Source organism: Rhizobium skierniewicense Ch11 (assembly GCF_023757665.1).
GTDB lineage: Bacteria > Pseudomonadota > Alphaproteobacteria > Rhizobiales > Rhizobiaceae > Agrobacterium > Agrobacterium skierniewicense.
Window position 1 is genome coordinate 104,531 of record NZ_RXPG01000030.1, and the last position, 230,686, is coordinate 335,216.

The window sequence follows — 230,686 nt, forward strand, 5'->3', positions numbered from 1 at the left end:
GAGGCGGTACACAGGCAAACGCTGCATCTGCCCGGCATCCTCGAAGGGGGAGAACGGGCAGGTGCGGCCGAACTGGCTGGCGGGATGTTTCGGCAACGAAGCACCCGCCGCCCGGAGGTGAAGGGTTGGACCTTGAACATGTCCGACCGGTGAACCGGCAGGGTTTCGGCCCTTTGCCATCCGGGATGCGCCAGCCGTGGCAAGAGGATCGCTGGCGGGCACAAACCGCTGAACGGGGCGCTGAAAGGTGCCAATATTAGACTACCCCAACGAGGCAGCTTGCAGCGCCCCGTCCGACATACCATGGCCGATAAGGCTGTGGACCGAGAGAAAAAGAGCACACCACGGGCAGATGCTGCCGCGTGAACGGCGAAGCCTGCGCAAAAGGCTGGCCGGGATTTTTGACAGGATGGCTATGGGAGCACGCAGCCGCCTCATCTTCAACGTTCAAGACGAGCGAGAGTTAGCCGCGATTCGATCTCCCCACCTGCGGGGGAGATGCCCGGCAGGGCAGAGGGGGCGATCTTGCTCCCACGCCAAAAAATCAACACACCCCCATTAGCCGCCTCTTTAAACCAGCAAAATTCCATACCATATCAAGCCCATCAGGGTGGGACATGCAGCAACGTCTTCCACTCAAGGCGGTAACGGCCAATCCAAAAAGCCTGTTGTCGTAGCGGGGCTCGCCGCTTCAGGGAGCCTCAACCCTAACATTCCAAACTGTGCCGAAGACGGGCAGGGCGGTAAAAGGAGTTATGAGATGAATATCGAAAAATATTCCGAACGTGTTCGCGGTTTCCTGCAATCGGCGCAGTCCTTTGCGCTTGCCGAAAACCACCAGCAATTTGCGGCGGAACACGTCTTGAAGGTCCTTCTGGACGATGACCAGGGCATGGCGGCAGCCTTGATCGAGCGCGCTGGCGGCAGTGCCAAGGAGGCTCGGCTGGCCAATGATGCCGCGCTTGCCAAGTTGCCGAAGGTTTCCGGTGGCAATGGCGGCCTGTCGCTGACGGCACCGCTTGCCAAGGTTTTTTCCACCGCCGAAGATATCTCCAAGAAGGCTGGCGACAGTTTCGTCACCGTTGAGCGGTTGTTGCAGGCGCTGTCCGTCGAGACATCCGCATCGACATCCGCCTCGTTGAAGAAGGCCGGTGTCACCGCGCAGGCGCTCAATCAGGTCATCAACGACATCCGGAAAGGCCGCACGGCTGATGGCGCCAATGCCGAACAGGGCTTTGACGCGCTTAAAAAATATGCGCGCGACCTGACGGCAGAAGCGCAGGACGGTCGGCTTGACCCCGTGATCGGTCGCGACGACGAGATCCGTCGCACCATGCAGGTGCTGTCGCGTCGCACCAAGAACAACCCCGTGCTCATCGGTGAACCCGGCGTCGGTAAAACGGCGATCGCCGAAGGTCTGGCCTTGCGCATCATTAACGGCGATGTGCCGGAAAGTCTCAAGGACAAGAAGCTGATGGCGCTCGATATGGGCGCGCTGATTGCCGGTGCAAAATATCGCGGTGAATTCGAAGAGCGCCTGAAGGCTGTCTTGAATGAAGTACAGGCCGAGGCTGGTGGCATCATTCTCTTTATCGATGAAATGCACACGCTGGTCGGCGCGGGCAAGGCGGATGGTGCAATGGATGCGTCCAACCTGCTCAAGCCTGCTCTGGCGCGCGGTGAGCTGCATTGCGTCGGCGCCACCACGCTCGATGAATATCGCAAGCATGTCGAAAAGGACCCGGCGCTGGCCCGTCGATTCCAGCCCGTCATCGTCAGCGAGCCAACGGTCGAGGATACGATATCGATCCTGCGTGGCCTGAAGGAAAAATACGAACAGCACCACAAGGTCCGCATTTCGGATTCGGCTTTGGTGGCGTCTGCCACGCTGTCCAATCGCTACATCACCGACCGCTTCCTGCCGGACAAGGCCATCGATCTGATGGACGAGGCCGCCTCGCGTCTTCGCATGCAGGTGGACAGCAAGCCGGAAGAACTGGACGAACTGGATCGCCGCATCATCCAGCTCAAGATCGAGCGGGAAGCTCTGAAGCAGGAAACAGACACGTCGTCTGCTGACCGGTTGAAGAAGCTCGAGGATGAACTGGCCGACACGGAAGAAAAGGCCGATGCGCTGACGGCCCGCTGGCAGGCGGAAAAGCAGAAGCTCGGCCTGGCCGCAGATCTGAAGAAGCAGTTGGATGAAGCCCGCAACGAATTGGCGACGGCCCAGCGCAGCGGTCAGTTCCAACGCGCTGGCGAGTTGACCTATGGCATCATTCCGGGCCTTGAAAAGGACCTTTCCGTTGCGGAACAACGCGACAGCAGCGGTGCCGCATCCATGGTTCAGGAAGTGGTGACGGCGGATAATATCGCCCATGTCATCTCTCGCTGGACGGGCATTCCGGTCGACCGGATGCTGGAAGGTCAGCGTGAAAAATTGCTGCGGATGGAAGACGAGCTTGCCAGGTCGGTGGTTGGTCAAGGCGAGGCGGTTCAGGCCGTGTCCAAGGCGGTTCGCCGCTCCCGTGCCGGTTTGCAGGATCCGAACCGTCCCATCGGCTCCTTCATCTTCCTCGGCCCGACGGGTGTCGGCAAGACCGAGCTGACCAAGGCGCTGGCGCGCTTCCTCTTCGATGACGAGACCGCCATGGTTCGCCTCGACATGTCGGAATATATGGAGAAACACTCCGTCGCCCGACTGATCGGTGCGCCTCCGGGCTATGTCGGATATGAAGAAGGTGGCGCACTGACGGAGGCCATTCGTCGTCGCCCTTATCAGGTCGTGTTGTTCGACGAGATCGAAAAGGCGCATCCGGACGTCTTCAACGTCCTGCTGCAGGTGCTGGATGACGGCCGTCTGACCGACGGACAAGGCCGCACTGTCGATTTCAAGAACACCATCATCATCATGACCTCAAACCTCGGTTCCGAGTTCCTGACGCAGATGGGCGACAATGACGACGTCGGTTCAGTGCGGGAATTGGTGATGGAACGCGTGCGCGGTCATTTCCGTCCGGAGTTCCTCAACCGCATCGACGACATCATTCTGTTCCACCGGCTGCACCGCAACGAAATGGGTGCCATTGTCGAAATCCAGCTGCATCGTCTTGTGGCTCTGCTCAGTGACCGCAAGATATTGCTCGACCTCGATGAGGATGCGCGCAACTGGCTGGCAGACAAGGGTTACGACCCCGCCTATGGTGCGCGCCCTCTCAAGCGCGTCATCCAGAAAAACGTCCAGGATCGCCTCGCCGAACTCATCCTCAGCGGCGAAATCCCCGACGGTTCGCGGGTCAAGGTAACCTCCGGCACCGACAGGCTGCTGTTCAACGTCAAGCCGCCACGGCTGGATGTTGAAACTGCCGACGCGGCATGACGAAACAAGAAGGGGGGGCTTCAGCGATGGAGCCCCCTGGACGGCCTACAAACCCGGTGATTTTTTGGTGGGCAATCGCGGCACATGGATGGTTCCGAGCGGTAGCCGTCGGTGGCGTGCTTTCTTGAAGGCGGAAAAGCTTAGTGACGCTCCAAGGCCCGACGATTGGCCTCACCGGCCACCAGCACGAGAAAAATCAGTCCGCCGGTGGCCACCTGTTGCCAGTAAAAATTGAGGCCCGATAGCAGGAGGCCGTTGGCAACGATGCTCAGCAGCAGCACACCCAGCACGGTTCCCACCACATTTGGGCGGCCATGAGGATTAAGGGTCGTGCCAATGAAGGTCGCGCCGATGGCGTTGAGCAGAAATGCATTGCCGGATGAGGGTATATAGACGGTGACCGTCGAGGTAACGATCAACCCGGCCAATGCGGCAATCAGAGCTGCGACGATGTATGTTATGGCAATCTGCAGCGACCAGCGAATTCCCGAATAGCGCACCACACTCGCCTGAATGCCCGAGGCGATCACGACCCTGCCAAACCGGCTTTGAGACAGGAGAGCCCATGCACCCACGATAACGACAAAGGCGATGACAAGCGGAACAGGAATGCCGAGAAGATTGCCATGACCAAGAGCCTTGAACGCATCCGGGATCGCCGCAGGCGGCAGATAGACCGGGTTTCCGCCATTGGTCACAAGCTGCTGGATACTACGCCCGACAAATAGCGTGCCGAGCGTTGCCAGAAACGGTGAAATGCCGATTCCAGAGATCAGAATAGCATTGAACACGCCGACCAGCCCGCCGCCCAAAAGCCCGCCCAAGGCGGCAACCCAGACAGGCTGACCGGCCAGGACGAGGGACACGAAGAAGAAGCTGGCGAAATCGATGGATGTACCAACCGAAAGGTCGATACCACCCGACGCGACCACGAATGTCATGGCGATTGCCGTGATGGCCAGCAGCGTGAAATTGTTGACAAGCAGGCTCGTCAGATTGGCTGATGTCAGAAATCCTGGTGCCCCATAGGAAAACAGGATGAAGACCGCCAGAAGGAGGATCGGCAATGCGTATCGCACGACGACGGAAGACTGGGCTCGCGCCCGTGTTTCCGTCTTTGGAAGAGATGTGGATTGAAATGCCATCTTAGCGGTTCTCCCTGCGCAGAATGGTTGTGGCAGACACCACCAGCAGGATCAGGACCCCTTGGATACCATTGACCAATGTGCTGGAAATGTTGAGCAGCTGAAAGCCGTTGACGAGGCATCCGATGAAGACCGCTGACAGGAATGTGCCGGGGATTGTTGGCACGAGCCGTCGTGAAAATACTGAACCCAACAGCGCAATGACGACCACCGGCAATAACATTTCGCCTGCACCGGTCGTGCTTCCGCTCAGGTACGATACCGACAGAATACCCGCCATACCGCCGCAAAAGCCACTGGCAAGAAACGAGCCGGCAATGAAGCGGTTGACCCTCAAGCCCGATGCCCTCGCCGCTTCGGGGAACTCTCCCACCGCGTAAAGCCGCAAACCAAGAGGTGTGTATTGCACGATTGCGGCTACAAAAAAGGTAACGATCACAAATATGTAGGCTAGAATCGGAATGTCGAGAGGACCGTAGCCGGAAAAGACAGACAGGACATCCGAGGACGCTGATATAACCGTGTTCTGTGTGAGCACGAGTTCCAGACCCGCAACGATGTTCATCACCGCCAAGGTCGCAAGAAGAGGTGCGATCCCGGCGACTGTAACAGCGACAGCATTGACCAGGCCGATCAGCAAACCCACGCCTAGAGCACCAGCAGCCGCCACACTATCACCATGACCGGCCTGCAAAAGCGTGGCATAGACCGCCGCACTCAGCCCCATATTGGCAGCAAGTGACAGATCGATACCGCCTTTGACGACATTCGATCCCCCCGCGATCAAAACAACGGTCAACCCGATGGCAAGCACACCCGCGATAGCCGATTGCGACAGAATATTGCCGAGGTTTCCGACGGAAAAAAAGAATGGTGTTGCCAGCGAGAAATATCCGAACACAAGCGCGAAAACGGCCAGTGCGCCACCACGCAGAAACAGAATTTCAAAACGCTTCGACAGGCCAATTCTGGCCGAAACGACGGCATCCGGATCATCAAACACGACAGTTGCCGGATAGGATGTATCAGCGACCATGGCCATGCCCTTCCAAAGCGCCCGTTACCTCAGCCAGCACGTGCTGCGGGCTTGTCTGGGATGACTGGAACTCCCGTGTGATGCGGCCCCGATAGAACACCAAGATTCGATCCGTGATGCCGAGCAGTTCCTCGATATCTGAAGACAGGACAATGACACCCGCGCCGCGCCCTACCAATTCACTGATCAGAGTGTAGATCTCGACTTTGGCTGCTATATCCACACCCACCGAAGGCTCATCCAGCAAATAAATTTCCGACTGGCGGCTGAGCCATTTTGCCAGCGCAACCTTCTGCTGGTTGCCGCCCGAAAGCGTGCGGACCAGCGCATCGGCGCCATCGGCCTTGATGTGCAAACGCGCTATGAGATCAATGGCATGCTTTTGCTCTTTGCGTCTGTCTAAGAAGCCCAGACCCGAAAAACGACCCAGGCTGGCAAGCGTCATGTTTTCGCCAAGTGTCATATCCGGCGCAACGCCATCACGCCTGCGATCTTCCGGCACGAGGGCAAGCCTGTGTGTGGTGGCTTTTGCAGGCGATGTCAGAGACACACTTTCTCCAAGCACCCGGATTGATCCAGCGGACGGTCTTTCAAGGCCAAACAGCGAGCGGATCAGTTCTTTCGCGCCCGATCCAACCAAACCGGTCAAACCGATAACCTCGCCGCGCCTTAAACGGAAACTGACATCGCGGTACTTGGCCGTAAGCCCCAGCGCTTCCACATCAAGGAGTGTTTCCCCAAGAACCGCCTCGGCCTTAGGGTACAGCTCATCAATCGTCCGGTTCACCATCAGCGTGCCGATGTGAGAGGCAGACGTCGCTGAAACGGGCAATGTTGCGACATCGCGACCGTTACGCAACACGGTCACCGTGTCGCAGATGTCAATGATTTCACCAAGATAGTGGGAGATATAGATGACCGTGATCCCGTCGGCGCGAAGCTTGCGAATGAGATCAAAGAGAAAGTCGGCCTCCTGTCGCACCAGCGCTGCTGTCGGCTCGTCGAAGACCAGAACCTTGGGATTATCCATCAGCGCACGCGTGATCTGAACAATCTGCTTTTCCGCTGCCGTGAGATCGGAGATCAAGGCGGAGGTCTGTAATCTCACTCCGAAATAGCGTTCCAGTGTCTCCGCTGCCCGGCGTCGCATCAATCTCCGGTCGAGAAACGGCGTGCCGGCGATGCGTGGCTCACGACCGAGAAACAGTGCTTCGCCGACGGTGAAACTGGGCACCAGAAGCCGATCCTGATGGATGAAATGGATGCCGAGGCGTTCCACCAGATGCGGGGAGAGCCGGTCATAGGCCCTGCCATCGATTTCGATCACCCCGCTATCGACCGCGTGGAGCCCGGCAAGCAGCTTGATGAGCGTGGACTTACCCGCCCCGTTTTGCCCGACCAGCCCGTGCACAGTCCCCGGCTTGACGCTGAGCGAAGCATGATCGAGCGCTTGGGCGCCACCAAAAGCCTTGCAGATATTTTCAAAGCGAATGATCGCAGCGTCTGGCGCGAGCGCATCCTTGTTCGTTTCAAGAGCGTAAGCCATGACAGATCTCCCAAAAAATCGCGCAAGATCACCGTTAACCGATGCCAAGCTTCTTTGTGACCTCGGCGACATTCGCCTTGTTGGCGAGCAGGGCCGGCACATAGGTCTCATGGGCAACAGGCTGCCCCGCCAGATGACGCGCTACATTTCGGATCGCTATCCTGCCGAGTTCAGCCGGTTGCTGGGCGACATCGGCAGCCGCTGGCGAGTTGGGGTCCGCGACCAGTTGCAGAACTTCGGGGCTGCCATCCACCCCGTAGGTCTTGATTTCCGTCCGACCTGCAGCAGTCAGGGCCTGTGTTGCACCCAACTGCGGGATATCCCAGGCAGACCAGATAGCCTTGATGGAGCCCTCTTCAGGATACTTGTTCAAGATGGCGGTGATCTGCGTAAACGCGTCCTGCACCGTGTTGGGTATGACGTCGCGCAGTTCCGGTTGAAGAATTTTGACCTTTGGGAAATACTTGGTGACGTTGACAAGCTGGTCATAACGGATCGCGCAGGGCGTCACGCCATAGAATCCGTTAAAGACGACGATATTGCCTTCGCCGCCAATATCGGAGACGAGTTGCAGCGCCAGATCTTTACCGATCCCCCAATTATCCGATGTCGAGTTGTTCAGCGAGTTGGTGGAACTGACATCGATGGTAAACACGGGAATGCCCGCGTCCCGGGCCCTTTTCAGCCAGGGGTCGATCACGCTCAACGTGCCCAGCAACTGCACGATTGCGTCAGGCTTTTGCGCAATCAACGTCTGCAACTGTGAAACAAGCTTGCCATCATTTCGCCCGGCGTCGACGGCGATGGGCTCGCCTCCCAGCGTCTTCACCTCATCGATCTGGGCGTTATAGGCCTGCAGGTCAAAAAAGTGATCGGTACCCGTCGCACTGATGCCGATACGTTTTCCCCTCAAAGAAAGCCCATCATCGGCAAGTGCGCCCGTTCTCAGTGTCATTCCGACACCTGCTGCGACACCAGCGACTGTTGTGAGTTTGAGAAGACTACGACGGTTTAAACCGGAGATAAAATCGCTCGTCATGGCACACCCTTATTAATTGATATAATCCATAATTAAGATCAACTATTTCCGACTGACAGGCAGAATTTTCCAAAAGCGGGAAGCTGGGTGAAAATTCTCGAACAGTTTCGAAGGTAAGTCGCCCTGGGGCGACCTGAACTGTTAAACTCCTGCTCCAGACACATCTCTGCCAGCGACAATTCCGTTACACGGCATTGGAAACGAAAATGACCGCCGCTATCGGTCGCGAGATAGTCGTACGCAGGGTTTGGTGGGTTGACGTTTGAAACCCGCAGGAACAATCGATGTTCTCCACCGTCATTCGATAGGAATGCTGGCGGCAGTCGTTTTATGTGCCTCTTCTTTGGTAACGCGCTCGAAACTTGCCATATTGGGAAAACATGATAAAGCTAATCATAATAACCATTAGTTCATGGTGACCGAGAATTGCGCGATGATCCGGGTCGTTTAGCGCCGACTGGATGTGCTCATCGAACGTATGAAACAGGCTTTTGGCAGTGGCGTATCTCCATTCCATGACATCCTTTACGGACGGCATCCGGGCCGTCGGGCCTGCCAAATGGCGCGCGCTTGATGGGTTTGTGAGTGTGTTTTGGGATGCCGAGGGCATGGCTGGGGCATCGGGGTATTATCTGTCGCCCGATCCGCGTATCGTCATCTTCTTCAATGATGTCTCGTCACATATTCACATGACGAACTGTGACGGTAGCGCTCCTGGGCGTTTTCGCCCTATGAAACAGGCAATATACGTCCCGGCCGGTGTTCCCCTGTGGACGACGTTCACGGCCTTCCACCGCTTCTCCCATCTCGACATTCATCTGCACAAAGACAAGGTCATGCGGTATCTGGCGCCATCGGTTGGACAATCCGTGGCGAGGTCGGCGTTGCAGCGACCTGTGGAGATACAGGATGCGGGCGCCATTGAGGCCCTTGCAAGTCTTCTGGTCAGCGAAGTGGCGAACCCGTCCAAGCATGCCATCTACGCCGAAAGTCTGGTTGGCAGTATCATCGCAGGTCTGCTTGATATGACCGAAGACGATGTTGAAAACACAAACGCCCGGTTGACGCAGGCACAGATGAACAAGCTGATCGCGGTCGTCAACCAACGCGCCGATTATCGCATGACAATCAGCGAGATGGCTGAAACGGTTGGCTTGTCGGAAAGCTGGTTCGCCAACGTGTTTAAACAAACGACCGGCAAGACGCCCATTCAGTGGCAACTGGGAAAGCGCATCGGGGTTGCTCAAAGCCTGTTGGCCGAAAGCACGCTCAGCGTTGCGGCTATTGCAGCCCAGCTGGGGTTCTCGGATCAGGCCCACCTTACCAAGACCTTTCGTCAGGTTGCCGGAGAAACGCCTGCTGCATGGCGTCGAATGCAGCAACGCAGCGTGATGCCGGACTCTGGCTGAACACCGGTCTGGCTTGCTGCTATTTTTCCTATTCGCTGGGCGCGGTTGGCAAGGACGTGGATATCATATCGCCCGCGACAGCACGGTCGAGCGTGAGGACATCGGCACGTCAGAACGCGACTATTCGGCGGTCACCATGGAGCGCCTGATTGCGCCGGTTGGCGAGGGGCGGGATGGATGTGAGATTCTTGCGGAAATCGTATGGCACTCCGATCACCCCTCACCGGAGAAGTTTCCGTTAAAGTCCGAAGTCGCTCATCACGCTACGCGTTGATTCCTGTGTTTTTGACGATCCGGGCACACCCAGCGAACTGAAAAGAAGGACAAGAGTTTTCTTATACTTACCCGATATTTTACAAATGACTAGCGGCCTCTATTGCAGGAAAGTGTCGATGATGACAAAGTGTCACTTAATGGTTGGCAGCGTCTACGACTGAATTCAAAGGTCGCCTACGTTTCCAGCTGAAATTATTGACCCCGAAGGCAGAAATCATCTGCACTTCTCTTGGAGGTACTGATGCCTACATTGCTTTCCACGGAGAAAGTCGCAATCCAGGCGGCGAAACTGCTATCTGCGGTCGCAAATGCGAAGCGCCTTGTCATCTTGAGTGTTCTCAGCAAACAAGAAACGTCAGTAGGGTCCTTGGCAGAGCAAGTGGGCTTGAGCCAGTCCGCGCTTTCCCAGCATCTGGCGAAGCTGCGCAGTGCAAAGCTGGTTGACACGAGACGCGACGCACAGACCATCTACTATTCCTGTAAAGGCGATCGCGCCGACCGCCTTCTGGGAGTGGTGCAGGACATATTCGGCTTGCCGTTCGGACTCATGCTATTTGAAAAAGCGTCGTCAACCGGCGGCACCCAGAGACAATTGTCGGCAGCGTCCGTCTGATATCTCATTTTCCGTCCATCTGCAGCGTCATTTGACGGGGCGACGTGGTCTCACGCCGCCCTGTCGACAATCTTAGAAGCGATAGTTGACGCCGCCCTTGACGACGTGGTCGCTCAAATCTGTGTGGGATGCAACACCGTTGGAAAATGTGCGAACGTCATCCGTTGCAACGTAGTTGTATTCGACCTTTGCGGAAACCTGGGGTGTGAAGCGATGTTCTGCACCCGCGCCCAGCAGATAGCCTTCCTTCATTCCGTCTGGACCGGTTACGCCATTGCCATCCCGCAGGCTGGTGACCGTCAGACCGGCGGTACCGTAGACCAGTGTGCTGTCTTCGACCTTGTAGCCGGCTTTCGCTTTTGCAGCAGCACGCCAGCGCTCCTTGAGGGCACCATCGGGTACTTTCATTTCAGCGTCACCCAGATGCGTCGCTTCGACTTCGCCACCAACAACGACGGAACCGAGATCGTAATCATAACCGGCCTGTGCGCCGACTGCCAGGCCCTTGCCGTTTCTGAAGGGGTTGATGTGCGGCATGGCGGCACCGAGGTGACCACCAACATAAGCGCCTGTCCAGGATGTGCTGGCTGGTGCGTCGTTGTAAGCGGGAGGTGCCTCATAGGAGGTCGTGAGGTCCGCCGACAATGCTGAAGACGCCGCAAGGCAAACAAATGAAACGGCTGTCAGGTATTTTAGGGCTTTCGACATAAACTTTACTCCACACCATGGTCCCGCGAGTGGGCTCGAAGGGATTATTGAATTTCTGGACGAAACATCGTTATCGCCCGTCTGTTTGTGGTCTCGCCCAATAATGTCACCAAGATAAGGTCAGTTGCCCCAATTCATTCAAAATTGACTAAAACTTTAATCGTATAGATAACAAATAGTTAACAAGCGCAGCGTCCAACTGGTATCGACGGATGGCGACTATGAAACGTGGTGTCCGAACGAAAAAAAGCAGACGATGTGGGGGACCACATGTCTGCTTTCGGACGCCACAAAAATGTTTATTAGGCGCGCATGCCACGATCCAGGCTAAGGCGAAGGATCACTTTGTCGGCGCCAGCGATGTCGTTTGCGATGTTGAGCGTGCGGTAAAAATCGCGTTCGGTCTCGACAATACCGGTCACGAGGACGCACTGCCCCTCTGACTGAACCGAAATTTCGCGGCCGGAATAGTTCGGGAGATAGCGAAGCTCAGCCTCGATTGCCGCACAGCGCGCAACGCAGCTGCTGCCAAACCCGAAACTGAAGCTATTGCTGTCATACGCACTGCTTAAAAACATGGTTTGCTCCATCCGAACATGAACATACGATGAATAAGTAGTCATTTAAGGTTCATGTTCCATTCGCCATGTCGAATTTTCTCAGTTTCGCAAGAAAGCTACCGCGCGTGGAAAAAAGCCGTTCCAACGCACTTTCTGAGTGCTCCCACGCGAGCGCGATGTTGCTGGAACAAGACTGTTCAGGATGACCCGGATATTTTTACCGTGATCTTCCAATGCCTGCCGGAACGACCTGATGCTCTGCGTTCATTTTCGATGTCGCCGCCATACCGACGGCGATACACCGACGACTTTGCGAAAAACACGGGAAAAATGGGCTTGATCTGAAAACCCTGTCGTCATTGCAATCTGCGTCAAGGGCATGTCTGTTTCGACAAGCAATGTCTTTACGCGCTCCAATCTGGCCTGCATCTGCCATTGATGTGGCGGCAGGCCGGTGGACGCCTTGAACGCATGACTGAAATGCGATTGCGACAGGTGCGTCAGTTGGGCCAGCTCCTCCAGACGGATGGCACGCAAGCAATATTCGCGAATATAATCGGTCGAGGCTCTTAACTGCCATGCCGCCAACTTGCTGCGCTTTTTCTGTGTCTGATGCCGAACTTTGAGAAAATCCGTAAGAAGCGCCAGAACAAGGCTTTCGCCATAGAGATTGTGCAACGGGTCGGGATTATCGCACTCGGCGGCAATCAGGCTCGCCAACGACAGCAGACGCTCATCATGAAACATCAGACGCGGATTGAGCAACGCATCGCCGTCGAGATCCTGCATTAGTCGTTTGCTCAGGGCTGCAGCGTCAAAATGAAGGTCGAGATGGCGAACGAACTGCACACCAGACAATTGCGCCCAGATATCGACATCCGCTGGTACAAAGGAAATGCGCTCGACATCCGTCAGCATTTTCGTTTGACGCTGACGTTCATCGATCAGAAAACGGCTATCTTCGTTTCCACGCATATCCAGCATAAAGACGAAGCGCGGATCTTTACCGACATAGTGTCCGCCGGCGTTTGGCGCGCATGCGACATCCCACAGATCGGCGACGACACCATTCCAAGCGCGCGACCGCGGCCCTCCGATAACGGAAAAGCCACTGATCTCATTGTCCATGCGGGGTCGAAAGGCCATCCCAAATATCCGGAAGCGAGGCGCAACAGCACCAAAAACATGAAACTAATGATCATGTTTATACCAAAGCCTCAGGAGCCGCAATGACCTCTCAAACACAGGAAGTGCACCGTTTTAACCTATGCTACCACTTCTTGGACAGCTTGAAGGTGATGGTTCTCTGGTCACCATACCCGCAAACACTCACGCCCTGGCAACCTTTGACATAGTCCTTGTCGAACAGGTTGGCGACGTTGATCGAGGCGGTCCAATCGTTCTTCTCATATCGGATGGCTGCATCGACCACCGCTGCGGATGGGACCTTGAACTCGTTTAGCTGATCCGCGAAGGACCGGCCCTGATACCGCACGCCCGCGCCTGCGCTCAGGCCCTCAAGACCTTCATTGGTAAAGGCGTAGTCCAGCCACAGAGACGCCGTTTGATTGGGCACGACCCAAGGTGACTTGCCGATGAAGTTCGGATTTGCATCCCGCGTCACTTCGATATCGGTGTAGGAATAGGAGGCCAGCATTTTCCAATTCTCATTGAGATTGGCCTTCGCTTCCAGTTCAACGCCTTGAGATTCCACTTCTCCATATTGTCCGCTGATCGGGCCCAGCACCAGGTCGGTATAGGATACGACGGCTTTCTGCTTCACGAGTTTGAAGACGGACGCGGTCAATGACCCGTCGAAGAAAGCGGGCTCATATTTAATGCCACCTTCGAACTGATAACCTTCCTCCGGCTCGGCAGTCCGTCCATCTGCGAGCCTCGCAATCAAAGGATTGAAGAAGGTCGCGGCAGACACATACGGCGTCAGCCCGTTCGCAAACTCATACGCAAGTCCAGCACGGCCACTCAGCGACTGATCGTGCGAACGCCTGGACGGGTTCGTAGCAATTGCGCTTTTAAGATCGGTGTCAACATAATCGTACCGTCCATTGAGGGTGGCCAGCCACCCGTTTCCAAACCGGATTTGGTCTTGAACATAAAGACCGATTTGCTGTTGCGTCACCAGTTCGTCAGTCTGAAGGATGTTCTCAGACTGGGGCAGACCATAGACAGGATTGTTTGCGCTGATCGGCGACGTCGGTGTTCGGAAGTCGGGGAATTTCTGAGCGTTGCTCAGACGATAGAATTTGTAATCCAGGCCAGCCAGAATTTGATGATCAGCGGGACCTGTGTCGAACTCACCGGTCAACCGATTGTCGACGTTGAAGGAGTCTAGCTTCGAGGTGCCCTCAAAACCGATGCGATACAGATTATAATCAGGCGCTAACGGAGCACCAAACCCCTCATATCCGAACGGGTAAGGACCGACTTCGTGCTTATACAGATGGCCGTAGCGCGCGTTCTGACGAAACTCTATGCCGTTTTCCAGCTCGTGCTTGAACTCGTATCCCAACATTGTCTGGTAGACGCGACCGTTGTCGATATCGGGCTCACCGAAAAAGGCATCACGGTCTATCTTGCCGTATGGCGCATCGACAACCGTACCGACGTAGGGCAGGAACCCATTACCAACATGCACTTGGTCCAGCGCAGAGAGGTAACCGTAAACTGTCGCGCTGGTCTGGGCGTCCGGCTCGAAGGTGATTTGCGGCATCACGAAACCGCGCAGGTCCTCCGAGTAATCGGAGTAATTATCGCCGCCGGAGACTTTACCCGTGACGCGATACGTCCAGATACCGTCTTCATCGACCTTATCGCCGAGATCAAAGCCGAGAAACGCGTTGCCGAAATTATTGATGCCAATTTCGGTTTCGCGAATAGGTTCGTCCTGTGGTCGCTTGCTAACCAATTGAACGATGCCCCCGGGGTTTGCGCCACCATACAGCACAGATGCTGGACCCTTGAGCACTTCGACGCGCTCCAACCCGTAGGCGTCGATCTGGAAACCGCCAAAGCCGTACGCGAAGAGATTGAGACCATCGAGAAAGACACCTGTTTGCGTGGCGTCAAAACCGCGAATATAAAACCAGTCCGTATCGGCATCCACACCAAAGGGTTCGGTGTTGACGCCCGGCGTATAGCGAAGAACCTCGTCGATCTTGGTGACGGCACCACGGTCGTCCATTTCCTGCCGTCCGACGACCGAAACAGACTGGGGTATATCTTTCACCGGCGTGTCGGTTTTGGATCCTGTGCCCGTCTTTTTGGCGACATAACCATCCACAGGCCCTGTCGCGCTATCGCCTCCCTGTCCCTGGACGACAATCGGCTCGAGCACGGTGCCATTCGTGGCGTTCTGCGCACGAGCGTCGAGCGGGATGATCGCTGCAAACAGCGCTGTTCCCATCAACAGACGGGAGACGATGGCGTGGTTCATTTTTTTCAAGTTATGCCCCAAATACCCAGGCAGCACGGTCCGGTCCCCAGACGAGCCACCACCCTTAAACTAAGATGAGCATCTACATCAAGTTTAAGCTCTCATGCTTGTCCGAAACGGGTAGCGCTTGAAGCTTCTTGGCCTTGTCCCGGGTTTTGTTAGGGCCTGTTGCGAACAAACAACGTGGTGGTTGCCGACGCGAAAGCTGCACAGCCTGTGTCAGGCATCAGATACCCACAGGTTTCCCAATATGCTGTTCCATGGGCAATAGCGCCGCATTGACGCGTCGGTCCATCTCGATGGCCAGATTTTTCTGTTGCAGGAGCGCTTTTGATGGACCGTCATCTGCCTTGCGCGCCGAGGTGATCTGCAGGATATCGCGCGCATTGCGCTCGGCGTCGCGACACACCCAGCTGACGCAAGGTTTCGTGACGGGTCATGAGGCCTGCCTCGGCCAGGATGAATGACACGCTTCCTGTTGACCGTGTGTGGGGAGGAGGGGACGCTAGATGTGAGCTTTCATTAGGTTGTCTATTCGGAGCCATGCCGGAATAGTGAGGTGTGGTAACTCCAGTCTCCTAGATCCGCTCCGAATGGACAACCTAATGAAAGCTCACACCTAAACGGCCTCGCAGATCGCAAACCGCAACAGTTATCGGGTGGACAGCAGCAGCGCGTCGCCCTTGCCCGGGCCATGGTATTCGATCCCAAGCTCATCTTGATGGACGAACCGCTCGGGGCTCTGGACAAGCAACCGCGCGAGCATATGCAGATCGAGATCAAGCAGATCCAGAAGCGGCTCGGCATCACGATGGTCTACGTCACCCACGACCAGTCGGAGGCGCTGACAATGTCCGACCGGATCGCCATCTTTCACGAGGGCCGCATCCAGCAGATTTCCGACCCGGTGACGCTCTATGAGGCACCGGAAAACCGCTTCGTTGCCAATTTCATTGGCGATAACAATATGCTCACCTGCTCGGTTCTGGAGGTCGAACCGGCCGGTTACCTGCTGAAAATGCCCGACGGCTCCCTGCTTAGGGCAGCAGGCAAGGGTGCCGGCGTGGGAGACGCCGTGACCGTTTCCATGCGGCCCGAGCGACCGGATAGGTCTGGAGAGACACAGACGCCGGGTGAAAACCTGATCAAGGGAACGGTCCGGTCAGGCCTTTTCCATGGGATGAAGGTCGGGAACGTTTGTTGCAAAAGAACGAATTTTTTTGTGCTGCTCACTTGCATCAATGCAATCATTTGGGATATATAAAAATACATACAACTTAAAGTAATTTTTGAAACAAGCTATATTCAGGTTTTCTTATGATTTTGTCTTCCATCGAACATTGGCGAGTGCAAATGCTGATCTCGCGCAAGATTTTTGCGTTGTGCCGTGCTGGTTTGTGTGTGTGAGCTGCGTTTTTGGCCCGCGTAATGGCAACCAAATCCTACCGGGTGCGATGGGCGTGACGCTTTGGTGGTCTTCAGGTTCACCGCATGGGCATCGAACCGCATGAGCATAGAGCTGAGGCGATGGTGTTTCTCTCACAGCTGATCCCCGAATAGACCTCGGATCTCAATGATTTTATATAATTTCTATTACCAAACAAGCACTTATTATCCGTAAGATTTGCAATGGCAGATGTCTTTGACGAAGGCAATGCGATTTCCCTCATCCGGCAACCCTGAGGTAACGGCGCGAGAAAAAGCGTTCGCAACCAACGGTGCAAATGGCCCACGCCATCGCGTCAATGCCGGTCGGTGTGATCACGCCAGCTTTGATGATCGTCAGGATATCACCGCATCTCGGCCAAGAGGAACGGCCCCATGTATGCACGCGCATTGCCTCAGATACAAGGAGATTGAAGTTGAAAATATCCGTGATCGTGCCGACCCATAACAAGGCGGAATATCTCGATCTGACTTTGTCGTCATTCCTCGCCCAAACGAGAGCGCCTGACGAGATTATCGTGGTAGACGACGGATCGAGCGATGGTACTGGCGACGTCATTCGGCACTATGAGAAGAAACTTCCAATCCATGCCTGTGTTCAAAAATGCGAAGGTCGCGCTAGGGCCCGCAACGCCGGACTGAAAAAAGCCACCGGCGACATCATCATATTCTGTGATGATGATCGCATCGCGGCACCTGACTTCATTGCCCAGCATGTCGACGCTTTACAACATGATCCACTCGCGGTGTGTGTCGGCTGGAAAAAGCGCGCCTTGACGATTTGGCGCAATTTTCTGCCCATGACCCCCAACGATTTCGAAACCATAAGGACCTCTACCGGCTTCGCGTTGCCTTACATGCTGGGCGATAAATGGGAGCCGCTCGTCAGCGCTGACACCGTTGTTCATGATTTTGAGGCCTTCAGGAAGCGATACGTAATTGGTGACGAAATAGACAACCAACCGGGCGCGCAAACAGCATCCGCTCAATTGATGCCTTGGATGTGGGGAACGACCGCCAACCTGTCATTCAGACGGAACCAGGGCGAGCCCGTATTTTTCGATGAGGCGTACAAGGGATGGGGCGTGGAGGACGTCGACTTCTGCTTGGGACTCGTGAACCAAGGTTATCACATCAAGTTCACCAACGACGCGCTGAACTACCATCAGATCCATCGCCTGGGCGATGTGGGATTGCGGGACGCCAAGGCCGACCGCATGCGTCAGGCAAACATCAATCTCAATCACTTCTGCGAAAAGCACAGGACATTGGAGGCACACCTTTTTCGCCGCGTTCAACAGGGGATGGATGCCAACGATGCCGCGGAAATTCTCAATCATGCGCTTCAGGACAAACAGGGTATTGTTGCAGAGGAATTGAGGATTCTGTACGCGCAGCAGACGTTCTCAAGCGGAAAGTCAAATGAGCTCCGGGCTGTATCGGGTAATTATCTCGTCTCCCTGGATACGGTGCAGGACTATATCTGGCAGGACGAGGAAAATCAGCTCCGCCCGGTTCCTGCGACCCAGCAGACCGACGGCCGCTTGCGACCGGCAACGCCCCGCGCGACGGCGCGGATGCAAGACTTGCCAATCACGCACAAGTGGTGGACACCCATGTTGTGGCAGGCGGACGATGAGCGATTCTGCGAGTACATGTATGCTGCTCCCCTATCGTTTCAGGCGGTTCCAGACGGGATGAAGGTGGGCTATCCGCGTGAAACACAGGTTAGTCCCGACAATCGAACATTTGAACTGCCGTTCCGGCATGATCTTACCATTCGCTCCAAGGACAAACTGTCCGACTGGCACTTCGGTGTCGAGGGTTATTCGGACCGCACCGTAGACGTTTCATGGTCGGGACGTGACGGCGAACTCCACATGCGCGCCATTCAGGGGTGCCCCTCCGTACACTTTTGGGTTCAAGGACGTTCTGATCTGGAAATCGCCTTCGAAGACGACGCCAGTTTTGAGGCCATGCCCGATCGCAACAGCGTTATCGCGTCGGTTGATGGTGCGCGGTATCTGATCTGCTACAGCAACTGTCATTTACAGGTGTTGGACACCAAACTGATGGCTGTAGAGGATGTCTCGGACGGACTGGCGATTGCCGTCCACCTCCTTCCAGACGATGGCGACGCGGCGCTGGAACAGTTCATCGCCCAGGGAACAAGAAAGCCGGTCGGGGGAGCCTTTCGCTGGACGGTCGATCATGACCAAAATCGCGTTGATATGCACTTTACAATGCACAATGAGCACTGCTTGTTGGCCGACAATCTGATGCAAACCCTTATGCCGCACCAGTGGCGCCGCACGAGCGATCTCGTCTCGCTTGGTCGCTATCGTTCACCGCGTGGAGCGATGACTCTCGTCAATGCCAGCGAATTTTCGGTTACCATGCAAAAGCGGGGGGTTCCTTCCCTATCTGCCTGAAGACGCCGATGTTTCTGACATGCTCCAGCCGACAATCGATCAGTCTTTTGCAAGCCTGGACGAAGCGGCACTGTGGCAGCGCCCTCTGGAGGGTGCATCTGTCGATGATGGATATTGGGCAGGTAAGGCGCTCGTGCGATTGGCGGATATGGCCAACACCGCGCGACAGTTTGGCCATAACGACGTGATGCAAAGATGCCTCGATTTAATCAAGACCAAAACCGAGGCGTACCTGGCAGAGGGTGACGACATCGGATTCTATTACGACCCAGAATGGGCGACGTTGCTCTTTGTACCATGCCAAGTGCACGGTGTCGCCGAACAGATGAACGACCACGTCTATTATTATGGATATTTTCTCCGTGCCGCTGTTGCCGTCGGTCTTGTTGACCGTGAGTGGATCAATCGACCCGATATCAAGAATGGCTTGCTGGAAATCGCCGCCGACGTCGCCAATTTCGATCGCGAGAGCGAAAGGTTTCCGTTTCTCCGCTGCTTTGATTCCTATGCAGGTCATTCATGGGGCAACGGAAATGGAGCCTATTCACAAGGTCTCAATGCCGAACCTTCAAGCGAATCCATCAATTTCGCAGCTGCGCTTGCGCTGCTTGGAGGGCTGATCGAAGAACCAGCTGTCCGTGATCTGGGGATCATGCTCTACACCGCGGAATGCGAAGCGACTCTCGACTATTGGTTCAATCGCTGGGAAGACAGCTTTCCCGATAACTTCCGCCAGCCTTTTGTGGGCATGTTATGGGGGAGCGGTGGAAGTTGCAGATCCTGGTTTGATGTACGCCCAACTGAAGCATTGGGAGTCAATCTTCTGCCGATCCAGGCAAGCTCGACCTACCTTTCCGGCAATCCAAACCTGCAGGCTGTTCTGGACAGTATTTATGAAGACTGGCAGCGGGCCGGTCCACGATGGGGCGGCTTGATCGCTATGGCGCAGGCGCTTACCGACCCCGCAAGGGCCGCAAAACTGGTGGAACCCTTGCCCGACAAGGCGCTGACCGAATGGTCGCTGCATCCGACAACCGTTCGGTTATGGATCGAAACATTTGCTGCCATTGGCCGCCCGGTAGAGGACGTCAGCTGCAACGCACCATTCTATGCGGTCTTCGAACAAGAGGGAGCGCGCAGCTACCACGTGTTCAATCTTGGCGAGGAGCCATTCGAGGCCCGCTTTTCGGACGGATTTCACCTGACGGCAGCTCCCCGTACTGTCGTGACAGAGTGGCAACCAAAGCTTGCCCTGAGCGCATAGAAATGGACGAGAGGCGAGCATCACGTGCGCCAGCGTCACCTCAATCAATTCATGAATATGGCGGAACCGCCACAACCCAAGTCTAAGGAAACAGTGAATGACAGCCGAACGCGATCGTATAACATCTATGATACATTCGGAAGATCCGTTTCAAGGTTACACGCCGCAGTATGATGAGGACCTGCAGGGGTGGAATAGCGATAGTCTCGCCTTTGACAGGGCATTCGAGCGCAGCGCGCCGAAGACGATCATTGATGTTGGCGTCTGGAAGGGCGGATCAACTCTGGCCTTGGCCAGACGTCTCAGAGAACAGGCGGTAGACGGCGTCGTCATCGCGGTAGATACGTTCCTGGGGAGTTCGGAACACTGGATTCCGCACCAATTCGGTGACTTTAGAAAAGATCTGCGCATCCGACACGGCTCTCCGCAGCTTTACTGGCAGTTCTTGAGCAATGTTGCCCACGCCGGCATGCAAGACTATATCCTGCCGCTTCAACAAACCTCATCAAACGCGGCAGAAATTATGTCAGAACTGTCGATAACTGTGGATCTGATACACATCGATGGTGGTCATGACGAAAAATCGGTAACGGATGATCTGGAGAGATACTGGCCTATACTGAGACCTCACGGCACCATGGTGATCGATGATTATTGTGACGAATGGCCCAGCGTCGTCGCAGCCGTCGACAAATTCGCAACGTCGCGTCAATGTCCAGTCGAAACTATAAATCCAAAATCGATCATCATCAAAACCAAATGAATTCATATATTTTATAGTATTGTAAATATTGTTCGATGCATAATGCAGTCTTCCTATTGTCGTAGATGCCACGCGTGCAACTGCCACGCAAGAAGTCGAAGGCCTTGTGGTGCGCATCGAACACCATTCCTGGCTTTCGCGCATATAGGCTCGTGCGAACATCATGCGGCTGTGGCAGAGCCGGACATGTGCCGCATTCACCTGAGAGTTCCAGCTTTGAAAAGGCATCGTGTGCAACGGAAAGCCTTTGTGCTAAAGTCTTGCCCAACTCGCGCGCTTACATTTATGATCAATGCGGTCGCACGCTCGCATACATGCCGGTGCTGCGAAATTCGCTGGGATTGATGCTATAGAGTCGTCGAAAGACTTTCGAAAAGTAATTCGGGTCATCGAAACCGCACCGCACGGACACCTCCTTGATAGGCAAGTTCGGCGCTGTTGTCAGAAGCTTTGCTGCGCGGCGCAATCGTCTCTGCAGAACGAATTCGGCAGGTGGCAAGCCCTCATTGGCGGCGAAGATGCGGGAAAAATGCGCGCGGCTGAGGCCCGCAACGGCGGCGAGGTCGTTGACCGACAGGCTCTGGTCCAGATGGCTGTCAATGTAACTCAAAACTTGCTGCATGGTGCGGTATTCTCCGCCGAAAGAGGGATGCGAGCCGAACACATCATCGTACAGCACCATTGCCGCCTCATAGGCAACAGCGGAGGCAGCGCCCGGGGTTTCAGCACCGTTGACGAGCCGTGAGCAGCAATGGGCAAGCTGATTGATGGTATCCGGCTTGAGCCTTATGACAGGCCCGGTCACAGACAGAATGGCCTGTTGAATGCGCAGCGCCTCTTCTCCATTCATGGATATCCAGAAGAATTCCCAACGGCCGTTTTCCTCCAGCCAGTAGCGATGATTATGCGGAACGAGCAGCAGCAGGGTTTCGCCCGGCCCTATGCGATGGGTTTTGTTCTCGTATCGCAGGTTTCCCTGGCCGCTGATGCAGTACTGCAGCACCGTAAATGGCGTCTGTCCACGCTTTCGTCCATCCCAGTCGTACCCGCTACCATGTCGAATTTCGTAACCGCTGCTGGTGGGCATTGTGTGCAACGTTTGCCTGCCACGCGGTAGCGACACGGTCCGCATGGATGGCCCCTGATCGATCAAATCCTGCAGCACAAAATTACCCATAAAAGCATAATCCTTCTCTGGCCCTTGCGGGTATTATCATCATAATCCCGCTTCGAGGAGACGTTCAAGGGGAGGATATGGGAGGAGAAACCATATTTTTCGGCTATTGTCTGATTTTAAAGCCTTTGCCCCGTGAACCAGTTGCCTGCCTGTCTTTCGCATTCATTTCGCAAACGAAGGTGCCAACATGAGTTTCAAAATCGCTATCATTGGCGCAGGAAGTGTCGGCTTCACAAAAAAACTGTTCACCGACCTTTTGTGCGTACCGGAATTTCGCGATATGGAAGTCGCGCTGACGGATCTCAGTGAGCATAATCTCGAGATGATCAAAGCGATCCTCGATCGTATCGTTGAAGCCAACCACTTTCCCGTCAGGATCACTGCCACCACAGACCGCCGCATTGCGCTGGAGGGCGCGAAATATATCATCAGTTGCGTTCGGGTCGGTGGGCTTGAAGCCTATGCCGACGATATCCGCATTCCGCTGAAATACGGCATCGACCAATGCGTTGGCGATACGATTTGCGCAGGCGGTATCTTGTACGGGCAGCGTAACATTCCCGTCATTCTGGATTTCTGCAAGGATATCCGTGAAGTCGCAGCGCCGGGTGCCAAGTTCCTGAACTATGCCAACCCCATGGCCATGAACACATGGGCGGCCATCGAATACGGCAAGGTCGACACGGTGGGACTTTGCCACGGTGTTCAGCATGGCGCGGAACAGATTGCCGAAGTGCTGGGTGCCAAGTCTGTTTCGGAACTGGATTACATCTGCTCCGGAATCAACCACCAGACGTGGTTCGTGGATCTGAAGTTGAATGGCCGCAAGATTGGTAAGGATGAACTGATCGCAGCGTTCGAAGCGCATCCGGTTTTTTCGCAACAGGAAAAGCTGCGCATCGATGTGCTGAAACGCTTTGGCGTTTATTCGACGGAAAGCAACGGGCATCTGTCAGAATATCTACCATGGTATCGCAAGCGGCCAGATGAAATCACTCGCTGGATCGACATGTCCGACTGGATCCACGGCGAAACCGGCGGTTACCTGCGCTATTCCACGGAAACCCGAAACTGGTTCGAAACGGAGTTTCCGCAGTTTCTGGAGTCTGCGTCAAAGCCCGTCGATCCGGCCAAGCGGTCTAACGAACATGCGAGCCACATCCTGGAAGCACTGGAAACAGGCCGTGTGTATCGAGGCCACTTTAATGTCAGGAATAACGGCGTCATCACCAACCTGCCGCAGGATGCCATCATCGAATCGCCCGGTTTCGTGGATCGTTTCGGCATCAATATGGTTTCGGGCATCACGATACCGGAAGCTTGTGCCGCAACCTGCATGGCATCCATAAATGTCCAGCGCATGTCTGTGCATGCGGCAGTGACCGGCGACATCGATCTTCTGAAGCTTGCCGTTCTGCACGATCCGCTGGTGGGTGCTGTATCGACACCGGAAGAGGTCTGGCAGATGGTGGATGAAATGGTTGTCGCGCAGGCCCGCTGGTTGCCGCAATACGCACATGCCGTTCCAGCTGCGACGGATCGTCTGTCCAGATCCACCGTAAAGACACGCGATTGGGCAGGTGCTGCGCGTCGCAATGTCAGATCGATTGAAGAATTGCGGGCCGAAAAAGCGACATTGAAACAGGCGGTCTAACTGACTGACGGTCGCATCGGCGCGAGGAGGCGTCGGTGCAGTCGGTTTCCGAGAACCATCAAGGAGGGGCGTGTTGGTCGCGCCATTGGGAGGATATGACGATGCAACATAAACGCAAGATTTTCTTGAGTGCATGCCTTGGTTTCGGCGTTTCGCTGATCGCGATGAATGCCCATGCCTTCCAGACATCCGCGCCACCTGAACCAGCCAAATTTCCTGCGGAAGGCAAGATAAAATATGTGGAGCGCGATTCCATTCTGGAGTTCAAGGCGCTGCCGAATTACAGCGAGCCCGACTGGGTTTCGGAAAAGTTTGAAAAGACTGGCAAACTGCCGCCACTCAAGGAGCGTCTGCCGGAAGAGCCGCTGGTCTATAAGACCGGGAATATGCCGGACGGTGTCGGCGTTTATGGCGATACCATCCGTCACGTCATCGGTGGACGGCCAGAGGGCTGGAACTATATGGCTGGCCAGACGCAGGGTTGGGGTGGCATTGATATCGCACTGTCCGAATGCCTCACACGCACGGCGCCGCTATTTCAGGTGGAAGCCAAGGATACGGAGCCATTGCCCAACCTCGCCAAAAGCTGGGACTGGTCGCAGGATGGCCACAAGCTGACGATGCACCTCGTCAAAGGTGCGAAATGGTCGGATGGCGTTCCGTTCACTGCCGAAGACATCATGTTTTACTGGGAAGACGGGGTTGTCGATCCGAACGTCTCACCGCTTGGCGGTGGTGCTTCACCAGAAGCATTCGGAGAGGGAACCACGCTTGCCAAGATCGATGATTACACCGTTGAATGGACGTTCAAAAGCGCATTTCCCAAGCAATATCTCTACACGATGGCCTATCCGAACTTCTGCCCGGGACCAGCGCATATCCTGAAGCCTCAGCATCCTAAATACTCCAAGAACACCTACAACCAATTCAAGAACGCCTTCCCGCCGGAATATATGAATATGCCGGTTATGGGCGCGTGGGCGCCGGTTGAATACCGTCCCGATGACCTTATCGTCCTGCGCCGCAACCCCTATTACTGGAAGGTCGATGAGAAGGGACAGCAATTGCCTTATCTCAACGAGGTTCATTACAAGCTTTCGACGTGGGCTGACCGCGATGTACAGGCTGTGGCCGGATCAGGCGATTTCTCCAATCTGGAGCAGCCGGAAAACTTCGTGGCTTCGCTCAAACGTGCCGCCGACGAAAAGGCACCGGCCCGCCTTGCATTCGGTCCACGTTTGATCGGTTACAATCTTCAAATGAATTTCTCTGGCAATGGCTGGGGCGCGCCCGATGAGCGTGAGCAGGCCATCCGCGAGTTGAACCGCAATCAGGACTTCCGCGAGGCCGTGACATCTGCCATCGATCGCAAGGCGGTCGGCGACTCGCTGGTCAAGGGCCCGTTTACGGCGATCTATCCCGGCGGTATTTCTTCCGGCACGAGTTTTTATGACCGCAACTCGACGGTCTATTATCCCTATGATCTGGAAGGAGCAAAAGCGTCTCTTGCTAAGGTGGGCCTGAAGGACACGGACGGTGATGGCTTTGTGAACTTCCCGGCGGGCACCGCAGGCGGCAAGAACGTCGAGATCGTTCTGCTTGTGAATAATACCTACACGACAGACAAGAGCCTTGCGGAAGGTCTGGTTGGCCAGATGGCGAAGCTGGGTCTGCGGGTGGTGTTGAACTCCCTCGACGGCAACCAGCGCGACGACGCACATTATGGTGGACGGTTCGACTGGCTTGTGCGCCGGAACACCACAGAGCTTGCCTCCGTGGTGCAGAACACCGAGCAGCTTGCACCTGTCGGCCCGCGCACCAGCTGGAACCACCGCGCGCCTGAAGGCAAGCAGGTGGACCTGATGCCGTTCGAAAAAGAGATGGTCGATCTCGTCAACCGCTTTATCGCATCACAGGATAATGCGGAGCGGGCCGAACTGATGAAACAGTATCAGAAGGTCTACACGCAAAACCTCTACACGATTGGTCTGACAGAATATCCCGGTGCACTGATCGTCAACAAGCGCTTCGCCAACGTGCCGCAGGGAACGCCGATCTTCATGTTCAACTGGGCGGAAGATGCGATCATGCGTGAGCGCCTTTGGGTCGCCGCCGACCGTCAGGGCAAATACGAGCTCTTCCCGCAGCAGCTGCCCGGCAAGCCGGGTGATGCCGGACCGATCAACTAGCTCCCTCCCGGAGACACCATGACCGGTCGCGCGTGAAGCGCGGCCGGACCGGGGGATAAAGGCGGCACCGGTCACAAGCCGGGCCGCAATGCAGGGAGACATTTCGTCATGCTCAGGTTCTTTTTCGTACGCCTCGGCTCCGCAGTGCCGGTTATGCTGATCCTCAGCGTCGTAACCTTTGCCATCATTCAGGCGCCACCGGGTGATTATGCGGATTATATTCGCTCACAGCTTATGAATCAGGGCGGCGCTTCTTTCGAGCAGGCGCAAGCGCAGGCACAGGCGTACCGCATCGAACACGGTCTGGATAAGCCGATGGTCGTGCAATATGTCAACTGGGTCAGTGGTATCGTGACCCGCGGCGATTTTGGCTACAGCTTCTATTATAACAAGCCGGTTGCGGACGTGGTCGGAGAGCGCCTGCCGCGCACCCTGCTTCTGGCGCTGGTCTGCCACCTGTTTGCGTCCATTCTCGGCATTACCTTCGGCATATGGGCCGCGACACGGCAATATTCCTGGGTCGATAATCTTCTCTCGACCATCGCATTTCTGGGCATGACGATACCGCGCTTCCTGATGGCGCTGATCATGGTCTACCTGATGGTGTTTCACTTCAATGTCGCCGAAATCGGCAGCTTCTTTTCTCCGCAATATGGCGGTGCGCCATGGTCCTGGGCGAAATTTGTCGATCTCGTCAGCCATGTCTGGCCGGTGGTCGCCATCGCCACCTTTGGCGGGCTGGCTTACAATATGCGCGTCATGCGCGGCAATCTGCTGGATACGCTGAATGCGCAATATGTCGAAACCGCCCGTGCCAAGGGGCTTTCGGAGGGCGCTGTCATCATGCGCCACGCCGTGCCGAATGCGCTGCATCCTTTGGTCATGTATCAGGGCGTCGTTCTGCCCTACATGCTGACCGGCGAAATCGAAACGGCCATCATATTCGCGCTTCCGACCGTTGGTCCCGCCATTGTCGGATCAATGGCCGTAGGCGATGTCTACGTGACCGCCACCTTCATGATGGTTCTCGCCGGAACGCTGATTATCGGCAACATTATCGCAGACATATTGCTGGCCATGCTCGATCCGCGTGTGCGCGAATTAGGGAGGGCGTGAGATGGTTGCTGTTCATTCGTCAGCGCAACAGGAACCGGCAGTGATGGTGGCCGAGCAGCGCGCCAATGAAGGCTACATGGCGCTGGTCTGGCGTCGTCTGCGGCGCTCTTTTACCGGCATGGTCGGTCTTGTTCTGGTCGTCCTCCTCATCGTCATCGCCCTTTTCGCCGACTTTTTTGCACCCATGGACCCTACGGAAACCGGCGCGAGTTTCACACCGCCGCAGACGATAAGTTTTCGGGAAAAAGATGGCGGTTTGAGCGTTTGGCCGCGCGTTTACGGCATGGCGGAAACCGAGGAACTTGACCCGATAACATTCCAGCCCATCGTCGGGCCGAACTACGATAATCCCCACTATCTCGGCTTTTTCGTCGAGGGCGCGCCCTACAGGCTTTTCGGCCTGATCCCCATGGATACGCATTTTTTTGGATCCTTGGATGGTGAGGCGGTACATTTTCTGGGAACCGACAAGTTCGGTCGCGATGTGTTGTCGCGTGCCATTCACGGGTCGCGTATTTCCTTGTCCATCGCGCTGAGCGTGGTCTTCATCGTGACGGTGATCGGCACCAGCGTTGGCTTGATTTCTGGTTACTTTGGGGGCGCTGTCGATGCGTGGGTACAGCGGTTCGTGGAAATCGTTCTCGCTTTTCCGCAACTGCCGCTTTATCTGGCGCTGACATCGCTTATTCCGGTAACGGCACCCACCAACGTGTTTCTCACCTTCGTTGTGGTCGTCATGTCGGCTCTGGGCTGGGCGCAGATGTCGCGTGAAGTGCGTGGCAAAACGCTGGCGCTGGCGCGTATCGACTATGTGCGGGCCGCCATGGCGATTGGTGCGACCGACAGGCGCATCATTTTCCAGCACATCCTGCCCAATGTGATGAGCCATGTGATCGTTGCCGTCACGCTGCACATTCCAAGTGTCGTGCTTTTGGAATCCTTCCTCGGCTTTCTGGGCTTCGCCGTCAAACCTCCGCTGATCTCGTGGGGGCTGATGTTGCAGGATACGGCCACCTACTCTGTCATCGGTTCCTATCCGTGGATTCTGGCTCCGGTCGGTTTTGTTCTGGTCACTGTTTTTGCCTTCAACGCGCTGGGCGATGGCCTGCGCGATGCTGTCGATCCCTACTGAGAGGAGAGTGAAATGGTTGCTTCCTCACCGGCATCTTTTGCCCCTGATTTCCGCTTCGACCACGCATCACGTCAGGATGCGCCGATCATTGATGCGCGCAATATCGCTGTGAACTTCAAGGTGGAACATGGCACCGTCAATGCGGTGAAAGGCGTGTCGTTCCAGCTTTATCGCGGCGAGACCATTGCGATTGTCGGTGAATCCGGTTCCGGCAAATCCGTAACGGCGCGAACCATTATGGGGCTATTGTCCAAACGCGCCATCGTGTCGAAAACGGCCTCGGTATCCTATGAAGGAAAGAACATCCTGCAATTGCCGGAGCGCGCCCGCCGGGCAATGCGTGGCAACCGCCTGGCGATGATCTTTCAGGAGCCGATGAGTTCACTGAACCCGATCTACACAATCGGTAGCCAGATTGTTGAGGCCATTCGCGTTCACAACCGGATGAGCCGCAAGCAGGCCGAGGCGCGCGCGCTGGAACTGCTGCAGCAAGTCCATATTCCTGACCCGGAAGCGCGGCTGAAACAATATCCGCACCAGCTCTCCGGCGGGCAGCGCCAGCGCGTGATGATTGCAATGGCTCTATCGAATGACCCCGACGTACTGATTGCCGACGAGCCGACAACCGCCCTTGATGTGACTGTTCAGGCGCAAATCCTCAACCTCATCAGGGAGTTGCAACAGGCCCGAGGCATGGCCGTGGTTCTCATCACGCATGATCTGACCATCGTGCGGAAGTTTTCCGATTATGTTTATGTCATGCAGCATGGCGAGGTGCGCGAGCACAACGCGACCGAAGAAATCTTTGCAAATCCGCGCCATCCCTACACCAAAACGCTTCTTGATTCCGAACCGCAAGGGCAGGCCAAGCCTCTACCTTCTGGTTCAACGACTTTGCTGGAAGCCAGCGATGTGCGGGTGTCTTTCATGTTGCGCCATGGCGGTCTGTTCAAGCCGCAACTCAAGGAACTGATCGCGGTCGATAGTCTGGGACTGACGCTTCGCAGACATGAAACGCTCGGCCTCGTTGGTGAATCGGGGTCTGGAAAGACAACGTTTGGACAATCTTTGCTGCGCCTGAATGAACCGGAAGGCGGCCGCATTCTGTTCGATAACGAGCCGATCCACGACAAGTCTCGCGCGCAAATGCGCCCTTTGCGGTCGCGGATGCAGGTGGTGTTTCAAGACCCTTTCTCATCGCTCAACCCCCGCATGACCATCGGCCAGATCATAGAGGAAGGGCTTGTGGTCAATGGGCTCGGCGCAAGCAGGTCGGAGCGGCTGGAGCGGGTGTGCGATGCGCTGGCGGCCTCAGGCATGCCCACCAATATTCTCTCGCGGTTTCCGCATGAATTCTCCGGAGGCCAGCGCCAGCGCATCGCGATTGCCCGTGCCGTCGCGTTGGAGCCGGAATTCATTCTGCTGGATGAGCCGACGTCTGCACTCGACCTTTCGGTACAGTCCCAGATCATCGCGCTTTTGCGCAAGCTGCAGGATGAGAGGGGGCTGAGCTACCTGTTTATCTCTCATGACCTGAAGGTGGTGCGCGCGCTCTGCCACCGCGTCATCGTCATGCAGAGCGGTCGCATTGTGGAGGAGGGCGGCGTGGAAGACGTGCTTGCCAATCCACAGACTGCCTACACCCAACGGCTTGTGAAAGCCGCATTTGAAATCGCCTGACCTGCTATCGGAGACAAACATGGCAAGAAATCCAAGGATCACCTTCATCGGCGCCGGATCGACGGTGTTCATGAAAAACATCATAGGCGACGTGCTGCAACGTCCCGCCCTCTCCGGCGCGACGATTGCGCTGATGGACATCAATCCGCAGCGGCTTGAGGAAAGCGCAATCGTCGTCAACAAGCTGATTTCCACGCTGGGTGTAAAAGCGACCGTCGAAACCCATGCGGATCAGCGCCGGGCCCTGACGGGTGCCGATTTTGTCGTGGTCGCCTTCCAGATTGGCGGTTATGAGCCCTGCACTGTCACGGACTTCGAAGTGCCCAAAAAATACGGGCTGCGCCAGACGATTGCCGATACTCTGGGTGTCGGCGGCATCATGCGCGGGCTGCGCACCGTGCCGCATCTGTGGAAAATCTGCGACGATATTCTCGACGTCTGCCCGAATGCGATCATGCTGCAATACGTCAACCCAATGGCCATCAACACGTGGGCGATTGCCGAGAAATACCCGACGATCCGGCAGGTGGGGCTTTGCCACTCTGTGCAGGGCACGGCCATGGAGCTGGCTGAAGATCTCGATATTCCCTACGAGGAAATCCGCTATCGTTCCGCCGGTATCAACCACATGGCGTTCTTTCTGGAATTCGAACATCGTCAACCGGATGGCAGCTATCGCAATCTCTACCCTGATCTTTTGCGGGCATACCGGGAGGGCCGTGCGCCCAAACCCGGCTGGAACCCGCGCTGCACGAACAAGGTCCGTTATGAAATGCTGACCCGTCTCGGCTATTTCGTCACGGAAAGCTCAGAGCATTTTGCGGAATACACGCCCTATTTCATCAAGGAGGGTCGCGAAGACCTTATCGAGAAATTCGGTATTCCGCTGGATGAATATCCCAAGCGCTGCATCGAACAGATCGAGCGCTGGAAGGGGCAGGCGGCGGCCTATCGTTCCGCAGAAAAGATCGAGGTTCAGCAGTCCAAGGAGTATGCATCCTCCATCATCAACTCCGTCTGGACGGGTGAGCCTTCGGTTATTTATGGCAACCTGCGCAACAATGGCTGCATCACGTCACTGCCGGCCAATTGTGCCGCAGAGGTGCCGTGCCTTGTCGATCACAATGGCGTTCAGCCAACCTTTATCGGGGATCTACCGCCCCAGCTTACTGCGCTGATGCGCACGAACATCAATGTTCAGGAGTTGACGGTGGCTGCGCTGATGACGGAAAACAGGGATCACATTTTCCATGCAGCGATGCTGGACCCCCACACGGCGGCAGAACTCGACCTTGACCAGATTTGGTCACTTGTTAACGACTTGCTTGTTGCCCATCGGGACTGGTTGCCAGAGTGGAGCCAGTTTGAGCCGAAGCAAGCGAAATCAATGTCTTATTGATGTTTTTGGAAGGCGACGCATTCAAGGCCGTGATTGGTATTTGTTGTGACCTGTTCAAAAATATTGTCGCGCAGAGCCGTTTACGCGACTTTTAACGACACGACTTTGGGGTGTCTCATGTCGTTGACGTTTGCATTTGTCCGACAATCGATGGATTTGATGCACGCTCTGGACAGTGGGATTGGAGCTTGAAGATACGTTGGAGGTTCTCACGATGCGGCGAAGCGGACGTAAGGCGCACCTTCAATTGCTTGATGAGGTTAGAGCGTTTCCATTTAACAAGGAAACGCTCTGATCAAGACGGTTGGTATAAGGCCTGGGATGTGCTGTTCACCAGATAGACGTTTTCCACAATTGATCAGTTGCACCCGTCCTCGGCTGAGACAATCAAAGCTGTACGCCGCGGGTTAGCGCACCGTCGACCACCAGGTTGGTTCCATAGATGAAACTTGCGGCGGGGCTTGCGAGAAAGACGACTGCGTTTGCAATCTCCTGCGGAGTTGCCATACGGCCGGTTGGATTCAAGGCAAGCGATGCCGAAAACAGCTCTGGATTGTTTTTCTCGATGCTCTCCCAAACGCCACCGGGGAAATAGGTATTGCCCGGAGACACGGTATTGGCGCGGATATTTTTGGGTGCAAGCGCATATGCCAGACCCTGGGTATAATGTGTCAACGCCGCCTTGAATGCGCCATACGGACCGGCGGCAAAATCGATCTCCCTAGCGGACACCGACGCGATCGCAACAATCGATGCACACTTGCTTTTTTCCAGATGCGGCATTGCCGCATTGACGAGCCGGACCGTCCCCATCATATCGACGTCAAACCCCTGTTGCCAACTCGCCTCGTCATTTCCGACCGCGAGTGCGCTGACATTAGCAACAACGATGTCGATGCCCCCGAATTCGGTCGCGGCCTCGTCCACCCAGGCGGAGAGGGCGGCACCATTCGCGACATCGACAGCTCTACCCAAAGTAGAGATGCCGGGATTGGCCAAGGCTGCGGCAACCGACGTTGCCTCCTGTGCATTCCGGCTACAAATCGCGACACTTACGCCCTCTGCCGAAAGCGTTTCGGCAATCTTCAAGCCGATGCCGCGCGTCCCGCCTGTCACCACAGCCCGCAGGCCCTTCAAACCCAGATCCATTGTCATCTCCACGTCGAGGTCGCCGTCGTAGCGCCTGTACGCGCATAGGATCCAACCCGGCGGGACAGGGCGTCAAGGGAAAATAGCGCATCGAAAAAAGTTGAAATCAGTGACTTGACAATTGGGAAACAAAAGGTCAGCTTAATTTCGAGGCTGCGAGCAAAGATGCTCAAATAAGCGCCATTATTGTCAGTTTTTCATTCGGGCAACGTCGCCGCCAGTAGCTTTTGCTATCAGGTTTCAACTTTTGGCTGCCTCGACATGATCAACGCATTTCCAGTTGGAATATTGTTCTCTGTGACCGGCTCTTACGGAACCGTTGCCAGATCTATGCGAAACGGCGCCATGCTCGCCTGCGACCAGATCAACAGCAATAGCGAATTTGGCGTCACACTCCTGCCAATAGCTTGCGATCCAGGCGGCGATGCTCTGGCCTATGCGCCAGCCGCCGAGGCGATGATCGCCAACGGGGTCAAGAACGTGGTGGGTTGCTACACGTCATCCAGCCGTAAGGAAGTCATTCCCGTCTTTGAAAAACGCGACGCGCTTTTGTGGTACCCCACCCACTATGAGGGCTTTGAAAGTTCTGCCAACGTCATCTATACCGGCGCATCACCCAATCATCACATGCTGCCACTGGTGGATTATGTCACGCGTCATGTCGGGCGCCGGATTTTCTGCGTCGGCTCCAACTATATCTGGGCGTGGGAAAGCAATCGCGTCCTGCGCGAGGAGCTTGCCCTGCGGCAAGGGTCCGTTGTCGGCGAACGTTATCTGGCCGTTGGCGAAACAGATGTCGATTTCCTCGTCCAATCCATATTGGACGCCGATCCGGACGTGGTCTTCAACTCTCTCATTGGTGAATCCGCCTATACGTTCTTCCGCGCCTTTCGGGCCGCGTGTGAAGCACGGGGCATCGATCAGGCAAAACGCTATCCTGTCGCAAGCTGCAACCTGTCGGAGCCGGAACTTGACCGGATCGGCCCAGGCGCTATCGATGGACACTTGAGCTCCAGCGTCTATTTCGCCTCGATCGACACGGTTAGAAATCGCCAGTTTGTCAGTGATTACTGTGCCGCATTCCCGGAAGAGAAGGCGCCGTCAGCCGAAGCGGAGGCCGCTTACGTGGCGATGTTCCTGCTTGCCCAGTCCCTGCGCGATGCCGGCACCGACAATATGCGTGCCGTCAAGACCTGTGCTGCCCGCCAGCATTTGAATGCCCCGCAGGGCGACGTGACGATCGATCCCGGTACGTTCCATACATATCTAACACCCAGGATCGGGCTGTCGCGCCGCGATGGTCATTTCGATGTTCTGTTCGATGCGGCTAGCCCCATAGCGCCGGACCCGTATCTGATTCATTCCACCGCTATCCGTGAAGCGCCGTCCCGTCGTCCAGCGTTAAGGATCGTGTCATGAGGTCAAACCGTTACGTTCAGAATTTTCGGCAACGTCGGGCGCTCGTCCTCAGCAACGACATGCGTGCCGTCGATACCATTACTGCCATGGTGACACGGCTTGGCATGTCTCTGGAACAGCTTTCGCCGGGCAATGACGAATTCCGTCTTGTCCTTGAAACAGCCGAGACGCAGCGTGACGTACTTTTCTTTGATGGCGACCTGAACCTTTTCCCTGATACGACCCATGGCGGCGCTGAGGAGCTCAGAAACATTCCTGTGGTCGGTCTGGTCGGTATCGAAGCGCCAAGCCGACTTCGCACATTGATGCAGCTCGGCGCCACCGCGTTTCTTTCAAAGCCCGTTCATAGCGGTTCGATCTTTTCCGCTCTTTATCTCGCGATCAACACGTTCGAGCAGAAGGCGGGCCTGCGGTCATCGATCCAGGAGCTCGAAAACCGTCGCCGCTATCGCCGCCACGTCATCAAGGCGGTGACACTGGTCATGAAATCCCATTCCCTCGACGATGAGGGAGCGTTCGCCATGCTGCGCAGGGAAAGCATGCGCGCACGTCTCAGCCTGGAAGCCTACTGTGAAAGCGTCGTTCAACGAAGCACGATGAAAACCACTGACGAGACGGAACCTGACAAGAAGCAGGCCGTCGCCGAGTAGCCAACCCACCTCCATGGAGAACAGAATGATGAAGACGCTTAACGGCGCCGTGACGGCGCTTGGCCTGATTTTGCTTTGCTCCAGCATGGCACGTGCCCAGGAGCCGATCAAACTCGGCGTACTCGAAGACCAGTCCGGCGACTTTGCTGCCGCCACAATCGGAAAAGTCCACGGCATCCAGCTGGCGGCCGAAGAGATCAATGCCGCTGGCGGCATCGCCGGTCGGCCTTTGGAACTGGTCATCTATGACACCCAGTCTGACAACACCCGCTATCAGGAATTCATGCGCCGCGTGCTACAGCGCGACAAGGTGGATGCCGTCTTCGCTGGCTTTTCCTCAGCGTCCCGCGAGGCGTACCGTCCTATTGTCAACCAGTTCGACGGCTTTGCCTTCTATAACAATCAGTACGAAGGCGGTGTCTGCGACGCCAATATGGTCGTCACCGGAGCCGTGCCGGAACAGCAGTTCTCGACCCTGCTCCCTTATATGATGGAGACCTACGGGAAGAAGGTCTACACCATCGCTGCGGACTATAATTTCGGACAGATATCTGCCGAATGGGTCCGCAACATCGTCAAGGAAAACGGCGGCGAAATGGTTGGTGAAGAGTTCGTTCCGCTTGGCGTCTCGCAGTTCTCGCAGACGATCCAGAACATCCAGGCTGCCAAGCCTGACTTCATCGTCACCCTTCTGGTCGGTACCGCGCAGGCATCCTATTACGAGCAGGCCGCGGCGGCGAATGTGAACAAGCCGATGGCATCGTCCGTCAATGTCGGCCAGGGCTACGAGCACAAGCGCTTCAAGCCACCGAGCCTTGCCAACATGTATGCGACCGTCAACTGGATCGAGGAAGTCGACAATCCCCAGTCGAAAGCCTTTGTCGAGAGATGGCACAAGAAGTTCCCGAACGAACCCTACATCAATCAGGAAGCGGAGAACTCGTATCTGGCCGTCTACCTGTACAAGCAGATGGTCGAACGTGCCAGCGGATCCACCAAGAAGGACGACTTGCGCAAGGTTATCGCTCAGGGCGATGTCTGCTACGACGCGCCTGAGGGCAAGGTCTGCCTTGATCCAAAGAGCCAGCATATGTCGCACACGATCTATCTGGCAAAGGTCAACGATGATCACTCCATCAGCTTCCCGAAGGTCTGGAACGACATTAAGCCGTACTGGCTGGGGAGCGCGGGCTGTGACCTGACGAAGAATGATCCGAGCGCACAATATACGCCATCCAGCCCGCCACCTGCGGCCAACTGATACCGGCCCGGCCGGGCACGATGTCCCCGGCCACCCTTCCTAAAAGGCGAGAAGCAAGGACGTCTTTCCCTATGACTGTGTTCTATACACTCTTCAGCTTCCTCTATCAGACCGGAGACGCGTTCGCCTTTCTCGTGCTGTCTGCCTGTGGCCTCGCCATCATTTTCGGCATGATGGGCGTTATCAATCTCGCACATGGCGAATTCATCATGTGCGGCGCTTACGTCTGCTCGGCGAGTGCCCGCGCAGGCCTACCGCTGCCGCTCGCCGTCCTTGCGGGCGCGCTTGCGGCGGGTATCGCCGGCATGCTGGTCGAAAGGATCGTCATCCGCCCGCTCTACGATCGTCCTCTCGATACGATTGTTGCGACCTGGGGCGTGTCGATGATCGTCACCCAAAGCACGCTGATCCTGCTCGGCTCCATCATGCCCGGAACCGGCACCCCGTTCGGCAGCTTTGCCGTCGGTCCCTACTCCTATTCGATCTACCGCGTTGTGCTGATGGGCGCGGCTCTGACAACGCTCGGTCTTCTATGGCTTGGCTTCACCAAGACCCGTTTCGGTGTTCTGGCACGCGCAACGATCCAGGTGCCGCATATTGCCCAAGCCCTCGGCGTCAACACCGGCCTCGTCTACAGTCTGACCTTCGGCCTTGGCGCGGCGCTCGCAGGACTGGCGGGCGGCCTCTATGCCCCGACCATGACGCTCGTGCCGACAATGGGAAGCGCCTTTGTCGTCGAAGCTTTTGTGACGGTGGTCGTGGGTGGAGCGGACATCTTCCTCGGAACCGCACCTGCTGCCCTTGTTCTGGGTGCCGTCAAAGCGGGCCTCACGTCATGGCAAGGGCAACTGGCGGGCCAGATCGGTCTACTGGTCGCAGTCATCATCGTCATTCGCATCCTGCCGCGCGGTATTTCCGGCTGGATCCTTCGTGAGAGGGCTTGATCAGATGCGCAAAGAGAATGTCCTGTCGAGGGCCTTTGGATTGCTGGAAGGACCACAGACATTGGGACGCGGAAAACCGTTCTGGACCGTTTTCCTTGTCGTCCTTACACTTGCCTGCGCCTACCCGATGTTTGCAGATGGCTATGATGTCGGCAACAATGTCTATTTCTTCAACTGGGTCTTCATGGCGCTCGGCCTCAGCCTGATCTGGGGCTATGGCGGAACATTGAGCTTCGGCCAAACCGCCTTTTTCGGCGTCGCCGGATACAGCTACGGCATTATTTCGACCAATATCGGTGACGCCTATGGCCTGACACTGGTGGCCCTCGTTGCATCCGTAGTCGCTGCAGCGCTCCTTGCCGCCATTCTCGGCTACTTCCTGTTCTTTGGCCGGATCAGTGGCGTCTTCCTCGGCATCGTGACGCTCTCCGTCACGCTGGTGCTCGAGCGCTTCATGGCCCAGACGGCGGGGCCGGAATGGCAAGTCGGCACGGTTCGGCTGAACGGCTATAATGGCATGGGCGGCATGCCGTCGCTCACCATCCCCTGGTTCGGCGGCGATATTGTCCTGTTTCCCGATATCCAGCTCTATTATTTCACGCTTGCGCTGCTCGTCGTCTGCTATCTTGGCCTACGCGTGCTGGTGAACTCTCGCTTCGGCAACGTCCTCGTCGCGATCCGCGAAAACCCGCAACGGGCGGAAATGCTGGGGTATGACATTCGTGTTTACCAGCTTGTGACCTTCGTTATCGGCTCTGCCCTGGCTGGTCTTTCCGGTGTTCTCTACACGTCTTGGGGCAATTACATCACGCCTGCATCGATGGGCATGACGGCGGCGGCCCTTCCAATCGTCTGGGTCGCGGTGGGTGGTCGCAGCGATCTCACAACCACGCTTGTCGGCACGCTGATCGTGCTTGCAGGCTTCCAGGCGCTCACGATCCATGGAAGCCAGTATGCACTCGTCGTCATGGGTCTTCTTCTGGTGCTCACCGTCCTTGTTGCGCCACGCGGCCTCGTCTTCGGGCTTGGCTCAGTGATTGCGCGGGTGTTTCGCCGAAAAGCGTCGACCGGAGAAAAGTGAACATGGCCATTCTTGAAACACGTGATCTCAACAAATGGTTTGGCGGCCTGCACGTGACGGGTGGTGTCAATTTTGCACTGGATGAAGGCGAAATCCATTGCTTGATCGGTCCGAACGGGGCGGGCAAAAGCACGCTTTTCCGGCTCTTTCTGGGTGAACATCTGCCCACCAGCGGCCAGATCCTGTATGCGGGTCAGGATATTACCAAGGCAAAGCCGTTCGAGCGCATCCGCCGCGGCATCAGCGTGAAATTTCAGGTGCCCGGCATTTTCAAGGCTCTGAGCGTGCGCCAGAACCTTCAGATCGCGCTGCAACACCATCGACTGCCGGAGACGCTTGACGAGGAAATCGACAAGCTGCTCGAATTCCTCAAGCTGACCGAAGCGCGCTATCAGCTTGCTGGCAATCTCAGCCATGGGCAGAAACAATGGCTGGAAATCGGCATGGCGGTTGGCCTTAAGCCCCGGTTGCTGCTGCTGGACGAGCCGACCGCAGGCATGACACCGGACGAAACGGCAGCGACCGGCGACATGGTTCAAGCGTTGAACCGTGAGGGTGTGACGGTGCTTGCTGTCGAACACGACATGGCCTTCGTTCGCCAGATTGCCCACAAGGTCACCGTCCTGCACTTCGGCAAAATCTTCGCTCAAGGCACGATTGACGAGATCGTGGCGGATGAACGCGTGGCCGCAATCTATCTGGGAGATGCCCATGCGTAAGGAGATCCTTCTCAACACGGTCGGCCTGTGGTCTGGTTACGGCGGCAAGCCGGTTCTTCAAGGCGTCGATATCCAGGTCCGCGAAGGTGAGATCGTTGCTGTCATCGGCCGTAACGGTGTCGGCAAATCGACGCTGATGAAGAGTCTGATCGGGCTGCTGCCTCGCGACAAGGGCTCGGTCATCTTCAAAGGGCAGGAGATCGACACCGTGCCAGCCTACAAGCGGGCGCGGCTGGGCATCGGATATGTTCCGCAGGGACGCGATGTCTTTCCAAGGCTGAGCGTGATTGAAAACCTGCAGGTCGGGGAATCCATCAGTGGCAAACGCGCGTCGGCCGATCAGATCGAGGCGATCTTTACTTATTTTCCCATTCTGAAAGAACGGCGCAACCAGCAGGCCGGTACGATGTCGGGCGGACAGCAGCAACAACTGGCGATCGGGCGCGTTCTCATGGGCAATCCGGCCCTGATCCTTCTCGACGAACCCTCGGAGGGTATTCAGCCGAACATCGTTCAGGACATTGCGCGGATCATGGTTGAGTTGAACAGAACCAGCGGTATCACGGTCGTCTTCGTCGAACAGAACATCGAGATGATCCGCGCGATGGCGCAGCGGTGCTACGTCATAGACAAGGGCCGGATCACCAACGAGATCATGCCGGAAACGCTCGAAGACCGGGATGCGGTCCGCCGTTTTCTGGCTGTGTGAAACCTTAAAACATCAAACTGAGCACGTAAAGGAGTACCTTATGACCTGGCTCGACGAAACGATCATGGCACGCAAGGGCGTTGCCAAGGGCAAAGCCGGTGAAACCCACGCGATTACAGAGGAAAGCCAAGGCAAGTATCATTACGTCTACGGCGCCTACGTCGAACCGATCCTCAAAGTCGATCCGGGTTCGATCGTCTCGGCGGAGACCCATGATGCCTTCGAAGGCGCGATCAAGAACGAGACCGACATTCCGTCGAAGATCCTCAATTTCCCCTTCCTCAATCCGCAAAACGGCCCAATCTACGTCAACGGTGCAGAAAAGGGCGATTGCCTGGCCGTTCACATCAAAAACATCGTTCCACGCGGACCCCAGCCGCGCGGAACGACCGTTATCATGCCGGAATTCGGCGGCCTTGTTCCAACCAATGATACGGCAATGCTGACCGCACCTCTTCCCGAGCGGGTGCGGAAAGTGCATGTGGATAAAGATGCCGGAGTAAAGTGGAACGACAAGATCACGCTTCCCTATGAGCCCTTCATCGGGACCATCGGAACGGCACCGGAAATCGAGGCAATCTCCTCGCTCGTTCCCGACTATTACGGCGGCAACATGGACCTGCCGGACGTTTGCCCCGACACCGTGATCTATCTGCCGGTCAACACAAAGGGGGCCTATCTCTATCTCGGTGATTGCCATGCGGCTCAGGGCGACGGGGAATTGTGTGGCGTCGCCATTGAGCACCCGACGGTGACCACTATTCAGATCGACCTGATCAAAGGCTGGACCATCCGGACACCACGCCTTGAGAACGACCGTTTCTACATGACGATCGGCTCCGCGCGCCCCATGGAGGACGCGGCCCGCAGCGCCTATCGCGAGCTCATCCGCTGGATGGCGGCCGACTTCGGCTTTGACGAGATCGATGCATACATGCTGCTGACGCAGTGCGGGCGCGTGCGGCTGGGCAATATGGTCGACCCGAAATACACGGTTGGCGCTTCGGTGCTGAAATCGATCGTCGGCATTGCTGCCTGATCGACAGTTCTTTGCGACAGCCCGACAACCGGGCGGTCTATTCTACCTCCAACGGAGATTTCCATGACCGCCCCGTTCAAGGCCGCCGCCGTGCAGTTCGAGCCGCATTTCGGTGAGAAGAAACGAAATATCGACGTGCTTCTCGCCCTGGTCGAAAATGCAGCCAAAGCCGGTGCCAAGCTCATCACGACACCGGAGATGGGGACTACCGGCTACTGTTGGTATGACAGAGCCGAGGTCTCCGGCTTTGTCGAGACAGTTCCAGGGCCGAGTACCGACCGCTTTGCGGAATTGGCCCGCCGATACGATTGTTACATCGTCATCGGCCTTCCCGAAGTCGATCCTCAGACCGACCTCTACTACAATTCCGCGGCGCTGATCGGACCGGAGGGCGTCGTGGGCGTGCACCGCAAGACACACCCCTATATTTCAGAACCGAAATGGGCAGCCTCGGGTGACCTTGGCCATCGGGTCTTCGAGACGAGGATTGGCCGAATTGCCATGCTGATCTGCATGGATATCCACTTCATCGAAACGGCGCGTCTGGTCGCACTCGGTGGGGCAGACGTGATCTGTCATATTTCCAACTGGCTCGCCGAGCGAACGCCTGCGCCTTACTGGATCAGTCGAGCCTATGAAAACGGCTGCTACCTGATGGAGAGCAACCGTTGGGGCCTTGAGCGAGGCGTCCAGTTTTCCGGCGGTAGCTGCATCATCGGGCCTGAGGCGGAGATGATGGACGTCGTCGACGACGGTGACGGCATTGCTTATGGCGTGATCGAGCCGGCACGATCCCGCAAACGGCAGGTTGCGGGCGAGCCGGTGATGCGTCAGCGCCGCCCCGAACTTTACATGGACCTGATGACCAACACATTCGCCTGGAATCCGGGACAATTCTTCCGTCTTTACGGGCATCGGCCTATTGCAGACGGGCGTGTTGGCCGCGTTGCCGTTGGCGAATTCACGCCGACATCCGATATCACCGCCAACCTGATCTCGATGACTGACCTGGCCGAAGACGCAAAGGCACAGGGCGCAGAGCTGATCGTCTTCCCCGCTTTTGCTTTGACTGGTCTCACTGCCCCCGGAGAAACGGCCACGTCGAGTTCACATCCCGCGATACATGCAATCGCCACTCTATCCGAGCGGCTGGATATCTGCATCATTGCTGGCTTTGCCGAGGCAAGCGATGGCGAACGGTTCTGTAGCGCCATCATCGCCAGACCGAAGATGCCCATCACCACCTATCGCCAAATTCATCTGACCGAGGACGAGAAGACCTGGGCAACGCCAGGTGACGAATTCTGCGTCTTCGATCTTCCCTTGGGACGAGTAGGTGTCCTGATAGGGCACGATGGAGTCTTCCCTGAGGCTGGCCGCGTTCTGGCCCTTAGGGGCTGCGACCTGATCTGCTGCCCATCGAGCATAAGCGACGGCTTCCATTTTGGTCACCCAGGAAGCAGTGTCAGGCAGCCCGACCCCATCCCTTCTGGCGCCGATCCGGTTCACTGGCACCACTACCGGGTCCGTGCGGGCGAAAACAACTGCTACTTCGCATTTTCCAACACCAAGACCGCTGGAAACAAATCGGCTGGCCTAAGTGGCATATTCGGACCGGATACCTTTGCCTTTCCAAGGAAGGAAGCCATCGTGCTCGATGGAGAGCTCGCGGTCGCCGATATCGATCTGTCGAGCACCAGCCCGACCTATCCGACCAATGTCACGCGCCGGAAAGACCTCGTCCTCATGCGTCAGCCGCATCACTATTTGCCGCTTGTCATGACCGGCAGAAAACCCGACCATCAGTAGTCATCGAGCTTTATGGCGGGTCATCCCATATCGGGAATGTCGCCGTGTTGGAATATGATGGTCGGAGGGCCGTACTCCCCGATATCGGGGTCGGCATCTCGCGTCCATGCTATGATGCCGTCATATTGGCTGGCCAAAGATTTGCCCTCGCGCACGGCCCGTTCTTCTGTTGGCATCTGCTTCGGCTCAAAAGCCTCAACCATATTGCCCTCATCGTCGGCTTTGTAAGCGGCAAGAACGATCCGTTTGATTTTGGCCATTGCTCATTCCTAAGGTGGATGACTGTTCCTGCATGGCAGGGGCGGACCGGCGGCTAAGGCGCATCGTGAGCCTCGTTGAAGAAGACCCGAAGAGCGGCGAGCGCTGGATTCTGTTTTGTTGATCCAACAAAAAAGGCGAGCTTTCGCCCGCCTCTTCGTGGAATTTGACGGTTTAACGCTGTATCACGCCATAAACGACGCGACTACCGTTGTTTCTATTTCTATCGCGATCATTGTCGCGCCAATTTCCGTTCCGATCGCGGCGAAAATCACGGTCGTAATTGCGATAGTCGCCACGGTTGTCGTAACCACGGTCGTAACGGCTTGAAGAGTAGTAGCCGCCACCGCGATAGCCGCGGTCATCGACGCAACCGCTGAGAACGCCGACTGATATCAAGCAGAGTGCGGCAGTAGAAATTTTCATTGAGACCTCCTGTGCAACCCATCCAAACGCGCGGAGCGGCTCGTATGTTCCAATCGCCCCGCGTCTTCGGTCGATCATGGCCCCTATCGGGCGGAAATCGGAAGAGCAAGTGTTGTGCGTAAACCAGTCGGAACGCTGGGTTCGAGAGACAATGTTCCCCCATAGAGATCAGCCAGTTCATTGACGATGGAAAGACCAAAGCCGCTGCCTGCGACGCGTTCGTCTTCTCTCACGCCAGGGAGCAATACCGATTCCATCCTGTCTTCGGGAATGCCCGGCCCGTCATCTTCAACGATGATGCGAACAACAGAGCGATCTCGGTGGGCGCTGACCTGCACGCGGGAGGACGCCCACTTGAACGCGTTATCGATCAGATTTCCGAGCATCTCTTCCAGGTCATTTTCGTTGCAAGCCGCTTTCAGCGCGTCGTCAATGCCAACGTCGAAGCGGATTTTTCTCTCCGCATGAATGGCGCCGATCGCGAGGTGCAGATCGGCGACACATGCTGCAATATTGACACCGGATATCGTGGTCGTCCCACCCATAGCGTGACGCGCGGCGTTGAGGTGGTGCTTGATTCTCTGGTCGATACGGCGTGTAAGCTCGCGTAAAGTGCCGTCAGGATCATTTCCGTTGTCGAGCGCCAGCATAAGGCTGGCGACAGGCGTTTTGAGACCATGCGCCAGATTGGCGAATTGCAGACGGGTTGCCGTCAGTCTTTCTTCATTGGAAAGCAAAAGGGCGTTGGTCTTCTCTGCCAAGGGAGTGAGTTCCGGCGTTTTTTGGCGCGGCAGCCGCTTCAAATCTCCCTGATTGATAGCATCCACATCGGCTGCCATGGCTGCCAACGGTCGTAATCCGAACCGGATTTGCCAAACCGTGCCAGCCAGAAGAACAATCCCCAAAAAAAGCATGCAGGGTATCAGCCAAAACAGTGCCCGAAGTGCTGGATCGACGAGTGCGCTGAAGGGTGCCGTTGCCGTTATCGTGACAAGGTCTCCATTCAGGTTGCGGGTAGCCTGCCGCGTGTATAGCGACCTTCCGTGTTCATCCTCAGCATCGCCGGGTGACGGCAATCCCGTTATGGTTTCGCGAAATCCTTTCTTGCCTCTAGGCCCGTTCAGGCCGTTTTCGGTCAGTGACCGTGATGTCAGTCGGTCGCTGCCTGTCTCGATTTGCCAATACCAGCCCGATCCGCTTCGATCAAAGGGTGGGGCGTCCAGGAGAGTTGACAGCGCAAGCTGCCCGGATGGCTCTCGGGTGACTGCGCTGGCGAGCGCAGCAATCTGCGTATCAAGCCTCTGGTCAATTTGCTCTCGAACGACGTTTTTCAATGCAAGCCAGAGAGCCACCGAAGCGACCACCAGTGTTGCCGTCACGAACAGGCCCGAGAACAGCAATAATCGTCCGGCGAGCGAGTGGGGATTAAGCAGTTTTTTGAGCATTATCGCGCCACCGCCGCTGTCAGCATGTAGCCCCTGCCTCTGACAGTTTCGATATGCTCTGGGCCAATCTTCTTGCGAAGCCGTGCGACGATGACCTCAATGGAGTTGGAATCGACATCTGCATCCCCATCATAGACCCGCTCGTTCAACTCGCGTCGATCAACGATGATCTCCTTGCGCAGCATGAGGCAGGACAGGACACGCCATTCCAGTGCTGTGAGCTTCAACGGGAGACCATCGAGCTCGAATGTTCCGAGCTGTGCGTCAAAGACAAGGGGCCCACAGTTCAGTCGTGAGGAGGCGTATCCTGCGGCGCGCCTGACCAGCGCACGAAGTCGCAACACAAGTTCCTCGATCTTGAAGGGCTTTGGTAGAAAGTCATCTGCTCCCGCCTTGAAGCTCGCCACCTTGTCCGGCCACCCGTCGCGCGCGGTCAAAACCAATACGGGCAGATTTCGTCCCGCTTCGCGCCATTTCTTCAGGACCGCAACACCATCGATTTTGGGCAGTCCAAGATCCAGAACGGCAACGTCGAAAATTTCCGTCAACCCGGCATGAAGCGCATCTTCACCATTACAGGCAACATCGACTACGAAGTTTTCCAACCTCAGCGCGCTCGCGATCCGGCCGCTGAGGTCGTCGTCGTCTTCTACGAGGAGTACGCGCATAGAAAAATGTTCCGATGAAAATATGCTGAAAGTGTAGATATGGCAGCTTAACTCAAACTGAACGGGAAGGTTCAGCAAGGCGCGGGCTCGCAGGTGCTAGCGTGTATGGGTCATGAACACATGGAGCACCACAATGCAGATCGAACATCAATCTCAGCACCAGCCAGACCACGAAGACGGTCCTACCACGACGCCCAGGAAGACCCGCTCACGATGGGCATGGCCCGCCCTCATGACGGTGTTTGCGCTAGCTCTCGGTGCCGCCGGTGGCGCAACTGCCACGAAACTCATTCGTCCAGTTCCGGAAATGGCGCCGGTAACGCCGGTTGCGATTTCCACGCTTCCGGAGTCCGGCCTTGTGACGATCAAAGGTACAGTTGCCGAGGTCTACGGGAACAAATTCATTTTGCAGGACGAAAGCGGAAAGGCTCTTGTTGAAACGGGTCCTGCGGGTGAGGGCGGAACGCTTGTGAACATGAGCGAGCCCGTGACCGTTCAGGGTCGAGCAGACGACGGTGTCGTTCACGCAAGCTATCTCATCCGCCAGGATGGCACGGCAGAAGCAATCGGTCCCGCGGGACCAAAAGGCCACCCGCATTTACGTCATCCTGATGATACGGACCCCAAGCGGAGACCCTGAACCGCTGGACCAAGGAACATCCAACATTTAATGACGTGAAGACATGTCATTAAAAGAGAGAGTGGCGCTTGATGTTATCCGGAGCGCCATTTTTTCCGTCTGGAAATAACGTGAAAAACAGATATTTTCCGAGCCATCGACTACAAAACTATTCTTTTGAACCGATGGAACCCAAAGATATTTTCGTGCATTTAAGTGTTCGATTATTGGGGGTTACTGAGTATGGTTGGAAGTGACGTTTGGGGCGCGCGCGATGCGGGTGATCGCCTTGTGGCGGCGCATGCATCGGAAGACCCGTTCGCAGCAGCGTTCAAGGCAACCAGAATGCCGATGCTCATCACCGACCCGCGCCAAGAAGACAATCCGATCATTTTTTGCAACCACGCCTTTAGCGAACTCACAGGGTATCCGAACGAGGAGTTGGTGGGGCGTAACTGCCGTTTTCTACAAGGTCCGAATACCGATCCTGCAGCGATTGCTAAAATCAGATCGGCGGTTACCGAGGAACGCGACCTGTCCATCGACATCCTGAATTACAGGAAAGATGGATCGACCTTCTGGAACGCCTTGTTCGTTAGCCCTGTTCGTGACGAGGCGGGAGAAGTGATTTACTTCTTTGCTTCGCAACTGGACTTTACCAACATCAAGAGCAAGGAAGCGGAGCTTGCAGCAGCACGTCATATGGCCGAGGAAGAGGTCGCGCGGCGCACGGCGGATTTGACGGCTGCGTTGACGACGAAAACGTCGCTCGTCCACGAGGTTGATCATCGTGTCAAAAACAATCTTCTAACGATTGCCTCGATCGTCAAACTTCAGGCACGTATGACGAAGGACGATGTTGCCAAACGCACGCTGATGTCTGTTTTGAGTCGAGTGGAAGCGCTGAGTACCGTCCACCGAAAGCTTCTGAACGACGACGATGTCGGTCATTTCGATGTTGCCGACTTTGCAAGCGACCTGATTACCGATCTCGTCGGAGCTTTGAAGCGGTCCGACATCGTTTTGACGACTGATCTCAAAGAGGTGATCGTCCCGGCGCATAAGGCGTCTCCACTCGCTCTTATCTTGAACGAGTTGATTGGCGATGCGGTGCGACGTGGATTGAGCGCAAGTGGCGGCACTATCCATCTGGAGGTCCGCAGACTGAACGGGCACTTTCTGATCCGGGTTGAAGATACGGTTACGCCCGTCGACGTCGACACCGAAGAACAAGCATTCAGCCTGCTGATGCTTCAGACCTGTGCCAAGCAACTTGGCGCCAAAATAGAACGGACAACCGAGGGAAACCGCACCGATGTGCGCGTGACCCTTATGGTTCAGGAATAGAGGAAATAACGTTTGCGTGTCATGATAGTCGAGGACGAAGCTTTGTTGGCACTCGAACTCGAAAGCGAGGTAGAAGCGGCAGGACATGAGGTCGTCGGACAGGCGGCCTCGAGCCAGAAGGCCTGCGAACTTGCCGAACGTGCGACGCCTGACTTTGCCTTCGTCGATATCCATTTGCTTGATGGACCGACAGGAATCGAGGTCGGTCGCTTTCTTACATCGAAAAATGTACCCTTCGTTTTCGTTTCCGGTAATCTCAAGCGCATTCCAGACGATTTCGCGGGGGCAATCGGCGCAATTGAGAAACCCTACACGATGAATGGCCTTCAAAACGCACTTGGCTACATAACCGGTCTTGTGAGTGGAAACCCAATAACCACGCCACCACCCAGTTTGATTCTCGCAACGAGAGATGCGTGACGTAGACGCCGCGTCTGATCATACTTCAGACCGTCGAGACGCCGAAGACGCAAGCGACGTCGACGAGCCACAACCACGCTCCTCTTCAGCTAGAGGGCAGGGTGGTGCGTTTACCTGGCCGATAAGAGCGCAATGTAAAGGGCGTGTTCAGCTCGCCCTGTTTTTCAGGGCGTGTTCGATGGCGAGGCCAACTGAAAGAATTCTTGCATCAGTCAGGGCTCCGCCTGCGATCATCAGGCCCACTGGCGCCGAGCCTGCCGCGTGGCAGGGCAGCGAAAGCCCGCACCCGTCAAGGAAGTTGATCACTGACGAGTTGCGCAAGACCAATCCATTAACGGCGAAGAAGGTGTCGTTATCGGCTTCAAGCGGTGCAACCGCTGGCGCGATGATCGGCACGGTCGGCAACAGGATGGCATCGAAGGCTGCGAGCTTTTCATTGACACTCGTTTGCCAAGCACTGCGTGCTTCAAGCACATCGAGATAATCCGCTGCGCTCATGTCGCGGCCGCGCAGGATACGGCTGCGGACGCGCTGGTCATAGGCGTCGCCGCGACTTTCGAGCAGCTTGCGATGCCAGTGCCAGGCTTCCGCTGCAACGAGCCCGCCCTTGGCATTGATGGTCGCGAGGTGTTCAAATTCCGGTACGTCGATCTCAACGATGTGCGCCCCGCCTTGCGATAGAAGGCTGAGAACCGCTGCAAACGACGCGGCAACATGGTCGTCCATGTCGTTGAGCACGACGGTCTGCGGTACGGCAAGTCTCAGGCCGGCGAGCGGCATCGACTGGATCGATCGATGGGTTTCGCCCGAGATGATGGCGTCGATCAAGGCGCAGCAGGCAACGCTTGCGGCAATTGGTCCGATCGAATCAAGTGAGGTCGAGAGCGGCAAGACAGACTTGCGGCTGACGCGGCGCGCTGTCGGCTTGAAGCCGGTTAGGCCGCAGAACGCTGCCGGAATGCGGATCGAGCCGCCGGTATCTGTGCCAATCGCGGCAAACGCCATACCGTCGGTGACGGAGACGGCAGCACCGGAGGATGAACCACCCGGAATGCGCCCGGTGGATCTGTCGTACGCATTGAGCGGAGTGCCGTAATGGGGATTGAGACCGAGACCGGAAAACGCGAACTCGCTCATATTGGTCCTACCGGTGATAACGGCGCCTGCCCGGGCCAGTGCCTGGACCACCGGAGCATCGGCGGTAGCAGGCGCTGAATGGTTGTTGGCAACGCTGCCGGCCGTTGTCACTTCATCGGCAAGATCGAACAAATCCTTTACGGAGATTGGGATACCTTCGAGCGGAGAGCGGACCTGACCGACGCCGCGCATCAGATCAGACGCATCCGCCATGGCGTGTGCCCGGGCATCATTCCGACGGATGAAGGTTTTTGCGCCTTGACCTGCCGGATCGTCAATTGCAGCGATTGCTGCATCGACAAGCTTCCGGCTGGTGGTTTGCTTTGAGGCAAGCGACGCTGATACGTCGGCAATCGTCGGGTAGTGGGCCATGTTATTCAACCTCTGGCAGGATTTCGATCTCGTAGCCGTGGCGGATGCTGCGGTTCAAGACCGGATCGAACAGTTCCATGGTAAAGCGGGCGGACGGACGAATGCCACCGATAGCACCAACCGTCCCGCAAATCATGCCGGTTTTTTCCGGCAGTGCTGAATCGCCGCCGGTCAGTCCGAAGATCAGGTCTTGCGGCGTGCGCAGGCTGGAAAGGGGCCCCTCTTGATAGAGAGTTTGGGCGTCATTTTCGTCAATCCAAGAGCGGATGATCAGCTGATCCCAATGGTCTGCGACCTCGGCAAACGGCCATGCCGTGCCAGCGATCGGCTTGGGGCAAATCTGCTTTGATAGGGCGACACTATGGCTTTCCAGCTTGCGGTCGGTATGGTCGGAGGCAAGCGAAACGTAGAGATCGTTACCGGAGCGGAAGATGAAGGTCTCTACTTCACCGGAGCTTTGTGTTCCGACCGATTGTATCACGTCCGTCTGGACTGCGCTGTTGGTGGAGACGCGGTAATAGAGCGGTACCGTACTTGGGCGCGGCACGCCGATCGCCGCCAGTTCTTCGATATGATGATCGATGGCAGCCCGGTCACGACCAGCCCAGCCTGCAACCACAAGGTAGTCAATCTCTGTGTCGAGCTCAGTCTGGGACGTCGCGGATTCGATCGTGAAATGCAGTTTCATGAGAAATATTCCAGTGTTTAGGTCTGTCGATGCGTTTATTCTGCGAGGCTTGGGAGATAGAGCGCGATGGAAGGAAAAATCGAAAGCAGCACGATCAGCACGGCCATGGCGCCCACAAAGGGCAGCGAACCGATGATAACGGGTGTCATCGAACCACTTTTGCGAAGGCTGTGGACGACGAAGAGGTTCAGGCCCACAGGTGGCGTGATGAGCGCAGCTTCAACCAGCACGATGATGAGAATGCCGGTCCAGATCGGGTCGAAACCAAGCGCCAGCATGATGGGAGCGACGATGGGGATCGTGGTGATCATCATCGAGAGGGATTCCATGAAGCAGCCAAGGATCAGGTAGAAGACCACCACGACAAAAATCATCGCGACCGGTGAAAGGCCGAGGCCAGAGATCGAACTGGTGATGACATCGGTAATCCCGGTCGCCGACATGACGAAGTTGAGGAAACCAGAGGCAATGATGATCAGAAGGATCATCGCCGATGATTTCATCGTCCCTTCAATCGATTCAGCCAGCATCGCGAAGTTGAGGCGGCCAAAGCAGGCAGCGAGGACGATGGCGCCGCTGACGCCGAGTGCGGCTGCTTCCGTTGGTGTTGCAAGACCGGCATAGATCGAGCCGACGACAAGCAGGAAGATGCCAAGTGGCGGCGCGAGATGGATAAGGCTGGCGAAGCGCTTGCCCCATGTTCCGTTGACGCGTGCGCCGCCCCAGGTCGGCACCATGACACAGCCGGCAATGATGGTCAGCATGAACAGCGCGGTCAGCAGCAGGCCGGGGATCACGCCGGCAAGATAGAGTTTCGGTACCGACGTGTTGGTCAATACGCCGTAGAGAACCATATTGATCGACGGCGGGATTAGGATGCCGAGCGTACCGCCAGCGGCGAGGCTGCCTAGGAAAAGAGACTCGTTATAGCCATGCTTCTTGATCTGCGGGATTGCAACTGTGCCGACAGTCGCCGCGGTTGCGACGCTGGAGCCGGAGGTTGCGGCAAACAGCGCCGACGCACCGATATTGGCGTGCATGAGGCCGCCCGGAAGCCAGGAAAGCCATAGGCTCATGGCGCTATACATGCGTTCGGCAAAGCCGGCGCGCAGCAAGATCTCCCCAAGCAAAATGAAGAGAGGAATGGCAACAAGCAGAAACTCGTTGTTGGTGCTCCAGGCAAGCTCTCCAATGGCGCGGGTAAGTGGCAGCATGGAAAATGTGGGATCAAGGACCAGACCGAGCACACCGAGTGCTGCCGCAACCGGAATAGACAGGCCGATCAGGGCCAGAAGGAGAATGAGTGTCGTTGCGATCATATGCGTTCTCCTTCGATCAAACGCTCGCCAGCTGCGGCTTCTTCTTCCGCCTCTTCCTGTGTGGAACGAACCCCGGCGATTGCCTTGACAGTATCAATATCGCCGGTGACCAGCGCGACAGACGCGCGGATCATCATCAGAGCGAGGATGAGACACATAAAGACAAGTCCTGCGAACCACAGACCTTGCGGAATGGCGAGCGGCGTGCCCAGCGGCGTGTTGGCTTGCGAATTGTTGTTGATCGATTCTGCGACAACGCCGAAACCATAATAGGTCACGAAGCCGATAAAGATGCCAAGGCAGGCCAGCGATAGCCAATCCAGTACCGCCGAAACACGGACAGGCAAGTATTGGTAGATGATGTCAACACGCACATTGGCGCGCTGCAGCGTTGCATAGGCGAGCGACCATGTCGTGCTGATCGCGAAAGCGTAACTCGACAATTCGTCGGAGCCGCCCACGGTCCAGCCGAAGAGTTTGCGTAGAAGCACGTCGACCGTAATCAGCAGGACGCTGGCAAGGGTCAGGGCGCCACTGGCAAGCACCGCCCAACGGGCTGCTTTCTCGGCAAAGCCGAAAAGCGAAGTCAGTAAAGGGATTGATCCTGTCATCATTGTTCATCCGGCTGGAGGAAAGGCGACACGGCTGCGGGTGATGCAGCCGTGTCCTGGGCTGGATTACTTTGAAGCCGTCAGTCCGAGGGATGCACCGATCGTCTCGTTGAAGTCCTTCACACAATCGGCGGAGCAACGTGCGGCCCAAGTCGGAAGGATTTTGTCCTTCAGCGTCGCTTTCAGAAGCGCCTTGTCCTCATCGGTCGGTACGACCAGCGTCATCTTGCCCTTGATAGCCTGCGTGCAGGCTGCAGCGCCTGTATTGCAATCAAACCCTTCCTGCGTCTGTGTGCCAGCAGCCTTCCAGATGTCGTCCACCATGGTTGCGATGTTTTCCTGAAGGAACGCCTGAACCTTCGGGTCAAGCTTGTCCCAGACGGATTGGTTTACGGCGTGAATCTGCTGATTCCAGTTGATTGGCAGCGCAAGCAGATGGGTGGAGACCTCATACCATTTGGCCGAGTAGCCGGAGAGGGAGCCGGTGATAGCGCAATCGACGACCTTGTTCTGCAGCGCTGGGACCACTTCCCCGAAGGCCATGGTGACGCTGGTGCCGCCGAAGGCTTCAACGAATTCCGCCTGTGTGCGGCCGGACGTGCGAACCTTCTTACCCTTCAGGTCAGCAATACCTTTAATATCGGCATTGCAGAAAACCACCTGTGCTGGATAGGTCGAAATGCCGAGAAGCTTGACCTTTGAACCTTCGCCGTAAAATTTTTCGTAGACTGGCTGGAAAGACTCCGTGACCTTGCGGGCGGTCTCGACATCAGGTGCCAGACCTGGAAGGTCAATGGCTTCATTAATGGGGTTGTCACTGGCGAAATAGGAAAGCGTCGCAGTTCCAAAGGGGATAACACCTTGTGACATGAGGCGCATCAGTTCCGGGCCTTTGAGACCCATTTCATTAAAACCCTTTATCGTTGCGGTTACCTGGCCTCCCGATTTCTCCGGAATGGTCTTGGCCCAGAATGGCTGCTCGAACTGCTGATAAGCGGTGAGGTTGCTGAGGCCGCCAACGATCTGCAACTGGGTTTTAGGCAGTTCCTGGGCTGCGGCAGCGCTTGCAACGAGGAGTGCGGTAGCAAATGAGAGGAGTTTCATGTCGTTCCCTTTTCTCTGGTTCGATCTTTCAGAGCACGAAAAAAGGCGAGCGAGAGTCAGAGACGAGACGATGTCCCGAATACCTCTTGCTTGATGCTGTGTCAGCCTGTTCCCATGCGTGCGACTTATGTCGCTTTTATTTTTTCGATTAAATGGCGATAAAGCAGGCTTGTCCAATCGTATGTTTGGAAGCGAGGTATAAATAAAGTTTATATGTTATTGATTTTCGGCGCGGCAGGAAGAACGTTTCCTGCACTGTCTCGCGCGATCTGCTGAGCCATGTTCGTGATGACCCGTGCGGCATGGCTATCGGGTCCGTCTATCCAGCTTGCGGTGAAATGCAGGTCGTTCAGTGGATCGGTATCGACGTTCAATATTTCCAGTTCACCGCGCGCTATCTCGGCGCCGAGAAAAACCGGCGTGATGACGGCGGTGCCAATGCCGTCCAGAGCCATCTTGGCAATCATGGACAGCGATGCACTGCCATACATTCGCGGTGTGGGAAAGCGATAGCGCTGCAGGATATCGCGCACTTGGCGATAGGGTGTACTGTTCGAGCCGTAGGTGATGACGGGCAGGGCAGAGATCGTTTCCAGCGACGCGTAGTTTTCCGATGAGTGAAGACCGGGCTTGGCAATCCACGCAAGAGGATATGTGCAGAGCGGCCTGTTGGCGACACGTGGTTCCAGGACTGGCCCCATGAGGAAGGCAAGATCAATCCTTCTGCTCATCAGGTAGGATTGCAACATCTCGCTCGTATCGACCTCGATCTCCAGTGTCAGGTCGGGGTAGGCAATATGAATTTCGGCAATAAGCTGCGGCAACCATGTCTGCACGATCGTTTCCGCCACTCCGAGATTAAGGCGCCCTGTCATGGCAGTGCTGTCGCGTGCGGCTTCAATCATCCCGTTGCGGGCCTGTATCAGTTGCTCCGCATGGGCCAGCAACTCCTGTCCCTTCGCCGTCAACCTCACGCCACGAGCGGCGCGATCAAATAATCTGACACCAAGCGCAAGCTCGAGTGCCGCAATGCGCTGTGATACGGCAGGTTGCGTCGTTCCGAGCTTTTCGGCCGCAGCGCGAAGGCTACCGAGTGCTGCCGCCCAGAAGAAGGTTTCAATGTTTCTGAGGTCGATCATGGGTGCAGCTAACCCTAAACCACCCCTTTCGTCCATCTGTCCCTGAGGCCAATGCGGGTATAGACGTGCTTATGTCGAGATGCCTCCTGGTCACCTTATCTCAGCAAAAACAGCTTGCGCGGCAGCTCTCACCCGTTGTCTGTCGTTTTCAAGGCTCAATGCGAGTTCGGCGCGGGCAAGTGCTTCTTTCGAATGCCGAACAGCATTGTTGCGAAAGCCCGGCGCGCCAAGTCTCGCCAAAATACCAAAGGTCTTTTGCAGACGCAGGCCGACTTCAACGATGGCTGCGCCATCTCGGGCGATGGGTGTAAACAGGTCGTCAAAGATGTCATCAAGACTGATAGGCGGAACATAGACATTGGTAAAAAGGACGGTGCCCGGCTTGGAAGTCTCCAAAGGTTCGTCCCAGACAGCCAGGACACGAAGCGAACGGGCGATCACATCGATCGCGGTACCTGGATCGTTGATGGCGGGTGACAAGGCCCGCGACGCAATTTCCGCAAGGACGGACGCGCCAAATCTCGGATCCTGATCGAACGAACGGGTGTCCTCCACGGAGAAGGACGCTTTGATATCAGCAAGCGCTTGTTCGGCATCTGCTTGCCGGACTCCATCAATCGAGGCCACTGCACGAGTCGGATCAACCAGTTGTCCAGGGATCGACCGCACGAAAATGCGCGACTTCGTCGCTGCAGCAATCTTGGAAAGCGCCCCTGTATCAAGATGCTGGATGTAGCCAATTCTGTCTATGAATACATCTATGGAAGAGACCGGAATGTCCTTCTCCCCGTCCATTCTGTTGCCACCAAGATAGGGGCTCTGGTGGCGCGCGCGCATCGCATCAATGGTCACGGCCTCCACTCGCTCCGTCGTCTCTGTCACGCGCCCCAATCGCGAGAGATGATCGATCCAGCGCAGCAATGTCACGACGATCAGTACGATGACCGCGACTGTTACGATAAACAGAACGACACGACCGCGATCGCCGTAAGCTCCGGTGCTCAGCGCAATGATGCCGACGAGGCTGAACAGGAACGAGCCAACGAAGGTCGCCAGAACATTCTGCGTCGTGCTGTCTTCCATCACCAGCTTTGTTGCACGTGGCGTTACATTGCTGGTGGCTGCCGAATAGGCAGATACCATGGTGCTGAGGGAGAATGTTGTCACTGTCAGCATGCTCGAAGCAATGATGCCGAGGATGTTATCAACGGCGTCAGCGCCGATTTGGGTCGGCAAGTCACTTGGAATATAGGGGCTGACAACGATGGCGATGAGGGCGGTGGCAACGGCAAGTATCGAAAACAGGGTCGCTCGAAACCAGATACGGCGCACGATTTTTGCAAAAAACCAACCCCAACGTGACGTCATTTAAATCCAGATCCCCCAGAAAATGCGCATTAACTCGCCTGATCAGCGTGGCGTAGCCTGACAGCGGAGAGCGCACAACCCGCGTTCACCGATGACACAGCAATTACAATGCCACAATCAACCGAATTTGCTTGAATATTGAGCAGATGACCGCGAGTTCCGCAGTGAACCGCGTCAACTTCGTGCCTCGTAATAGCACGCTCTGGCAGCGATATATGACCTCGTCAGGCAGAGTGATCAAAAAATTCGTCATAGGATAACCCTGACGCGCAAGGGTGGACGTGTTCCGTTTTCCAACCGGATCAGAATCATTCCGGTATGTCGACGACCACCAGCCTGACAGAGCATCAGAATGGTGGTCGCCGACTTCAAAAAAACGTGGACAATTTTACATCGTTCAGGCCAAGGAGAAGATTAATCCCGAAAGCGCAAAGCCCAGGAGACCGACCATTGTCTGCATCACAGTCCAGGTCTTGAACGTTGTTTTGATGTCCATATTGAAGAACCGGCCAACGAGCCAGAAGCCAGAATCGTTCACGTGGGATAACATGACCGAACCCGATGCAACCGCTATCACGATGGCCGCAAGCTCGACACCTTGATAACCCGCTGCCTGGACTGCGGGTTGGATCAGACCAGCAGCAGCAATGAGGGCGACTGTTGCAGAACCCTGTGCAACACGCAGCGCCGTCGCAATCAGGAATCCCGCCACAAAAACGGGCATGCCGATATCGGCCAAAGCGCTCGATAGCGCGTTGCCTATACCAGAGGCACGAAGAACACCACCAAACATACCACCTGCGCCAGTTATCAAGATGACCGAGCAAACCGGGCCAAGCGCGGAATCGACGATGCGTTCGATCTTCAGCGGGTCTCGACCCCGCATGGGACCGAGCACAACGGCAGCAACCAAAACGGATATGAGAAGTGCAATCGGTGTCGAGCCGATAGCGCGCAGCAGCTGGAACCAGCCCGCATCCTTGCTCACCCATTCCTGGGCGCGCGCAAAATCCAGGCCCGTATTCATGAAGATGAGAATCAGTGGTAGAAGCAGAAGAGAGATAACCAAACCGGGGCTCGGCAAGGACACTCCGTCTTCAACCGAATTTGCTTCCGAAACGTTTTCCGGCACCGGCAAGAAGATACGTTTACCAATCCAGTCACCGAAGAAATGGCCAGCAATGATCCAGGTTGGGATTGCGACAATAAGACCGATTATGATCAACAGGCCGACATCAGCACCCAGCAGTTCGGATGCTGCAACCGGGCCCGGATGCGGCGGTACGAAAACGTGCATGCAGGAAAACGCAGTTGCCACCGGTATTCCGTAGAGCAGCAGGCTGCCACCGAGACGCCGCGCGACAGTGAACATCACGGGAAGCATGACGACGAGGCCTGCGTCGAAAAAGATCGGGAAGCCGAAGAACAGGGATGCAATTCCCAAGGCCATGGGCGCGCGTTTTTCTCCAAAACGTTTGATCAGATCATCGGCCAGTGCCTGCGCACCACCGGACACCTCCAAAAGTCTCCCAAGCATCGCGCCAAGACCGACAAGAAGTGCGACGCCGCCAAGGGTGGAACCAAATGCGGTGGTCAGCGTGCTCATAATATTTGCGGTTGGAATGCCCGTGACGAGCGCCGTCAAAAAACTGATAAGGATCAGCGCAACAAAGGCATGAACACGAAATTGGATGATGAGCAGCAATAAAAGTGCCACCGCGCCAATTGCTATGAAAATCAAGGTGCCTGCGGATAAAGTCTGTTCGAATTCGGGCAAATGAACACTCCTTTGAGACGAAACGGACAACCGCCGCCCGTCAAGATAATCGCCTAGTAGCTCTACGCTTTGAGGTTGGACCATTATGTCAAAGTCAACCCGGCGACAATGCGAGAGGGTGGTTTATCAGTAACATTATTGCGCGCGGGCGCGTTGCTTCGCCGGACGGGGACGACGCAAATGATCGGAGCCTAATTCAGCGCAAACGTCCGAAGGTTTATGGGTCGGAAAAGGTCAGCGGCAAGCCGATGGAATGGGCTGCCAACCCAGGGCATCACCCTAAGCCCCATCCGGTGGGGAAAGCCGCAAAAATTCACGACACAGTGTTTATGCAGCTATGACGACGAACGGCCCAACATGGGCATCTGCGGCATCACGTCCACCCGGAAACTGAAAATGGCCGCGTCAAAACCACAAGACCGTCCATGGAAGCCCCCTTCAATTGGCAGACATATATGTTCTGATCGATGACGGCGGATATTGGACAATAATCCGATGAGAGGGTGTGGAAAGGTGATACCGATCCTATATGCACATACGCAGCGTGTTCTTAAAAGGAGCCGAACGCTTTATGCCACCGACAGACACTGGCCCCGCGTCCAGTCACCTCATTTCAAAAGATATTGATACAATTCAATTTCGTACTTTCGAATATTTCTGGCTTGGAAGTCACCCCACATCTGGATTGGCCAGAGATCGCATCCGTTCCGACGGAGCCGTCATCAACGAGATCGCCTCGGTGTCCGGGACGGGCTTTGCGCTACTTTCCGTTCTGGTTGGCAGTGAGCGAGGCTGGATTACGCGCAGCCAAGCGTTGGAACGCGCCAACACGATCACGGAATCTTTGCACAGGGCTCAGAGGTTTCACGGCGCCTTTTCTCATTTTCTGCATGCGGAAACGAGCGAAGTCATTCCTTTTGGTTCCAAGGATGACGGTGGTGATTTGGTCGAAACGGGTCTGCTGCTGCAAGGCCTGATCTGTGCTCGCCAATATTTCTCCGGCCCGACGCTGGAAGAAACACGGTTCCGAGAAAAAGCCAATGCATTGATCAAAGGCGTGGAATGGACGTGGTACACGCGCGGCGGCGGCGGTCCTATGTGGTGGCACTGGAGTCAGAAACACAGGTGGAGCCGCAACATTCCGATCACTGGCTGGAATGAAGCGCTGATCTGCTATGTGCTTGGAGCAGGCGCTGAGCAGCATGCCATAGACCCCGTCAATTATCACGCTGGCTGGGCGCGCTCAGGCGAGATGAGAAATGGAGACGCCTATTTCGACATCGTGCTTCCTTTGGGAGAACCGTATGGCGGACCTCTGTTTTTGTCTCAATACTCTTTCTGCGCGCTGGACCCTAGAGGTCTGAGCGATACCTATTGCGACTACTGGACCCAGATCAAGGCGCATACGCAGATCCACTATCGATATGGCTGCGATAAGTACCCGGACCAAAACCTGTGGGGAATGACGGCAAGCGATAGTCCTCGAGGTTACCGGGTCCACTCGCCTACGGACGACGATGACGTGATATCGCCAACCGCTGCGCTGTCGAGCTTCCCATTTCTTCCAGAGGAAGTGTCTCGTGCCGCAACGGCTTTCCTGACGTTCGCAGACGGTAAACTCATGGGGCGCTACGGGCTCGTTGACGCGTTCTCGCCCGGCTCGGGGTGGATTGCCGATACTCATCTCGCAATCGACCAGGGGCCAATCGTCGCTATGATGGAAAATTACCGGACAGGCCTGCTTTGGAGACTGTTCATGACCGCGCCAGAAGTTCAACGCGGTCTTGATCGTCTTGGTTTTACGATCGCGTGAAACCGAAACACCACTCAAGCCAGGCAGTCATCATGTCGAAAATACAGTGCATCGGTAAAGTGCGCAGGTTTGTTGGGTCGACAGGAAGCAGGCATTCCGAAGCATAGGAATTTCACCCAGGAATTGGACAGGAAAGCGGTGCGCCTGGCGCAGACGAGCGACCAGACGCAGCGCGATTGGGCCATCGCACCGGTCGCCTCACCCGCCGATGGATTCCTCGAAAAGCATCTTCGAGTAGGGGACGTTCGTAATGCCCTGGTGCAAATCGGATCGGGTCAATTCGTCGACAAAGGTACCGTCCTTCATCACCAGAACGCGATCGCACATATGCGCGATGACCGAGAGATCATGGCTCACCAGCACATAGGTAAGCGCTCTCTCGTCTCTCAAATCGCAGAGAAGATTGAGCACCTCGGCTTGAACGGAAACATCGAGTGCCGACGTGGGCTCGTCCAGAAGCAGGATCTCCGGTTCCAGCATCAGTGCACGGGCGATTGCCACGCGTTGCCGCTGTCCGCCCGATAATTGATGAGGAAAGCGATCGGCGAAGCTGGTCGGTAATCCGACCTGTTCGAGCGAACTCGCGACGCGGTCAAAGCCGCGCCCTTTGTTCATTGCGCGAATTGGCTCTGCGAGTACGCGTTCAATTCGGTGGCGGGGATGGATGGAGCCGTAAGGATCCTGAAACACCATCTGCGCCAGCAGTAACTGTTCCTTGCTTCGTTCGCGATCAACGTTCGTTCCCGCAAGGGATATCGTTCCCTGCCAATGCCGGTCCAGCCCTGCGAGCGAGCGCAGGACGGTGGATTTGCCACAACCCGATTCCCCGATAATACCCAGAGTCTCGCCCTTTTTGACCGAGAAGGACACCGATTTCACGACCTGTTTGCGCGAATCGCCCTGACCGAACGAGACGGACAGATCTTTGACCTCAATCATCATAGGCTCCCCACCGCATTGATTGTTTTCCGGTCCAGAACCTGTAAACGGTCAACAGGGCGCCTGGGATCCGGCATGGCGGCGATCAGACCTCGCGTGTAGGGATGCTTTGCCTCATCAAGGCTTTGCAGCGTTTCAATCACCTGCCCTTGATACATGACGAGGATTCTCTCGCAAAAGGATGCCACCATGCGAATGTCGTGACTGATCAGGAGAAGGGCAGAGTTGTTCTCTCGAACCAGCTGGTCGAGAAGTCGCAGGACATCGCCTCTGACACTGACATCCAGAGCTGACGTCGGCTCATCGGCAATGACGAGGCGCGGCTTGGCGAGCAACATCATCGCAATCATCACCCTCTGGCCCATACCACCCGAAATCTGGTGCGGATAAAGATCCATGGTTCGTTCAACATCGGCAATACGCACTTTTCCGAGCATCTCGGCTGCGAGCTCGAAGGCACGTTTTTTGCCGATCTTCTGGTGAAGAAGAGCCGCTTCGGCCACCTGTTTGCCAACCCTCAACACCGGGTTGAGGGAATATCGGGGGTCCTGCATGATCAACGCAATGCGATTGCCGCGAAGGCCTCGCATTGCTTTTTCGCTCCGGGAGAGCAAAGGCGAGGCTTCGAAATCGAGTGTTGAAGCTTCGACCCTTGCCGAGGGCGGTAAGAGCCGCATGATCGCACGGCCGAGGGTGGATTTGCCAGAGCCGGATTCCCCAACGATACCCACACGCTCTGCTCCCAGATCGAAGCTCACGTTCCGAACGGCCGGAATCGCGGCTTTCCCAAAGCGGACGGACAAATCCTGAACTTTAAGAATGTTTTCGTTATCGGGCATGGCGTGGATCCAGAATATCGCGAAGCGTATCGCCGACAAGATTGAACGCGAGGCTGGTGACGAGAATGGCGATACCCGGCATAACGGCGACCCACCAGTTATCGAGCATGAATTTGCGCCCGTTGGAAATCATTGCGCCCCACTCCGGATCCGGTGGTTGCGCACCCAGGCCAAGGAACCCCAGCGCTGCAGCCGTCAGAATGACGCCAGCCATGCTGAGCGTCAGCCGTACGACCACCGAAGGAATGCACATCGGCGCGATGTAGAGCAGAAGCAGTCTGGTGCTGGATGCACCGTACAGTCGGGCTGCGGCCACATAGTCCGTGTTGCGCACAACGAGCGTTTCTGCGCGCGCCAATCGTGCGATCGGTGGCCATCCTGTCAGCGAAATCGCGATGATCGCGGTGTTGAGCCCGGCTCCGAGTGCTGCCGCGAATGCAAGAGCAAGGATCAGCGAGGGAAAGCTGAGGACGATGTCTGTTGCCCGCATCAGGAAAGCATCGATGCGTCCACCCGCGAAGCCGGCCACGATCCCGATGAAAAGTCCAATCGGACCGACGATCAGCGAGACGGCAAGGACTGTCTGGATGGTGATGCGCGTACCGTAGATCAGTCGAGACAGAATGTCGCGTCCGAATTCATCGGTTCCCGCCCAGTGCGAAAGGCTTGGAGGTTGCAGTGCCTGAGACAAATTTTGCGAGGTCGCACTGTAGGGTGCTATCCATGGGGCAAGAATTGCAACGATGACCAGAAGCAGAAGCACGATAAAACCGAACATGCCCAAGGGTTCATCCGCCAGCTTTTTGAAGAAGCTCTTGAGACTTGCCACAGCGCGACTGGAAGCGCCCGAGGTCTGGCGAGGGGCGGCCAGGCTTTGATTGGTGTTCATGTCGTGGCCTCTCGCGTGCGGGGATCGAAAATCAGATAGGCCAGATCGGAAAGGAAGTTCAGCATCATGAAGATCAGTCCAATGATAAGCGTGCCGGCCAAGACAGCGTTCATATCACCCGTCATCAATGCATTGGTCATGTATTGACCGATGCCGGGCCATGAAAACACGATCTCCGTAACCACTGCGCCTTCGAGCAAGCCGCCATAGGAGATTGCGAGCACCGTGATAAGCTGTACGGCAATATTTGGCAGGAGGTGGCGCGACACGATGCGCATGCTCGACGCACCCTTGGCGCGTGCGGCGACCACATAGTCCTGGTTCAATTGCTCCAATGTGAAGCTACGTGTCATGCGGGTGATGTAGGCCATGGCAGAGTAGGCCAGGATACAAGCAGGAAGAATAATATGGTGAACTGCATTCCAGAACACCTCCGTATCGCCTGCCATCAGGCTGTCGATCAGAAGCAATCCGGTTTTGGGCTCAACAAGCCCTTCCAGATAAACGTCCACGCGCCCTGGACTGCCAGCCCACTGGAGCCCTGCATAAAAGATCACAAGGCCCACGATGCCGAACCAGAACACCGGAATGGAATGACCAACCAGTGAGATCACCCGTGTGAACTTGTCAAACCAGCTATCGCGAAAGAAAGCAGCGGTCATGCCGAGGGGAACGCCAAGCAGCGTCGATATGATAACCGCTAATGTCGCGAGTTCCAAAGTGGCAGGAAACGCGTTCTTAAGGTCCTCGGTTACGGGATTGCCTGTCAGGATCGCGGTCCCGAGGTCTCCCTGAAGAAGAGAGGTTATGTACAACCAGAACTGATGATAAAGCGGCAGGTCCAGACCCAGCCGTTCCCGCATGGCCTGATAGGCTGCGGGATCGGCCAGTTCGCCGACGATCGCACCGACGGGGTCGGTCGGCAAAATACGACCAATCACGAAGGTAACGATCAGAAGTACGAACAGGCTTATCAGCAGATGTCCGACCCGTTTGGCAAGCTCTATGAGCGTAAACTCTTTCATGTGCGCAGCGGCCTGATTATGGAGCGTCGGATTTTGTTACGCCTTCGATGCGTGTCAAAGACCAGGGGTGGCCGCTGTAGCCCTTCAGCCGACTGCTCAGAACGATGGGCTCGAAGCGTTCAAACATCGGCAAGACGGCAGGCTTCAACGCGATGAATTTTTCCTGGATCTGTTTGATGAGTTCCATCCGCTTGGCATCATCCCTTTCGCTGTTTGCCTGCTCACGAAGGGCATTGAGCTCTGGAATGTCCCAGGCAGAGCGCCAGACGAAGTTGCCTGCGTTGTTGGCTTCCTTGGAATTGTTGGGATTGGATGCGAAGTTATCCAGCGAACCAAGTGCAGTCGGCATGAACGAGCCCGTTTGCGGAATCAGCAGATCGAAATTGCGCGCGCGGTGTGCCGCGACAATATCGGCGCCATTCCCCTGCTGGATGTTCACCTTGATACCGATGTCGGCGAGGTTGGCCTGAATGGCCGTTGCCATATCCACACGCGGTGTCTGCGAAATTGTTTTAAGCGTCACGGTGAAGCCATCCGGATAGCCGGCATCTGCCAGGAGCTTCTTGGCCTTTTCAGGCTGGAAAGACCAGTCGGGGTTGGCAATGGCACCTGCCCAGTCTTCCGGGACCGGAACGTTTCGGACACGACCGTATGACCCCAGAATCGTATTCGCTATGCCTTTGTAATCGATGCCGTAAGCAATCGCTTCCCGGACACCGGGCTTGGAGAATGGCTCAGTGCCTGCATTCATTGCCAGAACGTAATAACCACCGGTCTTGACCTTATCGATGACAAAGCTCGTGTTCGTTTCGAACGTCTTGACGTCTGCAGCGGTCAGGGCACTGGCAATATCGATATCGCCGCGCTCGAGCATCAGACGGGCAGCCTGACTTTCCGGCACATGGCGCATGACAATGCGGCGCATGGTGGGTTTGCCGTCGCGATATTCATCATTGGCCTCCAGAAGGACAATGTCATTGGGTGTCCAGCGGCGCAACACGTAAGGACCTGAACCTGCGGTCTTGGTTCGAAGCCATTCATTGCCGTAATCGTTGTTGTTGACGTGCTTTTCGACCTCAACGCTGTCCACAACCGATGAAACACCCATCGCAAGACGATAGAGGAGCGCTTCCGGGATGACCTTGTCGGTCAATTCGATCCGAAATGTCTTGTCATCGGGAGCGGACACAAGACTTTCAATATTGGCAGCAGTGTATCCGGCCGTCTTGTAATTGGTCGCCGCAGATTGATCGAGCTTCAAAAGCCGGACGATGGAGAACACGACGTCCTTGGAGGTTACCGGGTTTCCGGATGAAAATGTCGCATCTTTGAGCTTGAAGGTAATACCCTTATCATCAACCTGCCAGCTTTCTGCCAGCTGCGGCTTGATTTTGTTACCGTCCTTCTGGTCAGCGAAAACAAGGCGGTCATAGGTGTTCGCCAATATTTCCTGCGTCTTGACTTCAGTGGCTTGCTGCGGATCAAGCGAGAGCACCTGGGCAAGCGACGTACCAATAACGAGTTGATCGTTCGGGGTAGCTGCGATGGCTGTCGTGGCCGTGGCCGTGGCCGTGGCAAGCGCAAGAGAAAGCGTTGCGGCAAAAACACGATTGGAACAAATTACGGTCATAGGTTTCCTCTCCAAAATTGTCGCTTCAGCGCCAGACAAGTCATACGATGATTACGTCTAATTATCGCCACTGGCACGCATCTAGTATGATGTCTTAGGCTGAGAGCCTTATCCTCTGCCCCTAGTGAACCTTAATATTGCTCGCGGCGCAAGCCGTGTTTACGCCGAGAAAGAGAGAGAAGGGGGCTTTTTGGAAATCAAACCAATGAAATCTCCGAAAGAGAATGCAATTAAAAAGCAATCAATAATCATTATTTAAACTCAAGGTAATATTAGATATTTTTGTATAAACGATAATTTTCAGATAGTTAATTATCATCATCAAATCACTTTGGGTATCGACTATAAATAGCAATCTAGTTGTAAAAATATGTTTTATACTACTTTTGGGGGAGTCTTGAATATTTAGAATTATTGCAACTCGACAATCGCTCTAAGAGGTATTATCTCTTTCAAGGCAATCAGGAGAAATGACATGTATGTTGGCACGCAATTGGCAGCCCGTGACGATGACGATTATCGGGTATGGTCACAGCTTGGCATTAACAATATCTGCGCGGACCCAGATGGCCCGATGGACAGCTGGAGCCTTGACGATCTCAAACGCTTGCGCGAGAAAGTTGAAAGCTTTGGTCTGACACTGGATATGATCCAGCTCCCCTTGCCTTCAAGCCCGATTGAGACCGCCACCTATCCAGACATTTTGCTGGCGGGTCCAAACCGTGATCGCCAGATCGATGCCATCTGCAAATTGATTGAAAACCTTGCCGAAGCGGGTATTCCTGCCGCTAAATACAATCTCAATCTCATCGGCATTCCCCGCACCCCCGATGAGCTTGGACGAGGCGGTTCACGGAATGCATCCTTCCGCTGGGACAAGACTGATCAGGATGCAGCGCCCGGTCAGGCAGGCATTCTCTCGGAAGATGAAAACTGGGAGCGGATCGACTATTTTCTTGAACGGGTCGTACCTGTCGCCGAAGCGAACCGCATCCGCCTTGCCTGCCATCCACACGATCCCTATACGCCGCCCGGTTACAAGGGGGTGACACGCGTTCTTGGAACCGTGGATGGCCTCAAGAAATTCGTCATGATGCGTGAAAGCGCTTATCACGGCCTGAATTTTTGTCAGGGAACTGTCGGCGAAATGCTTGATAATCCCCGTGAAGAGATCGAAGACGTTATTCGCTGGTTTGGCAGCCGGAACAAGATCTTCAATCTACACTTCCGTAACATTCGCGGCAAAAAACTTTCATTCATGGAAACCTTCCCGGATGAAGGCGACATGGACATGGCCCGATCGCTGAAAGTCTACAAGGAAGTGGGCTACAGATACATGATCATGCCCGACCATGTTCCCACCATTTCCGGGCGTGATCCACAAGGCGTCGCTTTTGCCTATTGTTATGGTTACACCGCCGCCTTGCTTCAGGCCCTCGATGCCTACAATTCCTAGGCTTCAGTCAAACGGGCAAGGTCCCGTTCGATCTGCGGCATCAATGGAGTCTGCCTGACCTCGATTTGAAAAGCGTGTTCCGTATTTGGTAATTCATGCATCATTGGCCTCAGGAGCGAATTTTCTGAAAACTCAATCGGGACACTGTTGGTGCAGAAACTCTGCACGCTCTGACGTCTAGGAAGTCTGACCGAGGACGTGCCGGACTCCGGTTTTGTCGGGACGACGCCTTGGCCTGTCACCGGCTGCCAGACAACGTTGCCGTGTGTTGACAAGAAGCTGCGTATGAAGCCGATAAACAAAAATGGAGAGTTGATGTAATGAGAAAGATCACATTTTTCGCGGCAACCTCCATCATGGTTGCGAGTAGCCTTTTTGCGACTGCGACGGCAGCTCTGGCTAAAACAATGGTCTATGTCTCCGCTGCAACAGACGGAGACATCAACACCTACAGCATGGATGAAAAAACGGGAGCCTTGACGCCAGCCGATAAGGTGAAGGCTGGCTTTTCTGTCATGCCTTTGGCCGTCAGCGGCGACGCTCATCATCTTTATGCTGTCGTTCGGTCACAGCCCTACCGCGTCGTGTCATATGACATCAACCAAGATACAGGTGCGCTGACGGAAAAAGCCGTCGCGGCACTGCCGGACAGTATGCCCTACGTTTCGGTAGAAAAACGTGGTCGGCTGCTGTTCTTCGCGTCCTATGGCGGAAACAAGATTGCGTCCTTGCCGATAGGCGCAGGTGGCCTTGTCAAGGAAGGCGTCAAGCAGGTCATACTGACGGGCAGAAACGCCCACTCCATCGTGAGTGACAAGACGGGAAAATACGTATTCGCTTCCAACCTCGGCTCCGACGTGATTCTGCAGTATGTTCTGAATGACGAAACGGGAATGCTTGAACCCAACAAGCCTGCCAGCGTCGCAACGAAAGCGGGACAGGGACCACGTCATATTCGTGTCTCGCCCGACAACAAGTCGGTTTATGTCGTTACGGAGCTCAGCGGCGAGGTCATTCACTTTGCACTAGACGCCGCCACGGGAACTCTGACCGAGAAAGAGACGGTCCCGGTTTTGACAGCCGATGCCGGCCTTGAGAAAGGTGTCGCGCCTCCTGCACCACCTGCGTTCAACGCGCCCGCGACAGCAATCCAAACTCCCGCGCCTGCGGTTGCTCTTCAGCCAAAGATTTGGGCTGCCGATATAGACATCACGCCTGATGGAAAGTTCCTATACGCGTCAGAGCGGTCGACAAGCACGATTGCGATCTTTGCCGTAGCCGCAGATACGGGCGCGCTGACCCGGCTTGGCTCCATTGCAACAGAAAAACAGCCGCGCGGTATTCGCATTGATCCAACGGGCCGGTTCCTGATCGCGGCGGGGGAGAAATCTGAAAAGATCTCTGTCTACAGTATCGGTCAGGAAGATGGCTCACTGCAAGGTGTCGGGCGTTACGACGTTGGCAACGGTGCAAATTGGATCGAAATCGTCCGTCTTCCGTAAAGACCGGCGCGGGTTTTACCCAACACGATCGAGCTCTCCTCGATCTTCTAGTAAAGAGTGACCGTGTCCCACCCCATGCTTATCCATAGCCCGGATCGACACCCCCGCCGACCGGGCGTATTCGACTGGTACGACAAGGAAATCAGCCCCAGAGCGCAACCTGTGGCCAGCATCCCGGCAAAAAACCATCACAAATCGACGTTCATTCTTGAGTCGTTGGGCTGATTGAAAAAGCGACAATCAAATGGAAATTTACGGACATCAGCGTGCACTCCGTTTGCCCACCCCGGCATAAATGAGCGCGGCGACAACGACCAGCATGCCTTGGAAGAGATATTGATAGGTCTGGGTCAGGCCCAGGAATGTCACGGCGTTCAGCACCTCGGTCAAGAGAACGGCACCGAGCAGGGTTCCGATGAACGTTCCACGCCCGCCCGAAAGGCTGGTGCCCCCCACAACGACCGCAGTGATGCTGGCAAGCGTGTAGTTCACACCCTGGCGGGGATCGCCCACCCCAATCTGGGTCATCAGCATGATTGCACCCAAGCCAGTCAGCAGCGAGCAGGCAATGTATCCAGCGATGAAGGTCATTTCGACAGGAATGCCAGCGCGACGGGCTGAATGCTCATTAGATCCGACAGCGCGCAGGCGCCAGCCAGCCCGCGTCCGGCGCAACACGGCTTCTGCCGCCAGTGCAGCGGCAACCAGAACGAGGAAGGCAACAGGGAGCGGTCCCCATTGCCAGTTGACCCAGTCTGTGACCGTCGCACTGATGTAGCCGCCTGGATTGTCCCGCAGCAGAAAGCTGCAGCCCTGGATCGCGATATACATCGCAAGTGTCGCCGCAATCGGCGTGAAGTTGGCAAAACGGATCAGCATGCCGTTGATCGCGCCGGTGACAAAGGCGCTGGCGAACATCAGCAGGAAGCCGACCAGCATCATTGCAGAAGAACTGTCATCTGTGATGAAGAAGGACGCGACCACGACCAGAAAACCGGTAAGGGGGCCAACGGAAAGATCGATACCGCCCATCAAGAGCGCCACCGTCTGGCCCATGGCAATGAAGCCGAGGGCAGTGGCAAGAAGCAGGATGTTGTAAATATTATAGACGGACAGGAAGTTCTCGTTCTGGCCGTAGACGTAAAGTCCAAGCAGCAAGGTCACGATAGCAAGAGGTACGGCTGGAGCATTGTCGGACCGCAGCAAATCACGCCACCGGCTGCCAGTATTCGTATGAGTAACCGTCGAACTGCTGTCGCCGTGGGTTTCAGACTTGACGGCGGCAGCAACGATGCGCTCTTCGGTGACGTCGTCACCGGCCAGGATTTCGACCACCTGTCCGCGCGACAGCACGACCACCTTGTCGCACAGGCCTTCGAGTTCAACAGCATCGGAAGAGTTGACGACGACCGGTGTTCCCGCTTCGGAGACTTCCCGCAGAATGCGATAGATTTCGAACCGGGCACCAACATCCACGCCCTGGGTCGGCTCGTCCGCGATGATAAGCCCTGGCTCGGACAGAAGTGCACGAGCCATGACAACCTTCTGCTGGTTTCCCCCTGACAGGGCAAAAATCGGCGCCTCCATTCCCGGCGTCTTGACTGCCAGCTCGCTGAAGATCGCACCGACCTGGTGGAATTCCTTCTTCCGGCTCATGATGCCCGCGACGGCGAACTTTTCAAGTGCCGAAAAGGTGGCATTCTCGCGCACGGTAAGGCTACCTGCGACACCCTCGGTATGGCGGTCTGACGGCATGAAAGCGGCTTCATGCAGGAGCTCAGGCTGCGTCAACTCGCGTCCACGCAAGACAATCTGACCCTTCACGGGCTGTAGACCGGCAAGCACACGCATGAGTTCAGGCTGGCCATTGCCCGCAACGCCGGCGATCCCGACAATCTGTCCCCTTGGCACGTCGAAACTGACGTTTTTCAGATCTTTGTTGGAGAGACCACTTACGGAAAAGCAGGTCTCCGACCCGATTGACGAGGCTTTTGGCGGGAAGGCAGATTCCAGAGTACGCCCGACAATCATGCCAACAAGATCGGTATCGCTGATCTCGCCGATCAAAGCGGTGCCGCGCACACGACCATCCCGAAGCACGGTCACGCGATCGGCAATCTGGCGCAGTTCGGCCAGACGGTGGGTGATATAAATGACAGAGGTACCCGCGGCTGCCACCTCGCGGATCCGGGCAAACAGCATGTCTGTCGAGTCCTGGTCGAGCGAGGCCGTCGGTTCGTCCAGGATCAGCACCTTCGGATCAAGCGCAAGCGCCTTGGCAATTTCGAGTAGATGTTTCTGGGCAACGGTCAGGCCGTCTGCGCGCATGCCAAGGGGAACGTGCAGCCCGACTTTGTCGAGCACGCGTCGACCAATCGTCTCGGGTTTCGCCGCAGAAAACACGGATGCAGGCAGCGCGACACGTAGGTTTTCCAGGATCGATAGGTCATCCACGATTGCCGGATGCTGGAAGCAGATGCCGATACCATGAGACTTGGCAATTTCTGGCGTCATCTGCTGGACAGGATGTCCACCAAGAATAATTTCGCCACCTGTCGGCTGTAACGTGCCGGAAATGATGTTCATCAAGGTCGATTTTCCGGCACCATTCTCGCCAAGGATGGCGTGCACTTCGCCAACGCGAAATTCCGCACTGATATCGACCAGAGCCGCAACGACAGAGAAATATTTCGAGATACCTGCCAGACGGATCACCACGTCCCGGGTGTCCGGCGCGATCTCTTGACCGTTTCGTGCCAACATTGTCTGCGATCCACCTTGATTGCTGAACCCCGGAGTGTCAGTCCTCCGGGGTCATTGATTCATGAGTTGCGGTTACTTGCCGACAACCTTCGCCTGGTCCTCGGGCTTAAGCTCGGAAGACATGTAAATAGCCCCTGGCAAATCCTTGCGGCACTGAACGCCATTCGGCTTGCCAGAGACAGAATCCTCATAGGCAGGCGCCTTGAAAATCTCTTCCTTCGGCAGTTCGCCGCCGGTTGCTAACGCCACAGCCCATTGGACCGCCAGGCGAACATTGTCGTTGCCGGTGGCAACGGTGAACAGCTTGAAGTCAGGATTGGCGGCGTGGTTGTCTTCCCAGAAGCAGCTGAGCGAATTGCCATCGGAGGTTGCCAGCGCCGGGATCGACTTGCCCTGCTTGGTAAAGGCTGGGAGCGCGCCGACAAGTGATGGGCCGAAGTCGGAGACAATCACATCGATCTTGTCGTTTTTAGCGATCTCGGCCGTCAGCACCTTCTGCGTAAGAGCCGGGTCCCAGTTGGTCACGGCGAAGGGTGCCTGATTGACGAAGACATATTCCGGACCAAGCACGCTCTTCAGGCCCTTCAACTCGTCGATGCCCTGGCTGTTGCCGGCCGGACCGCTGAGAAACAGGAGATTGCCACCCTTTGGCAAGACGCTCTTGATCCAGTTACCCCAGGTCACACCGTCGTTCTCGAAGGAGGACCCGATGAACTTGGAGTAATTCATGCCCTCCTTGCCGCCCACCGCGACCCGATACGGCACGATGATCTTCCCCGCCTTGAACACACTGGTGATCGCCGGGAGCATGGCGGGACCTGCATCACCGAAAACGACGAGTGCATCGATGCCCTTGGCTGCCATGCCCTTGATGTCAGAGATTGCCTTTTGTGTATCACCTTGGCCGTCGGCATATTCGTACTTTGTGATGCTGGGGCAGAGCTCAACGGTCTGCTTGCCGGATGCCGTCGTCACCTGACGCCAGCTGTTGCCACCATAGCCGTCGAGAAGAGCGAGCGTCGCCTTCTTGGGTCCGCACCAGGACGGCATTTCTGCCTTGGCCACGCTCGCACCTCCCAGTGCGACAAACGCAGTCGCCACCGATAGCGCCATGACCTTGGTCAAATCTGCATAATTCATGTCTGCTCCTCCACTTGTTATTGTTAGGTCGTTTTTTTGACGTTTCTGCTCCAGTTGAGCGAGTAAACGGCGATGCCAAAACCCAGCGCCAGGGCCTGGATAATCGTTTGGGCGGAATAGGGTACACCGACCGACAGCGCGAATTGGCTCAGCTGATTCAGAAACAGGGCGGCAAGCACTGTCGAGATCGGAAAACCGCGTCCACCCAGCAGCGAGGTGCCACCCAGCACGACGACAGCGACGGACGGCAACAGCAAACTGTCGCCCTGAAAGGCGGTAGGCTCGCGGGTAATACCGGCAATCAGGATACCTGCCAGGCAATAGAACAGCTGCGCATAGACATAGGCCATCATCTGGTGCGACCGGACACGCAGGCCTGCCGCCTCTCCGGCCGCCGGGCTGGCGCCGATCGCCTCGAACCGGCGACCACCGACGGTCTTTTTCAGCATGAAAGACACCAGAGCCGTCGCGCCAAGAGCAAAATAGATCGCATTGGGCAGACCAAAGGTTTCGCCTCCAGCGATCGTGGCCAGGAGATCGGTCGTGACAGAAGGAACCCCGCCAGACATCGCAAAAACCGCTGCGTAGAGAAGCGCATTGGTGCCGATCGTTGCAATGATCGCATTCATACGGAAAACGCTGATCAGGATGCCGTTGAGGACCCCGATCGAAAGGTTGAATGCCAGCGCCAGCAGCACCGCCTGATACAGGACCGCATCATTCTGATTTGGAAAATGCGTCGACACCACAACCGCAAGAGACACGGCTCCAGGAAGCGAAAGGTCGAACCCACCCTGCTGGACGACAAGCAACTGGCCGAGGCCGACAATTGCAATGATGGCTGCAAAAGGAAGACTGCCCGACAGAGCGCCCCACGAAACGCTAGACGGCGCAAAGATTAGAGAGGCGATCAGAAGCAGTGCAATCGAAAGGACAACCGTCACGAAGCTACGCGCCAGTTGAAATTGGCCCGCGCCGTAGTTGCTCGAACGCGTCGGGGTCGTGGAGATGGCACTCACCAGGGAGCTCCTTTCGGCAAGCCTGCGGACGCACGGCAGACGCGACCATTGCTTGCCAAGGGTTTTGATCGAAAGTCGGGGTCGGGACAGTAGCTCGAAAATAAAGTTGAACAGCGTGACAAACCATCTCGGTGCGATACGTCGGCTAAGGCGCCATTGAGAACGTAAAGAACCGCAACCTGCGCCCGTTTCGCATATTCGGTGAGACACGACGCCTGCTTAAAGTTTTCCATCATCGTGCCCTCCTCTCGAGACGATCAAGGTTCGTTTAAAATGAAGGAGTCAGAAAGACATATCCGAACGACGCGACAGCTAAAGCCTCAAGCTTTGGCAACAACCTGAATGCCTCCGAACCGTTGAACGGTCAGAACTGTCAAAATCAAAATGAATTACGGATTGCCCAAATTCTTGCTCCTCCAAGAATTTGTCATTGCGTCTGCCGCTAGCCCCACCGGCTGGTGAGTATACACGGGCTGACCATCAAATCACTTCAGGAAACTTACTCCTCCGAACTCCTCATCAATGACATTATGCATTTTGAAGACTGCGAAAACCACGAAAATATCCGCTTTGGATAAGTGTGTTCTATTGAGAATATTGGACGACCCGCATTCAGGGTGCCCGTCCCATGGAGTGGTAGGTTTCGATCAGCAACTCAGCATTTTGCGGCCCCGCGTCTCGCGCACGCGCTTCGATTTCATAGGCCAGTTCCACCACACGCTGGTTGATCGGGGCTGCAAGTCCATGGGCCTTCAGCGTGTCGATGACCCAGCCGTTCACTTCCTGAATCTCGGCCCGCCGGCCCTTCCGCCAGTCCTGAAGCGAGGTGGTGAGTGTATCGGCCTGTGAGAAGACAGTGAGCACCTCCTCGAATATCTGGTCGACATAGCGTTCCGGATGATTGGTGGTCACCGGCGGCATGCCGATGATCGGTACGATCCTGGCACCATCGGCGATGGCAGCCTGCATGGCCTCGTAGCCCGCAGCCCGCATCACGTCGAGCATTCCTGGACTGCGTGCGGCATCACCAAGCGGTAGGTTGACGATCGCGGAAGGAATGAGTTCGGCGGCATTGACGACGAGCTTCATCCATTTGGCAGAGCGAATGTCATCGGTGACCTCGACCCTGCCCGTACAGCGCAGGAGTTCGGCCACTGGCTCCACCCTCTTCTGGACATCTGGATCAAGTGCACCCAGAGCGAACCATGAGGTATCGTGATCGTTCTGCCGATTGGTCACACCCGGCACGAACATATTGGAGGCGATTTCGATAACGGCACCGATGGTGCGTTCGCGGCCGACAATCGCTGCGATGTCTTCATGGGTCATGCCGTTCTGAAGACCGATAACCAGGCCATCCTTTGCCAGAACCGGCTCGATCAGCTGTGTCGCCCATTTGGTATCGTAGGCCTTGACCACCAGGAAAACCAGATCGAATGGCTCCTTCACCTCGGCCACCTCGCACAGATGCAGTGCGGCAACCTTGGCATTGATCGTGCGGGTCGGCAGATGAACGGTAATCCCGTCTGCCCGGATGGCATTTACGTGGTCGGGCCACTGCTCGATAAAGGTCACATCGTGCCCGGCGAGGACGAAGTCTGCACCGATTGATGCACCTTGGGCGCCGGTTCCAAGGAAGGCAATTCTCGGTTTTTTGCTGGAACTGGATGTCACGCGACGGTCTCCTTGAATATCTGTGCGGGCAACGATTGCCCCTTCAAAATCGAAACAGTTTCCGGTCGCCACTCAGCGGATGGTTCAATGTGCAAGTCTTTGCAACGCGGGCGACACTGACGCTAGAGCGTTTCCTTGTTAAATTAAAACGCTCTAGCAGACGTAGTCCACCTGATGGCGGGCAATGCGAATACCTTCAAGATCAGCGCGCACCTTGGCGTGGGCAGGATGCTCCGCGTAGCACCGGAGCGCCGCCTCATCTTCGAATTCCGAGTAGAGAACCACGTCGCAAGCGTATGGTATGCGGCTGATGTCCAGCCCCACTTCAATGGTTTTCAAGCCCGGTATCTGTCCGATCAGGCTTTCGAACTTGGTTTTGATCATGATGGCGGCATGACGCTTCTGCTCTGGCGTATCCCCGCTGACGTTCCACATGACGATATGCTTGATCATGGCTTACCTCCTCAAGTCTCTATGGTGCGATCGCGCGGAGACGGCGTTGCCGCAAACGCGGTATTCAGACCGCTAATGCATCCGCCGCGGTGCAAGCGCGGGTTTATGGACCTGTCTCTTGGCGGCCTCTTCCGGACCGCCCAGACCGTCGTCCACGACATGGGCCGATCCCAACTCACGCATCCAGCTCGATACGATTTGCAAACACTTGCTTAGCCACGTCTTCATCTCGTTCCCTCCCATCCTTTTGCATTCCTCATCCCGGCCGTCGGCCCTCATAGGCGTTCGCCAGCAGGCGGCGAAGTCCTTCCCCTTCAAGCTCCCGTGGGTTCCAATAGGCATTCGCCATCGCCTGTTCGACAGCAGGATCAATGCCATCGGCGGGCATGCCCATCGATTTCAGCGCCATGGACGCGCCGAGCTTCTCCGCGAGATCAAAGAGCCCCCCCGCAGCATCACTTGCACCAAGCGCGCCCGCGACACGCCTCATAGCCTCGGGAGCGGCTGGTGCGTTGTAGGCCACGGCATGCGGTAGAAGTGCCGTGTGCATAGGCGCATGGGGTAGATTGAACATCCCGCCGAGCGTATGGCAAAGCTTGTGGTGCAACGCCATGCCGACGGATCCCAGGCACAGGCCGCAGAGCCAGGCGCCGTAAAGCGCATCCGCCCTTGCATCCGGATCATCCGGCTGGCGGGCAATGATGGGAAGGGCACGGGCAAAGGCCGAAATCCCCTGCTCGGCCAGCAGTGAGATGACGGGATTGCCTTCCCGTGCATAGAGAGCTTCCACCGCGTGAGCCACGGCGTTCAGACCACTGGTCACGGACATGGCAACCGGCAGCGTCAAGGTAAGGTCGACATCGTAGACGATGACCTCAGGCAGGATGCGCGGATCAGATTTTGTAACCTTTCGGCCATGCTCGGTCTCACCAAGAATAGGCGTTGCCTCCGATCCGGCATAGGTCGTCGGCACCACGATCTGTGGCAGATCGGTGCGAAAGGCGATCGCCTTGCCAAGGCCGGTCGTGGACCCGCCACCAAACGAGAGCAGGGCATTGGCGCCGACGTGCTCAACCATACTCAGTGCATCGACAGTCACGTCCACCGGCGTGTGCATCTGCGCCTTGGGGTAAAGGCCCGCAAAGCGCTGCCCCAGAACCGTCGCTATGGCTTCAGCCTGCTCTGCCTGCTCGGGGGTCGACAGGACCAGTACCCGATCGACCGACAAGCGCTCGGCCTCCTGCGCCAGAGTTCCGATTGTGCCACGTCCGAAGACGACACGCGCGGGCTGACTACGATAGACAAAATTCTGCATGCCTAACCTTCCAGTTTCTGCTGTGGCGTCACCAGCACGAAGTCACAGGTAACGGCCTGGAATGGGTTGGAAAAACCCAGCTCCGACGCCCTTGCCGGATCGTCGACAGCGTGGAAGTCCGCGATAAGATCCTGCTTCACACCAAAGACCGCATCGGAATGCAGATAGGGGCAATCCGGCGTGAAAATATGCGTTGTGATCGGCTCGAAGCCAGCGGCACCGACAATAAAGTGGATATGAGCAGGCCGGTAGGGATGACGACCCATCTGGCCGAGCAATTTGCCAACGGGACCGTCATCGGGGATCGGGTAGTATTTCGGACGCACCGACTTGAACCAGTATCGGCCGTCAGCATCGGTCGTGAAGATGCCGCGCAGGTTCATCTCGGGTTGAACGCCCTTCTGCTGAACATCATAGAACCCGTCTTCATTGGCCTGCCATACGTCAAGCATGGCACCAGCGATGGGCTGGCCCTGTGTATCGGTGACGCGCCCCGTCACAACAAGCGGTTCGCCCTTGCCGTCGAGGCAGATGTTGGCGCCACTCTCGTAGCGCGGGGCATCAGCGACGTGGAAGGGACCGAGGACCGTTGTTTCTGTCGCACCCGATGGTTTTCGGTTGTTGATGGCGTCAACGAGCATCGAGACGCCCAATATATCCGATAGCAGGATGTATTCCTGTCGCCAGTCGTTGCATATCTGGCCGGTCTCGGTCAGGAACGTGATCGCCTTGCCCCATTCCTCCTGTGTCGGCTCCACTTCCTTCACGAACGCATGCAGATGCCGGATGGCGGAATCCATGATCTCCCGCAGACGCGGATCGGAGTCGCTAGCGATCCTTGCGATGACGACCTCAGCGGAATCATCCTCGGAGAAGTAGCCGCTTTCGGCCTCGTGGTTGCGCGGATCAGTCGTCATGTTGTCACCCTTTCCTGATGTCCGTTACGGAACCATGTGATTGGCGCAAAGGCGGTGTGAGCCTCGGTGAAGGATTTGGTGGCGCCATGATCTCAAACATTCAACAGAGTAATCTTGATGCTCTTGGTCGCGTCTTTTCCAAAGCCGAAAGCCTGGACGGCATCCGTCAGCGCATAGTCGTGCGTCTGGATCGGCGACAGGTCGATGCCGGTACGCTCAAGGAACCGAATGGCTGCGGGCCACACGCCTGGTGACCCGATGCAACCCCGGACCGTCAGGTTCTTCATCTGGATCTGCCCGATGACCACGGGAACGCTGCGCCCGATATTGATGCCAACCATCGACATACGGCCGTCTTCACGCGCGTAGTCAAACGCCGCAGCCAGCGAAGCGTCATGGCCAGAGGCTTCGACAACCAGATCCGCGCCATGGCCGCCGGTCATTTCGCGAATGCGATCGGCCGCACCGCCATCGCTCGGGTCGAGTGCCGCATCTGCGCCAAGCTTGAGCGCCACCTCCCGACGGGATGCCAAGGGGTCAACGACAATCACGCGAGCACCCATTCCGATGGCAGCTGCCGCCGAAACGAGCCCAATCGTGCCGCCGCCGGAAACGACCACCGTCTCGCTTGCATTGGTGCCGCCGGAACGCAGAACGGCATAGAAACCGCAAGTGAAAGGCTCGATCAGAGCCGCCTTCTTGTCATCGACGGCGTCGGGCAGCTTGTGCAGCCATTCCGGATTGACGTTGAAGAATTCCCGATCGGCACCGTTCATGGAAAAGCCGAAATGGTGGAGACGCTCGGGGGTGCGCACCACGCATTCGCCCACCACCCTGTCGCCGATCTTGAAACCAGTCACATTGCGGCCGACCTCAACGATTTCACCACTCCACTCGTGACCTGGTGTCACGGGATAGGAGATCGGTATGATGTACCGGCCGGCGAGCAGCTCATAGTCGGAGTGGCAAATGCCGACCGCACGGGTCCGTACCAGAACCTCGTTGGGAGACATCTGCGGCATGTCCAGATCCGCGATTACGGGCTTGTCCGGTGCTTCGAATACCAAGGCTTTCATAGCAACCTTCCTGTCACAGTGTTTCGACCAAGCCCGTGCGGGCAGATCGGATAATGGCTTCCAGCAAGGCGATGTTGTTGATCATGTCCTCGCCGCTGATCGGGTAGGCGTCCAGGCCGCGCACCGCACGGGCAAAGGCACGCAGGTTGTCTCGAACCGGTTCGGCAGGAGCCACCTCACGAATGGTGATCTGCTGCCCCTTCCATCCCTCTGTGACGATCCAGCCATCCGGCGATTCGACATGCGCCTTGTCCCGCACTTCGATCCATCCAAGCGTGCCGAAGATCGCAAAGCGGGAAATGAAGGGCGTCGCAAGCGTTGCCGATACATAGGCAGATCCACCGCCCTTGAAGCGGACATGCGCGCTCATCGTGTCCCCTTGCGGAATCTGGGAGGCCAGGTTTTCACAGATGACCCGCACATCTGAAGGCGGTCCCATCAGCTTTACCGACAGATCCGTCAGATGGATGCCGGTGGCCGTCATACCGCCTGCCGGTGCCTGTTCTGCATCCAGCCGCCAATTGGAAGGGTCCAGCGTCAGAAACTTGTCGTGGCTGAAATTCGCCTCGATCTGCAACAGGCGACCGAGACGTCCGGACGTTGCCGCCTCGAGAATGTCGGCAATCGGTGGTTCGAACCGACGCTCATGACCCATGCCAAGGACGAGGCCCGCGTTCTGGCAGAGCGCAACAGAGGCTTCGGCCTCCCTTCGGGTCATGGCCAGAGGCTTTTCACAAAAGACATGTTTTCCGGCGGCGACAGCTTGCGCAATCTGCCCCTGATGCAGCGCGTGCGGCGTCGCCAGGATCACGGCTTCGACGTGTGGATCTGCAAGCGCCGCAGAAAGGTCCGAGGAAAACCGCATGCCAAGATCGGCGGCAAAACCCTGCACGTCCATATTGGGGTCAACACCATGGACGAAACGCATCTCTGCCCCACCGGCGTTGACGAGGGACGCCATCTTCTTGCCCCACCAGCCAAGGCCCACAATCGCAGCACCGACAGGACGTTTTTCTGCCGCGCTCATCGATTGTCGACCCGCTTGCTGAACGGATGAATATTCACAGAAGCCCAGACACCGGCAACACTGAAAGGATCGGCCTTGTTGAAAGCGACGACCTCTTCCTTGGTTTCAGCTTCGAACAGGAAGAGCGAGCCGATCATCGTCTCGTCATCGTCCGCAAGAAGCGGACCTGAGATGATGGTCTTCGTCTTGCCAGCGGCAAGGTAGGCTTTGTGGGCATCATAATGGGAAAGCCGTTTCTCGACGCCGCCAGGGTGATCAAGGCAATGAACGATGTAATGCATGACGAAACCTCTTTGATTCAGGCGTTTCAGGTCTTGCAAGCAGCCTGGTCAGCCAGGTGCCGCATTTTGGTGATCAGTGCCAAACGTGCCGCCGCGTTACACTCTTGTCGTCAGCAGTCTGAGACAGGGCTCGTCGGGGTTCACCCCTTCATGTTGACGAGGATCTTCATGTGAGAGGCGTTCGGATCGAGCAGCGCCTCGAACCCCTTGTCGACTACATCCTCCGGAGAAATCTGCGCGGTGACAATCTGCTCGACCGGGAAAATGCCCGCGCCGATCATCTGCGCAATCCGTGGCCAGATCGTCACCGGATAGCACCATGTCGCCTCGACCGTGATGTCCTTCAGTGCCCACAGCATGGCGTCGATAGCAGCGGGTTTTACGTGCAGTCCGACCTGGACGACGGTTCCCTGACGTCTGACGGCTGCGGCACAAAGATTAAGCGAGGCTTCCGCACCGACGCATTCGAGCGCGACGTCGACACCCACCCCATCTTCCGTATGCTGACGGAACAGGGCTGTCGTATCTGTCTCGCGTGGATCGAAGACGATTGCCTCCGGCACAAGTTTCTTCGCCAGCGCCCGGCGATTGGCATTGAGTTCGGAGACGAAAATGGTCGTTGCACCAGCCGCGCGGGTGGCAAGCAGAACGAGCGCACCGATCGGGCCCACACCGGACACCAGAACAGTGCTTCCCGCTTCCACCCCGCCGCGATCGACCCCGTAGAGGGCAACAGCCGCCGGTTCGATCATCGCAGCCTGAACGTCACTCACACTGTCGGGCACCGGAAAAACATTGTAGCCATTGACAACAGCCAGTTCGCCCATTCCACCCCAGTCCCAGGAGAGACCGACACAGGCCATCTTTTCGCTCAGGTGATAGAGCCCACGGCGTCCATAATAATCGTCACGTGGCGAGATGAGTGGCTGCACGGACACTCGGGTTCCCGGCGTGACATGGGTCACGTTGCGGCCAACCTCAATCACGCGCGCCGAGAACTCATGTCCGAGGATTTGCGGTAGGATCGCGCCAGAATAGACATGGGGCGTCGCTGGCGTGACAATCGGTCCGGCGATGTATTCGTGCAGATCCGTTCCGCAGATGCCGCAGACCAATGGCTCGATGAGCACCATATCATCTGAAAGCGGCCCAGAGGGCGCTGGCACATCTTCGACCCGAATATCTTTGCGCGTATAATAACGAACTGCTTTCACCTGCTTGTCCTTCCCATACAACCGGCTCAACCTCGCGAACCATGAATATCGTCATCAAACCACCGAGCGTTCAGATGCCCTCTGTTGGCTATCGCGCAGGGAGAACCGCACAAGGGCTTTCCATGAGGCGGCGCGACCATTCGTCCAGCCAGCGCTCACGCTTGAAAAACAGAAAATTCCGATAACGTTGCTGCATCACGAATCCTCCTCCGACCCTCGATCTGACCTCAGGCAACAGAAATCGCTTGCAAAGTGCCGTAAAGCACGCCTGCAACATCCTCTTGTTTCTGTCAGCTTTTCCTCCCACGGAACGCTGAACGATCCGATGGCAACGCTAATGGATTACCCAACGCCTCACAGCCGAAGATTTATCCGAAACGGATATTTTGTGCCGAGCTTTCGATCGGCAGTTCGCCATAGTGATGGGCGGGAGAGCATGACGCGGCGCGCCGGACGTGCAGCTTCAACATGAGCGCTCCGTGAACGAGAGCCGGTTCGCTGGCTCGCCATGAGTGAGTGACGACACGGACGGGAGGGTACCATGAACGAAAAGGTTTCGGTCGGATGGGCTGGCATCGGCAAAATGGGGGCGCCCATGAGCCGCCGCGTGCTGGATGCGGGTTATCGGCTTCACGTCTACGAGCCACTGCCGGAAAACCGGGCGACAATCGTCGCCGAGGGTGCAGACGTCGCCCACACGCTGGAAGACCTCGCCGCTGTATCTGATGTGGTTATCCTCACCATTCCCAACGATGCCGTATTGCGTGATCTCATTTTTGGGGCCGGAGGGCTCGCCGGCGTGATGAAAGCTGGCCAGACATTGATCGAGATGAGCACTGTCTCACCCGCGATCTCTGCCGAGGTGAACGAAGCCATGGCTGCACTTGGTGTGGCTTACCTGCGGGCACCGGTCTCAGGCAGCACGGCGACGGCGTCCGCTGGTACGCTTTCCGTCATGGCGTCAGGACCGGAACAGGCATACAAAAATGCCGAACCGATCTTCGAGTGCTTTTCCGCCCGCCGCTTCTACGTCGGCCAGGCGGAAGAGGCACGCTATCTGAAACTTGTTCTCAACGCGATGGTGGGTGCCACGTCAGCGCTTCTCGGGGAGGCCCTGACACTTGGTCTCAAGGGCAATCTATCGCTCGATACGATGCTCAATGTCATTTGCGAGAGCGCGGTTGCCTCGCCCCTGATCGCCTACAAGCGGGATTTGCTGGTCCAGCGCAACTTCGACCCTGCCTTCTCTGTGGCGCAGATGATGAAAGACTTCGATCTCATCCTCGACGCTGCGCGCGCAGATCATATTCCGATGTACATGGCGTCGATGATCCGTCAGCAATACGAAGCCGCATATGCAGAAGGATTGGCGGAGAAGGACTTCTTCGTGCTTTTCGAGCAATCCGAACGCCTTGCCGGGATTGTGCCGCCAGTTGCCGAATAGCCCCAACAAACCAGCATGGGACATGGACCGCGCCTAGCCAAAGGGCGCGCCAGCCGCTAGGAACATCGTCACAATGCGCGACGGACGGGAGGCCGACGTGAACGACTATGAAATGCTCCGGGTAATCGAATTTCTGGAAAAGACCCGGCGCCCCTTTCACGAGGTGATTGCCGGCTTCGACGAGGATCCCGTCTGGAAAATCGCGATCTTCCTGATCAAGGCCCACATTCACAGCCAAAGTGTGGCGATCTCTACGCTCGGACAGGAATCCGGCTTGCCCTATGCTACCTCGATGAGGCTGATCAATCGCATGGTCGACAGCGGCTACATCATCAAGGTACCGAAAGGCTCATCCGGCAAAACCTTCTCGCTACAACCAAGCGAAAAGCTGCTGCAGTCCTTCCAGGCCTATGCCGGCAAGACAAAGTCCCTGCTGGCGCAGACGCTCGGCTTGCGCAGTGGCGAGCAGGAGGACGACTACTACTTCGGCGGCACCCCTCTCGGCTCGCACATCATTCCGCCCATGCGACTGGTGCAGAAGCGGGTGGAATCCCACATCGAGTTGCGCTTCCTTCTCAATGACGACAACTACTTTTCCGCAATGCGCAACATGTGGGCCGACTTCCGCAACAATCTCGCCTCGCGGAAGAACTTCGAGCTTCTGCCCCTGCCTGACCTCTATCGCCGTGTTCTGGAAAATCGCTCCAAACCGGTCTCGGATTACGACGTGCTCGCAATCAACATGCCTTGGCTCGGCGAGTTCGCAGAAAAGGATATCGTCCGGCCGATCGACGCACTGATCCAGAAAACCGGGATCAATCCACTCGATTTCCATCCCTCCATCTGGTCGACCGCGCACTGGAACGGCCGGGACTACGGCGTTCCCGGCTATTGCACGGTCGAGATTCTGGCGGCTCGAAAGGACTTGTTCGCCGATGCCGGGCTGGATTTCCCCCGCAAATTCGAGGATGTCCTCTCCGCCGGACGCTCCTTCCATGCGCCGCAGAACGGCATGTACGGGGCGGTTTGGGACGGCGCGCGGGGCATGCCGATTGCCTCAAGCTTCCTGTTCTTTCTCGGCGCCTGCGGCCAGCCAGCAATTTCATTGAGACGATCACGGGCCGGTTTTACGTTCGAAGGTGTCAATCTTGAGGAATTGCACTGCACCGTCGTGTCAGATGCGGGCCTTGCTGCACTAGATTTCATGCGCCGGCTGATGGAAATCTCGCCGCCGGACATTCTCAACATGGCTTGGGACAGAACGCTCGACGTCTTCATGAAGGGAAAGGCCAGTCTGGGCTATTTCTGGACCATGCGGGCTGCGCGGTTCGAATACGACGTCCAGTCCGTGGTCAAGCGGCGGGTCGAATACCTTCCGCAACCCGCAGGACCCGGTGGAACACGCGCCTCGCCGATCGGCGGCTTCCTGTTTTGCATTCCCTCAAACCTGCCGGAAGAACGGGTCGAACTTGCCGCAGACGCGATCGCATGGATGGCCTCGCGTGAGGCAATGAAAGCCCATGTGAAAAACGGTTTTCCAATTGCCCCTCGCTTTTCTGTGAGTGCGGACCCAGAAGCGGCGGCCAGTTCGCCAATCGTGCGTTTCGTGGACCAATTGGCCAAGAAAAACCTGCTACACACCTGGCAGCGCCCCAACATTCCGCAATACGCCGCAATCGAACGGATCCTGGGCGAAGAGGTGCACGACGCCTTGTCGGGCATCAAAACAGACAAGGCAGCGCTCGCGGACGTGGCAGACCGGATAAACCGAGAACTCAGGTCTCCTACCCATTAGGAGCCCCGTACCTCAGAGGCACGGCGCCACCAAGCTTACGGTCGCTGCAACCAGTTTATGCATCTGCATCTGAGTTGCGCGCAACGTTTAAGCTGTAAACCTTCCTTCTGTATTTTAGCAAAACGCCATAACGATGATTCAAGAGCATGAAATATTTCATGAAAATCTAGTTTCATCAAAACTGGCATGAAAAATGCCTATCATATCGCGACCGGGTTCGTGTCCGGCAATAACTCTAAAAAGAGGGAACGGTATGACGCAGACTTCGAATAAGGCGACCCCAGTGGGTAGCCTTCGGAAATCCATTTTCGCCGGAGTGGCTTTGCTTGCCCTGATTGCGTTTGGCAATAATACGGCCCTTGCTGCAGGTACGCTTCGGATTGGTATGACGGCATCCGACATCCCGTTGACCACGGGCCAGGCCGACCAGGGCGGCGAAGGCCAACGCTTCATGGGATACACGATCTACGATTCGCTGATTGAATGGGATTTGTCGAGCGCCGACAAACCTTCAGTCCTCACGCCGGGGCTTGCTACCTCGTGGGAAATCGATGCTTCAGACAAGCTAAAATGGGTTTTCAAGCTACGCGATGGCGTCAAATTTCATGATGGCAGCGCATTCACCGCCGATTCCGTCGTTTGGAACCTTGATAAGCTGCTCAAAACCGATGCGCCACAGTTCGATCCACGCCAGTCAGCACAGGGAAAATCGCGTATTCCAGCCGTCGCAAGCTACAAGGTCTTGGACCCGCTGACGCTTGAAATTACCACCAAGACCCCGGATGCGACGCTGCCCTACCAGCTGAGCTGGATCACATTGTCGTCGCCCGCCAATTGGGAAGCGCAGGGCAAGAGCTGGGATGCCGTAGCGCAGAAACCATCGGGCACCGGTCCGTGGAAAATGGAAAATGGCTTTACGCCGCGCGAGCGTGCTGAACTCACGCCAAACAAGGAATACTGGGACAAGGCCCGCGTGCCGAAGTTGGACAAGCTTGTGCTCATTCCTCTTCCTGAACCGAATACCCGCGTTGCGGCACTTCGCTCTGGCGAAGTTGACTGGATCGAAGCGCCGCCACCGGATTCAGTGGCCTCGCTGAAGGATGCGGATTTCCAGCTTGTCACCAATGCCTATCCGCACAACTGGACATGGCACTTCTCACGTGTCGAAGGTTCACCATGGAATGACGTTCGCGTCCGTAAGGCCGCTAACCTCGCCGTTGATCGAGAAGGCCTGAAGGAACTGCTCGGCGGATTGATGATCCCTGCCGAAGGTTATCTGCCACCCGGTCATCAGTGGTTTGGCAACCCGACCTTCAAGCTCACCTATGATGTCGAAGCCGCCAAAAAGCTGATGGAGGAGGCCGGATATGGGCCTGACAAGCCGATAAAGACCAAGGTGATCATCTCGTCATCGGGCTCTGGCCAGATGCTGCCTTTGCAGATGAATGAATACATCCAGCAAACGCTCGCCGAGATCGGGATCCTGGTTGAGTATGAAGTGGCGGACTGGAACACCGTCATCAACATCTGGCGTGCCGGTGCCAAGGATGCCAGCTCCAAGGGCGCCACCGCCGTCAATTACAGCTACTTTATCCAGGACCCGTTCACCGCGCTCATCCGCCAGTCCCAATGCAACCTGGTGCCTCCAGCCGGAACCAACTGGGGCTTTTATTGTGATCCGGAAATGGACAAGCTGTTCGATCAGGTTCGTAACAGCTTCGTGCAGGCCGATCAGGACAAGGTGCTCCAGAAGATCCACGAGAAATACGTTGATGAGGCACTGTTCCTGATGGTCACACATGACGTCAACCCGCGGGCGATGTCCAAGAAGGTCAAGGGTTTTGTGCAGGCGCAGAACTGGTTCCAGGACTTCTCGCCAGTTTCTATTGAAGAATAACGCCGGGACTGGTGACAGAAGGATGCGCCGGTTTCCGGCGCATCCGGCAGTGTTCCCCCATTTTTTCCGTGAGGACCACCATGCTGGCCTATACTTTGAAGCGCCTTATCCATCTGATCCCCGTTGCGATCGGCGTCAGTATCGTCTGCTTCCTGCTCATTCACATAGCGCCCGGCGATCCGCTTGCCGCCATCTTGCCTTCTGATGCCTCCGCTGAACAACAGCAACAGGTTCGAGCCTTTTATGGTTTCGATAGACCGCTTGTCGTGCAATATGGGATGTGGGCAGGGAGGGCGCTACAGGGCGACCTCGGCCAGTCGATTGCCACTGGACGCCCAGTCCTTGGCGAAATCGCCGATGCAGTGGTCAATTCGCTCATTCTCGCCTGCGCCGCCACACTCATCGGCTTCACGCTGGGCGCCAGCCTGGGCTTTCTGGCAGGCGTCTATCGCGGGACGTGGATCGACAAGATCGCCTCAGGCATCTCGATGATCGGCGTCAGCATTCCACATTATTGGCTTGGCATGGTGTTGGTAATTGCGTTTTCGGTCACGCTCGGCTGGCTGCCGGCCATGGGTGGTGGACCCGGCGGGTCGGATGGTCGAGCGTTCGACTGGAGCTATATCCGCTATCTCATCCTGCCCGCAATTACCATGTCGGTCATTCCGATGGGGATCATTGCCAGAACCATCCGGTCATTGGTAGCAGATATACTGGCGCAGGATTTCACGCAGGCTCTGGCTGCGAAGGGTCTGATGACGTCACAAATCCTGCGCCACGTCATCCGCAACGCAGCCCCTACCGCGATCTCGGTCATGGGCCTGCAGCTTGGCTATTTGCTTGGCGGGTCGATCCTCATAGAAACGGTTTTCTCCTGGCCCGGAACAGGTTTCCTGCTCAACGGGGCCATCTTTACCCGCGACCTGCCGGTCTTGCAGGGCACCATCCTCGTGCTGGCGATGTTCTTCGTGCTTGTCAACCTCATCGTCGACGTTGCGCAAAGTGCCATCGACCCACGCATTCAGAGGAGCTGAGCCATGTCATCCGCGTCCTCGTTCACGCCAGCAGCATCTGCCAACCTTGCAGCGCCCGTGGCCATCGTTCGCTCACCGGGCTTCTGGAGCGGCGTTGTCCATCGCCTCTGTCGTGATCCCGTTGCACTCGTGGCGCTCGGGTTGATCTTCGTTTTGATCCTGATCGCCATTTTCGCTCCCTATCTGGCGCCCTATGATCCCGCCAAAGCCAGCGTTATCCGCCGCCTGAAACCGATTGGTACGCCGGGCTTTATCCTGGGAACGGACGAACTGGGCCGCGATATCCTTTCGCGGCTGATCTACGGCGCTCGCCTCTCGCTGATTATGGGTGTCATCCCCGTGCCAGTCGCATTCGTTATCGGCTCGGCCATTGGCATCATTGCCGGTTACGCAGGCGGCATCGTCAACACGCTGATCATGCGCACAATCGATGTGTTCTATGCTTTTCCATCAGTGCTTCTGGCGGTGGCGCTATCGGGCGCCCTTGGTTCTGGACTGACCAATGCTCTCGTCTCGCTGACGGTGGTGTTCATCCCGCAGATAGCGCGCGTTGCCGAAAGCGTGACCACACAGGTCCGTCGTCTCGATTATGTCGATGCGGCGCGGGCTTCCGGTGCAGGCCCGGCGACGATCATCACGGTGCATATTCTCGGAAACGTGCTGGGACCGATCTTCGTCTTCGCCACGAGCCTGATTTCAGTGTCGATGATCCTCGCTTCTGGCCTGTCCTTCCTAGGGTTGGGCGTCAGGCCGCCCGAAGCGGAATGGGGACTGATGCTCAACACGCTCCGCACGGCGATCTACACCAACCCTTACGTCGCCGCTCTGCCGGGTGTCATGATCTTCTTCACGTCGATCTGTTTCAACCTTTTCTCTGACGGCCTGCGCAAGGCAATGGATGTGAAATCATGAGCAAGATCGTCGTATCTCCGCCCATGGTGGATTTTCCGACCGGCGAACGCGGAGGCCCGTTACAGCCGCTGATCTCGGTGCGAGGCCTGCAAAGGCACTTTCCGGTCAAAGGGAGCGGCCTCTTCTCTCCCAAGAAGAAGGTGCGTGCCGTCGATGGCATCGATTTCGATATATTGAAGGGCGAAACGCTCGGCGTCGTCGGGGAAAGCGGTTGCGGCAAATCCACAACGGCACGCGTTCTGATGCAGTTGATTCGGCAAGACCAAGGCGAGATCCTGTTCGATGGAGAAACAGTCGGTGGCACGCTGGCACTCAGCGAATACCGCAGGCAGGTCCAGATGGTCTTTCAGGACAGCTACGCCTCGCTCAATCCGCGTCTGACGATCGAGGACTCGATCAGCTTCGGGCCGCGTGTGCACGGCGTTTCAGCACGGGTCGCCATGGCACGCGCCCACGATCTGCTGCACCGGGTAGGGCTGGAGCCGGGCCGGTTTGCCGGACGCTATCCGCACGAGTTGTCCGGCGGCCAACGCCAGCGTGTCAACATCGCCCGTGCGCTGGCACTCGAACCGCGCCTCGTCATTCTCGATGAAGCCGTATCGGCACTCGACAAATCCGTCGAGGCGCAAGTGCTCAATCTGCTTCTCGATCTTAAACGGGATTTCGGCCTAACCTACCTGTTCATCTCGCATGATCTCAACGTCGTGCGCTTCATGTGCGACCGGGTGATGGTGATGTATCTGGGCAAGGTGGTCGAGATCGGCAGCCGTGATGCGATCTTCGAGCATGCGGGACATCCCTATTCTTCAGCACTGCTTGCCTCAATGCCGAAAATAGATCCTGCAGAACGCACCACGGAACCGCCGCTGTTTGGCGATCCGCCAAACCCCATCGATCCGCCGTCCGGTTGCCGTTTTCACACCCGGTGCAATTTCGCCGAGCCGGTCTGCTCGGCGACGGCGCCGCTGCTGTTCGGCGAAAGCTCTGATCACTCGACGGCCTGTCTGATGCCGGTGCCGGGTTCCGGCCACAGCCGGGCACCTGCATTGCGCACACCCGTTCAGATGGAGGCATGAGCATGTCTGAAATCGCACCGATGATCGATATCAAGGATCTCTCTGTCACCTTCAGGCGCGGCCGCAATCCGGTCAGGGCCGTCAACGGTGTGAGCCTGACTGTTCGTCCCGGCGAAGTCGTAGCCCTTCTGGGTGAATCAGGTTCCGGCAAGAGTGTGACGATGCGCTCACTGCTGCGTCTGCATCCGCCCGGAACTCTTATCGAGGGTGGTGTGCATGTGGCCGGGCGCGATGTCATGGCATTGTCGAAGCGAGACCTCGGAGATTTGCGCGGTCCGATTGTCTCGATGGTGTTCCAGGAACCGCGTCTGGCGCTAGACCCTGTCTATACACTCGGTGATCAGATTACGGAAACCATACTGCGGCACGAGAAGGTGAGCCGGATTGAAGCACAGGCAAGAGCGCTGGCTCTTTTCCAGAAAGTGAAAATACCCTCGCCCGAGCGAAGGCTCGGTAACTATCCGCACGAAATGTCTGGCGGAATGTTACAGCGTTCCATGATTGCCATGGCAATCGCCTGCAATCCGAAAGTGCTTCTCGCCGACGAGCCGACGACGGCGCTTGATGCGACGGTACAAATACAGATTCTGCTTCTGATCCGCGAGTTGCAACGCGAATATGGTCTTGCCGTGATCTTCGTCACCCATGATATTGGCGTTGCTGCCGAGGTCGCCGACCGCATCGCAGTGATGTATGCAGGGCGGATCGTCGAGGAAGGCAAGGTTGCAGATATTATCCGCCATCCACGCCACCCCTATACGCAGGGCTTGCTCGGTGCTCGCGTCGAGTTGGCAAACGGTCGAGACCGGCTGATCACCATTCCCGGCTCGCCCCCCGATCTCGCAAACCTGCCATCAGGCTGCGCCTTTGCGCCTCGCTGCGAAAGGGTCTCCGACGAATGCCGTGCGGACGTGCCCCCCCTCTTTCCGCATTCTGACGCTATGGGTCAGGTGGCTTGTATTCATCCCGGTTAGCTGTCTCCAGCATCAACCGACCAACAATGAAGAAGGAGGCGCGCTCTGATCCTCGGTGTGCGTTCAAGACAATGCCGCTGATCCGACTGATAAATCCGAATACGTCCCAGGCCACAACACGAATGATGACGTCTATCGCGCGTTCCACGCTTGATTCATTTTTCGATCTAGAGGGAGTAACCGCGACAGACGGAGTTCCGATGATCCTGGATGCCATGCAGCTTGCTGCTTCGGAACAAGGTGTTGTCGATATGGCTGTTGTCGACAAGAACAGACTGAGCGGCATTATCATCGGCGCCTTCGGTGATCCTGCCATAGATCTCGTGCGCAAGCGCGTGAATTGCCCGGTGGTCGGTCTTTGTGAAGCGAGTATGCTGGAGGCCTCCGCAGGTGCGCGTAAATTCGGCATCGCGACAGTCACGCCGCGGCTCGTGGAAAGCTTTGGCGCCAAGGCGGATAGTCTTCAGCTCGCCCATCTCTTCACCGGAACAAGGCTAACCGCAGGTGATCCCGAGAGGCTGGTAGCCTCGAAAGAACGGCTCGAGGAGGCGTTGTTTCACGCGGTTCAGGAATGTTTTGAAAAGGATGGTGCGGATGCAGTCATCATCGGCGGTGGACCGCTGGGGCAGGTAGCGTTCACCCTCGCAAATCGGTTCCGGCAACCTGTCATCGCACCCATACCCGCAGCGATAAGGCTGCTTGTCCAACGGATGAAAGATTGGACCGTGGATCAAACATAACAGTCGGATTGCTCTGGCGTTTCGCAAGCTGGACAAGCTCAGACCACGGTTTTGCATCCATGGACATGCGCATCCGATTTTCTGCGACACCCCTACGGAGTTGGACTTGTCCTTCAAAGAACGCTCATTTCTTTATCGGGTCCGGCAGGCTCTGCCGACCCTGCATCCGGCGGAGCGGCGGCTGGGAGATTTCGTGTGCGATTTTCCCGGCGAACTGGCAAGCTATTCGGCATCTGAACTGGCGATACTGGCACACGTCTCAAAGGCGACCGTCTCTCGCTTCGTGCAAAAGTTGGGTTATGAAAATTATGACGAGGCAAGACGCCATGCGCGCGCCGAAAAACAGACGGGGTCACGGCTCTTTCTGTCGGCGAAGGGCATTGCATCGGATGGTCAATCGATTGCAGCGCATGTCGCACAGAGCATAACAAATATTGAAACCACGTTTCTGTCGATATCGGACAGCCAGATCGACGCCATCGCGGAAGCCCTTTCTTCGGCTCGAAAAGTCTGGGTCGTGGGGTTCCGCAGCAGTCAACCCTTCGCGTCCTATCTGCAATGGCAATTGACGCAGGTTATAGAAAACATCGTCGCCATTCCTGGTCCGGGCCAGACGCTCGGTGAACATCTGGTCAGCATCATGCCGGACGACGTGGTGGTGTTCTTTGGTCTGCGTCGTCGGATTGCTGGCATGGATATGATCCTCGAGCAGATTGAAAAGGCAAGGCCGAGATTTCTTTATGTGACGGATGAGGGGGCTCCGCTGCTGGGCAGCGCAACCTGGCACATCTATTGCCAGACGCTCGCGCCCGGGCCGCTCTTCAACCACACCGCGGTCATGGCCTTGTGCCACCTCATCATAACCCGCTGCCTCGAAAAAGCGCACGTCACTGGCCGCTCACGTCTTCGCGCTATTGAGGCGATAAACGACAGCCTGGATGAACTTTAAACGCGTCTGTCGTATTTGGCAGGATAACTCGATAACCACCCGGTTTTTAACGGCACGCGTCCGTAGAATTCTCCAGGCGTGGCCGCAATAATCAACGGTGTTGTCTTAAGGTTTGAGCATACGGTTCGAGAGCCAGTGGGTGCGCATGAGTTGCCTGATGTTATCGGATCACTGGGCTCGTTGGATATTTGCCAGCGTTTGTGAAACATGATGAGGATAGCGTGTGCGTCATCGGCGACGTCGCGGGGTATCACGGGCCGATGCTGGCTCTTGGCATTGGTACCAGGTGCCCGAAGAGCGCAATATTTACGCGTGAATCAACACTGTGCGCTTTTTCAACGTCACAGGAGGCGGTGTCCCATGACGCAAGATATCGTTTAAGATATCGGCTAGCAGACCGGAACCACGCCGAGGGAGCCCGGCCTTCATCCCTGTTTGGACATTGGATGTCGTTGTAAGAACTGGAATACATGAGAGGCGACGCGCTCAGTCTCGATATCGGGAAAGAAATGTCCACCGGGGACCGCATGAACCTCAAGGTTGGCACAGAACGGAATCCAGACCGACGGCATGTCGTAGAGCCTGGCCATGGCACCTGATTCTCCGTACAGGACCAATGATGGTGCTGCTACCAGCCGCTCGCGATCTTGGAGGTCATTGGCAAAGTCGACTTTCACAGCGGCTCTATAGTCGTTGCAGCTTCCAGAAATCGCATCATGGTCATGCCAAGATGCACGATATGCCATCAGCTGATCATCTGCGAAATCCGTCGCTATCGCCCCGCCCCAGCCAAACAGACAGGTCTCGTAAAACAGATCCGGATTGGCCTTGATCATTTCCTCCGGAAACGGTGCTGGTTGCGCAAGGAAAAACCAATGCCAATAGCTTTGCGCAACCTCCTTTCGAAGGTCACTCAGCAACTGAACAGTCGGCACGATGTCTATCAGCGTCACGCTCGCAACCGCGCCTTCGTGATCCAGACATAGACGGTGGGCAACACGCGCGCCGCGGTCATGACCGACAACATGAAACCTGTTGTAACCGAGGCGGCTCATCAGTTCCACCTGGTCCACAGCCATGGCGCGAAAGCTGTAGTTTGACAGGTTCGCGTCGGCCACGGGCTTGGACGACTGTCCGTAGCCGCGAAGATCCGCGCACACCACCCGGTAGCCGAGCGCAACGAGTGCTGGCGCGATCTTCGCCCAGAGCGCTTTGTTTTGTGGAAACCCGTGTAGGAGTAAAACGGGATCCCCGGTACCGGCAGCAACGTAGGAAATCTCGACCCCGTTGACTGCAACTCGACCGCTTTCAAAACCTGCAAAGAGTGTCATTGGTCAAGCAACGATCTTATCGGCAGATACGCTGCTGTCTTGTCCACTGGCTGAAGCTGTCGGGTCAACACCGACCAGCTTGCTTACATCGTCCAGGCGTTTGGCTTGCTCCTGCGAAAGCTTGATCGAGACCGCGCCGATATTGGCTTGCAACTGCGCCAGCGACCGTGGACCAATCATCGGTATCGCACCATGAATACCGGCCCAGGCAATGGCCACACGGTCGGGGCTTGTCTCGAGTTCCCCGGCGATTTCGAGCACGGTATCGAGAATGCGTGTGCGCTGTTCGCTGTTCTCGGCCTGGAAGACGCGCCCTCCCATTTTTTCTGCACGGCCGATTTCGCCGTTTCGATATTTGCCTGTTAGGACACCACCACCTAGCGGAGACCACGTCACAATACCAAGGCCAAGTGCCTTGGCGGCCGGAAACAGATCAGCTTCGGGCTCGCGATGCACGAGGCTGTGCTCAAACTGCGCTGCGGCAATTGGGACGGCGCGGGTGAGTTCAGCGATGGTCACGGCGCGCGCAATCCGCCAGGCCGGAAAATTCGACAGACCTGCGTAAAGAATTTTGCCCGCGCGCGCGAGGTCGTCAAGCCCACGAACAATCTCTTCCGAGGGGGTCAAGCCATCAGGGTGGTGAACCCAAAAAATATCGATCCGCTCGGTTTTTAACCGCTTGAGGCTTCCTTCCAGTGATGCGACCATGGCTTTACGGCTATTCCCAGTCATGAGACGGTCCGCATTCGGGGTCGCTCCACTGGTGTATTTGGTCGCCAGCACGAAATTTTCACGACGATCGTGCAACAGTTCTCCGATGATCTCCTCAGATTGCCCGAACTGATAGATGTCAGCGGTATCGATGAAATTGCCACCCGCTTCGGCATAGGCATTGAAGATGGCAGTGCATTCTTCCGCTGTGGCGCCATGTCCCCAGCCTGTGCCGAAGTTAGCAGTGCCAAGCGCGATTTGTGATACGCGCAAGCCGGTGTTTCCAAATGGGCTATAGTTCATGATATTTCCTTTTCTAGCGGCCGGTCAGGCCATTTTCGGTTTTTGGATGAGATTTGTTTTTTGAATGGCGAACACTGCGATGGCAGCGATCAGGCAAATCAAACCCGCAATATAGAAAGCGGGAAGATAGGTGGCGTAAAGACTGCGGGTTAGCCCCGCACCCCAGGCGGCAAGAGCTGCGCCGATCTGGTGGCCGAAGAAGATCCAGCCGAAAACGATGGTAGCGTCAGGCCCGAATTTCTCCGCTGCCAGTTTGACAGTAGGTGGAACGGTGGCCAGCCAATCAAGGCCATAAAAGACCGTGAAGATGGTGAGCTCATAGAACCCGAAATCGGTGTAAGGCAGATAGAGAAGCGAGAGGCCGCGCAGGGCGTAGTACCAGAACAGCAGCCAGCGGCTGTCGAATCGGTCTGATAGCCATCCAGAGCCAATGGTGCCGATGAAATTGAAAGCCCCGATGGCTGCAAGCATGCCGGCGGCCATGACAGGTGCAATACCGAAATCACCGCAGATGGCGACCAGATGGGTCTGCACAAGGCCGGTTGTTGTCGCCCCGCAGATGAAGAAGGTACCGAACAAGATCCAGAATGTGCCGGACTTGGCAGCGACACGAAGGACGCGAAGGGGTGCGACAAGCGTTTTTGCGAGCGATGGTGCCAGTGTTTCCGGCGCGGGCGCTTCCGTCGCCCCGTAGGGCAGGAGGCCGATATCGGCAGGCCTGTCGCGCATCAGCAAGAGAACGACGACGGCGCTGAGCCCGAGCAATGCCAGCAGCAGACTGAGCGCGATACGCCAGCCCCATGCTTCGGAGAGTGTGGCAAAGGCCGGGAGAAATATGACCTGTCCCGTGGCCACGCTGGCGCTGAGCAGGCCGATGACCAGACCGCGCTTGGCAACAAACCAGCGGGTGGCGACAGTCGCGCCCAGGACCATTGCGGTGAAGCCTGTTCCCAGCCCCACAACGACGCCCCAAAGAAGGAACAGCTCGGTCAGGGTTGTCATCGTGAAGGAACCGACAACGCCAGCGGCAATCAATGCAAGCGCGAAAATGGAAACGCGCTTCACCCCGAAACGGGTAATAAAAGCCGCGGCGAAGGGACCGACAGCACCGAAAAGAAGAAAGCGAATGGCAAATGCCGCAGAAATATCGGCGACGTCCCAGCCGAATTCCTTCTGTAACGGGCCGATCAGGACACCCGGTGCGCCAACGGCACTGGCGCCAACCATCATGGTGAGAAAGGTCACCGCAACGATCACCCAGCCATAATGAATGCCGCGCTTTGACAAGGCGTGTGCTATTGGCGGTGTATCGGAAGCAGCGGGAGTTGGGCCTGTCATGAAGCTTCCTTATGCGGGTATATGCATCATTTTGCTTAAATAATCAGATCGAACGAAGAATATCCTGAAGCGCAGTCATCTTGATCGCGCCAAGCCGTTTTTCCATCGCAGCCTGGCAATCGTCCCAGACAGGCCCGGCAGTCTCCAGCATGTCCGTCCCCGCTCTAGTTAGCATGATGAGCGCTTCGCGCTGATCGACGCCGCTGCGGCGGGTTTCAACAAGCCCCATGCGCTCAATGACTTTTACGTTTCTGCCGATCGTGGAGCGGTCGAGATATGCCTCTCGAGCAAGTTCACTAAGGCTGATCGGCTGCAAGCGTTCGATGCGCCGCAACATGGAAAATTGCGCGACATTGATGCCGACCGGCAAGAGCGCCTCGTCATAGAATGAGGAAACCTTCCTGGTCGCCTCGCGCAGCATCGTTGAATAACAGTGGGCCATTATGCGTGCATATACCCTTAAATTGTCCCCGTCAACGCCTCTTGGACAGGTGCCTTTAAGCCCGTCCAGGGCCGAGCTATCTGGCGGCGCTGTATGTTTCTTTCGTGAGCGGCATCGCTCGCATCGCGACCGGTTGAGGTAGACAAGCCGGTCGCTGGTTCGAGGTGGTTACATCGGGGGCACGACGCCATTGGTGCCGACCACGACGCGGCCGCTTGACATCGATCCGTCAGCAGCCTTTTCCGATGGTACGAAGACGGTCGCGCCCGCCTTTATGTCGGCGACGACGGCAGGTGCGAATGTGACGATGGGTGTGCCTTGCGGAATGGTGATCTTTTTCTCTTTCCCCTGATAGGTTAATGTAACGGTGTGGCCATCAATCGATTTGACCGAATCTGCGACCGTCGCGTTGGTCATGGAGCTATTTGGCTTCAGATCCCAGGCATAGCTTCCTTCCCCCGTACCCTTCATGGATGCTGGAAAAATCAGGACTTCCAACGCGCCGTCGCCACCGTCTGCCTTAGGCAACGATGCTATGCCCACAAAATCGCCAGGCTTGATATCATCAATAGACGCCTTGGCGACGCTCGAAATCTTGAAATCATCCTTGAGCGTGATTGTGGCATCGCTGCCCTCTCGGGTCTTGACGGACAGGGTTTTGCCCTCGAGGCTTTCAACGGTGCCTCGGACACGGACCTGATCGGCAGCATAAGTGGCAGAGCCCACGGACATGGCGAGCAACATGCCTGCGATGACCGATGTGCGGGTTCCGACGACGACTTTGGAAACGGACAGCATATCTTCTTCCTTTCAGAGCCCTATCGATTCAAACCACCGGCAGATGCGGGTTGGAAATCTGCCGGTGTCATGTCCTCATAAGGGAAACCATCCCTGTGTCTGGTCGTAAAGATCACCAGCCCGCGGTTGTTCCGCATGCAGTTTGGAAAAGCGATCTCAACTCCCTGCCTCCAAGCCGAGCGCCGGACCGCTTCTCGGTGATGATCTTTAGTCGGCGCTAGCGGACTGAACTTCTCGTTTCGACAATGGAGGCAAGAAGGGCTGCGCCGACTGGAATAATATCATCATCAAAAATGTAGGAGGGATTATGGAGCGGAGCGGTGTTTTCCTGGCCAATGAAAAAATAAGCGCCCGGTACGATCTTCAGCATATCCGCGAAGTCTTCGCTTGCCATGAAAGGTGGGCAATTCGCCTCAACCTGTTTTTGCCCAAGAAGCGAACTCGCTATGTCAACCACCGACTGCGTTTGAACAGGATGATTGTAAAGTACGGAAAAGACATCGCGAATATCGACGTCGATCTCCACGCCGTAGAGCTCCTCGCAGCCTTTCGAAACCTGACGCATCTTTTTGCGCACTAGCACGCGCGTCGCCTCATCCAGAGCGCGGATTGTTCCACCCAACTCCACCAGGTCTGGAATGACGTTATAGGCTGATCCCGCAGATATCTTCGTCACCGAAATGACGGCCGACGATATCGGAGAGATGTTTCGCGAGACAATTGTCTGGAAGGACTGAATCAGTGTGTTCATGACAATGACGGGGTCAACAGTCGTATCCGGGAGCGCTGCGTGACCTCCTTTGCCCCGGATGCGAATATCGAAGAAGTCTGCTCCAGCCATCGCGGCGCCGTTGGAGATTGCAACCGTTCCCTTGGGATGATGGGGTGCGTTGTGAAGCGCGTAGATTTCATCACATGGAAACCGCTCGAAAAGCCCGTCGGAGATCATCGCCCGCGAACCGCCTAGCCCCTCTTCGGCAGGCTGGAAAACAAACATCGCGGTCCCGGCGAAGTTTTTCGTTTCAGCAAGGTAACGGGCAGCACCGAGAAGCATTGTCATGTGTCCGTCGTGCCCGCAGCCATGGAACCGGTTCTCAATTCGAGATCGGTATGGCAGATTGGTCAACTCCTGCATCGGCAAAGCATCCATATCTGACCGCAGGGCAATCGTCGGGCCATCACCATTCCTTAGCAAGCCAACAAGGCCCGTCTTACCGATGCCGCGATGCACTTCGATGCCAATGGCCTGCAAATGCGTTGCCACAACGTCCGACGTTCGCTTCTCTTCAAATCCGATTTCCGGGTTCGCGTGAAGATCATGGCGAATGGAGACGAGATCGGGAAGAAATCCTGTGATGTGGTTTACGATTGACATGGGGCAGGGATCCTAAGCTTGTTCGCGCCGCAGATGACAGGCGACATCGGTGCCATTGCTCGTAGGCTCGAGTTGAGGCCGATCTGTCCAGCAACGCTCGATCTTGATGGGGCAGCGTGTAACGAAGGGGCACCCTGACGGTGCTGCAAGCGGACTTGGAATTTCGCCCGACAAAACGATCTTCTTACGTGCTCTTTGCGCCACGGGGTCAGCCAGCGGAATGGCCGATAGCAGCGCCTCGGTATAGGGATGGCGCGGTGAACCGTATACGTCATCTGTCCTTCCCCGCTCGACGATGGTGCCAAGATACATGACCACGACATCGTCGGCGATGTGACGAACTACGGACAGATCATGTGAAATGAACAGGTAGCTCAAGTTGAGCTCCCGTTGAAGCTTCATCAGAATATTCAGGACCTGTGAACGGATCGACACATCCAGAGCCGAAACGGGCTCGTCACACACGATCAGTTTGGGCGACAGAGCGAGTGCACGCGCAATCACCACGCGTTGCCTTTGACCCCCCGATATTTCGTTGGGGAAACGGCTGGCCTGCGTGGCTGAGAGACCGACCATCTCCATAAGCTCAGCCACTCGTTTCGCGCGATCAGCGCGTGACCAGCGACGGATCCTCAACGGTTCACCAATGCTGTCTGCGATCGTCATTTTCGGGTTAAGGGCCGCACTCGGATCCTGGAAAATAATCTGCATCTCGTTTGAGATAAGGTCATGTCGCGCCTTGGGCTGCATGGAAGCCAAAGGCTTGCCATCAAAATGGATTTCGCCGCTGGTGACGGATGCAAGGCCCAGAATTCCGTACCCGGTCGTGGACTTGCCGCAGCCGCTCTCGCCAACAAGAGCAAGCGTCTTGCCGCGTTCGATGTCCATCGAGACGCCATCCACGGCCTTGAGGACAGCGCGTCCGCCGGATGCTGCCGGTTGGCTGACATTGAAATGTATCTTCAGGTCTTTCACGGAGAGAAGGGGTGAGGTCATGCCAGTTCAACCGTTCTTTCGGCGTGCCAACATTCACGCAGGTGAGTAAACTCGCCGATAGAACTGCCATTCGGCGCGGGCTCGGTGGCGGGCTGTGTTTCGCAAATCGCGTCGCTCAATGGGCACCGATTGCGAAAACGACAGCCGATAGGCCAGTTGCCCACATCGGGAACGGTGCCTTTTATGGTGTTGAGTTCTGTCTTGCGTTCACCCGAAAGCTTGGGGATCGTCGTCAACAGCAGTTTTGTGTAGGGATGCGCTGGCGCTGTAAAAACGTCATCGACCAACCCGGTCTCCACGATCCTTCCCGCATACATGACAGCGACCCGATCGGCCATTTCGGCGACGACGCCCATGTCGTGTGTAATCAACAGGATGGACATGCCGGTCTCCTGTCGGAGGTTTTTCATGAGGTCGAGGATCGACGCCTGGATGGTCACATCAAGCGCCGTCGTCGGCTCGTCGGCAATGAGAAGTTTTGGCTTTGAGATCAGCGCCGCCGCAATCGAGACGCGCTGACACATACCACCTGACAGTTCGAATGCGTACTGGCTGTAGCGTCGCTCAGGGTCTGAGATGCCAACGCGTCGCATGATCTCGATGGCGGTCGTTTTGGCCTCGGCCTTGCCCGTTCCCCGGTTGAGAATGAGAGCCTCGGCAATCTGGTCACCGACATGCATCAGTGGATTGAGCGCGGCAATCGGCTCCTGAAAGATGACGGACATATTGGCGCTGCGAAAGGCTCGCCGCTCGCTTGGACTTAAGTTGCCCACATCCTTGTCGGCAATCCGCAAATTTCCCTGCATCTTGGCCGCGTCTGGTAAAAGCCCCAGAATGGATAGCGCCGTCATGCTCTTGCCACAGCCGCTTTCGCCAACGATGGCCAGTATCTCGCCCTGCTGTATTGAAAGGTCGATCCCATCGACAATCGCCGCACCATCGATGCTAACGCGCAAACCTTCCACATTCAACAGCGGCGCCGATTGTCCAACCATCATGTGGTCTCCTTGCCGGTCTCGCCCTCAGCCGCCACATGGGCCCAAGGGCTGTAGGGGTGCGCCTGGCCGACATGCATGCCGTCGCTTCTGATCATCACGGCCGACGGGATCGCGAAATTGACCGGGTAGAGTGCGTTGTCGACAATCTCCACCGGGTAGTGTTCGGATACGGCAGCGGCGATGTCGTCGGCATCGCGCTGGTCGATCTTGATTGTCGGCGTGCTGCTGTCGATGCGGGGGCGATGAAATGCCTCTTCAAGCGTCAACCCGTAATCGACAACGTAGGACACAAGCTGCGTCAGCGCCGGGAAAATCTGTCGACCACCCGCGGCACCGATGGCCATGAATGGCTGTCCATCCTTGCGCAGCACGAGCGGGCACATATTGGCAAGCGGCTTCACACCTGCGGCGATGGAGTTCGGGTGGCCCGGACGCGGATCGAACCACATCATGCCGTTGTTCATCAAAAACCCGGTTTCCGGCAGGGCGACCTTCGATCCGAACCGCGACAGAAGCGTGTTTGTCAGCGAGACCATGTTCCCTTCCGCATCGACCACGCTGATATGGCTCGTGCAATCGCCATCCGGTGTCGCCGCTTGTCCCATTGTGATCAGCCGTTTCCGATAGGACGTGCGTGCGGCTGTGGCATAGGCAACGGCGGACGCCGCATTCGGCATCTCGTTAACCACAAGAGAACTTGCAAGCAATTCCATAGCCTCGATGAAGCTGGGTCCGCCGCTCAATCCTGGTATCACGTTGATTTCGAACCCTCGATAATCCATCGTCTTCGGTTCGACCCAACGCGGCTGATAGGAGGCCAAATCTTCCATATCTATGGGCGATCCACCCGCGTTCAGGTCACGCACAAGACTTGCAGCGATATCGCCGTCATAAAAGTCACGCGCCCCCGCTTCTGCCAGCCTTCGCAGAACCTTGACCTTGGCATTCATGGGGCGGTGAACATCTCCGGCGCGATCCGATGTCCGGGGTGGCTTCCCGTTTTCCAGGAAAATATCAGATGTCGTCGGGAATCTCGACAGAGTTGCCCATTCGGTCGCGATACAGAAACAGGCAAACCAGTCCATCAGCAGACCGCGCTCGGCATGCTCGATAGCCGGGGCCAGCGCCTCCGCCCAGCTTAATGTTCCAAAGCGCTTGAGTGCTTCGGAGAAGCCTGCAATTGTTCCTGGGACGCAAATGGACCGATAACCAATGAGATTGGCGTCGTCTTTCACACCAGGCCAATTGAACCAGTCGCCACCCTGATCGCCAATGATCGGATAGTTTCCTGGATCCAGTTTGCGCGATGACTTCACGCCGAAATCCAGACCTTGGACATCACCCGTCTTGACATCGGCATAAAGCAGAAACCCACCTCCGCCAATGCCTGAAAGCCAAGGCTCCACAACACTCAGTACAAGGCCTGTGACGATTGCAGCGTCCATGGCGTTGCCGCCTCTTGCCAGAACATCTGCTCCCGCTTCTGCTGCAAAGCGGTTCTGGGCCGAGACGATGCCCGCGCGATTTTCGACGGAAGGCTTTTGTATTGTCCAGGTCTGCATCAGGTCATTCCATATTTGTGCGGGTTTTGAACCCCGCCGGTATTTCGGCATCGACACGATATTTGTCGTGATTGGGCGAGTTCTTATGGTGGCTGGCTATGTCTCCGACAGTGGCAACCCAGACATCTTTTTCCCGGGTTACGAGGTCGAGTAGCTTTTCGAGGAGATGGATTCGGTGCGCCCTGCCGGAAATCCAGTCATGGACTGTCAGCATCAGCATGCCGCCATAACGGTGCAGGTTTTGCCACTCGTCACGCCATATCTCGAAGACGGCCTGAGGCGATGCAGGCGACCAGTTGTCGGCTCCCCCGCCTAGAAATTTGAAATAGATGGCGTCGTCGATCGCCCACTGCACCGGAACCTCAACGACATCTCCGATGACGTATGGATGATCAAAGCCCGACAGGGACGTATCGTACAGCCCGTGGCGCTGGATTTCAGCCAGCATATGAGGCGTCAATTCCCATGCAGGCGAGCGGAAACCGGCCGGTTTTATCCCAGTCTGGCGATGAAAAATCTCGAGTGATGTTTCGAGCGCCTGGGAAAACTCGTCGTCGCTCGTCTGCGAGACGATTTCATGAAAGTAGCCATGCAGACCGATTTCGTGGCCGCGTTCGACGAATGCTGGCAACAGCTCAGGATAGTACTCGGCCACTGAACCCGGCACGAAAAAACTGCCTTTGATGTCGTATCGCTCCAGCAGGTCGAGAATGCGCCAGATACCAACACGTGGGCCGTAGCGCCGTTGCTCCAGTTGACCCAGATACCGCGGCGACGCGTCGTCCCGATTTTGCCACAGCCATGGAGAATCGGCATCGACATCGACAGAGAACGAGAACGCGCTTTTCTTGCCGTCGGGCCACTGATAATCGGGCCATGGGCCAGAGTTCTGCAAAAGAGGTGTCAAAGTGCACTCCTCTTCTCCTGAAAGACCGTCATGACCCCCGCGGAGTTGCCGCCGTCTACAGTCAGAGTAGCACCGGTGACGTAGGCTGCCTTGTCGCCCGCGAGGTAAAACAGCGCGTCTGTCACATCCTTGGCCGATGATGCCCTGCCCAGAGGGATGGTGTTGGTAACAGTATTCACATGGTCGTCGGTTAGTTTGCTGACAGCGCTGCCCGCCGCAAAGCCGGGTTCCAGGGCATTCACGCGAATTCCATATTCTGCCAATTCCAGAGAGAACCCCTTGGTCAAACGGTCAAGCGCTGTTTTCGACACGCAATACGGCACGACGGTACGGCGCATCTTGCGGGCCGCACCTGAGGAGATGTTGACGATATTGCCACGCACCTCTTCCTTGATCATCAATCGAGCCATGCCACGCGTGATCGCGAAGGGAGCGCGCAGATTGATGTCGAAAATCTGATCCCATTCCGCGACATCGATATCCAGAAGGAAGCCGCTTGGGTAGATACCGGCGTTGTTCACGACAACATCCGGAGCACCCCAGTTTTTTCCAACAGCGTCCACAAGTCCCTGGATAGACTGCGCATCTGTGAGATCGCAGGTGTGAACGAACGACTGTTCCGACAGCGTCAGCCGTGTAGCAAGTGCATCGAGTTCTGCTGTCCGGGCATCGGTGAGACACAGATGCGCACCCGCTGAATGGAGCGCCTCGACAATCCATTGACCGATGACGCCGCACGCACCTGTCACAACGACGCGTTTACCGGAAAAATCGCTACTCATAGAACTACCTCATTTTGGGGTCGAAGCGATCACGAAGCTGGTCGCCGAGCATGTTGACGGAAAGGACGAGGAGAAACAGGCAGATGCCGGGGAACGTGGCGATCCACCAGGCGGTGGCCACATAATTGCGCCCCACGCTCAGCATGGCCCCCCAACTGGCGGTGGGTGGCTGGACACCCAGACCAAGGAAAGACAGCCCCGCTTCGAACAGCACCATCAAACCAAACTCCAGCGTAGCGACGACGATCAAAGCGCCCATGATGTTTGGCAAAACGTGCCGCAGAAGGACGTGCAGCGTACCGGCGCCCATGAAGCGCGATAACCGAACATAAGGCATATTGGCGACGGACAACGTCTGGCCATAGGCAACACGGGCGTAGCGTGGCCAGCGTGTCAGCGCCAGAACGATTACGACATTGACGAGGCCGGGACCGAGGATCGCGACGGTGATGATGGCCAGCAGGATAGCCGGGATGGAAAGGAAGATGTCGGTCAGGCGCATGATGACTGTTTCGACCACGCCACGGGCGTAACCCGCGATCATTCCAAGCGCAGTGCCGACGATGCCGGAGAGAATGACAGACGAGAACGCAACAAAGAGCGATACGCGTGCGCCATATATCAGGCGGCTCAACAGATCGCGGCCAAGCTCGTCGCTGCCCAGTGCGTAAAAGACGTTGCGTGCGGTTGTGCCCGGGACTTTCAGGCGCCCCAGAAGATTTTGCGTGTTGGGATCATAGGGCGCTATGAGGGGTGCGAAAATGGCAGCCAGCACGAAGAGCGCCATGATGATGATGAAGGGCAGCGCCTTGAGATTGCGACGCAAACGTCTGGGGTTTGTGCGCGGAGATGCCGCCGATACTGCGCTGCTCATCGCTTGATCTCCAGTCTGATGCGCGGATCGACAACGCTGTAGAGAACGTCTGCAAGGATGTTCAACGCGATGGTCACGAAAGCCCCCATGATGACGACGCCCTGCACGACCAAAAAATCTCGGGAAATGATCGACTGCACCGTGAGTTGTCCAAGACCCGGCCATGCAAAGACGGTTTCCACGATCACGGCACCTGCGAGAAGATTGGAGATTTCGAGGGCGGCGACGGTGATGACGGGTATGGATGCGTTTCTCAGAAGATGTTTGACCACCAGCCGCCCCATCGGCACGCCGCGGGCGCGTGCTGTCCTGACATAGTCCTTGGAAAGCTCATCGATCAGGGCCGTGCGCGTGACACGGGCAAACGTCGCCATGCTGATCAGCCCCAAGGCAATGGACGGCAAGATCAGGTGTTCGAAACCGCCTGCCGATGACGGCGGAAGCCAGCCGAGTTTTACGGCAAAAAACATGATGAGCAGAATACCGCTCCAGAATGTCGGGAGGCTTTGCGCCGCCAGCACGACGCCGGCCAGAAACACGCTGACGGGATTTCGGTGAAACAGCGCCAGAAAGATTCCGACTGGAATACCGATGCCACAGGCCACGAAGAGTGCACCACCGGCGAGCATCAATGTGTAAGGCAATCTCGACGTGATGATATCGACAACAGGCACGTTCTGAATGATCGACCGCCCGAAATCGAACTGCATCAGATCCAGAAGAAAGGAAGCGTATTGAACGAGAAGCGGCCGGTCGAAGCCGAGGGAACGCCGCATCGCTTCGATATCCTGGAGCGATGCCGTTTCGGGTACCAGTAGAAAGGTCGGGTCACCCGTCAGACGCTGAAGAAAGAAAATCAGCGTCGTGACACCGAAAACCACGACCAAAGCCTCGCCGAGCCGTTTGATGAGAAAATGTTTCATGATGCTGCCAACATCAGTCAGTCCACGTCATGCGGTTGAGGAACATGCTTTCATTCGGCGTCGGCTTCCATTGCAGCTTGTTCGAAGCACCGTAGATGATCGCTGCCTGATAAAGCGGGATCAGGTAATTCTTGTCCGTGTTGATCTGCTGCACGGTTTTGTAAAGCTCCAGCCGCTTGGCCTCATCGAGCGTCTGGCGCGCGGCGACCAGCGCGTCATCAATCGATTCGTCGCCTGCGGTGGCCCAGCCACTGGTGGAGTTGAGAGTGGGGAAGAGAATGCCATCGGCATCCTGACAGGCACAGGACCACCGGCTGAAAGCCATTGCCGGGACGGTCGCAGGCCCGCCCTGCATCTGCTTCAACCAGCTTGCCATGTCTGTCATCTGGATCTGCGCATTAAGCCCCACATCGGTGAGCATCTGCTGCAATGCCTGCACGACACGCTGGTCATAGACCGGTGACGTCAAAAGCGGGATTGGCTGGGTTGCCGCAGCACCGGCGGCGGCAATGAGTTCCTTGGCCTTTTCCGGGTCGTAAGGGGTGGAGGTCACACCTTCGACCCAGCCGAAATGCGCAGGGCTCATGAACTGATCGACTGGCCTATCATAGCCACCGAGGATACCTTGGGTGATGCCCTCCTTGTCGATCGCATAGGCAACCGCCTTGCGAAGGTCGGGATTGTCCATCGGGGCCTTCTGCGCATTGAAAGCAAAGTAGGCGACCCGTTCGGTCAGTACAGATAGCGCCTTGCCACTGGTCGAGCCTTCAAGCTGGGCGGCCAGATCGGAATCGAGCGTGACGACGAGATCGGCAGCGCCGGCCTGAATATTGGCAAGGCGCGTCGCCGCGTCCGGGACAGCACGGAATGTGACCTCCTTGAACGGTCCCTTGTTACCCCAGTAATCCGGATTGGCCTCGACAACGACTGCAACGCCGCGATCCCAGCGCTTGAATTTATAAGGCCCGCTGCCAACTGGATTGAGATTGAAAGCGTCCTTGCCGACTTTTTCGACCGTCTCCTTCGGCAGCACCGAAAGTTTTACCAACTGCGCCAGCAGGGCCGGATACGCACCGTCTGTCGTCAGCGTGACCTTAGACGGGCCCGTCACCTCTGCATTCACGATCTTGTTGAACTGGCTCAGCTGTGGGCTTGCAAAAGCTGGATCGATGATCCGCTTCACGCTGAAGACCACATCTTCCGGGGTCAGCTTCTGGCCATTGTGAAAGGTCACATCGTCACGAATGGTGAACTCGATTTTCGTATCGGACAGATACGTCCACTCGGTTGCCAGCTGCGGAACGATCTTGCCGTTATCGTCGCGTGTGACGATATTGTCGAAGATGTTTCGGTAGACGAAATAGCTGTCTGGGTTCCATTGCAAGTGCGGATCAAGCGACGAGGGTTCGTTCACCAGGTTGACCGTAAACATATCTTTTGCCATCGCAAACTGCAGGGTGGTCGTCGAAAGCAACCAACCTGCGGCCACGGCAAGCAATCCGTTCCTCATGCTCTTCATGTTCGTTCCCTTTATACTCGAAGCTTTCTGCTTCTTTGAGCTGGCGCCAGATACGCTCTGGCAAGCGTTCGATACGGTGCCTCAATCGCTCCATGTCATGCGGTTCAGAAACAGGCTTTCATTCGGCGTCGGCGTCCACACGAGATGTTTGGAGGCACCATAGATTGCGGCCACCTGATAGAGCGGGATAACAGGGATATCGCTTCCTACCGTTTCATGCACCTTCCGGTAGTTTTCCAGACGCTTGCCTTCATCCAGGGTCGATCGCGCATCAGCCAGTTGCTTGTCCACAACGGGGTTGCGATAGGTCGACCAGCTGTTTTTGGAATCCAGCAAGGGGAATAGAACGCCGTCTACATCCTGACACGCGCATGACCAGCGACCGTAGCCCAGCAAGGACGCAGTTTCCGGCCCCCCCTGAGAGCGCTTCAAATAGGTCGCCATATCCGTCATCTCGATTTCGACGTTGAAGCCGACATCAGACAGCATCTGCTGTATGGCCTGGACCACACGTTGATCGAAGACTGGTGCTGTTGCAAAATTGATTTTCGCCTTCGCAGACTCTCCAGCCTCGGAGACGATTTTCTTGGCCTGATCAGGATCGAATGCCGGACCTTTGATGCCGTCTACCCAACCGAAATGAACCGGTGTTGCCAGCTCGTCGACTGCCTTATCATGACCGCCGAGAATACCTTCGATCAGGCCTTCCTTATCAATGGCATGTGCAACGGCCTCTCTCAGTTTTACATTGTCAAAGGGAGGTTTCTGCGTATTGAGGCGCAGGTAAGCAACACGTTCCGTCAAGGCCGACAGCGTCGTTGCAGACGCAGAGCCTTCGAGCTGTGCCGCCAGATCCCCATCGAGCGTGACGCCGAGGTCCGATGTTCCAGCCTGAAGATTGGCCAATCTGGTGGAGGCGTCGGGCACAGCCCTGAAAGTTGCCTTTTCAAATTTTCCTTTTTCACCCCAATAGGCGTCATTGCGCGCAAGGGTGACGGAGACGCCACGCTGCCACGCTTCGAACTTGTAGGGCCCGCTGCCTATCGGCTGAAGATTGAACGCATCTTTGCCCACACGCTCGACAATGGCCTTCGGAACGACGGACAGCTTGACAAGCTGGGCAAGCAATGCCGGATACGGGCCGTCCGTGGTCAACGTAACGGTATCCTGGCCGGTCACTTTCGCGTCCAGGATTTTGTTGAACTGACCAAGCTGCGGACTACCGAATTTCGTGTCGGTGATACGCTTGACGCTGAAGGCCACATCGTCGGCAGTCAGCTTGGAACCATCGTGAAATACGATATCATTGCGTATCTTGAACTCGATTTCCGTATCGGAAAGATATTTCCACTCCGTGGCAACCTGCGGGATGATCTTGCCAGCATCGTCACGTGTGACCAGATTGTCGAAAATATTTCTATAGACGTAATAACTGTCCGGATTCCATTGCACGTGTGGGTCCAGCGACGAAGGCTCGTTGACCAGATCGATCGTCAGGCTGTCTTTTGCCAGCGCAGGTGTCACCAATGGCGCTGTCAGAAGAAAGGCGCCAAAGACTGAAACCAGTAGTTTTTTACCCAAAGAATTGGTCATTGCTCAGTACCCTTATCTTTAGAAGTCAATGGAGCTGCATGCCGTCGTGGCGCCGTAACGTGATCGATAGAAAGCTCGCCGCCCATCGTAGCGACGCCTGTGACATCGGTCAGTGAAGATGCAAATGTGCGAGACCGCAGCATGCGGCCGACAATGTATTCCCGGAACCGTGAAACCTCTTGCAAGAGGAGGCTGCGTGCGGCGGGCTCGTCGCCGCTTTCCAGAAGATCGACCAACTGCGTGCGCGAAGATGGAGCGTAAACCGGCTGCCCGGCCTCAAAATATGAGAGCAGTCTGGCGGAATGATCAAGGGCGCCATTTACCCACTGCGCTATGATTTCGCCGCGCCTCTTTGACAGCAAATTGAGAAATGAACGATCAAGGGCTCTCGAAGCGACAACGGCCTCGGCCTCTGTGCGGCCGGCCAACGCATCAAGCTGAGACGAAATTATCCTGAGATGTCTCAAATCCTGCTGCGTGACGAGACCTGTCGCAAGTTGCGGTTCTACAACACATCGCGCTTCCAGAACATCGCCAATCGCCGCGCCGGTAATCGGCGCAACTTGCCAGCCATTTCTTGGGATCGGAGAGATGAACCCCTCCACCTCCAGTTTTGCAAAGGCATGGCGCACTGCGGCCCTGCCCAAGCCGAACCGGTCAGACACATCAGCCTCTGACAAGGACTCTGAAGGGCAGAGTTCACAGTCAATCAAGGCGCGCCTGAGGCGCTTGAGAGCAAAGGCATTCTTGCCCTCAGGTTGCAGGATCGAATGGGTGAGTGGCGAGGACTGATCTAGCATATGATCACGATATATTCGTTCTGAGATTTCACAAGGTAAAAATTGACATTTCACAAAAGTAAATTGGAATTTTTATCTCGCTTTTCAAAACTGCGGGATGCCGGTGGGGCGCGCGGGCTATGCCTGAACGAACAGAGCGTACCTCTGTTCGGGTATGGTTGTGATGTGCTCATCAACACGATAGGCGAGGGGATGCTGAGAGATGGCCTGATCTCACTGGCAGATGGCGCTCGTCCGGTCGTTGTCTGGATGATCGGCGGCTTCAACGCGCCTTGGCGCTGCCGCGCTGGATCAGCGTCCCCGCAAACAATCGGTCGAGATCTGTTCGGTCCGGGTTTGCCAGGACTTTTACGAGGTATTCAACCATCTCGGTCAGCGGCTGTCGATAGGTTGTCAAGCTGTAGTTGGGGTTGTCCGCCTGGGGCACGTCGTCGAACCCGGTAATGGCAATATCTTCCGGTATGCGCAAACCAAGCTTGTGACGAATGACATCGATGGCGCCGATCGCAAGAGCATCATTCTCGCAGACCAGAATGTCCGGGCGCGACGTTGGCTCACGTCCAGACAGGGCGACCTCGACAACGCGGGAAGCGAGCGCCGGATCATAAGCCGTGACCTCGATTGTTTCTGGCTGGTAGCCAAAGTGCTGGCCCCAATAGTCCATGAAAGTCTCTTTGCGAAGGAGATGCGCCGACGACGTGCTTGGTCCGGCGACAAACATCGGTCTGCGATAGCCCTGTTCCCTGACGTAATCAGCAATCTTTTTCATGGCGTCAACATCATCGACTGCGATCGAGATCGTGTTGGGATTGCGTGACGTACGGGCAAAAATGATAAGTTTGCGAAACCGGCGTGCGTGTAGGGCGGTCTCCAGCACCTCATCATCGAACTGCAATCCGATCAGAATGACGGCGTCGACACGACGTTGGCTGGCGTTGAGGAGGGCTCGGCTGGCATCTTCACGGTTCAGCGTGTTGATGAGCAGAATATCAAAACCCTCTCGCCGAAGGATGCGGGTCAGACGCTCCATCATCACAAGCTTGTGGGGATTTGCAAAATCATCGATCAGAAGCGCGACCAAATTGGAGCGATCTGAAGAAAGGCTCGCAGCGCGCAAGTCAGGAACGTATCCAAGGCGCGTTGCCGCAGCATGGACCTTTTCGAGGCTCTTCGCCGAAATGGAGGCATCCTTACGGAATGCCCGATTGACGGTCCAACGCGAAACGCCCGCTTCCTCGGCGACATCGTCAGCAGTGATGTTGGCAAATGGCGTCGTCCCGTCGTCAGTCATGTCAACTCCGCGATCTTCGTCGATCGATTCACAAATGCTTATAAGCATTTTCAATTTTACCTGAAACAAATTCTGCACCCGTGAGCAAAATTGGCTTGCTCACGGGTGCAAAAACTGTACTGTCTGGATCCAAGGGGCAGGGGAGTGCCTCTTAGGGGAGAAATAAACATGCTCAAAGTCGGGTTGCTGGGTGCTGGTCGCATCGGCCGCGTCCACGCTGTTAATATCGCTGGTCATGCCAGGAGTCAGCTTGCCGCAGTGTCGGATGTCAACGAAGAAGTGGCCAGACAACTGGCGGCGGCACACAATTCCACATACGCTCATTTGGACGATATACTCAACGACGACTCGATCGATGCGGTACTGATAGCGACGTCAACCGACACGCACTCGGATCTGATCGAACAGGCAACTGCTGCCGGCAAGGCCGTGCTGTGCGAAAAGCCGGTCGATCTCTCGCTCAAGCGCGCTCAAGCCTGCCTGGACGTCGTCTCGAAGATAGGCGTGCCGGTCATGATCGGTTTTAATCGAAGGTTTGATCCCAATTTTGCGGCAATCAAGGCGTCCGTTGTTGCCGGCGAAGTGGGTAAACCGGAACTGCTGTCAATCACGTCGTTCGACCCGGCCCCGCCTCCGGTGTCCTATATCAAAGTGTCGGGTGGCCTGTTTCGCGACATGATGATCCACGACTTCGACATGGCGAACTTCCTGATGGGGGAGACGCCTAAAGCCGTTCATGCTGTCGGCACATCAATTGTAGACCCCGAGATTGGCAAGGCTGGTGACGTCGATACGGCCGTGGTGACCCTGAGCTATGCCGATGGCCGCATTGCCGTGATCAAAAACAGCCGACGCGCCGTCTATGGTTATGACCAGCGTGTGGAGCTGTTGGGCTCCGATGGGCTTTTGTCAGCCGGAAACGTGCTTGAAAATACGGTCTCGAAGGCAACGAAGCAGGGTGTCACCAGCGCCAAGCCGGAGTTCTTTTTTCTTGAACGCTACATGCGCGCCTATGCAGCAGAATGGGATGCCTTTGTCTCTGCTATACTTGATGGTGCGACTGTGCCGGTGACGCTGCGAGACGGTGTTGCAGCTCTTGCGCTGGCGGAGGCGGCAACCCAGTCGGCTCGGTCCGGCCAGCCAGTCGCGGTTTCCTTTTAAAGATGAGCGGTGCCGCTTCAAGGCGGCACAGAGGATATTGCTGCGACACCTCGAATGTGTCCAGCCATTCGGTGCCGGCCCCGTGCGACCGGAAAGACGGAGCGTCGTGGGAGTGACGCTGTGTAACTCAATTGGGAGGATGTTATGAAGAAATTGCTTGCAGCTGCTGCTACCGCTGCCCTTATCGCTGCCGCCACTCCGGTGCTTGCGACCGATATCATCGTCGTTGCGCACGGCCAGGCCAACGACCCATTCTGGTCTGTCGTCAAGAACGGTGCCGAAAAGGCCGGCAAGGATACCGGCGTCAACGTCGATTTCCGCTCGCCCGAAACCTTCGACATGGTCGCAATGGGACAGTTGATCGACGCGGCCGTCAATCAGGATCCCGATGGTATTGTCGTGTCGATCCCGGATGCGGATGCGCTTGGCCCGTCGATCAAGCGTGCTGTTGACGCGGGTATCCCGGTTATCTCCATGAATTCCGGCTCGGACGTTGCGCGCAAACTTGGTGCAAAACTGCATGTCGGCCAGTCCGAGTTCGATGCGGGTAAGGTTGCCGGTCAAAAACTCGCTGAACTCGGCGGCAAAAAAGCCATCTGCGTCAATCAGGAGGTCGGCAACGTCTCGCTTGACCTGCGTTGCGCCGGTTTCAAGGAGGGATTTGGCAAGGACGTCAGCGTTCTCCCAACCAATAACGACCCGACTGAAGTGGAGTCCAAGGTCCGCGCGGCGCTCGATTCCGACAAGGACGTCAACGTTGTACTCGGGCTCAATGCCTCTCTCGTCGGCGAACCGACTGTCAAGGCAGCCCAGGCGCTTGGCCGTGATGACGTGCTGATCGCGACCTTCGATCTGTCTGCCGGCTTTCTCAAGGATGTCGCTGACGGCAAGGCCGCATTTGCGATCGATCAGCAGCAATACCTGCAAGGCTATCTGCCGGTCGCCTTCCTTGCTCTCAACGCGCAATACGGCCTGATTCCCGGCGGAGATGTGCCATCCGGCCCTAACCTTGTGACCAAAGACACGGCTGCCAAGGTCATCGACCTGTCGGCCAAGGGTATTCGCTAATCACATCGTTACCGGGCCGCACTCGTCTTTGCGGTCCGGACACCGATCAGGAGACAAACCAATGTCGATAGACTCAGCCGTACCTGTGGACGAGCGGATCAAGTCGGAATCCGTTGCCACGAAACTGATGAAACGGCCGGAATTAGGCGCAATAGGCGGAGTGATTCTCGTCACACTTTTCTTCATGATCACTGCCGACCGTACCATGTTCACCCTTTCAGGCGTCATGAATTTCATGACCCCGGCAGCCCAGCTCGGAATTCTTGGCATTGCTGCGGCCCTGCTCATGATTGGCGGTGAATTTGACCTGTCGATCGGCTCGATGGTGGCGTTTGCCGGTATGATGTTTGGCGTTTTCGTCGTGAATGTCGGCATGCCATTGATTATCGCGATACCTTTGACCCTGGGGCTTGCTGCGGCTCTCGGAGCCGCCAACGGCATGATCGTCCTGCGCACAGGCTTGCCGTCCTTTATCGTCACGCTAGCCGGACTGTTTGTTCTCAGGGGGGCGTCCTTGGTCGGCCTCAAGATTTTTACAGGAGGCTCCACGCAGTTGCGTGGTATCCGCGAGGCCGTTGAAGGCGACTTCCTCGCACCGCTGTTTTCCGGTGACGCCTTCGGCTTCGTCATGCGATGGCTGGCTGAAGCGGGTATCGTTGACAGTTTCAAGTCGGGTGTGCCGAAAGTGCCTGGCATCCCTGTCGAGATCATCTGGTTCATCGCTTTTGCGCTGATCTCGACCTACATCCTTTTGCGGACCCCGGTTGGAAACTGGATCTTTGCGACTGGTGGCGACTCCGTCGCGGCGCAGAACTCAGGTGTACCCGTACGCCGCGTCAGGGTATCGCTCTTCATGCTCACGGCAGTCGCTGCGGCGCTCGTGGCTATTATCACGGTCATTGATGCCGGCTCCACGGATGCGCGTCGCGGCTTCATGAAAGAATTCGAGGCGATTATCGCAGCCGTTATTGGTGGATGCCTTCTCACGGGAGGGTATGGTTCCGCGATCGGGGCCTTCTTCGGCGCGATTATCTTCGGGATGGTTACGATCGGATTGACATATACCCGCTTCGACCAGGATTGGTTCCAGGTGTTCCTCGGCGCAATGCTGCTCTTGGCCGTCATCTTCAACAACGTCATTCGTCGACGTGTGACAGGGGAACGCTGAGCATGTCTGTGCCGATCATCCATATGGAGAATATCAAGAAGCACTATGGCAACGTGATTGCGCTGAACGGCGTAACCTTCGACTTGCGAGCAGGCGAATGCCATTGCCTGCTAGGAGACAATGGTGCGGGAAAGTCGACCTTCATCAAGACGATGTCGGGCGTGCACAAGCCGACGGAAGGCTCTATCACTTTTGAGGGCAAGCCACTGTCGTTCAGCAGCCCGCGCGACGCGATGGAAGCTGGCATAGCGACCGTGTTTCAGGATCTTGCGATGATCCCGCTCATGTCGGTGACCCGCAACTTCTTCATGGGGCGCGAGCCGACCAAGGGCCGGGGCTTGTTCAAGCGCTTCGATATCGAGCGCGCAAATGAAGTCACAATGGCCGAAATGCGCAAGATGGGCATCAACTTGCGTGGTCCGGATCAGGCCGTCGGGACACTTTCGGGCGGTGAACGACAAACGGTTGCGATTGCCCGCGCCGTTTACTTCGGCGCAAAGGTGCTGATCCTCGACGAGCCGACCTCGGCGCTCGGGGTTCGACAGACCTCCAATGTGCTTGCCACCATCAAACGCGTACGGGAACAGGGTATCGGTGTGGTGTTCATCTCGCACAATGTCCGCCATGCCATGGCAGTCGGCGATCGGTTTACCGTTCTCAACCGTGGCCAAACACTTGGCACCGCCACGCGCGGGGAAATCACGGCGTCGCAACTGCAGGACATGATGGCTGGAGGGCAGGAAATGGCGACGCTCGAGGGCTCGCTTGGCGGAACGATCTGAGGTTTTAACATGGCAACATCATCCATCCTTCCTGACCGACCGCTCGGCATCGCGCTGATTGGCACTGGCTTCATGGGAAAGTGCCATGCCATGGCCTGGCGAAATGTCGCTGCCGTCTTCGGCGGCGCCCATCATCGTCTGGAAATTCTCAGCGATGCCACGCCAGAAAGCGCTGAAAGCTATGCCCGCCAGTTCGGCTTTTCCCGGTCTACGGCACGCTGGCAGGAAGCGGTGGCCGATCCCAACGTCGATGTCATCTCGATTACGGCTCCAAATGGCATGCACCGTCCGATGGCGGAAGCTGCTCTGGAGGCCGGCAAGCACGTCTGGCTCGAAAAGCCGATGGCACTGACGCTCAAAGATGCCGAGGCGATGGCTGCGACGGCCGCCAGATATCCGGGTCAGGCAACGATGCTCGGCTACAACTATCTGAGAAGCCCAGCCTTTCAGGCCGCACGACACCTGATCGGAGATGGCGCTATAGGCCGACCCCTCGCATTCCGCGGGGTCTATGACGAGGATTACTCCGCCGACCCACTCCTCCCGTGGTCTTGGCGGATGACTCACGAAGGTGGTGGCCTCGGCGCACTTGGCGACCTTGGCTGCCACCTCGTGAGTCACATGCTGGCACTGATGGGGCCGGTGGCCGATGTGGTCGCCCAGACGCAGGTCGCCATTCCAACGCGTCCATCTCCCGACGGGCCGAAGCCCGTTGAGAACGAGGACAGCGCAATGGCGCTCTTGCGGTTCACATCGGGCGCTCAGGGCTCATTTGCCACGTCGCGGGTGGCACGTGGGCGCAAATGCCGACTTCAATGGGAGGTGCACGGACAGGACGGCACGATCGTTTTCGATCAGGAAAACATGAACGAGCTTTGGGTGCACAAGACGGGAGAGGCAGGGTTTGTTCGTCACCTCTCCGGACCGGATCAGCCGGATTTCGCCGCCTTCTGTCCTGCTCCTGGTCATAATTTCGGTTTCAATGAACAAAAAGTCATAGAAGCACGCGACCTTCTTGCCGCCATTGCCGGAGCCCCAAATGTCGGCCCTGATTTCGCCCATGCGCTCGAGATAGAAAAAATCATCCATGCCATGGCCATATCGAATGGGGCCGTCATCCGCTTGTAGCGGTATGGAAGCAGTCTTCAAAAGGAGAGACGAATGGAGCAACCGTTTTCGCTTGCCGCCTGCGCTGAAATGCTTTGGCGTGACAAACCGATTGAGTGGCGCTGCGCGCGCCTCAACGAGCTTGGTTTTATGGTGGGTCTATGGAACTGGCCAAATCATGATCTGGTGGCTCTGGAAAGATCAGGTGCGACCTTCTCCATCATGAACGGCTATCTCACAGGGAGACTGGCGGACGACGAAGGCGCGGCGGAATTACTACGCTCCGCCCGCGAGACGGCCCAAATCGGTAAGCGTCTGGGGGTGGAACGCCTCAATCTGCATGGCACAGGTCTTGGCGAAGGCGGGCTTCCGATCCGCGCAAGCGAAGTCATGACAGGACGAATGTGGCTCAAGGCGCGTGATACACTTGCGCGCATCGCAGATCTGGCCGAAAGGGAAGATGTCGTTTTTACTCTGGAGAACCTTAATCTTCCGGTTGACCACCCTGGTACCCCATTCGGTCGTGCGGAAGATACACTTGCGCTGGTGGAAAGCGTCAACCATCCACGTTTGAAGCTCAATCTCGATCTCTACCACGTGCAGATCGGGGAGGGGAATTTGATAGAGACATGTAAAGCTTGCTTGCCCTGGATCGGAGAAATACAGGTTGCCGATGTGCCTGGACGATATGAACCAGGGACAGGTGAAATCCATTATCCCGGCATCGCCAAGGCATTGTTCGATATGGGCTACCGTGGTCCCGTTGGAATGGAGGCCTATGCAAAAGATCAGCCGGAACATGCTCTTGAGGCATTTCGGCGCGCATTTACGGTGGACATGAGCGGTGACGAATAGGCTTCTTCTGACCCAAGGTAAGGAGCGCTTTTGGCTCGCGTGGATCGCGCCGAGATGAAAAACAACCGCTCGAATTGACCATGCGATCAACAGTTTGCGGGATAAAAGTAGCGACCAATCAGCATTTCCTTACGTCGTTTTAACAAGCCGTCACGGGCGGCCTCTGGGTTCAATGTCCATGTGATCCTGTGTCGACCCCTTTTCCGCTAACCCCAAATCTTTGTCGGTATGAGCCTGGGCTGAGGCTCGTAAAACGCTGGAAAACCCGGCGAAACGCCGTTACGTCGGCGTAGCCGACCTCCCACGCAATCCTCTCTATGGGAGTGCTCGTTGTTTCCAGTGCGTCGCGCGCTTTCATCATTCTGACCTGCTGTAAATATTCCGTAGGCCGCAGACCGGTTGCTTTGGTGAATCGTCGCAGGAAGGTGCGCTCGGCCAACGCGGCGCGCAGCGCCATGGCAGGCACCTCGTGTGTTCCGGCGACATCCGCATGAATATGGTGCTGGACTGCAAGAACCGCAGGATCGCCATGATCGAATTTCGGAATGAAGCTGCGGTAGAGATGCTGATCGCGCCGCGGGGGATCGATCAGCAGGAAACGAGCGGTCGCCAGCATGACGCCCGAACCCATCAACCTTTCCACCAGCGTCAATCCCAGATCTGTCCAGGCGAGAATGCCACCCGCCGTCATGATATCACCGTCGTCTATTACCAATCGTTCTGCAGCAAGCTCGATTTTAGGATAGCGCGCAGCCAACTCCTCACTGAAAGCCCAGTGCGTGGTGACCTTTCGTCCGTCGATCAGGCCTGTCTCAGCGAGAACAAAGGCGCCCGCGCAGACGGAGCAGACCGTCGCGCCCGACTTGTGTTGTTGTACCATCCAGGCCGCCGCGGCGGGCATCGGCTTCATCTCCGTCGGCATGATAATGCTGGGTGGTGCAATGACGTGCCCGAGGCGATGACGGTGTTCCGGGTGGCTGTCCCACACACAGATGACCGTATTATCGACGACTTGCCAATGCGACACCCGGATTGCCCTCATGGCTTCGGCTTTTTGCGGCGCCCACTGGTTGGCGATGCGGAACAGGTCAGTCAGTCCATAGACCGCAGACAGCTGGCAGTCTGGATAGATCAGAAGCCCGATTTCGGAAACAAGCTCGGCATTATCAGCCATTTGTCACTTCCGGCATGTTTAAAGTCATTTTCGCCACCTCACAAGGATATGGGAACCGAGTATATCTGTCCTCATCGCAGTTGATAACGCTAACAACCCTTGCAGAGGAAAAACAATGGCGACATTTTTACAGAGCTTTGGTCCGACAACCACCCGACGCAAGGTCCTCGTCGGCGTCGGCGGCGCTTTTTCTCTTGCTGCCCTGAATGTTTCGGCGACCGCAAAAACTCCCGCTATTTCCAAATCAGAAGGAACCATCGATATGACAGGTACTATCACCACCAAGGACGCGGTCGACATCTTTTACAAGGACTGGGGTCCGAAGGACGCTCAGCCGATCGTGTTCCATCACGGCTGGCCGCTGTCATCCGACGATTGGGATGCGCAGATGCTGTTCTTCCTCTCCAAGGGTTACCGCGTCGTGGCCCATGACCGCCGTGGGCACGGCCGCTCGGCCCAGGTCTCGGAAGGCCACGATATGGATCACTACGCCGCCGACGCCTTTGCCGTCGTTGAAGCGCTCGATCTCAAGAACGCGGTCCACATCGGCCACTCCACCGGTGGCGGCGAAGTCGCCCGCTATGTTGCCAGGCACGGTGAGCCTGCTGGCCGCGTTGCCAAGGCCGTTCTCGTATCGGCGGTCCCGCCGATCATGGTGAAGACGGATGCCAACCCCGAAGGCCTGCCCATGGAGGTTTTCGATGGCTTCCGCTCCGCACTTGCTGCCAACCGCGCGCAGTTCTTCCGTGACGTTCCGGCTGGCCCCTTCTACGGCTTCAACCGCGAAGGCGCGACAGTGCATGAAGGTGTCATCCAGAATTGGTGGCGTCAGGGCATGATGGGCGGAGCCAAGGCACATTATGATGGCATCAAGGCCTTTTCGGAAACAGACCAGACCGAAGATCTGAAAGCCATCAGCGTTCCGACACTGGTTCTGCATGGCGAAGACGACCAGATCGTGCCCATCGCAGATTCAGCGCACAAGTCTGTCAAGCTGCTGAAGAACGGAAAGCTGAAGACCTATCCAGGCTTCTCCCATGGCATGCTGACGGTTAATGCCGAGGTGCTGAACGCCGATCTCCTGGACTTCATTCAGGCTTGAACCAACTAGGCTTTCATTAACGGGCCGCAGCGGCTTTGCGCTGCGGTCAATGGTGATTGCATAGCCTGAAACACACCGGGTTTGGCCATCTATCAAACGCGAAACCAGGCCGTAAATGCTTCTCGACTCTTCCAGTGCAAGACGGACGCCTGATCCCTCAAAGGCCGCTGCGCCATGCTTGATAATTCGCGAGGCCCGCCTTTTCGCCGCCGCGGCCCGCTAGCAACTTAAACACAGTTGCTAAAGGGATTGTGCGGCGTTGATGGAGGAAACGAAGCGGCGCGTACGCTCCTGTTGCGGAGAGCGGAAAATGGAATCGGACGAGCCGGTTTCAACCACTTTGCCGGCCTCGAGAAACACGACGTTGTTGGCAATGCGCGAGGCAAGGCGCAAATCATGCGTCGCCATGACCATCGTCGTTCCCTCTCGTGCGAGTTGGCCGAGCACCTCGACAACCTCCTCTGACAGTTCAGGGTCCAGCGCAGATGTCGGCTCGTCGCACAACAGCACGTGGGGAGAGGGGCCGAGCGCTCTTGCGATTGCAACGCGCTGTTGCTGCCCGCCCGAAAGATTGGCGGGCCAGGCATCGGCCTTGTGCTCCATACCCACTTTGGTCAGCAGCTCCATGGCGCGATCTCTTGCCTTTTCGCGTGACCACTTCTGAACAATCAGCAGGCCCTCCATGACGTTTTCGATGGATGTACGGTGCGGGAAAAGCTGGAAATTCTGAAATACCATGCCCGTCTGACGGCGGATTTTCTGGATGGATTGCCATGCAACCTTGCGACCTGATGTGAAGGTGACCTCATCGGTGCCGATCCGCACTGTGCCCTCCGTGGGGAGTTCCAGCAGATTGATGCAGCGAAGCAATGTGCTTTTGCCACCTCCGGAAGGGCCAACCAGTGCCGTGACGCTACCTTCGGGAAAGCTCAGCGAAATGTCTTTGAGGATAACGGCTTCGCCGAAGCGTTTTTCAATGTTGGAAAGTTCGATCATCGGTTGGTCTCCATCACGCCGCCGTAACGGGCGAAACGAACTTCCAGACGCGCCTGCAAGCTTGATAGCACGGAACTGAGGGCCAGATAGATGATGGCCGCCTCGATATAAAGGATCAGCGGTTCATAGGTCGTGGCGACGATGCGTTGTGCGGACTGGAAAAGTTCCGGTACGGTAATGGCTGCGGCGAGCGAAGTGTCCTTCACCAGAGAAATGAAGGTGTTGGACAGTGGGGGAACAGCCACTCGGCTCGCTTGCGGCAGAATGGTGCGCTGCATGGCTTGACGCCAGTTCATGCCGGTCGAAAATGCAGCCTCCCATTGGCCTTTCGGAACCGACGAAATGGCAGCGCGAATGATTTCTGAGGTGTAGGCGCCTACATTCAGTGTGAAGCCGATCAACGCTGCGGGGAATGCGTCCAGCAGGATACCGATACTAGGGAGGCCGTAGAAGATGACGAACAGTTGCACCAGCAGCGGCGTACCGCGAATGACCCAGACGTAAAAACGCGCGAGCAACCGCAGCGGCGCAGGGCCGAACAGCCGGGCGACGGCGGTGGCGAGCCCTAGCGTTAGTCCAAGCGCGAACGAAAGCAGAGTCAGTGGGATGGTGAACTTCACGCCTGCCCACAGGAGCGTGGGCAGGGAATCCATCATCAGTTGAAGCCAATGCGGCACGGCAAACCCCTCAAAAAATGCGAAGTCCGGCGCTGGACGCCGGACCTTATGATCTTATCTCAACAATGACTTATTTTCTCGCAGGAAAATAGACGGGATGTCAGCCTACTTGGAGACGTCCTGACCAAAATACTTGTCGGAAATCGTCTTGTAGGTGCCATCAGCCTTGATGTCGGCCAGTGCCTTGTTGATGGAAGCAACCAGATCGTCGTCGCCCTTGCGCACGATAATGCCGGAATAATCAGCGTCCGGCTGTTCAGCGACGATTTTCACGGGTGCATTCGCCTGTTTCTTCTTGAAATCAAGATAGGAGAGGCTATCGTTGACGGTCGCGTCGGCGCGGCCTGTCAGCACCAGTTGGATAGACTGGTCGAAGCCATCTGTTCCAACCAGCTCTGCGCCCGCTTCTGTTGCCAGCTTGCCGAAGTTGCTCGTCAGCGATTGAGCCGATTTCTTGCCCTTCAGGTCTGCAAAGCCCTTGATGTCGGTGTTCTTCTCGCTGACGATCAGGACCGCCTTCGATGCGATGTAGGGATCGGAGAAAGCGTATTTCTGTTTGCGCGCTTCGGTGATGCCAACCTGATTGATCACGGCGTCGTAACGCTTGGAATCCAGACCGGCGATCAGGCCGTCCCACTTGCCCTCAACAAACTCGGCCTTGACGCCGAGCTTCTTGGCAACGGCTTCACCGATTTCTACATCAAAACCGACGAGCTTGTTTGCCGAATCATGGAAGGTAAAAGGCGCATACGTTCCTTCGGTTCCGATCTTGATGACGCCTTCGGACTTGATCTGGTCAAGATTTTCGCCAGCGAATGTCGGAGCGAACATGGCAGCGTTCAGTGCGGAGGCGATTGTGATTGTCTTGAACCAGCGCATAATCTTCCTTTCAGAATTTTCTAATGATGTCTCTTCACATAAATCGTGCGGATTTAAACGGGACAAAGACGCAAAAAGATGCAGTTGAAGAGAATATTTTTCTCTTTTCCTGACGCGTTACGGGAATTTCCGGTTGAAGGTTGGATGCTTACTCTCTGAAGGCGAGCTATGTGCCGCATTATGGCAGAATCATTTGAAAATTCAGCGCTATGGCAATTCTGAGCCATCGGTCTGTCAAGGTCATTTCGAGTTAATTTCTACGGTCGGAAACAGCGCCTGTTAATCCTTTGTTAACCACATTCGCGGTACCTGATTGTCAATGATTTCTTTACCAAGATGACCAAAGTGCTAACAGACACCTCACGTTCAATCCGCATCAAGGGCCGCTCGTTTCTCGCGGTCGTGCTCTCTCCTGAACAGCCTCTGGACCAATGGCTTGAGCGTTTGGATGATCTGGCAGCACGTTCTGCCGGTTTCTTTTTGTCGCGTCCTGTTGTTCTGGACGTCGCGGATTTGAAGCTGGACAAGGCAGGCTTGAAAGGCCTTCTCGCCGAGCTTTTTTCCCGTAATGTCGCGATCATGGGAATTGAGGGCGCCCGTCCGTCCATGATCGAGCCCGGCATGCCGCCTGCTTTGAAGGGCGGAAAGGCAGCGTCGGACGTCGAGGTCGAGCCGGTATCGCTCGCCACAGCCGAAGTCGCGGAAGACGTTTCAAAGCCGCCGGTGACGGAAATCCGTAGCGTGGTTCAGTCGCTGATGATCAGCGAGCCGGTTCGTTCCGGTCAATCGATCATCTTTCCCGAGGGCGATGTGACGATCGTCGGGTCCGTGGCCTCCGGTGCAGAAGTCATCGCTGGTGGATCGATCCACATTTACGGTGCGCTGCGCGGACGCGCCATGGCAGGCTCGCTTGGCAACGCTTCGGCGCGGATCTTCTGCAAGAAGCTTGAGGCCGAGTTGCTGGCCATCGATGGCGTCTACAAGGTGGCTGAAGATATCGACCCGAAGTTTCGCGGTCAGGCCGTCCAGCTGTGGCTGGAAAACGATACGATCAAAGCGGACAAACTCAATTAAGCCGTAAGCGGCAAAACGAACAGGAGAGCAGGATGGGGAAAGTCGTCGTCGTTACGTCCGGCAAGGGAGGCGTTGGAAAAACCACGTCCACAGCCGCGCTTGGTGCTGCGCTGGCACAGAATAACGAGAAGGTCGTCGTTGTCGATTTTGACGTCGGTCTTCGCAATCTGGATCTGGTGATGGGCGCGGAACGCCGGGTCGTCTACGATCTTGTCAACGTTATCCAGGGTGATGCGAAACTGCCGCAGGCGCTGATCCGCGACAAGCGTCTCGATACACTGTTTCTCCTCCCGGCATCGCAAACACGCGACAAGGATAATCTGACGCCTGAGGGTGTTGAATGGGTCATCGGTGAGCTGAAGAAGCATTTCGACTGGGTCATCTGCGATAGCCCGGCTGGGATCGAGCGCGGTGCGACCTTGGCGATGCGTCATGCGGATGTGGCCGTTGTCGTCACCAACCCGGAAGTGTCCTCGGTTCGCGACTCCGATCGCATTATCGGCCTGCTTGATTCCAAGACGCTGAAGGCCGAGCGTGGCGAGCGCATGGAAAAGCACCTGCTGCTGACCCGTTATGATTCGGTTCGGGCCGAACGGGGCGATATGCTGAAGGTCGAAGACGTACTGGAAATTCTGTCCATTCCGTTGATCGGCATCATTCCTGAAAGCATGGACGTTTTGCGTGCATCCAACGTCGGTGCGCCTGTTACCTTGGCGGATGCAAAGTCTCCGCCTGCCATGGCTTATTTCGATGCGGCACGTCGCCTGCGCGGCGAAGACGTTCCCATGATGATTCCTGGCGAAAAGCGTGGCATCTTCGCCAAGTTCTTCGGGAGGGCCGCATGAGCATCTTCAACCTTTTCCGCAAACAGAAATCGGCGCCTCTTGCCCGTGAGCGGTTGCAGGTTCTGCTGGCGCATGAACGCAACGGTGTCGGCAATGAGCTTGTCGCCTTGCTGCGTGAGGAAATTCTGGCTGTCATCGCCAAACACGTGCAGATCGACAGCGATAAGGTTCATGTCAAGATGGACAGTGACGAGCACATGTCGTTACTGGAAATCGATGTGGAAATCCCCTTGTCGGCACAGTTGCGCGCTGCCTGAGACCTGATCCACACAATAAAAAGCCGCCTGAATCATCGTTCAGGCGGCTTTTGTGCTTTAGACTGCGCGTCGGCGGCTCGGTAATTGCGGTAGAAAGACCGTGAGCAAGCCGAGGAGGGGCATGTAGGAGCAGACGCGATAGACGAATTCTATGCCTTCGCGGTCTGCAAAGACCCCGAGAACCGCCGCTCCGATGCCGCCAAAGCCGAAAGCGAAGCCAAAGAACATACCCGCAATCAGCCCCACGCGCCCTGGCACGAGCTCCTGCGCAAAAACCACGATGGCTGAAAATGCCGACGAAAAGACAAAGCCGATCAGCACGACAAGAATGGCTGTCCACATCAGATTGGCATAGGGCAGAAGCAGCGCAAACGGGATGACACCAAGGATCGAGAACCAGATGACGACCCGCGAGCCGAACCGGTCGCCAATCGGGCCACCGAAAAACACGCCCGCAGCGGATGCGCCAAGGAACAGGAACAGCAGCAGTTGCGCGTCCTGAACCAAAAGGCCGAACTTCTCGATGGTGTAGAATGTGAAGTAGCTTGAAAGGCTGGCAAGATAGGCGTTCTTGGTTGCCGTCAGAATGATAAGGACGACCAGCGTCATGATGACCTTGTTTTTGGCCATGGGCAAGGCGCGGCTGGCTGGCGGCCGGCCGGCATTGCTTCGACGGTGACGGCTGTACCAGACACTGACCCAGGACAGAACGGCAAAGCCGATCAGTGCAATTACCGAAAACCAGCTGAGGCTCTGTTGTCCCATCGGCAGCACGATGAAGGCGGCCAAAAGCGGCCCGATGGCCGTGCCGGTGTTGCCACCAACCTGAAAGAAAGACTGTGCCAGGCCGTGACGGCCACCGGACGCAACGCGCGCCACGCGTGACGCCTCGGGGTGAAAAATGGCAGAACCGATGCCGATCATGCAGGCGCCGATGACCAGAACCGCAAAACTATGTGCGTAAGCGAGCGTAAACAGCCCAGCGCAGGTCGACAGCATGGCGACCGGCAGCGAAAACGGCATCGGCCATTTATCCGTCGCTATGCCCACCGCAGGCTGTAGCAGCGAAGCCGTGACCTGAAAGGCGAATGTCAGCAAACCAATCTGAACGAAATCAAGCGCATAATTCGCCTTGAGAAGCGGATAGAGCGATGTCAGCAGCGACTGCATGATATCGTTGAGCATATGGCAGAAGCTGGCTGCGGCGATGATGGAAAATGTCGTTCTTTCGGCACTGAAGCTCGTGCTGGTCACACTCGCCATGGGTCTCTCTCCAGATACTCGGCATGATTTTGCGTTCTTGTAACCCCATTGTTTTCGGCCTGCTTTTGTGGTGTGGTCTAGTTTTTACGCGAGTGGGCCAAATGTCGGATGGTCAGTCCCATAGATCAGGCTTTCTGCGCAGCGACGAGCATGACGCCATGCTCCGTTTCATCGACGGCAATAATGAATCCGTGCTGGCGCTTCGCCGCCTCTATCCCGAAGGCTTCAAGAGCCCGGTGCATCTGCACGGAAAAACCCAGCTGTGGTTTGCCCATAGTGGGGTCGTGGTGGTCAGTACGGGTGATGGGCGCTGGATGATTCCACCCGGCCATGGGCTGATCATTCCCGCTGGATTGCAGCACTCCAGCGAAATGATCAGCGAAGTGGAAATGCATTCCGTCTACGTGCACCGCGATGTCATCATCACCGACAGGCCACGCGTCGTCGAAGTCACCGCTCTCGCTGGAAACCTGATCGAGGAACTCGTTCAGGATGACGTGAAACGATCAGCGACGCGCAGGCGCGAACTGGTCATGGAACTGCTGATGGATGAAATCAGTCAGCTTCCCGAAAAGCCGCTGGGGCTCCCCTTTCCGTCTCACCCACATATTGCTGCGCTTTGCAGGCATTTTCTCAGCGCCCCAGCCGCCAACACCAGCATCGACGATTGGGCGCTGGCGCTGGGCATGAGTCGACGAACATTTACCCGCCTGTTTCGCGCGGAAACGGGTGTAAGTTTCGTCACATGGCGCCAGCAAGCTTGTATTTTCGCGTCTTTACCGCGTCTGGCTAGCGGGGAGAGCGTAACAAATGTCGCGCTGGATGCGGGATATGAGAATGTTTCGGCCTTCACCACCATGTTTCGCCGCATGTTGGGCAGATCACCAAGCGCTTACCTCAAATCATCGGGCATACGAATAATCAGGCATCCATGATTGGAGAATCTGCTGTCGCTAAGACACCTTCTCGCGCAGCCAATCCACCAGTTTTGCCGTGGCACCTTTTCTGCCGGATGAGCCCATCAACCAATATCCCCGGTCCGGGGCTTCAAGTTCAGGGCCGACACTGACAAGTGCGCCAGTTTTCAGCAGATCATCCACCAGACCCGCCCAGCCAAGCGCCAATCCCTGTTGGCCGATAGCGGACTGGACCACCAGGGAATAGGTGTTGAAGCTTATGTCGCCTCTGCCATGTTCGATATTTCTATGGATGCCAGCAGCGGCGAGATAACTGGGCCAATCGTGCCACGTCGATGCCCAGGAACTTTCGAGGTGGATAAGCTTCAGTTTTGCCAAATTTTCTGGCGTTACCATGTCAGATGCGACGTCTAAAAAGCCGGGTGCGCAAACGGGCCTTACTTTCTCCGGCAGCAGCAACGTCGCGTTTCGTCCCGCCTCTTCGCGGGTTCCGAAAATGACTACAACATCATTTTCACCCGTATCCTGACGGAGCGGGTTCTGTGTCGCGGCGATCTGAATGTTGATGTCGGGATATCGGGCGCGGAATTCCTGCATTCTGGGAATGAGCCATAGCGACGAAAACGCATAGTCCGTGTGCAGCCGAACGGTCGCTCTTTCATCGGTCTTGAACGTCCCGGCCAACTGGTCGATCTCTGCAACGTGACGGCTGACAAGGTCGTAGAGCGCCTTGCCTTCCTGCGTCAGTTCGACACCGCGATGCTGGCGCTTCAAAACGCGGATACCCAGTTCATCTTCAAGACGCCTGATCTGATAACTCACCGCAGGCTGCGTCAGACCCAACCCCTGTGCCGCTGCGGTCAGACTGCCGCGCCTGCCGATTTCCTGCAATATCCGCATCCATCCCAGATTGATCGGTCGATCAGCCATAAAAAATCCTTTTGCCAGATATCAAAAAATATCCGCTTCACGGCAGAGATCAATCTGTTGTTCACTAAAATACTTGATGAATCGGAGAACAGCGATGAACGGGAATTTTCGTACGGGGCGCATCACCGCAGGCATTCTTTTGGTCATTGCTGCTTTTGCAGGCAACGCACAGGCAGCGGATGACGCTGCCTGCAAGGTGGTCCGGCTGAGCGATCCCGGTTGGACCGACATCACCGCGACCAATGGCGTGGCAACAGTTTTGCTGGGCGCGCTTGGATACGAGCCGGACGTTAAGACGCTATCCGTTCCAATTGGCTATCAGGCCATGAAAAACGCAGAGATCGACGTTTTTCTCGGTAACTGGATGCCCGCCCAGAAGTCGTTCATAGACGATCTGACGTCCGCGAAGGCTGTCGAAATTATCGGGCAGAACCTGGAGGGCGCGAAGTTCACGCTCGCCGTTCCATCCTACATGGCGGAAAAAGGCATCAAGAGTTTCGCTGACCTGTCCAAACATGCAGATGAGTTCGACAAGAAAATTTATGGAATCGAACCTGGTGCTCCAGCCAACCAGAATATTCAGAAAATCATCGCCGACGAGAAATTCGGTTTGAAGGACTGGGAGTTGGTCGAATCCGGTGAACAGGCAATGTTGTCTCAGGTGGAGCGCGCGGCCAAATCCAAAAAGGGTGTCGTGTTCTTGGCTTGGGCACCTCATCCGATGAACGAGAAATTCTCGATCGAATATCTGTCCGGTGGCGATGATTATTTCGGACCGGATTTTGGCGGCGCGCAGGTCTACACGCTGGCCAGAACCGGTTGGACGGCACAGTGCCCGAACGCTGCCAGCCTGTTTAAAAACCTTAAATTTGATGTGGGCATGGAAAACAAGCTCATGGGCGAAATTCTCGGCGGTCAGACGTCCACCGATGCGGCAACAGCGTGGCTCAAAGCCAATCCGAAAATCATCGACACATGGCTTTCCGGTGTGATGACGCTGGATGGCAAGCCGGGTGATGCTGCGGTCAAGGCCGCGGTCGGTCTGTGATATCGGGATAAACATGCATGACGCGTCAGAATTTTCTCATCCTCATGGTCGATCAGTTGAACGGAACGTTCTTCCCTGATGGACCAGCGGATTTTCTCCACGCGCCGCATTTGAAGGCTCTGGCGGAGCGCTCCGTTCGTTTCTCCAACAGCTATACGGCCAGTCCGCTTTGTGCGCCTGCACGTGCGTCATTCATGTCCGGCCAACTTCCAAGTCGTACACGGGTTTACGATAATGCAGCGGAGTTTGCGTCTGATATTCCCACCTACGCGCACCATCTGCGGTCAGCGGGCTATTACACCGGTCTTTCAGGAAAGATGCATTTCGTCGGACCGGACCAGCTGCATGGTTTCGAAGAACGACTGACGACGGATATCTACCCCGCGGATTTCGGCTGGACACCTGATTATACCAAGCCCGGCGAGCGGATAGACTGGTGGTATCATAATCTTGGCTCCGTCAGTGGGGCGGGCGTTGCCGAAATCACCAATCAGATGGAATATGACGATGAGGTCGCCTACCACGCCACGCGGAAACTCTACGACCTTTCACGCGGGCTGGATGATCGTCCCTGGTGCCTGACCGTCAGCTTCACCCATCCGCACGATCCGTATGTCGCAAGGCGTCAATATTGGGATTTATACGATGATTGTCCGGCACTTGATCCGCAGACCGGGCCACTGCCGTTCGCAAAGCAAGATCCGCATTCGCAGCGCCTGCTGGAAGCCTGTGATCACCGCGCCTTTGAGATAACACCTGAACAGGTCCGGCGCGCGAGACAGGGGTACTTTGCCAATATCTCCTATGTCGATGACAAGGTCGGCGAGATCATGGATGTTCTGAAACGCACGCGAATGGACGATAACACGACGATCGTTTTTCTCTCCGACCATGGTGACATGCTGGGCGAACGCGGTCTGTGGTTCAAAATGTGCTTCTTCGAAGGTTCAGTGCGTGTGCCCTTGATGATCTCAACGCCCGGTTGGAGCGCAAAGCATGTCGATACGCCGGTCTCGACGCTGGATGTGACGCCGACCCTGTGTTCTCTCGCTGGTTTGGATATCACTGCGCTGAAACGGTGGACCGATGGCGAGGATTTGTCCGGGCTCGCGCAGCAATCGACCAAACGGAGCCCCGTCCCGATGGAATATGCAGCCGAGGGATCAATCGCGCCATTGGTGGCCATACGCGACGGGCGCTACAAGCTGACGATCTGCGAAAACGATCCTCCGATGCTATTCGACCTGGAAACTGATCGAAACGAGCGCTACAATCTTGCAGGTGATCCGCGCCATCAGGCGACTTTGGCGTCGCTTATGGGGCAAGTGAAAAGTCGCTGGAAATTGGCCTCTTTCGATGCCTCCATTCGCGAAAGTCAGGCACGCCGACAGGTGGTCTACAAGGCGCTGCGAAATGGTGCCTACTACCCATGGGACTATCAACCGCTCCAGAAAGCATCTGAGCGCTACATGCGAAACCACATGGATTTGAATGTTCTTGAAGAAAACCAGAGATTTCCTCGGGGTGAGTGATCCCCGAGGCGGGATGCGAGACGCTGTGCTTGACGCCGAAAAATGATAGCCCACATATTTCAGAGACTATCGGCCTCAGTGTGCCAAACACGAAGAACGATCATCAGCAGAGCGATCTGACGATCACGCAGCTTTTGTTGCCGCCATGTTGGCAGACGTCTCGCCCTGGTGTGTTGCATTCAGACGGCGCGCGACGACGTCGTGGTTCAGCCACTGAACGGGCGCACGTGGTTGAGACGATGCGCCGAAAATCAGTTGACCAGTCGCTTCAACGACAAGCGCGCTCAACAGATCGCTGATCATATTCTTGTTGTCACGATGCATCGCAGTGATTTCGTTCGACGTGCCGATGGTCAGATCAGCCTGCGTCTGGCTGTTGGGCATTGGCCAAGCAGTGAAATCGTAGAACGGGACCATGACGTCGCTGGCCTGCAGATTGCTGATCTTGCGCATGACGTCATCAAGCGTGAAACCGTCGGCCAGAAGTGCCTCGCAGGCGGCCCACTGCTCGTCCGCCCACTTGCCGCCGTTTTCTTTTTTAAGCGCCAGCAAGAGCGGTATCAACGGCAGTTCAATGCCCGTGAACACATCGGAAGAATTCGTACGAATCTCAGGGCAGTTGTACACGCAAGCCTTGATGCCCTTGGCCCAAGCTTCTTCAGCAATGCCTTCGAGACGCATCTTTGCGTAGCCTTGGGTGTAATTCGTGTAGGTCTGCCAACGGTATTCACCGTCGATCAGGATGCCTGTTCCATGGTAACCGTAGGCCGTATAGCGAACCTGTCCACCGGATGCTTCAACGCGTTCGCGAATGGATGCGCTGGCCTCGATCAGGTGGCGGAACGTGTTGGCTGAAACCTCGTCAAAATTCCGCAGAATCAACTTGCCCATATCGCTGTCGATCAACGACTGCGACGACATGTGGCGCGCTCCGGTGCCCTTGTAGATGCGATTGGCAATGACCAGGAAAACCTTAGCTTTGGGAATTCCGCCTGCCATCGTATGAGCGAAGAACACGTTGCGGCCATTCGGGATCATGTCATTGAGCTTAGCCATGACCTGCGACAGCGACTCTTTAAAACGAGCTGTGGCAACGGCCTGGCATTTTTCGATGTAATCCCAGTCTAGCTTTTCGTGCTGCCAGCTTTCCAGCGTCAGGCCAGCGAGAAGATCTGTCGGTGTCGGGCCGTTTTCAGGCGCATCGAGATCGAACCCAGCCATCATCGGCACGTTGATGATCGTTCCGCCAAGGCGAGCTTCGGCTTCGGAAAGCTCGTCGCTGGTCAGAGGGCGCAGAGCGTTGTTTTCGTCACGACGTCCAACCGTGATGCCAACGATGCGCATTCCAGCTTTTCGGGCCTGGTCAAGAAGGCCTGTCGCATAGCCACGTCCGAACAGTTCGCCGAACAGTACAAAGACGTCGCCTTTTTTAAACACGGTGTTTTCGGAGATAATCTCCATCGCAATCGGGTTTTTCATGTGCTCAGTTCTTCAGATTGGGGCGTCGGCAAATCACCGCGACAGTTGTGTAAGACTAAATGACTGCAGACGCCCCAGAAAGAAAGTCATTTAAAATGACGGAATATATCAAAGCGTGAAGTGAGGTGCCGTTGGGTGCCGGCCAGACCCCATTCGGCGTCACACTCTGCTGATGATCTGACGTAACGTCGGCGTGTCTGGATGGACACAGCGGAAAAATCGCTTGGGAAAAATCACCTCCATCGGCGCTTTGGCAATAGGTGATTAACCTTTATTTTCTATCTCATTTGCTGTGCCGAATGTCCGTTTATGATGAGTGTACAGGCTGTGATGCGTATTCCCCGTTCAAATTTAAACCATTCCATCAATACGATAGAAGAGAGGGGAGCAAAGAAGCCCGTGGCAGAACCGAATGTGACGCTAAGCGCGTCAGACGGAATGATTCCGTTGACGGCTGATCAGCGTGCCGTAATGGGTCATAACGCAGATCAGATTGCCGCTAACGCGATCGAGGGGCGTGACGAGATGCCGTTGTGGCAGAACGCCTTTACCCTTGGGCCCAATGTCCGCTTTACCCGGACCCCGCAAAATATCGTTGCGGGAAAGCAGTCGACAGGTAGTGCGCCTGGCAAAGCCGAGGATGACGTCGATTCCCTTGTGCACGCAGACATCAAGCCTGTCAGTGTCGAATCAACCGAGCCAAAATTGACGGATGAAGAGCGCAAAATCGCCCGGCCCGCCGTGTTGCCGCAGCCGCCGGGCGCGATTGGCGCTCTCGCTTTGACATACCGCCTGCGTCGCGAATTGGCGTTGAAGCAGAGAGAGGTCGCCGAGCCCGTTGAGTCGGCGTCCGAGACGGCCCAGCCGACACAAGCAAATGTGGTGGAGCAGGTCGATGTGGCTTGCTTTCCTTCCGAACGTGACACCAAAAATTCTGTCGAAACGCTGGATGTGCCTGCCTTCGCCGCGTCTCTGTCAGACGAGATGTTCTGGGAGGCGATGAGCCTGGATGTGGGCGGCGCCTTGCTGCCGCCTTCAAAGCCCATGCGGCTGGCAGAACTGGCCCGGATCAAGGCTCAGACCGTGGCTGCAACCCCAGCCCCAGTCAAACCAACGGCACCTGTTGTTCAAAGACCCGCTGCGGTGCAGATTATCCGTCAGCCAAGACCCGTTGCCGACGCGCCTGTTCTCTCCAACGCTGGGGAATCGGCTGTCGCGCTGTATCGACAACTGGACATTCGTGCTGTTGGATCAAGGGAACCAGTTGTCGAGACCGTGGACGACGTTATCGCGGCACCGGTCGAAGAAACGGTCCAGGTTGCCTCTCCCTTCGAGCAAGCCACCATCTCGGCTCCCGTTGCCAGCCCGCCGCGTCGCGAGATGCGTACGGTCGCTCGCAACAATCAGCCCATGTTCCTGGATGCTCCGGTTTTTTGCGAAGGTGAATACGAATACCCGCCCATCGACCTGCTCCAGAAGGCGCAGGTTCTGCAAACGACGACGATGACGCCGGAAGCGCTGGAACAGAGCGCCGGTCTGCTGGAAAGCGTACTCGAAGATTTCGGGATCAAAGGCGAGATTATCGATGTTCGTCCCGGTCCGGTCGTCACGCTCTACGAGTTTGAGCCTGCGCCTGGCGTCAAGTCTTCGCGTGTCATTGGCCTCTCGGATGATATTGCCCGTTCCATGTCGGCTCTGTCTGCCCGCGTTGCCGTGGTGCCCGGCCGCAATGTCATCGGTATTGAATTGCCCAACCCGGTGCGCGAAACGGTCTATTTCCGCGAGTTGATCGAATCATACGATTACGCTGAAACGCGGATGAAGCTGGCGCTTTGCCTCGGCAAGACCATTGGCGGCGAGCCCGTCGTAGCCGAACTCGCCAAGATGCCGCATCTTCTGGTGGCTGGTACCACGGGTTCCGGCAAGTCGGTCGCCATCAACACCATGATCCTGTCGCTGCTCTACCGGTTGAAGCCGGAGGAATGCCGCCTGATCATGGTCGATCCCAAGATGCTGGAACTGTCGGTCTATGATGGCATTCCACACCTGCTGACACCGGTTGTAACGGACCCGAAAAAGGCTGTGATGGCGCTGAAATGGGCCGTGCGGGAAATGGAAGACCGGTATCGCAAGATGTCGCGGCTGGGTGTGCGCAATATCGATGGTTACAATGCCCGTGCGGCGTCTGCCCGTGCCAAGGGCGAAACCGTGATGTGCAATGTGCAAACCGGGTTTGACCGTGCGACGGGTGAAGCCGTCTACGAACAGGAGGAAATGGACCTTACGGCCATGCCGTACATCGTCATCATTGTCGATGAAATGGCCGACCTGATGATGGTTGCCGGTAAAGAGATCGAGGGTGCAATCCAGCGGCTGGCGCAAATGGCACGCGCTGCCGGTATTCACCTCATCATGGCGACACAACGACCCTCCGTCGATGTGATCACCGGCACCATCAAGGCCAATTTCCCGACGCGTATTTCTTTCCAGGTGACTTCCAAGATCGACAGCCGCACGATCCTGGGTGAACAGGGTGCCGAACATCTGCTGGGGCAGGGCGACATGCTGCACATGGTGGGTGGCGGACGCATTGCGCGTGTGCACGGTCCTTTCGTCTCTGATGAGGAAGTTGAAAAGGTCGTTGCGCATCTGAAGACACAGGGACGCCCGGAATATCTGGGCACCGTGACCGAAGATGCCGATGAGTCCGATGACGGCGAGGAAGAAGACAGCGCCGTCTTCGACAAGACCGCCATGGCCGAAGATGACACTGCCGATCTCTACGAAAAAGCCGTGAAGGTCGTTCTGCGCGACAAGAAGTGCTCGACCTCCTATATTCAAAGGCGCCTGTCGATTGGGTACAATCGCGCCGCATCTCTGGTGGAGCGCATGGAACAGGAAGGGATCGTTGGACCTGCCAACCATGTCGGCAAACGCTCGATCATCATCGGTGAGCGCGATATGTCCGAGGTTCCCGGCGCCGTGGACTGATCAATCCGCTGCGACCAAGCTAGTGGGAGACCGCAAACCCGGCAACACGTGCCGGGTTTCTCATCGCGCGGGCTGGTTCAGGCTGCGGGGACGATAGGTCATCTCTTTGGTCCACTGGTTGGCCGGTGCCGGGCGTCCGACGTAATAGCCCTGCGCCTGGTCGATCCGCAGTTCTTTGAGAAGCTCAAGCTGCTCGGCGGTCTCGACCCCTTCGGCCAGAATTTTATGACCCCGGTTTCGAATGAGGGCGATGATATCGCTCAACATGACTTTCCCACGCGGCGTCTGCGCGTCGTGCAGAAACGACTTGTCGATTTTTACCGTGTCGAAATCGATGAGCCTCAGCCATGAGAGGCCGGCGAAACCCGTGCCGAAATCATCGAGCCATATTTTAATCCCGAGTGTCTTGAGATCGCTGATGCAACGCAGGACATCGGAATTCATGTCCATTTCCAGGCCCTCGGTGATTTCGAAAGCCAAACGTCCACCGGAGACGCCGACATCCCCCAGAATAGCTGCCACCGATGTCGCAAACCCCGGACTCTTGAGCTGGATGGGTGAAACATTGACGCTGACGATCGGTATTTTCTCGCAGTTCAGCGCCTGCTGGCACGCGGTGCGGATCGCCCACAGGCCAAGCTCCATGATCGTCCCTGTCCGTTCGGCGATGGGAATGAAGATGCTGGGTGGCACATGCGTTCCATCCAGAAGTTTCAGCCGCATCAAGGACTCCGCGCCGATGGTGATGTTGGTTCTCAGATCCTTGATCGGCTGATAAACCAGCGATACCAGATTTTGGGCAATCGCGATATTCAGAAGTGCTGCGACATTTTCCGTGTCGTCGCTGTGTTGCGGGTCGTTGGGGTCGAATAGCTTGACGGTGTTGCGGCCACTCTCCTTTGCAAGATAAAGTGCGCGGTCGGCCTCGTTGATGATCCGTTCCAGCTTCGGGTCCTGTTGCGGACGGGTAAAGGACGCGCCGACACTGACCGTGATGACCGATGTCCCATCCCGGCGCCTTTCATGGGCCAGATGCATATCCTGTACGGTCGTCCGAAGTGTCTCTGCAATATCTTCTATGTCTTTAGGCGCCGTAAAACGAGCAAGCGCTATGAACTCTTCTCCACCGTAACGACCGATCACGGCATCGAACCGGCTCATGCTGGCTTGTAGCGTCTGTGCAACCTGGATCAGGCACCGGTCGCCCTCCTGATGCCCATAGAAGTCATTGTACTTCTTGAAGAAATCTACATCGATCAAGAAGACCGCGAAGTTGTGCTGGTGGTTGGTCCAACCATCCCAAAGCTGCCTTAGACGGCTATCGATAGCGCGTCTGTTTTCGAGACCGGTCAAAGGGTCGGTGTTTGAGAGATGGAGCAGCGCTTCTCCGCGCTGTTCTGCCTCGCGCTGCTGGACCTTCGCCTCGATGGCGTTGAGAAAGACCTGGTACCGCTCGCGGTTGAGACGCAAATTGACGTAGGACGTGAAGACGAAACACGAGAAATAGAATGCCCCGAAATTGATCTGGTAATAGATGTCCTCGTGAAAATAGCTGAGAGCGAGGAAGTATATGACCAGCACGAGGCTTGAGGCGATCAGCGACAGAACGAAATTGAACGTGAAAAACAGGTTCGCACCCATCATGAAGATGGCGCCGAAGACCATGTAGTAGGACATGTTGGTGACGTACGACGTCATCAAGGCCGGCATCAGCCAGGCGATATAACCACCGACCAGCGCCGTAGCACAGGCGATGTCCATGTGGCTCGTCTTGACGTTTGCACGGATTTGCATTTCCAGCATCATCAAGGCGGCAATGCCGACGACGAACCGTGCAAACATCGTGTGTGGTGAAACATCCGGGATAAGCAGGATGTCGGTTACCGAAAACAACAGATAGATCGGCACCGCGATCCACAGCCCCTGCCGTATCGAGGTGCGTCTGCTGGCGTCTGCCTCTTTTAAGAAAAGCGCTCTCGAAGCATCGATTGACCGCTCTTGTGATTCATCCAGTTGCGGACCAAGTCCCACCACATCTGCCAAAGTGTGCGTCATGCACTTTTCCATAGGTTGTAATAATAGTGCCAGTTTACATCCAGAAAAATTGTGGAATACATTTCCAGAAATTTTTCGTTACTTCCGTTTCTTCAATCTGGTGATGTCAGAAACAAGAGACATTCCCGCTATTATGGCGTGCGTAGAGCTTAAATTTGTTTAAGCAAAAAGAAAATTACAATCGATCTTCCGTTTACCTTAATAAAAAGTTTCCCGTCAAACGGTGGTTTTATGCATGTGCACCACATTGACTTGCATTCAAATAAGGAGTGAATTGTTTCAAAGTTAACAAAGCGTTAATCAGGAGATTTATCTTTGTCCAATGTGCTGAATAAAAAGTTCGATGGTGAAAGTCTTATTACACCTGAAACAATATCAGATGAAATATTCGCTCAACGCTCAGACGATTTTAAAGAGCAAATTGCAATTGCCGAAGCTGAAGTCGCAATCCTTCTCAATTTGGCGCACCAGCAATTTCTGAGTGATGTTGCGCCGCAGCAAATTATACATGAAGTCGCGGGACGGTTACATCAATGCAGGGAAAGATACCACTCGAGCGTGTGGAAAGAGATCATTCCGCTCGTTCAGAACCATCCCGTTGCGGCGTATTTCCTGCAGGATCCCTTCACCCATTGGTCGTTTGACAAACCGCGCGGATATTCCGGCGATGCCCAGCTTCTCGACTTCATCTACGGCCACCCAAGTGTTCAGGACAAGATTGCCGCCGCATCGCCGATTGGCACAGCGCTTTACGACTATACCAAGGATGCGTCATCCTCTGTGGCCGTGCGTGAGCGCCGCGATATACTGACGAAATATATCGACGACGTTGCCAATACGCGTGGCCCAGACACGGAAATATTGACAATTGCCGCCGGGCATTTGCGTGAAGCCAATGGCTCGTCTGCCTTGGCGCAGGGCAAAATCAAGCGTTGGGTCGCCCTCGACCAGGACCCGCTCAGCGTCGGTGCCATCATGCGGGATTTCCACGGAACCTGCATCGAGGCGATCGACGGGTCGGTGCGTGGAATTTTGTCGCGCCGCCAGGAACTCGGCACATTCGACTTCGTCTATGCGGCTGGTCTTTACGACTATCTGGTCGACAAGGTGTCGATCAAGTTGACGCAGCGCTGCCTGGAGATGCTGAAGCCTGGCGGCAGTTTCCTGTTCGCGAATTTCTCTCAGGATATCGGCGTGGATGGCTATATGGAATCCTTCATGAACTGGGCGCTTCTTTTGCGCACAGAGCAGGATATGTGGCATATCATCAATTCCAGCATTGACCCGTCATTGGTCGAAGCAGAGGTGTTTTTCGGTGAAAACCGCAACATCGTCTACGGGGTCATCCGCAAGAAAGCCTGATGGATCTCTCCGACTGTCGCGATGCTGCACGGCGTCGCGACGGATGTTTGAAAATCGTTCAGGAGTGATTCCCTTCCAAGTCGAAACGCTCTAATGATTTTGCGCTGACATGGCGTGTCTTTGGAGTGCATGATGGACAATAAGCGATATTATTCTGATTTTGGCGGCCTTCCGGGCCAGACTGAATTGCTTTCGAGCAAGGCAACGTTCACCACGGCCTATGCCGTCATTCCCAAGCGTGTGATGTCGGATATCGTCACAAGTATCCTCCCGCATTGGGCAGAGACACGCGCCTGGATCATCTCGCGCCCGATGACGGGTTTCTCCGAGACCTTCGCGCAATATGTCATGGAGGTTATGCCCGGCGGTGGCAGCGATAGACCGGAACCGGACGCACGCGCCCAAGCCGCAATTTTCGTTGTCGATGGTGAGATGAGCATTGAGTACGAAGGCGAAAGACACGCTCTGCGCGCGGGCTCTTTCGCCTATATTCCTGCTGGAAGCGTCTGGACGCTACGCGGCGAGGGCAATATCCCCGTCAAATTCCATTGGGTCAGAAAAGTCTTCGACGTTGTCGAGGGGCTGGAGTTGCCACCTGCGATCTTCACGCATGAAGACGACCATGAACTTTCCGCCATGCCTGATACAGATGGCAAGTGGGCAACCACGCGCTTCATCGATCCCGCAGATGGTCGGTATGACATGCACCTCAACATCGTCACGTTTGAGCCGGGTGCAACCATTCCCTTCATGGAAACCCATGTCATGGAACACGGGCTATTCGTGCTGGAAGGCAAAGCCGTCTACAGGCTGAACAATGACTGGGTGGAGGTTGAAGCGGGCGATTTCATGTGGCTTCGCGCATTCTGCCCGCAAGCCTGCTATGCGGGTGGTCCTGGACGTTTCCGATACCTTCTCTACAAGGATGTAAACCGGCACGTAAAGCTTTGGTAATGTCGGTTTCGCCAAGTTGGCTTAAGCTTCCAATGAAACCGGATGCGTAGGGGTGCGGCGCATACCTGTGCCAGCTTTCCCAGCATGCGCAGATTGATGAAATTCCCCACAGGTGAAAGCCGAGCCTGTCATGCAGTCATCGTGCGACATCTTCGAACCTGAAACAGTTGCGATATGGCGCGAGGAGTTTCGCGGGTCACGCAAGCATTCAATGAGCGCCGCCCTCTCAGGCGGCGCTCATTGTTTATACCAGCAGATTTTCCGCCGGGGCTGACTGGGCCATCTGGCTCACGGCCGGATCATTGATGGAATACGCATGGATATAGTCGATCTTCATTTCGGAGCCGTTCGGCAAGCCGTCTGTCGGCGTTCCAGCGACGCCGCCTACGGCAAGATTGACGAGCAGATACATGGGGTCATGCATGTCCGACGGCGTTTTTGTCTGCGCTACCGCCACATCATCGAAATACCAGGTGACGTAGTCTTTGTCCCACAGCATTCCGTACTTGTGGAAACCTTCGGTGCTGGACACCTGCACATTGTTGATGGTCGATGTCTGCTCTCCCGTTTCGTTGGAATGCGAAGACATGATCAGCGTATTGGGGTTTTGCCCGCGCATCTCGATGACATCGAGCTCCGGTGGCCATTTGCCATCGGTGGGCAACAGCCAGAAAGCAGGCCACGCCCCCTGATCGCTTGGCATATCCGCGCGGATTTCAAAGTAGCCGTAGGTCTGGGAAAAGGATGGATGCGTGGTCAACATGCCCGACGTATAATCGTAACCACCAATCGCATCCGAAATGGAATCCGGGGTAGGGGCCGCCGTGATCGTCAGAACGCCGTTCTGCACCGAAAAGGGATTGACCGATGACGTCGGCTGATAGGCGGGGTTGATGTACCACTGCTCTTCGGAATTGGTATGCAGGCTGCCACCGGAGTCACCTGCCCACCAGAATTTTGGTTCCCAAACGCCTGTCTGACCATCACTCAGAGATAGCGAGTTGAATTCGTCGGAGAAAGTGGACGTGAGTTGGGAGCGGTCCAACGTCAGTCTGAACTGGCTGGAAGTCAAGCTATCAGCTGTCGTATTGGCCAGGACGACACTCTCGCTGTTGTCGAAATTGAGCCAGAGGTCAGCACCCTTTTGGGTCGATGCTGAGAGAATATGATCAAAGGATGTAACGCCATACCCATCCAGTCTGATGATATCGTCGGAACCGAAATCCGTGATCAGGTCCGTGCCATTTCCTTTGGCAAAAACGAAGGTATCGGCGCCGCCCGCACCTGTCAGAACGTCATTACCGGCACCGCCGTCGATCGTCTGTTTTCCGGACCCGCCGGTGATGATGTTATCGGTGGAATTTCCGAATGCGGTGCGTCCGTCGCCCGTGACGTTCAGATTTTCAAAGTTTTCGGGAAGCGTATAGCTCATCCATGTATCGATTGTGTCGATGCCTTGGCCTGCAGCTTCAGCCGCGCGGTTGGATGTCGAATAGAGGTAATAAATGTCGTCGCCCGTGCCACCATGCATGGTGACATTGACGCTGCTGTCGCCCCACATCGAGTCGTTTTTGGCGGTTCCGTAAAGATCAAGACCGGAGCCGGTCGCCGAGAAAAAACCGGTGGACGTATCGCTGTAATATAGCGGCGTTCCAAGAGCATTCAAAATTGATTTCGCCATCAAACCATCTCCTGTTGAAACTGTCCTCCCCACGATACCCTCTCCACGCAGAAGTGTAACAGTGACGACGTTTTCATTTATGGCGGAAATGCGATAAATCGTCCTGAGGCCCACCTGAAAAGTAACGGGTATGCGGGGCCAGGTAAGGCTTAGAGCGTTTCCTTGTTAAATGGAAACGTTCTGCCGGAGCAGATTTTCGTCAGGACAAAGGCGATTGGCGAAGGGCATACCCTAAGGTACGGTCGAGCCGATCGCCTTTGTCCTGGCGGAAAGATGCCCGGCCCTCCGGGTTGGTTGAAACGGGCCATCTGCCTGCCCGGACGGCTTGGCCGTATGCTAAGGCTACGCCACGCGCCATCCGGACAAGCAGTCGATCCCGTTTGAACCAACAGAACTGTTTCCATTTAACAAGGAAACGCTCTAAGACAGGATTACCGAGCCGGGAGTGTCACAACCAATTGCCCGATGTCACCCCAGGATGCCTTGATTGATGTTTGGCCAGACAGCCTGATCAGACCGCAGAGACTGCCTGTTGTCACCACCTGGCCGCGCTTTAGTCCACCCAGATGGTCGAGCGGGGCATTGGCATAGGACAGCAGCGGCGCCAGAGGATCACTTTGTGGGTGCTTTGGCACCGCCGCAAACAGAACTTCGGCGCCGCTTTCCAGAACGAGCGCTGGTAATGTTGCGTCATGATTGGCCAGACGCTCCATAATCGAGTGATCGACTTCCGGCCCGAGAACAAAAGAATGATTGCCCAGACGATCCGCAAGATGGAGCGCAAACGGCGCTTTGTTTTCCTCGATCATCCGGTAGCTGACAAGCTCCGCGCCCATATGCACGGATGCGACGTGGGCCAAAATGTCTTCACGAGAGTAGTCGGAGTTTGCTTCCAGCGCAGGAATATCCTCTGCCAGAACAAAACAGATTTCGATTTCAATCCCGATCGCCCCGGGTTTGGGGACGTTGAAAGCGGTATCGGTAACAGTGTCGAAGACATCCAGAAGCGGTGCAGCAACGGCACGAACGCCATTCATTGCCACTTTCCAGCCGCCGACCTCTTTCCCGATCGCCGCTGCCGCAATGGCCTGCGCTGCCATGCCGGTTTCGACACTATCAGGTACGAGACCGTTGCTTTCAAGTTGCGTGGCGCTGAGCGAAGACTGCTGATTTTCAGCCTCGGCGAGAATAGCACCAAGTCTTATGTTCGCCTCTGTCATCGTCGTCATGCGAAACGCTCCCGTAACGTCAGTCCCTAACAAATTTCATTGCAGTCATTTGCGGCGGTGACAAGTGAAGCGCCAAACGTGATGTGATAAATACATGGTCTTCAACACCTATTCGTCTCTTTGGCCCCAAGATTATGAATGAACAGGCTTCGGCCCATCATACAGCGCACGTGGTCGGATCAGTCTCGTCTGTTGGAATTGTTCCAACGCATGCGCAATCCAGCCGACAGTCCGCCCGATCGCAAAAAGAGCCAGCGCGGCACCCATTGGCAAGTCAAGTTGACGGCGAACAGCCACAAGCGCGACATCGATGGTCGGCCGTTTACCGGTCGTCTCTTCAACGGCATGAATCAGTGATTGACGCATTTCGTTTTGTGGCAGGAGCGAAAGCAAAGCTGCAGCTCTGGGATCGCCATTCGGATAAAGCGGGTGCTCGAACCCCGGTAAACGATCGCCGCGGCGCAAACGTTTTTCCAGCACAAGACGTGCGTCAGCCCCGGCTTCCATTTCGTCGAACAGAATTTCGACGAGGCTCGTCATGCCGCCATGAAGTGGCCCGCTCAGCGCAGCCAGTCCCGCGTCGAGGCACGCGCCCAGAGATGCTCCGGTCGAGGCAACGACGCGTGTCGCAAAAGTCGACGCATTCAGTTCATGATCGGCCAGCAGGACAAGTGCCCGGCGTAGGATGTCTGAGCCGATACCATCAAGCCCCCACGTGTTGGCAAGGTGTAGATGCGCGGACATACCGCTTTGTTGGCTGCCACTGGCAGCGGCGGTCATTGCGCGGACCAGGGCGGCAGCGCTGGGCCACAGGTTTCGATTGTCACGCTGCCATGAGGTTAGTCGTCCTGCATCAACGAATGAAAGCAGCGCTTGGCAACGTTCCGGCAATGGCAGGTGCTTCGTCAGATCCAGAAGGGCGCTGTCCCAGGGAGATGGTTCTACGCCAACAAAGGGATCGTGCTCACCGCAGGCCCAGAGCAAGCGAGCGATCTCTTCCAGAGAGGCATGTGTCGAAAGCTTTATCGCGTCATATCCTCGATAGAAGAGGTGCCCATTCTCTATCAGCGTAATGCCCGAAGACAAGACGGGGAGTCCCCAATCCAGTGTTGTCGCCGCGACATCGCGCGGCTTTCGCCCGATGGACTTGTTTTTCCTCAACCTGTCCACGTCTTCGACGGCGTAGAGCCGCCTGCGCGGATCAGTCGGGTCGTCCGTAGCGCGGACAATGCCGCGGCTGACATAGGCATAGAGGGTTGCCCGGCTGATGCCGAGGATTCCGGACGCCGTCTCTGCATCGACGAAACGATCCCGCTCTGTCATTTTCTTCATATTGATTGCTTCAATCAAGATTGATTGTATTGATAGAAGCATCATCCTTGGGGAAGTCAACCCGTGAGGATTATCATGAGCACTCAGTCAAAAAACGCGTCCACAATGGCATCGGTCTCGCAAGCTGTGAGTCCCGGTCTGGAGAATATCGTCGCAGCGCAAACCGTTCTCAGTCACATCGATGGCGCGGCAGGTCGTCTCGTCGTGCGCGGGTATGATCTCGACAGTCTTTCCAGCTGGAGCTTTGAGGCAGTTCTTGCCTTGCTTTGGAAAGACCTGACGCCCGTTTATCAAGATGTTGCACACATAAGCGAGGCGCTTTCGCGGGCCCGAATTCGTGCATTTGCTCTGGTTGAGCCGCTTCTGATGGCAACAAAGACGCTTTCGCACGTCGAGACGTTGCGTCTTTTTTTATCATCTCTTTCGGACGCAGAGCCTGAAGCCCACCATATCATGGCTGTTGCCGCCGTTCCCGTATTCGCTGCCGCCATCGCGCGCCGAGATGCTGGCCTCGCACCGGTTGCGCCCGTAGAAGGTTTGGGCCACGCCGCCAATTTTCTACAGATGCTGCATGGAGAGGAGGCGTCCCCTGATAAGGTCAAGGCGCTCGACACCTATCTGGTGTCGGTGTCCGACCACGGGCTCAACGCCTCTACCTTCACCGCCCGGGTCATAGCATCGACAAAGGCCGGCATGTTTTCGTCCGTCATCGGGGCTCTCTGTGCCCTGAAAGGTCCTCTCCACGGGGGTGCACCGGGTCCGGTTCTCGATATGCTGGATGCCATCGGGCATGAGCGCAATATTCACACCTGGCTGGCCAATACACTGGCTCGCGGCGAAAGGGTGATGGGTTTTGGCCACCGCATCTACCGGGTTCGCGATCCCAGGGCAGATGTGCTCAAGAAGGCGGTTGGCACATTGCAGCGTGATAGCCCTCGTATCAACTTCGCCCAAGCCGTTGAAAGGGAGGCACTGTCGCTGCTGGCAGAAAAGAAGCCGCTACGTCCTTTGGAAACCAATGTCGAATTTTACACGGCGCTGGTTCTGGAAGCCGTTGGCTTCCCGCGCGAAAGTTTCACCAATGTGTTCGCCGCCGGGCGCATGGCGGGATGGACGGCGCATGTTCTGGAGCAGGATCAGGTGGGGAAACTGATCCGTCCGCAGTCGCAATATGTCGGCCCGATGCCCCAAGGACAGTAACCTTCCAGCGAACATCAAACACGCCAATTCTGCACCCTGATAGGTTTCCCGCTATAGGCGTGGCTGGGTCCGGTTACGGGCTGTTGTCCGCACTGCCCGTTGGCAGTGCGTAAAAACGCGTCCGTTTTTTTAGACTTTGTTGTCCATATCTCGGAATGGTTGTGAGAAATAGCAGTCTGCGCCCATTCGTTAAGTCCATGATTAAAGTTTATTCCAATATTGTCCATGGACTCGGGGAAAAAGGTTCAGGCCGCAATGGTCGTTTACAACAACAATGCCGAACAGGAGGCTGGCGATGTGCCCGGACGCCAGGCTCGGCTCGTCTGGTATCATTCACTTTTCTGGAAGATTACCGTCTTTTTCGTGTCGAGCGTGGTGCTCGCTTATGTCGTCGGTGCGACCATTGGTTGGATCATGCTCGAGCGGGATTCGCAGGAACAATGGCGCCGTCAGGCGGAGTTGAACGCGCAGATAACAACGTCCGCGATCCGCTCTATCTACACTTTCGTCGCAGTCGATAGTGCCCATGACGGGCAGATCACCAAAATCATCAGTGAACGACCCCTGGGCGACGATGCGTCTATTCTGGACACGGGCTTTAATCCAAGTGACGTTCTGAACCTTGCGGCATCGCAGACGAAAGGCAACATCTGGCTGTTCCAGATCTCCTCCGACGGACAGGCTTTCTCCAGCTCAGCCGAGGCGCTGGGCTCCAGCCGTGGAACCGCACTCGTTTTGCCGGGTGATGCGCCGCCGGGTCAGTTCTTCACCGGATTTGCCCAGATTGGCACGGCCAGACATTTTATCGCCTATGTGCCTGTGGTGACACCCAAAGGGAATCTTCAGGGTGCCGTGGTCACGACGATTGGTGAGGCATCCATCCTTCAGGAAAGCCAGACCCGGTTGTTCCGCAACTCCATTCTGCTGCTCTTGACCATCCTGCTGCTCACCGGTGTCACGGTCACTCTCGCCATGCGCAAAGTGTTCAAGCCAGTGCCGTCGCTGGTCAGTGCGCTGAGCCGCATCGCCCAGGACGACACGCGCATTGTCACGCCTTTTCAGGATCGTCCCGACGAGATCGGTCGATTTGCAGTCGCCATCGAGACGCTGCGCGAGGCGGTTGTTGAACGCGAACATCTGCGGCAGGTGCGTGATGTTGCAAAACATATGGAGCATCTTGCGCACCACGATGCGCTGACCGGACTTCCGAACCGGGCCTTGTTCAGCAGAAAAATAGAAGAGATGAAGGGCTCGCCGGACGGTGAGGCTCGCGCGTTCAACATCATGCTTCTCGATCTTGATCGCTTCAAGTCGATCAATGATGGCCTGGGTCACGCAAGCGGCGATGCGCTGTTGGTATCTTTTGCGGAACGCCTGCTGCTTTTGATGCGTCCCGGCGATATTGCCGCTCGTCTCGGTGGCGACGAATTTGCCATCATGCAGGTCGTCAACAAAAATGCCGTTGTCGAAGCCAGCAAGTTGGCATCGGCCATTATTCGCTCGGTCGCCAGACCCTTCAACCTGTTGGGCAAAGAAATATCTGTCGGCACAAGCATTGGGATTTGTACCGATACCGCGTTTGACGTCGATATTTCCGAACTGCTTAAAAAGGCGGATATCGCACTTTATGCATCAAAGTCCGAGGGTCGGGGCATTTTTCGCTTCTTCAAGCCCGGGATGGAGATGTCGGGCGACCGCGGTCATGTGATGCAGCATGATATTGTTGCGGCTTTGCGCGACAACCAGTTCATGCTGCATTATCAGCCGATATTCTCTGTCTTGAAAAACGAGCCTGTCGGATTTGAAGCGCTGTTGCGGTGGCGGCATCCAAAGCTTGGCTGGGTTTCACCTGGCGATTTCATTCCCGTCGCCGAAAAGACAGGACAGATCGTGGCGATCGGTGAATGGGTGCTGAAGCGCGCTTGCGCCGATGCCAGACGGCTTCCACCTGAATGTACGATTGCGGTCAATGTCTCTCCCGTTCAGTTGCAGCATGGAAACTTCATCAAGACGGTGAAGTCGGCGCTCTTCAACAACGGTCTTGCCGCTTCGCGGCTGGAGCTTGAATTGACGGAGAGCGTGCAGATTTCGGTCTTGGAGTGCACGGAAACGCTGGAGGGCCTCCGAGCGCTGGGCATACGCATCGCCCTCGATGATTTTGGCACCGGTTATTGTGGTGTCAGCTATCTGCTCACACTGCCCGTCACCAAGATAAAAATCGACCGCAGCTTCATCATGGGCATCGAAGATCGCTCTGAGAGCCGCGCCGTCATCCTCAGCCTGGTACAGCTCGCCCATACTCTGGGGCTGGAAACGACGACAGAAGGTATCGAGACCGAAAGCCAACTCGAGTTCGTCCGCTCCGCCGGCTGTTTGCTGGGGCAGGGGTACCATCTGGGGCGTCCCGCCAAGATCGAGGAAATCGAGCGTATTTATCAAGATTTTTATCCCCAGAAGGTGTCATCGCTAGGAGCGTAACGAATGCGATATCCTGAGTTTTTATGTGTGAATAGGAAATTCTTGCAGATTGCATTTGGGAGCGTTCTCTCCGTAGCACTTGTGTGCCCGCCATTCGGTTCCCCGGCGGCCACCGCCGCTGAGGAGGGAACGCTGGATAAAATTGCCCGTACCAAAACGATCACCATCGGATATCGCTCCGACGAGGTGCCGTTTGCCTATCGAACCCCGGATGGGGCTGCGGTTGGCTATACGGTGGAGTTGTGCAATCGCATTGCCGATCACGTCCGCGCCACGCTCAATCTCGACACCATCAACATCGATTACGTCCTGGCGACAGCCGCAACCCGGTTTCTTCTCATCAAGACCGGCAAAATCGATCTGGAATGCAGCGCAACGACCAATAATGCCGAGCGGCGCGAGCAAGTGGCATTTTCTTATCCCCACTTCATCACCGCCACGCGGTTTGTCGCGAAAAAATCCAGCAATCTGCGGGAAATCAAAGACCTTGCCGGGCGCACCGTGGCATCAACGACCGGCACGGTCAACATCGAGCAATTGCAGGAGCGAAACCGCGCCGATAAGCTGAATATTTCGATCATGCTGGCAAAGCAGAACATCGAAGGGTTTTCCTTCGTGGAAAACAACAGGGCTTCGGCATTCGTCATGGACGGGGTGCTGCTTGCGGCCAATGTCGCGTTTTCCAAAGCGCCTCAGGAGTATATGATCTCGTCCGAGACTTTCGGGCCGCCTGAGCCCTACGGAATTCTGCTTCGCAAGAATGACGAGCCTTTCCGCGCCGTCGTCAACGATGCGTTGCGGACGATTTTTGTCAGCGGGGAAATCGACGAGATCTACAACAGATGGTTCATGTCACCGCTGCCGCCTGATGGTCGCAATTTCAATCTGCCAATGTCTTCGGAACTGAAGTCCGCGTTTCGTGACCCGAAGGAGTATCTGCAATGACATGCAGTTCCTTGTTTCGAACAGGCCTTGTTCAAGGCACCATCCTCCTTCTGCTGTCTGCGGGTCTTGCATCGGCCGAGTTCACCATGCCCACCCTCCAGCGGATCAAGGAAACCGGAAAAATCAGGATTGGTTACGGTGCGACATCGCCGTTCTCGCTCATAACGGCGCAGGGTCGTGTTGTCGGTTATTCTATCGATCTGTGCCGGCTTCTGACAGAAAAGCTCAGAGAGCGGTTGCAAATGCCGAAAATCGAGATCGACTTCGTGCCGCGCACGCCCAGCAATCGCATACAGCTGCTGAATGATGGCACCATGGACATTGAATGCAATGCCAGCACGAACACAGCCGAAAGGCGAAAAAGCGCAAGTTTTGCGGTCAGTCACTTCCTGGGTGTGACACGCTATGTTTCGCTTGCAAAAAATGAACTCAAGACCTTGGCAGACCTGAAAGGACGGTCCGTCAGCGTGGCCCTGGGGACAGTGAATGTGAGTGATATCACCGAGGTCAATCGTTCGCAGAAACTCAACATGTCGATCGTGCCGGTGGAATCGCTGCAGTCGGCATTCGACATGGTGACCGACGGCAGGGTGTCTGCGTTTTCCATGGATGAGGTTTTGCTGAGCATGATGATTGCCAAATCAACAACGCCATCCGAGTACCGCATGTCATCAGACATGGTGAGCGATGAGCAGCCCTATGGTTTCATGATGCGATTGAACGACAACGCGTTTACAGATGCGGTCAACCAGGCGCTGACCGAAATTTACAAGAGCCCGGACATGCCGATGATCTATGCCCGCTGGTTCCAGCAGCTATCGCCGGAGACAGGCGTCAATCTGAACATGCCGATGAGCGCACGTTTGAAAGACGCCTTCGAAAACCCCGTTCCGATAAAATAAAGCATCCACCGCGCTTCCATGCGTGATGGTGGCAATGATTTTTGCTGTTACGCCTTTTCCAGGGCGATCGCTATGCCTTGGCCAACGCCGATGCACATCGTGGCAAGCGCCTTATCTCGACCCGTCAGCGAAAGCTCGAGCGCTGCCGTCCCCGTTATTCGCGCGCCGCTCATGCCGAGGGGATGCCCCAGTGCGATGGCGCCGCCATTGATGTTAGCGCGAGGATCATCATCGGCGATGCCAAGCTGGCGTAGCGTTGCCAGCCCTTGTGACGCGAACGCCTCGTTCAGCTCGATGACATCCAGCATGTCTTGCGTCCAGCCAAGCCGTGACAGAAGTTTTTGGGACGCCGGTGCCGGACCGATGCCCATCACGCGAGGAGGGACGCCAGCCGTTGCTCCACCGCTGATGCGGGCGAGGGGCGTAAGGCCATATGTCTTGACCGCCGCCGCCGAGGCAATGATCAGGGCCGCCGCGCCATCATTGACGCCTGAAGCATTACCCGCCGTGACGGTGGCACCCTCCATGCGATTGATCGGCTTCAATTTCGCCAAAGCCTCAAGGCTTGTCTCGCGGGGGTGCTCATCCTTGCCAACGATAACAGGATCGCCCTTTCGTTGGGGAATGCTGACCGGAGTGATCTCTTTTGCCAAACGTCCGTTCGCCTGCGCCTGCGATGCTTTTTGCTGGCTGCGAACCGCGAATGCATCCTGGCTCTCTCGCGAAACATGATAGTCGATGCCGACATTGTCGCCGGTTTCCGGCATGGAATCGACACCGTACATCGACTTCATTGCCGGATTGACGAAACGCCATCCAATCGTCGTGTCGTAGATTTCAGCGTTTCGCGAAAAGGCAGATTCTGCTTTCGGTATCACAAAAGGCGCGCGGCTCATGCTTTCCACGCCACCGGCAATCATCAGCTCCGCCTCGCCCGATTTGATGGCGCGCGCAGCGGTCATCACCGCATCCATGCCAGAGCCGCACAGACGGTTTATAGTCGTGCCGGTGACCGACACCGGCAATCCTGCGAGCAAGGATGCCATGCGGGCCACATTACGGTTGTCTTCACCGGCCTGGTTGGCGCAGCCGAATATCACGTCGTCCACCGCTTCCCAGTCAATCGTCGGATTGCGCTCGACAAGCGCCTTTAAGGGAATGGCGCCCAGATCATCGGCGCGTATGGAAGACAATGCACCCCCGAAGCGGCCGATCGGAGTGCGGATATAGTCACAGATAAAAACGTCGCTCATGGCGTACCTCACAGTTCGGGCGCGGCAAGATCGGCCACATCCCCATCAATATGGAGTTTGGCGCCGGTCATGGCCTGCAAATCGTCAATCGTCATACCTGCCAGTTTCTCTCGCAGAACGAACCGACCATCGACAACATCGACAACGGCGTGACTGGTGTAGATGCGGGTAATGCAGCCCACGCCTGTCAGCGGAAATGCGCATGTTTCAACGAGCTTTGGTTCGCCCTTCTTCGTGACATGCTCGGTAATGACAAAGACCTGCTTTGCGCCGTGCACCAGATCCATAGCGCCACCAACGGCCGGAACGCCTTTGGAGCCGACGCGCCAGTTGGCCAGATCACCATTTTGCGCCACTTGATAGGCCCCAAGAATAGCAACATCCAGATGTCCGCCGCGCACCATGGCGAAACTGTCGGCGTGGTGAAAGAAGGCAGCGCCCTGCTTGAGCGTTACGGCCTTCTTGCCGGCGTTGATCAGGTCCCAGTCCTCTTCGCCTTCTGGAGGCGCTTCACCGAAATTCAGAATACCGTTTTCGGTGTGGAAGATGGCTTCGCGTCCGGGGGGCTGATAGCGAGCGACCATTTCGGGAAAACCAATGCCGAGATTGACATAGGCGCCGTCTTGGATGTCCTGCGCCGCGCGCCAGGCGATCTGGGCATTGGAAAGCTTGATGTCTTCGAACGTGTTGAGAGCGTGCGTATCGTCGGTCATGCGTAGGCCACTCCTGCGCGGATAAGTTCTTCTTCCTGTTGCGGATGTTCGATCTGGACGACCCCGTCCACGAAAATTCCGGGTGTCACCACCTGTTCAGGATCAATGGTGCCTATTGGCACGATCCTGGAAACCTGCGCAATTGTCGTTGCTGCTGCCATGCACATCAGGGGGTTGAAGTTGCGGCCTGCCTTGTTGTAGGTCAGGTTGCCGTGAGTATCGCCCAGCTGAGCCTTGACGATGGCAAAGTCCGCCTTCAACCATCGCTCCTGCACATAATGGCGTCCATCGAATTCGGCTATCGGCTTGCCCTGCGCAAGCTCTGTCCCATAAGCGGTCGGAGTATAAAAAGCGGGGATGCCTGCGCCGCCTGCACGAATGCGCTCGGCAAGTGTTCCCTGTGGAACCAGTTCCAGTTCTATCTCGCCTGCCAGATATCGGTCGGTAAAGGCACGTGGGTCCGATGAGCGGGGAAATGAGCAGATCATCTTGGCGATCATCCCGGCATCGATCATGGCGGCAATGCCGATGCGCCCGTTTCCTGCATTGTTGTTGATGACCGTCAGGTTTTTCGGGCCCTTGTCGATCAGGGCATGGATGAGTTCGATGGGCGCGCCCGAACCGCCAAAGCCGCCAATCATGACGACGGCGCCATCACCAATCGCGCTCACCGCATCGGCAGCACTACCAATCGTCTTGTCCATAGGTCGACCTCCCGGATTTTGTCCAACTGGCCACAGCTAAATCCGAACGCATCTCGACCGCAACCATTTTGTGCGATATATCATATTTGTTCGATTATCGCACGAAACGTTAGGTGGATGATGACCAGTGACAGAGACATGATGGGCGGGCTTGCCAAAGGCTTGAGCATCATCGAAGCTTTCAGTGCGGAACGACCCCGTCTCTCGATCTCTCAAGCGGCGGAGATTGCGGGCCTTGATCGGGCCACCGCACGACGCTGTCTTTTAACGCTCGCGCAGCTCGGTTACGCTGCTTATGACGGCAAGTTTTTCACGGTCACGCCCAAGGTTCTGCGCCTGGGTACGGGATGCCTCGCCACCATGCCGCTGCCGCGCATCGTCCAGCCGTTGCTGGACCAACTTTCCGAACAGATTGGCCAGAGCACATCCGTTTCCATTCTTGATGAAACAGATATCGTCTATGTCGCCCGCGCCGCTCAGCGACGGGTCATGTCCATCGCGCTGATGCCGGGCTCCCGTCTTCCAGCCTATTGCACGTCAATGGGGCGGGTCCTTCTTGCGGCCATGAGCATGGACGACAGACGAAAACATCTCGCATCAATCTTGCTGGAGGCGAGAACGGAAAAAACCATCACGGATATCGAGATGTTGATGGTTGAACTCGACGTAACGAGGACACGCGGCTACGCGTTGATCGATCAGGAGGTTGAGGTCGGTCTAAGATCTGTCGCGGTACCGCTGAAAAACATTCACGGCAAAACAGTCGCAGCGCTCAATGTCGGTCTACCCGCATCGGCGGCATCGATGGCGGAACTGGTGGAGAATTATCTGCCTTCGCTTCTGAGGGTTCAAGCAGAGCTGGCAAGAATGTTGGTTTGATCGCCCGATGGAGGCGAGATCGACAGTCTCTTCTGTTCGGCCACGCGCCAGGCGCGCGGGTTCATCCCTGTTTCGCGCAGAAAGAAACGCGAGAAATAGGCTGGATCGTCAAATCCCAAACCATCCGCCACCATCTGCACCGTTGACACCGTAAACAGTAGTTCCTGCTTGGCGATGTCGATCTGTTTCTGCGCAACGAGGCGCTGAAGGCTGATGCCGGACTGTTGTCTAACAAGGCGGTTGAGATGTGTTTGTGATATGCCCAGTTGCTCGGCGTAAAACGCCGTGCGTTTTTGTTCGCGGATATGACGGGCCACCAAATCCAGCAAGCGCTCGAAGCGTGCGCCATTGTCATCCGGGCCAGCGTCGCGAAATGTTTGCTGCGATATGCGGGCAAGATGGACCGTTAAAGAGACGATCTGACTTTCGATGAGCGCATTCGACGCCAATCCGCCACTCGAATATTCACGGAGAATCGTTTCGCAACATGAACGCACATCATCGAGCGCTCCGTGAGTTTCCAACATCATTGACGTCGGGTTTGTGAAATACCGACGCCAAAGCGCTTGAACCGCAGCAGGCAGAGCGGACGGTATGATGGTGACGATAATGCCTGTGATATCGGGCGAGAACCGGAAGCCATGCTGGAAGCCGGGCGGGACCACGATCACGGCTGGTGGCGTGATGACCTCAACCTGACCCTTCAGCACAGCATCGCCTTCTCCGCCTGAGACAAAGAGGATTTGCAAAAATCCCTCATGCCTGTGAAGCCCGATCTCAAACCTGTGAAGGCTGCTACGGGAATACAGCGTTTCGCAATGAAAGCGAAAATCCACCTGCTGAGCTGGATCTTCACCGTAGAGATGGTCTTCACCGAAACGCGTCATATCTTTGTCCCCAGATGTATGGTCGGATAGTGCAAGAATTGTGTTTGAAAGTCTATTGTAAGGTCGGAACCGAAGCGGCAAATCTGCGTAAGGGAGAAACAGTTTCGGGAGATACAATGCGCACTCAAGTCGTCATCATCGGCTCCGGGCCAGCGGGCTTGCTGCTGGGGCAGCTCTTGGCAAAGTCCGGTATCGACACAGTCCTCGTGGATCGGGTCGGAAAAGATTACATTTTGGAGCGCGTTCGTGCGGGTGTGCTGGAAGAGGGCACCGTTCGTCTGCTTGAGGACGTTGGTGTTGCCGCTCGCCTTCAGAAGGAAGGGCTGCCGCATGATGGCTTTTCGCTGGCGTTTGATGGACGCGATCACCGCATTGATCTCCACGATTTGACAGGTGGAAAACGGGTCATGGTCTATGGCCAGACCGAAGTTACTCACGACCTGATGGATGCGAGAGAACGCCACGGCCTTGTCACCATCTATGATGCTGCCAACGTACAGCCGCACGATTTCGATACCGATAAGCCCTATGTGACCTACGATAAAGACGGCTCGACACAGCGCATCGACTGCGATTTCATTGCTGGTTGCGATGGTTTCCACGGTGCAAGCCGTAAAGCCGTTCCACAAAGCGCCATCAAGGAGTTCGAGCGGGTTTATCCGTTCGGCTGGCTCGGCATTCTTGCCGATGTCCCACCGGTCAATCATGAACTGATCTATGCCAACCATCCGCGTGGCTTCGCGCTCTGTTCCATGCGGTCCGAAACGCGCAGTCGCTATTATATTCAATGTTCCCTTGACGAGAAAGTCGAAAGCTGGAGCGATGACAGGTTTTGGGACGAGATCCGTCTTCGCTTGCCAACGGAGCATGCGCAAGCGATGGTCACCGGGCCGTCTTTCGAAAAATCCATCGCGCCGCTTCGCTCTTTCGTGGCTGAACCCATGCGGTTCGGGCGGATGTTTCTGGCGGGCGATGCCGCCCACATTGTCCCACCCACGGGTGCCAAAGGGCTCAATCTTGCGGCCAGCGATGTTTATTATCTCAGCAGCGCACTGATCGAATATTACAAGGACCGTTCCGAAGCTGGCCTTGACACTTACTCCGCCCGCGCTCTGTCTAGGGTGTGGAAAGCCGTCCGCTTTTCCTGGTGGATGACGACGATGATGCATCGCTTTCCCGATACCGGCGACTTTGGCCAAAAGATACAGGAAGCGGAATTGGACTATCTCGTGCAATCACGGGCCGCAGCCACGGCGCTTGCGGAAAACTATGTCGGATTGCCCTATTGACGCGGCGAGGCAGCGAGTGCCTCGGCTGTCTCGCGGATCGTCTGCATCAACAGCGAAAGCGGCAGTGACGGTTGCGTGTCGGCGCGCATGGTCAGACCGACGGGGCCGCTGGTATCAGTTGTGTCGAGCGGCAGCACCGCGAGCGTTCCATCGGCCACATCCGCCGCAATCACGCCTTCGGAGATGATCCAGATGGCATCGCTTGTTCGCAAAAATGCCCGACCGAAGGCATCGGATACGGTCTCGATCCGGGTTGGCAGTTGCGACACGCCGTGGGCCAGCAGAAACTGATCGACAACAGGCCCGATCACGGAATTCCGCGTTGGTGTCAGCACGGGAAACTCGTGCAGTCGCGCGAAAATTGACGTCGTTTCCACGAGCAAGGGATGCTCTGCCCGCACCACGAAACGAACCCTTTCAGAATAGAGATGTTCGAACGAAAAACCCGTCATCTTCTCCGGCGCTGCCAATCGGCCGACGACCAGGTCGAGATCGCCGATCCGCAATTGCTCGAGCAAAACGGCGTTTTCGCCGGTTACGATTTTGACAGTACTACCCGTGTCTTCTTTCAGAAAACTGGCCATGACCTTCGGCATGATACTGACGGAGACGGTCGGCAATGCGCCGATCCTCACCGGCACGCCACTTCTGGATGCGTCCTGCGACACCGAATCCATCGCCTGCCGCAGCGCCGTCATGGCGGCGCCCGCATGTTTCAAGAAAATCTCGCCGTAACGGCTGAGCTTGATGCCCCGCCCATCACGCTCGAACAGCACGACGCCGAGCACCTCTTCCAGTTCCCGAACCGTCTTGGTCACCGCAGGCTGACTGACATGCAGGATAGTCGCCGCCTTGACCACGCTTTTTTGACGAGCGACTTCCACGAATGTCTGGATGTGACGAAATTTGAAGCGACTATCGATCATTCATATAATCTAACGGTTATGTTAATTGGCAATAAACTCATTTTACTTAACCATTTTTAGCTTGCAAGGTGATTTCCAGGAGGATCGTTTCCATGCAATTTCTGCTGTCCGGCACGCTGGCTCTTCATTATTCGGCGGTTGCTCTCGACGCCGCAAAACCCGTCATTGTGTTTATCAATTCGTTGGGAACGGACTTTCGGATCTGGGATGACGTCATGGCGGAACTCGGCGATGGGTATGCCTTCGTCCTGCACGACAAACGCGGTCACGGATTGTCAGATGTTGGTGCCACGCCCTATTCCATAGACGATCACGTCAATGATCTCGAAGCACTGCTCGATCATCTCGATGTCAAGCACGCCATCATTTGGGGCCTATCCGTTGGCGGTTTGATCGCGCAGCGTCTTTATGCGCGCCGACCTGATCTCGTGCGTGCACTGGTTCTCAGCAACACGGCGCACAAGATCGGAACCGCAGAGATGTGGAACGACCGCATCGGACATATCGAACGCGAGGGCATAGCCCCATTGGTAGACGGTGTCATGGAGCGCTGGTTCACGCCTGCGTTTCGCTCGCCCGAAAACGTCATGTATCTGGGCGCGCGCACCATGCTGGCGCAGCAGAACAAGGCCGGATATGCCGCGACTTGCGCTGCTATTCGCGATGCTGACTACACTGAACAGGCGGCAAAAATCTTCGTTCCGACACTGTGCGTTGCTGGCGACGGTGATAAGTCGACGCCGCCTGATCTGGTGCATACCCTGTCTTCGCTCATTCAAGGGTGTCGCACTGCCATCATCGACGATTGCGGGCACATTCCGTGTCTGGAGCAACCGGGCGCCTATGCCGCCGTTGTCGATCATTTTCTGAAATCCCTGCCGGAGTTTTGACACATGGCCGAAGCCACGACATCCAACAGGTTCGAACAGGGCATGGTAACACGCCGCAAGGTCTTGGGAGACGCTCATGTCGACCGTGCTCAGGCGGCATCGACAGCTTTTGACGAACCTTTTCAGCGCTTGATTACCGAATCCGCCTGGGGCAACGTCTGGTCGGGCGAGCAGTGGACGAAGCGCGAGCGCTCCATGGTGACGATCGCGCTACTGGCCGCGCTCGGCCAAGATGAAGAAGTCGCGATGCATGTGCGCGCGACCGCCAATACCGGTGCGAGCGAGGAGGATATTCGCGAAGCGCTGATGCATGTGGCGATTTACGCTGGTGTTCCGGCCGCCAACCATGCTTTCAAGATTGCAAAGTCGACGCTTGCGGAAATGCGAGCCACAGCTTTGCCGCAGGAGGAAAAGAAATGACCAACAAGCCGCCAGAGACCGGGCCGTTTTTCGCCCGAGATCACAGTCTTCATCCTCCCGCTTACGCGCCGGGATACAAGACATCCATTTTGCGGTCTCCTCAGCGTGCCCTCATTTCTTTGGAAGGTACCAAGAGCGAGATCACCGGCCCCGTCTTTGGGCATGGCATGCTCAATCCGCTCGATAACGACCTCATCTTGAATTATGCGCGGCCCGGCGAATTGCCGATCGGTCCGCGCATTCTCGTGCATGGCCGCGTTCTTGATGAACGTGGAAAGGGTATCGAAGGCGCGCTTGTGGAGTTCTGGCAGGCCAATGCCGGTGGTCGTTATCTCCACAAGAAGGAGAGTTACCTGGCCCCGGTCGATCCGAATTTCGGTGGTGTCGGCCGCACCATCACGGATGCGGATGGCTACTACTGGTTCAAGACGATCCAGCCCGGGGCCTATCCATGGCCCAATGGGGTCAACGACTGGCGCCCGGCCCACATCCATTTCTCCGTGTTCGGCCACGGATTTTCACAACGTTTGATCACCCAGATGTATTTCGAAGGCGACCCGATGATCTGGCAATGTCCGATCGTCAAAACCATTCCTGACAAGGCTGCCATCGAGCAGCTTGTCGCAGCATTGGACATGACATCGGCCATTCCCATGGATATGCGCGCCTACAAATTCGACATCGTCCTACGGGGGCGCCGTTCGACCCTGTTTGAAAACCGCACGGAGGGTAACTGACATGGTTCAGCCACTTCACTACTTCAAGGAAAGTGCGTCTCAGACAGCGGGTCCCTATGTTCACATTGGCTGTACGCCAAATTTCGTCGGTATCAACGGTGTGTTTGCGCAGGATTTAGGGTCTGGTGCTCTTTATAACGAACGTGCCAACGGCGAACGGATCACCATTCGCGGTACCGTTTACGATGGTGCTGGAAATGCGTTGAAGGACGCGCTCATCGAAATCTGGCAGGCCGATGCCGAAGGGCTCTACAACAGCCCGAGTGAGACACGTGGCACGGCTGACCAGAATTTCTCCGGTTGGGGCCGCTCTCCCGGCAATATGGATACAGGCGAGTTCGTGTTCGAAACCATCAAGCCGGGCAAGGTTCCGTTCAGGGACGGTCGCTGGATGGCGCCACACATCACGTTTTGGATTGTCGCACGTGGCATCAATATCGGCCTTCATACACGTATGTATTTCCCGGAGGAGGAAGCGGCCAACGCTGTCGACCCGGTGCTGGCGCGGGTCGAGCACAAACCGCGCCTGCCGACGCTGATTGCGAAGAAAGAAGACGGCAACACATACCGTTTTGACATCCGGCTGCAGGGTGAAGGCGAAACCGTCTTTTTTGATATTTGAGAATAGAATGAGCCTGTCCCCGTTCGAACATTCTTTTCTGGGCGGTCTTTTCGCCGACGAAGAAACAAGCGCTTTGTTCAGCGCCGAGGCCGATGTCGCCGCGATGCTTCAATTCGAGGTGGCGTTGGCCAAGGCGCAAGCAGCCTGCGATGTCATATCGAATGATGACGCGGTGCGGATCGCCGACGCGCTGAATACGATCGTGATCGATTACCCGTCATTACGTGAAGGGGTTGCAAAGGACGGAGTTGTGGTTCCGGACTTCGTGCGGCAACTGCGTTCGGTTGTCGGTGGACAGGCGGCGACCAGGGTGCATTTTGGGGCGACCAGCCAGGACGTGATCGACACCAGCCTCATGCTGCGTTTGAAAGCGGCTGCTGAAATTATCATGGCACGTCTGTCATCCTGTGTTTCTGGCCTGCAAAATATCGCTTCGCGTGACGGGTCGAAACCGCTGATGGGCTACACGCGCATGCAGGCGGCGATTTCCATGACGGTTGCTGACCGGGTTACCAGTTGGCAGCAACCTTTGGTCGGTCACCACGAAAAGCTTGCCGTTATGATGAAGCGTGGCTTTGCGCTTCAATTCGGTGGTGCTGTCGGGACCCTCGATAAGTTTGGTGATAAAGGCGCTGACATCCGCGCTGAGCTTGCCAGACGACTGGGCCTTGTCGATACGGCACAGTGGCACAGCCAGCGGGATTCGATCGTTGACTTTGGGCATTGTATCGCTCTGATCACTGGTTCGCTGGGTAAATTCGGACAGGACATCGCTCTATTAGCCGAAATGGGGAACGAAATCCGCCTTGCAGGCGGTGGCGGATCCTCCGCGATGCCGCATAAGCAAAATCCGGTGGTAGCTGAAACACTCGTGACGATTGCTCGTTTTAACGCGGTGCAAATGTCTGCCCTGCATCAGTCCATGGTACATGAGCAGGAACGTTCAGGCGCTGCATGGATGCTGGAGTGGTTGGTGTTGCCACAAATGGTCGTCGCGACCGGCAGTGCTCTTCTGCTGGCCGAACGTCTGATAGAGCAGATTGAACATCTGGGCAGCTGATACATTAGCAAAGATTTTTTTAGGAACCATTGCCTCCGGACCACGTTTACCGGGCAGGAGAGCGGTCGTTTAAATTGCACATGATTGTGCCACAGGTCATCGGAATCTATCGTTTCCCGATAACCTCAAGACGGCAGCCGAGCTTCCCAACCACTTGGTGCTCTCCTCATCTTCGAACTGCCGACCGAAGGAGCAACAGATGGAAAAGACCGAAACGCGTAAGCTTGCGGAAGAATACATGCTCCTCGGTGGCACACGACAGGTCATGATTGACGACAACAAAACCTTTGTTCGTCAATATGAGAACGAGCCTGAGGAGGCTGAGCGTTTCTGGCAAGATCGCATTGCGGTTCTTGAGAAGGAACGCAGGGATGATGTGGAATTCTTTCTACCGTCCGTCAATTCCGACGAAGCCGATTGAGCTTCATAAAAATCTAATCATATCCAAAGGAGAAAGCCATGACGGCTATCAACGCTGCAAAGATTTTGATTCTGGCAACAGATGGTTACGAACGCTCCGAATTGCGCGTCCCCTACGAGCAGCTCAAGCTGAAGGGCGCAGACGTGAAGATCGCTTCTATTGAAGAAGGTCAGATCAAGAGCTGGGACGACAAGAACTGGGGCGATAGCATCGCGGTCGATCTTCTCGCCAAGTCGGTCCGTATCGAAGACTTCGATGCTCTCGTCCTGCCAGGCGGCCAGATCAACCCCGACGTCTTGAGAACCAACGAAGATGCGATGCGGGTCGTGCGCGACTTCGTCAAATCCGGCAAGGTCGTTGCCGCCATTTGCCACGCGCCCTGGCTGCTGGTTGAAGCTGACGCCGTTAGAGGTCGTCAGGTGACGTCTTACGGCTCCATCAAGACAGACATCAAGAATGCTGGTGGTATCTGGAAGGACGAGGAGGTCGTAACGGATAAGGGGATTGTTACATCCCGTTCGCCAGACGACCTCGATGCCTTCGTTGCCAAGATTGTCGAAGAAATCGAAGAGGGCCGTCACGAACGACGCGCTGCTTAATATTGACGTCACACTAGAATGGGGGCCGCCATGAAAATGGCGGCCCTTTTTTTGTATGCTGAACAAAAACGCTTGATGTGCTGGATATGGCCAGCATTTGCTCTTATTGAGGGTCAGCGATTGCTATCTGCAGGTCTGTCGAGCACGTCTCTTGGTCAGAATGGGCCGATACGGACACACCGATCAAAAATGTCGCCGGATTAATGTGCAGTTTGCAGAACCGAGCCTTCATTTTTGCAAGACCTCAGTTTTCAGCAGCATCACATCATACGGTCAGAATCACTGCAATTTCAGAGTTGAAACGATTGAATGGCGGCTATCAGAACTCGCTGACCATATTTGATAGCTATGCAAATCCGTATTGACACATTTACGCCTTATTTACGTCATGATTGCGTCCATTTTCGCAGTGTAAAGGCGTTATTTCCTAGCCAAGATTAATTTTTCTTCATAAAAATCGAGACATTTGTTGTCTTTTTGAGTGTGCGTCGCCGCAATTTTATTGCGGTGCACAACGGCTTCTTCTTCACGTTTTTTCTTGGTTTTCTCTGTGCGTGACTTCAAAGGCCGCTTTTCCCAGAGAAAGCTATAAGAAGATCTCCAGTGACGTTAAGTGATTAATACATGACGTAACACTGGAAAAATCTATCCCTCGCGCAGAGAGGTCCTTTTCTTCTTTGAACCATATAATGCGCTCTTTAAAATCTTCATGTGTGAGGATTTCTGCAGATACATTCCAAGAAGACTAAGGCGGCATGCCTCATAAAAAATTCAAATCCACCAAATTCTCGTCACAGCATTGCTGAATGATCAGTTACGAATTGACGCGCCCAACGGGTACCGACCATCGCAAAACATAAATGGAGTCCTCTCTATGAAGTCCGCGACAAGATCGGCTGTTTCGCCGCTTAGTAGCTCAACAGAATCTGATGTGAGCTTTCCGATCGGAGGAATCGCTAAACGCAGCTTTGACGTTTCGTCAGCACTGCTAGCAATCCTCATCCTCAGCCCGATCTTTCTCATGATCATGGCTTTGGTGAAGTTTTCAGACCGGGGTCCCGCATTTTACGGGCACCGTCGTGTTGGCCATAACGGACGCAGCTTTCATTGCCTGAAGTTCCGTACCATGGTCATGAACGGTGACGAGGTCCTGCGGCAGTATCTTGCCGCAAACCCTGACGCTGAAGAAGAATGGAAGACCACACGCAAGCTCAAGAACGATCCTCGCGTCACTGCGATCGGAAGCGTGCTGCGGAAGCTGAGCCTTGACGAGTTGCCACAGTTGATCAACATCATCCGTGGTGAAATGAGCGTGGTCGGCCCGCGCCCTGTTGTCGATGAAGAGCTGAACTACTACGAGAACGCAGCCTCCTATTACCTCAGCACCCGCCCAGGCCTGACCGGGCTTTGGCAGATCAGCGGTCGCAACGATGTTTCCTACAAGGAACGCGTCGATTATGACACGCAGTATGTGCGCAACTGGTCGATGATGCAGGATGTTTTCATCATCGCGAAGACAATTCCCGCAGTGTGCATGTCACGCGGCAGCTATTGAACCAAATTCGACTTCCGACGTTTTGCACCAAAACTTATTGCGGCCACTGATGTGTGGCATATACGACCAGCCTTCAGGCTGGTCGTATTCCGACTGCGGTGTGCAGTTGTAAACATGGAGTGTAATATGGTTGGCAGTGCCACCGGATTTTCCTGGAATATTGCATGGCGCAAGGTTCCTGCGTTTCTCGTAGCCGCAACGATGCTGGCATTAACTCCTCCCCACGCTTTTGCTCAGGACAACCAGTACCGTCTCGGGACGGCCGACAAGCTACGAATCCGCGTCGCAGAGTGGCAACCCGCCGATGGAACGATCCGCAATTGGGACGTCATCAACGGTGATTATGCCGTTGGCGCATCTGGCTCGCTGTCTCTGCCATTCATTGGTCAGTTGGATGTATCCGGTAAAACCACAGGTCAAGTGGGCGAGGAAATCGGTGCTCAGTTGCAAAGCAAGTTTGCCTTGCGCAACCTGCCATCCGCTTCCGTCGAAGTATCCCAGTTCCGTCCCGTCTTTTTGGCCGGTGATGTGCAGACACCCGGCGAATATCCCTATGCCCCCAATCTGACAGTCCTGAAGGCCGTCAGTCTTTCCGGCGGTTTGCGTCGCTCCGATGCTGGTCAGCGTTTTGCACGTGACTTCATCAACGCTCGTGGCGATGCTGCGGTTTATGACGACCAGCGCGGCCGCCTTCTGGCAAGACAGGCCCGGCTTCAGGCAGAAGTGAGGGGCGACAAGGAAATAACCAAGACGCCTGTGCTTGAAAAAATCCTGAACATCGATGCTCTCCTAGAGAGCGAAAATGCCCTGATGAAATCGCGCAGTGAACGATATACGCTTCAATTGAAGGCTCTGACCGATCTCAGGCAGCTTCTGGAAACGGAAGTCGAGTCCCTTCAAAAGAAATCCGAGACTCAGAATCGTCAGTTGCAATTGGCCAATGAGGACAAGGAGAAGGTAAACCGCCTGAACGAGCAGGGGCTGGCACTTGCCCAGCGGCGTATTTCCGCCGAAGAACGCGCCGCCGAGGTGGAATCGACTCTTCTCGATATCGATACCTCATCGCTCCGCGCCAAGCAGGATATCAACAAGGCCGTGCAGGATGAAATCAACCTGCGCAACGATTGGGTCGCCCAGCGTTCCAAGGAGCTTCAGGATACCGAGGCAGAATTGCAAAAGCTCAACCTGCAGCTCGGCACGAGCCGCGAGTTGATGTCCGAAGCGCTCGCACAGTCGGCAGAAGCCATTCGGTTCGATCCCACGGGCAAGTCTGCGACGATCACTTATGTCATCGTTCGCGAAGAAAACGGTAAGCCCAAGGAAATCAAGGCTGACGAAACCACGACCATTCAGCCTGGCGATGTGATAAAGGTGTCATCAGACGTTCTGATGCAGTGAGGTCATCATGCGGATTGCCAAATCGGCCCTGATCGACCCGGACAAGAATAGTGTTTATGGAATGGCAGCGGTTGCGCTGTCATTCTTCATCTTTGCCTATTCCTCCAAGTTCGGCATGGTGTCAGTCCTTGCCTATTACGCCCTGTGGCTTCCACTCGTTCTGGTGGATTACCGCCGCGTTCTGGGCAACTATACGCGCTACCTGTGGATTTTCGGTTTCGGTATTCTGACGGTTCTGTCCAGTTTCTGGTCGGAGGCCATGTCCACGACCATGCGCGCCTCCATTCAATATATGACGCATATCGTTTGCGCGCTGATTGCCATGCGTGTCATATCGATCACGACGCTGACGCGTGGTGCGATGATCGGTATTATCGTCGTTCTCTTGTATTCCATGCTGTTCGGCATTTATCTTTTCGATGCTCTGGATGGCACGTTCAGCTTTGTCGGGGCCTTCTCTTCAAAAAACCAACTTGGTTTCTATGCATCTCTTGGCGTTATCTTTGCTGCTGGTTCTGTGCTGGTTCTGCGCCAACGGGATATCCTATGGCTTGGCATCGCCGGCATAACCGGGCTTGTGTCCGCCTACTGCCTCTTGGCCTCGCAGTCAGCCACGTCCGTCATCACCACGGCCGCCGTTGTGGCACTCATCATTGGCTTTCTGCCCATGGGAATGCTCAATCCGGGTAATCGCAAGATGATCTTTCTGGCGCTCGTCGGTGCCGGTGGCCTGCTGGTTGTCGCGTCACTACAATTTGGTCTGCTCGATGCTATCCTCGGCATTTTCGGTAAGGATTCGACGCTCACAGGGCGCACTTATTTATGGCAACAGGGCATCGAAGCCGCAAAGGCGACCCCCATTTTCGGCGTCGGCTATCAGGGTTTCTGGGTCGTTGGTTTCTATGACGCGGAACGTCTTTGGGATGACTTCTTCATCACCTCGCGCAGCGGCTTTCACTTCCATAACACCTATATCGAGACGGTTGTCGAAAACGGCTTTGTTGGGTTGGCACTGCTCGTTATCGTGCTTTATGGCACGCTGTTTGCGCACTTGCGCTCCATACTGGTAAAAAGGAACGACCCGCAGGGCCTCATCCTGTTTGCCCTGTGTGCGCTTTTCGTCGTTCGATCCTTCGTGGAGATCGACATCATCTTTGCCTACCAGATCGGCTCGTTCCTGCTGTATTATGCGGCTGGAAAGCTGACATTGCCGCAACGGGTGGTGGCACCGAGTGACGGCGTTCTTTCCCGCGTTGCCATGCGCCCCATCGCCGGGCGCTAGGGGTTTCTAAAAGAGTGGTGATCTCCACTTCCTGCCTGTCCACACATCAGAAAAGAGTCTTCTTGACTCTTTTCTGAAATAGGAACAAAAAGTGAACAAGTAGTCCTTAAGCGTAAAATGCTCTTGAAAAGTCTCGTGTCATGCATAAACGCGCCGAACAGCTTGTTGTAGAAGAATTGCGGGAGAGGCTTGAGCGGATCACTCAGGGTCAAGCCCGCCACCACGAAACTCTGCCTTTCGGCATTCCTTCCATTGATGATCATCTGCCCGGTGGCGGACTGAAGCTGGGTTGCTTGCATGAGGTCAGCGGCGGCGGCAACGGTGCGATGGATGGTGCCGCGTCGGCCTTGTTTTCGGCAGGCGTTGCGGCGCGTGTGAAAGGAAAGATCCTATGGTGCGTAACCCGGTCCGATCTGTTCATGCCGGCCTTGACGCAGGCGGGCCTGTCGCAAAACCGTCTGATCATCGTGGAATGTCGCGATGAAAAGGGCGTGCTGGACTGTTTCGAAGAAGGTCTGCGCTGCAACGGTTTTGGCGCTGTGGTGGGGGAGGTGTCAAAACTGCCGATGACCATCTCACGTCGGCTGCAATTGGCGGCGGAAGGGTCTGGTGTCGTCGGTCTTGCCATCCGTCGCTGGCGTCATCCTTCCGGCGCTATCGAATTTGGACAGCCGACGGCTGCGGTCACGCGGTGGCGCGTTTCCGTGCGTCCTTCAACGTCTTTGCCCGTGCAGGGAGTGGGAAGGGCGCGCTGGTTTCTGGAGCTTTTGCGGTGTCGTGGTGGCGAATCTAGCAATTTTGAAGTGGAAGCCTGTGATGCAAAGGGTCGTCTCGCTCTACCTGCCGACATGGTCGACAGACCGATACCGCAGAGCACTTGGCAAACAGGCGCCACCGGTTGATCGCCCTGTGGTGATGATTGCCAGACAGGGAAGTCGCCGTGTCATCGCAGCGCAGGATGTGGCAGCATCCGCACTGGGCCTGCGGCTTGGCATGCCCGTCAGCAAGGCTCAAGCCATCATTCCCGGCCTCATTGTCGAGGAGTTGCAGACGGCGGACGATGCAAAAGCGCTGCGCGATCTCGCTTTTTGGTTCCTGCGCATCTATGCACCCATCGTTGCACCTGATCCACCCGCCGGTTTGGTGCTGGATACGACAGGCGCAGATCACTTGCATGGCAATGAGCTGTTAATGCTGAGCGGCATGATCAACCGGATGCACGGGCTCGGGTTTACTGCCCGCGCCGCGATTGCCGATAGCTGGGGGGCAGCACACGCGCTTGCCCGCTTTGGAAAAGAGCCTCTCACCATCGTACCGCGAAATGGTTTGGCTACAGCCCTTGGCCCTCTCCCCTTGGCCGCCCTTCGGCTTGAGCCACGCATCCTATCTGACCTGAAAGTGCTTGGGTTTCACAATATCGCAGACCTCATGGCTGCGGCCCGGGCGCCGCTGACGCTTCGTTTCGGCCCTGAAATCGGGCGCAGGCTGGACCAGGCCCATGGTCTGTTGTCGGAACCGATAGAGCCGATCCGTATCCCCGAACTGGTCGAGACCTTTCGCTTTTTCGCTGAACCTATTTCCGCGGCCGAGACCATTGCGCGTTACACCGAAAAGCTCGTACGCCAGCTTTGCGCCGGGCTGGAAAAGCGTGGCCTTGGCGCACGCCGTGTCGATCTGGTGCTGCACCGGGTCGATAGCGGCATTCAGGCGATCCGAGCTGGAACCTCCAGACCGGTGCGCGATGTCAAACAACTGAGCCGTCTTCTGACGGATAGGATTGATACGATCAACCCCGGCTTTGGCATTGAAAAAATGATCCTGACCGCTAGCCACGCGGAAGCACTTGTGCCGGGGCAGGCTCGTTCCACCCTGCTTGACGAGTCAAAAGCCGATATCGGTGAAACGGTTGATGTCCTCATCAACCGTGGTCACAAGGTCTATCGTTACAGTGCTGTCGCCAGCGATGTGCCCGAACGTTCCGTCCAGATGGTCGCTGCACACTCTGCCGACGATACGCTTGGCTGGCCGGACCACTGGCCACGTCCGGTCCGCCTGCTTTCGCGGCCAGAGCCGATCCAGACCATGGCACTGTTGCCGGACCACCCCCCCAAAAGCTTCACCTGGCGCGGCATACGGCGTCTGGTAAAGCGTGCCGATGGGCCGGAACGCGTCTTCGGCGAATGGTGGAAACGCGACCGCGAACAGGCCGCTGTCCGGGATTATTTCACCGTTGAAGACGAGAGCGGCGAGCGCTTCTGGATTTTCCGCTCCGGTGATGGCGAACACGCCAACACGGGTTCTCAAGGCTGGTTTCTCCATGGAATATTCGGATGAGTGACCGCTATGCAGAGCTTCAGGTCACATCGCATTTTTCGTTTCTTCGGGGTGTGAGTTCCTGTGAAGAGCTGTTCGAGCACGCAGCATTATTGGGGATCGAAGCTCTGGGCATTGTGGATCGCAATAGCCTGGCAGGTATCGTGCGGGCGCATCAGGCAGCCAAGCACCACGGCGTTCGGCTTGTCGTTGGTTGCCGTCTCGATCTCGCCGATGATATTTCGGTACTCGTCTATCCCACCAACCGTCCCGCTTACGCGCGCCTTTGTAGGTTGCTGTCACTCGGCAAAGGGCGGGCGGGTAAAGGCAAGTGCCACCTGATGTGGGATGATCTCGTTGCCTATGGCGAAGGCTTTCTTGTCGTTCTATTGCCTGATCTGGCAGATGAGACGTGCGCCACTCGCCTTCGCCGCTTGAAGACAGATTTTGGCGAGAGGGCATATATGGCTATGAGCCTGCGCCGCAGGCCAAACGATCAGATGCGTCTTCATGAATTGTCCCATATGGCGTCTCGGGCAGGCGTGCCGACCGTTATCACCAACGACGTTCTTTTCCATGTCCCAGAGCGGAGAATGTTGCAGGATGTAGTGACCTGCATCAGGCATAATGTCAGCATCGATGAAGCTGGTTTTCGTCGTGAGCGTCACGCCGACCGTTACTTAAAGACGCCTGTGGAAATGCATCGACTGTTTTTCCGTTACCCGGAAGCGTTGGGTCGCACGCTGGAGATTGCCAACCGCTGTACATTCTCTCTGGATGAACTTGCTTATCAATATCCTGAGGAGAAAACGCAGCCGGGTCTGACGGCGCAAGAAGCTTTGGAGAAGTTCGTATGGAAGGCGGTGCCAAAACGTTACCCAGAAGGATTACCCGAAAAGGTCGAGAATAGTCTGAAGCATGAACTGGCGCTGATCGCAAAGCTAAAATATGCGCCTTATTTTCTGACTGTTAACGCCATTGTTCGTTTCGCTCGCGGGGAAGATATTCTGTGTCAAGGGCGCGGATCGGCTGCCAATTCGGCTGTCTGCTATGTGCTGGGTATTACTGCCATCAACCCCATGGAAAATGACCTCCTGTTTGAACGCTTCATTTCGGAAAAAAGAGGCGAGCCACCGGATATTGATGTCGATTTTGAACATCAGCGACGCGAAGAAGTCATTCAGTGGGTTTACGACAATTACGGGAGAGACAAGGCCGCACTCTGTGCTGTCGTCACGCGATATCGCGCCAAGGGTGCGCTTCGTGATGTTGGAAAGGTATTGGGCCTGCCCGAAGACCTGACCAAAATCATGTCTTCGCAAGTCTGGTGGTGGAGTGATGGTGTTGGTGAAAAGGAAGCCAAGGACCTCAACATTAATCTGGATGACCGCCGCATCAAACTGGCCTTCGACCTTGCGAAACAACTAATTGGCACTCCGCGCCATCATAGTCAGCATCCCGGCGGCTTTGTGCTGACACATGACAGGCTGGACGAATTGGTGCCGATAGAGCCGGCGACGATGAAGGATCGACAGATCATCGAATGGGATAAAGACGATATCGATATCCTCAAATTCATGAAAATGGACTGTTTGGCGCTCGGCATGCTGTCCTGTATGAAGCGCGGCTTTGATATGCTGGAAGATCGGTTAGGAAAAAAATTCGATCTTGCTGCAATACCGCATCACGAACCTACCTACGACATGATCTGCAAAGCCGACACGATTGGTACGTTTCAGATTGAAAGCAGGGCGCAAATGTCGATGCTGCCACGGCTGAAGCCTCGGAAACTTTATGATCTGGTTATTCAGGTGGCCATTGTTCGCCCCGGTCCTATCCAGGGAGATATGGTGCACCCCTATTTGCGGAGGCGCGAGGGCAAGGAAGCAGTGGTCTACGAGCGACCAGAACTTGAAAAAGTTCTACATAAAACGCTGGGCGTCCCTCTTTTTCAGGAGCAGGCTATGCGTATTGCTATCGATTGCGCAAAATTTTCTCCTGATCAGGCCGACCAATTAAGAAGAGCCATGGCAACGTTTAAGAATGTCGGCACCATCGCAACATTCAAAAAAAAGTTGATAGACGGTCTGGTTGCCAACAAATTCAGCGAGGAATTCGCAACGCGTATTTTTAAGCAACTTGAAGGTTTCGGAAGTTACGGCTTCCCCGAAAGCCATGCTGCCTCATTCGCTTTGGTGGCCTACGCATCCGCATGGCTGAAATGTAATCACCCCGATATTTTCTGTGCAGCTCTTCTGAACTCCCAACCCATGGGTTTCTATGCCCCGGCGCAGCTGGTTCGCGACGCTCAAAATCACGGGGTCGTGGTGCGCCCCGTCTGCATCAACACAAGTCGTTGGGATTGTACGCTGGAAGAGGAAGTCGGGCCGCAGCGAAATGCCGTTCGCCTTGGTATGTGTCTGGTCAAGGGGCTGTCCAACACGCATGCGGGCCGCATCATAGCGTGCCGCGAAGATCGACCGTTCGTATCCATCGATGACCTATGGCGAAGGGCAGGCATACCCTCGGCGGCGCTGGTCGCGCTTGCGGAAGCGGATGCCTTCCTGCCATCACTTGGGCTTTCCCGCCGCCAGGCTCTTTGGGCCATCAAGGCGCTGCGCGATGAGCCGTTGCCTTTGTTTGCGTCGGCTGCCATGCGCCTAAACAGTGTCATCGCCGAGTTGGACGAGCCAGAGGTTGCCCTGCGTCCCATGACGGCAGGTGGCGAGGTCGTGCAGGATTACGGCCATGTCGGTCTGACCTTGCGCCAGCACCCCATGGCGTTTCTGCGTGATGATCTTTCCCGGCGACGAATGTTCACCTGTGCTCAGGCCGTTGCTGCAAAAGATGGCCGCTGGCTGGAAGTCGCTGGGCTTGTTCTGGTGCGCCAGCGGCCGGGTTCGGCCAACGGCGTCGTCTTCATGACGCTGGAGGATGAAACGGGCATTGCCAATGCCGTCGTCTGGGTCAAAACCTTCGAAAAATATCGGCGTGTCGTTCTATCGGCGGGAATGGTCGGGATTTATGGGAAAATCCAGCGTGAAGGAGAGGTCGTGCATCTCGTCGCTCACCGCATCACTGATCTTTCAGATGTGCTGAAAAGCGTCGGCGAAAGGGAAGGACCGTTTCCATTGCCGCATGGCCGAGGTGATGAATTTCATCACGGCATTCCGTCCGAAGACCGGCGTGGCCTGCCGAGGCGATCGGATATGCACGACGATGGAGGGGATCAAATCATCGTCAAGGGCCGCAATTTTCATTGAAGCTTAGAACGTTCCATTTAACAAGGAAGCGCTCTAAAGCGATATCCTATCAAGTCACTCGGCGATTGCTTTCTTGATCCGGTCCTTGCCCACCAGTATGACCTGCCCCATGGCCTTGATAGCAGCACCTTCATCCCGGGCCGCTATGGCATGCACGATGCGCAGGTGGTTGGATGCAATTTCAGAAATCGTCTCAGGCGACGATGCGGGCGAGGAGAGCTGGAAGGAAATGGCCAGTGCCGCCTCGATCAGACCGCTGGCAGAGCGCATGAACGGGTTGCCGGAAATGCGTGCCACGGCCAGGTGAAATTCGAGATCGACCTTGGCGATGGTCTCGGGTGTGTGGTTCGCATTGTCGAACCGGGCGGCAATGGCATAGAGAGAAACAATGTCCTCGCTTGATGCATGGCGTGCGGCTGCGGCTGCAGCTGCAGGCTCCAGCGCCAGCCGGATGTCGGCCAGATGGTTGATGAATTCGGGGTCCAGACCCGCATCACAACGCCAGCCCAGAACGTCGGGATCGAAGAAATTCCAGCTGGATTTTTCCAGAACACGCGTGCCGACCTTGGCTTTGGGCTCTACCAGGCGCTTGGCAGCCAACGTCTTCATCGTCTCGCGCAGCACCGTGCGGGAGACACCGAAACGGAGGGAAAGTTCGGCATCATTCGGCAGAAGAGAATTTTCGGGGATGCGTCCCGATACGATGGCGCTGCCGAGTTCAGCCACGACATGCGCGTGGCTGCTGCGCCGCTTTCGTCCGGTAATCGTCGTTTCCAGCAGCCCCAATAAAATGCCTCCGTGGCTATCCTTATGCCGGATGCGCTCCAGCCAGCCTTCTGTTTGAATACCAGATGATGGTGCGTTGCAACACGATGAAGACGAACAGCAGTATGCCGATGACGATTTTCGTCCACCAGGATGACAAGGTGCCATCAAAAACGATGTATGTCTGGATCAGCCCCTGTATCAATAGACCAACGAAGGTCCCCGCCACGAGGCCGGTGCCGCCGGTCAGAAGCGTGCCTCCGATGACGACGGCTGCGATGGCATCGAGCTCCATCCCGACTGTCGCCAGCGAATAACCCGACGAGGTATAGAGTGTGTAGACGATACCGGCGAGGCCCGACAGAAAGCCCGAGAGAGCATAGATGCCGATGATGGTCTTGCCGATGGGAACACCCATCAGCTCTGCCGATTGCTGATTGCCACCCAGCGCGTAGATGTTGGCCCCGAACCGCGTCCGGCTGGCAAGGATGCCGCCCACAACAAACACGATCAGCATGACCATGGCCAGTGCCGTCAACCGCCCGCCGCCGGGTACTCTCATGTAAAAGCCCTGAATGGCATCGATGACGGGATGCGAGATCGGCACGGATTGCGTCGATATCAGATAGGCGGCGCCCCGCGCCAGAAACATGCCTGCCAGGGTTACTACGAATGGCGGGATCGACAGGAAGCGGATCATCGCGCCCATCAGGCAGCCGAAAATCGTGGAGATGACGAGCACGGCTGCAAAAGCCGCCAGAGGATGAACGTTGTAGGTTCCAACCAGTACCGCCACGAATACGCTGGCAAAGGCAATGACCGAACCGATGGAGAGGTCGATGCCGCCGGACAGGATGACAAAGGTCATGCCGACGGCTGCGATGCCGAGAAACGCGTTATCGGTCAGCAAATTGCCGACGACCCGGGTCGAGAACATCGCGGGATACTGAATGACGCAGAGGACATAGGCGACGACGAAAACCGCCAGCGTCGTTAGGAACGGAAGATTGCGGATGTGGATCATCGCGTTGCTCCCTCATGGTTGACGGCCTGAGACGGCGTGGCTGAATCGGGTACCTTGCGGGACTTCGTAAAGCCGATCAGGGTTCCGATTGCCGGTGACTGCAGTGTCAGCACGATGATGATGATGCCCGCCTTGATGATGAGATTGAATTCCGGCGGGAAGCCGGAGACCAGAATGCCGGTGTTGATGGTCTGGATGATCAATGCGCCGATCAATGACGCGGTGATCGAGAAACGTCCGCCATTCAGGGAGGTGCCGCCGATGACGACGGCCAGAATGGCGTCAAGCTCAAGCCATAGGCCAGCATTGTTGGCATCGGCACCGCGGATGTCGGCGGTGACAATCATGCCCGCAACGGCTGCGCAAAGGCCTGATATGGCATAGACGAAGAAAAGCAGAAAACGGGCGCGCACACCGGCCAGGGCTGCGGCGCGGCGGTTGATGCCGGTGGCTTCGATGAGAAAACCCAAGGCCGTCTTGCGCACGAGAGTGCCCACCAGCAAAGCCGTGAGCACCCAGATGATGACAGGCATGGGAATGCCGGCAAACGCGCCAACGCCGATGGCGGAAAAACTGTCATTGTTGAAGGTCAGGATGACGCCTTCCGTGATGAGCTGCGCGATACCACGCCCGGCGACCATCAGGATCAGCGTTGCGATGATCGGCTGAATGTCCAGAACGGCGACAAGAATACCGTTCCAGATACCGCAGGCGATGCCCACAGTGAGCGAAACGGCGATAACCACGGGGATAGACTGGTCGCTGCTGATCAGCGTTGCTGCAACCGCGCCACAGATGGCGATGACAGCGCCGATGGACAGGTCGATGCCCTTTGTGGCGATGACCAGTGTCATGCCGATGGTCAGCAGTGCCACGGGTGCCGCGCGCACCAGAATGTCGATAACGCTGCCGTACAGTCGACCGTTCTGAAAAGAAATATTCAGGAAACCAGGCGAGATAAGCGCGATAGCACCAAGAATGATGATGAGTGCGACGAGCTGAGGTGTGAGCCGTTTCATGCGGGCGGTAACGCTCTTCATCATGCCGCCTCCGTTCTGGCGGCACTGGCAATAGCTTGCATGATGTTGTCGGCGGTCACGTCGCCCCCTTTGAGTTCGGCAACATGTCGGCGGTCCGACAGCACGATAACGCGGTGTGCGACAGCGGTCAGTTCTTCCAGTTCCGAGGATATGACGATGAGCGACATGCCCTGCGAACAGAGCCGCTCGATCATCTTCAGGATTTCTGCGTGGGCACCGATGTCGATGCCGCGTGTCGGTTCATCGAGAATGAGCAGGCGCGGCTCGGTGGCCAACCACCGGGCAAGAATTGCCTTTTGCTGGTTGCCGCCGGAGAGGAACTTGATCGGGCGTTCGCGATCCGCTGGGCGGATGTCGAGTGACTTGATGAAGCCATCCGCCAACACGGACTTTTGTTTATGAGACAGGGGACGCATCCATCCCTGCCGGGCTTGCAGGGCAAGCGCGATATTATCCGCCACCGAGAAGTCGCCGATAATGCCGTCCGTCTTGCGCTCTTCCGGACAAAATCCGAAACCATTGTCGATTGCCACCTCCGGCGACGTGATTGCAACTGCTTTGCCATCGATGCTGGCCTGGCCAGCGTCCGGCTTGTCGATGCCGAACAGGAGAAAGGCCGTCTCTGTGCGTCCGGATCCGAGAAGTCCTGCAATGCCGACGACTTCACCGGGGCGAACATCGAGATCGAACGGCTCGACACTGCCGCGCTTGCCATAGCCCTCAAAACGGATGGGAGCGTCGCCGTTCACCACGGTATCATCAGGCGCCTGACGGTCATGAGTTACGCTTAACAGCTCGCGTCCCAGCATCATCGAGATGAGGTCGCCGCGGGGCAATTCGGAGATCTGGCGGGTGCCGACAAGCTTGCCGTTGCGCAGCACCGTCACGCGGTCGGCGATGTCATAGACCTGGTTGAGGAAATGGGTGATGATGACGATACCAAGGCCCTCGGCGCGCAGCTGGCGCAGAACGGTAAACAGCATTTCGACTTCGTGGCTGTCGAGACTGGCGGTGGGTTCATCCAGAACCAGCACTTTGCCCGAGAGATCGACGGCGCGCGCGATAGCGATAATCTGGCGGATCGCGACCGAATAGCTGGAGAGCAGGGCATCCACATTGATAGAAAGCCCGTAGCGGGCCAGCAGTTTTTCCGCCCTTACGCGCATTTCGCGCCGGTCTATCAGGCCGAAGCGGCGCGGTTGTCTGCCCAGAAACAGGTTTTCGGCAACGGTCAGGTTCTCAAGAAGATTGACTTCCTGATACACGGTGCCAATGCCGAGATCTTGCGCCTCCGTGACTGTGGTCGGCGAAATCTCCGTGCCATCCAGACGGATGGTGCCCCGGTCGCGATGATAGACGCCGGTCAGAATTTTGATGAGTGTCGATTTCCCCGCACCGTTCTCACCCAGCAAAGCATGCACTTCGCCGCGGTTGAGCGATAGATCGACATTATCGAGAGCAGCGATGCCGAGGAACGATTTTCCTATGGCGCGCGCTTCCAGAAGGGGGCTGGTTTCGGGCATGGTCAAGTCCTGCACGGTCCGTTGGTGGGAACGGCGCTCGGCGCGCCGCTCCCGAAGCTGAAGCTGGCTTAGTAGCCCAGTCCCTTCTTCTCCTCGTACACTTTCATCGGATCATCAGACGCCGTGTAGAGTTTGGATTCCGTCTGGATCCACTTTGCCGGCTCTTTTTTGTCCTTCAGATAGGCTTCGAGCGCATCAAAAGCGGGACCAGCCATGTTCGGCGTCAGCTCCACCGTCGCATTGGCTTCACCGGCAGCCATCGCCTTGAAGATATCGGGAACGGCATCGATGGAGACGACCTTGATATCGGTGCCAGGCTTCAGGCCAGCTTCCTTGATAGCCTGGATTGCGCCGACGGCCATGTCGTCATTGTGGGCGTAGACTGCGCAAATGGTCTTGCCGCCGCCTTCAGCCTTGATGAAGCTTTCCATGACTTCCTTGCCCTTGGTGCGGGTAAAGTCGCCGGTCTGCGAGCGAACGATCTTGATGTTGGCATGCGATGCGATGCCTTCCTCAAAACCCTTCTTGCGATTAATCGCAGGTGAAGAACCGGTGGTGCCCTGAAGCTCAACGACCTTGCAGTCCTTGGAGCCAACATCCTTGGCCAGCCATTCACCAGCGACCTTGCCTTCATGAACCTGATCGGATGTCACGGCAGTCAGATACAGGCTGTCTGGAGCCTCGATCTGGCGGTCCAGAAGAATCACGGGGATCTTCTCTTCCTTGGCTTCCTTCAACACGGCGTCCCAGCCGGTTGCGACGACAGGTGCGATGAAGATCGCATCGACGCCCTGTGCGATAAAGCCTCTAACAGCCTTGATCTGGTTTTCCTGCTTTTGTTGTGCGTCGGCAAATTTCAGCGTCACACCACGTTTTTCAGCCTGCTGCTTCGTCACGGTCGTTTCAGCGGCACGCCAACCCGATTCAGATCCGATCTGCGAGAAGCCAACAGTCAGAGATTGTGCTGATACGCCTGATGCCAGACATACGGAAAGGGCGACGGTAACCGCCGCAAGTGCTTTTTTCATCTGTAATCCTCCCAGAGATGAATTCGGCTAAGACGGGCCGATATGAGCATATAGTATTATCTTTGAAAAGTGGCTTTTGAGCGTTTTCTTATGTTGAGGTGGTCTTTGAAACTGAGAAATCTGGAATTTATCCTTATTTTGCAATAGAAAGTTGGTCGAAAATAATTCTTGTGAGGCTGGCAAGTGGCCAGGGAACTCGCCTTGACAATAAATGCTTTGGCAAATTAGTAATACGAATACCGAAGCGCTGATTGTTGCGATTGACGGAGCAAGTCAATTGTCGCAGATGAGAGCAGGCAAAAGAAGAATTCAGGGCGGAAATTTCGTGACGATCGTCATCGACTGTCTTCAAAAGGTCGAAACATTCCGGTGCTGTCCTCAGCTGGACCTGCCTCGCGCTAGCGATCGCCGAGGTCTTTTTCTCTTTTCCTCATCATAAGGTCGTCGCAATCCTGTTGTCGTACCCATTTGCCATTTCCGGCTGGAGATCAAAGTTATGAAAGACCTGACCAACCTACCCACAACGCAGGCAAAGGGCGGAAAGCTGCGTTCTCGCGCATGGTTCGACAATCCTGATAACGCCGACATGACGGCGCTTTATCTGGAGCGCTACATGAATTTCGGCCTCAGCCAGGCGGAACTGCAGTCGGATCGTCCGATCATCGGCATCGCCCAGACGGGGTCGGACCTGTCACCGTGTAACCGCCACCACCTGGAACTGGCGCACCGTCTGCGCGAAGGCATCCGCGAAGCGGGCGGCATTGCCATCGAATTTCCGGTTCACCCCATTCAGGAAACCGGCAAGCGCCCGACAGCGGGTCTCGACCGTAACCTTGCCTATCTCGGCCTCGTGGAAGTGCTGTACGGCTATCCGCTCGATGGCGTCGTGCTGACCATCGGCTGCGACAAGACGACGCCTGCCTGTCTTATGGCGGCGGCCACCGTCAACATTCCCGCCATCGCGCTCTCCGTCGGCCCGATGCTGAACGGCTGGTTCCGTGGTGAACGCACCGGTTCCGGCACCATCGTCTGGAAAGCCCGCGAACTTCTGGCCAAGGGCGAAATCGACTATGCCGGTTTCGTCAAGCTGGTTGCTTCCTCGGCTCCGTCCACCGGCTATTGCAACACCATGGGCACGGCCACGACCATGAATTCGCTCGCCGAAGCACTCGGCATGCAGTTGCCGGGTTCCGCCGCCATTCCAGCGCCTTACCGCGACCGCCAGGAAATTTCCTACCTCACCGGTCTGCGCATCGTTGAAATGGTCAAGGAAGACCTGAAGCCTTCCGACATCATGACGAAGGACGCGTTCATCAACGCCATCCGCGTCAACTCGGCCATTGGCGGTTCCACCAACGCGCCGATCCATCTGAACGGTCTAGCCCGTCACCTCGATGTCGAGCTGACGGTCGATGACTGGCAGACATACGGTGAAGAGGTACCATTGCTGGTCAACCTTCAGCCTGCCGGTGAGTATCTCGGCGAAGACTATTACCACGCAGGCGGCGTTCCCGCTGTCGTCAACCAGTTGATGACACAAGGCCTCATCAAGGAAGACGCGATGACGGTCAACGGCAAGACCATCGGCGAAAACTGCCGTGGCGCCATCATCGAAGACGAAAAGGTCATTCGTCCGTTCGATCAGCCGCTCAAGCAACGTGCCGGCTTCCGTGTTCTGCGTGGCAACCTGTTCTCGTCGGCCATCATGAAGACCAGCGTGATTTCGCCTGAGTTCCGTGAGCGTTACCTGTCCAACCCGAACGACCCGGAAGCCTTCGAAGGCAAGGCGGTCGTGTTCGATGGTCCGGAAGATTACCACCACCGCATCGACGATCCATCGCTCGGTATCGATGCCAACACGGTTCTGTTCATGCGCGGTGCCGGTCCCATCGGTTATCCGGGTGCTGCCGAAGTCGTCAACATGCGCGCGCCGGACTATCTGCTCAAGCAGGGCGTCACGTCGCTTCCCTGCATCGGTGATGGCCGCCAGTCCGGGACCTCGGGCAGCCCGTCCATCCTGAACGCATCGCCGGAAGCTGCCGCAGGCGGCGGTCTCGCGATCCTTCAGACCGGCGACCGGGTGCGGATCGATGTGGGCAAGGGCAAGGCCGATATCCTGATTTCTGCCGAAGAACTTGCCAAGCGTTACGACGCGCTGGCCGCATCTGGCGGTTACAAGTTCCCTGACCATCAGACCCCATGGCAGGAAATCCAGCGTGGCCTCGTCGGCCAGATGGAAACCGGCGCGGTTCTGGAAAATGCCGTCAAGTACCAGCGCATCGCCCAGACCAAGGGCGTCCCTCGCGACAACCACTGACGTCGCTTGACACTCAAAAACACCGGCTGGTTTCAGCCGGTGTTTTCGTCTTTGTCGCGCAGTCCTTCTACTCGGCGTGCATCACCGTAATGGCGCCATCGCGGGTGATTTTCACCGCAGATAGCCGCCCCGTCATAAACGCACCGGTATCTACATTCAGACGATTGTCGGAAAGCGATACAGTGCGCACAGGCGTATGGCCGTGCACGGTCATGAACAGGTTGTCGGCACCCGGAACGGTCTGATCCTTTGGCCTTATCCACAACAGATGCTTGTCGTGCTGCCTTTGCAGCGGCACACCGTTCACGACCCCCGCATGGACGAAACAGAAGCCGGGCACCGCCAGCAGCGATGGCAGCGATGTCATGAAGTCGATATGGCTCTGCGGAATGTGTTCGTGAAGCCGTGCTTTCAGGCTTTTCTTATCTGCCGGTATCTCCCCGATCCCGTAGGATTTCAGCGTTTCCATTCCGCCGAACTCAAGCCAGAGATGGTCTTCTCGCGGATCGCTTAGAAAATCCAGCATCGTCGCCTCGTGGTTTCCCGCAAGGCAAAAGCGATCGATATCACCGGATATCGGCTGCATCAGCTCATGAATGACGTAGGAGGATTTCGGACCGCGGTCGATGTAGTCTCCCAGCATCACGATCCATTTGGAGCCGTGTATGTGCGCGGCATCGCTCAGGATCTTCTTCTGCAACGCCTGCAACAGATCAAAGCACCCGTGAACATCGCCGATGGCATAGATAATGTCGGGCCTGTCATGCGAGAACAATTTTCGGCGCATCTGGGGTGTTTGCATCGTCTTTGGACCTTCCTCGCGGTTGGGCGACGCCGCGAATTCATGGAAAAGCTATGAACGATTAGGCTTAACGCAGCATTGACAGTGGGCCTGATCCGCACATTGTCCCTAAAATCGTCTCTTTTGCATGGGTTTTTGGTATGACCGATACAAATAACGGGAGGTGCTTATGACGCTACAGAACCGGGTCGATCCCTTTGGAGACATCGTCGCTCTTCCGTTGCGCGGGCTTTTTACCGGCAATCGTGGCATGATTCATGACCCTCGAACCAAAACCCTCACGACGAAACGGTGGACCTCGAAGGCGTGGCTGGTGTGCAATTGCGATTATAAGAAAGTGCGCCGCGATGTCATGGCGACACGCGGCTGGACCGAACTTTTCTTCTTTGACGAAGCGACAGCTTTGGCGGCCGGTCACCGCCCATGCTTCCAGTGCCGCCGTGATGACGCCGATCGGTTCCGGAGCGCTTGGGCAGCCGGGAATGGCGTCTCCCCTCCCAGCTCCAAAGACATGGACAGCGTGCTTCATCGGGAGAGGCTCCAGTCTCGCCGCAAACGGTTGAACATGCTGCTATCGCCTCTGGAACATTTGCCAGATGGCGCCATGATTGCCGCTGCGGGGAATGCTTTTCTGATTGTCGAGGGCAAGCCGTATCACTGGGATGCAGATGGATATCAACCGGTGCAGACCTTGCCATTCGTCGACGGGTTGCTCACGCCGCCCTCTACGCTCAACACCCTGCACGCCGGATACACACCGCGTCTGCACCCGTCGCTTTCAACGAAACAGGAAACGGTCGCATGATGGATGATCTGTTTTCTGGCCTCGAAGCGGCGGCCCCGAAGCGTGTCGAGATGGCAGATGGCGCATGGCTGTTGCGTCATCATGCATTGGATGTTTCCTCGACGCTCTTGCACGCCGTCGACCAGATCTCGTCCGCCGCCCCTTTTCGCCACATGGTCACTCCGGGCGGTTTTTCCATGTCAGTCGCCATGACGAATTGTGGACCCTTTGGCTGGGTGACGGACCGCAGAGGATACCGGTATCAAACCACTGATCCCGAGAGTGGAAAACCATGGCCAGCCATGCCGCAAAGCTTTCAGTCGCTGGCCGAAAGTGCTGCACGGGACGCTGGCTATCCAGATTTTATCCCCAATGCCTGTCTGATCAACCGCTACGAGCCGGGCGCGAAAATGTCTCTCCATCAGGACAAGGACGAGAAAGATTTCACCAATCCCATTGTTTCGGTGTCGTTGGGCCTGCCTGCCACCTTTCAGTTCGGTGGCATGAACCGAACCGATCCGGTGCGCAAACATGTGCTCAGTCATGGTGATGTCGTCGTCTGGGGCGGTCCTTCCCGCCTGTTCTTCCATGGCATTATGCCGTTGAAGGACGGCATCCACGACGCCGCCGGACGGGCACGCATCAATCTGACGTTCCGCCATGCGGCTGTGTGACATCCCGTTAATCAGCGAATCCTACACAACTGTTAACTGTAAATCGCATTAAGTCGCCCGCGAGGGCACTGATTTACCTGTCGTTTCCGAAATGAAGCTAGCGTTGTTCCACAACACGAGATCGGGAAACGACGATGAACACAGCGCAGCAGCTCAAGACGACTTTCGAGATCGACAGACAGGTGGAGTTCACCTCCAAACTGACGGCTGCGCATGCGCGAATTGAAAAGGCGTTTCTTGAAGGCGGAGCGGTTCTGGTGTCCGTCATGGACATTCTGGCCAATCTGACGGGCATTTTGGACGGAATGACCGGCACGATCGACGGTCAGACAGCCCAAACAACGCTCGATGGTTTGGGCAAAACCATCGATGATCTCGCGCAATTGCCGAAGACGGAAAAAACACGCCAGGCGGCATTCAATTCCTTGGCAGAAATGTGCTCCTCCACAGGCGGGCATATTGACGATATCCATGAGACAATCCGCTATCTCAAGACCTTCGTGATCACGGTCAAGATCACCGGTGCTGGGCTCGCCGAATTTGCGGGCTTCGCCGATGAAATTCGCGAACGCATCCAGTCGGGTGCAGACGAAGTCAGCCGTTTTGCCAAGAACCTCGAAGCGATGCGGTCCCAGCTCATCAAGGCCCGTTCTTATTCATCGGGCACGCTTGCGGATTTCGAATCGACCATTCCGCAAATTATCGCAGGACTGAACGAAAACTCAGCGCGTATTTCCACGCAGCAGCAGGAGATGTCTGACATCGCCGCGCAGGTGAAAAAGATCGCCAGTACCATTCAGGGCAAGATCGGCTCGGTGCTTTCTTCCCTACAGATCGGCGATATTACCCGCCAGCGCATCGAACATATCCAGCGCATGTTGGAGATGCTGGATGATTTCGCGTCTTCCGACGAAGGAAAGCAGCTTGATGCCGGTGAATATGCCGTTTTGAAAGAAGCGGTTCTGCAGATGGCTGGCGCGCAGATGAACGAGACAGCGGCCGCTTTCCATCGCGATTGCACCAAGATATTCAAAAGCATTTCGAGCTTTGCCGATGATGCGGCGCGCATCCTGTCTCTGCGCGATGAACTGGTCGACAAGACCCGCAATGGCGACAAGGACACGCTGGCCCTGATGGAGCAGGGTATCGTTGAAGCCTGTAATCTGGTTACCCGTGTGCAGGAGAGCAGCGCCGGTGCCGACAATGTCGTTCTGTCCGTGACCAACAGCGCGCAGGAATTGTCACGCGGCATTGAAATTTTGCGATCCATCAAGATCGATATTCACTACATGGCGCTTAACTCCAATCTGCGCTGCTCTAAGCTTGGCGATGCCGGCCGCTCTGTCAATGTTGTCAGCGGTGAAATGCGAGTGTTCGCGGGCAAGCTGGAGACGCCAGCCGACGCCATCGTCGAAGAACTCCAGCGTGTCGAAGGCGCCACGAGCCAGCTGGCACAACAGGGCCGAGGCCTTTCGGCTGATCTGGCTCTGCCGCTGAACGAAAGTCTCCACGCAATCCGCCGCGCCAAGACACAGATGGATGCGGGTTTGCAGGCCCTTGCCGACGAAGGTCAGGCCGTTTTCAGCCGCATCAGTTCAGCCGTTGTGACGCTCGACTTCGAAAGCGAGCTGGGTGCCACCTTTAACGAATGCTGCCAGATCTCCGCACAATTGTCGCAAGGCTTTGACGCAAACGTCTCTGCTTTCAGCCATAAGATAGAAACCTTCAGCTCAGCGGTCTACAAGCTCTACACAATGTCTCAGGAGCGCGACATTCACGTTCGCTTTCTGCCTGTAAGTGTTCCGTCTGCCAGAGCAAATGTCACTTCCATTGCCAGCAACGCAGCTGCAGCGGATGATGATGATCTGTTTGCGGACGCGCTTTTCTAGGAACGGCCGACCTTCAGGCCGCGACTGTTGAACGTGAGAAAGACGGGAACGAAACGGCCCGCCATCCATTTTCTGCGTGTGAATAAAAGAAAACACGGAGGAAATGACCATGATTTCTCAGGATAAAATTCGCGAGCATATGGAAGTTCGTTCCGCCGATGGAAGCCATGTCGGCACCGTCGACCATATGGAAGGAACCAGCCGCATCAAGCTGACGAAAACAGATGCCGAAGATGGCAAGCACCACCTGATCCCGCTGGAGTGGGTCGATCACGTGGATGCCCATGTCCATTTAAGCCGATCGGCCTCCGACGTGCGCAGCAACTGGGAAACACTCAACTAGAGTGCCAGCAATCGATCAAAGTCATAATGCGGCCCTTAAGGCCGCATTTTTTATGCCTTCATCAGACCCGGTGCCTCAGCGCCCGTCCGTTCGACATATTCGATGTATCCGCCGCCATATTGATGAATGCCTTCCGGGGTCAGTTCCAGAACGCGGTTCGAAAGGGCTGCGAGGAAATGGCGATCATGCGAAACGAAGAGCATGGTGCCCTCATAGTCACCCAAAGCCTTGATCAGCATTTCCTTGGTATCGAGGTCAAGGTGGTTGGTCGGTTCGTCCAGTACCAGAAAGTTCGGTGGGTCAAACAGCATGGCCGCCATCACGAGCCGCGCCTTCTCCCCACCCGAGAGAACCCGGCATTTCTTTTCGACATCATCGCCGGAAAAACCGAAGCAGCCGGAAAGCGCGCGCAGCGGTGCTTGTCCGGCCTTCGGAAAACGTTGTTCCAGCCATTGCAGGATCGTCGCATCGCCATCCAGCAGGTCCATCGAATGCTGGGCGAAATAGCCGAGCTTGACGCTGGCACCGACATTGACAATGCCCGTATCCGGTTTGGCTGTTCCGGCTATCAGTTTGAGAAGGGTCGATTTTCCAGCGCCGTTGACGCCCATGATGCACCAGCGCTCCTTGCGACGGATCATGAAATCCAGTCCTTCATAGATGGTGCGTTGGCCGTAAGCTTTATGCACCTGCTTCAGCGAGACGACATCCTCGCCTGATCGTGGTGGTGCCTGAAAATCGAAAGCCACCGTCTGCCTGCGCTTGGGCGGCTCCACGCGGTCAATCTTCTCCAGCTTCTTGACGCGGCTCTGTACCTGCGAAGCATGGGAAGCTCGCGCCTTGAAGCGCTCGATGAACTTGATTTCCTTGGCCAGCATCGCCTGCTGGCGTTCAAACTGCGCCTGCTGCTGCTTTTCGTTCTGGGCACGTTGCTGCTCGTAAAAACCGTAGTCGCCGGTATAGCTCGTTAGCGATCCCGCATCGATTTCGATGATCTTGTTGACGATGCGGTTCATGAACTCGCGGTCATGCGAGGTCATCAGGAGCGCCCCGTCATAGGTTTTCAGAAAGTTCTCGAGCCAGATAAGGCTTTCGATATCCAGATGGTTGCTCGGCTCATCGAGCAGCATCACGTCGGGCCGCATCAAAAGAATGCGGGCGAGCGCCACGCGCATTTTCCAGCCACCCGAGAGCTTGCCGACATCGCCGTCCATCATTTCCTGGCTAAAGCTCAGGCCAGCCAGAACCTCGCGGGCGCGACCTTCCAGCGAGTAGCCATCCAGCTCCTCGTAGCGCGCCTGTACCTCACCGTAACGCTCGATGATCTCGTCCATCTGGTCGAGTTGGTCTGGGTCCACCATGCGGGCTTCGAGTTCTCGCAGTTCGGTCGCCACCGCGCTGACGGGACCCGCACCTTCCATCGCTTCGGCAACCGCGCTGCGGCCCGCCATCTCGCCGACATCCTGATTGAAGTAGCCGATGGTGACGTGCTTGTCGGAGGCCACCTGGCCTTCGTCCGGCTGTTCCTGACCGGTGATCATGCGAAACAGCGTCGTCTTTCCCGCACCGTTGGGGCCAACCAGCCCGACCTTTTCACCCCGGTTAAGGGCGGCAGACGCCTCGATGAACAGAATGCGGTGGCTGGCGGATTTGCTGATGTTTTCGATGCGGATCATGAGAGGATAACCGATAAGCTGGAGGTGTGGCGTCCCTATGCCATGCCGGGCCGTAGCTGTCACCCGATGAATCGACATGGAAACCTTGTGAAATATTTTGGAATGGATATTCCATATTGCCAGTGGGATAGAACAACGAGGGATTGAACAATGAGGGAGAGATCATGAGTGTGAACGCGGCCCCCGCAACGGTCGAAGCTTTTCGCGAGCGATTGCTGGAGATCACTGACAAACTGCCGAAGCGCCTGCGTCAATGCGCCGATCACGTCGCCGCACATGCCGATCGCATCGCGGTGTCCACCGTCGCCGAACTGGCGGATGGCGCAGGTGTTCCGCCATCCGCCATGATGCGTTTCAGCCAGATCATGGGGTTCTCCGGCTTTTCCGAAATGCAGCGCCTGTTTCGCGAGCATTACACGGGCAGCTGGCCAGATTATACGACGCGTCTCAGCAATCTGCGTGACAGTGGTGAAGATGGCAGTGCGCTGCTTTTGGGAGAGTTCGTGGACGCCGGGCGGGCATCGCTCGAAAACGTGCTGAAAACGGTCGATCCGCAGGAGTTCGAAACTGCGATACAGGTGCTGTCGGGAGCAAGCACCATCCATATTATCGGCCTGCGCCGGTCCTTCGCGGTCGCCAGCTATCTGGCCTATGCGTTCGAAAAAATGGGCGTTCCGGCCATGTTGCACGCATCTGTCGGGCAACTGCACAATGAAAGTGCGATAAGATATGGCGACGTCGTGCTGGCCATCACCTTCGCGCCCTATTCAGCGGAGACGATGGACCTTGCGTCCTCAAGCCTCGCGCGCCGCGTTCCGGTGGTGGCGATAACCGATACGGCCGTGAGCCCGATGCGGAAGCTGGGCGCGACGATCCTCGCGGTCTCCGAGGTGGATTTCGGTGCCTTCCGATCGCTTTCAGCCACACTTTGCGTCGCCATAGCGCTCGCTGTCGGCGTTGGTGCACAGAGGCAAAATTGAATATTTATGTTGAAATCCAGAAAAATGGAATTTATAGTCCAAAAATAACCTGAAATGAAATGCGTGAAATGGAATGATTTTGGAGTGTCATTCCATATCCGGGTTTCGCGCTACAGCGAGGGAGGACGATCGTGAAAAAGCTCGATCTTATTACGATTGGCCGTTCGTCGGTTGATCTCTACGGCGCCCAGATCGGTGGCCGTCTGGAGGATATGTCCTCCTTCAACAAATATATCGGCGGTTCCCCAACAAACATCGCAGCTGGTGGCGCACGTCTGGGTCTCAAGACCGCCGTGATCACCCGCGTCGGCGACGAACATATGGGACGCTTCATCCGCGAAGAGCTTGTTCGTGAAGGTGTGGATGTCGGTGGTGTGAAGACCGACCCGGAGCGGCTGACTGCCCTTGTGTTGCTGGGTATTCGCGACCAATCGCAATTTCCGTTGATTTTCTATCGCGAAAACTGCGCAGATATGGCGCTGTGCGAAGAGGATATCGATCCTGCCTTCATTGCCGATGCCGCCTGCGTCTGCGTCACCGGCACACATTTATCCAACGTGAAGACGGAAGCCGCCGTATTGAAGGCGCTGCGTCTGGCGCGGGAAGGCGGCGCAAAGACAGCGCTCGACATCGACTATCGCCCCAATCTCTGGGGCGTCGCGGGCCATGGTGATGGCGAAAGCCGCTTCGTGGAATCGAAGAAGGTCACCGCCAAGCTGCAATCGACGTTGCATCTGTTCGACCTGATCGTCGGAACGGAAGAGGAGTTCCATATCGCCGGTGGTTCGACCGATACGCTGGAAGCTCTGAACGCGGTTCGGAAGGTCTCAAACGCGACACTGGTCTGCAAGCGCGGCCCGATGGGGGCAACGGTTTTTCCGGGCGATATTCCTGCCAGTCTGGATGATGGCTTGTCCGGTGAGGGTTTCCCCATCGAGGTCTTCAACGTGCTGGGTGCAGGCGACGGCTTCATGGCTGGCCTCTTCCGGGGCTGGCTGCGCGGCGAAGACTGGCCGACGACGCTCAAATATGCCAATGCCTGCGGTGCTTTCGCCGTGTCTCGGCATGGCTGCACGCCAGCTTATCCCAGCTGGGAAGAGCTGCAATATTTCTTCCGCACCGGTATCAGGAACAAGGCGCTGCGCAAGGACGAGGCGTTGGAGCAGGTGCATTGGGCGACCAACCGTAAGGGTGACTGGAGCACCATGCGCGTCTTCGCCTTCGATCATCGCATGCAACTGGAAGCCATGGCGGATGAGGCGGGTGTTGACCGCGCCAAGATCGGGGACTTCAAGGCGCTTTGCCTGAAAGCAGCCCTTCAGGTGTCCGGCGGCGAAGCTGGCTATGGCATCCTCTGTGACAGCCGACTTGGCCGTGACGCGCTTTACGAAGCAAGCGGTACCAATCTCTGGATCGGCAGGCCGGTGGAATGGCCTGGCTCTCGCCCGTTGACGCTGGAGCCTGAAATCGGTCTTGATTTCGGCGGCCTCAATGAGTGGCCAGCCAACAATGTCGTCAAAGTTCTGTGCTTCTATCACCCTAATGATTCTGAAGAGTTGCGCAAAGAACAGGAAGCGACAGTCATACGCCTGTTTCAGGCGGCGCGGCGCAACCGGCTGGAACTGCTGCTGGAGGTCATTCCCTCCAAGGTCGCCCCGGTGGATGATATGACGACTGCAAAAATCATCGACCGTTTCTATGAGATCGGCGTCTATCCCGATTGGTGGAAGCTGGAGCCGATGAAAAGCGAAGCGGCGTGGAAAAACGCGTGCGAAGCGGTCGAGCGCAATGACCCTTACGTGCGTGGCATCGTCGTGCTGGGTCTGGATGCACCGCAGGCTGAGCTCGAGACCAGTTTCAGGCTGGCGGCGGGTTTTGATCTGGTCAAGGGCTTTGCTGTCGGCCGCACGATTTTTGCGGATGCGGGGCGTGCCTTTCTGGCAGGTACGATAAGCGGCGAGGAGGCCGTGAAGCAGATGGCGGAACGTTACAGCGCTTTGTGCCGCATCTGGGATGAGGCGCGCGCCGCAAAGAACAAGGGAGAGGGAGCGTGACGACAATACGTTTGACGGCAGCGCAGGCAATGGTTCGCTATCTGGCCGCGCAGATGAACGAAGATGGCGAGACCTATATTTCCGGTGTCTGGGCGATTTTCGGCCATGGCAATGTGGCTGGCATAGGAGAGGCGCTTTATGGCATCCGCGATGAGCTACCGACCTATCGCGGCCAGAACGAACAATCCATGGCGCATGCCGCCATCGCTTACGCCAAGCAGCTCGGTCGTCGCCGCGCCATGGCGGTCACGTCCTCCATCGGCCCCGGCGCCTTGAACATGGTGACGGCGGCAGCACTTGCCCATGTCAACCGTCTGCCGGTTCTGTTGATCCCCGGAGATGTCTTCGCCAATCGTGGCCCGGACCCGGTGTTGCAGCAGATCGAGGACTTCGGTGATGGCACCGTTTCCGCCAATGATTGCTTCAAGCCCGTCAGCCGCTATTTCGACCGCATCATGCGCCCCGAACAGCTTCTCACCGCCTTGCCTCGAGCTATGCGCACCCTGACAGATCCTGCCGATTGCGGGCCGGTGACGCTGGCATTTTGTCAGGACGTGCAGGCGGAAGCCTATGACTATCCGGCAAGCTTCTTCGAGAAAAAAACCTGGCGTCATCGTCGCCCTGAGCCGGATGTCGCCGAGTTCGAAGAGGCCGTTGCGGCGTTGAAGAGGGCTAAAAATCCGGTCATCGTCGCGGGCGGCGGCGTGCATTTTTCAGGCGCGGCGGAAACGCTCAAAAATTTTGCTGAAGCGCATTCCATTCCAGTCATCGAAACGCAGGCTGGTAAATCCGCGCTGGCCTGGGATCATGATCTGAACTTCGGCCCCGTTGGCGTGACAGGTGCAGACAGCGCCAATGCCATCGCGGAAAAGGCCGATCTCGTCTTCGGTATCGGGACCCGCTTTCAGGATTTCACCACCGGCTCCTGGGCGCTGTTCAAGAACCCTGATCGCAAGTTGCTGGCGCTGAATGTCCAGCCCTATGACAGCTCCAAGCACAATGCTATCAGCCTGACGGCGGATGCGAAAGTGGGACTGGAAAAACTGTCAAACGCGTTGGGGAGCCACCGCTTTGCGGCACCTGACACTGCGTTGAAACAGCAATGGTTTGCAAAGGCCGACGCCGCCACCGCAGCACCAACCGAAGCCAATAGCCTGCCCACCGACATGCAGGTTATCGGTGCCGTGCAGCGCGCGTCGCGTGACGATACCGTCGTCATGTGTGCGGCAGGTACTATGCCGGGAGAGCTGCACCAGCTGTGGAAAGCCAAGCTACCACTCTCCTACCACATGGAATACGGCTTCTCCTGCATGGGCTACGAAATCGCCGGTGGCCTCGGCATCAAGATGGCTGAGCCGCATCGGGACGTGATCGTCATGGTGGGCGACGGTTCCTATATGATGATGAATTCGGAACTGGCAACCGCCGTTGCGATGGGTGTGAAGATCACGCTCGTCATCACGGACAACCGGGGCTACGGCTGCATCAACCGGCTGCAAATGGGCACCGGCGGTGCGGAGTTCAACAATCTTTACGCCCACAGCAACCACACCAACCCCATCGCCATCGATTTCACCGCCCACGCCGCCAGCATGGGCGCGGATGCGCACAAGGTGTCCTCGATTGCGGAACTGGAGACCGCTTTGAATGCGGCGCGGGAGTCAACGGTGACGACTGTCATCGTCATCGATACTGACCCCTATCCGACCCCCGAGGCCGGTGGCTACTGGTGGGATGTCGCGGTGCCGGAAGTTTCGCAGCGTAAAGAAGTCAACAATGCACGCGCAGCTTACGAAGCGGCGTTGAAAGAAAGACAATCATCATGATCCTTTACGGCACGAACCCCATTGCGTGGAGCAATGACGACGACCGCACGCTGGGCGCCCATATCAGCCTCGACCAATGCCTGGACGAGACATCGAAAATCGGTTTCGACGGCATCGAGAAGGGTCATAAATTCCCTCAGGAGCCAGATGCTCTGAAAGCCGTGCTGGAACCGCGCAATCTGCGTTTCGTGTCCGGCTGGCATTCGCTCAATCTGCTGACCAACGCCATCGAAGACGAGAAAGCGGCCATGCAGCCAGCGCTCGATCTGCTCAAGGCCATGGGTTCCAAGGTCATCATCGTCTGTGAAACCTCGAACGCCATTCATGGCGACGACGGCAAGCCGGTCAATGATCGTCCCAAACTTGCCGATGGCGATTGGAAGGCATTCGGCGAAGGCGTCGAGGCACTGGCGGCGTTTGCTGCCGAGCAGGGTATCGCACTCGTCTACCACCACCATATGGGCACCATCATCGAAAGCGAAGACGAGATCGACCGCTTGATGGAGCGTACCGGACCGCATACCAAGCTGCTGCTTGACACGGGCCACACGCTGTTTGGCGGTGGCAACCCGGAGCGGCTTGCGAAAAAGCACATGGGTCGGGTCGGCCATATTCACGCAAAGAACGTTCGCCCCGTGATCGCAAAACAGGTTCGCGACGACAATCTCTCCTTCCTTGAAGGCGTACGCCGAGGTGTCTTCACCGTTCCCGGCGATGCGGAGGGCGGCGTTGATTTTCTACCTGTGCTGAAGATTGCCGCCGAGCATGACTATAGCGGCTGGCTGGTGATCGAGGCCGAGCAGGACCCTGACGTGCGCAACCCGTTTGAGTATCAAAGTCTTGGCCTGACATCCCTGCGCGCTTTCGCCAAGGAAGCGGGACTGGACAAAGCCTGAAACAAGGAGATGACAGATGGCCAATCTGCTGCGCAAACCAACCGGAAAGACCGGCAAGGTTCACGATATCACGCCTGAAAGTGCCAATTGGGGTTATGTTGGTTTCGGTCTCTACCGGCTGAAACCAGGCGAGACGGCGACTGAGGAAACCGGGGATACCGAAGTCATCCTGGTTCTGGTCGAAGGGAAGGCTGACGTTTCGTCCGAAGACAAAAAATTCGGCGAACTCGGCGATCGCATGAATGTGTTCGAGCGCAAGCCGCCACACTGTGTCTACATTCCTGCCGGGTCCTCATGGTCGGTAACCGCCACAACAGATTGTACCATCGGCGTGTGCACCGCACCGGCCAAGCCGGGCAGGGAAGCGCAGATCATCGGCCCCGATGGTATTTCGCTCAGCGAACGCGGCAAGGGTGCCAACACGCGCTACATCTTCCCCATTGCCATGGAAGATCGCGATGTGGCCGACAGCCTGCTGGTCACGGAAGTCTTCACCCCCTCCGGTCACTGGTCGTCCTACCCGCCGCACAGGCATGACGAGGATAATTTCCCCGACATGACCTATCTGGAAGAAACCTACTACCATCGCCTCAACCCGGCCCAGGGCTTCGGTTTTCAGCGGGTCTTTACCGAAGATGGCTCGCTGGATGAAACCATGGCCGTTTCGGATGGCGATGTGGTGCTTGTGCCAAAAGGCCATCACCCTTGCGGCGCGCCCTATGGCTACGAGATGTATTATCTCAACGTCATGGCGGGACCGATGCGCAAGTGGCGGTTCGAAAACCATCCGGATCACGACTGGATATTCAAGCGAGATAACGGTTAACACCCAGGCGCCGATGATCAAGCGCATGACAGGAAGGTTCGGACGTATCAGGGTTCTTGAAAGACCCTCAGGCGCCTCGTATTGACCATGTGTCTTCAGGTAGGAGCAGAACAAGGCATACATCGCACCCCGCTCTTACCTGTGTAAATTTTCGGGTCAAACCCGATGATGATGGTATTGGTGTGGGCATCTGTCATGCGCCCGAAAAAAAGGGGGCAGCGAGCTGCCCCCCGGATCGTTTGTCGCAGCAGACTACTTCTGCCAGCTCTTGACCAGCTCATCATAATTGACGGTCATCGGCTTTTCTTTTTCCTCGGCGATCTTCAGCTGTGGTGCAAGGTTGCCCTTCGAGGCGGCGTCCTTGTTCCAGTATTCAAGATCGTGCTCTTCAGCCAGCTTTGGTCCGATTTCGCCCTGAACGCCTGCACGTTCCAGACGCTGCATGACCTTTTCCTGTTCGGCGCAAAGCGAATCCATGGCTTCCTGCGCGGTCTTTGCGCCCGACGAGGCGTCACCAACTGCCTGCCACCACAGCTGTGCCAACTTTGGATAGTCAGGAACATTGGTGCCGGTTGGCGACCACTGAACGCGGGCTGGCGAGCGGTAGAACTCGATCAAGCCACCGAGTTCCTTGGCGCGCTTGGTGAAGCTCTCGTGGTTGATCGACGAGTCGCGGATGAGCGTCAGGCCGACATGGCTCTTCTTCACGTCAACGGTCTTGGACGTCACGAACTGCGCGTAGAGCCATGCGGCTTTGGCGCGGTCATCAGGAGTGGACTTCATCAGTGTCCAGGAACCCACGTCCTGATAGCCAAGCTTCATGCCGTCTTTCCAGTAAACGCCGTGCGGGGAGGGGGCCATACGCCATTTCGGCGTGCCATCCTCGTTGACGACGGGCAGTCCCTTCTTGACCGCATCAGCCGTAAAGGCCGTGTACCAGAAGATTTGCTGCGCGACTTCGCCCTGCGCCGGGACCGGGCCGGATTCGGAGAAGTTCATACCCTGTGCTGCTGGAGGTGCATAGGCTTTCAACCAGTCGAGATATTTCTGGATGGCGTAGACCGAGGCTGGTCCGTTGGTGTCACCGCCACGGGCAACGCAGGAGCCGACCGGCTGCGATTTCTCGTTGACCTTGATGCCCCATTCATCGACCGGCAGGCCGTTCGGAAGGCCCTTGTCGCCGTTGCCAGCCATGGACAGCCAGGCATCGGTGAAGCGCCAGCCGAGCGACGGGTCTTTCTTGCCATAATCCATATGGCCATAGACTTTTTTGCCGTTGATTTCGCGACCTGTGAAGAATTCGGCAATGTCCTCGTAGGCAGACCAGTTGACGGGAACGCCGAGGTCATAGCCATACTTGGCCTTGAAGTCGGCCTTGTTCTTTTCGTCGTTGAACCAGTCATAGCGGAACCAGTAGAGGTTCGCGAACTGCTGGTCAGGAAGCTGGTAGAGCTTGCCGTCAGGTGCTGTCGTGAACTTGGTGCCGATGAAATCCTTCAGGTCGAGACCGGGATTTGTGACGTCCTTGCCCTCGTTGGCCATCCAGTCCGTCAGGTTGCGGGCCTGCTGGTAACGCCAGTGGGTGCCGATGAGATCGCTATCGTTGACGAAGGCGTCGTAGATGTTCTCGCCAGACTGCATCTGCGTTTGCAGCTTTTCCACCACGTCGCCTTCGCCGATGAGATCGTGCGTCAGCTTGATACCCGTGATTTCGGTAAAGGCTTTTGCCAGTACCTTGGACTCGTATTCATGCGTCGTCAGTGTTTCCGAGACGACCTTGATATCCATGCCGGCAAAAGGTTTTGCAGCATCGATGAACCATTGCATTTCCTTTTCCTGATCAGCGCGGGAAAGGCTGGAGAGATCACCGATTTCCTTGTCCAGAAAGGTCTTGGCCTCGTTCATTCCGGCATTTGCCACGCCTGATATGGCCAGAAGTGCCGCCGCCGTCGTCGTCAAAAGATGCATTCGCATAATAATCCTCCCAAGGTTTTGCGATTGCGTAGATGCATATCCGGGCGGTCCTCCCTCCCGGTATTCCCGTCAGCCAGCCTATACGAAGCGGAACACGCCAATCGCATAGACGACCGAAAGAGCCAGTGCCCACCACAGGCCGGGGCCAACGAGGCCAAGCCAACCGAGGTGGATGAATGCAGAGCCGAGCAAAGACACGAACAGCCGGTCGCCGCGCGTGGTCTCGAACCGCAATATGCCGACGCGCGGATTGCCGCCGGGCGATACATATTCCCAAATTCCCATGCCGATCAAAAGCGCCAGAATGGTCAGAAAAAACAGAGCCGTGGGGAGTGTCCACGCCATCCAGGAAAAACTCATCGATCTCTTCCTTTCTCAGACGCGGCCGAGGGCAAAGCCCTTGGCGATGTAGTTTCGGACGAAATAGATGACCAGGGCGCCGGGAATGATGGTCAGCACCCCAGCCGCTGCCAGCACGCCCCAATCCATGCCGGAGGCTGAGACCGTGCGGGTCATGGTCGCGGCAATAGGCTTGGCAGCTGTGGTCGTCAGCGTTCTGGCCAGCAGCAGTTCCACCCACGAGAACATGAAGCAGAAGAAGGCCGCGACACCGATGCCGCTGGCAATCAGGGGCATGAAGATTTTCACGAAAAAGCGCGGGAAGGAATAGCCGTCGATATAGGCGGTTTCATCGATTTCCTTGGGAACGCCCGACATGAAGCCTTCGAGGATCCACACCGCCAAGGGAACGTTGAACAGGCAGTGAGCAATCGCAACGGCGATATGCGTGTCGATCAAACCGAAGGCGGAATACAGCTGGAAGAACGGTAGGGCGAAAACGGCAGGTGGCGCCATGCGGTTGGTCAAGAGCCAGAAGAACAGGTGCTTGTCGCCAAGGAAGCGATAGCGAGAGAACGCATAGGCGGCAGGCAAGGCGGCGGCGACCGAAATGACGGTGTTCATCACCACGTAAATGATGGAGTTGATGTAGCCATTATACCATGCCGGATCTGTGAAGATGATGGTGTAGTTTCGCAATGTTGGGTTCTGCGGCCACAGCGAGAACGCACCGAGAATTTCACCGTTTTCCTTGAAGCTCATATTCACGAGCCAATAGATCGGCAGCAGCAGGAACAGGATGTAGATCGTCGGGATGAGGAAGGAGAAGCGGGCGATGGATTTTGAATTGCTCATGATGGTCTCCTTTCTCAAGCCTGTTCGTCGCTGTTGGTCATGACGGTGTAGAAGATCCACGAAAGGGCGAGGATGATCAGGAAGTAGATGATCGACATCGCCGCTGCCGGACCCAGATCGAACTGGCCAACGGCCATCTTCACGAGGTCGATGGAGAGGAATGTGGTAGAGTTACCAGGACCGCCGCCGGTCACGACGAAGGGTTCGGTGTAGATCATGAAACTGTCCATGAAGCGCAGCAAAACGGCAATCAGCAGCACGCGCTTCATCTTCGGCAACTGGATGTAGCGGAAGACCGACCAGCGCGACGCCCCATCGATACGGGCCGCCTGGTAATAGGCATCGGGTATGGAGACCAGGCCGGCATAGCACAGCAGAACCACAAGGCTCGTCCAGTGCCAGACATCCATGATGATGACGGTGGCCCATGCATCGACCGGATCCTGCGTATAATTATAGTCGATACCAAGCATGGACAGGTAATGGCCGAGAAAGCCGATGTCGACGCGCCCGAAGACCTGCCAGATGGTGCCCACGACGTTCCACGGGATGAGAAGCGGCAGCGCCATCAGCACAAGGCAGACCGGCACGCCTAGACCGGTTTTCGGCATGTTGAGCGCAATGAGAATGCCGAGCGGAATCTGGATTGCCAGAATAACGAAGGAGAAGATCAGGTTGCGCATCAGCGCATCCCAGAAGCGTGGCGAATGCAGCATCTGCACGAACCAGTCCGTTCCGGCCCAGAAGAACTGGTTGTTTCCGAACGTATCCTGAACCGAGTAGTTGACGACCGTCATCAAAGGAATGACGGCGGAAAATGCCACCAGGATCAGAACCGGGATGACCAGAAACCATGCCTTGTTGTTGAACGTCTTTTCCATGGTTCAGGCTCCCGTGCCAACGCGCCAGCTATCGGCGTAAATGCCGATGGCTTTTGGATCGAAAGTGACGCGCGGTTCTGATGGGATATCCGCGTCCTCCGGCACCACCACCGTCAGCGGATGTCCGGCGAAGTTGGCACGGACGATCTTCTGTCGGCCGATATCCTCGACCTTGCTGACTGTGATGGGCATGCCCTCGCGACCCAGCGAAATGAATTCCGGGCGAATGCCGAGTTCCGTCTTCGCGCCCGACGTTACACCCGGGGCTGCGTCGAGCAAGACGTATTGATCGCCTATTTTTGCCTGTGCGCCATCGAGCGATACAGGCATGAAATTCATGCCGGGCGAACCGATGAAGTAACCGACGAAGGTATGGCTTGGTCGCTCGAACAATTCAGCGGGCGTGCCGATCTGCACGATCTGGCCGTCATACATGACGACGACCTTGTCGGCGAAGGTCATGGCTTCCGTCTGGTCATGCGTGACATAGACCATGGTGAAACCGAACTGCTTGTGCAGCCGTTTCAACTGCGAGCGCAGCACCCATTTCATGTGCGGATCGATGACGGTCAGAGGCTCATCGAACAGGATGGCGTTGACATCGTCGCGGACAAGGCCTCGGCCCAGCGAAATCTTCTGTTTCTGATCCGCGGTCAGGCGATTGGCGCGACGCTTTGCCATCGCGCCAAGATCGATCATCTCCAGGATTTCGTTGACGCGACGATCCACATCTGTCTCCGCTACGCCGCGATTGCGCAGTGGAAAGGCCAGATTATCGTAAACCGTCATCGTGTCGTAGATGACCGGAAACTGGAACACCTGCGCAATGTTGCGCTGTTCCGTCGGCAGGTTCGTGACGTCTCGGCCGTCGAACAGGATGCGGCCGTCCGAAGGATTGATCAGGCCGGAAATGATGTTGAGGAGGGTGGTTTTACCGCAGCCGGATGGGCCGAGCAGCGCATAGGCACCGCCATCGCTCCATTCGTAATTCACTTCCTTCAGGGCGTAATCGTTGGCTGCCTTGGCCTTGGCGTTATAGGCGTGGCGGATATGATCGAGACTGATGCGTGCCATGGTCTCTTCTCCTCACGCGGCTGCTGGTTGGGGACGTGCAAGCGAGCTGCCATTCGCATCGAACGCCATCAGATGGCGGGTATCCAGATAGACATCGACCTGACGGTCCGGTTCGATATCCAAAATACCGCGCGTCAGCATCACCCAGCGGTTGCCAGCAAAATCGACGTGAATGAAGCTTTCCGAACCGGCGATTTCCGAGATCAACGTCTTTGCCCCAAGCTTCACCGCACCGTTGTGGGTTGGTGTCGGATAGAGGTGGTGCGGATGGAACGCGACGGTGACAGGGCCATCGGCAATGCCTGAGAGGTGCGCGGGTACGTCGAACACCGGCTGGCCGTTATACAGGAACGATGCACCGGAGCGGGTCAGTTCCATGATGTTGAGTGGCGGATCAGCGAAGGTCCTGGCAGAGACGAGATCGACCGGATTTCTATAGAGTTCAATGGTGCTGCCATACTGGGCAATGCGCCCCTGATGCATTGTGGCGGTGTTGCCGCCTAGAAGCAGTGCTTCGGATGGTTCGGTCGTTGCGTAGACAAAGATGGCGCCGGACAGTGCGAAGATCTTTGGCAATTCCTCACGCAATTCTTCGCGCAGCTTGTAATCGAGATTGGCCAAAGGCTCGTCCAACAGAACAAGACTGGCATTCTTCACGATGGCGCGTGCGAGTGCTGTGCGCTGCTGCTGACCGCCGGAAAGGTTGAGCGGCGTGCGGTCGAGATAGGGCGTAAGGCGGAGCAGATCGGCAGCGCGACGCACTTCCCGATCGATCGTCGCCTTGTCCTTTTTGGCGATGCGCATCGGGGAGGCGATGTTTTCGTAAACGGTGAGCGCCGGATAGTTGATGAACTGCTGGTACACCATGGCGACGCTGCGATCCTGCACGCGCTTGCCGGTCACATCAGTGCCATCGAACAGCAGTTGCCCTTCGGTGGGCTTATCCAGACCGGCCATCAGCCGCATCAGAGATGTTTTCCCGGATAGCGTCGGCCCCAGCAGCACGTTGAGCGTGCCCCGCTTGAGGGTCAAATTGGTTGGGTAGATGTGGTAATCACCACCCACCATCTTGGCGATATTGCGTAATTCCAGCATGCTGTCCCGAGGCCTCCCAACCTGCAAGATATCTGCTTCAAATTTTCAAACGCCTGCCGATCGCGGCAAACGTCAAGCGGCGATAGCTGTCGCCATGTAAGTATCCAGCGCGGCTGCTTCCTCCTTGGAGAAGTGCAGCCCCTGCTTCGTTCTGCGCCACAGCACGTCGTCGCTGGTTCTGGCCCATTCCTGGCGGATCAACCACTCGATTTCGCGTTCGTAGAGATCGCCACCGAAATGTTGGCCAAGTGCTGCCATGCTCGTCGCATCGGCAAGGATCGCATGTGATTTCGTGCCGTAGAGGCGCACCAGTCTGCGCGCTTGCCGCTCCGATAGAAAGCTATATTTCGCCTTGAGCCTGCTGACTTCAGCCTCATAACCAGTCGCTGCGAAGTCGCCGCCCGGAAGCGAACTCTTGGCCGTCCAGGGCTTGCCCTTGTCGCCGATGGCTTCCGCTACCTTCTCCAACGCGTGTTCCGCCAGACGGCGATAGGTTGTCAGCTTGCCGCCGAACACGTTGAGAAGAGGTGCCTGCCCATCGGCATTTTCAAGCTTCAACACGTAGTCGCGTGTTGCTTCCTGCGCACTGGACGCACCGTCGTCAAACAGCGGGCGCACCGCCGAATAGGTCCAGACGATGTCGTCTTTCGTGACCGGCTCGGCGAAATATTCACTGGCAGCGTTGCACAGGTAATCGGTCTCCTCGCCGCTGATTTTCACATCTGCAGGATCACCATCATAGTCGCGGTCAGTCGTGCCAATCAGCGTGAAATCCGTCTCGTAGGGGATCGCAAAAATAATGCGGTTGTCGGGGTTCTGGAAGAAATAGGCCCTGACATCGTTGAACTTCTTTTTCACGATGATGTGGCTGCCCTGAACCAGACGGACATTGTGAACCTGATTTTTGCCGGCTGCGTTGGAAAGAACATTATCTACCCAAGGGCCGGAGGCGTTGACCAACATGCGCGCCTGAACGGACTTGACGGTGCCGGTCGCGCTTTCCTTGATATCAATATTCCACAGCTCGCCGTTACGGCGAACGGATACCACTTTCGCGCGGCTCATGATGTCTGCGCCACGGTCGGCGGCATCACGGGCATTCAGAACAACGAGGCGAGCGTCATCCACCCAGCCGTCTGAATATTCAAAGGCTTTGGTGAAGAGCGGCTTCAACGGCTTGCCTGCGGGATCGCGGCGCATGTCGAGCGATTTCGTGGCCGGCAACAGTTTGCGACCGCCCAAGTGATCATAGAGGAATAGACCGAGGCGAATGAGCCAGGCGGGGCGGATGCCGCCCCTGTGAAACGGCAAAACGAAGCGCATCGGCCAGATGATGTGCGGTGCCATGGCCCAGAGGACTTCGCGCTCCATCAGCGCTTCCCGCACCAGACGAAACTCGTAATGTTCGAGATAGCGAAGGCCACCGTGAATGAGCTTGGTTGCCCCTGAAGAGGTTCCGGAAGCAAAATCGTTCATCTCGGCCAATGTCACGGAATAGCCGCGTCCGGCGGCATCACGGGCAATGCCGCATCCGTTGATGCCCCCACCGATCACGAAAATATCGCGAACCGCCTGTTCCGTCACGTCACTCTCCCTGATGCGACATTCCGCCGCTTATTCTTGGAATTCGAAATTAACAGGAGTTAAAATGAAAACAAAGTGAATGTCAAACGAATGCTCATCATTTCAGTTTTCAGGCTTCGAACGTTCGGTTTCGATTAAATGAACGTCGTTTTCGGTGCAAATGGCTTTTACGGATTCAAGCGGACAGTGGTCTGTTATGAACGTGTGGACCTGCGAAAGATGACCTATTCTGACCGGTGCCGTGCGCTCGAATTTGCTGGAGTCGGACACGAGAATGACGTGCCTCGCATTTGCGATGATGGCTTGCGCGACCTTCACCTCACGAAAGTCGTAATCCAGCAGGGCGCCGTCCTTATCAATGGCCGATACGCCGATCACGGCGTAGTCCACCTTGAACTGGCGGATGAAATCTACCGCGGCTTCACCGACAATACCGCCGTCTGTGCCGCGAACGACACCGCCGGCAATCACGACCTCGATGTCGGGAAATATTCTTAACCTGTTGGCAACGTTGATATTGTTTGTAATAACCATCAACTCCCGATGCGCGATCAATGCCTCGCCGACTGCTTCGGTGGTTGTGCCAATGTTGATGAGCAGCGATGAGTTGTTCGGGATAATCTCCGCAGCGGCGCGTCCAATCGCCTGTTTTTCCGCCGCAGCAATCGAGCGTCGTGCCTCGTATTTCACATTTTCCCTGCTGCTGGGAAAGATCGCGCCGCCATGGATTCGTGTCAGTGCGCGGGCTTCGCAAAGATCGTTCAGATCCTTGCGGATCGTCTGCGCCGTGACTGAAAATCGCGAGGCCAGATCGTCGACGCTGACCTTGCCTTCGGATTTTGCGAGGTCAATGATATCAAGCTGGCGCGATGAGAAAAACATGGATGCTTCTACCCGACCTTATCTGTGGACTTTCGTTTTATTGCATTTTTTTTGAAAACGAAAGTGTGGCCTCGGGCCGGTTTGGAGAAAGGTTTTCCACAACTAGCCACCTGGTGAGAGTTCTAATTTGTCCGCCTGATAAATATTGGGGTTGCGCCTCAGCGGATTTTGTCCTTGTTTGCGCGCTCTCACACTTTATGGGGAAATTAAAAAAATGCAGACTATAAAAACAACAACGCGCGCCGCTATCCTGCTCGGCTCGCTTCTGATTGGCGCCAGTTCAGCTCTCGCAGAAACCGTTCTGCATCGTGGAAATTCCGGAGAGCCACAAACTCTCGATCAGGCGCAGACGTCGATCGATATCGAAGCTTTCATCGTGAAGGACCTTTATGAGGGTCTGACCACCTATAGTGCTGATGGTAAGATCATTCCTGGTACCGCCGAAAGTTGGACCTTGTCGGATGACGGCACGGTTTACACATTCAAGCTGCGCGAAAATGCCAAATGGTCCGACGGTACGCCTGTGACTGCCGAGGACTTCGTGTTTTCCTATCAGCGCGTCGAGGACCCGAAGACGGCGGCGAAATACGCAAACATTCTTTACCCCATCAAGAATGCAGAAAAGATCAACAAGGGTGAAGCCAAGCTCGAAGAGCTCGGCGTGAAGGCCGTGGACGCGAAAACGCTCGAAATCACGCTTGAGCGCGCGACCCCTTTCTTCCTTGAACTGCTGGCGCACCAGACAGCGCTTCCGGTTTCCAAGGCAAGCGTCGAAAAGAACGGCGCCGATTTCGTGAAGCCCGGTGTGATGGTATCCAACGGTGCCTACACGCTGCAGGCCCACGTTCCCAATGACAGCCTGACAGTCGTCAAGAACCCGAACCACTGGGATGCTGCCAACACCAAGATCGACAAAGTCATCTTCTATCCGATCGATGACCAGGCCGCGTCCGTTCGTCGTTTCGAAGCCAAGGAAATGGACCTGGCCTACAACTTCTCGGCAGATCAGCTAGACCGGCTGCGCAAGTCCTATGGCGATCAGGTCCATGTGTCTCCGACACTTGCGACGTACTATTACACCTTCGACACACGCGAAGCGCCGTACAACGACGTTCGCGTTCGCCGCGCGCTTTCCATGGCCGTTGACCGCGATTTCCTTGCCAAGGAAATCTACAGCGGATCGCAGCTTCCATCCTATTCCATGGTACCGCCCGGCATGGGTAGCTACGGCGAGCCTGCGAAGGCCGATTTCGCGTCCATGTCGCAGCTCGACCGTGAAGACGAAGCCGTGAAACTGATGAAGGAAGCCGGTTACGGTGACGGCGGCAAGCCGCTTTCCGTCGAAATCCGTTACAACACAAACCCCAACCACGAGCGTGTCGCGACAGCCGTTGCCGATATGTGGAAGACCACATTTGGTGCCAATGTCTCGCTGGTCAACCTCGACGTCGCATCGCACTACGGTTACCTGCAGGAAGGTGGCAAGTTCAACGTTGCCCGTGCTGGCTGGGTTGCCGACTATGCGGACGCTGAAAACTTCCTCGCGCTGTCTGTCTCGTCCAACAAGACCTTCAACTATTCGAAGTTCAACAATCCTGAATTCGATGCCTTGATGAAAAAGTCTTACGATGAGAAAGATCCTGCTGCCCGCAACAAGATCCTGCACGAGGCGGAGACCATTCTGATGAAGGAACAGCCGGTTGCGCCGTTCCTGACACAGGCGGACCTCTGGCTGGTTTCCAACCGTGTCAAGGGCTGGGTGGACAATGCCAACAACGAGCACCTCAGCCGCTTCCTGAGCGTTTCCGAATAAGCAGTGCTGCCACGGTGGTTCTGAAACATGTCGCGCATCCCTGCGCGACATGTTTGCGAGAACGGGCTAAAGTCACGGCGGGTGAAATCCCGTTGACCTTTGCCGCCGTGCCATGCCGGAGCCTGACATTTATGATCTCTTTCGTTCTGCGCCGTTTGGCGAGCGCCGTGCCGACGTTGTTTATCGTCGTCACGATTTCTTTTTTTCTGATGCGGTTTGCGCCAGGCGGTCCGTTCAATCTTGAGCGTCCGCTGCCCCCGCAGACCATGGAAAACCTGATGAGAACCTATCATCTGGATGAACCATTGTGGCGTCAGTACCTCATCTACATGAAAAACGCCGTGACCGGCGATTTCGGTCCCAGCTACATTTATAAGGACAACACCGTTGCCCAACTGATTGGCAAGGGTCTGCCCTATTCGCTGGAACTCGGTTTCTACGCGCTTTTGCTGGCGTTGGTCGGTGGCGTGCTGGCGGGGACGTTCGCAGCCCTGCGGCAGAACAGTTTTTTCGATTTCTCGCTCATGTCGTTTTCGACGGTTGGCGTGACCGTGCCCAACTTCGTCGTCGCGCCCGTGTTGACGCTGGTCTTTGCCGTTCTGCTCGGTCTTTTGCCCGCCGGAAGCTGGGGCGATGGTTCGCTGCGTTATCTGCTGTTGCCAATGATTGCGCTGGCGCTGCCGCAGCTTGCTGTCATCGCGCGGCTGACGCGCGGCTCGATGATCGAGGCGTTGCGGATGGATCACATTCGCACCGCCAAGGCCTATGGTCTGCCTGCTCGAACCGTCGTCATCGTCCATGCCATGCGCGCGGCGATGCTGCCGGTGGTTTCCTATCTTGCACCTTGCGCCGCGGCACTTCTTACAGGTTCTGCCGTCATCGAAACCATCTTCACCATTCCCGGTGTCGGGCGGTATTTCGTGCTGGGTGCTATCAATCGTGACTATACGCTTGTCATGGGAACGGTCGTTCTCATCGCGCTGTTCGTCATCGTTTTCAATCTGGTGGTCGATATTTTGTACGGCCTTCTTGATCCGAGGGTCAGACATGACTGATATCCCCGGCACATCAGCCGTTTCTCCTTCGGTGAAAAGCCGAAGCCTGTTCCAACTCGCAACCATGCGTTTCCGACGAAACACAGCCGCCATGGCCGGTTCGGTCATGCTGTTGCTGATCACGCTGTTTTCGTTTCTAGGCCCGCATTTCCTCACCCACACCTATGATCAGGTGTTTTCGTCCTACGTCTCGGTGCCGCCCAGCCTCGAAGCCCGGCCCGATGCCGGTAGTCTTCAGGGTGTGATGGACGGGGTTGCCGGTCGTGCACGGGTCGACCTCAAGGAATTCGCGGTCGAAGGCCAGAAATTTACGGCGACCGTGACGTCGTCCAGCCAGATCGATCCGCGCACGACGCGCTATTTCGACCGTGCCAATGAGTTCGAAAACACCACAGTCGTGGCCACCGAAGACGATGGCCGCACGCTGAAGATCGAAGGCGATGTGAACCGAGAATATTTCTTCTTCGGCACAGACAGCAACGGTCGCGACCTTCTCGTTCGGGTCATGCTGGGGGGGCAGATCTCGATTGCGGTCGGCGTTCTCGCCAGCCTCGTCTCACTCGGTATCGGTGTCGTCTATGGCGCAACCGCAGGCTATATTGGCGGGCGTGTCGATAATGCGATGATGCGCTTCGTGGAAATTCTCTATTCGTTGCCTTTCGTGTTCCTGGTCGTTGTGCTCGTCGTGTTCTTCGGGCGAAGTTTCATCCTGATCTTCCTTGTCATCGGGGCGGTGGAATGGCTGGATATGGCGCGCATCGTGCGTGGCCAGACGCTGGCTCTCAAACGGCGTGAATTCGTGGGTGCCGCGCAGGCGCTGGGCCTGACAGACTGGCAGATCATCCGCCGTCACATTATTCCCAACACCATCGGACCGGTGGTCGTTTTTGTGACTGTGGTGGTGCCGAAGGTCATTCTTCTGGAAAGCTTCCTGTCATTCCTCGGTCTTGGCGTTCAGGCGCCGTTGACCAGCTGGGGGGCGCTGATTTCCGAAGGTGCCAGCAATATGCAGTCGGCTCCATGGCTGCTGATCTTCCCGGCGACCTTCTTCGTGCTGACGCTGTTTTCTCTGAACTTTGTGGGCGACGGTCTGCGTGACGCGCTCGATCCCAAGGATCGCTGACATGAATACGACATCTGACAACATCCTGACCGTGCGCGGTCTCAAGGTCGATTTCACCACGCCAGACGGTGATGTCAACGCCGTGAAGGGTATCGATCTCGACGTGAAAGCGGGAGAGACGCTGGCCGTCGTGGGAGAATCCGGCTCCGGCAAAAGCCAGACCATGATGGGTATCATGGGTCTGCTCGCTGCCAATGGCCGCGTTCAGGGCTCCGCCCAATACAGGGGGCGCGAACTCGTTGCTTTGCCGGTGGATGAGCTGAACAACATCAGAGGCGCGAAGATCACGATGATCTTTCAGGAGCCAATGACGTCGCTCGACCCGCTCTACAAGATCGGCAAGCAGATCGCCGAGCCGATCATTTACCATCGCGGGGCCAGCAAAGCCGAAGCACGGGCGCGCGTTCTGGAACTGCTGAAGCTCGTCGGTATTCCTGATCCGAACAGACGGATCGATAGCTACCCACACGAGTTGTCGGGTGGTCAGCGCCAGCGCGTGATGATCGCCATGGCGCTTGCCAACGAACCGGACCTGCTGATCGCTGACGAACCGACCACTGCGCTGGATGTCACCATCCAGGCGCAAATTCTTGACCTGCTCAAATCCCTTCAACAGCGTTTCGGGATGGCGGTGGTCCTCATCACGCATGATCTGGGTGTCGTCCGACACTTCGCCGACCGGGTTGCTGTCATGCGGCGTGGCGAGATTGTGGAAACGGGAACGACGGAAGACATTTTCGAGCGTCCGCAGGCCGATTACACCAAGATGCTTCTGGATGCCGAGCCCAGTGGTCACAAACCACCTGTCGGCCCGGATGCGCCGGTTGTTCTGTCCGGTCAGAATGTGACGGTTGACTACCAGATACCTGGCGGCCTTTTTGCCAAGGCCAGTGCGTTTCGAGCGGTCGAGGGCGTCACCGTCAATCTGCGCCAGGGGCAGACGATCGGTATCGTCGGCGAGTCCGGTTCGGGAAAATCGACGCTGGGCCGCGCATTGCTGCGGCTGACGCCCTCCACGGGGCGGTTGTTCTTTGGCAAGACGGACATTTCCGATCTCGACAGAAAAGCCATGCGGCCGATGCGGCGTCAGCTTCAGCTGGTGTTTCAGGACCCGTATGGTTCGCTTTCTCCCCGCCAGACAGTGGGTGAAATCATCACCGAAGGTCTGTATGTCCATGCCCCGGAACTCAGCCGCGCCCAGCGTGACAAGCGGGCCGTCGAAGCGTTGACGGAAGTGGGACTCGATCCAGCGGCCCGCAACCGTTATCCACACGAGTTCTCCGGTGGCCAACGCCAGCGCATCGCCATCGCACGCGCCATCATCCTCAAACCGGATGTGGTCATTCTCGATGAACCGACCTCCGCGCTTGACCGGTCGGTGCAGGGGCAGGTGATTGACCTGTTGCGTGATCTACAAACGGCCCATGGCCTGTCCTACATCTTCATCAGCCATGATTTGTCGGTGATCAAGGCAATCTCGGACTACGTCATTGTCATGAAGGATGGAAGGATTGTCGAGGAGGGAGAGACCGATGACGTCTTCAACAACCCGACTGCCGATTATACCAGGACTTTGATCCAGTCAGCCTTTACGGCCGATGCTGCATAAACCCTATCCCGGCGTCGTTGCCGGGACTTTTCTTGGTGCCTGTAGGGAACAAGCGATCTCCATGCACGTTATTACCCCTGAAAATTCATATGTGCCGCGATCAGGGCACACAGGAGGGAATATGTTCAAGCTAGTGCAGATTACGGGTCTTGCCGTTGTCATGGCAGCATCGGGTATTGCGATGACGGCGCCCGCCAAAGCGCAGGATATAGAGTTGCAGATCGGCCGCGACGGCGTGCGCCCCGTGATCCGCGACCGCGATATGGATCGCCGCGGCCCACCACGCGACCGCGGTTGCAGTGAGCGCGAAGCCCGCGCTGCTGCCCGCGCATCCGGACTTCGTGATCCGGAGATCGTCCGGGTCACGCCACGTCGGGTCGTCGTCGAGGGTTTCACGCGCCGCGGCCAGGACACGATCACATTTGCAAACGTTCGCGGCTGCCCTGAAATCTAAGCCATCGGAACTGCGAAAACACGTTTTATTGAGACCCGCCATGTGCGGGTTTCTTTGCGTTCAAGCCATAGACGACAATTTGGATTAGTAATTTCTAAAGTTAGCTGTACTAATAAACATAGCTGGTTGTTCACTATTGAGGATGGGTGCGGTGTTCGCTGTACTTGAATGCGTTGCGTTACAACATGATCAACATACTGTTGCCCTTGCTGCCGTCATCGCTCTTCTAGGGATGTTGTCTTTCTTCCATCTGCTTCTTCGCGCAGATGAGAGTCCCTTGAAACGGCGCCCCTACTGGGCGTTGGTCGCAGCTTTCGCATCGGGCCTCAGCGTTTGGGCGACGCACTTTATCGCCATGCTCGCCTATCAGGGTAGTCTGCCAATCGGTTTCGATTTTCCGTTTACAGCTTTGTCTGCGGTGGTCGCTGTTGCAGGTTTCTGGCTCAGTCTGCAATTCCTGTGGCATAAGACTGGCGCGGCGGTTTTGTCCGGCGCAATCATCACGGTCACCGTCGCTGCCATGCATTTCATTGGCATGGCCGGGATGCAGGTAGCGGCGACACTTGAATATCGCATTGCCCCCATTGTGGTCGGCACAGCTGTCGCGGCTGTCTTTTTTACTGCGTCCTTTATCTTTTTTAAGCGCCTGCGGGGGTGGAAACAGATCGCTACCGCAGCTCTTGCATCCATAATTGGTGTGCTTGCCCTGCATTTCACCGCCATGTCATCAACCATCCTTGTCCCAGATCCGAGCATTGTCGGGCCACTTGATGACAGTCTTGATCGCCTGTTTTTGATGGCGGCCATCAGTGGTGTCACATTCGTCGGGTTGGCGCTCACCGGTGCTGCCGCATTGGTAGACAGGTATCTGGTCGACTTGAAAGGCCTGGTCGGAGCGACGCTGGATGGCTTGGCTGTTGTCCGAGATGGTCGCATCGTTGAGGTCAACACTCGCTTTGCTGCACTTTTCGATACCAGTGAGGCTTCCCTTATCGGTGAAAATGCCGATGACCTGATGCATGCCGATGATGGTATTGCTGCGCATCTTCCTCGCGTTTCAGCTGTGGAGGCCGTCCCGAACAGGGGTGACAGGTCCCGTACGTTTGAGCTTGCCGTTCGAACGATCGAGTATCGAGGCCGTCCCTGCGAGGTCATGGCCGTTCGTGACCTGACCGAAAAACGCCGTGCCTTGCGGGAAATTGAGTATCTGGCTCGACACGATGTTTTGACTTCGCTCGCCAACCGAAAACTGTTCCAGGAGCGGTTGAGCAACCATATCGCCATCGCACAGACCGATGACGAATTCGCGCTCCTGTCTCTCGATCTCGACCGGTTTAAAGCCGTCAACGACCTTTTCGGACACGCCGAAGGCGACCGTGTTCTCAAGGACGTCGCGCGGATATTGCAGCAGACCGCGCGGCCTGGTGATCTTGTGTCCAGACTGGGGGGCGACGAGTTCGTGATACTGACAACATTTGGCACGACAGCCGAAGATGCACGCGGACTCGGTGAGCGTATTCTGGCGACGTTTCGGCAGGAGATGGACTATGTCAGCGATCCAACAGCTGTCGGCGTAACGATCGGCATTGCTGCCTTTCCGGGAAATGGCAATGACATCGAAACGTTGATGCACGCAGCGGATCTGGCGCTCTACCGTGCCAAGATCAATGGTCGCGGCATCATTGCCTTTTACGATCCGGCGATGGATCAGGAAACCAAGGAGAAGCGGCGGCTGGAGTCCGATCTTCGTCAGGCCATCAGTCGCAATGAACTCGAGCTTTTGTATCAACCGGTTCATTCCGTCGAAAACGGCGAGGTTGCCGGCTACGAAGCGCTGGTGCGGTGGCGGCACCCCACGCGCGGCATGGTACCCCCGGATGTCTTCATCCCCATTGCGGAGGAAAGCGGCATCATCATCGCGCTGGGAGAGTGGATATTGCGGGAAGCCTGCTCCACAGCCGTGCGCTGGAAGCCGCATATCAAACTGGCGGTGAATGTATCTCCCGTCCAGTTTTCGCTTGCCAACCTTTCCTACACCATCTGCTCGGTCTTGAAGGAAACCGGCTTGGCGCCCTCGCGCCTTGAACTTGAGATGACCGAGGCTGCACTTTTGAAAGACAGGGCAGTGACGCTGGCGACGATGCGACAATTGAAGGCACTGGGCGTTACGATCGTGATGGACGACTTTGGAACAGGTTACTCCTCGCTCAGTAATTTGCGCAGTTTTCCGTTTGACAAGATCAAGATCGACCGGAGCTTCATTGCAGCCATGAAGCATGACGAAAATGCCCACTCCATTGTCCGCGCCATCATCGGTCTTGGCCGCAGCCTCGACTTGCCGGTTACGGCGGAGGGGATCGAGACAGATAGCCAATACAGAATGGTTGTCGATGAGGGGTGCACGCAGGCACAGGGCTATCTTTTCGGACGGCCAGGAAGAGTGCCGTCCCGCAATAGACAGGCGGAAAAAGCGGAGGTGAACTAGACGGCAGAGACCTCTTGCGTCACGCGTCCATTTGGCCAAAAAAATTAATGACCATCGGAAGAAATTTACGTTTTATAAACCATTCTTCATCTCGATTTCGGTAAACGAAACATACCGTTACGTAACTGGTTGCCAATTGGCCACACAGGGCGATCCACGTATCACGGCATTTTCAATTTTCGGCTTCAAAGTTGTTGCGACTTAACCTCTTGCTGCTATTCCTGCGTGTAAGCGATTCTTTCATGGGGATATGGGATGAAGAAGGTTGTTTCGGTTCTTCTGTTGGCTTTGCTGAGCAGTTGTGCAAAGCCGTCTGACGGGCCGACGGCAGGCAATATTCGGTCTGCAAAACTTCCCCAAACCAATGAGCGTATCCGCGTGGTAGAGCTTGCCAATGCTCCGGCGGCGTCCGTGTCGCCATCGCTCGTGGAGAGCGCATCCGGCCCCGGTCTGACGGCACTTCGCAACACCGGCTACAATGCGCAGCGTCTGCGCCGTGGCGATGTCATCGACATCACCGTGCTGGATACGGGTGAAGATGGCCTGTTCTCGTCCACCCAGAGCAAGACACTCAATCTCGGACGCTTCACGGTTGACCAGAGTGGCAGTGTCAACCTGCCTTTCGTGGGCAAGAAACGCGTTATCGATTCTACACCCGAAGGGCTTCAGTCTCAGGTCGTATCCGGTCTCAAGGGCTCGGCAGTCAATCCACAGGCTGTCGTCACCGTGGTCGATAAGCCGACGAGTGCTGTCATGTTGAGCGGTGCGATAAAGACGCCCGGCAAGATCGCGTTGACGGCCCGCCAGGAGCGTGTGCTCGACGTCATCAATCAGGCCGGTGGTCCAACAGTTGCGCCAAGTGCGGCGACTGTGACCGTTGTGCGTGGCACGCAGCGTGCAAGTGCATCGCTGGATCGCATCACGCGGGAAGACCGCCAGAACATTCGCGTATCGCCTGACGACCAGATCATGATCGACGGCGAAGCATCGAGCATCACGGCTCTGGGTGCGTTCAAAAGCGCTGGAGAATTCCAGTTCGAAACCGGAAAGCTGACCCTTGCGCAGGCCGTTGGCCGTGCCGGTGGTTTGCTGGATGATCGCGCAGATGCGCGCAACGTCTACGTCTTCCGCAATGAAATCGTGCAGGTTCCATCGACCGTTGCTGCGGGATCAAAGGGACCTGCGGCTGTCGCAACGAGCGTCAGGCCGGTCATTTATCACGTCAACATGCGAGACGCGTCCAGCATCGTTCTGATGCAGATGTTCCAGATGCAGAAAGGCGATGTCCTCTATGCCAGCAACGCACCTCTCGTCGATACGGCAAAGCTGCTGACTGTCTTCCAGAAGAGCGCAGCGACGGCCGCGGCTCCGCAGCCTGGCTCATCCAACTGAGACTTGCTTGAAGCAAGCCATATAGCGAGAAACGCTTAACGATCGTCGTTGAGAAGGTTCAATGCTTCATCGGCACTTTGAGGCCGCTGTGCAGCGTTTTCATGTGTGCAGGTGTCTCTGAACACGGTCAACACCGGACAATTGTCGCTGCGCTGATCTGCCATGAGGCGTGTGGCCAGTCGGCCCACGGCGTAGATATCCTGAACCGGGTGGGCTGGGGCTCCGGCGAGTTGTTCTGGCGCTGAGAACTCCGGTGAACCGGCAATGGCAAGTCCAAGATCGCGATGCCGCTCTCCGGTTCGCAGTGTTATGCCGAAATCTCCAAGCCTGGCTTTCGCCAGATCCTCTTCGGGCATCATGATATTGCCTGCGGTGACGTCGCAGTGGACGTAACCTGCGCCGTGCAGGAATGAGAGGGCCTGCAAAATCGTATGGAGAAGGCCCAGTATTTCCTCCGGTCGAAGGTTCCGGGTCTTCAAAAGCGAGGCGAGAGAAACGGGAGCCCAAGGTTGTAACAAGCCCGGGCGACCATCGCGCAGCCGCAGGAGCGCGGAGGTTTCCTGCACCGCAGGATGGCGCAGACCAAGGCCGATTTTAGCTTCGCGCCTTAGCCTCTGGGCGAGGAGCTGGTCATCTCGCTTTCCAGGCGGCATTGTTTTGATTGCGAAACAATCGCCCAGGTCGCGTTGTGTGACCCGCAATATTTGTGTCGTCCCGCTTTCATATAAAACGTCATCGACCGCAAAACTTCCCTCGATGAATACGGCACCTCCGTCCGATAGACGTTCCGTTCTGCGATCAAGGGCGTCACGAATGCGGTCAGTCATATCCTGTGGGTCGTGTGATGCGCGGATCGCGGTCAGAAGCTGCGAAAAACGCTCTGAAACATCACGATCGTTACCCGCGTCGTTCAAGCCGGTCTCCGATAACGATGGCACTGATGTTTTCACGCACGTTCTCGATCAATGCTTCCTGCATCAAGGCATTTGCGCAATCGTTGATCGGCGTGTCGTGCAGGATTTCGGCGACCACCCGTTCCTTGAGTGCCTGCATGAGCGGATAACTGCACAATAAAAGCCTGTCATTCGTCCCGAATTCCTCACTGACGTTGCTGGGCCTGAACTGCTGTGCGTGACCAACGCATTGGGAAAGCTGTTTTTTCATGCCAACGATGACATGATCGCGTGAGAGGAGGTGCATCGTCCCGTCGCGCAACAGGTAGGCCCGGGTGTCACCGGACCAGAGAACGGTGAGCGTCCGGCCAACGATGGACGCGACGACCACACTTGCCAATGGCCTCGTTGTTTCTGCCGAAATCTGACGCGACAGGAGCAGACTGTTGACCGTACCCAACTTGCCCTTGATGTCCTGCGCCGTGCTGTCTGCATGGTCGCTATCAGCAACATCGGTCAGCGCGTTTGTCGTCAGTCTCGCGGCTTCCACGGCGGGGTTGCCGTCTCCGATGCCGTCAGCAACGGCAAACAGTGTTGGAGATTTGGAGACGAAAAGGGCGTCGGCATTGACGCTGAGCCGCGTTCCTGGATGCGTCGCATAGCTATAGACAATATCCGGTGCAGGTGTGTGTCTTGGCTTCGGCTCCTGTGCCACTGCACTCTGCGGGACGATGGTGGGTCGCTGGCTCTTGGGGGATAGATCTGGTTCTGTTTTGGCCGCAGATGTGTTTTCCTCCGGTGCCGATGTTCTGAACAGCCGGACGAAATCTGTCGTGGTCGGCCGGCCATCGATCTTGATTCCACGGGGCCTGCGGCTTTCAGGGTCGATGTGCCACCAGAGGCTGGTCGGCTGACCGGACGTAGGGGCGGGGAGAGTATCGTCATCCTCACGTGGTTTCGGCATGCGCAGGCGCTTCACGGACATCGTAAATCGGGCCATATCGAAATCCGCCGTCAGGGAGGTTTCCGCGAGCGCTTCGGCTGCCATGAACCAGGTCTCGTCAAGATAGAGCGCCTTTGGGTGGTCTTTGAAATCTCCAAGTTGGGCCAGAATGACGAGTGGGTATTTACGGCCCACACGGTCTCTGCTCGGCATGAGCACGCCGGTATAGGCGTGGCGGCCCCAAACGCCGCGCTCTATGATGAAGCGGATGGGTGGGAATGTGGAAAACACCGCGCTCCAGCGATCGACAAAGACATCGGCGCAGGCATGCATGCCAGCGCGAAGCCAGCCGTCAATGGCGCTGATCAACTCGCGGTCCAGCCCTTCGGAGATGAAATCACCGTGACTGGGAATTTTTCCGAAAAAGCCGATCCGGTCTGTCTCGACCGCGGCTTTGACGGGTTTTGCAACCGGCTTGGCCATCAGCCCGGCAAAGCGGTTTCGGAATGGGTTTGTTTTGCTACCTTCATTGTGTCCTCCATTGAATTTTTTGACCCAGTTTCTAGAACTGGACCGGGCAAGAAAAATTGGCGAGCGCATCCAGTTTGAATGGATTGAGCACCGAGCCGAATTGTATGTCGAATTCGGCTGTCTGCTCGCCATTCTCAAAACGGGCTCTCAGCATGTCGCCCGACTGCGTTTCTATCTTGGCGTCGTCAAACAGGCGGAAGGGCGACCAGTCGCCATTCTCCGTCTTGGCCTGCTGCCATCCGCCAGGTTGGAAGGCGATGCGCGACAGGTTCGCCGAGTTGCTCGTGGAAGGCCAGGTGATCGATTTCGCCTGGACGGGGCCGTGGTAATACACCACACGTTCCCCCTCGATCTCGAGCATGACTGCGCTCGACGCTTCTGTCAGGGAGACGGGCTTCACGTTGATCGATACGGCAGGGGTCTCGCTTCCATTCGGGAAGAACGCTCTGAAAATCTTATCCGCATTCTCGAACTGCGCGATGGCTTCGCTGGACATTCCTTCAGCGCCGAATGTTCCTTTCCAACCCCAAGGGCTCGCCGTCTTGTCAACAAAGGGCTCCATGCGTTGCTTGAAGAACGTCTGGAAGGTGCCGGTTGGCCCGAACAAGCGCGTGAAATCCGCCATCGCGACATCCCGGGTTGACGACCTGTCGAACGGATAGCGACCGGTGACGATGGATGAGCAGAGTGAGGAACCTTCGGCACCCCAGAGATCGGCAATCTTCGTTCTGGCGGATTTGACGGCAAGAGAGCCAACATCCGCTGCAAGCCCTGCGACCCAGACATCCAGTGGTGCAGGCAGCTGTCGTGCCTCCTGGAGGAGATCCTGATTGGCTTTCGTCAACTGGCTGTCGACGTCAAACACCTTTGCCACTTCGTCCGAGGTGGTTGAGGAGCGTGCCAATTGTTCATGCAGGGCCTTGATGTTTGCCAAGAGCTGTTCGGATGGTGAGCCAGCCTGCTTCCCACCATTTGCCTGATTTGAGGTATCCGTCTGGGCAGGACCTTTGGCGGCCAGCATTTCGCGAAGGCGGGCGTAGGGGTCGGCCGCATCCACGGTGGCTGAAAGGATGGTGGCGGTCGTATCGCCATCGTCTGTGGCAGCCAACGTCGTCAGGCTCGCCCCTGCATTTGGCCTCAGATCCGTGGCCTCGGCGATCGACTTGGCCGCTTCGATGGTGATGTTGCGGTCATTGGCGAGGATGCGGGTCGTCTCGACCGCATCGCCCAAGCTCTGGGATGGTTTCACACGAACGTCGGTCAGAACCTCGTTCCAGCGCTTCTCGAAACGGTCAAAGTAGATCTGCAGGGCTGATTGCGCGACACTTTCGACGGTGGTGCCGCGGATCGCCTCATCTGAGCCGCGCACCCATGCCTCCGAGAGTGCGACACGGGACGCATAAGCGACCTGCGGGATGACGACGGCACGATATCCGTTCGCCGTGAACAGACCTTCGATACCATCCAGCAAGGGGGCTTTGCTTTTTCGTTCTATCGCGCGGTCGCCCAATGCTCCGAAGGCACCTGACGGGCTCCATTCGGGCAATGCACGGGCTTGCGGAAGACCCGCGAGAATATCGTAGGCGCGTGCGCCGACCGCTTGGTCGCGAATGGTCTGCCGCGCCTTGGCAATCAGGCGGGTGTCGAGTTCGATCGGCGCCAGAACGCCTCCGGCCAGTGCGAGTGCATGCTGATGCAGCGCCTCGCGTGCCGCAGCGCGACCATCTCCCGGGTAGAGCGACGCAAACATATCCTGCGACTGTACATCGAGAAAGTCACGGTCGAGCGTGCCCAGTCCACCCAGCATGCCGTAGAGCTTGAGAGAGTTGAATGTTCGGGTGACGTCGTTTTGATCGTCCAGCTGCTTTTGAAGCTGCACGATCATGCGTGGCAGCAACAGCGCATTCAGCGCACGCTGATAGGCATCGCGTTGACGCCCGGCGATCTTCTCTTCCTGATCGAGCCCGAACCCGACTTTCCAGACGCGACCTTCCGAGAAACCGGAATTCACGTCACGCAGATTGTCGAGTGCCGGAAGAATGCGAAGGAAATCCGCATCCGATACGTTCCGGACGTCTATGCCTTGAACGAGTTGTTGATAGGCGTTGAGTTTGCGGTCGGCTTCCGCCAGCGCTTGCGTATTGGAAAAATACGTGAAAATCCAACCCGTGAAAACAATGGCGACCACGGCGGCCGACAGACCGTAAGCCACACGCCGGACCAGCAACTGTCTGCCTGACAGACGCTTGTCGCGCATGACCAAGGCTGCTTCAGGAAAGATGACCTCTTTGAACAGCCGTGCGAGGAAGTAGCTGCGGCGAGCACGCGGCGCGGACGTGCCTGCTTCTTCCTGGGTTCCTGACGCGAGATAAACGCCGCGCATCAGGGGGGCTTCGACCAGCGGGGAACTGGCGCACAGCTCTGTCAGCGCTTCATGCAGCCTGTCTTTCAGTTTGGCGAGTTCTGCGGGGAAGCGGAAAATGCGGCCACGGATTTCCGCATTCTGCTCCTGTTGCAGACGCTCAATCAGCATGGCATCGACGCGCTGTTGAAGGAGTTCGAATTCTTCGAGGAACCGTTGCGGCAATTCCTGCGACGTGTAGCTCTCGTCCAGTTTGAACGTCGTTCCCCAGACCTGATGACGATCCGTCTTGTTGAAGCCATCGAAAAACTCAACGAAGCCATCCAGAAGATCGGCCTTGGTCAGAACGACATAGACTGGAACGCGCGCACGAAGATACTCATCCAGTTCCGACATGCGTTGACGGATGGCACGTAGCTCCTGACGCTGCTCCTCCGGATCGCGACTGAGCAGATCAGGGATGGACAAGGTCACCAGTGCGCCGTTGATCGGCTGTGAACGCCTGTAACGAAGCAAAAGGTTGAGAAAGCCTTCCCAACCAGCCTTGGACGCGCCATCCAGATCATCCTGGGTGGTGTAGCGACCCGCGGTGTCGATCAGGATCGCCTCATCCGTGAACCACCAGTTACAATTTCGCGTTCCGCCAACGCCTTTGACAGCATTTTCACCCAATGCATCGCCCAAGGGAAATTGCAGTCCGGAATTGGTCAGTGCCGTTGTCTTGCCCGAACCGGGCGCGCCAAAGATGACATACCAAGGCAGATCGTAAATATAGCCGAAACGCTTCTTGGTGATGCGTCGCAGAAGCGCCAGCGCTTCCTTGAGGCGTGTCTGGATTTCTCCAATTTCTGCCTGTCGATTGGCCAGCGCTTCCTGCTCGAGACTGTCGACAAGTTCCTTATCCTGTTTGCGCGCTCTGTAGAGCGAGATGCCAATATAGACAACCCAGACCAGCAGGATGACGCAAATAGCGATGATGCGAGCCTGCGTCGTTCCGAAGGGTTTGAACGACCCGAAGGCGACCAGATACCCGTAGAACCAGATGACGACGCACAGTGCGACCGCCCAGATGAGCGAGACGAAGCGACGGCCGACAAGCGCTGCATAGCTATCGACATAAGACCGGATTGTATAAAAATAACTCAGCGGATTCATTGCTGGGTTTCTCCTGCTGGCTGTCCGGTTGTCGTTGTGACCGTTGGAGACAGGATGCCGGCCTCGCTGAGTTTTTCGTCAGGGTTGGTCAAAACCATGATTTCCGTTCGGCGGTTTTTCTCGCGGCCCTCAGGCGTGCTGTTGTCCGCGATCGGGTCGCTGTCTGCACGCCCTTCCGTCAGGATCGCATCCTCACCAGCAAAAGTGGAGAGGATATCGCCAACCGCTTTGGCGCGCGCTTCTGAAAGATGCCAGTTGGATGGAAACTGGACGGTCTTGATCGGCACATTGTCGGTGTAACCAATGACCACAGCACGGAAGTTTTCAGCCGCAAGCGCACCGCCGATACGCTGGATCAGATCCCGAAACTGCGGGCTGACATCGGCGCTACCGACTTCAAACAGGCCAGAGTTATTGATGCGAACGCGCAGGCGTCCATTGACATTGGCCAGTGTCACCAGATTTCTTTGAACTTCGGGCTGGAGAAACGCCAAGAGATTATCCAGTCGTGTAGGCTCCGGTGGCCTCGCCGGTGGGGGAACCTCGACGACCGGAGGCTTTTCTTCCGCTTGGACAGGCGGCGCTTCCGGCGGCGGTGCCGCAATCAGCACGCTCGGCGTCTCGTTGGGTGGTAGCGATGCCAGGCGCTCGAAGGTCGAGTCCGAGGCGTTGTTCAACGTGAGCGTAAAGAACAGGTAGCCCAAGGCGAATGCCAGGGCGATCAGGGACAGGAGCGTCCAGAGAGCCGCCATGGTACGAAGCGGCGTGTGCCGTGCCTCCACACCTTTCCAGTGGGGGGATAGTTCACGCTCGAACACACCGTACTGGCCGATCAGCGTTTTATAGAGGCTGTCGCGGATGCGTGAAAGCTCGAGTGCGCCCTTGGCAGAGACGCGTGTCCGCCCCTCGAAGGCCAGCGACAGCGACAGATAGATCAGCAGCAGCAGGTCCTTGTTGGCGCCGGGCGATTGGTGGAAATGGTCGAGAATATCGAAAACGCGGTCGCCGCCCGTCACGTCATTGTGGAACGTGGAAACCAGCCCGGAGCGAGCCCAGCCCGCGCGAACGCCCCAGGGTTTGCTCAAAATGACGTCGTCCACCGTGGCGCAGACAACGTAATGGGCTGCTCGTGCCCGCTCCGGGCTTATGCGGGCCGATGCCAAATCCCGCTCGTAGCGAGTGATCGCTTCCACGCAGGCACGGCGAAGATGGTCGGGGCTCGGTTGAGCGTCGCTGAACCGTAAGACATGCGCGAGGTTGAGAAGGGGGGCTGCCGACTGGACCAGCGTTGGTACCTCTTCGCCACCAAAGCGGAAGCTGGTGAGAAGCGCATCGATGGGCAGGCCACCATCCCCGCTGGATGTGCGTGCAGGGGCATCCTCACCTTCGATGATGTCATCGAGGATGGCCGCCATGTTACGGGCGCTTTGATTGCGCGCACGGCTTTCGTCGGTGATTTCCACGACCGTCGGTAAATCTTGCCAGGAGGAGGGCTTTTCGGTGCTCATTCGCGTAATGCCCACATTTCCATCTCGAGGCCCGGAAACTCGCCGGCGAGATGCAGCGCTATGGCGCCTGAGGTTTCAAGCTGCTTCCAAAGAGGGGTTTTCGTATCGATTTCAAAGTAGATCGTGCCTGAACGGTAAGGCAACTGGCGTGGCAACACGGGCAACGAGCGAACCGGGATGCCCGGAAGTGCTACGTTGACGAGCTCGGAAATACGCTCCACCGGACCCACCTTGATCTGGGCGGGAAGCTTGCGACGGATGTCCTCTGCCGACATATCCGCACGCACTGCCAGCACGAAGCCTGCGTCACGCAGCAACGTCCTGTCGTGGATGGTGCCGACGCGTACGCCATGTCTGCGCTCCACAAGCTCGATGGCCACTGCCGATTGCTCCAGCACGGCCGACAGTGAGGTGCGCAGGTCATCAAACACCGCTGCGAAACTGGCCTTTAGGTCATCATGCCTGTAGGGCGGGAATTCCGTCGCACGCTTCCTCTCGGTGGTGAAGGTTGCCAGCTCACCAGCCAGTTGAATGCAATCCTCGTAAAATCTGATGGGGTGGAAGCGCGTCGCATTCGCGGAAAAATGGGCAAGCAGGGGGTCAGCGCGATTGAGGATTTGCAGCAGGAAATAATCGCCGACTTCGGCAGTCCCGCGGATTGTCGGATCGCCGATGCGCTCGGAAATAGCCTGCGCACGATGACGGACAATGCCCAGCAATTCCGTCAGAAGTTCACCCAGCCGCGAGGAGGCGGCGCAGTTCAAGGATGGAGGAATGAAGTCAGGATCGAGAATAACCGCCCGATCCGATCGGACCTCGATAACCTTTGCGAGACCAATCAGATCATAGCCGGAAAGATCGTCGCCCGTCTTCAGGAAGCGCAGGCTGAGGCGCCCTACGTCGATCGGCGCCACAAAATCGGTGTCGACGTTGGCGTCCGAGGCTTCGTATGTCGTCGCAACGACCCGCACACTGTTTGTGTTGGCAATGTTGCCGCTGGACATATCTGCCTTGCCCGGCTGGCGTGCGGGCAGCGCCAGATACACGATGGCATTCTTGACGCCCTCATCCAGATCCAGTGGCGGAGGCAGGTCAGAATCCTCGGGAGCCTCGAAAGGTGTACCGTCAGGCAAGATACCGCGTAGGTTTGAGAGGGCAAACTGACCGATTGCCAGGGCGCTGCGGTCAATACCGATTTCCGCTATGCCCCAGGGGTAAGGGGACAAGTTGCGTGTGGTATTGCGCACGAGCCGTTCTGTCCAACGGTCCGATTGCTGAAAATGTTGAACACGAAGGAACATGCCTTCGCTCCAGGCAACGCGGTTTTCATGCCTCATCTTGTCTGCTTACCCCCTTGGTATCTGTTTCGTGATTGGAAGCTGCTTCTTCCTGCGTCACATCGCCCTGTGCTGCGCGCTGGAGAAACTGCCGGACGGACAATTGCCGGCCTTCCTGTTCAAATTGCTGCTTATATGCGGACCAGTAGTCGGTGCGCTTGATCACGGAGCGCCATTCCTTACGCTCTATCTTGGCTCGCCAGTCGTTCTGCGCATCTGCCATGGCCTCGACTAGCCTCGGTTCAAGCTTGCGGGTACACGTCTGGATCAGCGTCTCAAGTGTCGATGCTAGGAGGCGCTGCTGGCGGATAAGGCCCTCTATCCGTCCGCGTGCAGTGTCGTCGCTCGGTTCGATATCGATTGCGGTGTAGTCGATATCCAAAACGGCAAGACTTTCGGCAGTTTCCTTTTCCAGCTGGACCAGAAGATCGTCAATGGCGTCCTGCGTTGGAGAAAAGACAGGGAGTTGCGGCTCCTCGATTTCGAACGTGTCGTTCGCATCCGTAAAAACGGCATCGAAATCTTCCGGCGCAGCCTTCGTCTTTGGCCGCGTGACCATGACCGGGATATTCAACGCATCCGTATGTTCGTGTTTGCTGCTCTCATCCGGTTCCTTATCCCAGTCATTGGGCAGAACGACGCCGATACCGGATGTCGCAGGCGGGGCGTTCCAGCCGATCTCCACATTGCGCGAGATGGATTTGCTTTTCTTGCCCGATTGATTGGCGACAGCTTCGGGCCACTCATCGTTGGTGGCGCCGCCTGCAATCACGCCGCGCGCTGAACGGCCGTTTGGGGCGATGTCCGCAAGGATGGCCGAGATCGTCATACTCTCGTCGCTGATCCGAAGAGACGTGTCGGGGTCGCCGAAATCCATTTCGGCTTCACCCGTGATGACCGCTTCGAAAACCTGCCCACCGATGCCGATCTGCGATCCATTGTTCAATCGTGCCGTCTGGCCCTCCAGAAGCAGGCGCCCATCCACCTGTGTTCCGTTTGCACTACGGTCGAGGATCGTGAAGCCTTCGCGATCACGGTTGAGCGTGCAATGAATTTTCGATACACGCCTGGCATCGTCATTGACCTGCCAGTCGCAGTCACTCGACCGCCCTATGACCCGGCAGCCGTGTTCAAAACTCCATAGCGTGGGCTTTCCAACACCCGCGTTTTTCTCTTTCAGCACAAGCTTCATCGTTTCGTCCTCATGCAGACAGCGCCGAGCCTTCACGCTCGGTCACGATGGCGTCGGTACTATCCTTTTGGGCGGGCGCAACACGCGCCCAGCTGTTCCAGCCAAGCCTGGCGGGGGCGTCCGGTTGTCCCAACCGGCAAAACGGCACATCCTCTTTTTTCAAAATGACCTGAACATCAAAATCAAAGGCACTGCCGACGAAAAGGCGTGTGACTGCGCAAATTTCCGCGAGGCGTTTCGATCCAGGCGTCAGCGCGAGATAGTCGGCATAGCCGACAGGGCCAACCACGATGCGAAAGCCACCGCTGAAATCCTGAACAGCGCTTCCTGCTGAGACGTTCCGCCCGAGCGACAGGCCGCCCGGCTGACCGAGCTGGCTTTGTTCGTGGACGGGAAGCGGAACCCAGCGCTTGCGAAACTGTTCGACGGCGACATCGAGCCCGGTAAACTCGCAAAGCATAGCGGTGAGTGCGGTCGCATTGCGGTTGCGGTTTGCCAGAAGTCCGCTGAAGCGGAGCAATACGTCATCCTTGACGCCAACTTTTTCACTGAGACCTGCCGTACCAAAGCCCGTAAGTGACAGCAGGGTCTTTCGGAACGCATTGCTCTCCATGTCATTTGACCAACGCAGACCCCGAGCGAGCCTGTATTTCTCGGTAGCAGCAACGAAAAGCTCGCTGAAACGGCCCGCGAACAGACTGAAAAAACTGCCCAGTGCCTTTGATCGATTGCGCTCTTCCCTTTGCAGCATCTCGCCATAGACGGGTGGCAGCGAGCCGAGTGGACCCATGATCGGCGCGAAAGCCGAGCGTAACTCTGCTTTGCCGTCTTTTCGTCGAAAGCTGCCGATGGCGACAGGCGTCAGACGCGACCCATTATGCGCGCCAATCGTCAGCTCCTCGTTCTCAGCCAAATGCTGTGCGACACGAAAGGCCGTTGCAGGCTCGAACGCGCCGGGGTCCCGCCCCAGTCGCTCCTCTTGCTGTTCCCGCATATCCCTGGCTGTCTCTGGCATCTAGACCTCCTAAAGTAGCGGGCGGTCCGCCGCACGGGCAGGCCACTTGGCAAGAGGTTCGGATTGACCGCGCATGGTTGCGATCAGGCGCGTGAAGCTGTTGATGGATGTGTAAAGACCAAAGAAATGGTTCAGCACGCTCGCAAACACAAAGGCGGCGGAGCGGTCGATCATCGCCGGATCAAACTCCAGAGTGATGTCTGTTCCCGGGACCATGGCCGAACCGATCCTGGCGTGGGAATTGCTGGCTTCCACCGACGTGATCGCTTCTACCAGTTGACGTGTTTCCGGCGTATCGCGGAAGGCGTAGAGCGACAGGATGTCCTTGAGCGGTGCGCCACCATTGTCAAAGAGCGAGAGATGGTTGAGCAACAGGTGGGAGACCAGCCTCCATTCTCGTGCGGATCGTTCGGTCATTCGCACGGCCGGCGTCGGCGGCAACAGGGCATGGATGGACTCGATCGCCTCGTTTCCAGCCGATAGCTGAAGGAAGGGGTGCCCTCCACCAAAAGGAAGCTGGCTGGGAAGCTCGCGGTTGATACACAGCGTTTCCACGCTGGCGACAACATCGAGCGGCCCCAATGGCCCACGCTGCTGGTCAACGAAGGCTATATCCGTGTCGGATGAACCATCGTCATCGTCGAAACGCCGGTAGGATTGCCAGAACACATTGGACCCATTGCTTCTCTGGGTTCGGCCAAAGAATGGCGACGTCGTTTCGATATGACCGGAGCGGTTTGTCAGATGGACACCTTCGACCCCGTAGATCTCTCGTGTTCGCTGGCGCCGTGCATCCGGTAGCAGCCGGTACTCCGTTCGGGTGCCGTCCAGATTGATCGGCTCACAGGATTGCTGGAAAAGGTTGATGACGGGCGATGCGTTGAGCACGAAGTCCTTTGCCGAGACCATCCGCTCAAGGCGCGCATCAGCTGCGTCAAGATAAATATAAAGTTCGCAGTCACCGCCTGTCCACTGGTTCATGCCGTCAATGTCGAGAAACAGAAACTTGTGCGGAAGCGCAAAAAACTCAGTCAGCAGCCGGTAACCGTCGAAGCTGTTTGCAGGGTAGGGCAGCATGGCCTGGTCGCGCGCAAAGCCCGATGTTTTCAGGTTCTTTGCGGGAAGAAACACGGCGTTCTTGTCTTCGGAATGCTGGGCAAGTGCCACTCCGACACAATGGTTCGCCAGCAACTCGTAAAGGGCTGTTGCCTGCTGCCATGCCGACGATATGAAAATCTGCAGCGAACTCAGCCCCATCTCCCGGAATGTCGTGGGACGTGGCGCTGTGGTGCGCAGAGAGAGCTTCAGGCAGCTGGCGGCACCCGCACTGCTTGCCGAAAACGGCGCGTCGATGGGCTGGCTAACGAGCGATGCGCCAGAGATTTCCAGCGGAACGATGTCGGTGTCCTGTGCGGTCCGGAACCGGCAGCTCTCCCCGCCAATCGGTTCAGCCAGAATTTCGCTATGACGCTCCAGCCTCTGAACGGTCGTAAGAGCGGCGCTTGGCTTGAAATGCACGACGCTCATCGAGGGCAGGGGCGCCAGATAATGGGGATAGAGCGTCTCGAGCAGGCTGTCCGAGAGTTCGGGAAATTCATCATCGAGCTTCAGACGCACGCGAGCAGCGGAGTATGCAAAGCTCTGGATCAAACGTTCGACATGCGGGTCATCGGCAACGTCACCGGTCATCCGCAGCCGTCCGGCGATCTTTGGGAACGCCTTGGCAAAGCGGGACGCACGCTTTCTCAGCGCAAACAGTTCGTCGTTGTATTTTTCCAGAAAGCCGTCAGGCATTTCCCGCCTCCACCAGAAAGCGTTGGGTAGAAGGGTCTATCTTGGATTCAAAACTGATCGGCGGCATGCCCTCATGCAGGCGGAACGTTGCCTGAATGCGCATTCTCAGCGCCCGGTCACCGTCCACCCTGTTGCGCAAAATGGTGACCCGAACATCTGAAAGCCGTGTTTCAAACATGCTGATGCGACGCTCGATCGTCTGCGCGAGCTTTGCCTTGGAAGCATCGGTGACGAGGTTCGCGGAGAGTATGCCATCGACACCGTAGCTCACCAGCGCGTCTGGCAGTTCTTTGAGATCGGCAGACGGCCCCGCAGGATTGCGCCGCGTGTTCAGCAGGGCTTCCAGATCGCGGCGAATAACCTCCCGCATTTCACGAACCTGATCAGCGAGGCTGGCGGGTGGATCATTTTCCGCATCCGGTGCATCATCCAGCAGTCGGTCGAAAACCGACCGAGACAACGTCCGCTGCTTGGGTCTGTATTGCTCGAGCGGATCAACCACGCGCAGTCTGCCTTTCTTGCGTTTCAGCAGTAGAGGACAGAGTGGATATTTCGTGGAATGGCACGAGATCATCACCGATCAACAGGCAACGTTGGCCTTCTCCGGTGACGAGCGGACCGGCATCGTTCCAGATTGTTTCGCGACCCAGCAACATTGTCGGGCTACCAGTTTCGCTGTGGTACAGCGACGGCACCAAGACCGACGCCATGGCGCCGTCACGCAGAGATAACTCTGCCTGGCGGAAGGCGATGTCGCGCGGGCGCTTCATCGGCTCTATCGTCAGCGACTCGATCCTGGCGTAATCGATCCAAAGATAGCGACCTCCGTCCGTCAACACTTCGAGGGCGTGTGGAATACGGTCATCGAGGTCGCGAATATCTCCAGCGGGTTTGCCGTTGCAGACAATGGAGAGCTCGCCGCGCTGTGCCTCGAGTTCCGCGAGCGCGCCCGTGGCCGCTTCCGCGTCGCCTGCGCGCGCCGCAATATTTGCCTTGATCGCAAGCTGATCGAGTTCGGAAGGACCGTTTGCAAAATCGGGGACGGCACCGTCCACGAACCAGGCATTACGTGCTGCCATAGCACGCAAATGGTGGCGGATGATGGAAAAGCCGACAGCATCCTGTGGGGCAAATGTGGCGGCAAGGTTGCACTGCGCATCCGCTTTTTCGAACTCGCCGGCTAGGATGAGCAGGTCGACGTAAAGATTGCGGCCTTCCTTATCAGACGGCTTTACCTTCACATGTTCTTTTGCGGCGCCAATGGCCTCCTGGAGCTGATCGCCGTCGAGCAGGCGGGAGATGTCTTCGCGCAGTGTCATGCGGTAATCCTTTGCGGTTCGGGGGCTGCCCCGCTGCGGACAATGGGAGTTGTCGTTTCGGCAATAAGGTGAAAGCTGGTCGAGACGTCATCCAGCTGAAAGTGGGGCTGGAGACGAACGGTACACGAGAAGCTGCCCGGTTTTCCCGGAATTTCGAAGACCTCTATGCCCGCGGAACGCAGGGGATAGCGTGCTCTCAGAGTGGCCTCGGCGTCGTCATTGCCGAGCGTATAGGACGCCAGCCATGTTTCCAGCTTGCGTTCAATCGTGCGCGCATCGCTCAGTGCACCAATGTCGTCACGCATGATAACCTTGAGGTAGTGCGAAAAGCGGGAAGCGCAGAGTACATATTGCAGCATCGCAGCCAGTCTGGCGTTTTGTCGTGCGCTCTCGCCGGAATAATGGCCCGGAGCATGAAGCGACTGATTTGCGTTGAAAATTGCCATGCTGGACAAATAGGTCGTAGAGACCGGCACGATGCCAAGGTCGGAGAACTGTTGTTCCTGGCCAGTGGTGAGTTGTGCCTCGACGGGCGGCTGTGCTGAAAGTCCGTCGCTTTCAAGGCCCAAGTCGAGTGGGGGTAACTGCGCGGGCGACAGCATGCCGCCATCCACAGCATCCTGCGTTACGCCACGAATATCGGCAAACCAGCCGCTCTCGTTGAAATTCCTGACGACGACGGCCCCAAAGGCAAAGGCGGCATTTCCCCACAGCAATGTTTCCCCGTCCTCCGACACGTGTTCACGGAAGGGGAAAGGATCTTCGCGCCTGCGCGAATATGGTTTGTGTGGTGAGCGTAAAAGGATGCGGGGGGCGACAAGACCAACAAACCGGCTGTCATCACGCGCACGCAGCGCATTCCATCGCAGCCGCGACTTTTCCTGCTTCAACCATGAAAAGTCGTGAACGCGGTTCAGTTCGGAAAAATCCTCAAGGCCGACCGTCATGGGGGACGCTGCCGCGACGAATGGGCAAAACGCGGCCGCAGCAACCATGCCGATCTGTGAAAGAGCGGTTATGGAATCAATGCCCTCCAAGTCATCAGGCGAAAACGTGTAGTCGCCAATCAACAGACCGACAGGCTCGCCGCCCGGCATTCCGAATTCGCGGCTATAGATAATCTCGAAAAGGTGGCTTTGGTCAAAATCCGTCGCCCGCTCCATGCTGCGGGCCAGTTCACGCCAACTTGCGTTCAGCAACTTGATCTTGACGTCGGGGCCTCGGCTTGCCTCGCGCACCACCATGGCAAGCCCTCGCCATCTCGCTTCCATCGCCTGAAAATCAGGATGGTGCAAAATGGCGTTGACCTGCGCGTTCAACGCCTCGTCTATGAGTGCGATGAGCAGGTCGGCCTGACTGCGGGTGTCCGAAACGGACCGTGGCTTCATGGATGGGCTCCAGGCGCAAATGCGAGAAGAGGGGCACTGCTGCCCCTTTTCATCTTCAGTTCTTGGTTGGAATACGGGCGACCATACGCAGCGACGTCGTCAGCTCTTCCATCTGCAACCATGGACGCATCCAGGCAACGGCGTTGTATGCGCCAGGCTTGCCAGGAATTTCCTGAACGGTGACCTTGGCGTCGCGAAGAGGATATTTCGCCCTGGACTCCTCGCCTGCCTCGTCGTTGGCGTTGACATAGTTGGAAATCCAGCGATTGAGCCAGACTTCGCAATCCGATGCCTCCATGAACGAGCCAATCTTATCGCGGCCCATGACCTTCAGGTAATGGGCAAACCGGGACGTCGCCATCATGTAGGGCAGGCGGGCGGACACTGCTGCGTTTGCTGTCGCTTCCGGCCGGTCGTACAGCTTGGGCTTGTGGGCCGTCTGCGCGCCGAAGAAGACGGCGTAATCTGTGTTCTTGTAGTGGCACAGTGGGAGAAAGCCGAGCTTGCCGAGTTCCGCATCGCGACGGTCAGTGATTCCGACCTCAGTCGGGCACTTTAAATCCAGATCACCATCGTCACTGGAGAAGACATGCATTGGGAGATTTTCGACCTTGCCGCCGTTTTCGGCACCACGGATCGCCGTGCACCAGCCATTTTTGGCGAAGGCGTCCGTCAGCTTCGTCCCCATAACGTATGCCGCATTCATCCAGCAATATTCGTCATGATCGAGATCGTTGTTCACGGAACCCTTGGTCTCATCATAGGCAAATTCGTCGATCGGATTGGTCTTCGGGCCATACGGCATCCGTGCGAGAACGCGGGGCAGGGCGAGCGTGACGAAGCGGGAATCGTCGCTCTCGCGGAAGCTGCGCCATTTTGCGTATTCGACAGTGTCGAAAATCTTCTCAAGGTCGCGTGGGCGCGCCAGATCGCGGTAGTCGTCAAAGCCGAACATGCGGGGGCTTGCAGCGGAAATGAATGGCGCAAAGGCAGCCGCCGCGATCGAAGAGACGCCCTGCAACAACTGAACGTCTTCGAACGAGTTATCGAACTCGTAGTCGCCGATAATGGCGCCCATGGGTTCACCGCCGGGAGTGCCGAATTCGTCTTCATAAATCGATTTGAACAGGCGGGATTGATCGAACTCGACGGCCTTTTCAAGATCGCGGCTGACTTCACGCTTGGTGGCGTTCAGAACGCGGATCTTGAGGTTGACGCTCGTCTCGGAGTTCTTGACCAGATAGTTCAGTCCGCGCCACGTGCCCTCCAGTTTCGTGAACTCAGGCGCCTGCATGACGGCGGCGAGCTGAACGGAAATCGCCCGATCAAGGTCGGCAATCGCCTGATTAAGGGTAACTGTGAGGTTGCGGTCATATTTGACGGTACCCTTGAGGGCTTGATCCGTCAGCGTGCGCAGAAGATTTTGAGCACGGTCGGGTTCGGTCTGGCGTGTTGCGGCAACCACCTTGGCCAGAAGGCCATTTTCTTCGGTCGTCGTTGCCTGTGCGTCATTTTTCAGCAGGCTATCAGCGCTCATGTCTCAATCCTTCCAAATGCGGCTTTCTTGTCTGCCGCTAGAACCGGGGAAGCCCCGTTGCCGGGGCGTCTCAACGAAGCAATGCTAATGCAGCGAAGCTATTTGCCTTCGCCGTTCTTCTCTTTCAGCTCAGATACAAGCGTTCCCAGATCAGTCTTGTTCTGCAGAATATCTTCCAGCAATCGCTCCAGGTCTTCCGAACGGTCCGCTTTGGAAAGCAGGTCGCGCAGTTCGTTGCGCGCATCGAGAAGGGCCTTGAGTGCCGGAACTTGCTCCACCACCGCGCCGGGCAGGAAATCGTCCATGCTTTCGAATTTGAGGTTGATCTGCAAATCCGTTCCGTCATCCTGGAGCGTGTTGGGAACGCTCATGTTCAGACCAGGCGTCATGCGTCGCATGACTTCATCGAAATTGTCCCGGTCGATCTGGACGAACTTGCGTTCACCAAAAGGTTTCAATGGCTGGGTGGGGTTGCCGGAGAAATCACCAAGCACGCCAACGACAAATGGCAGTTCCTTGACCACCATGGCGCCTTCGGTTTCCACTTCGTATTTGATGTGAACGCGAGGTTTGCGAACACGCTCCAGCTTCTCATGTACACTTGGCATTGGAACCTCCTTGACGCTTTAAAAGCATTGCTGACTTTGGGGAGCACGCCCCCGTGATTTCACTATTTCCCGGCATCTTCGCCACCCGGCTTTATGCCCGCTGCCGTCAATACCGCATTGCGCACTTGCGCCTCGGGCAACAGCTCGGCAAGTAGCTCTGAAAAATCCATGCGCCCCCTGCGGACCAATGTTTCGATAGCCAACGAAATCGGAGAATGCGGTTCCGTTCGGCGAAAGTAACGCGCAACTGCGAGAAGAGTTTCAAATGCGTCGTCACGTGAAGCGATTTCTTCCGGGTTCGAAGTTAAGTTTTTCTGAACTTCTGGCTGCGCAGGCGCATTTTCCTCATCCGTTATGCGTGTATTCTGTGGAGGCGGCGGTGGTGCGCCATCTTTTCCACCCAGGGCGCGGATTGCGGCAGCTGTTTCGATGAGGATATTTCTGATGTTGGAACTCGCGGGTGCGTTGGGCCCACACCGTTCCGATAGAATTGCGCTGATCGCGTCAAACATTTCGAGGCAGGCGTTCACGTCGGCCAATTGTGCGGACATCGCTGCGACACCGACTTCGGACGCCGCCTGATACAAATCTTCACGGCGCTTGGTTTCAGCAGGTCTCTGCGCCAACTGAAAGTCCCAGAGTGTCCGTTCTCCGAATTTCCCGCCAGGAATGAGCGAGCTCAGTCTCAAGGGCTGAACAAGCGTTCCTTCGCTTCCCACACCGTTCAATCCGGCAAACGGAGAAAATTTTTCTTCGTCATCATCGTCGCTGATCGACTTGATCGAGTCCCACTGGTTGCACAAAATGTCATGGGTCAAGCGGTAGATTTCGAGTAAGCCGGTGTAGCCCCGCAACCTAAGTTCTGCTTCGGCAAGCCATGCCAATATTTCGATATCACGACTTTCAGAATATATAATCTGCAATCCGAGATTGCTAACCTCTGTCCAGTTATTGGAAACCCTGAGAACTTCCTGTGGGGAAACAGAGCGCTCTTCTGCCCGAGCTTGGTTTCTTTCATCCTTAATTCTATAGTAAAGTTCGCGAGTTCTTTGATTGCCTCGAATATTTTCTCCGCAATCTCCAAGATATTCTATATTGCTTGTGACTTCTTGCGCACTCAATATCAGTCTATCCCTCTTAAAGTATGATGTTTCCGTGACGGTTACTTCCGTTACGTAATGTAAGTCACCAACCAGACTTATGGAAAATAAGGCGAAATTGTGGTGACTTCATTTTAAACTCGTCAAATAAAAAACGCAACTTTTGGCTGGACAAGTGAGTTTCACCCACCTAACTATGCCACGTCACGTTGTGTAATGTCGCAAATCGGAGGCCCGCTGCATGTCGCACATAGATCTCAATCGCCTGATCGAAGCGCTTGAGCCAGACCTGCGGGTGTCGCTGGAGGCTGCCGCATCGGTCGCTGCCCGGCGTAACCATCGGTATGTGGATATTGCCCACTGGTTGTGTGCGGTTGTGGAAAACGACAAGCATGCTGACATTTTGGCTCAACTGAAAATTCCGGTCGATAATCTGCGCGCCGAGATCGATAGAGCTTTGGACGATGCGGCAATCGGCGATGGCGAAGCGCTTTCCCTGTCGCAGAACGTCTTGACGACTGGTCGCGAGGCATGGCTTCTCGCATCATTACAGGACGGTCGCAGCCACGTCGATCTCGTTCATCTCATTCTCGCCCTTGATGAGGAGGCCTCGCTCCGCAGTCTCGTGCGGGCAGCGTTCCCCTCGCTCAAACTGGTGGATCGCGTTGCTTTGCAAGCTTTGCGTGAGGAGCAGGCGTTGCAGCCGGAGAGCGGCTCTAGGAACGAACAGGGTTCGCCTCTGTCGGGGCAGGGCAAAGACCAAAACGATTTTCTTCGGCTTTACACACAGGACATGACTGAAGATGCCCGTCAGGGCAAGGTCGATCCGGTCATCGGACGCGACGAAGAGTTGCGACAGATGATCGATATCCTGACCCGGCGGCGGCAGAACAACCCCATTCTCGTTGGTGAGGCTGGTGTTGGGAAAACGGCAGTTGCGGAAGCATTGGCCCTGGAAATCGTTTCCGGGAACGTACCGGAAAAGCTGAGAGACGTGCGACTTCTCAGTCTCGATCTGTCTCTTTTGCAGGCAGGCGCAGGCGTGAAGGGTGAATTCGAGCGACGTCTCCATGGTGTTATCGACGCGGTGAAGCGTTCGGTTGATCCCATTATTCTCTTCATTGACGAGGCGCATGGGCTTGTCGGTGCGGGCGGTGCCGCAGGGCAGGGAGATGCCGCAAATATTCTTAAGCCTGCGCTGGCCCGCGGTGAGGTCCGGACAGTGGCCGCGACGACCTGGAGCGAATACAAGAAATATTTCGAAAAAGATGCTGCGTTAACGCGCAGGTTCCAGCCAGTTCACATCCGCGAACCTGATGAGACGACAGCCATTCGGATGCTCCGGGGTATCGCAGATACCTTTATCAAGCATCATGGTGTTACGATACGCGACGAGGCGATCGTCGCCGCCGTGCAATTGTCTGCACGCTATATGCCCGCACGACAGCTGCCCGACAAGGCTGTCAGCTTGCTGGATACGGCCGCTGCTGCCGTTTCGCTCGCACGCCAGACGCTTCCGGAAAAGCTTCGTAACATGGAGAGCGAGAAGCGTCTTCTGGCGACCGAGCTTGAGTGGCTGTCGCGCGAAAGCTCTGACGAGGAAATGACCAAGCGGATCGAAGCGATCAAGAGTGAGATCGAAAGTCTCGAAGCATCGATAGACGATGTGCGCACGCGATACGATGCAGAAATTCTCGATCTTTCACAAGCGGACGATGCCTCGACCTCGACAATCGAGGCATCGAACATCGCACCTTTGAGACCTGTTGCCGCCCGGTCCGATGGACATGACGAAAGACTGGTGCCGTTGGTGGTAGACCGGGAGATGATTGCGGCCGTCGTATCGCGATGGACTGGCATTCCGCTCGGAAAACTCCTGGCAGACCAGATCGAAAGCGCCAAGACGCTCGATGAGCGCATGAAGCAGCGCGTCATCGGGCAGGATTGGGCCATCGATCGCATTGCGGATGCGATGCGTACGGCGAGAGCCGGCCTATCGGATCCTCGCCGTCCACCTGCCGTTTTCATGCTTGTCGGCATGTCTGGCACCGGCAAGACAGAAACCGCTCTCTCCCTCGCCGACTTGCTCTATGGCGGGAACGGTCATCTAACGACAATCAATATGTCCGAGTTCAAGGAGGAACATAAGGTTTCCCTGCTTCTCGGCTCACCGCCAGGCTATGTCGGTTATGGCGAGGGTGGCGTTTTGACGGAAGCGGTGCGTCGTCGTCCGTTTGGCGTTCTGCTGCTGGACGAAATCGATAAGGCGCATCCGGGCGTTCAGGATATTTTCTATCAGGTCTTCGACAAGGGAATGTTGAAAGACGGCGAAGGTCGTGACATCGACTTCAAGAATACGACGATCTTCATGACGGCCAATACCGGATCAGAACTCCTGTCCGCTCTGTCGGCTGATCCCGACACGATGCCAGAGGGTGAGGCCCTTGAGGCACTGTTGATGCCGGAACTGACAAAGCAGTTCAAGCCAGCGTTCCTCGGTCGAACCGTCATCCTGCCTTTCATGCCACTGGGACCTGAGCAACTTTCCCGGATTGTAGACATCCAAATTGATAAAATAGCCGAGCGGGTGCGCTCATCTTATGGAACCGAACTGGAACTTTCGGCAGCGGCGCGTGAAGCGCTCGTCGGACGTGCCGGTTCGAGCGAAATCGGCGCTCGCGCCATCGAAATCATGATTGGCAGAGACCTCCTGCCGCCTTTGTCCAGCTTCTTCCTCGAGAAGGTCATCGCTGGCGACAAGGTGAGGCGTGTGACTGTCGATTTTGATGATACCGGGTTCGGCATCCGTGCCGATGCGGTTGGGAATATGGACGAATTCGCGGCGGCTCCAGCAGCTGCTGCGGATAAAGTTGCCGCGTCGGATGGGGTTTCTCGACGCATGCGGCATTAGACGAAAGGTAACCCGACCTCGAAGCAAGAGGTCTATCAATCAATACAGGAGCTTACAGTATGCCAATTTATCTGCAGTTGGACGGCATTCAGGGTGATGCAACCCATGAGGAACACCGTAAGTGGATGGATATCGAAGCCCTTCACTGGAACGTCGCTCGTAACATGAATACCTCTGCTGGTTCTGCGGCGAACCGCGAAGCCTCCGAGCCGACAATCTCGGAAGTGATCCTCACAAAGGTCAGCGACTCATCCTCCACCAAGCTTTTTGGTGAAGCATGCGCCGGTCGCACCGGCAAGCAGGCGACGATCCACCTCGTCACGACCGGTAACCCCGGCAACACCTATATCGAGTACCTGCTAACCAATACTCTGATTGCCAGCTACTCCGTCGATTCCAGCGGTGACCGTCCTGTTGAGACTATCAAGCTCAACTTCACCAAAATGGAAGTGAAGTACACACCGTTCGACGATCAGAACAACCCGCAGTCGCCAATGATCTCGTCCTACGATCTGGCGACGACAAAGGCTGCCTAATCGCCCTGGCCTCCGGTGCGGGACCTTCTCGCACCGGAGATTGTCAAGCGAGCTGTTCCGTTGCCGTGACGTTTCCGTCTCGCGTTTCGATTGGTCAACAAATGTTCGGCATGTATCCAGCGCTCGTCTTGACAACATTCCTGTCGTGGGTGGGCTTTGCATTGCCATCGGAAGCGGCAGATCGGACCTGGATATACTCCGGTTCCGAGTTGAAGCAGGCAATCGAGGGCAAGCTTTCACCTGAAGTTTCCGACCCGGAACTCCGCCGTTTGGTTTCCGTCGCCAAAAGTAGCGCTTATATCGCAGCCGTAGCAGATTTGACGGCAAACGCGCACTGGTGTGGTGCCGGTGATATTGCACCGCACGAAATCACAGACCGCGTCTACACCTATCTGGTCGATATACCCTCCGAAAAACTTGCCGAACCGGCAGCCGCTTTGGTCGAAGAAGCGCTCGTCATCGCATTTCCGTGTGAACCTAAAAAAAACTGATCGGACATCGTCATGCGCATTGATTTCGATACACTTTATGCAAATTATCCAAGCAGCGAAGTATCGCGCGGCAACTATGTCAGTCAGAAAGACTTGTTCACCGAAATTGGATGGGACGATTTTATCGGTAATCCGAGCTACAATAACACGTGTGCCATTCGTGTCAGCCTTGCGTTCGTCAAATCTGGCATCAACGTCGTGCCTGGTTCCCATAAAATCCTGAAAGGTCCCTTCACAGGGAAGGGCGTTGAAGTCTCGATGAGACGGCTTGCCGATCTGCTCGCCCGAAACAATTACCTTGGCCGTTATGAGCCCTACACGCCTGCCACGGCCCAGAATGGTATTGGCGCCCGCAAAGGCGTTGTCGCTTTCAACAATATTCCCGGATATCGCGGCGGTGGCCACATCGATCTGGTGTTGGGCGGAACTGACGCCACACAGTGCGGCTCAAGTTGCTACTACAATTCCGAAACGATCTGGTTCTGGCCGCTGCAGTCCAACCGAGTTTCCTGATTGGATATTTCGATTGCGACGCGCTTCCGCTTACCATTGAGAGGTTCTCCCAAGGGCAAGTAAAGACGCTTGCGCAGCGTGGCGCTTTGAGACCGCTGGTTTGACTTCGACTGTGCAACCGGAATTGTTGATCAGCGCGTCGGAAACTTCGGTGACTCGGCGCATCTTAACGCAGCATGATGTGGCCACGCATTAGCTCACGTATCGCACACCTGGATTTGACCCCATTGAAACTCGACCCGGATCGGGTCTTCGCCGATCTCCGGCGAGATTGCGTCGCCTCAGACGTTGAATCTCGCGGCCTGGTGCGCCGCTCCCGCCCAAATTCGTTAAAAGCAGGCGGGTCTCATGGGCGGCTTATGTTAGGTCTATAACGCTCCCGTAGAATCTGTCTTCCTCAGCGCTGCTGATGGACGGGTTTGCTGGATATTTGCTTTTAGAGGAGGCCAGACATGACCAAGCGTATCATTTTTACAGGTGGCACAGGCAAGGCCGGACGCCATGCCGTTCCCAAGCTGTTGGAAAAGGGTTATTCCGTTTTGAATGTCGATTTAAAACCCTTGGATTTGCCAGGGGTCAACACGTTGATTGCGGATATCACCGATA

At 56.5% G+C, this 230,686-nt stretch carries 196 protein-coding genes and 3 pseudogenes (1 of these 199 only partly in view); 96 read left to right on the top strand and 103 right to left on the bottom strand.

Features of this window, described 5'->3' with window-relative positions; translation table 11 throughout:
* The first annotated feature begins 760 nt into the window (after positions 1 to 760).
* Positions 761 to 3,379: an ATP-dependent chaperone ClpB gene (clpB, locus tag EKM04_RS20425; RefSeq protein ID WP_183893094.1), complete on the top strand. Its 2,619-nt coding sequence runs from the start codon at positions 761 to 763 to the stop codon at positions 3,377 to 3,379.
* 140 nt (positions 3,380 to 3,519) lie between these two features.
* Here clpB and EKM04_RS20430 read toward each other — a convergent pair whose 3' ends face one another.
* The 4 genes from EKM04_RS20430 to EKM04_RS20445 are packed head-to-tail and all read right to left on the bottom strand — an operon-like array spanning position 3,520 to position 8,145.
* Entirely contained in the window at positions 3,520 to 4,524 is a 1,005-nt protein-coding gene (locus tag EKM04_RS20430; protein ID WP_183893096.1) for an ABC transporter permease, read from the bottom strand.
* A gap of 1 nt (position 4,525) precedes the next feature.
* Positions 4,526 to 5,560, bottom strand: a complete 1,035-nt coding sequence (locus EKM04_RS20435) for an ABC transporter permease (protein WP_183893098.1) — start codon at positions 5,558 to 5,560, stop codon at positions 4,526 to 4,528.
* A complete protein-coding gene (locus tag EKM04_RS20440; protein WP_234910830.1) occupies positions 5,550 to 7,106 on the bottom strand; it encodes a sugar ABC transporter ATP-binding protein in 1,557 nt (518 codons plus the stop codon). The genes EKM04_RS20435 and EKM04_RS20440 overlap by 11 nt, the downstream gene beginning before the upstream one ends.
* A gap of 34 nt (positions 7,107 to 7,140) precedes the next feature.
* Positions 7,141 to 8,145 carry a sugar ABC transporter substrate-binding protein gene (locus EKM04_RS20445; protein WP_183893102.1) on the bottom strand — a complete coding sequence of 335 codons (1,005 nt, stop codon included), beginning with the start codon at positions 8,143 to 8,145 and terminating at the stop codon, positions 7,141 to 7,143.
* Between the two features lie 497 nt (positions 8,146 to 8,642).
* Between EKM04_RS20445 and EKM04_RS20450 the strand changes: the two genes are divergently transcribed.
* The 3 genes from EKM04_RS20450 (at position 8,643) to EKM04_RS20460 (ending at position 10,443) form a co-directional block, all read left to right on the top strand.
* Positions 8,643 to 9,554 (top strand): helix-turn-helix domain-containing protein, encoded by a 912-nt coding sequence (locus tag EKM04_RS20450; RefSeq protein WP_183893749.1) that lies wholly within the window; start codon positions 8,643 to 8,645, stop codon positions 9,552 to 9,554.
* A 13-nt stretch (positions 9,555 to 9,567) separates the two neighbouring features.
* Complete coding sequence (locus EKM04_RS20455) at positions 9,568 to 9,828, top strand: hypothetical protein (RefSeq protein WP_183893104.1); 261 nt, start codon at positions 9,568 to 9,570, stop codon at positions 9,826 to 9,828.
* Between the two features lie 243 nt (positions 9,829 to 10,071).
* Entirely contained in the window at positions 10,072 to 10,443 is a 372-nt protein-coding gene (locus EKM04_RS20460) for an ArsR/SmtB family transcription factor (RefSeq protein WP_183893106.1), read from the top strand.
* A gap of 72 nt (positions 10,444 to 10,515) precedes the next feature.
* Here the strand turns inward: EKM04_RS20460 and EKM04_RS20465 are convergent, their stop codons facing one another.
* The 5 genes from EKM04_RS20465 to EKM04_RS20485 all read right to left on the bottom strand — a co-directional run bounded on the left by EKM04_RS20465 (position 10,516) and on the right by EKM04_RS20485 (position 15,574).
* Positions 10,516 to 11,151, bottom strand: coding sequence for an outer membrane protein (locus EKM04_RS20465; RefSeq protein WP_174155342.1), 636 nt, complete (start codon positions 11,149 to 11,151; stop codon positions 10,516 to 10,518).
* A gap of 302 nt (positions 11,152 to 11,453) precedes the next feature.
* Positions 11,454 to 11,729, bottom strand: coding sequence for a BON domain-containing protein (locus EKM04_RS20470; protein ID WP_174155341.1), 276 nt, complete (start codon positions 11,727 to 11,729; stop codon positions 11,454 to 11,456).
* Positions 11,730 to 11,975: 246 nt separating this feature from the next.
* Complete coding sequence (locus EKM04_RS20475; protein ID WP_183893108.1) at positions 11,976 to 12,857, bottom strand: helix-turn-helix transcriptional regulator; 882 nt, start codon at positions 12,855 to 12,857, stop codon at positions 11,976 to 11,978.
* 124 nt (positions 12,858 to 12,981) lie between these two features.
* Positions 12,982 to 15,165 carry a TonB-dependent siderophore receptor gene (locus tag EKM04_RS20480; RefSeq protein WP_183893751.1) on the bottom strand — a complete coding sequence of 728 codons (2,184 nt, stop codon included), beginning with the start codon at positions 15,163 to 15,165 and terminating at the stop codon, positions 12,982 to 12,984.
* Positions 15,166 to 15,391: 226 nt separating this feature from the next.
* A complete protein-coding gene (locus EKM04_RS20485) occupies positions 15,392 to 15,574 on the bottom strand; it encodes a hypothetical protein (RefSeq protein ID WP_183893110.1) in 183 nt (60 codons plus the stop codon).
* Positions 15,575 to 15,802: 228 nt separating this feature from the next.
* Here EKM04_RS20485 and EKM04_RS20490 point away from each other — a divergent pair.
* From EKM04_RS20490 to EKM04_RS20505, 4 genes and pseudogenes are all read left to right on the top strand, one after another.
* Positions 15,803 to 16,267: pseudogene (locus EKM04_RS20490) on the top strand (ABC transporter ATP-binding protein); the annotation flags it as partial.
* 760 nt (positions 16,268 to 17,027) lie between these two features.
* Positions 17,028 to 19,043 (top strand): glycosyltransferase family 2 protein, encoded by a 2,016-nt coding sequence (locus EKM04_RS20495; protein ID WP_183893112.1) that lies wholly within the window; start codon positions 17,028 to 17,030, stop codon positions 19,041 to 19,043.
* Between the two features lie 19 nt (positions 19,044 to 19,062).
* On the top strand, positions 19,063 to 20,307 hold the full coding sequence (locus tag EKM04_RS20500; protein WP_183893114.1) for a glycosyl hydrolase: 1,245 nt from the start codon (positions 19,063 to 19,065) through the stop codon (positions 20,305 to 20,307).
* 97 nt (positions 20,308 to 20,404) lie between these two features.
* The gene (locus EKM04_RS20505) at positions 20,405 to 21,070 is read left to right on the top strand and encodes a class I SAM-dependent methyltransferase (protein WP_183893115.1); all 666 of its coding nucleotides are present in this window, start codon (positions 20,405 to 20,407) and stop codon (positions 21,068 to 21,070) included.
* Between the two features lie 40 nt (positions 21,071 to 21,110).
* On the opposite strand, the pseudogene EKM04_RS20510 reads toward EKM04_RS20505, so the two are convergent.
* Positions 21,111 to 21,271, bottom strand: a pseudogene (locus EKM04_RS20510) (IS21 family transposase); the annotation flags it as partial.
* 88 nt (positions 21,272 to 21,359) lie between these two features.
* Positions 21,360 to 22,247 carry an AraC family transcriptional regulator gene (locus tag EKM04_RS20515; protein ID WP_183893116.1) on the bottom strand — a complete coding sequence of 296 codons (888 nt, stop codon included), beginning with the start codon at positions 22,245 to 22,247 and terminating at the stop codon, positions 21,360 to 21,362.
* A gap of 187 nt (positions 22,248 to 22,434) precedes the next feature.
* On the opposite strand from EKM04_RS20515, the gene EKM04_RS20520 reads away from it, so the two are divergent.
* The 6 genes from EKM04_RS20520 (at position 22,435) to EKM04_RS20545 (ending at position 31,417) form a co-directional block, all read left to right on the top strand.
* Entirely contained in the window at positions 22,435 to 23,901 is a 1,467-nt protein-coding gene (locus EKM04_RS20520; RefSeq protein ID WP_174155331.1) for an alpha-glucosidase/alpha-galactosidase, read from the top strand.
* 101 nt (positions 23,902 to 24,002) lie between these two features.
* A complete protein-coding gene (locus EKM04_RS20525; RefSeq protein WP_183893117.1) occupies positions 24,003 to 26,090 on the top strand; it encodes an ABC transporter substrate-binding protein in 2,088 nt (695 codons plus the stop codon).
* A 108-nt stretch (positions 26,091 to 26,198) separates the two neighbouring features.
* Entirely contained in the window at positions 26,199 to 27,206 is a 1,008-nt protein-coding gene (locus EKM04_RS20530; RefSeq protein WP_174155327.1) for an ABC transporter permease, read from the top strand.
* Positions 27,207 to 27,249: 43 nt separating this feature from the next.
* Positions 27,250 to 28,338: an ABC transporter permease gene (locus EKM04_RS20535; protein WP_234910853.1), complete on the top strand. Its 1,089-nt coding sequence runs from the start codon at positions 27,250 to 27,252 to the stop codon at positions 28,336 to 28,338.
* A gap of 12 nt (positions 28,339 to 28,350) precedes the next feature.
* Complete coding sequence (locus EKM04_RS20540; RefSeq protein ID WP_183893119.1) at positions 28,351 to 30,018, top strand: ABC transporter ATP-binding protein; 1,668 nt, start codon at positions 28,351 to 28,353, stop codon at positions 30,016 to 30,018.
* A gap of 19 nt (positions 30,019 to 30,037) precedes the next feature.
* Positions 30,038 to 31,417, top strand: a complete 1,380-nt coding sequence (locus tag EKM04_RS20545) for an alpha-glucosidase/alpha-galactosidase (protein WP_183893121.1) — start codon at positions 30,038 to 30,040, stop codon at positions 31,415 to 31,417.
* Between the two features lie 387 nt (positions 31,418 to 31,804).
* Here EKM04_RS20545 and EKM04_RS20550 read toward each other — a convergent pair whose 3' ends face one another.
* Positions 31,805 to 32,566 carry an SDR family NAD(P)-dependent oxidoreductase gene (locus EKM04_RS20550; protein ID WP_183893123.1) on the bottom strand — a complete coding sequence of 254 codons (762 nt, stop codon included), beginning with the start codon at positions 32,564 to 32,566 and terminating at the stop codon, positions 31,805 to 31,807.
* 261 nt (positions 32,567 to 32,827) lie between these two features.
* On the opposite strand from EKM04_RS20550, the gene EKM04_RS20555 reads away from it, so the two are divergent.
* The 9 genes from EKM04_RS20555 (at position 32,828) to EKM04_RS20595 (ending at position 42,197) form a co-directional block, all read left to right on the top strand.
* On the top strand, positions 32,828 to 33,985 hold the full coding sequence (locus tag EKM04_RS20555) for a transporter substrate-binding domain-containing protein (protein WP_183893125.1): 1,158 nt from the start codon (positions 32,828 to 32,830) through the stop codon (positions 33,983 to 33,985).
* Complete coding sequence (locus EKM04_RS20560; protein ID WP_183893127.1) at positions 33,982 to 34,635, top strand: ANTAR domain-containing response regulator; 654 nt, start codon at positions 33,982 to 33,984, stop codon at positions 34,633 to 34,635. Before EKM04_RS20555 ends, EKM04_RS20560 begins: the two co-directional genes overlap by 4 nt.
* Positions 34,636 to 34,720: 85 nt before the next feature.
* A complete protein-coding gene (locus tag EKM04_RS20565) occupies positions 34,721 to 35,896 on the top strand; it encodes an urea ABC transporter substrate-binding protein (protein ID WP_234910854.1) in 1,176 nt (391 codons plus the stop codon).
* A gap of 71 nt (positions 35,897 to 35,967) precedes the next feature.
* Positions 35,968 to 36,840 carry an ABC transporter permease subunit gene (locus EKM04_RS20570; protein ID WP_183893131.1) on the top strand — a complete coding sequence of 291 codons (873 nt, stop codon included), beginning with the start codon at positions 35,968 to 35,970 and terminating at the stop codon, positions 36,838 to 36,840.
* A gap of 4 nt (positions 36,841 to 36,844) precedes the next feature.
* Complete coding sequence (locus tag EKM04_RS20575; protein WP_183893133.1) at positions 36,845 to 37,921, top strand: branched-chain amino acid ABC transporter permease; 1,077 nt, start codon at positions 36,845 to 36,847, stop codon at positions 37,919 to 37,921.
* A 2-nt stretch (positions 37,922 to 37,923) separates the two neighbouring features.
* Positions 37,924 to 38,640 (top strand): ABC transporter ATP-binding protein, encoded by a 717-nt coding sequence (locus EKM04_RS20580; protein ID WP_174155313.1) that lies wholly within the window; start codon positions 37,924 to 37,926, stop codon positions 38,638 to 38,640.
* Positions 38,633 to 39,349 (top strand): ABC transporter ATP-binding protein, encoded by a 717-nt coding sequence (locus EKM04_RS20585; RefSeq protein WP_174155312.1) that lies wholly within the window; start codon positions 38,633 to 38,635, stop codon positions 39,347 to 39,349. The genes EKM04_RS20580 and EKM04_RS20585 overlap by 8 nt, the downstream gene beginning before the upstream one ends.
* Positions 39,350 to 39,389: 40 nt before the next feature.
* Positions 39,390 to 40,388 (top strand): acetamidase/formamidase family protein, encoded by a 999-nt coding sequence (locus EKM04_RS20590; protein WP_174155310.1) that lies wholly within the window; start codon positions 39,390 to 39,392, stop codon positions 40,386 to 40,388.
* Between the two features lie 63 nt (positions 40,389 to 40,451).
* Positions 40,452 to 42,197 carry a nitrilase-related carbon-nitrogen hydrolase gene (locus EKM04_RS20595; RefSeq protein WP_183893135.1) on the top strand — a complete coding sequence of 582 codons (1,746 nt, stop codon included), beginning with the start codon at positions 40,452 to 40,454 and terminating at the stop codon, positions 42,195 to 42,197.
* Between the two features lie 20 nt (positions 42,198 to 42,217).
* Here EKM04_RS20595 and EKM04_RS20600 read toward each other — a convergent pair whose 3' ends face one another.
* From EKM04_RS20600 to EKM04_RS20615, 4 genes are all read right to left on the bottom strand, one after another.
* Positions 42,218 to 42,457: a hypothetical protein gene (locus tag EKM04_RS20600; protein WP_183893137.1), complete on the bottom strand. Its 240-nt coding sequence runs from the start codon at positions 42,455 to 42,457 to the stop codon at positions 42,218 to 42,220.
* A gap of 172 nt (positions 42,458 to 42,629) precedes the next feature.
* Positions 42,630 to 42,881, bottom strand: a complete 252-nt coding sequence (locus tag EKM04_RS20605; RefSeq protein ID WP_174155301.1) for a hypothetical protein — start codon at positions 42,879 to 42,881, stop codon at positions 42,630 to 42,632.
* 83 nt (positions 42,882 to 42,964) lie between these two features.
* Complete coding sequence (locus EKM04_RS20610; protein ID WP_183893139.1) at positions 42,965 to 44,326, bottom strand: sensor histidine kinase; 1,362 nt, start codon at positions 44,324 to 44,326, stop codon at positions 42,965 to 42,967.
* Complete coding sequence (locus EKM04_RS20615; RefSeq protein ID WP_183893140.1) at positions 44,326 to 44,994, bottom strand: response regulator transcription factor; 669 nt, start codon at positions 44,992 to 44,994, stop codon at positions 44,326 to 44,328. The genes EKM04_RS20610 and EKM04_RS20615 overlap by 1 nt, the downstream gene beginning before the upstream one ends.
* A 133-nt stretch (positions 44,995 to 45,127) precedes the next feature.
* Between EKM04_RS20615 and EKM04_RS20620 the strand changes: the two genes are divergently transcribed.
* The 3 genes from EKM04_RS20620 to EKM04_RS20630 all read left to right on the top strand — a co-directional run bounded on the left by EKM04_RS20620 (position 45,128) and on the right by EKM04_RS20630 (position 47,380).
* Positions 45,128 to 45,634: a hypothetical protein gene (locus EKM04_RS20620; protein ID WP_183893142.1), complete on the top strand. Its 507-nt coding sequence runs from the start codon at positions 45,128 to 45,130 to the stop codon at positions 45,632 to 45,634.
* A gap of 222 nt (positions 45,635 to 45,856) precedes the next feature.
* A complete protein-coding gene (locus EKM04_RS20625) occupies positions 45,857 to 46,960 on the top strand; it encodes a PAS domain-containing protein (protein WP_183893144.1) in 1,104 nt (367 codons plus the stop codon).
* 12 nt (positions 46,961 to 46,972) lie between these two features.
* On the top strand, positions 46,973 to 47,380 hold the full coding sequence (locus tag EKM04_RS20630) for a response regulator (RefSeq protein ID WP_174155293.1): 408 nt from the start codon (positions 46,973 to 46,975) through the stop codon (positions 47,378 to 47,380).
* A 147-nt stretch (positions 47,381 to 47,527) separates the two neighbouring features.
* On the opposite strand, the gene EKM04_RS20635 is transcribed toward EKM04_RS20630, so the two are convergent.
* The 8 genes from EKM04_RS20635 to EKM04_RS20670 form a co-directional block, all read right to left on the bottom strand.
* Complete coding sequence (locus EKM04_RS20635; RefSeq protein WP_183893146.1) at positions 47,528 to 48,889, bottom strand: amidase; 1,362 nt, start codon at positions 48,887 to 48,889, stop codon at positions 47,528 to 47,530.
* Between the two features lies 1 nt (position 48,890).
* Positions 48,891 to 49,577, bottom strand: coding sequence for a DUF2848 domain-containing protein (locus EKM04_RS20640; RefSeq protein WP_183893149.1), 687 nt, complete (start codon positions 49,575 to 49,577; stop codon positions 48,891 to 48,893).
* 35 nt (positions 49,578 to 49,612) lie between these two features.
* Positions 49,613 to 50,896, bottom strand: coding sequence for a TRAP transporter large permease (locus tag EKM04_RS20645; RefSeq protein WP_183893151.1), 1,284 nt, complete (start codon positions 50,894 to 50,896; stop codon positions 49,613 to 49,615).
* Positions 50,893 to 51,507 (bottom strand): TRAP transporter small permease subunit, encoded by a 615-nt coding sequence (locus EKM04_RS20650; protein WP_234910832.1) that lies wholly within the window; start codon positions 51,505 to 51,507, stop codon positions 50,893 to 50,895. The genes EKM04_RS20645 and EKM04_RS20650 overlap by 4 nt, the downstream gene beginning before the upstream one ends.
* A 66-nt stretch (positions 51,508 to 51,573) precedes the next feature.
* Positions 51,574 to 52,611: a TRAP transporter substrate-binding protein gene (locus EKM04_RS20655; protein WP_183893155.1), complete on the bottom strand. Its 1,038-nt coding sequence runs from the start codon at positions 52,609 to 52,611 to the stop codon at positions 51,574 to 51,576.
* A gap of 209 nt (positions 52,612 to 52,820) precedes the next feature.
* The gene (locus EKM04_RS20660; protein ID WP_183893157.1) at positions 52,821 to 53,750 is read right to left on the bottom strand and encodes a LysR family transcriptional regulator; all 930 of its coding nucleotides are present in this window, start codon (positions 53,748 to 53,750) and stop codon (positions 52,821 to 52,823) included.
* 90 nt (positions 53,751 to 53,840) lie between these two features.
* A complete protein-coding gene (locus EKM04_RS20665; RefSeq protein WP_183893159.1) occupies positions 53,841 to 55,118 on the bottom strand; it encodes a DUF2254 domain-containing protein in 1,278 nt (425 codons plus the stop codon).
* Between the two features lie 397 nt (positions 55,119 to 55,515).
* Positions 55,516 to 56,895, bottom strand: a complete 1,380-nt coding sequence (locus EKM04_RS20670) for a GntP family permease (protein ID WP_202049535.1) — start codon at positions 56,893 to 56,895, stop codon at positions 55,516 to 55,518.
* Between the two features lie 221 nt (positions 56,896 to 57,116).
* Here EKM04_RS20670 and EKM04_RS20675 point away from each other — a divergent pair.
* Together EKM04_RS20675 and EKM04_RS20680 are read left to right on the top strand one after the other, a co-directional pair.
* Positions 57,117 to 57,300: pseudogene (locus tag EKM04_RS20675) on the top strand (IS3 family transposase); the annotation flags it as partial.
* A 166-nt stretch (positions 57,301 to 57,466) separates the two neighbouring features.
* The gene (locus tag EKM04_RS20680; protein ID WP_183893163.1) at positions 57,467 to 58,708 is read left to right on the top strand and encodes a glucoamylase family protein; all 1,242 of its coding nucleotides are present in this window, start codon (positions 57,467 to 57,469) and stop codon (positions 58,706 to 58,708) included.
* A gap of 198 nt (positions 58,709 to 58,906) precedes the next feature.
* On the opposite strand, the gene EKM04_RS20685 is transcribed toward EKM04_RS20680, so the two are convergent.
* The 5 genes from EKM04_RS20685 to EKM04_RS20705 are packed head-to-tail and all read right to left on the bottom strand — an operon-like array spanning position 58,907 to position 64,030.
* Positions 58,907 to 59,647 carry an ABC transporter ATP-binding protein gene (locus EKM04_RS20685; protein WP_183893165.1) on the bottom strand — a complete coding sequence of 247 codons (741 nt, stop codon included), beginning with the start codon at positions 59,645 to 59,647 and terminating at the stop codon, positions 58,907 to 58,909.
* Positions 59,647 to 60,486, bottom strand: a complete 840-nt coding sequence (locus tag EKM04_RS20690) for an ABC transporter ATP-binding protein (RefSeq protein WP_183893167.1) — start codon at positions 60,484 to 60,486, stop codon at positions 59,647 to 59,649. Before EKM04_RS20690 ends, EKM04_RS20685 begins: the two co-directional genes overlap by 1 nt.
* A complete protein-coding gene (locus tag EKM04_RS20695) occupies positions 60,476 to 61,375 on the bottom strand; it encodes an ABC transporter permease (protein ID WP_183893169.1) in 900 nt (299 codons plus the stop codon). The genes EKM04_RS20690 and EKM04_RS20695 overlap by 11 nt, the downstream gene beginning before the upstream one ends.
* Positions 61,372 to 62,400 carry an ABC transporter permease gene (locus EKM04_RS20700; RefSeq protein ID WP_174155268.1) on the bottom strand — a complete coding sequence of 343 codons (1,029 nt, stop codon included), beginning with the start codon at positions 62,398 to 62,400 and terminating at the stop codon, positions 61,372 to 61,374. Before EKM04_RS20700 ends, EKM04_RS20695 begins: the two co-directional genes overlap by 4 nt.
* Positions 62,401 to 62,416: 16 nt before the next feature.
* Positions 62,417 to 64,030: an ABC transporter substrate-binding protein gene (locus EKM04_RS20705; protein ID WP_183893171.1), complete on the bottom strand. Its 1,614-nt coding sequence runs from the start codon at positions 64,028 to 64,030 to the stop codon at positions 62,417 to 62,419.
* Positions 64,031 to 64,505: 475 nt separating this feature from the next.
* On the opposite strand from EKM04_RS20705, the gene EKM04_RS20710 reads away from it, so the two are divergent.
* A complete protein-coding gene (locus tag EKM04_RS20710; protein WP_183893173.1) occupies positions 64,506 to 65,486 on the top strand; it encodes a mannonate dehydratase in 981 nt (326 codons plus the stop codon).
* A gap of 320 nt (positions 65,487 to 65,806) precedes the next feature.
* Positions 65,807 to 66,988 (top strand): lactonase family protein, encoded by a 1,182-nt coding sequence (locus EKM04_RS20715; protein ID WP_183893175.1) that lies wholly within the window; start codon positions 65,807 to 65,809, stop codon positions 66,986 to 66,988.
* A 261-nt stretch (positions 66,989 to 67,249) separates the two neighbouring features.
* Here EKM04_RS20715 and EKM04_RS20720 read toward each other — a convergent pair whose 3' ends face one another.
* From EKM04_RS20720 to EKM04_RS20775, 12 genes are all read right to left on the bottom strand, one after another.
* Positions 67,250 to 69,751 carry an ATP-binding cassette domain-containing protein gene (locus EKM04_RS20720; RefSeq protein WP_183893177.1) on the bottom strand — a complete coding sequence of 834 codons (2,502 nt, stop codon included), beginning with the start codon at positions 69,749 to 69,751 and terminating at the stop codon, positions 67,250 to 67,252.
* Positions 69,752 to 69,823: 72 nt separating this feature from the next.
* Positions 69,824 to 70,891, bottom strand: a complete 1,068-nt coding sequence (locus tag EKM04_RS20725; protein ID WP_183893179.1) for a substrate-binding domain-containing protein — start codon at positions 70,889 to 70,891, stop codon at positions 69,824 to 69,826.
* A gap of 23 nt (positions 70,892 to 70,914) precedes the next feature.
* Positions 70,915 to 71,910, bottom strand: a complete 996-nt coding sequence (locus EKM04_RS20730) for an ABC transporter permease (RefSeq protein ID WP_210290000.1) — start codon at positions 71,908 to 71,910, stop codon at positions 70,915 to 70,917.
* 612 nt (positions 71,911 to 72,522) lie between these two features.
* The gene (locus EKM04_RS20735; protein WP_174155262.1) at positions 72,523 to 73,584 is read right to left on the bottom strand and encodes a ketopantoate reductase family protein; all 1,062 of its coding nucleotides are present in this window, start codon (positions 73,582 to 73,584) and stop codon (positions 72,523 to 72,525) included.
* A 153-nt stretch (positions 73,585 to 73,737) separates the two neighbouring features.
* Positions 73,738 to 74,037, bottom strand: a complete 300-nt coding sequence (locus EKM04_RS20740; protein WP_174155261.1) for a Dabb family protein — start codon at positions 74,035 to 74,037, stop codon at positions 73,738 to 73,740.
* A gap of 72 nt (positions 74,038 to 74,109) precedes the next feature.
* Positions 74,110 to 74,265 (bottom strand): hypothetical protein, encoded by a 156-nt coding sequence (locus EKM04_RS20745; RefSeq protein WP_183893181.1) that lies wholly within the window; start codon positions 74,263 to 74,265, stop codon positions 74,110 to 74,112.
* Positions 74,266 to 74,293: 28 nt separating this feature from the next.
* Entirely contained in the window at positions 74,294 to 75,352 is a 1,059-nt protein-coding gene (locus EKM04_RS20750) for a maleylacetate reductase (RefSeq protein WP_183893183.1), read from the bottom strand.
* 2 nt (positions 75,353 to 75,354) lie between these two features.
* Positions 75,355 to 76,269, bottom strand: a complete 915-nt coding sequence (locus EKM04_RS20755; RefSeq protein WP_183893185.1) for an intradiol ring-cleavage dioxygenase — start codon at positions 76,267 to 76,269, stop codon at positions 75,355 to 75,357.
* 92 nt (positions 76,270 to 76,361) lie between these two features.
* Complete coding sequence (locus EKM04_RS20760; RefSeq protein WP_174155253.1) at positions 76,362 to 77,345, bottom strand: zinc-dependent alcohol dehydrogenase; 984 nt, start codon at positions 77,343 to 77,345, stop codon at positions 76,362 to 76,364.
* A 13-nt stretch (positions 77,346 to 77,358) separates the two neighbouring features.
* Positions 77,359 to 78,372 (bottom strand): Gfo/Idh/MocA family protein, encoded by a 1,014-nt coding sequence (locus EKM04_RS20765; RefSeq protein WP_183893187.1) that lies wholly within the window; start codon positions 78,370 to 78,372, stop codon positions 77,359 to 77,361.
* Positions 78,369 to 78,653 carry a YciI family protein gene (locus EKM04_RS20770; protein WP_183893189.1) on the bottom strand — a complete coding sequence of 95 codons (285 nt, stop codon included), beginning with the start codon at positions 78,651 to 78,653 and terminating at the stop codon, positions 78,369 to 78,371. The genes EKM04_RS20765 and EKM04_RS20770 overlap by 4 nt, the downstream gene beginning before the upstream one ends.
* A gap of 140 nt (positions 78,654 to 78,793) precedes the next feature.
* Positions 78,794 to 79,867, bottom strand: a complete 1,074-nt coding sequence (locus EKM04_RS20775) for a 2,3-butanediol dehydrogenase (RefSeq protein WP_183893191.1) — start codon at positions 79,865 to 79,867, stop codon at positions 78,794 to 78,796.
* A 541-nt stretch (positions 79,868 to 80,408) separates the two neighbouring features.
* On the opposite strand from EKM04_RS20775, the gene EKM04_RS20780 reads away from it, so the two are divergent.
* The 9 genes from EKM04_RS20780 to EKM04_RS20820 all read left to right on the top strand — a co-directional run bounded on the left by EKM04_RS20780 (position 80,409) and on the right by EKM04_RS20820 (position 90,688).
* Complete coding sequence (locus tag EKM04_RS20780) at positions 80,409 to 81,311, top strand: NAD(P)-dependent oxidoreductase (protein WP_183893193.1); 903 nt, start codon at positions 80,409 to 80,411, stop codon at positions 81,309 to 81,311.
* A gap of 73 nt (positions 81,312 to 81,384) precedes the next feature.
* Positions 81,385 to 83,106: an extracellular solute-binding protein gene (locus EKM04_RS20785; protein WP_183893195.1), complete on the top strand. Its 1,722-nt coding sequence runs from the start codon at positions 81,385 to 81,387 to the stop codon at positions 83,104 to 83,106.
* Positions 83,107 to 83,359: 253 nt separating this feature from the next.
* Positions 83,360 to 85,003, top strand: coding sequence for an ABC transporter substrate-binding protein (locus EKM04_RS20790; protein WP_183893197.1), 1,644 nt, complete (start codon positions 83,360 to 83,362; stop codon positions 85,001 to 85,003).
* Positions 85,004 to 85,083: 80 nt separating this feature from the next.
* Positions 85,084 to 86,037, top strand: coding sequence for an ABC transporter permease (locus EKM04_RS20795; RefSeq protein ID WP_183893199.1), 954 nt, complete (start codon positions 85,084 to 85,086; stop codon positions 86,035 to 86,037).
* Between the two features lie 3 nt (positions 86,038 to 86,040).
* Complete coding sequence (locus tag EKM04_RS20800) at positions 86,041 to 86,949, top strand: ABC transporter permease (protein ID WP_183893201.1); 909 nt, start codon at positions 86,041 to 86,043, stop codon at positions 86,947 to 86,949.
* Entirely contained in the window at positions 86,946 to 88,025 is a 1,080-nt protein-coding gene (locus EKM04_RS20805; RefSeq protein WP_183893203.1) for an ABC transporter ATP-binding protein, read from the top strand. The genes EKM04_RS20800 and EKM04_RS20805 overlap by 4 nt, the downstream gene beginning before the upstream one ends.
* Before the next feature lie 2 nt (positions 88,026 to 88,027).
* Complete coding sequence (locus EKM04_RS20810; protein ID WP_210290001.1) at positions 88,028 to 88,999, top strand: ABC transporter ATP-binding protein; 972 nt, start codon at positions 88,028 to 88,030, stop codon at positions 88,997 to 88,999.
* A gap of 26 nt (positions 89,000 to 89,025) precedes the next feature.
* Positions 89,026 to 89,739: an aspartate/glutamate racemase family protein gene (locus EKM04_RS20815; protein WP_234910833.1), complete on the top strand. Its 714-nt coding sequence runs from the start codon at positions 89,026 to 89,028 to the stop codon at positions 89,737 to 89,739.
* 106 nt (positions 89,740 to 89,845) lie between these two features.
* Positions 89,846 to 90,688, top strand: a complete 843-nt coding sequence (locus EKM04_RS20820; protein WP_183893207.1) for a MurR/RpiR family transcriptional regulator — start codon at positions 89,846 to 89,848, stop codon at positions 90,686 to 90,688.
* 425 nt (positions 90,689 to 91,113) lie between these two features.
* Here EKM04_RS20820 and EKM04_RS20825 read toward each other — a convergent pair whose 3' ends face one another.
* From EKM04_RS20825 to EKM04_RS20905, 17 genes are all read right to left on the bottom strand, one after another.
* A complete protein-coding gene (locus tag EKM04_RS20825) occupies positions 91,114 to 92,019 on the bottom strand; it encodes an alpha/beta fold hydrolase (protein ID WP_183893209.1) in 906 nt (301 codons plus the stop codon).
* Positions 92,020 to 92,022: 3 nt separating this feature from the next.
* Positions 92,023 to 93,033, bottom strand: coding sequence for an aldo/keto reductase (locus EKM04_RS20830; RefSeq protein ID WP_183893211.1), 1,011 nt, complete (start codon positions 93,031 to 93,033; stop codon positions 92,023 to 92,025).
* A 24-nt stretch (positions 93,034 to 93,057) separates the two neighbouring features.
* Entirely contained in the window at positions 93,058 to 94,371 is a 1,314-nt protein-coding gene (locus EKM04_RS20835) for an MFS transporter (protein ID WP_234910834.1), read from the bottom strand.
* A 43-nt stretch (positions 94,372 to 94,414) separates the two neighbouring features.
* Positions 94,415 to 94,813: a MarR family winged helix-turn-helix transcriptional regulator gene (locus EKM04_RS20840; protein ID WP_183893213.1), complete on the bottom strand. Its 399-nt coding sequence runs from the start codon at positions 94,811 to 94,813 to the stop codon at positions 94,415 to 94,417.
* 168 nt (positions 94,814 to 94,981) lie between these two features.
* Positions 94,982 to 95,611, bottom strand: coding sequence for a hypothetical protein (locus tag EKM04_RS20845; RefSeq protein WP_183893215.1), 630 nt, complete (start codon positions 95,609 to 95,611; stop codon positions 94,982 to 94,984).
* Between the two features lie 217 nt (positions 95,612 to 95,828).
* On the bottom strand, positions 95,829 to 96,986 hold the full coding sequence (locus EKM04_RS20850; RefSeq protein WP_183893217.1) for a M20 aminoacylase family protein: 1,158 nt from the start codon (positions 96,984 to 96,986) through the stop codon (positions 95,829 to 95,831).
* A 12-nt stretch (positions 96,987 to 96,998) separates the two neighbouring features.
* A complete protein-coding gene (locus tag EKM04_RS20855; protein ID WP_174155224.1) occupies positions 96,999 to 97,982 on the bottom strand; it encodes an ABC transporter ATP-binding protein in 984 nt (327 codons plus the stop codon).
* Positions 97,979 to 98,980, bottom strand: a complete 1,002-nt coding sequence (locus EKM04_RS20860) for an ABC transporter ATP-binding protein (RefSeq protein WP_183893219.1) — start codon at positions 98,978 to 98,980, stop codon at positions 97,979 to 97,981. Before EKM04_RS20860 ends, EKM04_RS20855 begins: the two co-directional genes overlap by 4 nt.
* Positions 98,977 to 100,542 (bottom strand): gamma-glutamyltransferase family protein, encoded by a 1,566-nt coding sequence (locus tag EKM04_RS20865; RefSeq protein WP_183893221.1) that lies wholly within the window; start codon positions 100,540 to 100,542, stop codon positions 98,977 to 98,979. Before EKM04_RS20865 ends, EKM04_RS20860 begins: the two co-directional genes overlap by 4 nt.
* A 4-nt stretch (positions 100,543 to 100,546) precedes the next feature.
* Entirely contained in the window at positions 100,547 to 101,449 is a 903-nt protein-coding gene (locus tag EKM04_RS20870) for a polysaccharide deacetylase family protein (RefSeq protein WP_183893223.1), read from the bottom strand.
* Positions 101,446 to 102,231 (bottom strand): SDR family NAD(P)-dependent oxidoreductase, encoded by a 786-nt coding sequence (locus EKM04_RS20875; RefSeq protein WP_183893225.1) that lies wholly within the window; start codon positions 102,229 to 102,231, stop codon positions 101,446 to 101,448. Before EKM04_RS20875 ends, EKM04_RS20870 begins: the two co-directional genes overlap by 4 nt.
* A 4-nt stretch (positions 102,232 to 102,235) precedes the next feature.
* Positions 102,236 to 103,105 (bottom strand): ABC transporter permease, encoded by an 870-nt coding sequence (locus tag EKM04_RS20880; RefSeq protein WP_183893227.1) that lies wholly within the window; start codon positions 103,103 to 103,105, stop codon positions 102,236 to 102,238.
* Complete coding sequence (locus tag EKM04_RS20885) at positions 103,102 to 104,028, bottom strand: ABC transporter permease (RefSeq protein ID WP_183893229.1); 927 nt, start codon at positions 104,026 to 104,028, stop codon at positions 103,102 to 103,104. Before EKM04_RS20885 ends, EKM04_RS20880 begins: the two co-directional genes overlap by 4 nt.
* Positions 104,029 to 104,041: 13 nt before the next feature.
* Positions 104,042 to 105,547, bottom strand: coding sequence for an ABC transporter substrate-binding protein (locus EKM04_RS20890; protein WP_183893231.1), 1,506 nt, complete (start codon positions 105,545 to 105,547; stop codon positions 104,042 to 104,044).
* Between the two features lie 81 nt (positions 105,548 to 105,628).
* Positions 105,629 to 107,140: an ABC transporter substrate-binding protein gene (locus EKM04_RS20895; protein WP_183893233.1), complete on the bottom strand. Its 1,512-nt coding sequence runs from the start codon at positions 107,138 to 107,140 to the stop codon at positions 105,629 to 105,631.
* Entirely contained in the window at positions 107,137 to 107,940 is an 804-nt protein-coding gene (locus EKM04_RS20900) for a GntR family transcriptional regulator (RefSeq protein ID WP_183893235.1), read from the bottom strand. The genes EKM04_RS20895 and EKM04_RS20900 overlap by 4 nt, the downstream gene beginning before the upstream one ends.
* Positions 107,941 to 108,202: 262 nt before the next feature.
* On the bottom strand, positions 108,203 to 109,231 hold the full coding sequence (locus tag EKM04_RS20905) for a LacI family DNA-binding transcriptional regulator (protein WP_183893237.1): 1,029 nt from the start codon (positions 109,229 to 109,231) through the stop codon (positions 108,203 to 108,205).
* 168 nt (positions 109,232 to 109,399) lie between these two features.
* Here EKM04_RS20905 and iolG point away from each other — a divergent pair, with 168 nt between their 5' ends.
* The 6 genes from iolG (at position 109,400) to EKM04_RS20935 (ending at position 115,372) form a co-directional block, all read left to right on the top strand.
* Positions 109,400 to 110,392 carry an inositol 2-dehydrogenase gene (iolG, locus tag EKM04_RS20910; protein ID WP_183893239.1) on the top strand — a complete coding sequence of 331 codons (993 nt, stop codon included), beginning with the start codon at positions 109,400 to 109,402 and terminating at the stop codon, positions 110,390 to 110,392.
* A 144-nt stretch (positions 110,393 to 110,536) separates the two neighbouring features.
* A complete protein-coding gene (locus tag EKM04_RS20915; protein WP_174155202.1) occupies positions 110,537 to 111,460 on the top strand; it encodes a sugar ABC transporter substrate-binding protein in 924 nt (307 codons plus the stop codon).
* 61 nt (positions 111,461 to 111,521) lie between these two features.
* Positions 111,522 to 112,628 carry an ABC transporter permease gene (locus EKM04_RS20920; protein ID WP_183893241.1) on the top strand — a complete coding sequence of 369 codons (1,107 nt, stop codon included), beginning with the start codon at positions 111,522 to 111,524 and terminating at the stop codon, positions 112,626 to 112,628.
* Positions 112,629 to 112,630: 2 nt separating this feature from the next.
* Positions 112,631 to 113,410, top strand: a complete 780-nt coding sequence (locus EKM04_RS20925) for an ATP-binding cassette domain-containing protein (RefSeq protein ID WP_183893243.1) — start codon at positions 112,631 to 112,633, stop codon at positions 113,408 to 113,410.
* 9 nt (positions 113,411 to 113,419) lie between these two features.
* On the top strand, positions 113,420 to 114,538 hold the full coding sequence (locus tag EKM04_RS20930; protein WP_183893245.1) for a Gfo/Idh/MocA family protein: 1,119 nt from the start codon (positions 113,420 to 113,422) through the stop codon (positions 114,536 to 114,538).
* 33 nt (positions 114,539 to 114,571) lie between these two features.
* On the top strand, positions 114,572 to 115,372 hold the full coding sequence (locus tag EKM04_RS20935; protein ID WP_183893247.1) for a TIM barrel protein: 801 nt from the start codon (positions 114,572 to 114,574) through the stop codon (positions 115,370 to 115,372).
* A gap of 169 nt (positions 115,373 to 115,541) precedes the next feature.
* On the opposite strand, the gene EKM04_RS20940 is transcribed toward EKM04_RS20935, so the two are convergent.
* Entirely contained in the window at positions 115,542 to 116,546 is a 1,005-nt protein-coding gene (locus EKM04_RS20940; RefSeq protein ID WP_183893249.1) for a GlxA family transcriptional regulator, read from the bottom strand.
* 262 nt (positions 116,547 to 116,808) lie between these two features.
* Here EKM04_RS20940 and EKM04_RS20945 point away from each other — a divergent pair, with 262 nt between their 5' ends.
* Positions 116,809 to 117,648 carry an alpha/beta fold hydrolase gene (locus tag EKM04_RS20945; protein WP_183893759.1) on the top strand — a complete coding sequence of 280 codons (840 nt, stop codon included), beginning with the start codon at positions 116,809 to 116,811 and terminating at the stop codon, positions 117,646 to 117,648.
* A 240-nt stretch (positions 117,649 to 117,888) separates the two neighbouring features.
* Here EKM04_RS20945 and EKM04_RS20950 read toward each other — a convergent pair whose 3' ends face one another.
* The 3 genes from EKM04_RS20950 to EKM04_RS20960 all read right to left on the bottom strand — a co-directional run bounded on the left by EKM04_RS20950 (position 117,889) and on the right by EKM04_RS20960 (position 120,200).
* Entirely contained in the window at positions 117,889 to 118,644 is a 756-nt protein-coding gene (locus EKM04_RS20950; protein WP_183893251.1) for an amino acid ABC transporter ATP-binding protein, read from the bottom strand.
* Entirely contained in the window at positions 118,641 to 119,321 is a 681-nt protein-coding gene (locus EKM04_RS20955) for an amino acid ABC transporter permease (RefSeq protein WP_183893253.1), read from the bottom strand. Before EKM04_RS20955 ends, EKM04_RS20950 begins: the two co-directional genes overlap by 4 nt.
* Positions 119,322 to 119,426: 105 nt before the next feature.
* A complete protein-coding gene (locus EKM04_RS20960; protein ID WP_183893255.1) occupies positions 119,427 to 120,200 on the bottom strand; it encodes an amino acid ABC transporter substrate-binding protein in 774 nt (257 codons plus the stop codon).
* A 336-nt stretch (positions 120,201 to 120,536) separates the two neighbouring features.
* Between EKM04_RS20960 and minC the strand changes: the two genes are divergently transcribed.
* From minC to minE, 3 genes are read left to right on the top strand one after another with little or no spacing between them, the layout of a single operon-like run.
* Positions 120,537 to 121,274, top strand: coding sequence for a septum site-determining protein MinC (minC, locus tag EKM04_RS20965; RefSeq protein WP_174155183.1), 738 nt, complete (start codon positions 120,537 to 120,539; stop codon positions 121,272 to 121,274).
* Between the two features lie 32 nt (positions 121,275 to 121,306).
* Positions 121,307 to 122,119, top strand: coding sequence for a septum site-determining protein MinD (gene minD / locus EKM04_RS20970; RefSeq protein WP_174155181.1), 813 nt, complete (start codon positions 121,307 to 121,309; stop codon positions 122,117 to 122,119).
* The gene (minE, locus tag EKM04_RS20975) at positions 122,116 to 122,376 is read left to right on the top strand and encodes a cell division topological specificity factor MinE (protein ID WP_174155179.1); all 261 of its coding nucleotides are present in this window, start codon (positions 122,116 to 122,118) and stop codon (positions 122,374 to 122,376) included. Before minD ends, minE begins: the two co-directional genes overlap by 4 nt.
* Positions 122,377 to 122,433: 57 nt before the next feature.
* Here the strand turns inward: minE and EKM04_RS20980 are convergent, their stop codons facing one another.
* Positions 122,434 to 123,639, bottom strand: coding sequence for an MFS transporter (locus EKM04_RS20980; RefSeq protein WP_183893257.1), 1,206 nt, complete (start codon positions 123,637 to 123,639; stop codon positions 122,434 to 122,436).
* 101 nt (positions 123,640 to 123,740) lie between these two features.
* Here EKM04_RS20980 and EKM04_RS20985 point away from each other — a divergent pair, with 101 nt between their 5' ends.
* The gene (locus EKM04_RS20985; RefSeq protein WP_183893259.1) at positions 123,741 to 124,574 is read left to right on the top strand and encodes an AraC family transcriptional regulator; all 834 of its coding nucleotides are present in this window, start codon (positions 123,741 to 123,743) and stop codon (positions 124,572 to 124,574) included.
* Between the two features lie 18 nt (positions 124,575 to 124,592).
* Here the strand turns inward: EKM04_RS20985 and EKM04_RS20990 are convergent, their stop codons facing one another.
* A complete protein-coding gene (locus tag EKM04_RS20990) occupies positions 124,593 to 125,486 on the bottom strand; it encodes a choline sulfate utilization transcriptional regulator (RefSeq protein WP_183893261.1) in 894 nt (297 codons plus the stop codon).
* A gap of 94 nt (positions 125,487 to 125,580) precedes the next feature.
* Between EKM04_RS20990 and choX the strand changes: the two genes are divergently transcribed.
* Both choX and betC read left to right on the top strand, forming a co-directional pair.
* Positions 125,581 to 126,534 (top strand): choline ABC transporter substrate-binding protein, encoded by a 954-nt coding sequence (choX, locus tag EKM04_RS20995; protein ID WP_183893263.1) that lies wholly within the window; start codon positions 125,581 to 125,583, stop codon positions 126,532 to 126,534.
* A 17-nt stretch (positions 126,535 to 126,551) separates the two neighbouring features.
* On the top strand, positions 126,552 to 128,066 hold the full coding sequence (gene betC / locus EKM04_RS21000) for a choline-sulfatase (RefSeq protein WP_183893265.1): 1,515 nt from the start codon (positions 126,552 to 126,554) through the stop codon (positions 128,064 to 128,066).
* A 123-nt stretch (positions 128,067 to 128,189) separates the two neighbouring features.
* On the opposite strand, the gene EKM04_RS21005 is transcribed toward betC, so the two are convergent.
* The gene (locus EKM04_RS21005; RefSeq protein ID WP_183893267.1) at positions 128,190 to 129,545 is read right to left on the bottom strand and encodes an enoyl ACP reductase FabMG family protein; all 1,356 of its coding nucleotides are present in this window, start codon (positions 129,543 to 129,545) and stop codon (positions 128,190 to 128,192) included.
* A gap of 309 nt (positions 129,546 to 129,854) precedes the next feature.
* Between EKM04_RS21005 and EKM04_RS21010 the strand changes: the two genes are divergently transcribed.
* Positions 129,855 to 132,536 (top strand): DNA translocase FtsK, encoded by a 2,682-nt coding sequence (locus EKM04_RS21010; RefSeq protein WP_183893269.1) that lies wholly within the window; start codon positions 129,855 to 129,857, stop codon positions 132,534 to 132,536.
* A 60-nt stretch (positions 132,537 to 132,596) separates the two neighbouring features.
* Here the strand turns inward: EKM04_RS21010 and EKM04_RS21015 are convergent, their stop codons facing one another.
* On the bottom strand, positions 132,597 to 134,591 hold the full coding sequence (locus EKM04_RS21015) for a putative bifunctional diguanylate cyclase/phosphodiesterase (RefSeq protein ID WP_183893271.1): 1,995 nt from the start codon (positions 134,589 to 134,591) through the stop codon (positions 132,597 to 132,599).
* Between the two features lie 324 nt (positions 134,592 to 134,915).
* On the opposite strand from EKM04_RS21015, the gene EKM04_RS21020 reads away from it, so the two are divergent.
* Together EKM04_RS21020 and EKM04_RS21025 are read left to right on the top strand one after the other, a co-directional pair.
* Complete coding sequence (locus EKM04_RS21020; protein WP_183893761.1) at positions 134,916 to 135,953, top strand: class I SAM-dependent methyltransferase; 1,038 nt, start codon at positions 134,916 to 134,918, stop codon at positions 135,951 to 135,953.
* 132 nt (positions 135,954 to 136,085) lie between these two features.
* Positions 136,086 to 136,907 carry a bifunctional allantoicase/(S)-ureidoglycine aminohydrolase gene (locus EKM04_RS21025; RefSeq protein WP_183893273.1) on the top strand — a complete coding sequence of 274 codons (822 nt, stop codon included), beginning with the start codon at positions 136,086 to 136,088 and terminating at the stop codon, positions 136,905 to 136,907.
* A gap of 244 nt (positions 136,908 to 137,151) precedes the next feature.
* Here the strand turns inward: EKM04_RS21025 and eglC are convergent, their stop codons facing one another.
* The 3 genes from eglC to EKM04_RS21040 all read right to left on the bottom strand — a co-directional run bounded on the left by eglC (position 137,152) and on the right by EKM04_RS21040 (position 141,149).
* Positions 137,152 to 138,588: an endo-1,3-1,4-beta-glycanase EglC gene (eglC, locus tag EKM04_RS21030; RefSeq protein ID WP_183893275.1), complete on the bottom strand. Its 1,437-nt coding sequence runs from the start codon at positions 138,586 to 138,588 to the stop codon at positions 137,152 to 137,154.
* A gap of 431 nt (positions 138,589 to 139,019) precedes the next feature.
* A complete protein-coding gene (locus EKM04_RS21035; protein WP_183893277.1) occupies positions 139,020 to 139,817 on the bottom strand; it encodes a 2-keto-4-pentenoate hydratase in 798 nt (265 codons plus the stop codon).
* Positions 139,818 to 139,949: 132 nt separating this feature from the next.
* On the bottom strand, positions 139,950 to 141,149 hold the full coding sequence (locus EKM04_RS21040) for a citrate synthase (RefSeq protein ID WP_234910835.1): 1,200 nt from the start codon (positions 141,147 to 141,149) through the stop codon (positions 139,950 to 139,952).
* 75 nt (positions 141,150 to 141,224) lie between these two features.
* Between EKM04_RS21040 and EKM04_RS21045 the strand changes: the two genes are divergently transcribed.
* The 4 genes from EKM04_RS21045 to EKM04_RS21060 all read left to right on the top strand — a co-directional run bounded on the left by EKM04_RS21045 (position 141,225) and on the right by EKM04_RS21060 (position 146,674).
* Complete coding sequence (locus EKM04_RS21045) at positions 141,225 to 142,349, top strand: citrate synthase/methylcitrate synthase (protein ID WP_234910836.1); 1,125 nt, start codon at positions 141,225 to 141,227, stop codon at positions 142,347 to 142,349.
* A 225-nt stretch (positions 142,350 to 142,574) separates the two neighbouring features.
* A complete protein-coding gene (locus EKM04_RS21050; protein WP_183893279.1) occupies positions 142,575 to 144,827 on the top strand; it encodes a bifunctional diguanylate cyclase/phosphodiesterase in 2,253 nt (750 codons plus the stop codon).
* 42 nt (positions 144,828 to 144,869) lie between these two features.
* A complete protein-coding gene (locus EKM04_RS21055) occupies positions 144,870 to 145,772 on the top strand; it encodes an amino acid ABC transporter substrate-binding protein (protein WP_234910837.1) in 903 nt (300 codons plus the stop codon).
* Positions 145,769 to 146,674 (top strand): amino acid ABC transporter substrate-binding protein, encoded by a 906-nt coding sequence (locus tag EKM04_RS21060; protein WP_210290002.1) that lies wholly within the window; start codon positions 145,769 to 145,771, stop codon positions 146,672 to 146,674. Before EKM04_RS21055 ends, EKM04_RS21060 begins: the two co-directional genes overlap by 4 nt.
* 47 nt (positions 146,675 to 146,721) lie before the next feature.
* On the opposite strand, the gene pcaF is transcribed toward EKM04_RS21060, so the two are convergent.
* Genes pcaF through EKM04_RS21075 form a run of 3 tightly spaced genes read right to left on the bottom strand, consistent with a single transcriptional unit; the run spans position 146,722 to position 149,344 of the window.
* A complete protein-coding gene (pcaF, locus tag EKM04_RS21065; protein ID WP_183893283.1) occupies positions 146,722 to 147,927 on the bottom strand; it encodes a 3-oxoadipyl-CoA thiolase in 1,206 nt (401 codons plus the stop codon).
* An 8-nt stretch (positions 147,928 to 147,935) separates the two neighbouring features.
* Entirely contained in the window at positions 147,936 to 148,640 is a 705-nt protein-coding gene (locus tag EKM04_RS21070) for a CoA transferase subunit B (protein WP_174155150.1), read from the bottom strand.
* Positions 148,637 to 149,344, bottom strand: coding sequence for a 3-oxoacid CoA-transferase subunit A (locus tag EKM04_RS21075; RefSeq protein ID WP_183893285.1), 708 nt, complete (start codon positions 149,342 to 149,344; stop codon positions 148,637 to 148,639). Before EKM04_RS21075 ends, EKM04_RS21070 begins: the two co-directional genes overlap by 4 nt.
* Positions 149,345 to 149,461: 117 nt before the next feature.
* Between EKM04_RS21075 and EKM04_RS21080 the strand changes: the two genes are divergently transcribed.
* Positions 149,462 to 150,223: an IclR family transcriptional regulator domain-containing protein gene (locus tag EKM04_RS21080; RefSeq protein WP_183893287.1), complete on the top strand. Its 762-nt coding sequence runs from the start codon at positions 149,462 to 149,464 to the stop codon at positions 150,221 to 150,223.
* Here EKM04_RS21080 and EKM04_RS21085 read toward each other — a convergent pair.
* Positions 150,193 to 151,110: a helix-turn-helix domain-containing protein gene (locus EKM04_RS21085; RefSeq protein ID WP_183893289.1), complete on the bottom strand. Its 918-nt coding sequence runs from the start codon at positions 151,108 to 151,110 to the stop codon at positions 150,193 to 150,195. The genes EKM04_RS21080 and EKM04_RS21085 overlap by 31 nt on opposite strands.
* Positions 151,111 to 151,226: 116 nt before the next feature.
* Here EKM04_RS21085 and pobA point away from each other — a divergent pair, with 116 nt between their 5' ends.
* Complete coding sequence (pobA, locus tag EKM04_RS21090; RefSeq protein WP_183893291.1) at positions 151,227 to 152,399, top strand: 4-hydroxybenzoate 3-monooxygenase; 1,173 nt, start codon at positions 151,227 to 151,229, stop codon at positions 152,397 to 152,399.
* Here pobA and pcaQ read toward each other — a convergent pair.
* Positions 152,393 to 153,325 carry a pca operon transcription factor PcaQ gene (pcaQ, locus tag EKM04_RS21095; RefSeq protein WP_174155140.1) on the bottom strand — a complete coding sequence of 311 codons (933 nt, stop codon included), beginning with the start codon at positions 153,323 to 153,325 and terminating at the stop codon, positions 152,393 to 152,395. The two genes, pobA and pcaQ, sit on opposite strands and share 7 nt — an antisense overlap.
* A 92-nt stretch (positions 153,326 to 153,417) precedes the next feature.
* Between pcaQ and pcaD the strand changes: the two genes are divergently transcribed.
* From pcaD to EKM04_RS21160, 13 genes are all read left to right on the top strand, one after another.
* Positions 153,418 to 154,215 carry a 3-oxoadipate enol-lactonase gene (gene pcaD, locus EKM04_RS21100; protein ID WP_183893293.1) on the top strand — a complete coding sequence of 266 codons (798 nt, stop codon included), beginning with the start codon at positions 153,418 to 153,420 and terminating at the stop codon, positions 154,213 to 154,215.
* Positions 154,216 to 154,218: 3 nt separating this feature from the next.
* The gene (gene pcaC / locus EKM04_RS21105) at positions 154,219 to 154,635 is read left to right on the top strand and encodes a 4-carboxymuconolactone decarboxylase (protein WP_174155136.1); all 417 of its coding nucleotides are present in this window, start codon (positions 154,219 to 154,221) and stop codon (positions 154,633 to 154,635) included.
* Entirely contained in the window at positions 154,632 to 155,372 is a 741-nt protein-coding gene (gene pcaH, locus EKM04_RS21110; RefSeq protein WP_174155134.1) for a protocatechuate 3,4-dioxygenase subunit beta, read from the top strand. The genes pcaC and pcaH overlap by 4 nt, the downstream gene beginning before the upstream one ends.
* A gap of 1 nt (position 155,373) precedes the next feature.
* On the top strand, positions 155,374 to 155,994 hold the full coding sequence (gene pcaG, locus EKM04_RS21115; protein WP_174155132.1) for a protocatechuate 3,4-dioxygenase subunit alpha: 621 nt from the start codon (positions 155,374 to 155,376) through the stop codon (positions 155,992 to 155,994).
* A 7-nt stretch (positions 155,995 to 156,001) separates the two neighbouring features.
* Entirely contained in the window at positions 156,002 to 157,054 is a 1,053-nt protein-coding gene (locus EKM04_RS21120; protein WP_183893295.1) for a 3-carboxy-cis,cis-muconate cycloisomerase, read from the top strand.
* A 199-nt stretch (positions 157,055 to 157,253) separates the two neighbouring features.
* On the top strand, positions 157,254 to 157,475 hold the full coding sequence (locus EKM04_RS21125; RefSeq protein WP_183893297.1) for a hypothetical protein: 222 nt from the start codon (positions 157,254 to 157,256) through the stop codon (positions 157,473 to 157,475).
* Between the two features lie 38 nt (positions 157,476 to 157,513).
* Positions 157,514 to 158,074: a type 1 glutamine amidotransferase domain-containing protein gene (locus EKM04_RS21130; protein WP_174155129.1), complete on the top strand. Its 561-nt coding sequence runs from the start codon at positions 157,514 to 157,516 to the stop codon at positions 158,072 to 158,074.
* A gap of 874 nt (positions 158,075 to 158,948) precedes the next feature.
* Entirely contained in the window at positions 158,949 to 159,629 is a 681-nt protein-coding gene (locus EKM04_RS21135; protein ID WP_174155127.1) for a sugar transferase, read from the top strand.
* 201 nt (positions 159,630 to 159,830) lie between these two features.
* Entirely contained in the window at positions 159,831 to 161,027 is a 1,197-nt protein-coding gene (locus tag EKM04_RS21140; RefSeq protein WP_234910858.1) for a polysaccharide biosynthesis/export family protein, read from the top strand.
* A 7-nt stretch (positions 161,028 to 161,034) separates the two neighbouring features.
* Positions 161,035 to 162,309 carry an O-antigen ligase family protein gene (locus EKM04_RS21145; protein WP_183893301.1) on the top strand — a complete coding sequence of 425 codons (1,275 nt, stop codon included), beginning with the start codon at positions 161,035 to 161,037 and terminating at the stop codon, positions 162,307 to 162,309.
* A 140-nt stretch (positions 162,310 to 162,449) separates the two neighbouring features.
* Positions 162,450 to 163,211 (top strand): ImuA family protein, encoded by a 762-nt coding sequence (locus EKM04_RS21150; protein ID WP_183893303.1) that lies wholly within the window; start codon positions 162,450 to 162,452, stop codon positions 163,209 to 163,211.
* Positions 163,126 to 164,643 (top strand): Y-family DNA polymerase, encoded by a 1,518-nt coding sequence (locus EKM04_RS21155; RefSeq protein ID WP_183893305.1) that lies wholly within the window; start codon positions 163,126 to 163,128, stop codon positions 164,641 to 164,643. The genes EKM04_RS21150 and EKM04_RS21155 overlap by 86 nt, the downstream gene beginning before the upstream one ends.
* Positions 164,640 to 167,885: an error-prone DNA polymerase gene (locus EKM04_RS21160; RefSeq protein WP_183893307.1), complete on the top strand. Its 3,246-nt coding sequence runs from the start codon at positions 164,640 to 164,642 to the stop codon at positions 167,883 to 167,885. The genes EKM04_RS21155 and EKM04_RS21160 overlap by 4 nt, the downstream gene beginning before the upstream one ends.
* A 54-nt stretch (positions 167,886 to 167,939) precedes the next feature.
* On the opposite strand, the gene EKM04_RS21165 is transcribed toward EKM04_RS21160, so the two are convergent.
* The 5 genes from EKM04_RS21165 to ytfQ form a co-directional block, all read right to left on the bottom strand.
* Positions 167,940 to 168,671, bottom strand: a complete 732-nt coding sequence (locus tag EKM04_RS21165; protein WP_174155116.1) for a FadR/GntR family transcriptional regulator — start codon at positions 168,669 to 168,671, stop codon at positions 167,940 to 167,942.
* A gap of 22 nt (positions 168,672 to 168,693) precedes the next feature.
* Positions 168,694 to 169,674: a galactofuranose ABC transporter, permease protein YjfF gene (yjfF, locus tag EKM04_RS21170; protein ID WP_183893309.1), complete on the bottom strand. Its 981-nt coding sequence runs from the start codon at positions 169,672 to 169,674 to the stop codon at positions 168,694 to 168,696.
* Positions 169,671 to 170,714 carry an ABC transporter permease gene (locus EKM04_RS21175; protein ID WP_183893311.1) on the bottom strand — a complete coding sequence of 348 codons (1,044 nt, stop codon included), beginning with the start codon at positions 170,712 to 170,714 and terminating at the stop codon, positions 169,671 to 169,673. Before EKM04_RS21175 ends, yjfF begins: the two co-directional genes overlap by 4 nt.
* Positions 170,714 to 172,237 (bottom strand): sugar ABC transporter ATP-binding protein, encoded by a 1,524-nt coding sequence (locus tag EKM04_RS21180; protein ID WP_183893313.1) that lies wholly within the window; start codon positions 172,235 to 172,237, stop codon positions 170,714 to 170,716. Before EKM04_RS21180 ends, EKM04_RS21175 begins: the two co-directional genes overlap by 1 nt.
* A 68-nt stretch (positions 172,238 to 172,305) precedes the next feature.
* Positions 172,306 to 173,265 carry a galactofuranose ABC transporter, galactofuranose-binding protein YtfQ gene (gene ytfQ / locus EKM04_RS21185; RefSeq protein WP_183893315.1) on the bottom strand — a complete coding sequence of 320 codons (960 nt, stop codon included), beginning with the start codon at positions 173,263 to 173,265 and terminating at the stop codon, positions 172,306 to 172,308.
* Between the two features lie 496 nt (positions 173,266 to 173,761).
* Here ytfQ and EKM04_RS21190 point away from each other — a divergent pair, with 496 nt between their 5' ends.
* The gene (locus EKM04_RS21190) at positions 173,762 to 175,582 is read left to right on the top strand and encodes an IlvD/Edd family dehydratase (RefSeq protein ID WP_174155107.1); all 1,821 of its coding nucleotides are present in this window, start codon (positions 173,762 to 173,764) and stop codon (positions 175,580 to 175,582) included.
* 67 nt (positions 175,583 to 175,649) lie between these two features.
* Here EKM04_RS21190 and EKM04_RS21195 read toward each other — a convergent pair whose 3' ends face one another.
* Positions 175,650 to 176,384, bottom strand: a complete 735-nt coding sequence (locus EKM04_RS21195; RefSeq protein WP_183893317.1) for a metallophosphoesterase — start codon at positions 176,382 to 176,384, stop codon at positions 175,650 to 175,652.
* Between the two features lie 169 nt (positions 176,385 to 176,553).
* Here EKM04_RS21195 and EKM04_RS21200 point away from each other — a divergent pair, with 169 nt between their 5' ends.
* The 4 genes from EKM04_RS21200 to EKM04_RS21215 all read left to right on the top strand — a co-directional run bounded on the left by EKM04_RS21200 (position 176,554) and on the right by EKM04_RS21215 (position 180,074).
* Entirely contained in the window at positions 176,554 to 177,189 is a 636-nt protein-coding gene (locus EKM04_RS21200) for a hypothetical protein (protein ID WP_183893319.1), read from the top strand.
* Positions 177,189 to 177,842 (top strand): DNA oxidative demethylase AlkB, encoded by a 654-nt coding sequence (gene alkB, locus EKM04_RS21205; protein WP_183893769.1) that lies wholly within the window; start codon positions 177,189 to 177,191, stop codon positions 177,840 to 177,842. The genes EKM04_RS21200 and alkB overlap by 1 nt, the downstream gene beginning before the upstream one ends.
* A 134-nt stretch (positions 177,843 to 177,976) precedes the next feature.
* Positions 177,977 to 179,731: a methyl-accepting chemotaxis protein gene (locus tag EKM04_RS21210; protein WP_183893321.1), complete on the top strand. Its 1,755-nt coding sequence runs from the start codon at positions 177,977 to 177,979 to the stop codon at positions 179,729 to 179,731.
* A gap of 109 nt (positions 179,732 to 179,840) precedes the next feature.
* Positions 179,841 to 180,074: a DUF2171 domain-containing protein gene (locus EKM04_RS21215; RefSeq protein WP_174155099.1), complete on the top strand. Its 234-nt coding sequence runs from the start codon at positions 179,841 to 179,843 to the stop codon at positions 180,072 to 180,074.
* A gap of 50 nt (positions 180,075 to 180,124) precedes the next feature.
* Here EKM04_RS21215 and EKM04_RS21220 read toward each other — a convergent pair whose 3' ends face one another.
* A complete protein-coding gene (locus EKM04_RS21220) occupies positions 180,125 to 181,750 on the bottom strand; it encodes an ABC-F family ATP-binding cassette domain-containing protein (protein ID WP_174155097.1) in 1,626 nt (541 codons plus the stop codon).
* Positions 181,751 to 181,914: 164 nt separating this feature from the next.
* Here EKM04_RS21220 and EKM04_RS21225 point away from each other — a divergent pair, with 164 nt between their 5' ends.
* The 5 genes from EKM04_RS21225 (at position 181,915) to iolB (ending at position 188,332) form a co-directional block, all read left to right on the top strand.
* Positions 181,915 to 182,730 carry a MurR/RpiR family transcriptional regulator gene (locus EKM04_RS21225; RefSeq protein WP_183893323.1) on the top strand — a complete coding sequence of 272 codons (816 nt, stop codon included), beginning with the start codon at positions 181,915 to 181,917 and terminating at the stop codon, positions 182,728 to 182,730.
* A gap of 128 nt (positions 182,731 to 182,858) precedes the next feature.
* Positions 182,859 to 184,784, top strand: a complete 1,926-nt coding sequence (locus EKM04_RS21230) for a bifunctional 5-dehydro-2-deoxygluconokinase/5-dehydro-2-deoxyphosphogluconate aldolase (RefSeq protein WP_412762945.1) — start codon at positions 182,859 to 182,861, stop codon at positions 184,782 to 184,784.
* Positions 184,781 to 186,610, top strand: a complete 1,830-nt coding sequence (gene iolD, locus EKM04_RS21235; RefSeq protein WP_183893327.1) for a 3D-(3,5/4)-trihydroxycyclohexane-1,2-dione acylhydrolase (decyclizing) — start codon at positions 184,781 to 184,783, stop codon at positions 186,608 to 186,610. The genes EKM04_RS21230 and iolD overlap by 4 nt, the downstream gene beginning before the upstream one ends.
* Positions 186,607 to 187,506, top strand: coding sequence for a myo-inosose-2 dehydratase (gene iolE, locus EKM04_RS21240; protein ID WP_183893329.1), 900 nt, complete (start codon positions 186,607 to 186,609; stop codon positions 187,504 to 187,506). Before iolD ends, iolE begins: the two co-directional genes overlap by 4 nt.
* Positions 187,507 to 187,522: 16 nt before the next feature.
* On the top strand, positions 187,523 to 188,332 hold the full coding sequence (gene iolB, locus EKM04_RS21245; RefSeq protein ID WP_183893331.1) for a 5-deoxy-glucuronate isomerase: 810 nt from the start codon (positions 187,523 to 187,525) through the stop codon (positions 188,330 to 188,332).
* 252 nt (positions 188,333 to 188,584) lie between these two features.
* Here iolB and EKM04_RS21250 read toward each other — a convergent pair whose 3' ends face one another.
* The 8 genes from EKM04_RS21250 to EKM04_RS21285 form a co-directional block, all read right to left on the bottom strand.
* Positions 188,585 to 190,306 (bottom strand): ABC transporter substrate-binding protein, encoded by a 1,722-nt coding sequence (locus EKM04_RS21250; RefSeq protein ID WP_183893333.1) that lies wholly within the window; start codon positions 190,304 to 190,306, stop codon positions 188,585 to 188,587.
* A 78-nt stretch (positions 190,307 to 190,384) separates the two neighbouring features.
* Positions 190,385 to 190,666, bottom strand: coding sequence for a DUF2160 domain-containing protein (locus EKM04_RS21255; protein WP_174155083.1), 282 nt, complete (start codon positions 190,664 to 190,666; stop codon positions 190,385 to 190,387).
* Positions 190,667 to 190,681: 15 nt separating this feature from the next.
* The gene (locus tag EKM04_RS21260; protein WP_178111639.1) at positions 190,682 to 191,500 is read right to left on the bottom strand and encodes a carbohydrate ABC transporter permease; all 819 of its coding nucleotides are present in this window, start codon (positions 191,498 to 191,500) and stop codon (positions 190,682 to 190,684) included.
* Positions 191,501 to 191,514: 14 nt separating this feature from the next.
* Complete coding sequence (locus EKM04_RS21265) at positions 191,515 to 192,381, bottom strand: carbohydrate ABC transporter permease (RefSeq protein WP_077106305.1); 867 nt, start codon at positions 192,379 to 192,381, stop codon at positions 191,515 to 191,517.
* A gap of 3 nt (positions 192,382 to 192,384) precedes the next feature.
* Positions 192,385 to 193,455 (bottom strand): ABC transporter ATP-binding protein, encoded by a 1,071-nt coding sequence (locus EKM04_RS21270; RefSeq protein WP_183893335.1) that lies wholly within the window; start codon positions 193,453 to 193,455, stop codon positions 192,385 to 192,387.
* A gap of 12 nt (positions 193,456 to 193,467) precedes the next feature.
* A complete protein-coding gene (locus EKM04_RS21275; protein ID WP_183893337.1) occupies positions 193,468 to 194,550 on the bottom strand; it encodes an ABC transporter ATP-binding protein in 1,083 nt (360 codons plus the stop codon).
* Positions 194,551 to 194,622: 72 nt separating this feature from the next.
* A complete protein-coding gene (gene glpD, locus EKM04_RS21280; protein WP_183893340.1) occupies positions 194,623 to 196,134 on the bottom strand; it encodes a glycerol-3-phosphate dehydrogenase in 1,512 nt (503 codons plus the stop codon).
* 102 nt (positions 196,135 to 196,236) lie between these two features.
* On the bottom strand, positions 196,237 to 197,016 hold the full coding sequence (locus EKM04_RS21285) for a DeoR/GlpR family DNA-binding transcription regulator (protein WP_183893342.1): 780 nt from the start codon (positions 197,014 to 197,016) through the stop codon (positions 196,237 to 196,239).
* Positions 197,017 to 197,230: 214 nt separating this feature from the next.
* On the opposite strand from EKM04_RS21285, the gene EKM04_RS21290 reads away from it, so the two are divergent.
* From EKM04_RS21290 to EKM04_RS21320, 7 genes are all read left to right on the top strand, one after another.
* Positions 197,231 to 198,829: a peptide ABC transporter substrate-binding protein gene (locus tag EKM04_RS21290; RefSeq protein ID WP_183893344.1), complete on the top strand. Its 1,599-nt coding sequence runs from the start codon at positions 197,231 to 197,233 to the stop codon at positions 198,827 to 198,829.
* Between the two features lie 131 nt (positions 198,830 to 198,960).
* On the top strand, positions 198,961 to 199,884 hold the full coding sequence (gene oppB, locus EKM04_RS21295; protein ID WP_183893346.1) for an oligopeptide ABC transporter permease OppB: 924 nt from the start codon (positions 198,961 to 198,963) through the stop codon (positions 199,882 to 199,884).
* Entirely contained in the window at positions 199,877 to 201,007 is a 1,131-nt protein-coding gene (locus EKM04_RS21300) for an ABC transporter permease (RefSeq protein WP_183893348.1), read from the top strand. Before oppB ends, EKM04_RS21300 begins: the two co-directional genes overlap by 8 nt.
* Position 201,008: 1 nt before the next feature.
* The gene (locus EKM04_RS21305) at positions 201,009 to 202,616 is read left to right on the top strand and encodes an ABC transporter ATP-binding protein (RefSeq protein ID WP_183893351.1); all 1,608 of its coding nucleotides are present in this window, start codon (positions 201,009 to 201,011) and stop codon (positions 202,614 to 202,616) included.
* 121 nt (positions 202,617 to 202,737) lie between these two features.
* Complete coding sequence (locus tag EKM04_RS21310) at positions 202,738 to 203,070, top strand: hypothetical protein (RefSeq protein WP_174155058.1); 333 nt, start codon at positions 202,738 to 202,740, stop codon at positions 203,068 to 203,070.
* Between the two features lie 151 nt (positions 203,071 to 203,221).
* A complete protein-coding gene (locus EKM04_RS21315) occupies positions 203,222 to 205,555 on the top strand; it encodes a bifunctional diguanylate cyclase/phosphodiesterase (RefSeq protein ID WP_183893353.1) in 2,334 nt (777 codons plus the stop codon).
* Between the two features lie 255 nt (positions 205,556 to 205,810).
* The gene (locus tag EKM04_RS21320; RefSeq protein WP_183893355.1) at positions 205,811 to 206,947 is read left to right on the top strand and encodes a polysaccharide biosynthesis/export family protein; all 1,137 of its coding nucleotides are present in this window, start codon (positions 205,811 to 205,813) and stop codon (positions 206,945 to 206,947) included.
* Positions 206,948 to 206,982: 35 nt separating this feature from the next.
* Here the strand turns inward: EKM04_RS21320 and EKM04_RS21325 are convergent, their stop codons facing one another.
* The 14 genes from EKM04_RS21325 to tssA all read right to left on the bottom strand — a co-directional run bounded on the left by EKM04_RS21325 (position 206,983) and on the right by tssA (position 225,650).
* A complete protein-coding gene (locus EKM04_RS21325; RefSeq protein WP_234910839.1) occupies positions 206,983 to 207,861 on the bottom strand; it encodes a protein kinase domain-containing protein in 879 nt (292 codons plus the stop codon).
* The gene (gene tagF / locus EKM04_RS21330) at positions 207,845 to 209,266 is read right to left on the bottom strand and encodes a type VI secretion system-associated protein TagF (protein ID WP_183893357.1); all 1,422 of its coding nucleotides are present in this window, start codon (positions 209,264 to 209,266) and stop codon (positions 207,845 to 207,847) included. Before tagF ends, EKM04_RS21325 begins: the two co-directional genes overlap by 17 nt.
* A gap of 79 nt (positions 209,267 to 209,345) precedes the next feature.
* A complete protein-coding gene (gene tssM, locus EKM04_RS21335; protein ID WP_183893359.1) occupies positions 209,346 to 212,831 on the bottom strand; it encodes a type VI secretion system membrane subunit TssM in 3,486 nt (1,161 codons plus the stop codon).
* The gene (tssL, locus tag EKM04_RS21340) at positions 212,828 to 214,339 is read right to left on the bottom strand and encodes a type VI secretion system protein TssL, long form (protein WP_183893361.1); all 1,512 of its coding nucleotides are present in this window, start codon (positions 214,337 to 214,339) and stop codon (positions 212,828 to 212,830) included. The genes tssM and tssL overlap by 4 nt, the downstream gene beginning before the upstream one ends.
* Positions 214,336 to 215,676 (bottom strand): type VI secretion system baseplate subunit TssK, encoded by a 1,341-nt coding sequence (gene tssK, locus EKM04_RS21345; protein ID WP_183893363.1) that lies wholly within the window; start codon positions 215,674 to 215,676, stop codon positions 214,336 to 214,338. The genes tssL and tssK overlap by 4 nt, the downstream gene beginning before the upstream one ends.
* The gene (locus EKM04_RS21350; protein ID WP_183893365.1) at positions 215,666 to 216,868 is read right to left on the bottom strand and encodes an FHA domain-containing protein; all 1,203 of its coding nucleotides are present in this window, start codon (positions 216,866 to 216,868) and stop codon (positions 215,666 to 215,668) included. Before EKM04_RS21350 ends, tssK begins: the two co-directional genes overlap by 11 nt.
* A gap of 10 nt (positions 216,869 to 216,878) precedes the next feature.
* Positions 216,879 to 217,883, bottom strand: a complete 1,005-nt coding sequence (gene tssG, locus EKM04_RS21355) for a type VI secretion system baseplate subunit TssG (protein WP_183893367.1) — start codon at positions 217,881 to 217,883, stop codon at positions 216,879 to 216,881.
* Positions 217,884 to 217,892: 9 nt separating this feature from the next.
* Positions 217,893 to 219,677: a type VI secretion system baseplate subunit TssF gene (gene tssF / locus EKM04_RS21360; protein ID WP_183893369.1), complete on the bottom strand. Its 1,785-nt coding sequence runs from the start codon at positions 219,675 to 219,677 to the stop codon at positions 217,893 to 217,895.
* Complete coding sequence (tssE, locus tag EKM04_RS21365; RefSeq protein ID WP_174155039.1) at positions 219,670 to 220,179, bottom strand: type VI secretion system baseplate subunit TssE; 510 nt, start codon at positions 220,177 to 220,179, stop codon at positions 219,670 to 219,672. The genes tssF and tssE overlap by 8 nt, the downstream gene beginning before the upstream one ends.
* Positions 220,172 to 220,996, bottom strand: coding sequence for a type VI secretion system accessory protein TagJ (locus EKM04_RS21370; RefSeq protein ID WP_183893371.1), 825 nt, complete (start codon positions 220,994 to 220,996; stop codon positions 220,172 to 220,174). The genes tssE and EKM04_RS21370 overlap by 8 nt, the downstream gene beginning before the upstream one ends.
* Positions 220,993 to 222,384, bottom strand: coding sequence for a type VI secretion system contractile sheath large subunit (tssC, locus tag EKM04_RS21375; RefSeq protein ID WP_183893373.1), 1,392 nt, complete (start codon positions 222,382 to 222,384; stop codon positions 220,993 to 220,995). Before tssC (EKM04_RS21375) ends, EKM04_RS21370 begins: the two co-directional genes overlap by 4 nt.
* Before the next feature lie 55 nt (positions 222,385 to 222,439).
* Positions 222,440 to 223,921: a type VI secretion system contractile sheath large subunit gene (gene tssC / locus EKM04_RS21380; protein ID WP_183893375.1), complete on the bottom strand. Its 1,482-nt coding sequence runs from the start codon at positions 223,919 to 223,921 to the stop codon at positions 222,440 to 222,442.
* A gap of 98 nt (positions 223,922 to 224,019) precedes the next feature.
* The gene (gene tssB / locus EKM04_RS21385) at positions 224,020 to 224,529 is read right to left on the bottom strand and encodes a type VI secretion system contractile sheath small subunit (protein WP_174155032.1); all 510 of its coding nucleotides are present in this window, start codon (positions 224,527 to 224,529) and stop codon (positions 224,020 to 224,022) included.
* 62 nt (positions 224,530 to 224,591) lie between these two features.
* Positions 224,592 to 225,650 carry a type VI secretion system protein TssA gene (gene tssA, locus EKM04_RS21390; RefSeq protein WP_183893377.1) on the bottom strand — a complete coding sequence of 353 codons (1,059 nt, stop codon included), beginning with the start codon at positions 225,648 to 225,650 and terminating at the stop codon, positions 224,592 to 224,594.
* Between the two features lie 220 nt (positions 225,651 to 225,870).
* Here tssA and tssH point away from each other — a divergent pair, with 220 nt between their 5' ends.
* From tssH to EKM04_RS21415, 5 genes are all read left to right on the top strand, one after another.
* Positions 225,871 to 228,540 (top strand): type VI secretion system ATPase TssH, encoded by a 2,670-nt coding sequence (gene tssH / locus EKM04_RS21395; RefSeq protein ID WP_183893379.1) that lies wholly within the window; start codon positions 225,871 to 225,873, stop codon positions 228,538 to 228,540.
* A gap of 59 nt (positions 228,541 to 228,599) precedes the next feature.
* On the top strand, positions 228,600 to 229,076 hold the full coding sequence (locus EKM04_RS21400) for an Hcp family type VI secretion system effector (protein WP_174155026.1): 477 nt from the start codon (positions 228,600 to 228,602) through the stop codon (positions 229,074 to 229,076).
* A gap of 101 nt (positions 229,077 to 229,177) precedes the next feature.
* Positions 229,178 to 229,567, top strand: coding sequence for a Rap1a/Tai family immunity protein (locus tag EKM04_RS21405; RefSeq protein ID WP_183893381.1), 390 nt, complete (start codon positions 229,178 to 229,180; stop codon positions 229,565 to 229,567).
* 12 nt (positions 229,568 to 229,579) lie between these two features.
* Positions 229,580 to 230,080 (top strand): type VI secretion system amidase effector protein Tae4, encoded by a 501-nt coding sequence (locus tag EKM04_RS21410; protein WP_174155024.1) that lies wholly within the window; start codon positions 229,580 to 229,582, stop codon positions 230,078 to 230,080.
* A 452-nt stretch (positions 230,081 to 230,532) separates the two neighbouring features.
* A protein-coding gene (locus EKM04_RS21415; protein WP_183893383.1) for an NAD-dependent epimerase/dehydratase family protein crosses the window boundary here: on the top strand, positions 230,533 to 230,686 show its 5' end (the start). Its footprint extends 740 nt past the window's final position; 154 of the gene's 894 nt are visible here — the first part of the coding sequence; the start codon lies at positions 230,533 to 230,535; the stop codon falls past the right edge of the window.

Coding starts and splice junctions, on each gene's coding strand:
- ytfQ (WP_183893315.1), bottom strand. CDS start 173,265: ATGAAAAAAGCACTTGCGGCGGTTACCGTCGCCCTTTCCGTATGTCTG.
- EKM04_RS21195 (WP_183893317.1), bottom strand. CDS start 176,384: ATGCAAACACCCCAGATGCGCCGAAAATTGTTCTCGCATGACAGGCCC.
- tssH (WP_183893379.1), top strand. CDS start 225,871: ATGTCGCACATAGATCTCAATCGCCTGATCGAAGCGCTTGAGCCAGAC.
- EKM04_RS21075 (WP_183893285.1), bottom strand. CDS start 149,344: ATGGACAAGACGATTGGTAGTGCTGCCGATGCGGTGAGCGCGATTGGT.
- EKM04_RS20790 (WP_183893197.1), top strand. CDS start 83,360: ATGACGCAGACTTCGAATAAGGCGACCCCAGTGGGTAGCCTTCGGAAA.
- EKM04_RS20760 (WP_174155253.1), bottom strand. CDS start 77,345: ATGAAAGCCTTGGTATTCGAAGCACCGGACAAGCCCGTAATCGCGGAT.
- iolE (WP_183893329.1), top strand. CDS start 186,607: ATGATCCTTTACGGCACGAACCCCATTGCGTGGAGCAATGACGACGAC.
- EKM04_RS20835 (WP_234910834.1), bottom strand. CDS start 94,371: ATGACAGGCCCAACTCCCGCTGCTTCCGATACACCGCCAATAGCACAC.
- EKM04_RS20720 (WP_183893177.1), bottom strand. CDS start 69,751: ATGTTGGCACGAAACGGTCAAGAGATCGCGCCGGACACCCGGGACGTG.
- EKM04_RS20770 (WP_183893189.1), bottom strand. CDS start 78,653: ATGCATTACATCGTTCATTGCCTTGATCACCCTGGCGGCGTCGAGAAA.
- EKM04_RS20855 (WP_174155224.1), bottom strand. CDS start 97,982: ATGACCTCACCCCTTCTCTCCGTGAAAGACCTGAAGATACATTTCAAT.
- EKM04_RS20765 (WP_183893187.1), bottom strand. CDS start 78,372: ATGAGCGCGGCAGAAAAACGTCCTGTCGGTGCTGCGATTGTGGGCCTT.
- EKM04_RS20665 (WP_183893159.1), bottom strand. CDS start 55,118: ATGACGTCACGTTGGGGTTGGTTTTTTGCAAAAATCGTGCGCCGTATC.
- EKM04_RS21015 (WP_183893271.1), bottom strand. CDS start 134,591: ATGACGCACACTTTGGCAGATGTGGTGGGACTTGGTCCGCAACTGGAT.
- EKM04_RS21225 (WP_183893323.1), top strand. CDS start 181,915: ATGAGTGTGAACGCGGCCCCCGCAACGGTCGAAGCTTTTCGCGAGCGA.
- EKM04_RS20750 (WP_183893183.1), bottom strand. CDS start 75,352: ATGCAGAATTTTGTCTATCGTAGTCAGCCCGCGCGTGTCGTCTTCGGA.
- iolB (WP_183893331.1), top strand. CDS start 187,523: ATGGCCAATCTGCTGCGCAAACCAACCGGAAAGACCGGCAAGGTTCAC.
- EKM04_RS21025 (WP_183893273.1), top strand. CDS start 136,086: ATGGACAATAAGCGATATTATTCTGATTTTGGCGGCCTTCCGGGCCAG.
- pcaD (WP_183893293.1), top strand. CDS start 153,418: ATGCAATTTCTGCTGTCCGGCACGCTGGCTCTTCATTATTCGGCGGTT.
- yjfF (WP_183893309.1), bottom strand. CDS start 169,674: ATGATCCACATCCGCAATCTTCCGTTCCTAACGACGCTGGCGGTTTTC.
- EKM04_RS21125 (WP_183893297.1), top strand. CDS start 157,254: ATGGAAAAGACCGAAACGCGTAAGCTTGCGGAAGAATACATGCTCCTC.
- EKM04_RS20585 (WP_174155312.1), top strand. CDS start 38,633: ATGCGTAAGGAGATCCTTCTCAACACGGTCGGCCTGTGGTCTGGTTAC.
- EKM04_RS21290 (WP_183893344.1), top strand. CDS start 197,231: ATGCAGACTATAAAAACAACAACGCGCGCCGCTATCCTGCTCGGCTCG.
- tssL (WP_183893361.1), bottom strand. CDS start 214,339: ATGAGCACCGAAAAGCCCTCCTCCTGGCAAGATTTACCGACGGTCGTG.
- EKM04_RS20460 (WP_183893106.1), top strand. CDS start 10,072: ATGCCTACATTGCTTTCCACGGAGAAAGTCGCAATCCAGGCGGCGAAA.
- tssC (WP_183893373.1), bottom strand. CDS start 222,384: ATGAAGCCACGGTCCGTTTCGGACACCCGCAGTCAGGCCGACCTGCTC.
- EKM04_RS20895 (WP_183893233.1), bottom strand. CDS start 107,140: ATGACCAATTCTTTGGGTAAAAAACTACTGGTTTCAGTCTTTGGCGCC.
- EKM04_RS20600 (WP_183893137.1), bottom strand. CDS start 42,457: ATGGCCAAAATCAAACGGATCGTTCTTGCCGCTTACAAAGCCGACGAT.
- EKM04_RS20825 (WP_183893209.1), bottom strand. CDS start 92,019: ATGACACTCTTTGCAGGTTTTGAAAGCGGTCGAGTTGCAGTCAACGGG.
- EKM04_RS20785 (WP_183893195.1), top strand. CDS start 81,385: ATGCGCGACGGACGGGAGGCCGACGTGAACGACTATGAAATGCTCCGG.
- EKM04_RS21045 (WP_234910836.1), top strand. CDS start 141,225: ATGAGCACTCAGTCAAAAAACGCGTCCACAATGGCATCGGTCTCGCAA.
- EKM04_RS20985 (WP_183893259.1), top strand. CDS start 123,741: ATGTCGGATGGTCAGTCCCATAGATCAGGCTTTCTGCGCAGCGACGAG.
- EKM04_RS20705 (WP_183893171.1), bottom strand. CDS start 64,030: ATGACCGTAATTTGTTCCAATCGTGTTTTTGCCGCAACGCTTTCTCTT.
- EKM04_RS20815 (WP_234910833.1), top strand. CDS start 89,026: ATGAAGAAGGAGGCGCGCTCTGATCCTCGGTGTGCGTTCAAGACAATG.
- EKM04_RS20800 (WP_183893201.1), top strand. CDS start 86,041: ATGTCATCCGCGTCCTCGTTCACGCCAGCAGCATCTGCCAACCTTGCA.
- EKM04_RS20680 (WP_183893163.1), top strand. CDS start 57,467: ATGCCACCGACAGACACTGGCCCCGCGTCCAGTCACCTCATTTCAAAA.
- EKM04_RS21370 (WP_183893371.1), bottom strand. CDS start 220,996: ATGACACTGCGCGAAGACATCTCCCGCCTGCTCGACGGCGATCAGCTC.
- EKM04_RS20990 (WP_183893261.1), bottom strand. CDS start 125,486: ATGGCTGATCGACCGATCAATCTGGGATGGATGCGGATATTGCAGGAA.
- EKM04_RS21180 (WP_183893313.1), bottom strand. CDS start 172,237: ATGCCCGAAACCAGCCCCCTTCTGGAAGCGCGCGCCATAGGAAAATCG.
- EKM04_RS21035 (WP_183893277.1), bottom strand. CDS start 139,817: ATGACGACGATGACAGAGGCGAACATAAGACTTGGTGCTATTCTCGCC.
- EKM04_RS20615 (WP_183893140.1), bottom strand. CDS start 44,994: ATGCGCGTACTCCTCGTAGAAGACGACGACGACCTCAGCGGCCGGATC.
- EKM04_RS21215 (WP_174155099.1), top strand. CDS start 179,841: ATGATTTCTCAGGATAAAATTCGCGAGCATATGGAAGTTCGTTCCGCC.
- EKM04_RS20480 (WP_183893751.1), bottom strand. CDS start 15,165: ATGAACCACGCCATCGTCTCCCGTCTGTTGATGGGAACAGCGCTGTTT.
- EKM04_RS21120 (WP_183893295.1), top strand. CDS start 156,002: ATGAGCCTGTCCCCGTTCGAACATTCTTTTCTGGGCGGTCTTTTCGCC.
- EKM04_RS20590 (WP_174155310.1), top strand. CDS start 39,390: ATGACCTGGCTCGACGAAACGATCATGGCACGCAAGGGCGTTGCCAAG.
- EKM04_RS20845 (WP_183893215.1), bottom strand. CDS start 95,611: ATGCTGTCCGTTTCCAAAGTCGTCGTCGGAACCCGCACATCGGTCATC.
- EKM04_RS20900 (WP_183893235.1), bottom strand. CDS start 107,940: ATGCTAGATCAGTCCTCGCCACTCACCCATTCGATCCTGCAACCTGAG.
- EKM04_RS21275 (WP_183893337.1), bottom strand. CDS start 194,550: ATGCTGGAATTACGCAATATCGCCAAGATGGTGGGTGGTGATTACCAC.
- EKM04_RS20645 (WP_183893151.1), bottom strand. CDS start 50,896: ATGATCGCAACGACACTCATTCTCCTTCTGGCCCTGATCGGCCTGTCT.
- EKM04_RS20850 (WP_183893217.1), bottom strand. CDS start 96,986: ATGTCAATCGTAAACCACATCACAGGATTTCTTCCCGATCTCGTCTCC.
- EKM04_RS20515 (WP_183893116.1), bottom strand. CDS start 22,247: ATGGGTAATTTTGTGCTGCAGGATTTGATCGATCAGGGGCCATCCATG.
- EKM04_RS20465 (WP_174155342.1), bottom strand. CDS start 11,151: ATGTCGAAAGCCCTAAAATACCTGACAGCCGTTTCATTTGTTTGCCTT.
- EKM04_RS20905 (WP_183893237.1), bottom strand. CDS start 109,231: ATGACTGACGACGGGACGACGCCATTTGCCAACATCACTGCTGACGAT.
- choX (WP_183893263.1), top strand. CDS start 125,581: ATGAACGGGAATTTTCGTACGGGGCGCATCACCGCAGGCATTCTTTTG.
- EKM04_RS20640 (WP_183893149.1), bottom strand. CDS start 49,577: ATGAAACTGCATTTCACGATCGAATCCGCGACGTCCCAGACTGAGCTC.
- iolG (WP_183893239.1), top strand. CDS start 109,400: ATGCTCAAAGTCGGGTTGCTGGGTGCTGGTCGCATCGGCCGCGTCCAC.
- pcaF (WP_183893283.1), bottom strand. CDS start 147,927: ATGAGCGACGTTTTTATCTGTGACTATATCCGCACTCCGATCGGCCGC.
- EKM04_RS20440 (WP_234910830.1), bottom strand. CDS start 7,106: ATGGCTTACGCTCTTGAAACGAACAAGGATGCGCTCGCGCCAGACGCT.
- EKM04_RS20715 (WP_183893175.1), top strand. CDS start 65,807: ATGAGAAAGATCACATTTTTCGCGGCAACCTCCATCATGGTTGCGAGT.
- EKM04_RS20635 (WP_183893146.1), bottom strand. CDS start 48,889: ATGGCCCACTACCCGACGATTGCCGACGTATCAGCGTCGCTTGCCTCA.
- EKM04_RS20545 (WP_183893121.1), top strand. CDS start 30,038: ATGGCAAGAAATCCAAGGATCACCTTCATCGGCGCCGGATCGACGGTG.
- EKM04_RS21135 (WP_174155127.1), top strand. CDS start 158,949: ATGAAGTCCGCGACAAGATCGGCTGTTTCGCCGCTTAGTAGCTCAACA.
- EKM04_RS21270 (WP_183893335.1), bottom strand. CDS start 193,455: ATGGCACGCATCAGTCTCGATCATATCCGCCACGCCTATAACGCCAAG.
- EKM04_RS20540 (WP_183893119.1), top strand. CDS start 28,351: ATGGTTGCTTCCTCACCGGCATCTTTTGCCCCTGATTTCCGCTTCGAC.
- oppB (WP_183893346.1), top strand. CDS start 198,961: ATGATCTCTTTCGTTCTGCGCCGTTTGGCGAGCGCCGTGCCGACGTTG.
- EKM04_RS20935 (WP_183893247.1), top strand. CDS start 114,572: ATGGAGCAACCGTTTTCGCTTGCCGCCTGCGCTGAAATGCTTTGGCGT.
- betC (WP_183893265.1), top strand. CDS start 126,552: ATGACGCGTCAGAATTTTCTCATCCTCATGGTCGATCAGTTGAACGGA.
- EKM04_RS21005 (WP_183893267.1), bottom strand. CDS start 129,545: ATGAAAAACCCGATTGCGATGGAGATTATCTCCGAAAACACCGTGTTT.
- EKM04_RS20575 (WP_183893133.1), top strand. CDS start 36,845: ATGCGCAAAGAGAATGTCCTGTCGAGGGCCTTTGGATTGCTGGAAGGA.
- EKM04_RS20430 (WP_183893096.1), bottom strand. CDS start 4,524: ATGGCATTTCAATCCACATCTCTTCCAAAGACGGAAACACGGGCGCGA.
- EKM04_RS21320 (WP_183893355.1), top strand. CDS start 205,811: ATGAAGAAGGTTGTTTCGGTTCTTCTGTTGGCTTTGCTGAGCAGTTGT.
- tssG (WP_183893367.1), bottom strand. CDS start 217,883: ATGCCAGAGACAGCCAGGGATATGCGGGAACAGCAAGAGGAGCGACTG.
- EKM04_RS20620 (WP_183893142.1), top strand. CDS start 45,128: ATGCAGATCGAACATCAATCTCAGCACCAGCCAGACCACGAAGACGGT.
- EKM04_RS20700 (WP_174155268.1), bottom strand. CDS start 62,400: ATGAAAGAGTTTACGCTCATAGAGCTTGCCAAACGGGTCGGACATCTG.
- EKM04_RS20565 (WP_234910854.1), top strand. CDS start 34,721: ATGGCACGTGCCCAGGAGCCGATCAAACTCGGCGTACTCGAAGACCAG.
- pcaC (WP_174155136.1), top strand. CDS start 154,219: ATGGCCGAAGCCACGACATCCAACAGGTTCGAACAGGGCATGGTAACA.
- EKM04_RS20520 (WP_174155331.1), top strand. CDS start 22,435: ATGAGTTTCAAAATCGCTATCATTGGCGCAGGAAGTGTCGGCTTCACA.
- pcaG (WP_174155132.1), top strand. CDS start 155,374: ATGGTTCAGCCACTTCACTACTTCAAGGAAAGTGCGTCTCAGACAGCG.
- EKM04_RS21070 (WP_174155150.1), bottom strand. CDS start 148,640: ATGACCGACGATACGCACGCTCTCAACACGTTCGAAGACATCAAGCTT.
- EKM04_RS21260 (WP_178111639.1), bottom strand. CDS start 191,500: ATGAGCAATTCAAAATCCATCGCCCGCTTCTCCTTCCTCATCCCGACG.
- EKM04_RS21080 (WP_183893287.1), top strand. CDS start 149,462: ATGATGACCAGTGACAGAGACATGATGGGCGGGCTTGCCAAAGGCTTG.
- EKM04_RS20445 (WP_183893102.1), bottom strand. CDS start 8,145: ATGACGAGCGATTTTATCTCCGGTTTAAACCGTCGTAGTCTTCTCAAA.
- EKM04_RS20695 (WP_183893169.1), bottom strand. CDS start 61,375: ATGAACACCAATCAAAGCCTGGCCGCCCCTCGCCAGACCTCGGGCGCT.
- EKM04_RS20940 (WP_183893249.1), bottom strand. CDS start 116,546: ATGGCTGATAATGCCGAGCTTGTTTCCGAAATCGGGCTTCTGATCTAT.
- EKM04_RS20880 (WP_183893227.1), bottom strand. CDS start 103,105: ATGAGCAGCGCAGTATCGGCGGCATCTCCGCGCACAAACCCCAGACGT.
- EKM04_RS21405 (WP_183893381.1), top strand. CDS start 229,178: ATGTTCGGCATGTATCCAGCGCTCGTCTTGACAACATTCCTGTCGTGG.
- EKM04_RS21085 (WP_183893289.1), bottom strand. CDS start 151,110: ATGACGCGTTTCGGTGAAGACCATCTCTACGGTGAAGATCCAGCTCAG.
- EKM04_RS21140 (WP_234910858.1), top strand. CDS start 159,831: ATGCTGGCATTAACTCCTCCCCACGCTTTTGCTCAGGACAACCAGTAC.
- EKM04_RS21145 (WP_183893301.1), top strand. CDS start 161,035: ATGCGGATTGCCAAATCGGCCCTGATCGACCCGGACAAGAATAGTGTT.
- EKM04_RS21150 (WP_183893303.1), top strand. CDS start 162,450: ATGCATAAACGCGCCGAACAGCTTGTTGTAGAAGAATTGCGGGAGAGG.
- EKM04_RS20690 (WP_183893167.1), bottom strand. CDS start 60,486: ATGCCCGATAACGAAAACATTCTTAAAGTTCAGGATTTGTCCGTCCGC.
- EKM04_RS20780 (WP_183893193.1), top strand. CDS start 80,409: ATGAACGAAAAGGTTTCGGTCGGATGGGCTGGCATCGGCAAAATGGGG.
- EKM04_RS20980 (WP_183893257.1), bottom strand. CDS start 123,639: ATGGCGAGTGTGACCAGCACGAGCTTCAGTGCCGAAAGAACGACATTT.
- EKM04_RS20865 (WP_183893221.1), bottom strand. CDS start 100,542: ATGCAGACCTGGACAATACAAAAGCCTTCCGTCGAAAATCGCGCGGGC.
- EKM04_RS21350 (WP_183893365.1), bottom strand. CDS start 216,868: ATGAAGCTTGTGCTGAAAGAGAAAAACGCGGGTGTTGGAAAGCCCACG.
- EKM04_RS21200 (WP_183893319.1), top strand. CDS start 176,554: ATGACGCTACAGAACCGGGTCGATCCCTTTGGAGACATCGTCGCTCTT.
- EKM04_RS21305 (WP_183893351.1), top strand. CDS start 201,009: ATGAATACGACATCTGACAACATCCTGACCGTGCGCGGTCTCAAGGTC.
- EKM04_RS20745 (WP_183893181.1), bottom strand. CDS start 74,265: ATGAAGACGTGGCTAAGCAAGTGTTTGCAAATCGTATCGAGCTGGATG.
- EKM04_RS20950 (WP_183893251.1), bottom strand. CDS start 118,644: ATGATCGAACTTTCCAACATTGAAAAACGCTTCGGCGAAGCCGTTATC.
- EKM04_RS21050 (WP_183893279.1), top strand. CDS start 142,575: ATGGACTCGGGGAAAAAGGTTCAGGCCGCAATGGTCGTTTACAACAAC.
- EKM04_RS20830 (WP_183893211.1), bottom strand. CDS start 93,033: ATGAACTATAGCCCATTTGGAAACACCGGCTTGCGCGTATCACAAATC.
- EKM04_RS20755 (WP_183893185.1), bottom strand. CDS start 76,269: ATGACGACTGATCCGCGCAACCACGAGGCCGAAAGCGGCTACTTCTCC.
- EKM04_RS20475 (WP_183893108.1), bottom strand. CDS start 12,857: ATGGCCTTTCGACCCCGCATGGACAATGAGATCAGTGGCTTTTCCGTT.
- EKM04_RS20960 (WP_183893255.1), bottom strand. CDS start 120,200: ATGCGCTGGTTCAAGACAATCACAATCGCCTCCGCACTGAACGCTGCC.
- EKM04_RS20570 (WP_183893131.1), top strand. CDS start 35,968: ATGACTGTGTTCTATACACTCTTCAGCTTCCTCTATCAGACCGGAGAC.
- tssB (WP_174155032.1), bottom strand. CDS start 224,529: ATGCCAAGTGTACATGAGAAGCTGGAGCGTGTTCGCAAACCTCGCGTT.
- tssM (WP_183893359.1), bottom strand. CDS start 212,831: ATGAATCCGCTGAGTTATTTTTATACAATCCGGTCTTATGTCGATAGC.
- minC (WP_174155183.1), top strand. CDS start 120,537: ATGACCAAAGTGCTAACAGACACCTCACGTTCAATCCGCATCAAGGGC.
- EKM04_RS20945 (WP_183893759.1), top strand. CDS start 116,809: ATGACAGGTACTATCACCACCAAGGACGCGGTCGACATCTTTTACAAG.
- EKM04_RS20795 (WP_183893199.1), top strand. CDS start 85,084: ATGCTGGCCTATACTTTGAAGCGCCTTATCCATCTGATCCCCGTTGCG.
- tssF (WP_183893369.1), bottom strand. CDS start 219,677: ATGCCTGACGGCTTTCTGGAAAAATACAACGACGAACTGTTTGCGCTG.
- EKM04_RS20650 (WP_234910832.1), bottom strand. CDS start 51,507: ATGACAGGATCAATCCCTTTACTGACTTCGCTTTTCGGCTTTGCCGAG.
- EKM04_RS21400 (WP_174155026.1), top strand. CDS start 228,600: ATGCCAATTTATCTGCAGTTGGACGGCATTCAGGGTGATGCAACCCAT.
- eglC (WP_183893275.1), bottom strand. CDS start 138,588: ATGGCGAAATCAATTTTGAATGCTCTTGGAACGCCGCTATATTACAGC.
- EKM04_RS20660 (WP_183893157.1), bottom strand. CDS start 53,750: ATGATCGACCTCAGAAACATTGAAACCTTCTTCTGGGCGGCAGCACTC.
- EKM04_RS21220 (WP_174155097.1), bottom strand. CDS start 181,750: ATGATCCGCATCGAAAACATCAGCAAATCCGCCAGCCACCGCATTCTG.
- EKM04_RS21010 (WP_183893269.1), top strand. CDS start 129,855: ATGATGAGTGTACAGGCTGTGATGCGTATTCCCCGTTCAAATTTAAAC.
- clpB (WP_183893094.1), top strand. CDS start 761: ATGAATATCGAAAAATATTCCGAACGTGTTCGCGGTTTCCTGCAATCG.
- tagF (WP_183893357.1), bottom strand. CDS start 209,266: ATGGCCAAGCCGGTTGCAAAACCCGTCAAAGCCGCGGTCGAGACAGAC.
- EKM04_RS21210 (WP_183893321.1), top strand. CDS start 177,977: ATGAACACAGCGCAGCAGCTCAAGACGACTTTCGAGATCGACAGACAG.
- EKM04_RS20500 (WP_183893114.1), top strand. CDS start 19,063: ATGCTCCAGCCGACAATCGATCAGTCTTTTGCAAGCCTGGACGAAGCG.
- EKM04_RS20535 (WP_234910853.1), top strand. CDS start 27,250: ATGGTGGCCGAGCAGCGCGCCAATGAAGGCTACATGGCGCTGGTCTGG.
- pcaH (WP_174155134.1), top strand. CDS start 154,632: ATGACCAACAAGCCGCCAGAGACCGGGCCGTTTTTCGCCCGAGATCAC.
- EKM04_RS20470 (WP_174155341.1), bottom strand. CDS start 11,729: ATGTTTTTAAGCAGTGCGTATGACAGCAATAGCTTCAGTTTCGGGTTT.
- EKM04_RS21190 (WP_174155107.1), top strand. CDS start 173,762: ATGAAAGACCTGACCAACCTACCCACAACGCAGGCAAAGGGCGGAAAG.
- EKM04_RS21175 (WP_183893311.1), bottom strand. CDS start 170,714: ATGAAGAGCGTTACCGCCCGCATGAAACGGCTCACACCTCAGCTCGTC.
- EKM04_RS20435 (WP_183893098.1), bottom strand. CDS start 5,560: ATGGTCGCTGATACATCCTATCCGGCAACTGTCGTGTTTGATGATCCG.
- EKM04_RS20560 (WP_183893127.1), top strand. CDS start 33,982: ATGAGGTCAAACCGTTACGTTCAGAATTTTCGGCAACGTCGGGCGCTC.
- EKM04_RS20885 (WP_183893229.1), bottom strand. CDS start 104,028: ATGAAACATTTTCTCATCAAACGGCTCGGCGAGGCTTTGGTCGTGGTT.
- minE (WP_174155179.1), top strand. CDS start 122,116: ATGAGCATCTTCAACCTTTTCCGCAAACAGAAATCGGCGCCTCTTGCC.
- EKM04_RS20525 (WP_183893117.1), top strand. CDS start 24,003: ATGCAACATAAACGCAAGATTTTCTTGAGTGCATGCCTTGGTTTCGGC.
- EKM04_RS20505 (WP_183893115.1), top strand. CDS start 20,405: ATGACAGCCGAACGCGATCGTATAACATCTATGATACATTCGGAAGAT.
- EKM04_RS20930 (WP_183893245.1), top strand. CDS start 113,420: ATGGCAACATCATCCATCCTTCCTGACCGACCGCTCGGCATCGCGCTG.
- EKM04_RS21255 (WP_174155083.1), bottom strand. CDS start 190,666: ATGAGTTTTTCCTGGATGGCGTGGACACTCCCCACGGCTCTGTTTTTT.
- EKM04_RS21130 (WP_174155129.1), top strand. CDS start 157,514: ATGACGGCTATCAACGCTGCAAAGATTTTGATTCTGGCAACAGATGGT.
- EKM04_RS20595 (WP_183893135.1), top strand. CDS start 40,452: ATGACCGCCCCGTTCAAGGCCGCCGCCGTGCAGTTCGAGCCGCATTTC.
- EKM04_RS20805 (WP_183893203.1), top strand. CDS start 86,946: ATGAGCAAGATCGTCGTATCTCCGCCCATGGTGGATTTTCCGACCGGC.
- EKM04_RS20530 (WP_174155327.1), top strand. CDS start 26,199: ATGCTCAGGTTCTTTTTCGTACGCCTCGGCTCCGCAGTGCCGGTTATG.
- EKM04_RS21265 (WP_077106305.1), bottom strand. CDS start 192,381: ATGGAAAAGACGTTCAACAACAAGGCATGGTTTCTGGTCATCCCGGTT.
- EKM04_RS21160 (WP_183893307.1), top strand. CDS start 164,640: ATGAGTGACCGCTATGCAGAGCTTCAGGTCACATCGCATTTTTCGTTT.
- minD (WP_174155181.1), top strand. CDS start 121,307: ATGGGGAAAGTCGTCGTCGTTACGTCCGGCAAGGGAGGCGTTGGAAAA.
- EKM04_RS20925 (WP_183893243.1), top strand. CDS start 112,631: ATGTCTGTGCCGATCATCCATATGGAGAATATCAAGAAGCACTATGGC.
- EKM04_RS20610 (WP_183893139.1), bottom strand. CDS start 44,326: ATGCTCAAAAAACTGCTTAATCCCCACTCGCTCGCCGGACGATTATTG.
- pobA (WP_183893291.1), top strand. CDS start 151,227: ATGCGCACTCAAGTCGTCATCATCGGCTCCGGGCCAGCGGGCTTGCTG.
- EKM04_RS21300 (WP_183893348.1), top strand. CDS start 199,877: ATGACTGATATCCCCGGCACATCAGCCGTTTCTCCTTCGGTGAAAAGC.
- EKM04_RS20605 (WP_174155301.1), bottom strand. CDS start 42,881: ATGAAAATTTCTACTGCCGCACTCTGCTTGATATCAGTCGGCGTTCTC.
- EKM04_RS20890 (WP_183893231.1), bottom strand. CDS start 105,547: ATGAAGAGCATGAGGAACGGATTGCTTGCCGTGGCCGCAGGTTGGTTG.
- EKM04_RS21155 (WP_183893305.1), top strand. CDS start 163,126: ATGCAAAGGGTCGTCTCGCTCTACCTGCCGACATGGTCGACAGACCGA.
- EKM04_RS20655 (WP_183893155.1), bottom strand. CDS start 52,611: ATGAAACTCCTCTCATTTGCTACCGCACTCCTCGTTGCAAGCGCTGCC.
- EKM04_RS21250 (WP_183893333.1), bottom strand. CDS start 190,306: ATGCGAATGCATCTTTTGACGACGACGGCGGCGGCACTTCTGGCCATA.
- tssK (WP_183893363.1), bottom strand. CDS start 215,676: ATGAGGCATGAAAACCGCGTTGCCTGGAGCGAAGGCATGTTCCTTCGT.
- EKM04_RS20710 (WP_183893173.1), top strand. CDS start 64,506: ATGTATGTTGGCACGCAATTGGCAGCCCGTGACGATGACGATTATCGG.
- EKM04_RS20555 (WP_183893125.1), top strand. CDS start 32,828: ATGATCAACGCATTTCCAGTTGGAATATTGTTCTCTGTGACCGGCTCT.
- EKM04_RS21285 (WP_183893342.1), bottom strand. CDS start 197,016: ATGTTTTTCTCATCGCGCCAGCTTGATATCATTGACCTCGCAAAATCC.
- EKM04_RS21060 (WP_210290002.1), top strand. CDS start 145,769: ATGACATGCAGTTCCTTGTTTCGAACAGGCCTTGTTCAAGGCACCATC.
- EKM04_RS20875 (WP_183893225.1), bottom strand. CDS start 102,231: ATGAGTAGCGATTTTTCCGGTAAACGCGTCGTTGTGACAGGTGCGTGC.
- EKM04_RS21410 (WP_174155024.1), top strand. CDS start 229,580: ATGCGCATTGATTTCGATACACTTTATGCAAATTATCCAAGCAGCGAA.
- EKM04_RS20810 (WP_210290001.1), top strand. CDS start 88,028: ATGTCTGAAATCGCACCGATGATCGATATCAAGGATCTCTCTGTCACC.
- EKM04_RS20920 (WP_183893241.1), top strand. CDS start 111,522: ATGTCGATAGACTCAGCCGTACCTGTGGACGAGCGGATCAAGTCGGAA.
- EKM04_RS21040 (WP_234910835.1), bottom strand. CDS start 141,149: ATGAAGAAAATGACAGAGCGGGATCGTTTCGTCGATGCAGAGACGGCG.
- EKM04_RS20740 (WP_174155261.1), bottom strand. CDS start 74,037: ATGATCAAGCATATCGTCATGTGGAACGTCAGCGGGGATACGCCAGAG.
- EKM04_RS20580 (WP_174155313.1), top strand. CDS start 37,924: ATGGCCATTCTTGAAACACGTGATCTCAACAAATGGTTTGGCGGCCTG.
- EKM04_RS20550 (WP_183893123.1), bottom strand. CDS start 32,566: ATGGATCTGGGTTTGAAGGGCCTGCGGGCTGTGGTGACAGGCGGGACG.
- EKM04_RS20840 (WP_183893213.1), bottom strand. CDS start 94,813: ATGGCCCACTGTTATTCAACGATGCTGCGCGAGGCGACCAGGAAGGTT.
- EKM04_RS20860 (WP_183893219.1), bottom strand. CDS start 98,980: ATGATGGTTGGACAATCGGCGCCGCTGTTGAATGTGGAAGGTTTGCGC.
- EKM04_RS20685 (WP_183893165.1), bottom strand. CDS start 59,647: ATGATTGAGGTCAAAGATCTGTCCGTCTCGTTCGGTCAGGGCGATTCG.
- EKM04_RS20725 (WP_183893179.1), bottom strand. CDS start 70,891: ATGAATTATGCAGATTTGACCAAGGTCATGGCGCTATCGGTGGCGACT.
- tssC (WP_183893375.1), bottom strand. CDS start 223,921: ATGAGCGCTGATAGCCTGCTGAAAAATGACGCACAGGCAACGACGACC.
- pcaQ (WP_174155140.1), bottom strand. CDS start 153,325: ATGATCGATAGTCGCTTCAAATTTCGTCACATCCAGACATTCGTGGAA.
- EKM04_RS21310 (WP_174155058.1), top strand. CDS start 202,738: ATGTTCAAGCTAGTGCAGATTACGGGTCTTGCCGTTGTCATGGCAGCA.
- EKM04_RS20915 (WP_174155202.1), top strand. CDS start 110,537: ATGAAGAAATTGCTTGCAGCTGCTGCTACCGCTGCCCTTATCGCTGCC.
- alkB (WP_183893769.1), top strand. CDS start 177,189: ATGGATGATCTGTTTTCTGGCCTCGAAGCGGCGGCCCCGAAGCGTGTC.
- EKM04_RS20625 (WP_183893144.1), top strand. CDS start 45,857: ATGGTTGGAAGTGACGTTTGGGGCGCGCGCGATGCGGGTGATCGCCTT.